The 185,433-nt window shown below is 44.6% G+C and carries 177 protein-coding genes, 3 tRNA genes, 1 rRNA gene and 2 pseudogenes (2 of these 183 running past the window's edge); 99 read left to right on the plus strand and 84 right to left on the minus strand.

Translation table 11 applies throughout. From position 1 onward, the window contains the following. Both DLM76_RS06820 and DLM76_RS06825 read right to left on the minus strand, forming a co-directional pair. Positions 1–1,159 carry the 5' portion of an acyltransferase family protein gene (locus tag DLM76_RS06820; protein ID WP_118964745.1) on the minus strand. The gene continues 41 nt to the left of window position 1, outside the view, so only the first 1,159 of its 1,200 coding nucleotides appear in the window; the start codon lies at positions 1,157–1,159; the stop codon falls past the left edge of the window. 208 nt (positions 1,160–1,367) lie between these two features. Beyond that, the gene (locus DLM76_RS06825) at positions 1,368–2,804 is read right to left on the minus strand and encodes an aminotransferase-like domain-containing protein (RefSeq protein WP_158586372.1); all 1,437 of its coding nucleotides are present in this window, start codon (positions 2,802–2,804) and stop codon (positions 1,368–1,370) included. A gap of 68 nt (positions 2,805–2,872) precedes the next feature. On the opposite strand from DLM76_RS06825, the gene DLM76_RS06830 reads away from it, so the two are divergent. Genes DLM76_RS06830 through DLM76_RS06840 form a run of 3 tightly spaced genes read left to right on the plus strand, consistent with a single transcriptional unit; the run spans position 2,873 to position 5,358 of the window. Further along, on the plus strand, positions 2,873–3,655 hold the full coding sequence (locus tag DLM76_RS06830) for a PhzF family phenazine biosynthesis protein (protein WP_167450735.1): 783 nt from the start codon (positions 2,873–2,875) through the stop codon (positions 3,653–3,655). Beyond that, entirely contained in the window at positions 3,652–4,851 is a 1,200-nt protein-coding gene (locus DLM76_RS06835) for an aminotransferase-like domain-containing protein (protein ID WP_118964747.1), read from the plus strand. The genes DLM76_RS06830 and DLM76_RS06835 overlap by 4 nt, the downstream gene beginning before the upstream one ends. Before the next feature lie 9 nt (positions 4,852–4,860). Beyond that, on the plus strand, positions 4,861–5,358 hold the full coding sequence (locus DLM76_RS06840) for a DinB family protein (protein ID WP_118954298.1): 498 nt from the start codon (positions 4,861–4,863) through the stop codon (positions 5,356–5,358). A 44-nt stretch (positions 5,359–5,402) separates the two neighbouring features. Here DLM76_RS06840 and DLM76_RS06845 read toward each other — a convergent pair whose 3' ends face one another. Genes DLM76_RS06845 through DLM76_RS06855 form a run of 3 tightly spaced genes read right to left on the minus strand, consistent with a single transcriptional unit; the run spans position 5,403 to position 8,098 of the window. Beyond that, positions 5,403–6,650 carry an acyltransferase family protein gene (locus DLM76_RS06845; protein ID WP_118964748.1) on the minus strand — a complete coding sequence of 416 codons (1,248 nt, stop codon included), beginning with the start codon at positions 6,648–6,650 and terminating at the stop codon, positions 5,403–5,405. Between the two features lie 17 nt (positions 6,651–6,667). Then, a complete protein-coding gene (locus DLM76_RS06850) occupies positions 6,668–7,570 on the minus strand; it encodes a hypothetical protein (RefSeq protein ID WP_346725438.1) in 903 nt (300 codons plus the stop codon). Positions 7,571–7,630: 60 nt separating this feature from the next. Beyond that, positions 7,631–8,098, minus strand: a complete 468-nt coding sequence (locus DLM76_RS06855) for an LIC13259/LIC11441 family protein (RefSeq protein ID WP_118954295.1) — start codon at positions 8,096–8,098, stop codon at positions 7,631–7,633. 264 nt (positions 8,099–8,362) lie between these two features. On the opposite strand from DLM76_RS06855, the gene DLM76_RS06860 reads away from it, so the two are divergent. From DLM76_RS06860 to DLM76_RS06885, 6 genes are read left to right on the plus strand one after another with little or no spacing between them, the layout of a single operon-like run. Next, positions 8,363–8,689, plus strand: coding sequence for a (2Fe-2S) ferredoxin domain-containing protein (locus DLM76_RS06860; RefSeq protein ID WP_118964952.1), 327 nt, complete (start codon positions 8,363–8,365; stop codon positions 8,687–8,689). Further along, the gene (locus DLM76_RS06865; protein ID WP_118964750.1) at positions 8,686–9,708 is read left to right on the plus strand and encodes a zinc-binding dehydrogenase; all 1,023 of its coding nucleotides are present in this window, start codon (positions 8,686–8,688) and stop codon (positions 9,706–9,708) included. The genes DLM76_RS06860 and DLM76_RS06865 overlap by 4 nt, the downstream gene beginning before the upstream one ends. A gap of 10 nt (positions 9,709–9,718) precedes the next feature. Then, positions 9,719–10,279 carry an LEA type 2 family protein gene (locus DLM76_RS06870; RefSeq protein WP_429946405.1) on the plus strand — a complete coding sequence of 187 codons (561 nt, stop codon included), beginning with the start codon at positions 9,719–9,721 and terminating at the stop codon, positions 10,277–10,279. 50 nt (positions 10,280–10,329) lie between these two features. After that, positions 10,330–10,671: an LIC13255 family lipoprotein gene (locus DLM76_RS06875; protein ID WP_241548195.1), complete on the plus strand. Its 342-nt coding sequence runs from the start codon at positions 10,330–10,332 to the stop codon at positions 10,669–10,671. A 17-nt stretch (positions 10,672–10,688) separates the two neighbouring features. Next, a complete protein-coding gene (locus DLM76_RS06880; RefSeq protein ID WP_118964751.1) occupies positions 10,689–11,174 on the plus strand; it encodes a hypothetical protein in 486 nt (161 codons plus the stop codon). Beyond that, complete coding sequence (locus tag DLM76_RS06885) at positions 11,174–11,614, plus strand: DUF3293 domain-containing protein (protein WP_118964752.1); 441 nt, start codon at positions 11,174–11,176, stop codon at positions 11,612–11,614. Before DLM76_RS06880 ends, DLM76_RS06885 begins: the two co-directional genes overlap by 1 nt. 60 nt (positions 11,615–11,674) lie before the next feature. Here DLM76_RS06885 and DLM76_RS06890 read toward each other — a convergent pair whose 3' ends face one another. Continuing rightward, a complete protein-coding gene (locus DLM76_RS06890) occupies positions 11,675–12,340 on the minus strand; it encodes a 4Fe-4S dicluster domain-containing protein (RefSeq protein WP_118954291.1) in 666 nt (221 codons plus the stop codon). Continuing rightward, entirely contained in the window at positions 12,337–13,635 is a 1,299-nt protein-coding gene (gene murA, locus DLM76_RS06895) for a UDP-N-acetylglucosamine 1-carboxyvinyltransferase (protein WP_118954290.1), read from the minus strand. The genes DLM76_RS06890 and murA overlap by 4 nt, the downstream gene beginning before the upstream one ends. 127 nt (positions 13,636–13,762) lie before the next feature. Between murA and DLM76_RS06900 the strand changes: the two genes are divergently transcribed. Both DLM76_RS06900 and DLM76_RS06905 read left to right on the plus strand, forming a co-directional pair. After that, the gene (locus DLM76_RS06900) at positions 13,763–15,544 is read left to right on the plus strand and encodes an apolipoprotein N-acyltransferase (protein WP_118954609.1); all 1,782 of its coding nucleotides are present in this window, start codon (positions 13,763–13,765) and stop codon (positions 15,542–15,544) included. 98 nt (positions 15,545–15,642) lie between these two features. Further along, the gene (locus tag DLM76_RS06905) at positions 15,643–16,182 is read left to right on the plus strand and encodes a DUF1564 domain-containing protein (protein WP_118954289.1); all 540 of its coding nucleotides are present in this window, start codon (positions 15,643–15,645) and stop codon (positions 16,180–16,182) included. Positions 16,183–16,406: 224 nt separating this feature from the next. On the opposite strand, the gene DLM76_RS06910 is transcribed toward DLM76_RS06905, so the two are convergent. Together DLM76_RS06910 and DLM76_RS06915 are read right to left on the minus strand one after the other, a co-directional pair. Beyond that, positions 16,407–17,558, minus strand: coding sequence for a hypothetical protein (locus tag DLM76_RS06910; protein WP_118964954.1), 1,152 nt, complete (start codon positions 17,556–17,558; stop codon positions 16,407–16,409). Between the two features lie 32 nt (positions 17,559–17,590). Beyond that, the gene (locus DLM76_RS06915; RefSeq protein ID WP_118954288.1) at positions 17,591–18,010 is read right to left on the minus strand and encodes an LIC_13246 family protein; all 420 of its coding nucleotides are present in this window, start codon (positions 18,008–18,010) and stop codon (positions 17,591–17,593) included. 209 nt (positions 18,011–18,219) lie between these two features. On the opposite strand from DLM76_RS06915, the gene DLM76_RS06920 reads away from it, so the two are divergent. The 3 genes from DLM76_RS06920 to DLM76_RS06930 all read left to right on the plus strand — a co-directional run bounded on the left by DLM76_RS06920 (position 18,220) and on the right by DLM76_RS06930 (position 20,799). Continuing rightward, positions 18,220–18,795 carry a hypothetical protein gene (locus DLM76_RS06920; protein WP_118954287.1) on the plus strand — a complete coding sequence of 192 codons (576 nt, stop codon included), beginning with the start codon at positions 18,220–18,222 and terminating at the stop codon, positions 18,793–18,795. A 68-nt stretch (positions 18,796–18,863) separates the two neighbouring features. Beyond that, a complete protein-coding gene (locus tag DLM76_RS06925) occupies positions 18,864–20,060 on the plus strand; it encodes an NADP-dependent isocitrate dehydrogenase (protein WP_118954286.1) in 1,197 nt (398 codons plus the stop codon). A gap of 64 nt (positions 20,061–20,124) precedes the next feature. Beyond that, on the plus strand, positions 20,125–20,799 hold the full coding sequence (locus DLM76_RS06930) for a hypothetical protein (RefSeq protein ID WP_118964753.1): 675 nt from the start codon (positions 20,125–20,127) through the stop codon (positions 20,797–20,799). 1 nt (position 20,800) lies between these two features. Here DLM76_RS06930 and DLM76_RS06935 read toward each other — a convergent pair whose 3' ends face one another. From DLM76_RS06935 to mazG, 3 genes are read right to left on the minus strand one after another with little or no spacing between them, the layout of a single operon-like run. Further along, positions 20,801–21,583, minus strand: a complete 783-nt coding sequence (locus tag DLM76_RS06935) for a response regulator (protein WP_118964754.1) — start codon at positions 21,581–21,583, stop codon at positions 20,801–20,803. Positions 21,584–21,585: 2 nt separating this feature from the next. Beyond that, positions 21,586–21,969, minus strand: a complete 384-nt coding sequence (locus DLM76_RS06940) for an LIC_13241 domain-containing protein (protein WP_118964755.1) — start codon at positions 21,967–21,969, stop codon at positions 21,586–21,588. Continuing rightward, positions 21,966–22,781, minus strand: a complete 816-nt coding sequence (gene mazG / locus DLM76_RS06945; RefSeq protein ID WP_118964955.1) for a nucleoside triphosphate pyrophosphohydrolase — start codon at positions 22,779–22,781, stop codon at positions 21,966–21,968. The genes DLM76_RS06940 and mazG overlap by 4 nt, the downstream gene beginning before the upstream one ends. Before the next feature lie 126 nt (positions 22,782–22,907). Here mazG and DLM76_RS06950 point away from each other — a divergent pair, with 126 nt between their 5' ends. After that, complete coding sequence (locus tag DLM76_RS06950; protein WP_118954282.1) at positions 22,908–23,429, plus strand: DUF6580 family putative transport protein; 522 nt, start codon at positions 22,908–22,910, stop codon at positions 23,427–23,429. A gap of 70 nt (positions 23,430–23,499) precedes the next feature. On the opposite strand, the gene DLM76_RS06955 is transcribed toward DLM76_RS06950, so the two are convergent. Further along, complete coding sequence (locus tag DLM76_RS06955) at positions 23,500–24,771, minus strand: LA_2444/LA_4059 family outer membrane protein (protein ID WP_118964956.1); 1,272 nt, start codon at positions 24,769–24,771, stop codon at positions 23,500–23,502. 127 nt (positions 24,772–24,898) lie between these two features. Between DLM76_RS06955 and DLM76_RS06960 the strand changes: the two genes are divergently transcribed. Next, positions 24,899–25,456, plus strand: coding sequence for an LOG family protein (locus tag DLM76_RS06960; RefSeq protein ID WP_118954281.1), 558 nt, complete (start codon positions 24,899–24,901; stop codon positions 25,454–25,456). A gap of 35 nt (positions 25,457–25,491) precedes the next feature. Here DLM76_RS06960 and DLM76_RS06965 read toward each other — a convergent pair whose 3' ends face one another. The 4 genes from DLM76_RS06965 to DLM76_RS06980 form a co-directional block, all read right to left on the minus strand. Next, positions 25,492–26,508, minus strand: a complete 1,017-nt coding sequence (locus tag DLM76_RS06965) for an ankyrin repeat domain-containing protein (protein WP_429946406.1) — start codon at positions 26,506–26,508, stop codon at positions 25,492–25,494. An 83-nt stretch (positions 26,509–26,591) separates the two neighbouring features. Next, positions 26,592–27,536, minus strand: a complete 945-nt coding sequence (locus tag DLM76_RS06970; protein WP_167450736.1) for an AEC family transporter — start codon at positions 27,534–27,536, stop codon at positions 26,592–26,594. 49 nt (positions 27,537–27,585) lie between these two features. Next, a tRNA-Thr gene (locus DLM76_RS06975) sits at positions 27,586–27,657 on the minus strand. Between the two features lie 69 nt (positions 27,658–27,726). Beyond that, the gene (locus tag DLM76_RS06980) at positions 27,727–28,359 is read right to left on the minus strand and encodes a DUF2889 domain-containing protein (protein WP_118964758.1); all 633 of its coding nucleotides are present in this window, start codon (positions 28,357–28,359) and stop codon (positions 27,727–27,729) included. 201 nt (positions 28,360–28,560) lie between these two features. Here DLM76_RS06980 and DLM76_RS06985 point away from each other — a divergent pair, with 201 nt between their 5' ends. Then, on the plus strand, positions 28,561–29,361 hold the full coding sequence (locus DLM76_RS06985) for an SDR family NAD(P)-dependent oxidoreductase (protein ID WP_118954277.1): 801 nt from the start codon (positions 28,561–28,563) through the stop codon (positions 29,359–29,361). An 85-nt stretch (positions 29,362–29,446) separates the two neighbouring features. Here DLM76_RS06985 and DLM76_RS06990 read toward each other — a convergent pair whose 3' ends face one another. From DLM76_RS06990 to DLM76_RS07005, 4 genes and pseudogenes are all read right to left on the minus strand, one after another. Continuing rightward, complete coding sequence (locus DLM76_RS06990) at positions 29,447–30,781, minus strand: formylglycine-generating enzyme family protein (RefSeq protein WP_118964759.1); 1,335 nt, start codon at positions 30,779–30,781, stop codon at positions 29,447–29,449. A gap of 112 nt (positions 30,782–30,893) precedes the next feature. Further along, positions 30,894–32,453: a DEAD/DEAH box helicase gene (locus DLM76_RS06995; RefSeq protein WP_118964760.1), complete on the minus strand. Its 1,560-nt coding sequence runs from the start codon at positions 32,451–32,453 to the stop codon at positions 30,894–30,896. Between the two features lie 290 nt (positions 32,454–32,743). Continuing rightward, positions 32,744–34,348, minus strand: a pseudogene (locus DLM76_RS07000) (alginate export family protein); the annotation flags it as partial. A gap of 259 nt (positions 34,349–34,607) precedes the next feature. Next, the gene (locus tag DLM76_RS07005; RefSeq protein ID WP_118964762.1) at positions 34,608–38,126 is read right to left on the minus strand and encodes a nitrate reductase; all 3,519 of its coding nucleotides are present in this window, start codon (positions 38,124–38,126) and stop codon (positions 34,608–34,610) included. A 413-nt stretch (positions 38,127–38,539) separates the two neighbouring features. Here DLM76_RS07005 and DLM76_RS07010 point away from each other — a divergent pair, with 413 nt between their 5' ends. From DLM76_RS07010 to DLM76_RS07055, 10 genes are read left to right on the plus strand one after another with little or no spacing between them, the layout of a single operon-like run. Beyond that, positions 38,540–39,751 (plus strand): nitrate/nitrite transporter, encoded by a 1,212-nt coding sequence (locus DLM76_RS07010; protein ID WP_118954272.1) that lies wholly within the window; start codon positions 38,540–38,542, stop codon positions 39,749–39,751. Between the two features lie 30 nt (positions 39,752–39,781). Beyond that, on the plus strand, positions 39,782–42,307 hold the full coding sequence (nirB, locus tag DLM76_RS07015) for a nitrite reductase large subunit NirB (protein ID WP_118964763.1): 2,526 nt from the start codon (positions 39,782–39,784) through the stop codon (positions 42,305–42,307). Between the two features lie 9 nt (positions 42,308–42,316). After that, the gene (gene nirD / locus DLM76_RS07020) at positions 42,317–42,682 is read left to right on the plus strand and encodes a nitrite reductase small subunit NirD (protein WP_118954270.1); all 366 of its coding nucleotides are present in this window, start codon (positions 42,317–42,319) and stop codon (positions 42,680–42,682) included. Positions 42,683–42,700: 18 nt separating this feature from the next. After that, positions 42,701–43,654, plus strand: a complete 954-nt coding sequence (gene moaA / locus DLM76_RS07025; protein WP_118964764.1) for a GTP 3',8-cyclase MoaA — start codon at positions 42,701–42,703, stop codon at positions 43,652–43,654. Position 43,655: 1 nt separating this feature from the next. After that, a complete protein-coding gene (locus tag DLM76_RS07030; RefSeq protein ID WP_118964765.1) occupies positions 43,656–43,898 on the plus strand; it encodes a MoaD/ThiS family protein in 243 nt (80 codons plus the stop codon). Between the two features lies 1 nt (position 43,899). Beyond that, positions 43,900–44,373 carry a molybdenum cofactor biosynthesis protein MoaE gene (locus DLM76_RS07035; protein WP_118954267.1) on the plus strand — a complete coding sequence of 158 codons (474 nt, stop codon included), beginning with the start codon at positions 43,900–43,902 and terminating at the stop codon, positions 44,371–44,373. Beyond that, on the plus strand, positions 44,370–44,981 hold the full coding sequence (gene mobA / locus DLM76_RS07040; protein ID WP_118964766.1) for a molybdenum cofactor guanylyltransferase: 612 nt from the start codon (positions 44,370–44,372) through the stop codon (positions 44,979–44,981). The genes DLM76_RS07035 and mobA overlap by 4 nt, the downstream gene beginning before the upstream one ends. After that, entirely contained in the window at positions 44,978–45,754 is a 777-nt protein-coding gene (cobA, locus tag DLM76_RS07045) for a uroporphyrinogen-III C-methyltransferase (protein WP_118954265.1), read from the plus strand. The genes mobA and cobA overlap by 4 nt, the downstream gene beginning before the upstream one ends. A gap of 9 nt (positions 45,755–45,763) precedes the next feature. Then, positions 45,764–46,672 (plus strand): bifunctional molybdenum cofactor biosynthesis protein MoaC/MoaB, encoded by a 909-nt coding sequence (moaCB, locus tag DLM76_RS07050; RefSeq protein WP_118954264.1) that lies wholly within the window; start codon positions 45,764–45,766, stop codon positions 46,670–46,672. Beyond that, positions 46,669–47,862 (plus strand): molybdopterin molybdotransferase MoeA, encoded by a 1,194-nt coding sequence (locus tag DLM76_RS07055; protein WP_118964767.1) that lies wholly within the window; start codon positions 46,669–46,671, stop codon positions 47,860–47,862. Before moaCB ends, DLM76_RS07055 begins: the two co-directional genes overlap by 4 nt. On the opposite strand, the gene DLM76_RS07060 is transcribed toward DLM76_RS07055, so the two are convergent. Both DLM76_RS07060 and DLM76_RS07065 read right to left on the minus strand, forming a co-directional pair. After that, positions 47,842–48,534, minus strand: a complete 693-nt coding sequence (locus tag DLM76_RS07060; protein WP_118964768.1) for a YdeI/OmpD-associated family protein — start codon at positions 48,532–48,534, stop codon at positions 47,842–47,844. The two genes, DLM76_RS07055 and DLM76_RS07060, sit on opposite strands and share 21 nt — an antisense overlap. Before the next feature lie 27 nt (positions 48,535–48,561). After that, on the minus strand, positions 48,562–50,361 hold the full coding sequence (locus DLM76_RS07065) for a hybrid sensor histidine kinase/response regulator (protein WP_118954261.1): 1,800 nt from the start codon (positions 50,359–50,361) through the stop codon (positions 48,562–48,564). Positions 50,362–50,689: 328 nt separating this feature from the next. Between DLM76_RS07065 and DLM76_RS07075 the strand changes: the two genes are divergently transcribed. Beyond that, positions 50,690–52,021: an MFS transporter gene (locus tag DLM76_RS07075; RefSeq protein WP_118964769.1), complete on the plus strand. Its 1,332-nt coding sequence runs from the start codon at positions 50,690–50,692 to the stop codon at positions 52,019–52,021. Positions 52,022–52,084: 63 nt separating this feature from the next. Here DLM76_RS07075 and DLM76_RS07080 read toward each other — a convergent pair whose 3' ends face one another. Then, positions 52,085–53,383 (minus strand): DUF1554 domain-containing protein, encoded by a 1,299-nt coding sequence (locus tag DLM76_RS07080; RefSeq protein ID WP_118964770.1) that lies wholly within the window; start codon positions 53,381–53,383, stop codon positions 52,085–52,087. A gap of 256 nt (positions 53,384–53,639) precedes the next feature. Here DLM76_RS07080 and DLM76_RS07085 point away from each other — a divergent pair, with 256 nt between their 5' ends. Continuing rightward, positions 53,640–54,176, plus strand: a complete 537-nt coding sequence (locus tag DLM76_RS07085; protein WP_118954257.1) for an inorganic diphosphatase — start codon at positions 53,640–53,642, stop codon at positions 54,174–54,176. Between the two features lie 66 nt (positions 54,177–54,242). On the opposite strand, the gene DLM76_RS07090 is transcribed toward DLM76_RS07085, so the two are convergent. Then, complete coding sequence (locus tag DLM76_RS07090; protein WP_118964771.1) at positions 54,243–55,145, minus strand: lysophospholipid acyltransferase family protein; 903 nt, start codon at positions 55,143–55,145, stop codon at positions 54,243–54,245. A 306-nt stretch (positions 55,146–55,451) separates the two neighbouring features. On the opposite strand from DLM76_RS07090, the gene DLM76_RS07100 reads away from it, so the two are divergent. The 4 genes from DLM76_RS07100 to DLM76_RS07115 all read left to right on the plus strand — a co-directional run bounded on the left by DLM76_RS07100 (position 55,452) and on the right by DLM76_RS07115 (position 62,178). Then, complete coding sequence (locus DLM76_RS07100; RefSeq protein ID WP_225913438.1) at positions 55,452–56,183, plus strand: 7-carboxy-7-deazaguanine synthase QueE; 732 nt, start codon at positions 55,452–55,454, stop codon at positions 56,181–56,183. Further along, a complete protein-coding gene (locus DLM76_RS07105; protein ID WP_118964772.1) occupies positions 56,184–59,033 on the plus strand; it encodes a DEAD/DEAH box helicase in 2,850 nt (949 codons plus the stop codon). It begins immediately after the preceding gene. 80 nt (positions 59,034–59,113) lie between these two features. Beyond that, positions 59,114–61,522: a phenylalanine--tRNA ligase subunit beta gene (gene pheT, locus DLM76_RS07110; protein ID WP_118964773.1), complete on the plus strand. Its 2,409-nt coding sequence runs from the start codon at positions 59,114–59,116 to the stop codon at positions 61,520–61,522. A gap of 86 nt (positions 61,523–61,608) precedes the next feature. After that, complete coding sequence (locus DLM76_RS07115) at positions 61,609–62,178, plus strand: gamma carbonic anhydrase family protein (RefSeq protein WP_118954252.1); 570 nt, start codon at positions 61,609–61,611, stop codon at positions 62,176–62,178. A 20-nt stretch (positions 62,179–62,198) separates the two neighbouring features. Here DLM76_RS07115 and DLM76_RS07120 read toward each other — a convergent pair whose 3' ends face one another. The 3 genes from DLM76_RS07120 to DLM76_RS07130 all read right to left on the minus strand — a co-directional run bounded on the left by DLM76_RS07120 (position 62,199) and on the right by DLM76_RS07130 (position 65,030). Next, complete coding sequence (locus DLM76_RS07120; RefSeq protein ID WP_118954251.1) at positions 62,199–62,843, minus strand: LIC_13215 family putative lipoprotein; 645 nt, start codon at positions 62,841–62,843, stop codon at positions 62,199–62,201. Positions 62,844–63,081: 238 nt separating this feature from the next. Further along, positions 63,082–63,666, minus strand: a complete 585-nt coding sequence (locus tag DLM76_RS07125) for a cytochrome C oxidase subunit IV family protein (protein ID WP_118954250.1) — start codon at positions 63,664–63,666, stop codon at positions 63,082–63,084. Positions 63,667–63,773: 107 nt separating this feature from the next. After that, on the minus strand, positions 63,774–65,030 hold the full coding sequence (locus DLM76_RS07130) for a hypothetical protein (RefSeq protein ID WP_118964774.1): 1,257 nt from the start codon (positions 65,028–65,030) through the stop codon (positions 63,774–63,776). A 77-nt stretch (positions 65,031–65,107) separates the two neighbouring features. Here DLM76_RS07130 and DLM76_RS07135 point away from each other — a divergent pair, with 77 nt between their 5' ends. Next, positions 65,108–65,902, plus strand: coding sequence for an LIC13212 family protein (locus DLM76_RS07135; protein ID WP_118954248.1), 795 nt, complete (start codon positions 65,108–65,110; stop codon positions 65,900–65,902). Positions 65,903–66,149: 247 nt separating this feature from the next. On the opposite strand, the gene DLM76_RS07145 is transcribed toward DLM76_RS07135, so the two are convergent. Together DLM76_RS07145 and DLM76_RS07150 are read right to left on the minus strand one after the other, a co-directional pair. Further along, positions 66,150–66,359: a hypothetical protein gene (locus DLM76_RS07145; RefSeq protein WP_118954247.1), complete on the minus strand. Its 210-nt coding sequence runs from the start codon at positions 66,357–66,359 to the stop codon at positions 66,150–66,152. Between the two features lie 165 nt (positions 66,360–66,524). Next, a complete protein-coding gene (locus DLM76_RS07150; RefSeq protein ID WP_118954246.1) occupies positions 66,525–67,862 on the minus strand; it encodes an MFS transporter in 1,338 nt (445 codons plus the stop codon). 161 nt (positions 67,863–68,023) lie between these two features. Here DLM76_RS07150 and DLM76_RS07155 point away from each other — a divergent pair, with 161 nt between their 5' ends. From DLM76_RS07155 to DLM76_RS07165, 3 genes are read left to right on the plus strand one after another with little or no spacing between them, the layout of a single operon-like run. Beyond that, entirely contained in the window at positions 68,024–68,251 is a 228-nt protein-coding gene (locus DLM76_RS07155; RefSeq protein WP_167450738.1) for a (2Fe-2S)-binding protein, read from the plus strand. Further along, a complete protein-coding gene (locus tag DLM76_RS07160; protein ID WP_118954244.1) occupies positions 68,248–68,904 on the plus strand; it encodes a RibD family protein in 657 nt (218 codons plus the stop codon). The genes DLM76_RS07155 and DLM76_RS07160 overlap by 4 nt, the downstream gene beginning before the upstream one ends. A 21-nt stretch (positions 68,905–68,925) precedes the next feature. Continuing rightward, complete coding sequence (locus DLM76_RS07165; RefSeq protein ID WP_118964776.1) at positions 68,926–69,558, plus strand: biosynthetic peptidoglycan transglycosylase; 633 nt, start codon at positions 68,926–68,928, stop codon at positions 69,556–69,558. Positions 69,559–69,604: 46 nt separating this feature from the next. Here DLM76_RS07165 and DLM76_RS07170 read toward each other — a convergent pair whose 3' ends face one another. From DLM76_RS07170 to DLM76_RS07185, 4 genes are all read right to left on the minus strand, one after another. Further along, positions 69,605–70,039 carry a c-type cytochrome gene (locus tag DLM76_RS07170; protein ID WP_241548196.1) on the minus strand — a complete coding sequence of 145 codons (435 nt, stop codon included), beginning with the start codon at positions 70,037–70,039 and terminating at the stop codon, positions 69,605–69,607. A gap of 47 nt (positions 70,040–70,086) precedes the next feature. Then, positions 70,087–70,932, minus strand: a complete 846-nt coding sequence (locus DLM76_RS07175; RefSeq protein ID WP_118954242.1) for a lysophospholipid acyltransferase family protein — start codon at positions 70,930–70,932, stop codon at positions 70,087–70,089. Between the two features lie 269 nt (positions 70,933–71,201). Further along, positions 71,202–71,318: ribosomal RNA gene (gene rrf / locus DLM76_RS07180) — 5S ribosomal RNA — on the minus strand. Between the two features lie 79 nt (positions 71,319–71,397). After that, the gene (locus DLM76_RS07185) at positions 71,398–72,567 is read right to left on the minus strand and encodes a hypothetical protein (RefSeq protein WP_147455783.1); all 1,170 of its coding nucleotides are present in this window, start codon (positions 72,565–72,567) and stop codon (positions 71,398–71,400) included. 306 nt (positions 72,568–72,873) lie between these two features. On the opposite strand from DLM76_RS07185, the gene ppnP reads away from it, so the two are divergent. After that, positions 72,874–73,188 carry a pyrimidine/purine nucleoside phosphorylase gene (gene ppnP / locus DLM76_RS07195; RefSeq protein WP_118964779.1) on the plus strand — a complete coding sequence of 105 codons (315 nt, stop codon included), beginning with the start codon at positions 72,874–72,876 and terminating at the stop codon, positions 73,186–73,188. Positions 73,189–73,366: 178 nt separating this feature from the next. Here the strand turns inward: ppnP and gcvP are convergent, their stop codons facing one another. The 3 genes from gcvP to gcvT are packed head-to-tail and all read right to left on the minus strand — an operon-like array spanning position 73,367 to position 77,827. Beyond that, positions 73,367–76,261 (minus strand): aminomethyl-transferring glycine dehydrogenase, encoded by a 2,895-nt coding sequence (gene gcvP, locus DLM76_RS07200; protein WP_118964780.1) that lies wholly within the window; start codon positions 76,259–76,261, stop codon positions 73,367–73,369. 39 nt (positions 76,262–76,300) lie between these two features. Beyond that, positions 76,301–76,693: a glycine cleavage system protein GcvH gene (gene gcvH / locus DLM76_RS07205; RefSeq protein WP_118954237.1), complete on the minus strand. Its 393-nt coding sequence runs from the start codon at positions 76,691–76,693 to the stop codon at positions 76,301–76,303. An 18-nt stretch (positions 76,694–76,711) separates the two neighbouring features. Continuing rightward, the gene (gene gcvT / locus DLM76_RS07210; protein ID WP_118954236.1) at positions 76,712–77,827 is read right to left on the minus strand and encodes a glycine cleavage system aminomethyltransferase GcvT; all 1,116 of its coding nucleotides are present in this window, start codon (positions 77,825–77,827) and stop codon (positions 76,712–76,714) included. 362 nt (positions 77,828–78,189) lie between these two features. Between gcvT and DLM76_RS21685 the strand changes: the two genes are divergently transcribed. Both DLM76_RS21685 and DLM76_RS22140 read left to right on the plus strand, forming a co-directional pair. Then, positions 78,190–78,492: an LA_0364 family Cys-rich lipoprotein gene (locus DLM76_RS21685; RefSeq protein WP_118954604.1), complete on the plus strand. Its 303-nt coding sequence runs from the start codon at positions 78,190–78,192 to the stop codon at positions 78,490–78,492. Positions 78,493–78,730: 238 nt separating this feature from the next. Beyond that, positions 78,731–78,997: an LA_0364 family Cys-rich lipoprotein gene (locus DLM76_RS22140; protein ID WP_118964781.1), complete on the plus strand. Its 267-nt coding sequence runs from the start codon at positions 78,731–78,733 to the stop codon at positions 78,995–78,997. On the opposite strand, the gene DLM76_RS07225 is transcribed toward DLM76_RS22140, so the two are convergent. Continuing rightward, positions 78,994–81,177 (minus strand): hybrid sensor histidine kinase/response regulator, encoded by a 2,184-nt coding sequence (locus DLM76_RS07225; protein WP_241548197.1) that lies wholly within the window; start codon positions 81,175–81,177, stop codon positions 78,994–78,996. The two genes, DLM76_RS22140 and DLM76_RS07225, sit on opposite strands and share 4 nt — an antisense overlap. Before the next feature lie 190 nt (positions 81,178–81,367). On the opposite strand from DLM76_RS07225, the gene DLM76_RS07230 reads away from it, so the two are divergent. Next, positions 81,368–83,122, plus strand: coding sequence for a hypothetical protein (locus DLM76_RS07230; protein ID WP_118964783.1), 1,755 nt, complete (start codon positions 81,368–81,370; stop codon positions 83,120–83,122). On the opposite strand, the gene DLM76_RS21870 is transcribed toward DLM76_RS07230, so the two are convergent. Beyond that, complete coding sequence (locus tag DLM76_RS21870; RefSeq protein WP_118954233.1) at positions 83,112–83,921, minus strand: AraC family transcriptional regulator; 810 nt, start codon at positions 83,919–83,921, stop codon at positions 83,112–83,114. The genes DLM76_RS07230 and DLM76_RS21870 overlap by 11 nt on opposite strands. Before the next feature lie 163 nt (positions 83,922–84,084). On the opposite strand from DLM76_RS21870, the gene DLM76_RS07240 reads away from it, so the two are divergent. Next, a complete protein-coding gene (locus DLM76_RS07240) occupies positions 84,085–84,492 on the plus strand; it encodes a GFA family protein (protein WP_118954232.1) in 408 nt (135 codons plus the stop codon). 137 nt (positions 84,493–84,629) lie between these two features. Here DLM76_RS07240 and DLM76_RS21875 read toward each other — a convergent pair. Beyond that, a pseudogene (locus DLM76_RS21875) lies at positions 84,630–84,788 on the minus strand (heme-binding protein); the annotation flags it as partial. A gap of 63 nt (positions 84,789–84,851) precedes the next feature. Here DLM76_RS21875 and DLM76_RS07250 point away from each other — a divergent pair. Then, positions 84,852–85,823, plus strand: coding sequence for a glycerophosphodiester phosphodiesterase (locus DLM76_RS07250; protein WP_118964784.1), 972 nt, complete (start codon positions 84,852–84,854; stop codon positions 85,821–85,823). A gap of 146 nt (positions 85,824–85,969) precedes the next feature. Next, positions 85,970–86,605 carry an LA_3696 family protein gene (locus DLM76_RS07255; RefSeq protein ID WP_118964785.1) on the plus strand — a complete coding sequence of 212 codons (636 nt, stop codon included), beginning with the start codon at positions 85,970–85,972 and terminating at the stop codon, positions 86,603–86,605. A gap of 189 nt (positions 86,606–86,794) precedes the next feature. On the opposite strand, the gene DLM76_RS07260 is transcribed toward DLM76_RS07255, so the two are convergent. Then, complete coding sequence (locus DLM76_RS07260; RefSeq protein ID WP_118964786.1) at positions 86,795–88,039, minus strand: NADH:flavin oxidoreductase/NADH oxidase family protein; 1,245 nt, start codon at positions 88,037–88,039, stop codon at positions 86,795–86,797. Positions 88,040–88,200: 161 nt separating this feature from the next. Between DLM76_RS07260 and DLM76_RS07265 the strand changes: the two genes are divergently transcribed. Further along, positions 88,201–88,836, plus strand: a complete 636-nt coding sequence (locus DLM76_RS07265) for a TetR/AcrR family transcriptional regulator (RefSeq protein WP_118954229.1) — start codon at positions 88,201–88,203, stop codon at positions 88,834–88,836. A 3-nt stretch (positions 88,837–88,839) separates the two neighbouring features. Here the strand turns inward: DLM76_RS07265 and DLM76_RS07270 are convergent, their stop codons facing one another. Continuing rightward, a complete protein-coding gene (locus DLM76_RS07270; RefSeq protein ID WP_118964787.1) occupies positions 88,840–90,003 on the minus strand; it encodes a DUF819 family protein in 1,164 nt (387 codons plus the stop codon). Between the two features lie 371 nt (positions 90,004–90,374). On the opposite strand from DLM76_RS07270, the gene DLM76_RS07280 reads away from it, so the two are divergent. Continuing rightward, positions 90,375–91,139, plus strand: coding sequence for a DUF4846 domain-containing protein (locus DLM76_RS07280; protein ID WP_118964789.1), 765 nt, complete (start codon positions 90,375–90,377; stop codon positions 91,137–91,139). Between the two features lie 29 nt (positions 91,140–91,168). Here the strand turns inward: DLM76_RS07280 and DLM76_RS07285 are convergent, their stop codons facing one another. The 3 genes from DLM76_RS07285 to DLM76_RS07295 all read right to left on the minus strand — a co-directional run bounded on the left by DLM76_RS07285 (position 91,169) and on the right by DLM76_RS07295 (position 93,782). Then, a complete protein-coding gene (locus tag DLM76_RS07285; protein WP_118954225.1) occupies positions 91,169–91,837 on the minus strand; it encodes a class I SAM-dependent methyltransferase in 669 nt (222 codons plus the stop codon). A gap of 40 nt (positions 91,838–91,877) precedes the next feature. Then, positions 91,878–92,615, minus strand: a complete 738-nt coding sequence (locus tag DLM76_RS07290) for a hypothetical protein (protein ID WP_118964790.1) — start codon at positions 92,613–92,615, stop codon at positions 91,878–91,880. 87 nt (positions 92,616–92,702) lie between these two features. Then, positions 92,703–93,782 (minus strand): helix-turn-helix transcriptional regulator, encoded by a 1,080-nt coding sequence (locus DLM76_RS07295; protein ID WP_118964791.1) that lies wholly within the window; start codon positions 93,780–93,782, stop codon positions 92,703–92,705. Between the two features lie 159 nt (positions 93,783–93,941). On the opposite strand from DLM76_RS07295, the gene DLM76_RS07300 reads away from it, so the two are divergent. The 4 genes from DLM76_RS07300 (at position 93,942) to DLM76_RS07315 (ending at position 98,008) form a co-directional block, all read left to right on the plus strand. Next, positions 93,942–94,967: a S1C family serine protease gene (locus tag DLM76_RS07300; protein WP_118964792.1), complete on the plus strand. Its 1,026-nt coding sequence runs from the start codon at positions 93,942–93,944 to the stop codon at positions 94,965–94,967. A gap of 105 nt (positions 94,968–95,072) precedes the next feature. After that, entirely contained in the window at positions 95,073–96,152 is a 1,080-nt protein-coding gene (locus DLM76_RS07305; RefSeq protein WP_118964793.1) for a hypothetical protein, read from the plus strand. Between the two features lie 234 nt (positions 96,153–96,386). After that, on the plus strand, positions 96,387–96,590 hold the full coding sequence (locus DLM76_RS22145; protein ID WP_118954220.1) for an oxidoreductase: 204 nt from the start codon (positions 96,387–96,389) through the stop codon (positions 96,588–96,590). Positions 96,591–96,910: 320 nt separating this feature from the next. Next, positions 96,911–98,008, plus strand: coding sequence for an alkene reductase (locus DLM76_RS07315; RefSeq protein ID WP_118964794.1), 1,098 nt, complete (start codon positions 96,911–96,913; stop codon positions 98,006–98,008). Between the two features lie 74 nt (positions 98,009–98,082). Here the strand turns inward: DLM76_RS07315 and DLM76_RS07320 are convergent, their stop codons facing one another. After that, positions 98,083–98,589 (minus strand): MarR family winged helix-turn-helix transcriptional regulator, encoded by a 507-nt coding sequence (locus tag DLM76_RS07320; RefSeq protein ID WP_118954218.1) that lies wholly within the window; start codon positions 98,587–98,589, stop codon positions 98,083–98,085. 103 nt (positions 98,590–98,692) lie between these two features. On the opposite strand from DLM76_RS07320, the gene DLM76_RS07325 reads away from it, so the two are divergent. The 3 genes from DLM76_RS07325 (at position 98,693) to DLM76_RS07335 (ending at position 100,925) form a co-directional block, all read left to right on the plus strand. Beyond that, complete coding sequence (locus DLM76_RS07325) at positions 98,693–99,853, plus strand: hypothetical protein (protein ID WP_118964795.1); 1,161 nt, start codon at positions 98,693–98,695, stop codon at positions 99,851–99,853. A 160-nt stretch (positions 99,854–100,013) separates the two neighbouring features. Continuing rightward, the gene (locus DLM76_RS07330; protein ID WP_118964796.1) at positions 100,014–100,394 is read left to right on the plus strand and encodes a hypothetical protein; all 381 of its coding nucleotides are present in this window, start codon (positions 100,014–100,016) and stop codon (positions 100,392–100,394) included. 21 nt (positions 100,395–100,415) lie between these two features. Next, the gene (locus DLM76_RS07335) at positions 100,416–100,925 is read left to right on the plus strand and encodes a TetR/AcrR family transcriptional regulator (protein ID WP_118964797.1); all 510 of its coding nucleotides are present in this window, start codon (positions 100,416–100,418) and stop codon (positions 100,923–100,925) included. Here DLM76_RS07335 and DLM76_RS07340 read toward each other — a convergent pair. Continuing rightward, complete coding sequence (locus DLM76_RS07340; RefSeq protein ID WP_118964798.1) at positions 100,917–101,396, minus strand: DUF4442 domain-containing protein; 480 nt, start codon at positions 101,394–101,396, stop codon at positions 100,917–100,919. The two genes, DLM76_RS07335 and DLM76_RS07340, sit on opposite strands and share 9 nt — an antisense overlap. Before the next feature lie 171 nt (positions 101,397–101,567). Here DLM76_RS07340 and DLM76_RS07345 point away from each other — a divergent pair, with 171 nt between their 5' ends. The 5 genes from DLM76_RS07345 to DLM76_RS07370 all read left to right on the plus strand — a co-directional run bounded on the left by DLM76_RS07345 (position 101,568) and on the right by DLM76_RS07370 (position 108,184). Continuing rightward, a complete protein-coding gene (locus tag DLM76_RS07345; protein WP_241548198.1) occupies positions 101,568–103,613 on the plus strand; it encodes a neutral/alkaline non-lysosomal ceramidase N-terminal domain-containing protein in 2,046 nt (681 codons plus the stop codon). Between the two features lie 384 nt (positions 103,614–103,997). Then, positions 103,998–105,017 carry a synaptic vesicle VAT-1 family membrane protein gene (locus DLM76_RS07355; RefSeq protein ID WP_118964800.1) on the plus strand — a complete coding sequence of 340 codons (1,020 nt, stop codon included), beginning with the start codon at positions 103,998–104,000 and terminating at the stop codon, positions 105,015–105,017. A 46-nt stretch (positions 105,018–105,063) separates the two neighbouring features. Next, positions 105,064–106,005, plus strand: a complete 942-nt coding sequence (locus DLM76_RS07360) for a polyprenyl synthetase family protein (protein WP_118964801.1) — start codon at positions 105,064–105,066, stop codon at positions 106,003–106,005. After that, positions 105,986–106,765, plus strand: a complete 780-nt coding sequence (locus DLM76_RS07365) for a TlyA family RNA methyltransferase (protein WP_118964802.1) — start codon at positions 105,986–105,988, stop codon at positions 106,763–106,765. The genes DLM76_RS07360 and DLM76_RS07365 overlap by 20 nt, the downstream gene beginning before the upstream one ends. A gap of 312 nt (positions 106,766–107,077) precedes the next feature. Then, positions 107,078–108,184, plus strand: coding sequence for a DNA alkylation repair protein (locus tag DLM76_RS07370; protein WP_118964803.1), 1,107 nt, complete (start codon positions 107,078–107,080; stop codon positions 108,182–108,184). Between the two features lie 89 nt (positions 108,185–108,273). On the opposite strand, the gene DLM76_RS07375 is transcribed toward DLM76_RS07370, so the two are convergent. The 4 genes from DLM76_RS07375 to fcpA all read right to left on the minus strand — a co-directional run bounded on the left by DLM76_RS07375 (position 108,274) and on the right by fcpA (position 111,432). Further along, complete coding sequence (locus tag DLM76_RS07375) at positions 108,274–108,675, minus strand: styrene oxide isomerase (protein ID WP_118954208.1); 402 nt, start codon at positions 108,673–108,675, stop codon at positions 108,274–108,276. A 179-nt stretch (positions 108,676–108,854) separates the two neighbouring features. Continuing rightward, positions 108,855–109,772 carry a hypothetical protein gene (locus tag DLM76_RS07380; RefSeq protein ID WP_118964804.1) on the minus strand — a complete coding sequence of 306 codons (918 nt, stop codon included), beginning with the start codon at positions 109,770–109,772 and terminating at the stop codon, positions 108,855–108,857. Beyond that, the gene (locus DLM76_RS07385; protein WP_118964958.1) at positions 109,762–110,241 is read right to left on the minus strand and encodes a hypothetical protein; all 480 of its coding nucleotides are present in this window, start codon (positions 110,239–110,241) and stop codon (positions 109,762–109,764) included. Before DLM76_RS07385 ends, DLM76_RS07380 begins: the two co-directional genes overlap by 11 nt. Positions 110,242–110,520: 279 nt before the next feature. After that, positions 110,521–111,432, minus strand: coding sequence for a flagellar coiling protein FcpA (fcpA, locus tag DLM76_RS07390; protein ID WP_026131228.1), 912 nt, complete (start codon positions 111,430–111,432; stop codon positions 110,521–110,523). A 314-nt stretch (positions 111,433–111,746) separates the two neighbouring features. Between fcpA and zapE the strand changes: the two genes are divergently transcribed. The 4 genes from zapE to DLM76_RS07415 all read left to right on the plus strand — a co-directional run bounded on the left by zapE (position 111,747) and on the right by DLM76_RS07415 (position 115,045). Then, complete coding sequence (zapE, locus tag DLM76_RS07400; protein ID WP_004766621.1) at positions 111,747–112,604, plus strand: AFG1/ZapE family ATPase; 858 nt, start codon at positions 111,747–111,749, stop codon at positions 112,602–112,604. Beyond that, complete coding sequence (folK, locus tag DLM76_RS07405) at positions 112,601–113,050, plus strand: 2-amino-4-hydroxy-6-hydroxymethyldihydropteridine diphosphokinase (RefSeq protein WP_118954207.1); 450 nt, start codon at positions 112,601–112,603, stop codon at positions 113,048–113,050. Before zapE ends, folK begins: the two co-directional genes overlap by 4 nt. Continuing rightward, positions 113,034–113,831, plus strand: coding sequence for a 3-methyl-2-oxobutanoate hydroxymethyltransferase (gene panB / locus DLM76_RS07410; protein WP_118954206.1), 798 nt, complete (start codon positions 113,034–113,036; stop codon positions 113,829–113,831). The genes folK and panB overlap by 17 nt, the downstream gene beginning before the upstream one ends. 71 nt (positions 113,832–113,902) lie before the next feature. Continuing rightward, positions 113,903–115,045: an N-acetylneuraminate synthase family protein gene (locus DLM76_RS07415; RefSeq protein ID WP_118954205.1), complete on the plus strand. Its 1,143-nt coding sequence runs from the start codon at positions 113,903–113,905 to the stop codon at positions 115,043–115,045. Positions 115,046–115,285: 240 nt separating this feature from the next. On the opposite strand, the gene DLM76_RS07420 is transcribed toward DLM76_RS07415, so the two are convergent. Beyond that, positions 115,286–116,164 (minus strand): ankyrin repeat domain-containing protein, encoded by an 879-nt coding sequence (locus DLM76_RS07420; protein WP_118964805.1) that lies wholly within the window; start codon positions 116,162–116,164, stop codon positions 115,286–115,288. A gap of 31 nt (positions 116,165–116,195) precedes the next feature. Then, positions 116,196–116,546 carry an Hpt domain-containing protein gene (locus DLM76_RS07425; protein ID WP_118954203.1) on the minus strand — a complete coding sequence of 117 codons (351 nt, stop codon included), beginning with the start codon at positions 116,544–116,546 and terminating at the stop codon, positions 116,196–116,198. 144 nt (positions 116,547–116,690) lie between these two features. Here DLM76_RS07425 and lpxA point away from each other — a divergent pair, with 144 nt between their 5' ends. Beyond that, the gene (gene lpxA, locus DLM76_RS07430; RefSeq protein ID WP_118954202.1) at positions 116,691–117,470 is read left to right on the plus strand and encodes an acyl-ACP--UDP-N-acetylglucosamine O-acyltransferase; all 780 of its coding nucleotides are present in this window, start codon (positions 116,691–116,693) and stop codon (positions 117,468–117,470) included. Beyond that, the gene (gene galE, locus DLM76_RS07435; protein WP_118964806.1) at positions 117,467–118,438 is read left to right on the plus strand and encodes a UDP-glucose 4-epimerase GalE; all 972 of its coding nucleotides are present in this window, start codon (positions 117,467–117,469) and stop codon (positions 118,436–118,438) included. The genes lpxA and galE overlap by 4 nt, the downstream gene beginning before the upstream one ends. A gap of 38 nt (positions 118,439–118,476) precedes the next feature. Here galE and DLM76_RS07440 read toward each other — a convergent pair whose 3' ends face one another. Next, a complete protein-coding gene (locus DLM76_RS07440; RefSeq protein WP_118964807.1) occupies positions 118,477–119,220 on the minus strand; it encodes a M15 family metallopeptidase in 744 nt (247 codons plus the stop codon). A gap of 248 nt (positions 119,221–119,468) precedes the next feature. Between DLM76_RS07440 and DLM76_RS07445 the strand changes: the two genes are divergently transcribed. Beyond that, complete coding sequence (locus DLM76_RS07445; RefSeq protein WP_118964808.1) at positions 119,469–119,816, plus strand: TIGR04452 family lipoprotein; 348 nt, start codon at positions 119,469–119,471, stop codon at positions 119,814–119,816. A gap of 41 nt (positions 119,817–119,857) precedes the next feature. On the opposite strand, the gene recG is transcribed toward DLM76_RS07445, so the two are convergent. The 5 genes from recG to DLM76_RS07470 all read right to left on the minus strand — a co-directional run bounded on the left by recG (position 119,858) and on the right by DLM76_RS07470 (position 124,931). Beyond that, on the minus strand, positions 119,858–122,035 hold the full coding sequence (gene recG, locus DLM76_RS07450; RefSeq protein ID WP_118954198.1) for an ATP-dependent DNA helicase RecG: 2,178 nt from the start codon (positions 122,033–122,035) through the stop codon (positions 119,858–119,860). Continuing rightward, a complete protein-coding gene (locus tag DLM76_RS07455) occupies positions 122,016–122,447 on the minus strand; it encodes a hypothetical protein (protein ID WP_118964809.1) in 432 nt (143 codons plus the stop codon). Before DLM76_RS07455 ends, recG begins: the two co-directional genes overlap by 20 nt. Next, entirely contained in the window at positions 122,444–123,121 is a 678-nt protein-coding gene (locus DLM76_RS07460; RefSeq protein ID WP_118954196.1) for a hypothetical protein, read from the minus strand. Before DLM76_RS07460 ends, DLM76_RS07455 begins: the two co-directional genes overlap by 4 nt. 3 nt (positions 123,122–123,124) lie before the next feature. After that, complete coding sequence (locus DLM76_RS07465; RefSeq protein WP_118954195.1) at positions 123,125–124,126, minus strand: metallophosphoesterase family protein; 1,002 nt, start codon at positions 124,124–124,126, stop codon at positions 123,125–123,127. 115 nt (positions 124,127–124,241) lie between these two features. Then, entirely contained in the window at positions 124,242–124,931 is a 690-nt protein-coding gene (locus DLM76_RS07470; RefSeq protein WP_118954194.1) for a hypothetical protein, read from the minus strand. A gap of 127 nt (positions 124,932–125,058) precedes the next feature. Between DLM76_RS07470 and DLM76_RS07475 the strand changes: the two genes are divergently transcribed. The 6 genes from DLM76_RS07475 to murB all read left to right on the plus strand — a co-directional run bounded on the left by DLM76_RS07475 (position 125,059) and on the right by murB (position 132,720). Further along, positions 125,059–126,066 carry an NAD(P)H-dependent glycerol-3-phosphate dehydrogenase gene (locus DLM76_RS07475; protein ID WP_118964810.1) on the plus strand — a complete coding sequence of 336 codons (1,008 nt, stop codon included), beginning with the start codon at positions 125,059–125,061 and terminating at the stop codon, positions 126,064–126,066. A 6-nt stretch (positions 126,067–126,072) separates the two neighbouring features. Further along, positions 126,073–128,658, plus strand: coding sequence for a tetratricopeptide repeat protein (locus DLM76_RS07480; protein WP_118964811.1), 2,586 nt, complete (start codon positions 126,073–126,075; stop codon positions 128,656–128,658). Between the two features lie 236 nt (positions 128,659–128,894). Continuing rightward, entirely contained in the window at positions 128,895–130,229 is a 1,335-nt protein-coding gene (locus DLM76_RS07485; protein WP_118954191.1) for a hemolysin family protein, read from the plus strand. A gap of 13 nt (positions 130,230–130,242) precedes the next feature. Then, positions 130,243–130,785, plus strand: a complete 543-nt coding sequence (locus DLM76_RS07490; RefSeq protein ID WP_118964812.1) for a phosphopantothenoylcysteine decarboxylase — start codon at positions 130,243–130,245, stop codon at positions 130,783–130,785. 14 nt (positions 130,786–130,799) lie between these two features. Beyond that, entirely contained in the window at positions 130,800–131,486 is a 687-nt protein-coding gene (locus tag DLM76_RS07495; protein WP_118964813.1) for a phosphopantothenoylcysteine decarboxylase domain-containing protein, read from the plus strand. Positions 131,487–131,763: 277 nt separating this feature from the next. Beyond that, positions 131,764–132,720 (plus strand): UDP-N-acetylmuramate dehydrogenase, encoded by a 957-nt coding sequence (gene murB / locus DLM76_RS07500; RefSeq protein WP_118964814.1) that lies wholly within the window; start codon positions 131,764–131,766, stop codon positions 132,718–132,720. 43 nt (positions 132,721–132,763) lie between these two features. On the opposite strand, the gene DLM76_RS07505 is transcribed toward murB, so the two are convergent. The 4 genes from DLM76_RS07505 to DLM76_RS07520 form a co-directional block, all read right to left on the minus strand. Beyond that, complete coding sequence (locus DLM76_RS07505; protein ID WP_118964815.1) at positions 132,764–133,747, minus strand: sensor domain-containing diguanylate cyclase; 984 nt, start codon at positions 133,745–133,747, stop codon at positions 132,764–132,766. A 120-nt stretch (positions 133,748–133,867) separates the two neighbouring features. Next, positions 133,868–134,362, minus strand: a complete 495-nt coding sequence (locus tag DLM76_RS07510) for a DUF1564 family protein (RefSeq protein WP_118964816.1) — start codon at positions 134,360–134,362, stop codon at positions 133,868–133,870. A 102-nt stretch (positions 134,363–134,464) separates the two neighbouring features. Then, a complete protein-coding gene (locus DLM76_RS07515; protein WP_118954185.1) occupies positions 134,465–135,058 on the minus strand; it encodes a TetR/AcrR family transcriptional regulator in 594 nt (197 codons plus the stop codon). Positions 135,059–135,147: 89 nt separating this feature from the next. Next, positions 135,148–135,825 carry a hypothetical protein gene (locus DLM76_RS07520; RefSeq protein WP_118954184.1) on the minus strand — a complete coding sequence of 226 codons (678 nt, stop codon included), beginning with the start codon at positions 135,823–135,825 and terminating at the stop codon, positions 135,148–135,150. A 132-nt stretch (positions 135,826–135,957) separates the two neighbouring features. On the opposite strand from DLM76_RS07520, the gene DLM76_RS07525 reads away from it, so the two are divergent. Beyond that, positions 135,958–136,632: an OmpA/MotB family protein gene (locus DLM76_RS07525; protein WP_118954183.1), complete on the plus strand. Its 675-nt coding sequence runs from the start codon at positions 135,958–135,960 to the stop codon at positions 136,630–136,632. 32 nt (positions 136,633–136,664) lie between these two features. Here DLM76_RS07525 and DLM76_RS07530 read toward each other — a convergent pair whose 3' ends face one another. Further along, a complete protein-coding gene (locus DLM76_RS07530; RefSeq protein ID WP_118964817.1) occupies positions 136,665–137,021 on the minus strand; it encodes a DoxX family protein in 357 nt (118 codons plus the stop codon). A gap of 393 nt (positions 137,022–137,414) precedes the next feature. Here DLM76_RS07530 and DLM76_RS07535 point away from each other — a divergent pair, with 393 nt between their 5' ends. Then, positions 137,415–137,852 (plus strand): CBS domain-containing protein, encoded by a 438-nt coding sequence (locus DLM76_RS07535; RefSeq protein WP_118954181.1) that lies wholly within the window; start codon positions 137,415–137,417, stop codon positions 137,850–137,852. Here the strand turns inward: DLM76_RS07535 and DLM76_RS07540 are convergent. The 10 genes from DLM76_RS07540 to DLM76_RS07585 all read right to left on the minus strand — a co-directional run bounded on the left by DLM76_RS07540 (position 137,841) and on the right by DLM76_RS07585 (position 148,315). Continuing rightward, positions 137,841–139,097: a glycosyltransferase family 4 protein gene (locus tag DLM76_RS07540; RefSeq protein WP_118954180.1), complete on the minus strand. Its 1,257-nt coding sequence runs from the start codon at positions 139,095–139,097 to the stop codon at positions 137,841–137,843. The two genes, DLM76_RS07535 and DLM76_RS07540, sit on opposite strands and share 12 nt — an antisense overlap. A gap of 92 nt (positions 139,098–139,189) precedes the next feature. Further along, entirely contained in the window at positions 139,190–139,582 is a 393-nt protein-coding gene (locus DLM76_RS07545; RefSeq protein ID WP_118954179.1) for a YfeK family protein, read from the minus strand. Positions 139,583–139,608: 26 nt separating this feature from the next. Further along, entirely contained in the window at positions 139,609–140,757 is a 1,149-nt protein-coding gene (locus tag DLM76_RS07550) for a hypothetical protein (RefSeq protein ID WP_174714562.1), read from the minus strand. Between the two features lie 85 nt (positions 140,758–140,842). After that, a complete protein-coding gene (locus DLM76_RS07555) occupies positions 140,843–141,436 on the minus strand; it encodes a 2-hydroxychromene-2-carboxylate isomerase (protein ID WP_118964818.1) in 594 nt (197 codons plus the stop codon). 26 nt (positions 141,437–141,462) lie between these two features. After that, entirely contained in the window at positions 141,463–142,410 is a 948-nt protein-coding gene (locus DLM76_RS07560) for a CE1 family esterase (protein WP_158586017.1), read from the minus strand. Then, positions 142,407–142,922 (minus strand): hypothetical protein, encoded by a 516-nt coding sequence (locus DLM76_RS07565; RefSeq protein WP_118954176.1) that lies wholly within the window; start codon positions 142,920–142,922, stop codon positions 142,407–142,409. Before DLM76_RS07565 ends, DLM76_RS07560 begins: the two co-directional genes overlap by 4 nt. Beyond that, positions 142,923–143,531 carry a hypothetical protein gene (locus DLM76_RS07570; protein ID WP_118954175.1) on the minus strand — a complete coding sequence of 203 codons (609 nt, stop codon included), beginning with the start codon at positions 143,529–143,531 and terminating at the stop codon, positions 142,923–142,925. A 56-nt stretch (positions 143,532–143,587) separates the two neighbouring features. Continuing rightward, a complete protein-coding gene (locus DLM76_RS07575; RefSeq protein ID WP_118964819.1) occupies positions 143,588–146,047 on the minus strand; it encodes a hypothetical protein in 2,460 nt (819 codons plus the stop codon). Continuing rightward, entirely contained in the window at positions 146,040–147,461 is a 1,422-nt protein-coding gene (locus DLM76_RS07580; RefSeq protein WP_118954173.1) for an alcohol dehydrogenase catalytic domain-containing protein, read from the minus strand. The genes DLM76_RS07575 and DLM76_RS07580 overlap by 8 nt, the downstream gene beginning before the upstream one ends. 77 nt (positions 147,462–147,538) lie before the next feature. After that, complete coding sequence (locus DLM76_RS07585; RefSeq protein ID WP_118954172.1) at positions 147,539–148,315, minus strand: class II glutamine amidotransferase; 777 nt, start codon at positions 148,313–148,315, stop codon at positions 147,539–147,541. A 121-nt stretch (positions 148,316–148,436) separates the two neighbouring features. On the opposite strand from DLM76_RS07585, the gene DLM76_RS07590 reads away from it, so the two are divergent. From DLM76_RS07590 to DLM76_RS07650, 13 genes are all read left to right on the plus strand, one after another. Next, positions 148,437–149,543 carry a glycosyltransferase gene (locus tag DLM76_RS07590; RefSeq protein WP_118964820.1) on the plus strand — a complete coding sequence of 369 codons (1,107 nt, stop codon included), beginning with the start codon at positions 148,437–148,439 and terminating at the stop codon, positions 149,541–149,543. Next, entirely contained in the window at positions 149,540–152,305 is a 2,766-nt protein-coding gene (polA, locus tag DLM76_RS07595) for a DNA polymerase I (RefSeq protein ID WP_118964821.1), read from the plus strand. Before DLM76_RS07590 ends, polA begins: the two co-directional genes overlap by 4 nt. Before the next feature lie 152 nt (positions 152,306–152,457). Further along, positions 152,458–153,246 (plus strand): DUF1554 domain-containing protein, encoded by a 789-nt coding sequence (locus tag DLM76_RS07600; RefSeq protein ID WP_118964822.1) that lies wholly within the window; start codon positions 152,458–152,460, stop codon positions 153,244–153,246. A gap of 5 nt (positions 153,247–153,251) precedes the next feature. After that, the gene (locus DLM76_RS07605; RefSeq protein ID WP_118954168.1) at positions 153,252–153,572 is read left to right on the plus strand and encodes a Bor/Iss family lipoprotein; all 321 of its coding nucleotides are present in this window, start codon (positions 153,252–153,254) and stop codon (positions 153,570–153,572) included. After that, positions 153,563–154,474: an OmpA family protein gene (locus tag DLM76_RS07610; protein WP_118964823.1), complete on the plus strand. Its 912-nt coding sequence runs from the start codon at positions 153,563–153,565 to the stop codon at positions 154,472–154,474. Before DLM76_RS07605 ends, DLM76_RS07610 begins: the two co-directional genes overlap by 10 nt. Before the next feature lie 71 nt (positions 154,475–154,545). Further along, the gene (locus DLM76_RS07615; RefSeq protein ID WP_118964824.1) at positions 154,546–155,490 is read left to right on the plus strand and encodes an aldo/keto reductase; all 945 of its coding nucleotides are present in this window, start codon (positions 154,546–154,548) and stop codon (positions 155,488–155,490) included. Between the two features lie 286 nt (positions 155,491–155,776). Further along, positions 155,777–157,771, plus strand: coding sequence for a methyl-accepting chemotaxis protein (locus DLM76_RS07620; RefSeq protein WP_118964825.1), 1,995 nt, complete (start codon positions 155,777–155,779; stop codon positions 157,769–157,771). 125 nt (positions 157,772–157,896) lie between these two features. Then, positions 157,897–159,057 carry a LamG-like jellyroll fold domain-containing protein gene (locus tag DLM76_RS07625; protein ID WP_118964826.1) on the plus strand — a complete coding sequence of 387 codons (1,161 nt, stop codon included), beginning with the start codon at positions 157,897–157,899 and terminating at the stop codon, positions 159,055–159,057. Between the two features lie 11 nt (positions 159,058–159,068). After that, on the plus strand, positions 159,069–159,920 hold the full coding sequence (locus DLM76_RS07630) for an alpha/beta fold hydrolase (RefSeq protein ID WP_118964827.1): 852 nt from the start codon (positions 159,069–159,071) through the stop codon (positions 159,918–159,920). 153 nt (positions 159,921–160,073) lie between these two features. Then, positions 160,074–160,877, plus strand: coding sequence for a histone deacetylase (locus tag DLM76_RS07635; RefSeq protein ID WP_118964828.1), 804 nt, complete (start codon positions 160,074–160,076; stop codon positions 160,875–160,877). A 145-nt stretch (positions 160,878–161,022) separates the two neighbouring features. Beyond that, positions 161,023–161,367 carry a PilZ domain-containing protein gene (locus DLM76_RS07640; RefSeq protein WP_158586015.1) on the plus strand — a complete coding sequence of 115 codons (345 nt, stop codon included), beginning with the start codon at positions 161,023–161,025 and terminating at the stop codon, positions 161,365–161,367. 265 nt (positions 161,368–161,632) lie between these two features. Next, positions 161,633–162,412 (plus strand): GNAT family N-acetyltransferase, encoded by a 780-nt coding sequence (locus DLM76_RS07645; RefSeq protein WP_118954600.1) that lies wholly within the window; start codon positions 161,633–161,635, stop codon positions 162,410–162,412. 93 nt (positions 162,413–162,505) lie between these two features. Further along, complete coding sequence (locus DLM76_RS07650; RefSeq protein ID WP_118964829.1) at positions 162,506–163,597, plus strand: hypothetical protein; 1,092 nt, start codon at positions 162,506–162,508, stop codon at positions 163,595–163,597. Positions 163,598–163,780: 183 nt separating this feature from the next. Here DLM76_RS07650 and DLM76_RS07655 read toward each other — a convergent pair whose 3' ends face one another. From DLM76_RS07655 to DLM76_RS07670, 4 genes are read right to left on the minus strand one after another with little or no spacing between them, the layout of a single operon-like run. Continuing rightward, positions 163,781–164,476 (minus strand): glycosyltransferase family 2 protein, encoded by a 696-nt coding sequence (locus DLM76_RS07655; protein WP_118964830.1) that lies wholly within the window; start codon positions 164,474–164,476, stop codon positions 163,781–163,783. A gap of 2 nt (positions 164,477–164,478) precedes the next feature. Continuing rightward, positions 164,479–165,270 carry a hypothetical protein gene (locus DLM76_RS07660; protein ID WP_118954158.1) on the minus strand — a complete coding sequence of 264 codons (792 nt, stop codon included), beginning with the start codon at positions 165,268–165,270 and terminating at the stop codon, positions 164,479–164,481. Between the two features lie 12 nt (positions 165,271–165,282). Continuing rightward, positions 165,283–166,380 carry an LIC_10450 family protein gene (locus DLM76_RS07665; protein ID WP_118964831.1) on the minus strand — a complete coding sequence of 366 codons (1,098 nt, stop codon included), beginning with the start codon at positions 166,378–166,380 and terminating at the stop codon, positions 165,283–165,285. Beyond that, positions 166,374–166,781, minus strand: coding sequence for a hypothetical protein (locus tag DLM76_RS07670; RefSeq protein ID WP_425528926.1), 408 nt, complete (start codon positions 166,779–166,781; stop codon positions 166,374–166,376). The genes DLM76_RS07665 and DLM76_RS07670 overlap by 7 nt, the downstream gene beginning before the upstream one ends. Before the next feature lie 179 nt (positions 166,782–166,960). Here DLM76_RS07670 and rpsT point away from each other — a divergent pair, with 179 nt between their 5' ends. The 13 genes from rpsT to DLM76_RS07735 all read left to right on the plus strand — a co-directional run bounded on the left by rpsT (position 166,961) and on the right by DLM76_RS07735 (position 180,997). Continuing rightward, positions 166,961–167,230, plus strand: coding sequence for a 30S ribosomal protein S20 (rpsT, locus tag DLM76_RS07675; protein WP_118954156.1), 270 nt, complete (start codon positions 166,961–166,963; stop codon positions 167,228–167,230). A gap of 17 nt (positions 167,231–167,247) precedes the next feature. Next, positions 167,248–167,320, plus strand: a tRNA-Val gene (locus tag DLM76_RS07680). A 43-nt stretch (positions 167,321–167,363) separates the two neighbouring features. Beyond that, a complete protein-coding gene (gene glmM / locus DLM76_RS07685) occupies positions 167,364–168,746 on the plus strand; it encodes a phosphoglucosamine mutase (protein ID WP_118964832.1) in 1,383 nt (460 codons plus the stop codon). A gap of 2 nt (positions 168,747–168,748) precedes the next feature. After that, entirely contained in the window at positions 168,749–170,581 is a 1,833-nt protein-coding gene (gene glmS, locus DLM76_RS07690; protein WP_118964833.1) for a glutamine--fructose-6-phosphate transaminase (isomerizing), read from the plus strand. Between the two features lie 3 nt (positions 170,582–170,584). Continuing rightward, positions 170,585–171,631, plus strand: a complete 1,047-nt coding sequence (locus DLM76_RS07695) for a GlmU family protein (RefSeq protein ID WP_118964834.1) — start codon at positions 170,585–170,587, stop codon at positions 171,629–171,631. 16 nt (positions 171,632–171,647) lie between these two features. Next, a complete protein-coding gene (locus tag DLM76_RS07700) occupies positions 171,648–173,258 on the plus strand; it encodes a carboxyl transferase domain-containing protein (protein WP_118954152.1) in 1,611 nt (536 codons plus the stop codon). Between the two features lie 63 nt (positions 173,259–173,321). Continuing rightward, positions 173,322–174,254, plus strand: a complete 933-nt coding sequence (locus DLM76_RS07705; RefSeq protein WP_118954151.1) for an LA_0442/LA_0875 N-terminal domain-containing protein — start codon at positions 173,322–173,324, stop codon at positions 174,252–174,254. Between the two features lie 281 nt (positions 174,255–174,535). Next, positions 174,536–175,828 carry an ammonium transporter gene (locus DLM76_RS07710; protein ID WP_118954150.1) on the plus strand — a complete coding sequence of 431 codons (1,293 nt, stop codon included), beginning with the start codon at positions 174,536–174,538 and terminating at the stop codon, positions 175,826–175,828. A gap of 35 nt (positions 175,829–175,863) precedes the next feature. Next, on the plus strand, positions 175,864–176,208 hold the full coding sequence (locus tag DLM76_RS07715; RefSeq protein ID WP_002619748.1) for a P-II family nitrogen regulator: 345 nt from the start codon (positions 175,864–175,866) through the stop codon (positions 176,206–176,208). Positions 176,209–176,558: 350 nt separating this feature from the next. Continuing rightward, positions 176,559–177,839 carry an SMP-30/gluconolactonase/LRE family protein gene (locus tag DLM76_RS07720; RefSeq protein WP_118964835.1) on the plus strand — a complete coding sequence of 427 codons (1,281 nt, stop codon included), beginning with the start codon at positions 176,559–176,561 and terminating at the stop codon, positions 177,837–177,839. A 123-nt stretch (positions 177,840–177,962) separates the two neighbouring features. Beyond that, on the plus strand, positions 177,963–178,757 hold the full coding sequence (locus DLM76_RS07725; RefSeq protein WP_118964836.1) for a helix-turn-helix transcriptional regulator: 795 nt from the start codon (positions 177,963–177,965) through the stop codon (positions 178,755–178,757). 90 nt (positions 178,758–178,847) lie between these two features. Further along, complete coding sequence (locus tag DLM76_RS07730) at positions 178,848–179,744, plus strand: M24 family metallopeptidase (RefSeq protein WP_118954147.1); 897 nt, start codon at positions 178,848–178,850, stop codon at positions 179,742–179,744. Then, positions 179,735–180,997: an SMP-30/gluconolactonase/LRE family protein gene (locus DLM76_RS07735; RefSeq protein WP_118964837.1), complete on the plus strand. Its 1,263-nt coding sequence runs from the start codon at positions 179,735–179,737 to the stop codon at positions 180,995–180,997. Before DLM76_RS07730 ends, DLM76_RS07735 begins: the two co-directional genes overlap by 10 nt. 34 nt (positions 180,998–181,031) lie before the next feature. On the opposite strand, the gene prmC is transcribed toward DLM76_RS07735, so the two are convergent. From prmC to DLM76_RS07765, 6 genes are all read right to left on the minus strand, one after another. Then, positions 181,032–181,898 (minus strand): peptide chain release factor N(5)-glutamine methyltransferase, encoded by an 867-nt coding sequence (gene prmC / locus DLM76_RS07740; RefSeq protein WP_118964838.1) that lies wholly within the window; start codon positions 181,896–181,898, stop codon positions 181,032–181,034. Between the two features lie 16 nt (positions 181,899–181,914). Further along, positions 181,915–181,991, minus strand: a tRNA-Arg gene (locus DLM76_RS07745). Between the two features lie 2 nt (positions 181,992–181,993). Beyond that, a complete protein-coding gene (locus tag DLM76_RS07750; protein ID WP_118954144.1) occupies positions 181,994–182,659 on the minus strand; it encodes a Crp/Fnr family transcriptional regulator in 666 nt (221 codons plus the stop codon). After that, entirely contained in the window at positions 182,659–183,714 is a 1,056-nt protein-coding gene (locus DLM76_RS07755; RefSeq protein WP_118954143.1) for a tetratricopeptide repeat protein, read from the minus strand. The genes DLM76_RS07750 and DLM76_RS07755 overlap by 1 nt, the downstream gene beginning before the upstream one ends. Before the next feature lie 9 nt (positions 183,715–183,723). Next, on the minus strand, positions 183,724–184,974 hold the full coding sequence (locus DLM76_RS07760; RefSeq protein WP_118954142.1) for an amidohydrolase family protein: 1,251 nt from the start codon (positions 184,972–184,974) through the stop codon (positions 183,724–183,726). Positions 184,975–184,992: 18 nt separating this feature from the next. Beyond that, positions 184,993–185,433, minus strand: the 3' portion of a protein-coding gene (locus DLM76_RS07765; protein ID WP_118964959.1) for an LIC_10271 family cell wall hydrolase. Its footprint extends 222 nt past the window's final position; the window shows 441 of its 663 coding nt (coding positions 223–663); the start codon falls outside the window, past its right edge; its stop codon occupies positions 184,993–184,995.

Below are 185,433 nucleotides of genomic sequence, written 5' to 3' on the forward strand. Positions count from 1 at the left end.
CCTTCATGTTGTGGAACGGTCTTTCGATGATCAGATATAAAATCCAACAAACCAAAAAGATCTTCAAACAAACGACGACATAGATCGAAAAGAATCCGGTCCAGGAAAGATTGTCGAAGCCCATTTCCTTTCTCACGAAACGAATCGCCAAAACTCCGTGCCATAAGTAGATCGTGTAACTCAATCGGGAAATCGGTCTGAATACGAAGGAAGCGAAGAATTTATAAATCGGACTCGCCGGTATCATCGCGGAAAACGTAAGAAGAATAAAGACGATATGATATACGTTGTAACTTAACGTATAGAGCAAAAGTTCGTTCTTTCGAAGCTGAACTCCGATAAAGAACAAAACGATCGTCCCGACAAAAAGTAAAACTGCATGCAGTCCCTTCCAATTATCGAAATACTTTCTATTAAAGATTTCGAATGCAATTACTCCTAAAAAAAGCGCATCAAATCTCGTGTGTGTTGCGTAGTAGATTCCACCGAGCGGTCCATAGTAAAAATGATAGATCCGAAAAAAAATGGGAATGATATAAATTACGGACAAAAGCAGCATCCTTTTCTGAAACGGAAGCTTAAATAGAACGAATAAACAGAGAAAAGGAAGTACGATGTAAAAGTGCTGTTCGAGGGAAAGGGACCAGCCGAATTCGAACATTCGATCAGGGTTATAGTTGGAATACAAAAAAATATCAGACCAAGGATTTGAAATGGCTTCATTAGCTCGATTCAATACGAATTGTTCGATTTCAGTGGGATTCGTTTTTGCTTTCATTTCCTTGTAGATGACCAGAGAAAATAAGAAGGTGATGATTAAGACCGTATAGTAAGCCGGATAGATTCTAAGGATCCTTTTTAAATAAAATTCTTTGATATTGATCGTGGAATATTTTTCATAGGCGCGGAACAAACCGGCATAGATCAAAAGTCCGCTCAAAAGAAAAAACAAATCCATAAAGTGATGCATACTCATGATCGAGTCGAGGGTCGTTTGTGTAACCAACCCCTTTTCCAAAAAGTTATGAGTGTTGTTCTCCCATAGGTGAAAGAAAAGAACGATCAAAATCGAAAAGGCTCTGAGTCCATTTAACGATTCGATCTCTTTAGGGTCTTTTTTAAAAACGCCGAAAAGGTAATCTAAGATCTTGGTCTTCATCTGTATCTCTTTGTTCCCAAACGGCCCTTGTATAATTGGATCGGGCCTTCACCTTGATGGCCGTTGGGAGGGTCTGCGTCAACTCGTAAACGGCTCCGAATCGGCGGCTTAAAGCTCGTTGATTCCGATAAGAAATTATGGCGGCATCGATTTTTAGGATCGCATGCGTTCAAAACACAGCCTTTCACCAACGCTTTGATTCGATGTTTTACAAAGAATTCTTCAGTTGAGAAGCCAGTTTTCCTAACGTCTTGATTTTTTCTTCCACCTTCGGAGTAAGCTTAATTCCTCCGCTCAAACGCAAAAAGTTTCTGAAGTTCCCGGTGCCCGAAAAGATCGGACCGGGTGCGACCGATATGTTGTGTTTCCACGCTTCGTTTTGTAAAAGAAGGCTGTCGATCTTATCCGGTAGTTCGATCCAAAATACGAGACCGCCTTGCGGGTTGGAAATCGAAGTGGATTCCGGGAAATGTTTTAAAACCGATTCTCGGATTTTAGCAAGATTGGAAGAAAGATTCCTACGCAGCATCTTTAAGTTCCTTTCGTATGAGGTTTTCAAATATTCGCTTAAAGCGATTTGAGGAATGCTCGGGAGAGCGAGTCTCGAAAGTTTAATTTCTTTTTGAAGCTCGTGTCCTTTTTTTCCCGGTACGATCCATCCGATTCGGAGATCGGGCGATATAATCTTTGAATACGAAGAAATCTTATATACGTTTTCTTTTTTATCGAAGGACTTTAAGGAAAGAGGACGCGAAGAATTGAAATACAAATCTCCGTAAATATCGTCCTCGATGATCGGAATATTTTTGTTCGCGCATAAATCGACGAACGCCTTTTTATTCTCGTTGGAAACAAGACTTCCCGTAGGGTTTTGAAAATTCGGATTGAGGATGATGCATTGAATTGGATAACGATTCAGCGCTTCCTCGAAATGGGAAAGGCTCATGCCGTAAAGCGGGTCGACCGGGATTTCCAAAAGTTTTCTTCCCATCCTTTGAACGCTTTGCAAAATTCCGAAATAAACGGGAGATTCTACCGCGATTAAATCCCCCGGCTTTGTAAGAACCTTGATACAAAGATTGAGCGCGTCCTGACATCCGTTCGTTACGATGATTTCGGATTCGTGCGTCGAAACCCCCTGCAAAGAAGAACGAAGGGACAACTGTTTTCTGAGTCCGACGTATCCTTGCGAATTTTGATAGTTATGGCTGTCTGCGATCAAGATCGCTTTTTTAAGATTCTTATGCAAAGAAGGAATCGGTAGATATTCCTTTTCCGGGATTCCCGTTCCCAAAGGAAGAATATCAGGATTTTGTAATGAATCGATGAGCGAGGAAATTCTTTCATCGATTCCGAAAGAGGAAACAAGCTTCGGCTTTTTGGGCATGGTGGGAAGTTTCGAAGTTCCCTTCCTGGCGAGAACCACGTAACCCGATTTTGGCCTGGATTCGATATACCCTTCGTTTTCCAAAAGTTCGTATGCGAGCAGGACCGTGGAAATGCTCACTTTTTTTTCCTGAGAAATTTTCCGCAAAGAAGGAAGTTTGTCCCCTGCTCGCAAAATACCCGATTCAAGCATAGCTTTGAGACTGCCTGCGATCGTTTCGTATTTTGAATTTTGATCTGTACCGGTTAAAATGCTCATTTCTGTATCTGTTATGATCGTTGTAAATTTGTTATAACAGAAGAAGTTCAGGAAGGAAATCATTTTTTATGAAACTTAGAATTCTTCAGATCGACGCCTTTGCGGAAAAAGTCTTTCAAGGAAATCCCGCCGCCGTTTGTCCTTTGCAGGAATGGATTTCCGACGAACGGATGCAAAAGATCGCGATGGAGAATAACCTAAGTGAAACCGTGTTCTTCGTTCGAGAAGGAGAATCGTATCGTATTCGTTGGTTTACGCCGCTTCGTGAAGTCGACTTGTGCGGACACGCTACGCTTGCGACTGCGTTTTATTTATTTAACGAGGGCGCATTTAAGGGCGATCGGATCCGTTTTCAATCCCTATCGGGAGAATTAAACGTATTCAAAAAAGAGAATATTCTATATCTCGATTTTCCTTCCCGAAAACCGGCGCCTGTCACTGCGTCGGAACCGATCTTGAATTCGTTTTCGATTCGTCCCAAGGAAGTTTGGAAAGCGCGGGATTATATGTTCGTCTACGAAAACGAAACCCAACTTCGAGATGTGCAATGCGACATCCAGGGATTGAGAAACATGGACGCGTTAGGCGTTATTCTAACCTGCCCTGGTTCGGGTGAATTCGACTTTTTATCCCGATTTTTTTCCGCGAGCATCGGCTTAGCCGAAGATCCGGTTACCGGTTCTTCCCATTGCACGCTCATTCCGTTTTGGTCCGAACGTCTGAACAAAAAGAGTCTCCATGCCTTTCAGGCCTCGAGCAGAGGAGGAAAACTTTTCTGCGAGGATTTGGATGAACGCGTCCGAATCGGAGGAACCTGCGTATCGTATTTGGAAGGTTGGATCGAAATATGAATCGGGAACAGTTTTATTTTTCGGATCGGATTCTTAAATCGAGTCGGTCGTTTATCCGCGAAATCTTGAAAGCGACTTCTCATCCGGGAATGATTTCGTTCGCGGGAGGACATCCCGATCCTTCTTTGTTTCCCGTGGAAGAACTTCGCTTATCAACGGAAAGCGCGTTTCGAAAATACGGCTCGGATCTTCTTCAATACGGAATTTCCGAAGGGTTTATTCCGCTCCGGGAAAAAATTTTCGAAAGATATTACAAAAACATAAACTATTCCTTGAGCTCGGAAAACATTCTGATCACGACCGGTTCGCAGCAGGCTTTGGATTTAATCGGAAAGGTTCTGATCAATCCGGGAGATCCGATCTTTATCGAGCGTCCGGGTTATTTAGGAGCGATCCAGGCTTTCTCAATGTACGAACCTTCGTTGGTCGGAATTCCGCTGGAGGAAGACGGAATGGATCTCGAATTCTTGAAGCGATCGTTTGGAGCAACCGTTCCTAAGTTTTTATATTCGAACCCGATGTTTCAAAATCCGACCGGGAAAACCCTTCCTCTTGAAAAAAGAAAACGTCTTGCGGAGATTCTAAAATCGCAAAATTCCATTTTGGTCGAGGATAATCCTTACGGAGAAATTCGTTTTGATTCGGAGAATCTTCCCAGCGTTCAATCCTTTTATCCGGAAGGAACGATCAGTCTCGGCACTTTTTCCAAAACGTTGACGCCCGGTTTTCGAGTGGGCTGGATCTGCGCTCCGAAAGAAATAATTGATAAAATTTTAATCGCGAAACAGGCGAGCGATCTTCATTCGAATCTTCTTTCGCAAATCGTCTTGGACGAATATCTGAATCTTTACGATTTGGATTTACAAATCGAAAAAACGCGTTCTTCTTATCGCATCAAGAAAGAACGCATGGAAGAATCTCTGCTTCGATCGATGAGCGGTTTTGCGGAATGGGTTTCACCTCAAGGCGGAATGTTTTTCTGGCTGAAACTGAAAGGCCTTATTTCGTCGATGGAGTTGTTCGAATCCGCAATCGCAAACAATGTGGCTTTCGTTCCCGGGTTCCCGTTTTATACGAACGATCCCGAAACGGATACGATGAGAATCAACTTTTCGCATTCTTCCTTGGAGGCGATCGAAACCGGGATTTTAAGAATTTCGGAATCGATCCGAAAGATTTCGAAAATCCAAGTTTAGGAGAATCGTATGTTGACTCCGGAATACTGCGGACTGATGGCCGAGTACAATCGATGGATGAACGAAAAAGTATATAACGTTTGTCTAAAGTTATCCGATGCACAGAGAAAGGAGGATCGTCACGCGTTTTTTAAGTCGATCCATTCCACTCTCAATCATATCCTTTGGGTGGACATGTCTTGGATGGCTCGATTTCACAACGAACCTCTTCCGAAAAGTCCAGCAGGTTCGGATCTTTTTACGAGTTTCGAGGAGTTGACTCGGACCCGTAAGGATTACGATACGCGGATCATCGAATGGACAAAGACGATCCAATCGGATTGGCTGAATTCTCCGTATAAATTTTTCAGCCTCATGTATCAGAGGGAGCTGGAAAAACCGACTTGGGTTTTAGTCGCGCATCTTTTCAATCATCAAACACATCATCGAGGACAAATCACGACTCTTTTGACGCAAATGGGTGTCGACGTTGGAGTTACGGATTTGGCTTGGATGGGTAGCGTATAATAAAATGAAAGTGCGGATCGACACGCCTTATTTGCAATGTCGGTTTAACGAGTTTCGTTTTTAGGGAGAATTCTTTCCTTCAAAATCAAAAACGGTCTTTCTACGACGAGATACAAAACCCAGGAAACGGCAAAACAATAAAGAATCGCCGTTCCAATCGCTGCTGCGAAATCTTTCGGTCCGGGTTGCGTAATTCCGGAAAGAACTTTGGAAACCGCAAGACCTGCGATCAAAATGTTCCAGAGATACATCGTATAACTGAGCCTTGCGATCGGTCGAAAGAATCCGAGTCCGAATAGGCGCCCAATCAGACTTTCCTTTTGCAAGGAAAGATAAATCAAAACCGCGTAACCGAGATTGAAACAATTGTATCCGACTATTTTCCGAAACCAGTTTTCCAGCGGAAAAGCATGACCGATCGCTAATATACCGATTCCCAAAGCAAACAAAATCGAATCTGCAAATCGTTTCCTGAAAAACGGAATTTGCATCGAGCCGCCGAGGATCGTCGCGTTCTGGTTGTTTGACGATGTTGTATTTTCCGAGGTCGCATCCGTTGTTGTTTTCCACTCCGCGAGAATCATCCCGATCAAAAGACTGTCCATCCGGGTATGGGAATAGATCAGAACGGAAAGATCCGCATCGTTGAGAACATACGCGATTCGAAACACAAGAGGAACGAAATAAAGAATCGATAGAATCAGAATTCTTACCTTAGACCCGAATCGAAACAGAAAGAACGTGGAAAAGAACGGAAGAATTAGATAAAACTGTTCTTCGATGGACAAAGACCAACCGACCAAAGAAAGACGATGTTTCGTATAATTCGAAATGTAAAACACGTCCGCATACGCGCTCTGTAGAATCTCCGAGAGCTGATTCAATTCCGCAGTTTGCAGTTCATTCGGAGTAGCGATCGTTGCCAAACGATCATGCAGGCCTTGAAAATATAAATAGAGAACGAACAGACAAAAATAATAGGCGGGGAAAATTCGTAAAGACCGGGCCAAAAAGAAGTTTCGTTTGGAAAAGGCTTTCGGTTCCTTGCGGTATTTTAGAATTCCTGAATAGATCAAAAAACCGCTGAGAACAAAAAATAAATCCACGCCCGAATTGAAATTCGAAAATACGTTCCGAAAAATTTCGGGAAAACCCGCGACGCCGAATGGAAGCCAAACGTGATACACGATCACCAGCAAAATCGCGACCGCGCGGACTCCGTTTAAAGACTGTATCTCGTTTTCGTTTTTGATGAACGGAGAGAACAAATAAAGACGAATTTTACGGATCATCTCGGTTTGAACCGTTTTCAGTTTTTGGAATGTCTTTGTTTGGAAAGAAGTTCTTTGATGAGGTTTTTTTCGGAGCGTCCAAGAATTCCCTTCTCTTCGAAAATTCCCAGGATTTCCATCGTGATTTCCGGTTCCAAAACGGAAAGATCAGCGAATAAGGATTGGTGGTTGAGTTTGCCGGATCTGTATTTTTCCAGAATCACGCGAGAGGATTCGATAATCTGTTGTTTTCTGGAAACGAGATCCTCCATTGTAGAAAGGATCAAAAAGATCTCCGGATCGTCCTCAAACAAGGTAAGAATATGCCGATAAATTCCCGGACTTCGAATCGGCAGTTCGTAGATTCCGTCCTTGAGCGAAAGATAAAGTTCCTTCTCTTCTTCAAGGTTCAAGCCTGCAAGGTTTCTTAGATCGGAAACCGCTTCGGGAGGAAGAACGGTTAAAAACTGCGAGGCGAACTCCGGATCCTTCGCTTCCTGAAGACAATACGCGATAAAGCTGCAAACCCGCTGCGGAGTCAAAGAAGTCCAGTATTCGTTAGATTTTAAATCCATGAACGAAGCCGTTTTTTTAAGACGTCTTCGTTCGTCTTCGGTTTGTTGGAATATATTGTATTCGTGTATTATGATTTTATAAAGAAGTTTGTTGCTGAACGCCTCGATGACTTCTTTGATTTTTTGCGGTTCGATGATCGCTAGAAAATATCGAAGTACTTCGAAATAAACTTCTCCTTTGGAGATGAATTCCTCCAATACGAGAGGGTGCGCTTGTAAGAACGCGGACGCACCGACGTTGATCCCGGCTTTTCCTTCCGCGAACGCGTTCATCTTTTCGCCCGCGATACAGGATTCCCTGATTTCGCGGCTCCACTCGTTCGGGATCAGATTTTGTCTGCAATTGGCAGGACACGGTTCTCCCATTGAGATACCGATTTTGCAGCGGGTCTTTACTTCTTTATCCAGGAAAATTTCCACTTATTGTTAGGGAACTAAATCCCCACAGTCTCTCATTTCGGGCGCGTACGGATTTTCGATTTTGGTTCCGTGGCTGACCCAGGTTTTGTTCACCATCGGACAATAGAACTTATTGAAAACGCCGGTTCCGCCCGCAAGTTTTAGACTCTCCGCGAGGTTTTCGGAAAAGGAAGAATATGCTTGGAAGAATTTTTCGACGTCATTCGAGTCCTTGTTCTTCAAAGAATTTGCCATCTTTTCCGCGGAATCTTTTAAACCTCCGTTTAACGCGATTAATTCGAGTATACGAGCGACTAACTTTTCCGTGTTCGGAATTTTATTTTCTTCCTTCATTAGAAAACCGTGAATGGTTTCGTTTTCCACGAGGATCTGTTGTAAAGCGTCTTTTTCCGCTTCGGTAATTACAGGTTGTGATTTTTTACAAACGGATAAAAAAGCGAGGATACCGACGGATACGATTAGAATTTTCCGCATTTTACGAATCTCCGAAAAATGTGTACAAAGTTTAAGTCTATGATTTAAGAAAAAACCTTGGTGTAAAGTAAGGAATCGTTTAAAATTTAAAAAATGCTCGTATTCAACGTTAGTTCCGAGCTTTGAAAGCGAACAATTCGTTTCGAAACCGACCAGAATGACAAGATATCATACCCCTTTTTGGTTAAAGCGATCCGTATTAACGGTTGCACAATCGACCGGGCGTTGGATTCTACTGAAAAAGAAAATCGAGGTTTCTCATTAATGTCGAACTTTTACACGAAACACGTTTTTGTATGCGAGAACGTAAGAGCGGAAGGGGAACGGGTTTCCTGCGGCCGCTCGGGTTCGATTCAACTGTTAGCCTCCCTCAAAAAAAAGATGAAAGACCTTTCCGTAGAAGGCAAAATCAGAATTCAAAGGGCGGGATGTTTGGATCGATGCGAACTCGGTCCCGTTCAAGTGAGTTATCCCGAAGGAAGATGGTTCTCCTTAAGAACCGAAGAAGACGTTGATATATTCTTAAAATATTATATTCAATCCGAAGAACTCGAAAAGATTCAACATTTAATCTTAAAGGAAAATCAATGAACCTCCCAAAAACGTACAAAGCGTTAGAGTTAAAAGAATACAGCGAGAATAAGAGCAGAGCGGTGATCGTGGAGAAAACGATCCGTCCTTTGAAAAAAGGAGAAGTGCTGATTCGAATGCATTCCGCTTCGATCAATCCTTCCGACTTGATGTTTTTAAGAGGTCTTTACGGAATCAAAAAGAAACTTCCCGTGGTTCCGGGTTTCGAAGGAAGCGGAACCGTCGTCGCTTCGGGAGGAGGTTGGTACGGTTCATATCTGAAAGGGAAAAATGTCGCATGCACTGCGCCTGGAAGAGGGGACGGTGTCTACGCGGAATATATGATCACGGACGCGTTTAGTTGTCTTGCGATCGGAAACGATCTTTCCCTGGAACAAGGAGCTTGTCTGTATGTGAATCCGATCACCGCGATCGCAATGGTGGAGCAGGCGCAAAGAGCCGGAGCGAAAGCTTTGGTTCAAACTGCCGCGGCGAGCGCGTTGGGAAAGATGGTCGTCGGAATTGCGGCTCGCAAAGGAATGAAAGTGATCAACGTCGTCCGTAAGCCGGAACAGGAAGCCGCGTTGAAAGCGATCGGGGCCGAACACATTCTCAATTCGGAAACCCCCAACTTCGAAAGACAACTCAGAGTTCTTTCCAACGAACTCAAGGCCACGGTTTGTCTGGATGCGGTTGCGGGAGAATTGACTGCCCGGGTTTTAGGAGCGATGCCTTACGGAAGTAGGGTAATCGTATACGGAGCCTTGTCCGAAAAAGAAATTCCGTTACATGCAGGATTGATGATATTCCAAGATAAGAAGCTGGAAGGTTTTTGGTTATCCACTTGGGTTCCGCAGCAAAGCGCCTATAAGATCTGGAAACTTTCGAGAGAACTTCGTGCGCTTGCAAAGAAGGAATTGAAGACCGATATCGCCGCAAGATTTCCTTTGGAAAAAGCGGTGGAGGCGATCGATCACTACGCGGTCAATATGACCAAAGGAAAAGTTTTGATCCAAACTCCGTATGCGGAAGGTAAGTGATCCTTTGAAGATGCTGCGCTTTTCCAGACTTCGGATCGGATTGGTATTTCTATTCGGGGCTACGATTTGGTTCCAATCCTGTTCGGCTTTAAAGGACAATTACAAAGCCCTTCAGAAATGCAGGTTCCAAGTTTTGTCGATGGAAACGCAAAGAGCCGAACTGATTTCGTTTCCACCCGTTCCGAAAATCATTTTTTTGGCGAAGGTTGAAATCGAAAACCCGAACGAAACCGACGTGACGCTTCACAAATTCGATCTTTCCTTTTACGTTCCCGATCAAAACGAAAAAGAATCCGAGTTGGCTCGGGTTCTTTCCAACGAAAAATTCGTGATTCCCGCGCTGCAGAAAAAGACGGTCGATCTTCAAGTGGAAACTTTGTTTGAAAAAAAGATGGATCGGGATCTTTTACAAATCGCCTTAGGAATTCTGCGGGCCGGACTTTCCGGAAAGGAACTCGACATTTCGATCCGCGGTAGTTTCGAATACGAGACGATAATCGGACCGGTTCAAATTCCCGTGAGCGAAAGAATTCCTTTGAAGACGGGTAAGAAAGGCGGGTTGGGAATCTGAGGAATTCTTTGAGGTTTGATTTGATTCTCCCTTTGATAAGAATGGCAATTATGGCCCGTTTCGCATCGATACAAAACCGGTTTTTAAAAAACAATCGGCTCGGACTTTTTCTTTTCGGTTTCATTTTTTTCATCGGATGTTATCAAAAGAATACGGACGCGGATTTTTATACGTTCGAAGAAGCGAATACGAAACTTATCTTTGCATACGAATCCAAGGACGTGACCTGCAACACGAACCGTAGAATCACCGCCTTTGTGCCGGGACGTTCTCGCAAAAAGGACATCGACCTTTGCGTAAACGCGGTTCTCGCAGTCAGCTGTCAATCCTGGGCATCTACGAGTGCGGATTCAACGCCCGCGACTTGTCAGGCGATCGAGTTTCGTTATTGAGGATGTGAGGAAAGAAAATGAAACCCGCGGAATGGTTTTTTGTCATCAGTCTTTTGTTCGCGGGTTTGATTTATCTGTTTCTGCTTTTGGTAAGAAGAAAAGAAAAAACGGCACACAACTCGATCGTTAAATATTCTTTTCCGCAAGACGATTTAAATTCTTCCCTCAATCGAATCGAACCGAAAGAAAACAAAACTCATAAGACGAACGTTCTCGAAGTATTCGATTACAACGGAATTAAGATCATGCATGAGAACGGAATTTATACCGTGAATACCGGCGGTGAAATCGAAGTTTACGGTTCTTGGCAAACTCTTCCTTCGCGTTATCAAAGAATGGTGAAAGAAATGGATCACCGAGCGACCGGCGAAAAGAAAGCCGGAAAATATTATATGGAGATTCTAAACGGAGTCTACTACGTGATTTTTCCGGACGGCAAAAAGCATAAATACAAACATTTCGAAGACATCCCCGAAAAGATCCGAAAGAATCTCGGTTACTGATGGATGAAAAACTCAGAAACGAATATCTGAACACGCGTTATACGGCGTATCTAAGCAAAGAATCCGAAGGCGCCGATATGACGGAACCTTTGGCGTTGATCGAAATTCTTGCGGAAACCTTCAATCCGAAATTGGACGAGTTATTAAATCGACACGACCAAATCGAATGGGCTTTTATCACTGCGTGGAATCCGAAATCCTTAGTTCTTTCTTTGGAAGAGAATCAAAGGAGAAATCGCGAATTGGAAAATAAGATCAGTTCTTATTCTTATTTTCGCGGGAAAGGAATCGGGGTCGACCCGTCTTGGGTTCCGGAAGAAAGTTTTTTAATCTTGGGAATGGATATGCGATCCGCTTGCGATTTGGGAAAAGAATTTGGTCAGAACGCGATCGTCTTCGGTAAAAAAGGAGATAGATCACACCTCATCGAATTGATGTAAGGTTCTTTACGGAATGTGAATGTTACTTTTTATGAAACCGCGCACGATTCCGATCGGTTTTTATTGAATTCGAATCGCTCGTGGAAACGTTGGACAAGCCGAAACGCACTGGCCGCAACCGGTGCAGTTTTTAGAAAAGGAAGGTTTGTTTCCTTTGAAACTCACGACTCCATCCACGGGACAGCTTGTCTTGCAATTCGAACAAGTCGATTCTCCCGTTTTGGAATTGATGCAAAATTCGAAAATTCCTTTCGCCTGACCGAACTTAGGCGGAGCATCCAGAGGTAAAAGCGCTTCGTCTTTACAAGCGTTGATACAAGGCCAATCCTTGCAAAGCATACAAGCGTTGAGGTTGACGTCCATTCTCGGGATATGTTTTTCCGATTTCTCGTCAAAGACAGGAAACAAAACGCTATAAGGACAGGCATAAATACAATCCCCGCAACCGGTGCATTTTTTTAAGAATTCGGTTTCGGCTAACGCGCCCGGCGGAGATTGAATGTTTCGGATTTTTCGTTTTCGATTCGGTTTGACTTGTTGCGGAAGAAGAAACTCGGTTTCTTTGGACGGCTTCTGCGTTTTTGTTTTTTTAGGCGCAGGTTTTAAAGGAGGCGGTTGTTCTTCGGAAATGACTTCTTTAAAACCGGAAGCGAGATCGGCCGCGCTCTCTTGAGCGAGGTCGAACATTCTCGCGAGACCCTTTTTAAAAAAATCCTTCCGGTTCAATCTTCCCTAACTCTTTCGATTCTCGCGCCTAAGGTTCGTAAACGAGTATCGATGTTTTCGAATCCGCGATCGATCTGTCCGATGTTGTGAATATAACTCGTTCCTTCCGCGCAGAGCGCGGCGATGATCATCGCCATACCGGCGCGTATATCGGGACTTGCGACCTTTTGTCCATACAAACGGGAATGTCCGATGACGATCGCTCTATGCGGATCGCAAAGAATGATCTGCGCTCCCATCGCTATGATATTATCCACGAAGAAGAGTCTCGACTCAAACATTTTCTCGTGGATCAAAACGGTTCCTTTGCATTGGGTCGCGGTTACAAGCGCGACGGAAGTCATGTCCGCAGGAAAACCAGGCCACGGAGAATCGTCGATTTTCGGAGTGGCTCCGTGATAATCGGGGATGATCTCCATCTTCTGATCCGATGGAACGAGAATTCCGTTTTCATGAGGACGCACTTCGATTCCTAAACGAGAATAGACCATACGAATCATACGGATGTCTTCGAGTTCCACGTCGCGGATCATGAGTTCTCCGCCGGTGACGGCGGCTAAGCTGATAAACGAACCCACTTCGAGATAATCCGATCCGATCTTATGATCTTTTGCGGGAGGTTTTAAAGAAGAAACTCCTTCGATCGTAAGAATGTTGGAACCGATTCCGGAGATCTTAGCGCCCGCCGAATTTAAAAAATGACAAAGTCTTTGAACGTGCGGTTCGCTCGCCGCATGACGGAGAACGGTCGTGCCTTCGGCGAATACGGCGGCCATCACCGCGTTTTCGGTTCCGGTAACGGAAGCTTCATCCATGAGAATGTCAGTTCCACGCAAACGATCCGCTTTGATTTCATAACCGTCCGGGAAAACCTCGATGGTTGCGCCTAACGCTTGTAATGCGAGAAGATGGGTGTCCAACCTTCTTCTTCCGATTTTATCTCCTCCGGGTTTGGGAAGAAACACTCTTCCAGTCATGGCGAGAATCGGACCGGCCAACGTAACGGCTCCGCGGATTCGGGAGCAGAGTTCTTCGGGGAGTTGGTTTTTCAGATTCCCGTCGTGTTTAAAAATATAAGTTCCCGGTTCTTCTTCGGTGATCTCCATACCCAAATGACGCAGAACTTCCATCAACATCAGAACGTCGGCAATGACCGGAATGTTGCTGATGCGGACCGTTCCGGGAACCATACAAACGGCTCCGAGTAAGGGCAAGGCCTCATTTTTATTTCCCTGTGGAACCACGGTTCCATGAAGAGGGGTCTTTCCAATGATCTTAAAATACGAAGAACTCATAATGATAGGTTGTAGGATCGGTTCTTTCTGGCAAATCGAATTGTAATCGATCGCCTCGAATCGGAACGACCGTTCTTGACGAATTCTGTTGACTTCCCGTTCCGATCAGGAGATGAACGTTTTATCCATGGACAATTTACACCATCGTTTTCAAGAATTCCAGAAAACAGTCTGGTTCAATCTATTCTGTTATCTTTGGACGGGTCTTTTTTCCTTCTTAGCTTTTGCGCCCGTTTCCCTGAGTCATTTCGTTTGGATCGCTCCGTTCGGACTTTTTTGGCTGAGTTTGAAATACCATGGAAAGTATAAAAAATTATTTTACCAGGGATTGATCATCGGAGTCGTTTTCTACGCGATCTCGTTCCACTGGATCATTCACATGTCGATCACATTCGGAAATTTTCCGTATGTGATTGCGATTCTCATTCTTCTTTTTGCGGGACTTTTATTCAGCTTAAAGTTCCCGATTTTTATGATGAGTTTTTCCTATCTTTCGGGAAAGATAGGACGTCATTCGGTTTGGGTTGCGGGTTTCTGCGGACTTTTATCGGAGTTGATCGGACCGCAATTGTTTCCTTGGTATTGGGGGAATCTCGCCGCGGGAAATTTGATTCTCGCACAGAACGTGGAAATCACGGGAGTTTACGGAATCAGCTTTCTGGTCTTTGTCGTTTCTTATTCTCTCTTTCAATCGAATCCGTGGCATTGGAAAGAAATTCTTCATTCTAAAGAAAAGAGAAAACAATATCTTCGTTTTGCAGCATTGCCCGCTCTTTTACTTTTGGCCTTTGTAGTTTCCGGTGCGATTCTTTATAAAAAATGGGAGAACGTAAAACCCGTTAAGTCTTTGAACGTTCTGATCATCCAACCCGATGCGCCTTTGAGTTTTAGGGACGGAAGAGAAGTAAAAGAATCCATCGAAGCTTTGATGGCCCGCATCGAAAGACTGACCGACGAGGGCGTCGCGAGAATGGGGAAGAAACCGGATCTGATCGTGCTTCCGGAGGCGGGGGTTCCGTTCTTTTCAGCGCACAATACGACCGTGACCACAGTCGCGCGAAGGCTGTATTGGCATCGTTTCGATTCCTTGATGTTTCTTCTTGCCAATCGATATAAGGCGAACGTTTTCTTCAACGAGATCGACGCCGGTTATAAAGGCGAGCCGGGCGTTCGTAATTTAAGATATTATAATAATAACGTATTGTATGATCCGAACGGGGATAGAAGAGATTCATATCAGAAAAAATTTCTCCTGATGTTCGGGGAATATATGCCGTTCGATTTTCTCTATGAATTGAGTCAGCAGACCGGAAGATTCGAGCCCGGCTTGAATCATAACTTAATCCGCTATTACACTCCGGCAGAAAAGGAGAAAGCTCCGAAAGGATTGCATTTGGGTTGGATCGATACGGAGAATCTCAATCACGAGGCCGTTCGCTCTTACTATGAGCCCGCGAAAACAGAAGTTCAGGAAGCCGGTAAGTTTCTTCCGTTGATTTGTTACGAAGTGATTCTGCCCGAATTTGTGAGAGAATTCAGAACTGCGGGGAATCCTGAATTTATCGTAAACCTTACGAACGACAAGTGGTACGGGACGACGACGGAAAGCGACCAGCATATGGAGTTGGGCAGACTTCGTTCGATCGAATTGAGAAGATGGATGGTGCGTTCCACGAATTCCGGTATTTCCGCGAATATCGATCACTTGGGAAGATTTGTCGGCGGCAAAAAGACCGGATTGATGACGGCGGAAGCACTTTCCGAAACGGTAGACGTGATCGATTCTCCACCAACGTTTTATACGAAGTATGGAAATTTGATTCCGTGGTTGATGTTGTTTTTAACCGGACTCTATTATGTGAACCTTCTGATCGGAATTCGTAAAGGAAAGATATCGAAATCGAAGTAAGGGTTTTGTGATTGATGTCGACGCATAAGCGGTAAAAATTTTCCGAACTTTTTTCGCAGTAATGTTCTCATGGCGCGTTTTCCGGAACCGCTTTCTTTATGGGAATATTGCTTTTGAATGTAGATCGAGAACTGAGTTCGATTCTGCAAGAACCGAATACGGATGTAGTTACGCTTTTGATTCCGGAATCGACTTTGCTTCGGTACCGATTGGAGTCTCGTAAAAATCTCCCCAAGAGAATTCCTATTCTTTTACAGAAATACGGAAAGTATTTAACTTCCATCGGTCGTTTGGGAAAGAACGCGAGGAAAACGTTATATCAGCCCAGTCCTGGAAAGGAGAAAATGCGGCGGATGAATGTTCGGTTGAGTACGGGTAGCTGGACGTTTTTGGGAATGCTGGCGCAGGTGCACGGTGTTTCGAAGTGTTATCTTTTTAATTATCTCTTGGAGCTGGATGAGTCCGGGGTGGGGGATTCTATCGTGAATACGATGAATGAGGGAGGTCCTACATTTCACCGGAATTACAGATATATCCTCCGCCTCGATTTGCTCAATAACCGAGTGACTCGAAGTTTAGAAACCGAACCCAACGGCATATTCAACGTATTAGATTATCGGGACTGGTATGATTCTTAAAAAAGAAAAGGTTTGCGCTACTGTATTTAAAACTATGCTCACCTCATAAAGGTTGCAAATGTACGAACATTGAAAGAACGGGTGGTCGATTTTCCTAGTTCCAATAAAGTTCCGACAAAAAACTTAAATGTTCCAGGGCTTTGCCAAAATAATCCGCGCCAGCTTTAACCGCCTAAAACGAAATCACGACCAAAACGCGAATAAAAATGACAACGAACGCACACTCAAGGATTAATCAGATAGTAAGAAAGAATACCGTTGAACATTTCTGTGGAACCGGCCGGTAAATTTTTGCCGTTACACGCTACATTCAAATCCGCTAATGAATAAAGTTGATACGGTTTGGCAAAGAACAAACGAATAAAAAAACGTAACACGGAAGAAATATTCGAAAGTACATTGATACTTCCTACGGATTGTTTTCGAACGATTTCGGCAGAACAACCATCTTCAAAATAGAACTTCTCCCGAAGGGGAAGATCGTAACCCGAAAACGGTTCCTTTTCCGATTCTAAGACTTCAAACTTTGTAATCTTACCGGAAACCACTGTTTTCCCTTCTGGACTTAAGATTGCGGCTGTTCTAAAGTAACCTCCTGGAAAAGAATCGTTCCCTAAAAATCCCCCGGTATAAAAACGGAATCCCTTTCCGTTGATCGAGCGAAATAATTCCCAACGACGACTGTATTTATAAACCTGGTAATTTGTCAGAAGATGTTCAAGTCCGCCGGTTCCCAATAGTTCTTTCTTTTTTCCGTCTTGTATCAAATATCCCCATGCGGATTGGAAAGAATACGCCAAATCAGCTTGTACGAATCCTCCTGGATCTTTGACGGGATGTTTCCCACCCGAAAGAGAAATTCCTTGCTTCAAATCCGATTTGAAGGATAAAAATAATTTAGTATCCTCTGCATCCTGCTGGATTTCAATGCCTTCTCCATTGAGTATCATTCGGTTGTTTTCTATCTTGAGATCGAACTTTCCTTTTTCCGCGGTTAATTCTTTTGCGGAGAATTCTTTCGTGATGAACTGCGTTCCTTCTCCAAGCGTATGAATGACCAAGCTGATGCCGCAGTTCTTCGTTCCTGGTCCGAGATTGCTGACTAAGAAAGTTGCGTAGATAAAAATCTTCTCGTCGCGATACGAATAATTCCAGGCTTGAAAATAACCTTCCTGTAAGTAGGGTTGAAACGAATAATCCTTGATTCCGGCTCTTTTTAAAACCGTTGAATCATCGGCGTAAAGAGAAACGTTACCGCTCAATGCAAAGAAGAGACAAAATTCCGTAAACAGCGTAAACTTGGAACCGAAGTTTCTAACGTTAAAAAACGACCGGATCGAATGGATTCTTTTATGAGAGCGAATTCTTCCAAACATTCCGAAGATCCTTAGGGCTGACAAGGAATTGATCAAGCAGAATCTTTTCGGTCGAACGTTTTCGTTTCCTTCTCCTCCGCAAAAACGCAATTCTCCTCATAAAGGTCGGAAACGCACGGACATTGAAAGATCGGGTGATCCGTTTTTCCCTGCTCCAAAAAGTAATCCTTTGCTTCACGGATCCCGTCCTGATGAATCCAGGATTCGAACCGTTTTCCGACCCGTAAAAAAATTACGAATTCATGTTCCTTACGGCGTTTTAAGAAAACGTCGAAATTTTCGGATTCTTCCTTTACGAGGTTTACGCGCAACTTTTGTCCCTCGTTCAATTGTTTAAAGGGAACTTTCGGAATATAGAAGTCGTTCAACGTAGATACGATTTTTAAGAAATCTTTCCGGTTGGAAACGAGCTTCATCCATTCTCCTTGATTCAAATCGATCGTCTGCGCCATCGGTCACCTCGATGGAGGCGGTTCCGAAGGCTCACCTTTGTGGCGGCTCTATACGGTTTTTTTCGAACGAAAAAAGAAAAAGACAGAACCCCCCGTTTTGGGTTAAACTGAAAGGATATCCTTGAGGATTTTAGCCTTTCGCTTTGAAATACTTCCTTTTAATAAATCTTGCTAAAAAAGCGAAAATCTAAATAGTATCATTCAGAACCATGGAATCCGACCTGCTGGCTATATTTTGGACAGAGAAAATCAAGCTGACCCAATTTATCATTCAGACTACTAAGAATCTTAGTTCCAAGCAGCTTGATTATTCGACAGCCCCCCGGGAATCGATCCGTTCCTTCTTACAAGCTATGGTCGCTGGAGATTTTTTTCTCCGGGTTTCCCTTCCGATCTCCATCGGAATCAGTTCCATTCTTCCCATCGCAAGACAATCCGAAGAAGAAATCGAAAAAGATCTGGTCCGTTTTCGGGATCAGTTCGGCTCTCCCGCATTGCCGATCGGCTTGAAAGAGATAATTACGCAAAGCGCTGAAGAACTTTTTTTCGAAGATTGCAATCCCGAACTGAAACCTCTCTTTCTTCGTTGGAAACGGATTCTTATTCGTCTTGAAAAAACCATTCAGGGATTCGGTAGGAAAGATTCTCTCAAATACCGCTATTTTTCCGTGATCGGAATCGTATCTCTTCCGGTCGCAATCAATTATTTCGAAATGCAGAATCTTGCCTGGCTGAGAAACGGGATTATGAAAATTACGGAGAGTCCGAATTTTCCTTCCCAATAACCGACAGGACTTTAGAACAGAATAATATTCTATTATTATATCATCGCAGATTTTTAAAGGAGAACTCAATGGCAAAGATCAAGGTAAAAACCCCGCTCGTAGAACTTGACGGGGACGAAATGACCAGGATCATCTGGAAGGAGATCAAGGATAGATTCATTCATCCATATCTCGATATCGAACTGGACTACTATGATTTAGGCGTGGAATACCGCGATAAAACCGACGATAAGGTTACGGTTGATTCCGCTCATGCGATTCAAAAATACGGAGTGGGCGTAAAATGCGCGACCATCACTCCGAACCAAGACAGAGTTAAAGAATACAATCTCAAACAAGAATGGAAATCTCCGAACGGAACGATTCGTTCCATTCTTGACGGAACCGTTTTCCGCAAGCCGATCATCGTAAACAATATTCCGGCTGCCGTTCGTTCTTGGGTAAAGCCGATCACCGTCGGTCGTCACGCGTACGGAGATCTTTATAAGGACACCGAACTCTATATTCCGGAAGCCGGAAAAGTGGAATTGGTTTATACCGGAAAAGACGGAAAAGAAAAACAAAGAGCTTTGATCCACGACTTCGACGGGGCCGGTGTGATCATGGGTCAGCACAACTTGGATAAATCGATTCTTAGTTTTGCGCAGGCTTGTTTCAATTACGCACTTTCCGAAAAGATCAATATCTGGTTTGCAACGAAAGACACCATTTCTAAAAAGTATCACGCAAGATTCCGTGCGATCTTCGACGAACTCGCAAAAGCGAAAGCGGACGATCTTAAAAAAGCGGGAATCGAATATCAGTATTATTTAATCGACGACGCGGTTGCGCAAATCATGAAAAACGAGGGCGGTATGCTCTGGGCTCTCATGAACTACGACGGGGACGTTATGAGCGACATGGTCGCGTCCGGATTCGGATCTTTGGGATTAATGACTTCCGTACTCGTTTCTCCGGATGGAAAATACGAATACGAAGCGGCTCACGGAACCGTGACCAGACACTATCGTAAGTATCAACAAGGTGAAACCACTTCCACGAACTCCGTAGCATCCATCTTTGCATGGACCGGAGCTTTGATCAAAAGAGGAGAATTGGACGGAACTCCGGACGTTGTCGCTTTCGGTCAAAAACTCGAAAAAGCGGTCATCGATACGATCGAAGGCGGAGAAATGACGAAAGACTTAACTTTGCTCTGCACGGATCCAAAAGCAAAGTCTCTGGACACTTTCCAGTTTATGGAAGCGATTCAGAAAAAGCTTTAATCGTTTCCTGAAAGTTCCCGCCGGGCCGGATCGGCCCGGCGGGACTTCCAACCGATTCTCAACCATGAAACTCAGGACTTTGACTTCGAACCGAATTCTTTTTCCCGTTTTAAAATGGTTCTCCGCATTCTTACTTTTGATCCTATCTTTCAATCTTTCTCTTCTCTCTCAAAAAGGACCGAAAGAACCTACGCTTCCTACGGAACCGATCGTAAACTCCGATTCCCGCAATCAAAGAGGGGAACCGAGCAAACAAACCGGAACGGGCGTGGATGAAAAGGGAGAAAAGAAAATCAAGGCGATTCTCTGCGATGGACGCGACGTGGAGGGATATTGGAAAAATCCTCCCCTCGAATTCAAGTTTCAACACAAGAAAAGCAACATCACATATTCCAAAGCTCTAAAGTTGGAAGAGATTTCCAAAATCAAGATCACCGGTTGGAAATTAAAATCCTCTCAGAAACGAAAGGAAGGAACTCCGTATCGGGCCGAACCGTTTCAGATTCAGATCGTTTCCTTTTCGGGAGAATCGTTCGTCAAAGAACCTTCCCCTACCGGAGAAATCCAGCAAATCCAAATCAACAATCAGTTCGGAGATGCGACCCTGTTTTTATATTGGAACGACTTGCAATATGAAAACGGACAGTGGTATTCGGGATTAAAACCTTTTTCGGGCGAATTCCGGATGGACTGTCATCCGGACGTCGTTCGAGAAATTCAATTCCCCGCAGCGAACTAAATTAGATATTTCGAATGTATTCCAGGATTTTTCTTTCGGAATACGGTTTCTGAAGAACATATACGTTTTTGTGAAGAACTGTGACGTTCAATCCTGCGTTTTCTTCCAAACCCGTGATCACCGCGATCGGAATTTTGTCGAACTTCTCCTGTTTACGAATCGTTTCCACGAGTTCTTCTCCCGAAAAATTAGGCATGATCCAATCCGTGAGAATGGCGGAAATCGGTTCGTTGCTTGACTCCAGATATTCGTACGCCTTCTTCCCTTCCGAAAACGCCTGAAACGTATATCCGTTCCTTTTCAGAATTTTTCCCAATAAAAGCAGATTCAGTTCCGAATCGTCGATGATTAGAATTTTCCCGATCGAATGCGTTTCCGCGTGATGATTCGTTTCCGATCCGTATACCAACTCGATAATTTCTTTGATGACGATCTTGAACTCGTCGATTCCGGAAGGTTTCGGAAAGATTCCGTCAAAACCGAATTCCACGGACTTGGCGCGGTTTGCTTCTATATCGCCCGATGTGACCAGATATATTTTAGAATTCTTGCATGCGCTGTCTTTTTTTTCCCGTTGGCTGTTGCGGATGATTTTGCAAACGGTAAATCCGTCCGCGTCCGGGAGAATCATGCCGATCGTGATCAGATCGAAATGTTCCTTAAACGCAAGATCCAAACCTTCTTTGGCCGATCCGGCTTCTACGATTTGAAAATCTTCCGCCGGAAAAAAAGAAGATATGATTCTTCGTACCGTGGCCCCGGAATCTAAAACGAGTACTTTCAAATCTATTTTTCCTTGGACTTGATTTCCGAAATCCCCTCTTCATAAATACGAATTTGATTTTGCAATTCGTCTACGATTCGGTTTGGATCGTTCATCGATTCTCGATCGGGTTTGGCCCAAATGAGTTGTTGAGAGGGATTCGTATCTAAACTGAGATAAAAAATCGGAGAAGTCCCCGCGACTTCTTGCGCGCTGCCGGGAAGAAGTGTAAAAGAACCGAACAGAGAAAAGACCGCTTTGTATTTTTTTTCGAGATGAACGAATTCATAGGTGCGAGGCCATTCTTCCTCACCGGATTTTAAATTCATCGGAAAGAGTTTGGAAAGAAACGAAATCAAATCATTCGTTTTTTCGATTCTAGTTTCGAATGAATTCGGTCCGTTCATTTTTCCAGCTCTTTCGCTTGATTCCATAAACGATCCATTTCTTCCAAGTTGGAATCGTTCGGGGTTCTTCCTTCTTTTTGTAAGGATTCTTCTATGTATTGAAATCGATTTTTAAATTTTGCGTTGGTTCTCGTGAGCGCGGATTCCGCGGAGATTCCGAGATGTCTTCCGAGATTGACTAAACTAAAAAGCAAATCTCCGAATTCTTCTTCGATTCTTACTTGATTGGTTCCGTCCGCCTTCGCCGTTCCGAACTCCGCTAAGAATTCTTCCATCTCTTCTCTTACTTTTCCGTGCACGTCCGCGACTTCTTTCCAATCGAATCCGACCTTAGCCGCTTTCTTTTGGTATTTCTCCGCTTTTAAAAGGGAGGAAAAATTTTCCGGAACGTTTGAGAAAATAGACGAGTAACTCGGTTTCTTCTTTTCTTTGTCTTTGATTTTTTCCCAGTTTTCGATCACTTCCTGAGAGGAGGATAACGTGAGTTCTTCCGGGCGAAATACGTGCGGATGTCTAAAAATCAGCTTATCGGACACACCTTTGGCTATGTCTCCTAAATTGAATGCGTTTCTTTCTTCGGCGAGCCTTGCATGAAACACGACTTGAAAGAGGAGATCTCCCAATTCTTCTTTGAGAAGTTCGTCGTCTTTTTTGAGAATGGCTTCGATGACTTCCTGCGATTCTTCGATGAGATAGGGAACCAAGGTCTGGTGGTCCTGTTCCTTATCCCAAGGACAACCGTTTTCTCCGCGGAGCGTGGCCGTTACCTCTTGGAGTTTACCGATTTCTTCCGTGAGTGAATTTGCCTGCATGGAAAGCCTCCTGAGGGAGATTTGTTCCAATTTTTTAAAACCGAGCGCACTCTGCACCCCTTTTCGGTCGATTTTGAATCGGGATTCGATTGACGTAGACCGTAAAATCGAAGTATAGTACCAAAAATGATACGTTCAAAAAGTTTTATCGTTCTTTCACTCGTTCTGATCGCGGTTGCGAGTCGTTTACTGCCGCACCCGGCCAATTTTACGCCGATTCTTGCGATCTCTCTTTTCGCAGGAGCGTATTTCGCTTCTAAGAAACTTTCGTTGTTTCTTCCGATCGTTGCACTTACGATCAGCAATTTGTTTCTCGGTTTTCACGATCAGGTTTTCGTCGTCTACGGAATGACCCTTCTTTTGGTCGTGGCCGGTTGGCAGTTGAGAGAATCTTCTTCCGTGAAAAAGATCGCGTTTTGGACTTTAGGCGGTTCGGTTCTTTTCTTTATCGTTACGAACTTTTACGTCTGGCTCATGGGCTATTACACTTACGATATGAACGGTCTTGTTCAGTGTTATCTGATGGCGATTCCGTTTTTTAAGAATGCACTTTTAGGAGATATGTTTTATACGACCGTTCTTTTCGGCGGATTCGCTCTGATCGAAAGAGCGGGTTGGATGGAACTGGCTCCAGTTTCAGTAAAGTAATTCTCTTCTCTAAAAACGATCCCTTCGATGACCTGAAACGGTTCTCGAAGGGTAGTCTTCCTCTCTTCCTTTAAAGTACGATTCCTATCCCGAGATAAAATCCGTAATACGTATCGATCACTTCTTTTTCCAAGGCAGGTCTTGTAGTCGCTAAGTCCACAGGCTTGGTGATCGTGTTGAGCGCGGTCGTGCTCACTGCATCCGGAAACAGCAGATTCGCATTGTAATTGTATCCGCTCACGGAAGATCTCATTTCCGTATATTGAAATCCCACCATAAACTTGAGCCAGCTCGTTCTTGAAAAAGAAAGTCCCGTATCGATTTGATAACCGCCTCGTTTGACGAGGTTTTCTCCCGCGGAACCTGCGGTTTCAGTGACCAGAAAGTTTTGAGCGCCGTTATACAAAGTCGTGCTGCTCGTTTTTAGATGATATTTTCCTAATGTTCTAAAGTAATCCGCGTTCACGTGGAATTGAAAGAAGTTGTTGAGTTTCTTTACGATCCGAAATCCGATTTGTGGTCCGATTCCTCCCGCCTTTTCTTCCAAGTTACCGAATCCGAGTCCGCCGGGAAGATTTCCGTATTCTTTGGAATAAATGTCCAAGTTGCGAACTCCGATGGAAGGTCCGAGTCTCGTTCCCGATCCGGTTTCGAAAAAATAGAGAAGGTTGAGCTGAATGTCCGTTCTTCTCAGTTGAGGTCCGTAAACACTGTAAGTCTGATTGAAGTTCTCGGCGGTCGGATTGACGTTCAGCGAAGTATAAGACGGATTGATTCTGAAATCCAAGAAGGTCGCTTCCACTCCGAATTTTTTGGATTCGGTTAAGAATAGCATTCGAATCGGATATGCCGTTTTCGTGTTCCCTTGCGGGTCGGAATAAAAACTTCCCGTATTGTTGATGAGATGCGCGTCAAAACCGCCGGTGCGCGCAATCGTATTTACGCTTTGATAAAAGCCGCTCGTATAAAGAAAGGAATTCAATTCGTTAGAGGAAACGTTTTGTCTTCTCGCCAAAGGTTCGGGAACCCAAGTCGCTTGATTGAACAACACCGAGATCTCGAACGTTGCGCCTTTCGGGGCTTTTGCCACTTCCTGTTCGTGAAGTTTATCTCTTAACTCGGAAGCCTCCGCTCTTTTTCTTTGAACTTCGAGAATCATCCGTTGTCTGGTTACGGGATCCTGGGCCTTGCCCGCTTTGAGTTCGAGTTCGTTGGCTTCTCTTTCCAGAGCGTCGGGATCGGATTGTGCGTTTCTGATCTGTTGTCCGAATACGTTCGTTTGAAACAGAAGAAAAAAGATCGTCAGAAGGATGGGAACGGTTTTTTGAATTTGCTTTTTCATAGGTTCTAAAGAGTGAGAGAATAGATAAGACGAAAGAATTCGAAATTCAAACATTTTTTTCCCAAGCGCTGAAAAAGAAAAACATTACAGAATTCTCTTCGCTGGAAATAACGAAATTAGAGAGATTATGAATTTAACCAAGTCGGCAGTTTGCGTTTTTTGCGGTTCCCGTTCGGGAACCAATCCTATCTATACGAAGGCGGCTCAGGATCTGGGTCATTTGCTCGTGGAAAAAAAATTCGATTTAGTATTCGGAGGAGCTTCCTGCGGAATTATGGGAACGATCGCGGATGCGGTGATGGAGAAGGGCGGTTCCGTTTCCGGTATCATTCCCGACTTTCTTTCGATTAAAGAAGTCAAACACGATCGTGTGAAGGATCTGATGATCGTTTCTTCCATGCACGAAAGAAAGTTTCGGATGTACGAGAAGTCTTCCGGTTTTATCGCGTTACCCGGAGGAATCGGAACCTTGGATGAACTCGTCGAAATCACGACTTGGAATCAATTGAAGCTGATCTCGAAACCTCTCGGACTTTTGAACGTTAACGGTTACTTCGATTATCTATTGATGCAGTTGGGGAGAATGGTGGACGACGGATTTTTAGATCGCGAAACGAAAGAAGGTCTGATCGTTTCGGAAGATCCGGAGGAATTACTCGATCTTCTTAGCAAACGGTTTGTTTAATACGACATCTTTGACGAACCGGAATAGAACCCCGATCACTCTTTTTCGGGTTCCGGTTCCAAGAGTTGAATCAATTCCTCTTTTCCGCCTTCTTTAGCAAGCTCTAAAGCCGATTTACCTTCTAAATTCTTTAAGAACTGGGACGCGTTCGAGGCGAACAAAAGAGTCGCCGTTGAAATTCGATCATGGATGACCGCGATGTGAAGAGGTGAATTTCCGTTTTGATCGATCGAGTTGGGAGAAATTCCGAGATGTAAAATGGTTCTGCAAATATCGTCTTCGCCGTGTTCGGCGGCGGTAAACAAGCGATCGGTCATGGCCTTTTTGAGAATCTTGGAAACGTGATGGTATTTTTGCCGCTCCGCTTCTTCCAATCCCGTTTTTCCGGAAGCGTTCATCTTTAAAAAGTCGGCTCCGATTTTCAGAAGTCGTTCGAGACATTCCACGCTGTCGTGCGATGCAGCCAGTAAGAGCGCCGTATTTCCGTCCGCGTCCCGGTTTTCCAGAATCGTTTTCGTTTCTTCTTTTTCCAAAAACAGATCCAGAATTTCATAATCGTTGTGGAGAGCCGTGAGATGAAGAACCGTTCTTCCTTCGGAATTCTTTTTTAAGAAGTCCGCGTCCTTATCGAGAAGATATTCCACGATCGTAAAATGTCCGAGATCGACTGCTAAAAGAAGAGGGGTATATCCTTCTCCGTTTCTTTCTTCGAAATCGGGGCTGGAATGAAGATTTTCCGAAATCATCTCCACAATGTGTAGACTTCCGGTGCTTACGGCTTTTGCCAAAGGAGTATTTCCCGAAAAATCTTTTTTCCCGGAATCGGCTCCGGCTTCCAAGAAGATATGGATCAATTCTTCGTTGCCTTGATCGAGAGAGGTCAGCAACGGAGTTTCGCCTCTTGCGTTGGTTTCGTCCGGGTCCGCACCGGCCTCGAGTAGAAGTTCGATCGCTTCCCGATCGGAATTCTTCACAGCCCAGGATAAGACGCCCGATCCGTAATTGTCCCGGTATTCTTTCAGCCAATCGATGAGAACCGGTTCTCCTTCCATCGAAGAAAGAAGTCTTTCGATTTCATCGCCCTTTCCCGTTTTTACCGCGGAAAAGAGGTCGATCAGTGAGTCTGAAAAATCAGTCAGAAAAAATTCTCCAGTATGAAATAGAGCGAAATCAAAGTCGGGATCGAACACAGAATTCCGACACCCGGAAGAGCCGCGGAAAGCGTAGGTTTAAATCCCATCTGAATGGAAACGATGGAAGCCGTAATCATCGGCGCCATTCCCGCTTCCAACACGGCTGCTTTTATGTGTTTCGGATTCAGATTCAAAAAACGATAGATTAGAAATACCACGATTGGGGCAAAGATCAATTTATAAATCAGGCCGACAGTCAAGGGCTGCGCGAGGTCTTTGGATTCTTTAGAGGATGAACCCTTGAACGGAAGTTCCATTTGAAATCCGACGGTAAATAAGGCGATCGGCACCAACGTTTCTCCCAAAGTTTTCAATACGGAATGAATCGATTCCGGAATGGTGAAAAGTCTTAGGAAAAACGAAAAAAGTAAAGCAAGAAACGGAGGGAAAGTGAAGAGCTTTTTCAAAATGGATCGCAACGGACTTCCGCTTTTTTCCTGTTCGTTTTTGGAAAGAAAGCGCAACGCTAAGATAAATCCGGGAATCGCAAGACAAAGAAAGGTTCCGAATTGATCGATGATCAAAACCGCATTGGTGACTTCTTCCCCGTAAAACATTCGCAAAACGGGAAGTCCTAAAAAGGAAGTGTTGCCGAGTCCGCAGCAAAGCGTGAGCGCGATTCTCGTTTCCGAATCCCAATCGAAGAATTTCGTCGCGCCGTAAAAGAAGGCGACGGATAGGCCGAAGATCAGCCAGGGCATCGAAGCCAAAAAGATCAAAGAAGATTCGAGTTTCATCGAGGGAACGTTGGCCAAAATCAAAGCCGGTAAGGAAATATAGATGACGAAACTTCCGAGTGCTGCACCGGAATTTTCCGGAAAAATTCTCCCGCGTTTGAGTATCCAACCGGCAATCAAACAAACCGGAATGACAATGAGTTGAGACACGATGGACAGAGTCTACAGCGAAAGCGAAACGGCAAGAGTTTTAAGGTTAAGCCCGCTGCCGGAATTGAACCGGCGACCTTTTCATTACGAGGGAAATGCTCTACCCCTGAGCTAAGCGGGCGCGTACGGATCGGAAATCGAAAAATTCACGAAGCGATTTCCGTTGATCGCGACGGGAAACGGTTTGGGTTTAACCCTTTCTCGATTTCTTAAATTCTTTTACCATCATTGCGGTGATGCTGTCAAGATGTTTCACTTGATCCTTGAGTTCCGGTTTTTCGTGACGATAGGAAAACGAATAACAGGAATTTTTTACTCCTCTGTCCTTCATCCACCAATGTCTTCCGATTTCCCTTCTTTCTTTTGCGGGAAGGTCGCCTTCGTACATTTTGTATTCGTCGAGGTGTGCGGGAAAGTTTCTTTCTTTGAGATAAAACGCATACGCGGAATGAAAATTCATCGCGGCATTTTGAATCAATTCGTTGATATGAAGACAGCCTAACGTTTTATCCGCAGGAAAGCGATTCATCAGTTTGGAATAGGACATTTCCTCGCCGACGAGATAGTCGTATGTTTTGATCGCAGCGGGGCAACTTTCATACGGAACCCGTTTTTCCTCCACTCCCGATTTTACGATTTTCATCGTGGTGAGATCCACTTCCAGATACAGAGTCATATCGTGATACGGATCGTATTGATTGACTTCGATGATGCAGAAAGGAGGAGATTCTTCGGGAAACCAGTAATATCTGCTTTCGTAATTTCTTTGAAAGTCCGTGTTTCGAAAACGGATCCGATCTTTGATTTCCTGCAACGCGCTCATGACAACCTCTTATCCGAAAACGCTTTTATAAGGATTTGTTCGAAAAAAGAAAACGCAACGATTTTGTTTTCCGACTCGGTATCCCGTTTTTTATCGGCGTTCGATAAGATCATCTTTTAAAGGCAGGGGATTCGCTAAAGAATTTTTCCTGCTATTTTCATTTGCTTTTCGCGGAATTTCTGTTATCGTCGTTCCGGTTTTATGATAACCTCGTTCTTTTTGGAAAAATCGTTTTTGGTCACAGGCGCGAGTTCCGGAATCGGAAAAGCTTTGGTATTGGAACTCAATCGAAACGGAGCCGTCGTCGGCGCGGTCGCGCGAAGAAAAGAATTGTTAAAAGAAGTGAAAAACGAAGCGCCTTTTCCCGATAAGGTCATCGCTCTTCCGGGCGACGTTTCGGATTCTTCCCAACTCAAAAAGATCACGGAAGAATTTCGTAAGAAGGTGCGTCGTATCGATGGACTGATTCACAGCGCGGGGATCAGCATGCGCGGTCTTGCGCGCGAAACCGACTTCAAAGTTTATGAAAGTCTAATGAACGTAAATTTCTATCCCTTGATTCATCTGTTTCGGTTTTTGGAATCGGAACTCAGACAGAACCAGGGACATTTTGTGGCGGTTTCTTCTTTGCAGGGAAGATTTGCTACCCAATATAGATCCGGTTATGCTGCGAGTAAACATGCGGTGCAGGCGTTTATGGACAGCGTTCGGCTTGAAACCTCCGAAAGCGGAATGCATGTTATGACAGTTTCTCCCGGTTATGTGAAGACCGATATTTCCGTAAAGGCTTTGTCCTCGGACGGTTCCGCATACGGAATCATGGACGAAGGAATTAAGAACGGAATGTCTACGGAGAAAGTTGCTGCAATCATTTTGAAAGCGATCGAATCGAAAAAGAGGGACGTTTACCCTTCGCAGTTTCGGGAGATGTTGGCGTATTGGATCAGCCGATTTTCACCTTCGCTTTTGGATCGGCTTTTGAGAAGAGCAAGAGTGACGTGAAACGCGATTCATAAAAAGCGTTTCACCAAAAGGCAGCGGAGCGTAGCCGCTGGTTTTTAACGGAGTTAAGAATTAGCGTTCCTATTTACTTACCCGGCGGATCCCAAGCAAGACGGATTCCGGCTCTGCGATCCGTTTTCAAATTCGGAATTCCACCGAAGGACCGAAAATACGTCGTGGATTCTTCCTTGGTAGAGGAGAACGAACCGCCGCGAATGACTTTATGCAATTTTCCGAATGCATTTCGTTTGAGTGAATGTCCCCGATACGGAAGATAATCCGAGCTCGTCCATTCCGCAACGTTTCCACACATTCCGATCGCACCGTACGGACTCGCGGATTTTTTAGCGAGTTCGTAGACGGAAATCGTGTCCATCTTCTTACTTTCCAGAGTATTGCAAAGGGAAGAATCGAAATCGTTGCCGAACGGATATTCGAGCGGACTCGGAAAGAAAGAATAGGATTCGTCCCGGTTGATCATCCAAGTGATTCCCGTTCCGCGTGCGGCCTTTTCCCATTCCATTTCGGTGGGAAGACGTTTGCCGGACCAACGCGCGTAGGCTTCGGCTTCGCGATACGTCACTCCGTTCACGGGATGATGTTCCTTGCCGACGGGAATCGTTCCGTTCTTCCAATGAGGAGGGGCCGGCGTGTTTGTTTCCTTTAGAAATTTTGAATATTCTTGATTGGTAACTTCGTATTTATCGATGTAAAACGACGAGATGTCCTGTAGATTTCCCCGTTCAGGTTTGAAGTAAAACGGATTGTAACTGTCTTCCGCAGGTTCGTTGCCTTGTCCGTGCAGAAAAAATCCCATCGATTCGTAAAACAGTTCTCCGTTTTGTTCATAACCGCTGGAGACAAAAACCATTTCTTTTCCGTCGCGCGGATGTCTGAGCTGTTTCGCAGGTCGGGTTCTTCTTCTATCTTCGGTGAAGAAAGCGCCGGGTTCGACGTAGGCTACTTCTTGTTTGTAGTCTTGGATGAAGGTTCCTGCGGTCAAAAGACTTTCGGGAATTCCCGCGTTTGCAGTAAACGTTCCAAAGAGTTCGATTTCGGAGGCTTTTTTTCCTTTCGGATTTGCCTGATAGGCGATGGAGATTTGACGAATGCTGAACGAACCGATTTCTTTTTCAGGCGAGGTTTGTATAACCGAATAGCTCGGTTTTCTTTCGAGAACGGCTTTGATTTCTTCCTCTTCTTTTCCGTAAAAAACCGATCCCCTTCGAATACGGATTTTTACTTTGCCTTTGCCTCTATAGACGGCTTCTACTTCTCCCCTCCAAAAAGGAACCGTTCGTAAATTGAGAGAAGGGTCTTCTTGTTCTTGAGGAAGTAATGCGGCGAAGGTCCATCCTAAAAGCAGGATGGACAAGAGGGCCGTGAATCGTTTCGATTTTGGAAGCAAGTAGGAGATCATACCGTTTCATCCGCCTCTCGTCGGTGAGAGACGGTCGTCTGGTTTTATCTTCGGCAGAAATTTCCGATCGCGAAACGAATTTTAAAGAGATTCTTTCCCTTTCCGAGCGGGCTTATTTCTTCTTTTTCTTAAAGGAAGGAGAAGAGCCGCCGCCGGATTTTGGATTTCGATCGCCTTTGGAGAATTTGGAACGCGATCCTCCGTGAGAACCGCCGGAACCGCTTCCAGCTCCGGAATTCGATTTCGGTTTACCGCCGCCACCCGATCTTCCGAAGTTACGATCTCTATATCTTCCGCCACCGCCGGATTTCTTTTTGGAAGAATCCCTTTCATCGAATTTAAAATTGGATTCGAATTGAACGGAATCGTCGAAGGTGATGCTGTCTTTGGTGATCGTCATCTTGAACAGAGCCGCCGCGATGTCGAGCGCCGTATAATCGTCGCCCATTAGTTTTTCGACTTGGTTGACGTATTTCGAAAGATGACCCGCGTCCACGATCGATCTCACCTTGGAAGTATAAGAATGAATTTTCGTTTCTTCGAGATCGTCTAACGTAGGAATTTTTCCTGCTTCGATTTTGATTCCGTTGATCCGTTCGATCTTTTTGAGGTTGTAGATCTGCTTCCCGACGATAAAGGAGAATGCGATTCCCTTTTTACCCGCTCTTCCCGTTCTACCGATACGGTGGACGTAATCCTCTCCGTCTCTCGGAAGATCGTAGTTGAAAACCGCTTCCACGTTGTTCACATCGATTCCTCTTCCGGCGACGTCGGTCGCAACGAGAATCTCGATGCTTCCGTTCCGGAAACCGTTCATCACCTTATCTCTTTGTTTTTGATTGAGATCTCCGTGAAGCGCTTCCGCGAAATAACCTCTGGATTTCAGAAGTTCCACCACCGTGTCGACTTGCGCTTTCGTATTACAAAATACTAATGCGAGTTTTACGTTTCTGTATTCGATCAATCGCGCGAGGGCTTCTCCTTTGGCGTTTTCCTGAATCTCGTAATAGATCTGTTCGATTTTAGGGGCGCTGAGTTTTTGATGCGTTACGTCGATGATTTGCGGATGTTTTTGAAACCGTTTCATCAGCGTGAGAATTTCGTCGGTCATCGTCGCCGAAAACATTACCGTCTGACGATCCGCAGGAGTGTCCTTAAGGATGAATTCCATGTCCTCGCGGAAGCCCATGTCCAACATTTCGTCCGCTTCGTCCAGAACGACGATCTTGATGTCTTCGAGGTGGATAGAACCTCTTCTCATGTGATCCATCATTCTTCCGGGAGTGGCGATGACGATCTGAGGGTTTTTGCGAAGAGCGCGGAGCTGTCTGTCGATCTCTTGACCGCCGTAAACCGGAACCACTTCGAAGTTTCCTTTGTATTTCATGAGTTTACGGAATTGTTCGCTGACTTGGATCACGAGTTCGCGGGTCGGGCAAAGGATCAGCGCTTGCAGATGTTTGCTTTCGACTTCGAGAAGTTCGATCGTTGGAATCGCGAATGCGGCCGTTTTACCGGTTCCGGTTTGCGCGTGGCCGATGATGTCTTTTCCTTTTAAAATGACGGGGATGGCTTCCGATTGAATCGGAGAGGCTTCTTCAAAACCCATTTCTGCAATCGCGTTTTGGATTTCGGTGGATAAGTTTAGTTCGCTAAACTTGAGTTTCTTCATAGAGTTTCCTTTCAAAGCAATAAATCGACCGTATTCCGGGAACCTCTAATACTTTGAATTTTCAAGATAAGAATCCGGAAGATCACAAAACCGACGAAAGAGAGGAAAGTTGGAATCGGGAGATGTTTTACGTCTTCGTTTGATAAGACGTCTTGTTTTTACTACGATTTTAGAAGAGGCTATTTACACAAGCTTAAAAGGATCGAACGCCGTCGAGAATCGATGGAAACTCTCGGCGACGCTCTATTCAAACTATATTCCAAATATCTTAAGTTCTATCGATTGTGTTCTCAGAACTGAGCCGTCATCGAAAGATAAGCGAACTGCGCCTGTGGAAGAAAACCGGTTTTTCGAAATTCGGGAGAAATCGAATCGTCGTTGAGTTTTCCTCGGACGGCGTCGCCCGCATAGATCCAACTTGCTCCGAGCGCCCACAGAATATCCTTGTATTTCACGGAATAAACCATATCGATTTCTCTGAACAAATTTTTTCCGAGCGTTCCGACTCCTCTTTGATCCAAAACACCTTTCTCACTTTGCAGATACGGATTTTTGTAGCGATCGTTTGCATAGGATTCGGTGCTCGCGCCGTCTTTCAGATTTCCGGTGATGTCATACCAACCGTCCTGCATCTTCTGTTTGTCCACGATCCAATAGGCGATTCTTAATTTTCCGAATTCCCCTCCGTCCCAAGTCAAGTTTGCGGACTTGCCGACCATGTTGACCCAACTGACTTGGTCCGCTTCTCCGTAAAATACGTGATTGGAGTGGAATAAATTGGAGAATGTCGAGACCTTTCCGTCCTTACGATTCGGATCTCCGCTCGCAACGTCGTATTCCGCACCGAGTCGAAACGAACCGATCGTATATCCTACGTCGAGTGCGAACGCAAACGAATCGTATCCTTGTCTTTCTTTATAAAGATTTTTTGATGCGGTTTTTCCGGTGAGCGGATCGATTGTGGAAACGTTTGTGTTCAACGAATCCCAGCCGGGAGTTACGTTGATTCCCGTTTTTCCGGTTTGCATCGCGTACTCGATGGAAAAGTCGAAAGGAATTTCGGATTTCTTCTCCTTGGTTGTTCTGTTGGTAAGTCTGAATCCGAAGGTATGAAGTTGATCGTATCTTGAATCTCTCGGAACGGTTTCCGGATTTGCCAAAAGTAAAATCGTGGAATTGTTTTGAGGAAGCCATTTACGATACAGTCCGATGTAATAACCGTCTATGTGAAGGAACTTAGAAGGTTTGAACGTGTTGTAAAAACCCGTGAACGTTGCGTCTCCCTGTTGTTGTTTGGTAAGATCGGCTGACAGCGCGCAGGTGGAAGTCGACGGAGAATTTGCCGGGCAATTGTATTGAACCGGAAACGAATTTCTTTTTCCGAGATACGTCGTATTGCCTGCGATATCGGAATCTTGTTCACCGACGATCATCGCCCAAGCATGCGAGGAAAAAAGTTCCTTATCCAACTTCAAACGAAAACCATTGAAGCTGCGGCCGACATTCGTCCATTCCAACGCGCCGACAAGTCTCTCATCTCCGTATTTGAGAATCTGTCTTCCTGCTTGAAGGGCGATCGGACCGATCAAATCCTTGGATTCGATCCAGGCTTCCCGAATTCCCACCGATTGCCTGGTGTTGTCGTTTGCGGTATCGAGTCCGCTGGAAGAACCTTTTTCGCCGCCCCAAAGAACGGAATCCTGCAACGTGATTCTGATTTTCGTTTTTTCGGTGAGTTCCTTTTCGATCCAGATTTGCGCCTTGGCCCCGACGAACGAAGCATTATCGTTTTTGAATCGATCAAAATCGTAATTGTATTTCGCTTCCGGACGGATTCGGATCAAGCCGCCGAACTTGATGGTTTCATACCAAGGAACTTCTTTTTTCGTTTCCTTAGGAAGAATCGCAGCGTCCTGTTTGGGAGTGGTGACAGTTTGTTCCTTGGTCGGTTGGTCTTTGACGGACGGTTCAGCGATCGGCTGGTTCGTGTTAGGCGAATTTTCCGATAGAGAGGTCGTTTCCTTTTTTTCCTGAGCGTTGACCTCGACGCTTAGGAACGTACATAAAATAAAGGAGAGTATGGAAACTCTCATTTCGCAAGCTTTCAATTAGGGACCCTTTCATTTTTATTTTTTTAAGATTCATATTTCGCATCTAAACCGGGGTTAAATTCGCTTTGAGGATTTTGGAAATCTCGGGACGACAGCTTCCGCATCCGGTCCCGGCCCCGGTCGCCTTACCGAGTTCTTCCATAGACTTGATTCCGTTTTTGATTTCCTCGCAGAGATTACCTTCGCCGACTCCGTTGCAGGAACAGACTAACTTACCGACGACCGGTTTTTTCGGCGCGCCTCCTCCCGAAAGAAGTTGTTCTCTCCTTTCTCCGAGTTCGATTCCGCTGGAGATCAGTTCTTTGAATTCTTGGAAGTTCGATTTATCACCGATGAGGATCGCTCCTACGAGCTTATCCCCTTTGATGATGCACTTCTTATACTTCCTGCGCTTTCGATCGAGAAAAACGATCTCTTCGTATTCGCCGGATTTATCCTCGGAAAGATCCATCGGAGTATCCGCAAGACGCAAAGAAACAAGATCGAGTTCGGGGATCTTCAACAGATTGGAATGGATCGATCCATTATAAAAATCGAATGCGTATCCGTAGATATGATTAGCCGCGATTTTGGATTGTTCCTCCGTAGCGGCTATCGTACCATACATGCCGGAAGAATGTTCGGCGACTTCTCCGATCGCATAAATGTCCGGATCCGAAGAACGCAGAAACGGATCGACTAGGATTCCGTTTCTGCATTCGATTCCCGCGAGTTTTGCCAATTGAAGATTGGCGCTTGTTCCCGTCGCAAATACGATTCCATCGGGTTGAATCGTGTTTCCGTTGCTGAGTTTGATGCTTTGAACTCGGGAAGTTCCTTTGATCTTTACGATCTCGGCGTTGCGGATGATTTCGATTCCTCTGGCTTCGATTTCTTCGTTCAGAATTTCACCGGCTACGGCGTCGAGTTGTTTGGACATGAGTCTGTCCGTTCGGATTAAAACGCTGACGCGAACATGCAAAAATTTTAATGCAGCCGCGAGTTCCAAGCCGAGAAGTCCTCCGCCCACGATCAAAACGTGCGTGTCTCTCACGAAAAAGCCTTTGATTCTTTCCGCGTCTTCTTTGGAACGAAGCGCAAAGATCCCTTCCATTTCTTTGGGAATCATGTTCGGAATAAACGGAGAACTCCCCGTTGCGAAGATCAGCTTATCGTAAGAATGTGTGTTGCCTTTATCGTCGCGGACGATTTTCCCTTCGGGATGAACCTGGGTGACGGCCGTGTCCGCAAATATTTTGAAGTTCCAGGAAAGAATTTCCTCTTCGCTGACTCCCATCAAATCTCCGAAGATCTTTTCTCCGCTGATGTAATCCGGAAGAAGAATACGGTTGTAAAACGGATTCTTCTCTTTGCAAAGAACGGTGATTTCGCTTTCGGAATCCAAGGCTCTGTAAGAACGCAGAAAGGCGAGCGTTCCGTTTCCGCCGCCTATGATGAGAATTTTTTCTTTCCGTTTTTGATAAACCTGCACTTGAACCGCGGAGATTTTAAAACCGGGTTGTTTGGAAAACGGATCGTACGCTCCGCTCGTAAGATTGTTCGCGCGGGGATCGTCTCTATCCAATCGTTTTCCCCAATGCATCGGAAGGAAGACTACACCTTCTTTGATTGATTCGGTGATCGTCGCTTTGACTCTGGTCTTTCCTCTTTCGTTGAAGATTTCAACGATCGTACCTTCCTCGATGTTTCTCGGTTTTGCATCGTTCGGATGAATTTCCAAATACGGTTCGCGTTTGTGTTCGTTGAGTTTGCGCACTTTGCCGGTACGAGTCATCGTATGCCACTGATCGCGGATTCTTCCCGTAGTAAGAATTAAAGGAAAGCGATCGGTCGCTTTTTCGGAACTGTCTTCCGGTTCGACAGCGTGAATCTTCGCTTTGCCGTTCGGTCTGTAAAACTTGCGATCGGTAAAAAGACGTTCGGTTCCGCCGTGTTCTTTCGTTGGATAAGGCCATTGAACGGATCTTTTTTCCATCAGGATCGAATAATCCAATCCGGCGATGTCAATGTTCGTCCCTTTTGTTAAGCGACAATGTTCCTGAAAAACTTCTCCTTCGTTCTGAAACGCAAAGGAAGAATTCCATCCCATCTTTTTGGCGAACTCGTTTAAGATCCAAGCGTCCGCTTTCGCTTCTCCCGGAGGGTCGATCACTTTCGGAAGATAGGTGATTCGTCGATCGGAGTTCGTCATCGTTCCTTGTTTTTCCGCCCAACCGGCTGCGGGTAACACGACATCCGCAAACGGAACGGCCGAAGAATCCTTGGAAATATCCTGAACGACTACGAATTCCGCGGAACGAAGACCGGATTCGACGAGCCGCGCATCGGGAAGACTTACGGTGGGATTGGTGCAGATGATCCAAATCGCCTTCATCTTTCCTGTGCGAAGATGATCGAACATCTCCGTCGCACTGTATCCAGGCTTCTCTTGAATGGAATCGACTCCCCAAAACTCGGCGACTTCCGCTCTGTGTTCAGGGTTCGCTAAATTTCTATGAGCGGGTAAAAGATTGCAAAGACCGCCGACTTCCCGGCCTCCCATCGCATTCGGTTGCCCCGTAAGCGAGAACGGACCCGATCCGGGTTTGCCGATCTTTCCGGTTAATAAGGATAGATTGAGAAGGGCAAGGTTCTTATTGACCCCGATCACGCTTTGATTGAGGCCCATTGCCCAAAGAGAAAGAAATCCGTTCGCATTTCCGATCCATTCCGCGGCCGTATAAATCTGTTCGGAAGGAATATCGCAAGCGTTCGCACAATCCTCGACGGATTGCCGGAATACTTTTTCTTTAAGCTCTTCAAAGCCTTCCGTATGATTTTTTAAAAACTCGGAATCGATTCGACCGCGTTCTATTAGAATTCTTGCAATTGCATGAAAGAGATGAATGTCGCTTCCAGGACGAATTTGTAGATGAAGATCGGCGTCCTCGCAGCTTTCCGTCTTTCTCGGATCGACGACGATCAGTTTTACGTTCGGATTCGATTGTTTTCTCGCTTCGATTCTACGAAATAGAATCGGATGACACCAAGCGGGATTGGCGCCCGCGACCAAAAAACAATCCGCGAGTTCTATATCTTCGTAGCTGATGGGAACGCTGTCTTCTCCCAAGGCCATCTTGTAACCCACGACTGCGGAACTCATACAAAGTCTTGAGTTCGTATCGATGTTGTTGGTCCCGATAAAACCTTTCGCGATTTTATTAACTACATAGTATTCTTCCGTTAACAACTGACCTGAAACGTAGAAACCGACGGAGTCAGGTCCGTGTTCTTGGATGATTCTCTTAAACTCCTGTGCGACTTTTTGAAGAGCCGTCTCCCAATCGGTTTTAATCGGGGGAGAATTTCGATCTTTCCGCATCGTTGGATAAAATAAACGATCGGAACGGTTTAATAGAGAATAGTTGAGATTCATTCCCTTGGAACAAAGAAGACCTTTGTTTGCGGGATGAGTGGGATCTCCTTCCACTTTCAGTTCCTTTTCGGAATGTTTTTGTATAAGAACTCCGCATCCTACGCCGCAATAAGAGCAGGTAGTTTTAAACGTTTCGCTAATGTTCACATAAGAAGGTCATGCAAGAATGGTACCAGGCTTACAATGCTGAAATCGAATCCTAAGTTTCTACCGAATCAGATCGGGATCGCCATCCTCGAAGGACGCTTTATGGGTTCGTAATCGAAATGAAATATATTAATAAATTATAATATATTTAAAATTTTGAAGACTTTGTATAGAATTTTAGACTAAATGCTGATATTTTCCGCATCGTTCATTGAAAATAGGGAGAGAGTTCCTATTTTTATGAATCCGAAACAGGCTTCCGAATAAAATTTTCAAGTTATAAGACGACAATTCTCTCCGTAAGCGGTCCTTCTCGACTTTTCGCTCAAAAAATAAACCGAAACTGGTACGGTTCTTGCTCTCTTCCTTAAGGAGTCTCAGAGGAGCCTTAGGAATAAGGAAAAAAATTATATATGAAAAAGATTAAAGAATTTTTATCTGCCGGTCACTTCCCCACGCTTTTGAGTTCATTCTTATACTTTGATTTCAGCTTTATGGTATGGATGCTCTTAGCGGCTCTAGGAGTTTTTCTCTCCGAAGAATTCGGCTTAAACCCCGCTCAGAAGGGTTTGATGGTGTCGATTCCCTTGCTCGGAGGAACTCTTTTAAGAATTCCGATGGGTTTGTTATCCGATCGTTTCGGATCGAGAAAGGTTGCGCTTTGCGGAATGTTGCTCACGATGCTTCCTCTCTTTTTAGGATGGCAGTTCGGAAATTCTATGACTGAAATCTTCGCGATCGGTCTTCTTCTCGGCGTAGCTGGTTCCAGCTTCGCGGTCGCGCTTCCTCTTGCGAGTAGAAGTTATCCTGCAAAATACCAAGGTTTGGTATTGGGGATCGCGGGGGCCGGAAACAGTGGTTCCGTGATCGCGACTTTGTTTGCACCCGATCTCGCTCGCAGTTTCGGATGGCATGCGGTTTTCGGATTTGCTTTGATTCCAATGTCTTTGGTTTTTGTCTTCTTCTACTTTTTTGCAAAAGAGGAAGCGGTTCAGTCTTCCGGTAAAACGATTTTGGAATATCTCGCTCCGATTAAATCCAGAGACGCGATGATCTTCAGTTTTTTATACAGCATTACGTTCGGAGGATTCGTAGGACTCGCGAGTTTCCTGCCGATCTTCTTTTACGATCAATACGGCGCGGATAAGGTTACTACCGGTTTATATACGACCTATTGCATCATCGGAGCGAGTATGATCCGTCCGTTCGGCGGTTATCTTTCCGATAAATTCGGAGGAGCGACCGTTCTCTGTATCGTTCTTCTTTTGGTGTCCATGATCTTTTTCGGAATCTCGACTCTTCCGAACCTGGGTCTTGTTCTTCCTTTATTCATCTTCCTGATGTTGTGTTTGGGACTCGGAAACGGTTCCGTTTTCCAGTTGGTTCCCTCCCGTTTCAAAAAGGATATCGGAATCGTTACCGGTTTCGTGGGCGCCTTCGGCGGGTTAGGCGGATTTATGGTGCCGAATCTTCTCGGTTCCTTGAAGTCAGGCTGGGGAACGTATGCCGCTGGATTCACGGTTCTCGGTGTGATCGTTTTGATCGCAGCGGCCGTTTTATACGGAACGAACTTTTACGTTTGGAATCGCATGGAAGAATCTCAACTCGAGATCGAAACGGCTTAATCCAGTTACGTTATCGGGAGAAAAATAAAAATGTCAAAGAAACAGTTGATCGTAGTAGGGAACGGGATGGTCGGTCATAGATTGGCCGAGAAATTGGTTGAATTCGGTGGAATCGAAAAGTTTGATATTCTAATATTCGGAGAGGAGCCGAGAAGAGCATACGATCGGGTTCATCTTTCCGAATATTTCGCAAACCGTTCCGTGGATCCTTTGTATCTTTCGAAAGAGGACTGGTATTCAAAGAACGGGATCGATCTTCATTTGAAGGAGAAAGTGACTTCGGTGGATCCGGTTTCCCAAAAAGTGGAAACTTCTTCCGGAGCGGTTTATTCTTTCGACAAACTTGTGTTTGCCACCGGTTCTGCCCCTTTCGTTCCGACTTTCGAAGGAATCGATAAGAAAGGGGTTTTCGTTTATAGAACGATCGAAGACTTAGAGGAAATTTTAGAATACGGAAAGTCCGTAAAAACCGCGGCCGTGTTAGGCGGAGGACTTTTGGGATTGGAAGCCGCAAAGGCACTCGTCGATATGAATCTCAAAACCGACGTTGTGGAATTCGCTCCGCGATTGATGCCTCGTCAGTTGGACGAAGCCGGTTCTTCCATTCTCAGATCGAAAATCGAAGAACTGGGAGTTTCGATTCTTTTGGAAAAGAACACCAAAAGAGCGATCGGTGAAACCGCGTTTGCAGGTCTTGAATTTCAAGACGGTTCGATTTTAGAAACGGAAATGCTCGTCGTTTCCGCCGGAATCAGACCCAGGGACGAACTTGCAAAAAATGCGGGAATCGCGGTAGGAGAAAGAGGCGGTATTCAAGTAAACGATCTTCTAGAAACAAGCGCGAACGGAATTTATTCAATTGGTGAATGTGCGCTCCATAAAGGAATGATCTACGGTCTCGTCGCTCCCGGTTATGAAATGGCCGAAATCGTAGCACATAATCTTTGTTATCCGGAAAAAGAATACAAGTCGTATCTTGGTTCGGATCTATCCACAAAACTTAAATTGATCGGAGTGGACGTGGCTTCTTTCGGAGACGCGCTCGGGCAATCGAAACACATTCCGATCGCATTCAAAAACCCGCTTACGGGAATTTATAAGAAACTGGTAATATCCGAGGATGGGAAAACGCTCCTCGGCGGAATTCTAGTCGGAGACGCGAGCGCTTACGGCAACCTTCTCGCGTTGTATTTGAACAAGATTGAACTTCCTTCCGAACCGGAAAGTTTGATCGTAGGTTCGGTTTCCGCCGAATCGGCGTTCGGCGCAGGATCGCTTCCTGATACGGCGAAGATCTGTTCGTGCAACAACGTTTCCAAAGGTGACATCTTAAACGCGATCCGCGACAAAGACTGTTATGAGATGAGCAGTTTGAAAGAATGCACGAAAGCCGGCACAGGATGCGGCGGTTGTATTCCTCAGGTGAATTCCCTTCTCAAAGGAGAATTAAAATCTCTCGGTAAAGTCGTAACGGAACATCTTTGCGAACACTTTCCATTTTCAAGACAGGAATTGTTTCAAGTCATCAAGGTGAAAAAACTAAAAACTTTCGACGATGTAATCGTTGAAAGCGGTAAAGGAAAAGGATGTGAAGTCTGCAAGCCGGCGGTCGCTTCGATTCTTGCGAGCTTATGGAACGAGACGATCGTACATAAACATCACAGAGAAATTCAAGATACGAACGACAAGTATCTTGCAAACATTCAAAGAGGCGGAACGTATTCGGTCGTGCCTCGGATTCCGGGCGGTGAAATTACTCCGGAAAAACTCATCGTGATCGGAGCCGTTGCAAAGAAATACAATCTTTACTGCAAGATCACCGGAGGTCAAAGGATCGATCTTCTCGGCGCGAGGATGGAAGACCTTCCCGATATCTGGAAAGACTTGGTCGATGAAGGTTTTGAAAGCGGTCACGCATACGGTAAGGCGATGAGAACCGTAAAGAGCTGCGTCGGTTCGACATGGTGCAGATACGGTGTGCAGGACAGTACTTCGTTTGCGATTCGCATCGAAGAACGTTATCGCGGAATTCGTTCTCCGCATAAATTGAAGGCGGCCGTTTCCGGTTGTATTCGCGAATGTGCGGAAGCGCAAAGCAAGGATTTCGGTTTAATCGCGACCGAAAAAGGATGGAATCTTTATGTAGGCGGCAACGGAGGAGTGACTCCACAGCACGCGATGCTTCTCGCGGCCGACATCGACGAAGACACTTGTGTGAAATACATCGATCGATTCCTGATGTTCTATATCCGAACCGCGGATAAACTTACAAGAACCGCGGCTTGGCTCAATCAGCTCGAAGGCGGAATCGATTATCTCAAAGACGTGATCATCAACGATCGTCTTGGAATCAACGAACAGCTCGAAGCCGAGATGCAGACGCTCGTCGACAGCTATCATTGCGAATGGAAGGCGGTTGTGGACGATCCTGAAAAACAGAAGAAGTTTAAACACTTCGTCAACAGCGATCAACCGGATACGAACGTGAAATTCATCCAAGAAAGAGGCCAGATCCGTCCGGTGGATTGGAAAAAGAAAGAACTATCGGTGAGCTAAGGAGCTAACATGCAAACTACGATTGAAGAAAAAGTCTGGATTGAAGTCGCTCCCATTTCGGAATTCTCCCCGAACGGAGGGACTTGTGCAAAGATTGGGGACGAGCAAATCGCAATTTTTCATTTCCAACAAGAAGATGAGTGGTATGCTTGTGAGAATCGCTGCCCTCATACGGGAGATATGGTTTTATCCAGAGGACTGACCGGTGATTCCCAAGGCGAACCCAAGGTCGCTTGTCCTCTGCATAAGAAATCCTTTTCTCTCAAATCGGGAGAATGTATTTCGGGAGAATCCTATTCCGTCCGCACTTTCCCCGTTAAGGTCGAAGGTGGAACGGTGTATGTTGCCGTAGATTCCTCCATGGTGGCGAAATGAAAAATCCGGGGTGAAGTTATGATAAGCGACGGTTTCGGCAGGAGTTTTCGAACTCTTAGAATCAGCCTTTTGGATCGTTGCAATTTCGCCTGCACTTATTGCGTGGATCGTGAAACCTCGGATTTCGGTTTAAAAAAAACGGATTTATTAAAAACGGAAGAATGGGTTCGCATCGTGAAAGGTCTGCATTCCGCTTTAGATCTGAAGAAGGTTCGTCTCACCGGAGGCGAACCGACTCTTTATCCGGGATTGAAAATTCTCGTTCGAGAAATTAAAAATCTGAATATTCCCGAAGTTTCGATCACGACCAACGGTTCGGTGTTATCCAAACAAATCGAAGAATTGAAAGAAGCCGGACTCGATTCGGTTAATATTTCTTTGGACGGGCTGACGCAGGAATCGTTTCAAACGATGAGCCGCCGTTCCGCATTCAAACAGACGTTAAACGGAATCGATGCGGCGGTTTCGACCGGCTTGAAGGTAAGAATCAACTGCACGTTGGTTCGCGGAAAAAACGAGGATCAGATCATTCCCATTCTTGAATATTCTTGGAGCAAGGGGATTCTTCCGCGGTTTTTGGAACTGATGAAGATGGGTTATCTTCAGAATTCGGATACGGTTCCGGTTTTCAAACAGGATGAAATTTTGGATCGAGTGGAAAGCAGATTCGGAACCCTGACTCCGCAGGTCAGAAAAGAATCCTCCACCGCGAATTATTGGACGACCCAGGAAGGGAATTCCTTCGGAATTATCGCAAACGAATCGGCTCCGTTTTGCAGGGATTGCGATCGTCTTCGCTTGGACAGCAAGGGAAATCTTTACGGTTGTTTGAGTTCCTCCACCGGGTTTCCACTTCCTAAGTTGATGGAACAAGGGATAGAGATGGAACAGATTCTTACGTTGGCGCTGCGTCAAAAACAGGACGTACGGTTTAAAGGAAGCGATCTAACCATGATGGCGATCGGAGGTTGAGATGAACGTAACGGTAAAAACATTCGGAATTTTAAAGGATCATTTTCAATCCGACTTCATTCTCAACTTGGAAACTCCTGTGCGCGTGTTGGACGTTGTCGAAGAAATGCGTAAAAAGAAACCGGCGACGAGCGGGATTTTGGACGTATCCCTTTGGGCGGTTCAGGACAAAATGGTCGGAGCCGATCGAATCGTGGAAGAAGGGGAAGTCGTATTAATACTTCCTCCTTTGAGCGGAGGTTGATATGCATCTTCAAGAAGAACCGATCGATCTCGCATTCTTAATCTCGCAAGGGCACGATCCTTCCAGCGGCGCAGTCGTGCTTTTCAGCGGAGAACCCAGAGACAACGCGGGTACGGATCATAAGAAAGTGACTCATCTCTTTTACGAGGCATATCCTCCTATGGCCGAACCGATGATCGCAAAAATTCTGGAGGAAGCTACCGCGATCTTTCATTTAAAAAAAGCGATCTGCGTTCATAGAACGGGAACCGTTCAACCGGAAGAATCTTCCGTCTGCGTGATCACGACTTCTTCGCATCGAAAAGAAGCGTATGAAGCGAATCGATATATCATCGACCGAGTCAAACACGAGGTTCCGATTTGGAAAAAGGAATTTTACGAAGACGGAACTTCGGAATGGACTCTCAATTGCGCTGGTTGTGCCGCAGGAACGACCGGACATGAACGTTATACACCTTTGAAGGCGCATCGATGACAAAACGAACGCCCATTGGATTGATTCTTTGCGGAGGATATTCCTCGCGTATGGGAAGGGACAAGGGGCTTCTTGTCACCGAAGGGCAGCCGTGGGTCCGCAAACGATATGAACTATTGCGAGAATTTACCGATCGTTGTTTGATCTCGATCCGAAAAGAACAAAGAGCAACGTATCAAAAAGAGGATTCTTCCTTTGAATTCGTGGAAGACATCTTTGAAAATCAAGGACCGATTTCCGGAATTCTTTCCGCACATCTTAGCGATACGACCGCCGATTATTTGGTAATCGCCTGCGATATGCCGATCCTGGATCCAACGATTCTCGTTCGGCTCTTGGAAGAATATCGGAAAGATTCCGGAAAATCAGCGTATGCATGGAGAAGTCAGGATTGTATCGAACCGTTTCCCGCGATTTATACGTCCGAACTATTGAAAAATACATTCAAAAAATGGAATTCTCCTTCTAAAATCGTTTCACCGAGCGGGATTTTAAACGAAGCGAAAACGAAATGGATCGAGTTTGATTCTTCTTCAGCGCTTGAAAACGCATTCATCAATTATAATACCCCGAACGAAATCGGAATCCCTTCGGAGGTCGTCGTATGAATGCGGAATACGGAAAAGTTTATTTGGTCGGCGCGGGTCCTGGAGATCCGGAGCTTCTTACGCGAAAGGCTGTCAAAATTCTCCGCATGGCGGAAGTGGTTCTTTACGACGACTTGGTTTCTTCTAAGATATTGAAACTCTGCCGTAAAAAAACCGAATTGATCTACGTGGGAAAACGGTTGGGACAGCACAGTTGTCAGCAAATCGATCTCAATCAAAAGATCGCGGATGCCGCTCTGCAATATAAAACCGTGATTCGACTCAAAGGCGGAGATCCTTCCATTTTTGGACGAGTAGGCGAAGAAGTCGAATTCCTTTTGAATTTGGGAATCGAATGCGAGATTGTCGCCGGTATTACGACCGCTTCCGGCGCGGTTGCGAGCTTGGGCTTTCCGCTTACGCATCGCGAATATTCCAAAGAAATTCTTTACGTTACGGGTCACGGAAAGAATGGAAAAAATTCTCAGAGCTTCAAAAATCTTTCCTGTGAAGGAAAAACTCTCGTCGTTTATATGGGTTTGAATTCACTCAAAGAGATTGTGGATGATCTGGTTGAAAGTGGAAATCCGGAAAGTCTTCCCGTCGGCATCGTGGAAAACGCGACGCTCGCGCATCAAAGAATCGTTACGGGAAATTTGGGAAACATTCGTGTTGTAGCCGAAAAGAGCGAAGTCAGTTCGCCTGCGCTTCTGATTATCGGAGACATCATCGATTATTATCTGAAAATGGATTCTCTTCGAGCGCTCATCCATCGTCCTTATACTTTCAGTTAGGACAAAAGAATGATCGATATTACGGAAAAAAGAACCAGCCTTCGTTCGGCGACGGCTGAGGGGTTCGTATATTGTACGCCCGAAACCTTGAAAAGAATTAAGGAGAATACTCTTCCGAAAGGCGATCTTTTCGGAGTCGCAAAGGCAAGCGGTTTGCTCGCATCCAAAAAAACTTCCGATCTGATTCCTCATTGTCATCCGGTAAACATCGATTCGTTCGATCTTACGTTCGAATTGGTGGAAAGGGGCGTAAGAATTCTCGCAAGCGGTAAATCGATCGGAAAGACCGGAATCGAAATGGAAGTGTTGACCGGTTTGAGCGTCGCCGCTCTGACGATTTACGATTTGTTAAAACCGATCGACAAGGAACTGGAGATTTCTTCCGTTCGTCTTTTGGAAAAGAAGGGCGGTAAGAGCGAGATGCAAATTTCCAAATTTGCGGATGGAGCAAAAGCCGCTATTCTGGTTTGTTCCGATTCCACGTTTGCGGGCAAACGAGAGGATGCTTCCGGCAAAGTCATCGAATCTATATTCAAAGAATCGAATGTAGAATTGGCCGATTACCGGATCGTTCCCGACGAACCGGAGGAGATTCGAAAAAAAATTCTTTCTTGGGTCGAACTCGGAATCGATCTCATCGTAACCACGGGAGGAACTGGCCTCGGGCCGAGAGACAATACGACGGATACGGTCAGAGCTTTATTGGATCAGGAAATACCAGGAATCGCGGAAGCGATGCGATCCTTCGGACAAGACAGAACTCCGTATGCGATGTTGTCCCGTTCTTTAGCGGGGAGAATCAAAAAGACTTTAGTCGTATGCGTGCCGGGCAGCTCCAACGGCGCAAGAGAAAGTCTCAAAGCGATTTTTCCGGCGATCTTTCACGCAAAAAAAATGATGCGGGGAGAAGGTCATTGATCTCCATCGAAGAGGCGATCTCGAAAATTCTGTCGCAGGTTCCTAAGTCGGAGATCGAAGTTCTTTCCTTAAAAGAAAGTCTCGGAAGAGTATTGGCTCAGGATATTTCCGCGGATCGGGATTATCCTCCTTTTCCTCGTTCGACTATGGACGGTTATGCGATCCGTAGCGATCGATATGAATCAGGCAAAATCTATCATTGTAAAAAAGAGATCTTTGCGGGAATGGAATCCGTTCTCGATCCCGGAGAAGAAATCGTTAAGATCATGACGGGTGCGGCCGTTCCTGCGGGTTTGGACGCAGTGATTAAAATCGAGGAAAGCGAAGAAGTCTCCAAAAATTCCTCCGAAACGCATGTGCGATTGAACTCGAAAAAAGTATTCCCTTATTTGAATATAGCTCTTCAGGGAGAGGATTTAAAACGGTCCGATCTCGTTTTAAAAACGGGCATGAAAATCCTGATGTCGGAAATTTCTTTGCTGGCTTCGTTAGGAATCGATCGGGTTTCCGTGAGTTCTCTTCCGAAAGTTACGATCATCTCCACCGGTAACGAGGTCATTCCGATCGACGCAAAACCGAGTCCGGTTCAGATTCGGGATTCCAATTCGTATTCTTTGCTTGCAATGTTGCGCAAATACGAAATCATCCCTCAGGCCGTTCTTCTTGTTCCGGATGAAGAATCGAAAATCACCCAAGCTTTGGAACAAGGATTGAATTCGGACATTCTTCTTTTGTCCGGCGGAGTTTCGATGGGAAGTATGGATTTGGTTCCGCCCTTGTTAAAGCGACTTGGAGTCGAAGAGATTTTTCACAAGGTTCATCTCAAGCCCGGTAAGCCGATTTGGTTCGGTCGCAAGGGAAAAACCGCAGTGTTCGGTTTGCCCGGAAATCCGTTCAGCGTTCAGGTTTGTGCGAGAATTTTTTTGGATCCTTATATCCGATCGTATCTCGGTTTGCATAGTCTACCGGCTCAAAGATATTCATTTTTTGGAATGCGTAAAAAGAAGAATTCTTTGCCGGAATACTTTCCGGTTTGTTTCGAGACGAACGAACTGACCGGAATCGCGGCAAAGTCGTTTAACGGAAGCGGCGATATTCGAGCGGGATTGTCTTCGGACGGAATCGCCTTACATCCCGCGGATCGATCGGAAATCAACGACGGAGACGTTTTAGATTTTCTTCCTTGGTGATTTTGCGGCGGTTTTTCGTTTCGTCGGTCCGGATTTTTTGGCGCCAAGTTGTTCGATCATCTTAAGAATTCGATTCGTTCTGGTTTCGGCGTTTTTAGCTTCCAAGATCGATTCGATAAATTCCCGTTTGTGGGACCAAGATAGTGATTCGAAGGTCTGTTTCGCGTCCTTATTTTTGTAAAACGACTTGGTTACGTCTTCCGGTAGTTTTACGGTCTTCTTCGCATAATCGATGTATTTGGAAAGTTCCGGTCGTTTTTGTTTTTCGGCCTTTGAACCGCCTTTTTTAACGGTGTCGGATTTTTTAAACCGAACTGCGGACCAAGTATCGTTTAAGGAGATGAGCGCGATTCCGTCGTATCCGATTTCGGTAATGGGTTCCCATCCGTGATCCCGATCCAAGTCCGTTTTGATTCCGGAAGATTTTTTCGGATAGGCGATCCAAAGCAACGTATCTTCGCGGAGTGAAGTTACGATTTTTTTAAAAGCGGATTTCAAAGAGGAAGCCGAACCCGCAAAAAGAAGAATTCCGTTCGCTTCGGACCCTCGGTTCGTAAGTTCAATCCCTCCGATCGAAGAAGGATTTGTTCGTGTTTCATTCGAGGCGACGAACAATCGATTCCCTTCTTTGAGTTTCATCTTTTTGATTACGTCCGGATTCAATTCGATCATAAGGCGTTACGAAACTTGCGGCGATTCTTACGATCGAAGAACCCGTTTTCCGTCGAAAACGTTTTCCAACAATTCCGCGAGATCGCTTTTGCGAAACGGCTTTCTAAGACTTGCATGGAAACCGTATTCCTTCGGGGAAGAGATGATCGGATCTTCCGAATAACCGCTGGAAGCGATCGCAATCACATCGGGATCGATCTTTCTGATTTCGGAAATCGTTTTTTCACCGCCCATTCCGCCGGGAATCGTAAGATCGAAAATCAAAACATCGAACGGCTGACGCGAATCTCTTGCTCTCGTAAAAAGTTGAATGGCTTCGGCTCCGTTCTTTGCATGTGCCGTCGTATAACCCATTCTTTCCAACATATCCGAAAAAATCTCGAGAATGAATTCTTCGTCGTCCATAATGAGAATTTTTCCGCGGCCTCTATGATATTTCAGATCGCGTTTATGAACGTCTTCGATTTTATTCTTGGACATCGGAAGATAAATGTTGAACGTGCTTCCTAAACCCGGTTCGGAGATGACTTCGATTCCTCCGTCGTGTTTTTGAATGATGGAATACGAAGTGGCGAGTCCGAGTCCGGTTCCTTTTTGTTTCGTCGTAAAGAACGGTTCGAAAATTCGGGAAAGAAGGTCCTTGGGAATTCCGATTCCGCTGTCCTTCACGGAGATGAGAGCATATTCACCTCCTTGCAAGTGTTTCGAGTTGTCTTTCGGAAGATAGGTATTCTTTGCGGTGACTTGAATCGTTCCTCCCAACGGCATGGATTGAATGGAATTGATGATGATATTTTCGATAACTTGATGGATTTGGTTTTCGTCGAAATCGCAAAGACAAAGGTTCGGATCGATATCGAAATGACAGGAAACGTTCGAGCCGCTCAACGCGAAAAGAACGCAGTCGTTTAACAACGGCGCTAAAGAACCGGTTTTCCGAATCGGTTTTCCTCCTTTTGCAAAGGTAAGAAGCTGTTGCGTCAAATCTCTCGCGCGGTTGAACACGTTGATCGCTTTATCGAGATGCCTTGCGATCGGATCATCCTCGCTGACCTTTTCGCGGGCAAGATCGATATAACCGAAAATTCCGCCGAGTAAGTTGTTGAAGTCGTGAGCGATTCCACCCGCGAGTACTCCCAGACTTTCCAGCTTTTGAGCGTGCAACAATCTTCGTTCTAATTCAAGCCGATCGGATTCCGCCTTTTTTCGATCGGTGATATCGGTGCCGATGCTGATCGTTCCGATCACGTCTCCCTCTGCGTTTTGAAGGAGCGTGTTATCCCATTGAACTAGTCTTTTTTCACCGCTTCTCGTCTTGAGATAATTATTGTAATGCAAGGGAAGAGTTTTCGTTTTGACTGCGTCCTTAAAGATAGAGCGAACTTGATCTTTCTCTTGTTCCGGTAAAAAATAATCGAACCAGTTTTTACCGATGATTTCTTCCCGTTTCCATCCGCTCAGGTTCAAAAAATAATCGTTGCAAAAGGTAATATTCGCCTCGGAATCGAGACCCAATCCGATCAGATTTATATTTTCAAGAGTTACTCTGAATCGTCTTTCGGATTCGATCAAAGCCGTTTCAGCGGCTTTTTGTTCTTCGGTTTCCTTTTTTAAAAGAAGGAAGTAGCGATTCAATATGAAGAATAATAAAACCGTCGTGGTCGTAACGAAGGCCCAGCCTTTGTATGTCTGCAGAGTGGTAAGAATGAAAGGATCAAACGACAATAAACTGATAAATTGATCGGAAAAAAAAATCCAAGCCGATGCAAGAAGCAAGTATAAGAAAGAAATTCGAGCGGGTGCTGAGATCGGCAAATTCTTAATCATATATTGTAAGTTATAAAATGATACTTTCCTATTTCGAATGGGAATTCCAATTTATTTTCGACGATTTTATCTTTTCAATTTCGGGAAAGTATTTTCCGGATTTGAGATTGTTCGCGAAAGATTTATTTTATAACCCTTTGTACTTAGTTGTCGATTTCATTTTTCTTTGGAAACTAGGAAGTTCTTCGCTTTCGTTTCTTTGTTTTTGATAAAAGTCTCCTGCAATTTTTTTAATCCGACTTCGCGAAAAAATGAAACCCGCTTTCGCGTTCGAATTCAGGTCAAAATGATCTTGTAAGACGACGCAGATCCTTAAGATTGTGCCCTAATGATTTCAGCTCTGCGTTTTTTTCTTCCCGCAAAACCGAAACCGCTTTTACCGAAAGATGAAATTGATCGCCAGTATCCTCGATTTCGGTGGAGGATTTTAGAGGCCACCTTTATCGGTTATGCGGTTTTTTATCTGGTCAGAAATAATTTCCCCGTCGTTTCGAAAGAAATGGGGGAGGCTCTTCATTACAGCCAAGAGCAGATTACGAATATTCTCGCGGTGACTGCGATCACGTATGGTCTTGGAAAATTTGTGATGGGCGCTTTGTCCGATCGAAGCAATCCGAAATACTTTATGCCCTTGGGTTTGGTTTTAACCGCAGTTTGTAATTTTGTTTTCGGAGCCTCCGGTTCTTACGAGGTTCATTTTTATCTCTGGGCTTTGAACGGATTGGTGCAGGGAATGGGTTGGCCTCCTTGCGGACGTTCTCTCGGACATTGGTTCGGAGTGACGGAAAGAGGAGCTAAGTTCGCGATTTGGAATATAGCTCATAATGTGGGCGGCGGTTTGGTCGGCGTTGTCGCCGCTTACAGCGCGGCTTGGTGGGGTTGGAGAAACGCGTTTTATATTCCCGCATCGATTGCGATCGTAACGGCTGTGTATCTTCTTTTTCGATTAGTGGATACTCCGCAGTCCGTGGGTCTTCCTCCGATCGAAGAATATCAAGAGGATCCGGAAAAAGAATCCAGAATTTCCGCACAAGAACAGGAAAGGGAACTGTCGTTTCGGGAAATCATAGTCGGTTCCGTATTAAAAAATTATTATATTTGGACGTTTGCCCTAGCCAACTTTTTCGTCTATGTGGTTCGTTATAGCTTAACGGATATCGGTCCCACATACCTCAAGTTCGCTAAAGGGGCAACGCTGGAAAAAGGCGGAGTCAGCACACTGATTTACGAATTCGCCGGAATCGGTTCCACGCTTTTGGTGGGCTGGGGTTCGGATAAACTCGGAGGTAAAAGGGGAATGGTGAGTTTTCTTTGTATGCTCCCCATTTTATCCGCTTTGATCGCCTTGTTGTTTACCCCACCGGGTCATCTCTGGTTGGATTTGACGTTGTTCGGCGTCGTCGGCTTTTTTATTTACCCGCCTGTGATGTTGTTAGGCGTTGCCGGTTTGGATTTTACCTCCAAAAAAGCGGTGGGAACCGCAGCGGGATTTATCGGTTTGTTCGGATATTTGGGAAGAACCGCGCTTTCGAAAGCGGTCGGGTGGTTGAGCAAACAACCCGACTTTCATTGGGAACAATCGTTGTATTTGATCATCGCCTCGACTTTGATCGCTCTCGCGCTGCTCGCGATTACTTGGAGCTGGAAACCGAAGGCCTAAGAAGCCTTCGGGGAAAGTTTAAATTTCTAAATCCTTTCGCTCGTTAAAAGACATTCAGAAATCTTAAAGTTCTACGCAGATAATGTTTGCGGAAGAGCCCAACGCGTCGCATGTGGGGGCGAAATACGAGAGCGCGTTTGAATCCACACTTCCCGCCCACCCCGTCATTCCCTCCGCTGAGGATAAGCCGCTGGTCCAATTACCGCAGTTTTGACCTAATAAAACGGTCCAAGTATTGTCCATTCCCGTAATATAACCGCAGGCAGGGCTTCCCATCGCAGGACAAGCGAACGCGGCGGTAACTCCCGCATTACTGCTGACTTTGTTATTCCAAGAAAAAGGAAGAATGGCCCCGCTATTGGAGTTTGCGATAATCGTGGTCGTGTTGTCTCTGTAATATGTGTAAAGCGGTTTTAAAGGCCAGTCGCTGCTTGGAGTCGGTAACGGTTTCCTGGTCGAAGTTCCGATCATAGCTCCGACGGAGCCGGTAATATAACCCGGTTTATTCGAGTTGCAGATCGTATCCGCTCCGGCTTTTCCGCCAGTGTTACCGGTTCCGCTCGCAATCGGAGCAAGATACATTCTTTTATCATTATCGGTGATCGTAACGTCCGAAGTCACGGAAACGTTAGTCGCGCTTCCGATCGATTGAGCCACCCTGGCTGTGATCGTCTCGCTCTCATTTGCAAAATCGGGAGTGCCGGTTTCGTTCGTAGCGTTGACCGTACGGTTGACGGCCGTCGTGGAAAGAGTGGTCGGTAATGCGGAAGTGACGCTCAGGTTTGAAGGAAAACTAGGATAGGTCACGCTTACGGACGAACCCGCAACCGGTCCCGGCGGATGAGAAAGACTCAGAGAAAAATTATTCGAGGGATTGGAAGTACCTTCCACAATCGTAAGGGTTGAAGTAATCACGACCGAATAACAATAAACGTCGATATCCGTAACTGTTGCGGAGGCCGTACCGGAATAATTATAAATATTACAGGAAAGATTCGTGGGAAACGAAGAAATGGAAACATTATAAGCGGAACCGCTGCTCAAAGAAGAAGAGAATTGATAACTCCCAGCGCCTCCCGTAATGCCCGGAGAAGTGGGCGTAAGAACCACGTTGGAACTTCCGTTGGAAAGGGTAATACTCCCGCTTACCAATCCGGAAATATGTCCGCCGTACGTTACACCGCCGCTTCCGCTCGACCCACCGCTTTGTTGATTGCCGTTTACGGGAGTATTTACGACTTCGGTGGCAACGATTTGGATCACGCCGCCTAAACCTTTGGAAGCGTCGAACTGAACCTTGTCCGCTTGGGCGCATTGTAAAAAGATCAAAATAGGAATGAGAAAAAGGGTTTGTTTACGCATAGGAATTCCCTCACTCCGTTTAACCGTTGGTATAAAATTTATTGACTAGTTTCCGACAATTTATAAAAAAAAATCGATAATTTTCGTTCTATAAATCGGGAGCTTTGGTTGAATAGAACGGTCTGTTGGAAACGGATTGCTCGCATCCCTTTCCGGAAGGTGAGAATTCCGCCTTGATCTCCCGTATTCGATTCTGGTCGGAAAACCGGCAGTTTTTACACTTGCCTTCCCTTCTTACCCTAAAAAAGTTTCAGATATGGTACACCCTTGGCATGATATTTCACCCGGCGATCAAGTTCCGGAAATCGTAAACGGCGTCATCGAAATCAAACGCGGCAGCCGTGCAAAATACGAAGTCGATAAAGAATACGGAATTCTCAAACTCGATCGGGTTTTGTATTCTTCTTTTTATTATCCGGCCAACTACGGATTTATTCCTCAGTCGTATTGCGGAGATCATGATCCGCTCGACATTCTCGTTTTATCGCAAGTGGAACTCGAACCTCTGTGTTTAGTTAAAGCGAAAGTAGTGGGAGTGATGAGAATGTTGGATTCGGGAGAAGAAGACGACAAGATCATCGCGGTCGCTGCAAATGATATGTCCGTAAATCATATCAACGATATTTCCGAACTTCCTCCGCACTTCACGTTGGAACTCAAACACTTCTTTGAAGATTACAAAAAACTCGAAAACAAAACGGTCGTCATTGAAGAATTTCAGAACGCAGAATTAGCGAGAAAGATCGTATTGGATTCTTTGGAATTGTATAAGAAAACGTTTCCGAAAAAATGATTCTTCTTTTCGTGCAAAAAACGTCCGCGGCGAACCGGGACGTTTTTGAACGGAAGAATTCTTCGCTTAAACTTGTCCGGGAAAATCTCCGGGTTTTGTTCTCCATCTTCTGTGAACCCAAAAGTATTGTTCGGGATACAATCTCACTTCTTCCTCTAAGGCTTTCGTCCAAACTTCCGTATAATGACGGATCGCTGCTTCGCGATCGGGAAAGGCTTTCTTATCCACATAACCTAAGTCTTTTACGCGAACGATTACCTTTCCGTGTTCACCGCAAAGAACCGAATACAAAAGCATCTTGGCTCCGGTGAGATAGGCCATCAATGCGGGGCCTTGATATGTGGAAGCGGGACGATTGAAGAAGTTTACGAAGATTCCCACCTTTCCCGCGTTTTGATCCGAACCGAATCCTACCCAATATCCCTGCTTCAACATCTTCGTGACTTGGCTGGATTCTTCGGTGGAAACGAGTCTGATGTTGTTTTTCGTTCTGAGTCTATAAATCAGTTTATCTACGAACGGGTTTCTTACCTTTTTATAAATCCCTCCGCCTTTCATGCGGATTCCCATAAACTGAACGAGGATTTCCCAAGTACCGAAGTGACCCGAAATTAAAACGACTCCGACTCCTTCTTCGTTGGTTTTCTTTTCGATCGCTAAAGATTCCGGATCGTATACGAGATAACGATCCATCCATTTTTGGTTCAAGCGCGGCGCGAATAAGGTTCCCGCTACGAGGTTTCCGATATGGAGAATACTCTTCCAGACGAGTTCTTTCTTTTGCGCGTCCGTATATTCCGGAAATGCGTGTGATATATTATCATACGCGATCTTTCTATGCTTTCTCGCAAACGGATATAAAAGAATGACAAGAAATCTTCCGTATAAAAGACACAAACGATACGGTAAAATTCGGAACGGAAGATAAAAAAGATAAACAAAGATAAAAGACGGTATATAACGAATCAAGGTATCCCCAAGAACTAGTTTTTACAGCGTGTTCTAAAAACGAATCTCTTAGGATCGAAAAGGTCAAGCTGCAAGGTCTGTCGAAAAGGACAGGTTCTTATGCAAAGGGACAGTTTTCCGCGCGGATTGACAAGCAAAAGAACAGCGCATTTTCACCGCCTTTATTGTAGAATCAAACTAAGCAAGGTTTCATTCTTTGTTTTAAAAACGGAGTCTCCGAGAGTTGACCGCAAAGGGCAGGTTGTAAATTCTGGAATTTACCTTTCCATTTTTTTTACGATCTCCTTGCTTGCTTAAAGAAAAATCTTGTACTCGAAAGAACCCATGGACAATCTGAAAACCTCCGTACATGAAATCTATCTTTCTCTTTCCGGAGAAGGAATTTCCACCGGCATCCCCACCGTGTTCGTTCGTATGGCCGGTTGTTCTCTTCGATGCGGAATGACGATCGGCAGACGATTGTGGTGCGATACTCCGTACGCTTTGTCGCCGAGCGCGGGAGAAGAGATGAGTTTGAATCAGGTCCTGGATCGGATTCAAGAATTGAGTCCGGTGCAAACGCAGATTCTTCTTACCGGAGGCGAACCGCTGGAAGGAAAAAACAGAGACTTCAGCGTCGCATTGGGCGAAGAAATTTTTAGAATCAGAAACACGAACGGCTCTTATCCAAGACCGAGAGTGGAAACAAACGGAGCCGAATCGATCGAAGGATTGGATCACTTCGTTTTTACTTTGGATTATAAGCTTCCGGGTTCCGGTATGGAAGATCGGATGAATCTGAAGAATTTGGAAATCTATAAAGAAAGAAAGAATGAGTTGGATGAGATTAAGTTTGTGATCCGGGATCGAATCGATTTTGAAAGATGTTTGGAAGTCATCGAAAACAGGAAATTATCGGGAAATCTTTTAGCTTCTCCCGTTCAGGGAGAATTGTCCGCGGAACTTCTCGCGGAATGGATGAAGTCTTCTTTAGGTTCGGGGCTTCGTCTTTCTTTGCAAACGCATAAATACATTTGGGGCGATAAGAGGGGAGTTTAGTTGGAAGATACTCTGCAGCTCAGCCTCGATTTCGAATCCAATCCGCGCTCCGGTTATCGCGGGGATTTTTGTTATTTGACCAATTCTCCCGAATCGGGAATCGGAAAGATCGCGTCTTCGGGCGAAGGCAAGTTTACGATCGAATTCGCTTCCACCGCTACGAAAAAGACGGTGTCGGAAAATTCTCCTTACTTGAGAATTCTTCCGGGTTATCCTTCTCCTCTGAGAAACGTAGGCGAACAAGCCGATTTGATGGACTTATCTCTTACCGCGTACGAACTCAAGCTCACTCACGCATTCGATAAACTTTCGGCGCTTTCCAATTCGAGAACGAGACTTCTTCCGCATCAGATCGAATCCACGTATATCGTCGTGAACAGTTTGCGACCTCGATTCATCCTCGCGGACGAAGTGGGATTGGGGAAAACCATCGAAGCCGCTCTCGTGATGAAGGAACTGATCTTTCGTCGAGGTTACAAAAAAGTTCTGATCGTCGCACCTTCTCCGCTTTTGGTTCAATGGCAACAGGAGCTGAAGAATAAGTTCAACGAGGACTTTGAAATCGTTAAGCGAAAGAACTTCCACACGGACGGAGATAAAAACTGGAAAAACTTCCAGCACGCGATCACTTCCGTCGACTTCATCAAAAATCCGAAATACGCGGAAGAAATTCTCAAAACGAAATGGGACATCGTCATTTTCGACGAGGCACACAGACTCAGAAGGGATTATCACAAAATCACGCGAGCATATCTTTTTGCCGAAAAAATTTCCAAAAAGTGCGAATGCCTTCTTCTTTTAACCGCGACTCCGTTCCGAGGAAAACTCGAAGAACTCTATTATCTCATGCATCTGATCGATCCGAATATTTTGGGTCCGTATCATACATTCGTAAACGATTATATTCTCGGAAACAAAACCGATCTCAAGGATAAGATCTCGAAAGTCCTTTTACGAAGAAGAAAGGTGGAAGTCGGCGGGTTTACGAAACGATTCGCCAAAACCGTCAGAATCGAACTTTCTCCAGTCGAACGGGAATTTTACGAAGAAACCACGAACTACGTCCGAAGAGAATACAATCTCGCAATGAGAACGCAGAACCGCGCGATCGGATTCGTGATGATCGTGTTTCAGAAACTCTTGGATTCTTCCGTGTTCGCTCTTTTGTCCGCTCTTACAAAACGAAAATTCCTTTTGGAGAATCGATTCCATCATATCAAACAAATGGAATCCAAGTTGGAAGAATGGGATCTCGACGAAACCGAAGACGTGGAAGAATTCGTTTCCGGTTTGGACGAATCGGTTCAACTCGATCTCCAGAGTTTAAAGCGGGAACTTCTTTCCCTGAATCGTTTGATTTTGCTCGGTAAAAAAATCAAAGAGGACAAGAAGTCCATCAAGTTGAAAGAAACGATTTTGAAACTTCAAAAAGAAGGACATTCAAAATTCATCATATTCACGCAGTTTAGAACGACTCAGGATTTTTTGGCTTCCGTTCTTGCCGATTTCCAAGTGACCTTGTTTCACGGTTCTCTCAGCGCGGACGCGAAAGAAAGGGCGATCGTGGAATTTAAGACGAAGACCGAAATTTTGATTTGTACCGAAGCCGGAGGGGAAGGGCGAAATCTTCAGTTTGCGAACGTTCTTTTCAATTACGATTTGCCTTGGAGTCCCCTCAAGATCGAACAAAGGATCGGAAGGATTCACCGTTTCGGACAAAAGGACAACGTGTTCATCTTCAACTTTGCGAGCAAGGATACGGTTGCGGAAAGGATTCTGGAGGTTCTTACGAATAAGATCCGTCTTTTCGAGGAATCGATCGGATCTTCGGACGAACTGTTGGGCGCGATCGAAGACGAGTTGGATTTTAATTCTTCCTTTATGAAGTTCGTTACGGGCAATAAATCGAAAATCGAAATGGAGGACGAGATCGACAATCGGATCAAGATTGCAAAGAAGGGGTTTGAAAAACTCGGCGCGCTCGTGACTCCGAAACTCATCGACTTCAATCTTCAGGACTATTACAGTCACACTTTGGAAGAGCGTTCGTTTAACAATACGCACTTGGAAGAATTCGTTTCTCGTTTTACTCGAACCTTTCCCGAAGACGCGGGATTTAAACTGGTCCGAAAAAAGCCGCAGATCTATGAAATCGATTCTCCGCAATATAAAGGAAAGCTCGGGACCTTCGATTCGGAACTCGCGTTGCAAAACGACAGTCTGGAATTTTTAGCGTTCGGTCATCCCTTGATCGATAAGACGGTTTCGTATCTCATCCAAAATCAAAAAGGATGGAGCACTACCTTTCATTCCATTTCCAACAAAGAATATTACGTTTTTCTTGTGGAATTTCAATTCTCGCTGAAGCGCACCGAGTTGTTTTATTTCGAGGCGAATCCGCGCACCGGAACCGTAAAACGAATCGAAGAACTTCCCGAAGAACTCCGCGAATCGCAAACGACGAACAAAGCCGGATCGTCCGAGGCCTCCGGCCCCGCACTTCCCGCCAACGTGGAAGAGAATTTAATCCGAACCTTTCTCGTTTTGGATGAAATCGTGGAATCCAGAAAGAAGGAACTCGGAGATCAAACCTTGGACCTCTTTCAAAAGGAAGAATTTAAAATCCGAACCAGCAATCAGAACACTTTGAGACAGCTTGAGGAAAAACTCATGCGTCAGGAAGCCGCGTTCAAATGGGAAGGAAAGCCCGAGAAAAAATCCGCGATGAACCGAACCCGAAACGAGATTCAAAAGGTGAAAGAAGACTTCGATCGGGAGCTCCGCAAAGTAAGAAACGGCAAGACGATCCAACATCGTTTTCAACTTTTCCAAGTATATCTTCCGAACTGAGCCGTCGGGAGTTTTCCTGCTCGACATCCGATTTTGATCGGGGTTTCTGGACCTTAGTACTTGGAACGGAGTTCGACGACGTGAAACTTTCCTTAGATTGGATGAACGATTTTACACCTTTAAAGGAGGTGGGACTCGACGCGATTTTAAAGAAGATCGCGATCTCGGTTTGCGAGATAGACGGGGCCGATCCGTATCGTCCCGAGTTGGACTTCGTAAAGATCGTTAAAATCGAATCGCTCGAAAAACATCCCTCCGCAGATAAACTTCAGATCGCTCAGGTTTCCACCGGGTCCTCCCAAGCGCAGATCGTAACCGGCGCAACCAACGTAAAAGTGGGCGATCTGGTTCCGCTTGCAATTCCCGGCGCAAAACTCGGCGATAAGGAAATTTTAGAATCGGAACTCAGAGGCGTAAAAAGTTCGGGAATGCTCTGTTCCGAAAAGGAACTTTCTCTTGCGGAAGAAAGCAACGGAGTTTGGATTTTAAACGGACTCGAAGGAGCCGAAGTCGGAAAAACGATCCGTTCCTTCTTACATTACGATGATATAATATTCGATGTTGATAATAAATCCATTACGCACAGGCCGGATCTTTGGAACCATTACGGTTTTGCGAGAGAACTCGCTTCCCAGCTTCGTCTGCCGATCGAGTTTAACCCGTTCGAATCTCTTTGGAACTTCGATCTTTCGATTCCCGTTCCGAAAGTAATCGAAAATCAAAACGCTCATTCTTACTATGCTTCTTCGATTCAAGGAATTTCGATTCTTCCTTCGACCCGGAAATTTCAAGCTCGTCTTCAGAAATGCGGAATTCGAGTGATCAACAACGTCGTGGACGTTTCCAATTACGTGATGCTTGAAATGGGCCAACCGACTCACTTTTTCGATAAGAAGTTTCTGGAAGGTCAAGGCGGAGTTTCTCTCGAAGTTTCGTATGCGAAGAAGGGCGAAAGTTTCGGTCTTTTGGACGATACTTCTCCCGCACTGGAAGAGGAAATTCTCCTCATTCGCAATCAAGGAAAACCGGTCGCGATCGCGGGCGTTATGGGAGGAAAAGAATCCGCCGTTTCGAACACTTCCACCGAAGTCGTAATGGAATCCGCCGTGTTCGCAAGAGAAAGAGTTCGTAAGTCCATTCGTTCCACAGGAATCCGTTCCGATTCTTCCGTTCGTTACGAGAAGGGGCTTGAGGCGACTACGACTCTTCCGGTGATTCGCCGCGCTCTAAATCTGTTAAAGCAAAACGGTTGTCCTTCGCTGAAGGCTTCCGAGCCCGCGGGATTTTTACACACTCCTCATAAGGAAGTTCGCATTCATACGAACATCCACTTTATCAACACCAAACTCGGAGTGACCTTGTCTCAAGGAGACATCACCGATATATTAGAAAGATTGCATTTTGTCGTTTCTTGGAAAGGGGATCACCTCGAAGTACTGGTTCCCAAGTTCCGTCACAACTACGACGTAACGATTCCCGAAGACCTCGTGGAAGAGATCGGAAGAACCAGAGGATACGATACGATTCAGGTGACTCCTTTGTTGGCCGAGGTCAAAACGCCGATCCGAAATCTCAGCCGGGAATTGGAAAGAAAGTGTAAGACGTTTTTTGCGGGAACTCTCGGGTATCACGAGGTTTACAACTATTCGTTTCAATCCTTAAAGGAGAACGAACTCGACGGGGACGCGAAACTTTCCGTCAAAATCAAAAACGAAATGCCCGAGGAACAATCGGTACTTCGAAATTCTCTTTTGCCTTCGTTGTTGAAGAATATCCGGACGAATCAGGATCGTTTTGCGAACATTCCGATTTTTGAATTCGGAAGAGCGTATTTCAATCTTCCCGAGCCGGATAACGAAAAGAAATTTTTATCTTACGCGGTTTCCTTCGACCGCAAGAGCTCCGAATCCGATCTGAAGCTTTTGGAAGAGGATTTCTTAAAGGTAAGAAGGGAAATCGAATCTCTTTTGGATTCCATTAAGATTTTCGATTATACCTGGGAGATCAAACAGGAAGCGGTCTTTCATCCGGGCGCCAGTTTATCCTTAATCGTAAATTCGCAAAGAATCGGAAACCTCGGCTACGTTCATCCCGCGGTTTTGGATTCGTTCGAATTGAAAAAGCGCGTGATCTACGGTTCTTTCGAATTCGAAAAACTCGTGGAATTCTGGAACGCGAATCGTAAGGTTTCTCGTTTTGTCGCTCCTTCTCAGTTTCCGGAAGCCGAAATAGATCTTTCGATTTTGGTCGGAGAAAAGGAAAATTCGAACGTATTTACCGATCTCGTTTCCAAGGAGAATATCCCAGAACTTCAGGAAAGCTGGGTGTATTCGCAGTTTACGGGCGGGAACGTTCCCGAAGGCAAACGATCGGTCAGTTATCGTTTCCGATTGGTGAACTACGAAAAGACGTTCACTCAGGAAAGAATCAAGGAAATCTCGGATCAACTGGTCGCGCTTGCGGGCAAGAACGGATTCGTTTTAAGATAAAACGTCCGTTCTCGACTTCAAATTTTCCGAATCCGTTTCGATTGCTATATTAGAAAATTCTAACCTTTTGAAAAGGAATCGTAAGAATGAAAATCCACGAAACCGCCTTTATCCATCCGCAAGCCACGGCGATCGGACTTGTAGAAATGGGTCCGTATTCTTCTCTTTGGCCGGGAGCCGTGATTCGGGCCGATATGAATCGGATCGTATTGGGAGAAGGCGTCAATATACAGGATAATTCGACGCTTCATACGGATTCAAACCGCGGGATCACGATCGGCGATTATACGTTAGTCGGTCATAATGCAATGTTGCACGGTTGTACGATCGGGAGAGGATGTCTGATCGGAATCGGAAGCGTGATTCTCGACGAAGCGGAAGTCGGAGACGGCGCGATGGTAATGGCGGGTTGTATGGTTCGCGGAGGAAAAAAGATTCCACCCGGTGCGATGGTCATTCAGAAAAACGGAGAATTAAAAATCTTCGAAGGGAAGGCCAAGCCGGTTTTCAGCGTCGCCGGATGTTTGGAATACATCGCTCTTTCCGAAAGATTTAAAAAAGGAATTTTCGGTCCGTTTACGCCCGAAGAGGAAATTGAGTTTCAGAACCGCGCAAAAGGAATTCTCCGGAAAATGGGAATTCCTTTTAAAGAGTAGCGTATTCGATTTTTCGAATATTACAGTTTTTCGAATTTTCCTAACAGTTCGAGAACTTTCGGTCCTTTCGTTTTGGCGTCCTTGTCCAAAAAAGTTCCCGTAAATACGTGAGCCTTTTTATCCACGATAAAAACGCGTTGATAGTTGTGGACCTTGAAATTCTTACCCGCTATCGCTTGTTCGAATCTGCTTTCCAGAAGAACGGATTCGATTCCGTGGATCTTGGATTTTTGCGGAGGGTTGATCATTTCGTATTTTTGAAATACGGTAGGATACAAACCCGTGACTGCGGAAGCATAATCGTCCAAGCTGATTTCTCTCGGCTGTCTGGAAAGATCTTCCATCGTATAATTGACGTTCGTGTTGAACATTCCCGCTTCGGGACTTCCTTGAGGAAATTCGAAAAGGAAGAAGTTGATTCCAGCCACGTCCAAAGCCTTTTTGATCGTACCCGTATTATCGGAGTTAGCCGCGACTTCTTTCGCTTGATTGATGAGATTGGGGTTATCGTTAAAATGCCAGCCTTCGTAGTTAAGGCCGAGCCCGAGGGATGAAATTTGAACCACCTTTGCATTCGGGTCCAAAGCGTGTTCCTTTTTACAATTCAGAATCACGAAAGCGAATACGAGAAGGGTTGCTACAATTCGGATTGGATTTTTCTTCATACGACGATTGCTCCTAAGAATTGGAAAGATTAACTTCTTCGTTAAAAAAAGCGACTCAATTTATTCCAGGAAATCGAAATTGAAGTGGAACCGGCATGAACCCGTTTTGTTTCGGAACGAAAAAAGACGGAAATTGAGGAAAGCGTAATGTAAAAGAACGTTTCCAATCGAGGGTAAAAATAAAAAAGCCGGTTGAAAAACCGGCTTTCGTAGATCAAAGATCGAGTTCGATCCTAACTTAGAACGCGAAAGAGATCAAAACCTTGAATCTTGTAAAGATGTCCGCTGCGGAAAATCCGAAGAGAAGAAGAAGGAAGAAGAAACCGGAACCGAAGATCACTCGGTTCATTACGGTGTCATACTTTAAGTGCATAAAGTATCCGAGAACCAAGGAAGCTTTCGCGGTTGCAACCGCCATCGCGATAATTACGTTCATTGCGCCGAAGTCGATTCCCGCGACCCAAACCGTTACGAATGTGAAGAAAATCAAAGTAGCAAAGATGATCGCGTATGTTTGAACGGAAATAATGTGATGCGAGCCGTGGCTTTCTTCCGCGTGAGCCGGAGCTGCAGGAGCGCCTTTTAATTTTTCTTGCCCTCTTAAAACCGCGTCTTGAAGAGCTTTACCGAGTTTGTTGTCTTTGTTTCTTGCGATAAAGTCTTGCAGTTTGTTTTCTTCTAAAACTTGAGAAAGAAAGTTAACGGTAAATCCTGCGAGAGTCGCATTGACGATCGCTCCGGCTCCGACTACAAACCCGGTAAAGGGAATCAAGAACCCGATGCTAACGATTACGTAAAGAGCGTAGTTTAAAAACAGTTCCATTTTATATCCTGAATTTGGACCGCAGGCTTCTGCGGATGGTATTCCGGGCGGGTAAACCGCAACCTGTAGGACATCCTGACAAGGTCTAAAAAAGCCTCAAGTACATTTCAATGGAGAATCCGTTTCCGCCATTCCGAATAGAACGTTTGGATTCTTTCCCGTATCGGCTCCGAAGAATTCTTTAGAAAACGCAAAAGAACCCAGGAAGTTCCATAGGATTTTCCGGAAAAAAATCGGTCCGGGGTCAACGGAAGAATTTCCAGTCCTTGAGTGTTTCCCCAGTTGAAAATCCATTCGGAATAGTTCTCGATCGGTTTTTGCAAAGGCAATGGGAGAATGCAAAGTTCGAAATCGAAGTTCTTTTTCGATCTTTGAAAGAGATCGGATCGGGAAAGTTCGAGAAGAATTCTTCCCATGGACCAACGAAAGTTCGCTTCGCTCAGCCTTCGGATTTTTTGTATATTTTGAGAATAGAACTCAAAACCATCGATTGCGACCGGGCCCGTGTAATCCGATGCGAACGTCTTCGCTAATGGTTCCACAATCGGATCGATCTGCGAAGAATAGAATTCGGATTCTTTTTCTGAAGGAAGGTATGCTCCGGAGTATTTTCCGGTTTCGTCGCAGATTTGGATCGTGCTTCCGGAAAAGGTCGGAACTCCGGCGGAAAAATCGTACAAGCACGAAAAGTCCTGTGTCCGTTGCACCCAAGGTTCGGCGACGCAGGGAAACCAAGCGGATTCTTTTTCGGAATTCCGACCATCCGGATCATTCTCCGTTGCAAATGAAGAGAACTTAAGAATTTTATGTCTTCCGGAAAAACTAAATTCCGGTTTGAGAACGATCCGATCCTCACGGAATTCCGACCATTCCTGGATCAACGAAGACAGATGGGATGACTTCTCCAAAACCCGCGCCGGAAGATCCTGAAAGTCGAATTCCGATTTCCAATGCGTCAGAAGAAGTTTCGAATTCAATCTCCTGGAAAGATCGGCTTTCGCGGCCGAAAAGAGAATTTCTCCCGAATTGCTGAGATCGGAAACTGCACCCCATTCTTCCCAAACGCACGCTGAATCGAGGGAAGGGAGATTTGATTTTGTCGAATTTATCTGAAGATTTTGAGCCGAGTTTCTCTTTAAGAGTTCGAAGCTGCAAAACTCCGTTCCTCTGGTTTTCCAAAATGCAGTCCAACCTGGATCGGGTCGTTCGCTTAAAAGCATCGTCGTTTTCGGATTGGTGATGGACTGGAATAAAAAAAACAAATTCTCCAGAGATCTGTTTTTCAAATCCAATCTCGGAGGAGCAATCGAAGACGATTTCAATTCTTCCTCAAAAAATCCGTTGAATCTGCAATAACGAGTCATAATCTCCTAAAAAATTTTAGTTTGTAAAATCAAGAACAGGGGATCAGAATTTCGATAATCTGAATAAGGGTAAATCTATGAACATCCGTATTTTATCATTTCTGACAATTCTTTCTTTGGCCGGACTGAACGCGGCGCCTAACAAGGTTTTGACCTTGGAAGAAAAGGAAGAATTGAAACAGATCGAAGCCGTGCGTAAAGGCGGTTTTACGGATATCGAAGTAGATAACCTGCACGCGTCGATCGCCGGAAACATTTTAAGAATCAATAATCTTCTCAATAACGAGACGTATAAAAAAGCGCTTCGTTACATCGAGGACGAACCGCGCGAAGCCGCTAAGTTCTTATTTCAAGACAAAGAGAATAAACAATATCTCGAACTCGATTTGGGTTTGGGTCAATCGTTTGCGGATTACCCGAAGACCTACCTCTATCAATCAAGAATTTATATTTATCCCGGAACGGACGGACAATCGTTGGAAAAAATCATTCTTCAGTTCAAAAGAACGAACGCGAAGGGAGAAGTTTTTATCCGCGAGATGCGGCGTTTGATCAACAATTCTCCGAAAGGACCGACTTTCACACAGGACGGAAAAAGAACTCCGAACAACAACAGTGAAATTCTTTTGGAATTCTTTTCCAGTCACGACACCGATTTTCTTTGGCCGGACAATCCGATTCAACCGGTTCCTGCGAGTGTGACCACCAAGCTACATGACGCGGCAAATCCTCTTCCGTATAATAAACAGAGACAGATCATTCTTCAGTACAAACGGTATATGAGAAAGGTCGATAAGATGGTGAGTTTAAAACTCCACACGATGGAATTGGATCAAAAGAGAATGATCTCTAAAATGCTCGAATTCCGTTGACCGTTTGTCGATTTTAAATCGGAAAGTCGGATCTTCGATTCAAATCAAAGGCCGCGTTGATCGCGGCTTTTTTACGCCTTGTCCAAAACTTAATTTTTCCGGATCACAAAACTTGGCCGCAATAAGCGGTTCGCTGAGTAATTTTGCACAGCCGATCTTGGTTCGCGTTCTTTTTTTGGGTAAATACTTATGAGAAAGAGTTTTGTGATTCGAAAACAGTGAGGGTGTGCGTGCAGTTCACTTCACTTCACTTCTTAATTAAGAAGTCGCTGATGACCTTTTCTTCGGTCAGATATTTTTTGTTGAGATAAGAGATGGCGTAGTTGATAAAGCGGGGAATTTCCTTTCCGGCGTCGAGCAAATCCAACTTCGTCTGCGTCAATTCGTCGATCGTAGCTAGGGCTAGTCTTCGTTGACTCTGATGCGATTCGAATTCGTCTTCGGTTTGAAAGGCCATCTGAAATTCTTACCTTATGGAATCGTATCAGAATCCCGGGAAAAAAGCAAGTCTTCCCGGGAAGGAAGAACATAAACCTAACGGACTAACTTTCAGGATATGCCGGTGAAAGAAAATTCACTTTTCATTCAGCGTATCCCGTTCTAGGCAACGAACGATTTCGGTTTAGCTTTCCTTATACTCGATTGCAGTTTTGATTCCTCGTTCTTCATCGACTAAAAAGTTGATTAGGAGCGCGATGACAAAGAATACGCAGACGACTAAAAACGAGTTTCTGAGATCGAATAAAATCTGTAATCCTCCGACGGCAACGAGTCCGAACGCAGCGGCCACTTTTCCGGAAAGTCCCCAAAGTCCGAAGAATTCTCCCGATTTGGATTCGGGTGCGAAAAGACCCACGATCGCGCGGCTCGCGGATTGTGTCGCTCCGAGACCCGCTCCGGCAAACACGGTTGTTCCCACAAAAACCCATTGCTGCGTGGTCGGAATTCCGATGCCCACTAAGAATGCGGTCAGATCCTTTACCCAGTAGATCAGCAGTAGACAGGCAATCCATAAGAAAAGCGTAATATTGAAGGTCTTTTTCGCTCCGATCTTATCTTGAATGAAACCGAACACGATCGCGCCGATCGCCGCGAAAAGCTGAATCAAAAGAAACATCGCGATTTCGTGTTTTTCTTCCGTTTTAATTTCCTGCGCTCCGTAGATGAACGCAAAGCTGATTACGATTCCGAGCGCGGCCATCGCAAAAAACAACGAAACGAGATACAAAGCCATATCCCGGAACTTGTGGATTTCCTTCATCGTGGAAGTGACTCGATCGATTCCGATTTTGAGATAGGAAAGCCCTTCGGGTTTTTCTTTTCCGTCTGTGTATTCTCTTAAAAGAAGAAAGGTCGGAATTCCGGCGAACAAAAAGAAAAAGGCCGTATAAGGTCCGACCATGCGGAGGTTATCGAAATTCTCCAGCGTCTTTGGACCGAGCGTGTTGACTAACGCAACCGCCGCAATTCCTCCGAAGTAACCGATTCCCCAGGCATAACCGGAAATTTTTCCCAAATCTTCTTTCGGTCCGAGATACGGAAGAAAGCTGGATGCGAAGTTTTCCCCCGAGGCAAAAAAGAAGTTCGAAAAGATGATGAGGATGAATGCGAGAAGATATTGTCCCGGGGCGATTACGAACCAAAGTGCGCCCGTGGAAATGATACAAAAGACATAACTATAAAATAGGAACTGTTTCTTCCGAGCGGAATAATCGGTGATCGCACCGAAAATAGGTCCCGTTAAAACCACCAGCAAATAGGAGATCGCGAGGGCGATCGACCAGAGAAGATTTCCGTATTCGTATGGATTTTCCTGATTGGAGGAGGCAGGGACTACGAGTTGGCTGAAAACGATTCCGTATGTAACGCTGATGATGACCGTCGTATAGGATGAGTTCGCGAAATCGAACATGCACCACCCGAGAATTTCTCGGAAGGGGGCTCTTTTTATATCTTGCATGGCTTTCCTTTTGGGTTTTAGATCCGAAATTTCAAAAAAGGCTATTTTTCGGAAACCGGTTGTCAAATGAAAACCGCAAAAAATTTCTCTTGCAGAAGATTTTCAGACTCTTTAATCTGATTGGAAAACCGCTTTCTAACTGTCCAATTAAATAGAAGATTATGGATTCCTCTTTTTTCAGTCAAGTCGACCTGTGCCAACTGATGCGGCCACGCAAGGTTTGCGTATGCAATCAGGTTTCGGAAGAAGAACTCCTAACGTCGATCCGAAACGGAAACGATACCCTGGAAAAGCTCATGGACGATACGGGCGCTTCCACCGGTTGCGGAACCTGTATGGGATCGGTTCGTAAACTTCTGGCTCGGGAACTGAAAGTTCCGAGAGCATGACTTCGATTCCCAACGTAACAATCAACATGGCTATGACTTTGGACGGAAAAGTTTCCCGTCCGGACGGACGGTGGTACGGCCTTTCTTCCCGAAATGATAAGAAGAGAATGGATGAGATCCGTTCCAAAGCGGACGTTTTGATCTTAGGTAAGAATTCGATTCTCAACGACGATCCCGTGATTCATCTTAGATATGTCGAGAATGGAAACGATCCGAGACCGGTGATTCTCCTTCGATCCGGAACCTTGCCCGAAGACAAAAAAGTATTCCGTTTTTCTAAACAACCTCCGTTGATCTTTTGTTTAAACGGAAATTATTCGGCGGTTCGAGACAACCTTTGTTCGGTTGCGGAAATCATCCTTCTTCCGGGAGAGGATTTGAGCCCTCTCGAAGTTCTCAAACATTTATACGAGATGGGATATCGGGAAGCGCTTTTGGAAGGAGGTCCTTCCTTGAATGATTCTTTTTTTCGTTTGGATTTGATCTCGAGAATTTACGTCACGATCGTGCCGTTTTTAATCGGACAAAACGATCTGCCTTCGATCACCGGCGGTCACAAACAATACTTCGAATTCGATCGTAAAAAATGGGAACTCAAGTCCCATGATGCGATCGAAAATGAAGTTTTCCTAATGTACGAAAAAATTAAATAAGTTTAGAATTCACAAATCGTCATGAAACAGAAAGAACTTCTTTACACCTTCTTTTTGAGAGTTCTTCCGATTTTTTTCGCGGCAGTTCTTATCTACGAACAATTCTTTCCCGAACGGAAAATTTTGGTTCAACAGGATCGGTTGATCTATTTGCCGGATCAGAAAGAATCCGTTCCTTTGGAAGTGGAATGGGTTCGCCTCGGGGACATTCCGAAAGAATGGATTTCGTATACGGTTCAAGTGGAAGACAGAAGATTTTACTTTCACAACGGGTATTCGATTTCGGACATTCATTCCACTCTTGTTTCTTCCGTGTTGTTGTTTCGAAAGATGAGAGGCGCGAGTACGATCACGCAGCAGCTGGCTCGGACGCTTTTTCTTTCGAGGGAAAAATCCTTATCCCGAAAGTGGAAGGAAATTCAGATCGCCTCCACTTTGGAGGAAGAACTTGGAAAAGAAACGATCTTGGAATTTTATCTCAACAGCGTATATTGGGGAAGAGGCATGAACGGCTTGAATCAGGCTTCTCGCTATTATTTTAGAAAAAGGCCGGCCGATTTGGAGACGCCTCAATTCAAAGCATTGATCCAAATTCTAAAAAAACCGGACGCTTATACAAGAGAAGAAGTCATCGACCTCTCGAAAAGTTTATAAGAATTTTTTTGAATCGTTTTCAACTTAAAAGTCACCTCTACGGTTTTTAAAACCGTTCGATTCGTTTTACTAAAGCTCGAATCTGATCTTCGGACAGTTCGTCTTTGAAAGAAGGCATGGTTTGATTCTTTCCATCGCGAATCGTCTTAAAGATTCCTTCCCGCATTTTATTTCCTCCGAAAAAGAAACCCATCTTTAAACCGAAGCCGCTCAGTTTGCGCGGTTTCGGCGTGATTGAATCGTTCGGAGTTCCGTCCAAGCCGTGACATGCGGCACATTTTTGTTCCCATAAAAGATCCGCTTCTTCATCCGCGACTTTGCTATTGGATAATTCTTCCGTTCGAGTTTGCGAACTTTGGCAAGTGACGATAGAAAACAATACGATCATTACTAAAAAGAATGGAATCAACGGTAACAATATACGATCGGAAGAGAGAAGCGAAGGGCGTTGTGCTTTTGAGTTCGGTTTCGTTTGTTTCATGCTGATTGCCCGGTCTTTTGTTGAATCAAATCTTCGCTCACAATGAATCACGACTCACGAACCACGGTTCCCCATTGTTTGATATGAGTCACAACGAATCGGAGTAGGGTTTCTTGATTCTTTCTTGAATCATCCGTGGGTAAAAGAGGATCACCGAATTTGATGTTGATTTTGCGGTCTCTGAAAATTCTTCCGAGTTCCTTGATGATTCTTCCGTTTTCCCAAAAGTCGGTACGCAAAGCGACCGGGATCAACGGAACTTTTGCGCGCGCGGCGAGTTTGACCGCGATTGAATTGAATTCGGCCGGATTAAAATCCGTAGTTCGGGTGCTTTGCGGAAATACGATGATCGACATTCCTTGTTGCAAAAGTTTGGTTCCTTCTTCCAAGACCGCGACTAAGTCTTCCCGCGGATTGGTTCTTCCCACCGAAATCGGATTGCGAGAGCGCATGATCGGACCGAAAAGATTTCCCCGAGTCAGACTTTCTTTTACGACGAACGTAATGGGTTTGTATCTCGTAACAAAGGTCGGAAGTACGAACGTTTCCAAAGTGCTCATGTGATTTCCCGCGATCACGACCGGACCTTGCACGCTGAGAATTTTTTCGATTCCTTCCACGTTGATTTTGCCGCCGCAGCTTTCGATCAGATCTAAAATTTTTGCGGACGATTCGCACCAGCTGGCGTTATCATACAATCCGTCCAAAGCCAAACGTCTGCTTCTAAAAATTTCTTTAAAGTACCCATAATGAAAAGCGAGATCTGTTTCGCGGAAAATTAAATCCAGTACGGATCGTTTTTTATCGAGTGCGGTTTGATAAGAAATCGGAACTTCTTGATCGTATTCTAAGGGTTTGCAGAGATCCTTTCTTTGTAGCAGTCTCGTACTCATTGAGTTTCCTTTCGACGCCGAAGCGTGCGCGCAATTCTATTCGACATCTGGACAATGAAACTAAAAATCTTTACGCGAAGGAAAAGAGTTTCGTTCCGTTTTGAATTGCAATTCGTTCGTTTGAATGATGAGAACCAAATTTTAGGGCAGGGTTGCAAAATACGGAGATAAGAGATAACTTGAGAAACAGGAAATATTGAAAAAAGGGGAAGGTTTAAGGGATTTCGTCGTGATCGACGAACTTACGATTTTGATAAAATCGTAAGAAAACCCGGCAACGTCCTACTCTCCCATGCAGCGAACCACACAGTACCATCAGCGATGAGAGGCTTAACTTCCGTGTTCGGGATGGGAACGGGTGTGGCCCTCTCTCTATAGTCACCGGGAATCTTGAGGACATTGTTTTGTACTCGTTTGCTTTGTCATTCTTAAATTAAAAGAATGGAGGAATTTTTTAAACGGAATTCAAAGATTTTCAAAGCCGATTTTTTCTTCGTCCCATTGCATTCTTTCTTGGATCGCGAGTTCCGCAGCGAACAGATCCGCAAACCCGGGAGAATCCGGAAGCCAGGGCATAAGATGCCAAACTCCTAAAAGTTCTTTGTCGCCCGGAAGAACATACGCGCTCAAGGGAATCGTCTGAAGATTGAAGAGGAACGAAAGTTTTTCCTGAGAATTTTTTTCCGTGTCCTTCAGCGAAACGGTAAGTACGCTTTGATCGCCGGGAAGACGATTGGCTCTTACATGACGCACAACGTGTTTCGGAAAAAAGCGTTCCAAGTATAAAAAGTGCGACAGAATCGGCAGCGTTGTTCCGTATCGAATTCGTAAACCGGAGGAATTCGCGATCAGTTCCAAGCTTCTCGTCATTACGAAAACGAGCGCTAAAGTAAAAATTCCCAAAAACAAAACGGAGAAGGGAATCATAAAGAATAAAAAGATCGGATCGAAGTTGATCGGAAAGAAGACCGCCCCCCATCCCCCGTAGAAAATTCCGATCACAAGAAAAATCGTAAACTTTTCGCGAGAGGTTCGGCGTTTGACGAGCTCGATTCCGGTTCCGTTTTCTTTGGTAATCAACTTTAGAAATTTTGAATCCGGTTTTTGAGTTTCAAATCTTGTTGGAAATCGGGAGCCTTCGCTCGTTTTCAGATTTTGCTCCGAATCGTCCGAGATCGGAAGAGGAAACAAGGATCGAAACAAAATCAGATCCTTTTTTAATTCTTCGATTAAAGAATACGTTTCTAAAAGATAGTAAGCTCCGTCCGATTTTAAAAGAAACAAATCCCAGTATTTTCTTCTGCCGCTTCCCGAGGAAGAGGAAGTTCCCTGTGCGGACTCGACTCTTTTTTTGATCTTATAAGAGATGAACTCTCCCAAATCGATCGTTACCGTCGTTCGATCGGTTTCCGAAATCGAATACGTTCCTTTGGAAACGTCGATTTCTTCGCTTAGGATCGAATCTTTGGTTTTTCGATAAGTTCGAATCGATGAAAACAAGAGATAGGAAAAGGAAAAACAAAAGAATACTATAAAACTCGGCGTAGCGTACTCTCCCTTTTCGAATTGTAAAGCCGCGTATCCGAGAGCCCCGATGGAAAAGAAAAATACGAAGACCAATAGAAAGAGCATCATACATCCGATTAGGCCATTGAATCGATAAGGATTACCCGATTTTTTTAGGGCGCGCGAAGTTTCGAAATTCCAGGATGACAAAGGATACCTCGTATTTTTAGAAATTTATAATATATGGATTCGTTTCCGATTTGAAAAATTAAGAACAATAAATTATTTCGTTTTGGGGTTCGGTCAAGCAGTAAAACCGTCCCTTTACGCTTCGGATTTTTCATCCGAAACGCCGATTCTTTCGTTTTAAAGTTGTATCCTTCACGCTTTCCTTTGGAAGCCTTGCAGATAAAGGCTAAGAAGATTGGAGGCTGCATGGCGCAGTTTGAAAACGTCACCGTAATTAAAAAAGCGAACGTCTACTACGACGGAAAAGTAACGAGCCGAACCGTTCTATTTCAAGACGGAAGCAAAAAGACCTTGGGAATTTTGATGCCGGGTCAATACGATTTCGGAACCGATGAAAAGGAAATTATGGAAATCCTGGACGGGGAAATGCTCGTGAAACTTCCGGGACAGGATTCTTGGAAAGAAATCAAAAGCGGTCAATCCTTTGAAGTTCCGGCGAAGTCCAGATTTCAAATGGATGTAAAAAAGATCAGCGACTATTGCTGTTCTTACATCGCTTAATCGAACGATTTGAATCTTTGAATCGAGAATCGATTCGGACTTAGTCGAGTCGACTTTTCCAAATAAAAAAGCCGAGGTTGTCCTCGGCTTTTTTGTGTAACGACGATTTGCTCGAAGTGCGATATTCGTCCGTTTCCGCTTTCCCTTGCGAATAGGTGAAACGACTTCGCTTAACAAATCATTGATAACTTTCGATCGGCAAACAGGAACAAACGAGGTTTCTGTCTCCGTAAACGTTATCCACTCTTCCCACATAAGGCCAGAACTTATGATCTCTGAGCCAAGAAGCGGGATAAGCCGCGCGTTCTCTCGGATACAAATGGTCCCAACGATCGGAAGTCACCATCGCCGCTGTGTGCGGAGAATTTTTCAAAGGATTGTCCGTTTTATCGAGCGCTCCGTTTTGAACATCCATAATTTCCTGATGAATGAGCAGCATCGCTCCGCAGAAACGATCCAACTCTTCTAAGGACTCGGATTCGGTCGGCTCGATCATCAAGGTTCCAGGAACGGGGAAGGACATCGTAGGTGCGTGAAATCCGTAGTCGATCAATCTCTTCGCCACGTCTTCGACTTCGATTCCGGCGGTTTTTTTGAACGGTCTTACGTCCAGAATACATTCGTGAGCAACAAAGCCGTTCTTTCCTTTGTAAAGAACCGGATACGCTTTTTCCAAACGTTTTGCGATGTAGTTTGCGTTTAGGATGGAAGTCTGAGTCGCATTTCTCAATCCTTCTTCACCCATAAGTGCGATGTATGTCCAAGAGATCAATACGATGCTCGCGCTTCCCCAGGGAGCAGCGGAAACCGCTCCGTGTTCGTTGCCGGTTGCGTTGTCCACAAGCACGTGTCCGGGTAAGAATGGAACAAGATGTTTTGCGACTCCGATCGGACCTACGCCCGGACCGCCACCGCCGTGAGGAATGCAAAAAGTCTTATGAAGATTGAGATGGCAAACGTCCGCGCCGATTTCTCCGGGGCTTGTTAATGCGACCTGCGCGTTCATATTCGCGCCGTCCATATACACCTGACCGCCGTGAGCGTGAACGATCTGACAGATTTCCTTTACGGATTCTTCGAACACGCCGTGAGTAGAAGGATAGGTGATCATCAATGCGGCGAGATCGTCTTTGTGTTCTTCCGCTTTCGTTTTGAGATCATCCAGATCCACGTTTCCATTTTGATCGCAGGAAACGACCACGACTTTGAAACCCGCCATCGCCGCGCTCGCAGGGTTGGTTCCGTGAGCGGAAATCGGAATCAGGCAAACGTTTCTATGAGCTTCTTTTCTACTTTCGTGATATCTGCGAATCGCTAAAAGACCCGCGTATTCTCCTTGAGAACCCGCGTTCGGCTGAAGGGAAACTCCCGCAAATCCTGTGATTTCGCAGAGCCATTTTTCCAGTTGTTCAAAGATAACTTTGTATCCCTTGGTTTGATCCGCAGGCGCGAACGGATGGATCGCACCGAACTCCGGCCAAGTGACGGGATACATTTCCGTGGTCGCGTTGAGTTTCATCGTGCAGGAACCGAGAGGAATCATCGACGTAGTCAAAGAAAGATCTCTGGATTCGAGTTTACGGATATAACGAAGCATCTTCGTTTCGGTATGATGCGATTGAAAAATCGGATGGGTCAGGTAAGAAGTGTTTCTTTTGAAAGAATCGGAAACGTTCGGAGCGGCTGCGAAACTTTTTTCGATATCCACATTCTTCACTTCGAAAATTTCGAATAGGTCGTCGAGGTCAGTAACGTTTACGGTTTCATCTAACGCGACTCCGATTCTACCGTCCTGATATTCTCTCAGATTGATCTTTTTGGAGCGCGCTTTGTTTAAAATTTCCTTCGCCTTTCCGCCCGTTTGAATCGTAAGCGTATCAAAGAAAGAATCGTTCGTGATCGTAAATCCCGCCGATTTCAACGCGCTTGCAAGAACCGCGGTGAATTTATGAATGCGAGTCGCGATATTTTTCAGGCCTTCCGGTCCGTGATAAACCGCATACATGGAAGAAATCACCGCAAGCAAAACCTGCGCCGTGCAAATATTGCTCGTCGCTTTGTCCCTGCGGATATGCTGTTCTCTGGTTTGAAGAGAAAGTCTGAGTCCGGGATTCCCTTGCGAGTCTTTGGAAACTCCGATCAATCTTCCCGGCATGCTGCGTTTGAATTCGTCTTTCGTTGCGAAGTAGCCCGCGTGCGGTCCTCCGAATCCGAGAGGAAGTCCGAATCTTTGGGAAGAACCGATCGCGATGTCCGCGCCCATTTCTCCCGGAGATTTCAAAAGCGTCAGAGATAAAAGATCGGCTGCGACGGTCGATACCGCCCCCACGTTATGCGCTCTTTGAATAAAGGAAGTATAATCGATTACGTTTCCGTCGGTCGCGGGATATTGCAGAAGAATTCCGAAAAAGTCTTCGTTGAGTTCGACCGATTCGTGATTTCCGATTTCCACTTCGATTCCGAGAGGATTCGCTCTGGTTACGACGACGTCGATCGTCTGCGGATGACAAAGTTCCGACACGAAGAACTTTTTTGCGGTCTCGTTCTTACGAACGGAATACGCAAGAAACATCGCTTCCGCAGCGGCGGTTCCTTCGTCGAGAAGGGAAGCGTTCGAAATTTCCAAACCGGTCAAATCGATGATCATCGTCTGAAAGTTCAGGAGCGCTTCGAGACGGCCTTGAGAAATCTCCGCCTGATAGGGAGTATAAGCCGTATACCAACCCGGGTTTTCGAGAATGTTTCTTTGAATCACACCGGGAACGATACAGGCGTTGTAGCCGGCTCCGATGTATGAACGAAAGACCTGATTCTGAGACGCGATGAGTTTCAGATCCTGAAGAATCTCGTGTTCCGTGGAAGCTTTCGGCAACTCCAGATTCTTCTTTAAACGAATTCCGGCCGGAACCGCTTTGGAAATCAGTTCTTCCAGAGAAGATAACCCCAACTCTTTCAACATTTCGGCGGTTTGTTGCGGATCCGGACCGATATGCCGTCTCGGAAAAGTGTCCAACGGACCCGTGCTTACCTTGGAAAGATCTGTGTTGGATTGGTTTTGAAGAGTCGAGTTCATAATTACCTTCTGCTAAATTCTCTATATTAGACTTTTCTGTTATTCGAGTCCGGCGACGAGCGTCTTATATTTTTCCGGACTGAGAAGTTTTTCCAACTCGGCGGTCGAAAAACCTTTTACCTTAATCATCCAGGAATCGAACGGTTTTGCGTTTACGTCGCCCGGATTTTTGGAAAGGGCCGGATTGGATTCTACGACTTCTCCGCCGATCGGAGCGTAGAGGTCTTCCGCGGCTTTTACGGATTCGATGGTTCCGAAGGTTTCGAATTGTTTGATCGACTTTCCGGCTTTCGGAAGATCCACGAATACGATATCACCGAGCGCCGATTGAGCGAAGTCCGAAATTCCGATGAGAGCGATGTCTCCTTCCACTTTTACCCATTCGTGTTTTTCCGAGAAAAGATATCCTGCGGGTGCTTGCGTTTCTGCCATGATCCGTTGTTTCCTGATTTAGTTTTTTCTGATGCTGCCTGGGATAAAAGGCTTTGTCGTTATGATAGCTTGTTTGGGTTGCTCGCGGATTTCAATCTGAATCGGTTCGCCATCCTTGATTTTTTCGGCCCGGATCAAAGCCAAACCGATTCCCTTCTTTAAGGAAGGGGAGAATGTTCCCGATGTGGTTTTTCCGATTTCGTTTCCTTGAGAATCGAGAACGCGGAAATTCTCGCGGGGAACGCCGGCTTCCGTTAATTCGAAGGCGACGATTTTGGACGGAACTCCGTTCTTCTTTTGGGAAAGAATCTTATCGGAGCAAAAGTAGGATTGTTCCTTTTCCTTTACGATCCAGCCGATTCCCGATTCGATCGGGGTCCAAAGGTCGTTGAGTTCATGTCCGTATAAAGGATACTTCGCTTCGATTCTCAGAGTGTCTCTCGCGCCGAGTCCGCAAGGAAGAAGTCCTTGTTCTTTACCGAATTCCAAAAGGCCATTCCAGAGTTTTAGTCCTAAAGGGATGGAAGAATAAATTTCAAAACCGTCTTCACCCGTATAACCGGTTCGAGAAACGATGATCTCTTCCCCTTCGTGTTGAAGCAGAGCGAAGTGATAATACTTGATCGAATCCAATTCTCTCCCTAAGAATTTCGAAAAGATTTCGTTGGCCTTCGGACCTTGCAGGGCGATTTGATGCCAACGCAGGCTTTGATCTTCCACCTTTACGCCGGATGAGGGAAGATGTTTGAGAAGATGAGCGGCGACCGCTTCGTAATTGGAAGCGTTCGAACAGATCATATATTTTTCGGGGGAGAATTTGTAGATCGTAACGTCGTCCACAAGTCCGCCTTGTTCGTTGAGAACGGCATTGTATTGGACTTGAAAGTCGTTCAAAGAAGAAACGGCGTTGCAAGTGACCGATTCCAAAAAACTGAGAATCGCTTTCGCTTCTCCGGTCACGAAAATTTCGCCCATATGAGAAACATCGAAAAGACCGGCCGCTTGACGCGTCGCGTTGTGTTCCGCGATAATTCCCGAATATTGAACGGGCATGTCCCAGCCTCCGAATGGAATCATTTTGGCGCCGAGCGCGCGATGGGTTTCATAGAGCGGTGTTTTTTTATCTTGGGACATAAAGCTTTCCGGGTACCAATTTTTACTAGTTCCGTATAGGGACAAATGGATTTTTGGGTAAATTTTTCCCAATTCGCGGCCGAAAGCGGATTTTGAGCCCGATTTTAAGAGTGAAATTTACTGGAAAAGACGCGGCTATTTGCGAAACAAACCTTCTGATTCTCTATTCTTAGGAATGAAATGAGAGACCCGTTTGTATCCTTCCGATCTAAAAATGAAGACATTGAATGGGAAAAATTCGACACGATTAGAATAGAAAATTAATTTACTTTAATATTCTTTAATTTTGAAAATTCATATTTCAGGCCCGAGTTTGTAATTAATTTATTGCCTTTTTGTATGAATTTTCAATGGTTCCTTTTATGAAAAAGATCTATATTGTTGTGTTAGTGATGACTTTTGTCGCCTTTGTTTCACACTGTTCTGAGATATCCCCTCGTCAGAAATGTTACGAGGATAATTATTGCAAGTCCGCCGAATCGGATTGTATCGCAGGCTCTTTGTTGATTTCATCCTTGCTCGCGAATAACTCAAGCGGTTCCAGTTCGAGCTCATCGAATACAAGTTCATCGAATTCTTTTTTGAGTGTTTTATTTAGCCCCATTACTTGTATAGGCGCTAAAGCGTCTTGTGAAGCGGATTGCGATAAGAAACATCCGTTTTGATATGGTTGATTTCTTTTTGCATCGTTTAAAAGCGGTGCAGAAAGAAATTGAATCAGTTCATGATCCGTTCTATGGGACCGGAGGTGCAATCGAATAGAACGGAAGAAGTTTTTTTAGTGAGTGTCCCTTATGCAAATGTGGAAAAATTGCGGCCTCTTTACGGTTCAGCTTATAATTAGATGCAGAAAGAATAATATACTTCCTTGATTGAAGATCGGATTCGTAATACGATCGAATTATGAATAAAATATCAATCCTCCATTTTTGGCTTTTGTTGGTTTTTTTTGCCGTCTCCTGTAATCAAGTAACTTCTAAAGAACGTTGTGAAAACACGTGCAAAGAACGGTCGCAGCTTTGTTTTTCGGCTTTGATCTTAAGAAATTCTTCCGCTTCGGTATCGAATCAAAGTCTGAATCCGGCAGCGGATGCGATTGCGAACTGTTCTGTCTTTTACAATTTATGCGAAACCGATTGTAAACTGAAGGATAAGTATGGAGAGAATTAGGCGATTTTTAAAGTTTCCTGAATGATCGTTTGAACAGCTTCTATTTTATAAGGTTTGTCTAATATGCTGACGACGCCTTGTTCCAATAATTTCTCCTTCTTATCCCGTTCTATATGACCGGAGGTGACGATCACCTTAATGGAAGGAGTTATTCTTTTTAGATGAGTAAAAAGGATATCGCCGTTCATTTCGGGCATTCCCAGATCCGTAATGACCAAATCGATTTTGTCTTTCGAATTCTGATAGAGTTCCAAAGCTTGTTTTCCGCTGTTCGCCGAAAAAACTTTGCAGCCCGATAACTCCAAAATATCTTTGAGAACGTCTAAAACCATAATTTCGTCGTCTACAATCAATACGTTCGCACTCAGTCGGGTTTGTTTTTTTACTTTATCCGTATCGGCGACTTCGCCCGAGGTAACGGCCGGAAAGAATAAAGAAAATTTCGTTCCATGATTGGGGAAGGATTCGACGTCGATAAAGCCGAAATGATTTTTAGTGATCGTATCCACGATCGAAAGACCTAAGCCGGTTCCTTTTCCACGCTCTTTAGTCGTAAAGAAGGGTTCGAAAATTTTCGACTTCGTTTCTGAATTCATTCCTCTTCCCGTGTCCGAGACTTGAATAGAGACGTATCGGTTGGCGGTTCCGGAGATGAATTTCTTACGAACTTCTTCTCCCGTAACGACGCTTTCTTGAATCGTAATTTTGCCGCCGTCGGGCATCGCGTCTCTCGCGTTCAACGCCAGGTTAAGAATCACTTGATGAAGATGTCCGCTGTCGCCTAAGATGATTCCTTTTGTCAGATCGATTTTCGTTTCGATCGAGATGTTTTTCGGAAGCGAAAAAGCAAGAATATCAGTTACTTCTTTGATGATATGCGAAATGGAAATCGGTTTGAGTTCGGAGGAGCCCGGCCTTGAAAAAAGAAGAAGCTGTTTGGTGATCGAGCCTCCGCGTTTTGCAGCTTCTATGATTCTATTTATGTGTTTATTCAAATCGGAATTTTTATCGATCCGGAGTTCCATAACTTCCGCGCTTCCGAGAATCATCGTGAGTAAGTTATTGAAATCGTGCGCGATTCCTCCCGCAAGAAGGCCGATGCTTTCCATTTTTTGTGCTTGTCTTACGATCTCTTCGGTCACCTTTCTTTCGGAAACGTTTCTAACGATTCCTTGAATAAACCCGTTTTCCAAATAACGCGCGTTGATTTCCACGGGAACGATGCTTCCGTCTTTGCGGACCAATCTTCTTTCGGTCAAAACCGGCTTTCCGGTTTTCAAATCGTTTACTCGAAGAGGTTGTTTTTTTAGATCCTCGGGTTCGATCACATCCCATAGATGAAGTTTTAGAAATTCTTCCTTCGTATAACCTAACAGTGCACAGCCGCTCGGATTGATTTCGACGTATCTTCCTTCCCGATCCGTAAGAAAGATCGTATCAGAAGCTTGTTCCACAAGGGAACGATAACGCGCTTCGCTTTCCGTTTTAAGGTCTTCGATTCTTTTTCTTTCGATCGCAATACCGGCGATATGAGCCAGAGAATGAATCAATCTTAGATCCAGCTCCGACGGACGTTTCGGTTCGTAATAATAGAGCGCGAACGTTCCTAATACTTGTTCGCTGGGAGATACGATCGGATGAGACCAGCAAGCGCGCAGATGAAATCGGTTCGCAGTGTCCCTATATCTTAGCCAAAGCGGATCGTTTTGTATGTCTTCGACGACGACGAGTTTTTTCGTATAAGCCGCCGTTCCGCAAGAGCCGCAGTCCGGACCGATTCTTTCTCCATCCACGAAATCGCAGTATTCTTTGGGAAGGCTCGGCGCCGCACAATGTCTGAGAGTGACTCCATCGTGGTCGATTAACAAAATGCTTGCGTGAATATCGGAACTGTATTTTTCGATCGCTTGAGCCAAAGTAAAAAGAATTTCGGAAAGAGAATGTCCGGCGGAAAGATCTTCAAAAACCTGAAAGAGATGATCCAAAAGAACTTCGATCTTTTTCTGTTCTTCCAAATCGGAAAGAGCCAACCATCCTTTCGCTAAGAATAAATTCCGAAGGAAGGACTTAAGCGACGCAATAGGAGACAATAAGAATCGAAAGAAGGAATCGAAGAATGTGAAACGAAAGCCCGATTCTTTTTTGGAAAACGTGGTAGAGTCCATATACTGATGAATCATATCGAGTCGCGCTCAATGAGAAAAAAACGATACCACAGAATTCGAAAAAGGAAATCCGAAAGGGAAATTTCTTGCCATTTCCTATAAAAAACCCGGCGCATTTAGAACGAGTTTAAGATCCATTAAACCGAAATCAAATCTGCGTTTATTTCTTTGCAAAGAAGTCGATTTGCGGTCCGATAGACCGGAGATGAGCTGTATCTTTTGCAAGAATGGTGAAACGACTTTTTTCAGAAGGGTAACTCTGAGCGGAGACCGCTATTCATACGATTTTCCGATTCGAGATATTGTCGAACACGGGGCTCAGGTATTCCCCGACATTTATAAATGCAAAACCTGCGCTTCTTTGTGGGTCATTCAAAGCAGGGGAACGGGCGATCCAAGATCCACGTATCCCGAGTTTTATATTCAGGAAGCGAAACTGCTCGAGGGCAAGGAAAAAGAGATCGTGGAAAATCCGACTCTCGATAAACTTCTTGCGATCCGATTCGACGAAAAGCAGATTCTTCCCTACGGTTTCGCTGTATCCTGCCTTCAAAAGATAGAGCACGACGAACGAAAAACATTAAAGAAATTGTATATGGAAAGACCGATCGATCTTGATAATTCGATCAAGTATTGGTTGGAAACGTGGTTTTCCGAGAATTTTCCGGAAGAACATAAAAAAATAACCGAACAAGGATTTCACGACGGCGCTGTTTCGATCCTTACTCTTCCGAAAGGAACGCAGACGATCGAAAGTTGTTCCATCAATGCGGATCGAATCGTTCTTTGGACTGCGGAAGAGGAAGAAAAACACTATTTAAGTGCGATCGAAGTCAAGACCGGGAACGTATTATGGAAAACGAATATTCTTCCTCCGTTTCAAAGCGGTCCGAAAGCGCCGATTTTGTTTTGGAAAGCCGGATATGTTTGTTCTTTGCACGGAGTTCAGGAAACTCCGTTTTCCCTTTTGGATCGTCCCGATAAGCTGCTTGTTCACGATTTAAACGGAAAAAAGTTGGGAGAATTCCTTCTGCAATTTTCCTGCTACGAAGTCGATCCGACCAAGGAGCGGGATTATTCGGAATGTAGAACGGTCCATAACTTTGATGTAACGATTCATCAAGACATTCTCTATTTGGCGAAGGACCGCTCCATCGTCGTTTATGATCTTCTCCGGCAAAAAGAAATCCGCGTATTGGATCTTCCCAACGGAGAAATTTTTTCGGGGAGGATGTTGTTCGACGAAACGGGGAATCTGATACCGATCACGATGAAAGGATTTTGCATGTTCGATCCCCAGTTTAAGCCGTTGGCGGATTGGAAATCATTCGCGCATCCTGTTTGGATCGACGAACGCTGGAATGCGTTTTATTATTATGCGAAGATCGAAAATCCGCAAAGAAACGGCTTGATCGAGTTTAAGGAAAAACAGGATAGCGGCGTGGAGTTGATTCATTTTTTGAACGCTCCTCCGTTGAATTTCGACGAGGGTTATCTTTTTTGTTTCGGTTACGATAAGACCTATTTCACCGATCCGGAATTTCGGATCGTAAAAATATACGATAAGACTTGTACCGATATCTTAGGTCCGCACAAAAGTCAGAATCCGAATCTCCCCGTTTTTTTAACCGAGGATCGAATCGTCTTTGCGGAGGATTATAAACACGTCACTATTTTAAACCGAAATGGAGAATGGACCGCAGAATATCCGATTCAAGGCGAACTCAGAAAGTTCTTCACCTTTGACGGAAAGAATATCGCGTTTGTCGAATATGTTTACGACGGCTACGGAGCGGAGAATCGATTTCTTTTGACGGTTTTAGGACCGGACGGAGAGCTAAAGCGTAGGATTCTTTTGAGAACCTTGGACGGTTTTAATATTTGTTTCGAAGCGTATTTGACTTTCGTTTACGATTTTAAATTGATGAGGATCGATCTTGCGGAAAACCCTAATCCTTGAACTTTAGCTGTTTTGAATATTGTTCCGGCGAAATTCCCACCATGGATTTAAAATCCCGTATAAAATGGGATTGGTCGAAATACCCCAACTCCAATGCAAGTCTCGTTCCGTCTATGTTTTCCCCGTTTTCCAGCCGTTCCGCGGCTTCGTGCAATCGATAGCGTTGAATCACCCATTTCGGACTTACTCCCACATAACGATGAAATTGCCTTTGTAAGGTCCGCAGGTTTACGTCGAATTTTCTGGCGACGTCGTCCGCCTTCAAAATATCGCTTTGTTTCAGAATGAAATCTACGACTTCTTGAACCCATCGCACGTTCGGATCTTCTTTCGGCGGTTTTGAAAATAGAAGCGTTTCCGTTTGTTCGATTCGCTGCTCGTCGTTTTCAGCGAATAAAATTTTCTCTTCCAATTCAGAAGTTTTGATCGAAAAGACGGACTCGATCGGAATCGAACGATTGGTAAACGAATACATCGGTTTTTTAAAAAACGGGTAAAAGCCGCCGGGTTTGAATTTGATTCCCCACACAGAACCCTTATCTTCCAGCAACGTGGAGAATCTTCCCTCAATGATTCCTTGAATTCTTGATTTGCCTTTTTCTAAAACGAGATGGACGCTCGGATGAGGAAGCGTTTGCGCAAGATACGGTTCCTTGCCTCTGAGGTCCCAACGAACTGTCCAGTAATGTTCGATCAAATGCTGAAGATGATTTCCCGGAGTATATCGAAAATGTTCCGAGTGAATGAGTGTATCGGACGTTTTTAATATTCCTCTCGGTTTGTCCTTTTTAATCTTCATCTTGGGTGTCGGTGATATATGACAGTTTTTGGCAACTTTGAAAAAACTAAGGTCAAACCGAATAAATCTTTTTAATGCGAAGAAACTTTTGAACTTGAAGGCGCTTTTCATCTATGACATTCTGATTTTAGGAAGGAAATGTCAATCATTAAGGAAATCGAATATGTCTTTAAAAAAATATAACGGAAGTTGTCATTGCGGTAAGGTGAGTTACGAGGTGGAACTGGATTTGTCGAAAGGAAGTTCCAAATGCAATTGTTCCTTTTGTTCCAAGGTGAGAAATTGGAGCGCAATCGTAAAACCGGAAGCGTTCCGAATGCTTTCGGACGAAAAAGAATTAGGAAGTTATCAATTCGGAACGATGAGCGCTACGCATCATTTTTGCAAAAACTGCGGAATCAGAACGTTTACTCGAGGTTATATCGAGGAGATCGGAGGGGCTTTTGTAAGCATTAGTTTATCCACACTAAATAACGCCGAACCTTCGGAATTGATTGCATCTCCCGTCTGGTATGCGGACGGACTTCACAACAACTGGGGTTCGCAACCGGCAGAAATCAGACATCTTTAATAAGAATTGACTTCAATCCGATCGTATCGAGTTTTCTTTACGCGTTTTCAATGATGTAAACCGATGAATCGCAAAGCCCTAGTCCGGAATCTTCTTTCACCAAACAAGAATTTGGCGAAAGAAGGGAGGATTCGCCATTCTCGAACGGCTTCCGAACCTCTGCGAGCCGCTTGACCGTCCTGGATCGAAGTTCCACCGGAAACACCGATGGCTCCCGCGATTTTTCCGTCGATCAGAATCAGTTCTCCTCCTTCCAGAGGATATACTCCCGGTAAACCGAGAATTCTTAATCCGATTCACGCCGAGAGGATCAAAAAAAGCTTTCCTACTTTCGAAAAGAAAAAAGAATTCTGGCTAAGATGAATTCCAAAATCAAAGTTAGATTCCTTTTCGAGATTTTCTTCGTGGTTCTTTTTTACGCAGCCGCGACTTCCTGTTCGAGCGCGCCGATCGTCAATAAACCGTTAGACGGTATTTTGGATTTGCAGGGACACCGGGGCGCAAGAGGTTTAAAACCGGAGAATACGTGGCCTGCGTTCGAGGAGGCGATCCGTTACGGGATGACGACTTTGGAATTGGACACGGTTCTTACCAAAGATAAGAAAATCGTAATTCATCACGATTCGGAAACCAATCCAACGATATGTCAGAAAAAGGACGGAACTCCGATTTCTTCCGTTTCATTATACGATTTGACTTTGGCGGAATTGAAACAACTGGATTGCGGAACTAAAAAAAATCCGAAATATCCGGAACAAGTCTCCGTTCCGGGAACCGAACTGATTACGATTGAAGAATTTTTCGCACTCGTCGCAAACGCGGAAAAGAAGAATCCGAATCGGCCGAAACTCAAATTCAATATCGAAACGAAGTTCCCGAACGATGACAAGGCTCAACTTCCTATAGAGAAGGTAAGGGATCACGTAACTCTTTTGGTTAAAGCCGTCGAAGATGCAAACGTTGCGGATCGAACAACGATCCAATCGTTTTACATACAAGCGTTGCCGATCGTAAAAGAAAAAAATCCGAAGATCAAAACGAGCGCGCTTTTTTCCTTAACATACTTTCAAGGCGCTATGATGAAATTGGGATTCGGAAATTCCACCCGCGAAAACGCGTTGAAAAAAACGATCGAAGTAAAAGCGGATATTATTTCTCCGTATTTCTTATATGTAACCGAAGCGTTCGTTCAAGAGGCGCATTCTCATAAAATTTCCGTGATCCCTTGGACGGTGAACGAACCGGATGAAATGAGAAGATTGATCGATGCGGGTGTGGACGGTATAATCAGCGATTATCCGGATCGATTGATTCAAGCGATCAAAAGATAATCATATTATAAAAATATAAATTTTCTTTTTCTAAGACTCGAAGAAAAAATCCGATTCATTCCCTTTTAAGAACGGGTATGGGAACCGCTTTCGTGCGAGGGAATGCAGAAATTGTGTTGCATTCTCCTCGCAAGGAGGCGTAATTTATGCTTACGGAGTTGATCCGAAAAATTCCCAGAAAATTGGAAGAGGTCCTTGGGGCCGACGGTATCGATCAATTCGTGGATTTCTTAAATTCCGTTTTTACGGTTTCTCGCGCACAACTCTTGGAATCTTCTTCTGAACGCTTTGAACATCGGTTAACCGAAGAAATGGGAAAACAAAAAATCAACTTTCTTGAATTCAAAACCGGATTGAGCGGAGAATTTCTGTCCTTTAAGGCGGATCTGAAGGAAGACTTTTCTTCGTTCCAAATGGAAATACGCCAAGATTTCGTTTCAATTCAATCTCGAATCGATCATCAAATTGCGGAAATCCGCGCGGAAAATGCCGCGTTTAAAGAAGAAGTTCGCAAAGAAATCGCCGAATTCAAAAAGGAAGTCAGACAAGAACTCAAAGAAATCCGGGAAGAAATGCGCCGATCGAACGAAACCATCTTTAGAATTCTCGCGGAAAATCAGAAAGCGATTTCGGAAATGCAAAGAGAAATTTCAGGTATGCATAAAACGATCGCGGATTTGCACAAATCCATCGCCTCGCAAGCAAGATGGATGTTCGGTGCGGTTTTTGTGTTAGCGGGATTCTTCGTTGTGATTGAAAAACTGATGCATTCGATTCCATAAAAAAATCCCAATTCTTTACTTCGTCAAAGAAGGTTACGCTAAAAATTTCTTACAGCGCTTCCCAAACACACTATTCGTTCGGGCGGATTTCAAAACCTGATTTTGCATTATCAAGAATCTTATCCGCAAGAACCCACTCGCGGTTGGCGAGAGGTTCTTATCGAAAAGATTAGGCCTCAGAACTCTGTTTCAATTTTGGAACAGAGCCTTATATTTCTTAGCGTTCCTCCTGGCGCGAATTTGTTCCCAAAGTAAGTTGCCGATCATCGATCGAGGAATTCTCGGTTCTTTTCCTTGTCCCATTCTTCGGAACTGAAATTTGATGGCGGACATTTTCGAAAGAGAACTGAAAACCGGATTGGAAAGATTCGGAAGATTGAATTCGATCGTTTCCGCGTTTCCGGAAAGAATTCGAGAAGCGCAATCCGGGTCGAACGCGAACGGAGCCGCGATTCCTATCAGGTCGATGGCGCCGGAAGTAATTGCATTTTCCATAATATTCTTGGAACGGAAACCGCCCGTGGACATCAAAGGCATCTTGGCGATCGATCTCGCCTTTTTCGCAAAATCCAAAAAATACGCTTCGCGTTTGCGCGTTCCATTGGATTCTCCTCCCTGCATCGCGGGAGATTCGTAGTTCCCTCCCGATATTTCAAGAAGATCTAATTTAGATTGATTTAACATTTGAATGACTTGGATCGCGTCTTCTTCCGCAAAACCCCCGCCCTGAAAATCGGCAGAGTTTAGTTTTACTCCGACTCCGAATTCTTTTTGGGTGGATGCACGGATTCCGTTTACGATTTCGAGAAGAATTCTCGCGCGATTCTCCAGAGAACCGCCCCATTGATCCTTGCGAAGATTGGTCAATGGAGAAAGAAACTGATTGATCAAATAACCGTGAGCGCCGTGCACTTCGATTCCGTCGAAGCCCGCTTTTTCCGCGATGACCGCGGCTTGAATAAAACGATCGATGATTTTTTTGATTTCGTCTTCGGTGAGGGCGCGCGGAGTTCCGAAAACTTTCGCGAACATTCTTCCGGGAATATGAACTTTCACCGCGGAAGGGGCGACCGGAGTTTCCGAAATAAAACTGAAAACCTGTCTGCCGGGATGATTGATTTGCATCCAGATTTTAGAGCCGCCCGATTTTCCCGCCTCGGCCCATCGTTTGAAATAATCCAATTTTCCTTGGTCTCGGATAATGACGTTCCCCGGTCCGGTCAGTGCGGTCGGATCGACCATGGCGTTTCCGGTCAAAAGAAGTCCGGCTCCGCCTTTTCCCCAGCGTTCATACAAACGAATCATTCCCTTTCCAGGAAGAAAATCGTCATTGGCTAAACTTTCTTCCATTGACGCTTTGGCGATTCGATTCTTTAAAACCTGGCCGTTGGGCAATGTGAGGCTTTGAGAGAGCGGGGAAACGGGTTGGGACATGGGAATTCTCCAGTTAGGAATTTATTTCCTACCCATCGGTATTTATGGAGAATTGTTTGTCAAACTTTAATTCCTACCGGTTGGTATTTATTTTTACCTGGAAAAGCGAATTCGTTTGACCTGAGGAAAGTGGTTCCGAAGATGAAAGGGAGAATTTCGCAATGTCAAAGACTCTTGGCTGGAAAAAATTACCCGAAGACGTTCGGAGAGAATCGATTCTCTCTGCGGCGATGCGTTGTTTTTTTTCAAAGGGTTTTGAAAAGACATCGGTTCAAGATATCGCCGAAACTGCCGGTTTGACCAAGGGCGGAATCTACTTCCACTTTGAAAGTAAGGAAGAAATCCGGGACACGCTGATTCGTGAATTTTTAAATCTCGAACGTTTCGGATTTCAAGATCCGGAAGTTCTTTCTCTTTCTCCGCATCTGAGAATGAAGGAATATCTGGAACGACTTGCGAATCGTCTTACGATCGAAGGGAATTGTTCTCCTCGGTTGTTTGCCGAAGCGACTTCCAGCGGAGGAAGTATGGAAAAGGAAATCGTTGCCTTTTACGATTCTCTTGAATCCGTTTTCGCAAAGACGATTCAAGAAGGACAGAATCAAGGAAGCATCGTAAATTCTATGCCCGCCGTTTTGATCGCTCGCACCATTCTTGCGGTATTCGACGGTCTGCAGATTCAAGCGGACATTTCTCCTTCGCAAAGAGACCTGCAAGTGCGGGGAAGAGAAGTTCTCAATTCTTTCTTTAAGAATCTTCTTTTAACGTTCGATCCGACCTGCGAAACGAAAAAGTAAATCCTAACTTCCGATCGCAATCAAAACGGAATGAATTCCGATTCCTAGATAATTTCCTAACGCGTATCCGATCAATCCTGTGAGAATTCCCACAACTAAAACGCCTTTGTTTTCGATCGCCTGCGAAACCGACGGAACGAACGCGGGTCCGTAGATGCTGGAAACGGAAGTAATGATCCAGGTATCAACCGGAATTCGAAAGAGAATTCCCAAGAGAAGATGAAGCAGAATCGCTCCGAAAAGAATCGACGTTAAGATGAGAAACACGGAACCGAAATCCTTTTTCAATTCCTCCAAATCCGCGAGAAAGCCGATCGCGACCGAAAAGACCAAAATCAGATAACTTCCGAACTCGTATGTTTTAAGTTGCCGCACTTTGGAATGAAAGGAAATTCCGATTCCCCAGGTCGTGATTCCGAGAAGGATCGAAGGCGCGTATAAAGAAGAGAAGATCAAAAAAGTAAACGCGACAGAAACTCCGAAACCCAGCGTCGCCAATAACAGGCCGATCCCGTTCGGGAGAAGTATTTTCTTCAACGGAAGTTTGTCGTCTTCCTTTGCGGAGGATTCCGTTTCTTCGATCGGAACGTCTTTGGCTTCCTCTTTTTTCAGAAAGAACGAAAAGAATTTTTTTCCAAAAGTCAGCAAGAAGAGAAGATAGATCCCGCCGATGACGACGTCGATCGTATTGACCAGCGCGATCGTTTCTTTATTCGCGCTTAAGGCCAAGCCGATCGCGTTCAGGTTCGGAGTTCCGCCGGTATACATTCCCGAAAGCATACTCGCGATTTTCGCGGATTCGGGATGCGTTCCCGCGTATACGTATCCTGCGATCGAGGCGGATACCGCAACAGCGACTGCGGATAAAAAGAAGGAGAAGAGCGCGAGTTTGGCTTCGCCGAACCCTTTTCGAAAATCGGTCGAACTTAGAAGCAGAGGAATCGCAAGAGGAATCGTAATATCGGCGATGGTAAGGGGGACCGATTTCGGAATCCACGAATGAGGGATCAGGTTTCCCAAAAGAATTCCCGCAATGTAACAGATCGAAACGGAACCCAGGATTCCGAGCAGTTTGATCTTTTGCGTAAGCCGGATTGCGAGCCACGGGAAAAGAAGAATAAATAAAGCGAAGAGTATCGCGCTAAGGATCGAAGATGCGAATTCCATAAGAGTTCCTGAATATACAAAAATTTTAATTTTCCAATTTCGTATCGCGAGACCCTTGTTTGTGCGAACCGTTTCGAATCTTCGATGTGATCCGATGCAAGTCCGCTCTTTCACGATCCGGTTCAAACCGACTCATAACTCTTCTTTTGTTAAAATATCAAAACGAGATTTTGAAAATTCAAGCAGAAAAGCCGCCGAACCTGCGTTTGGCCGATTTCTTTTTTATGGAAATTCTAAGATTTTATGGAAAAGGATGACTTCTTTGTTCAACGGATTCCTGAAAAAAGGGGAAACCGAAACCGGATCAAAACCGGTCTTAGATTTACGTTTTTCGGTATTCCGGAAAGATAGAGATTGTTAAAGGAATTACGATGGGTCTCGTTTCGAATTGTAAAGTATCTTCATTGTTGATCACGATCGGTTTGTATTTTCCGATTGCCGGATGTCTTGATGCCGAGCCGACTCCGACAAAGGTGAACGAGATTCGTCTTCCGGCGGGAGCCTCTCGCATCGTTTTTCCTAAGAATTCTTTTTCCGATTTCGTTCAGAATCTTCCCTTAAAAAACGAACCGACTCTTTGGACCTATAAAAAACAAAACATCATTCGCAGATATGACACGATCGCCGTTCTGGATCTTCCCCTTTTATTCAAAGACGATTTGGAACAATGCGCCGATTATTCGATGCGGGTTTGGGCGGAATATCATAAACAAACCGGCAATCTAAATCGACTCTATCTTTTCGATTACAACGGAAATCGAAAACGATTTCAAGAAAGCGGTCTTTCGTATTCTTCTTTTTTAAGAAAGGCATTCGCTTCCTCCAATTCCTATTCTTTGAAGAAGGGCGGGGCGGTCGTTACGGAAAAGGATTTGAAACCGGGAGACCTTTTCGTTCAAAATGAAACCGGCGGAATCGGACACGTTTCGATGATTCTCGATTCGGCCGAAGCGAAGAACGGTAAGAAACTTTTTTTGATCGGATTCAGCTTTATGCCCGCTCAGGAAATGCACATTGAAAAGGCTCCGAACGAATTCGGTTCCTCCGGTTGGTTCACATACGAAGGTTTTATCGGCCATCTCAACGAATCGTATCCGTACGGAACGCCGGTTCTAAGAAGATTTTCGGAACGATAAACGAATTCTAATTTTAGAATATTCGAAAGTTATCGTTTCAGTTCCCAGCCGCCCACGTGATACGCCTGGAAAATTTGTTTGAAATTCTGAAAGCCCGCTTTGCGAAACAAATCCTCGTATCGGGCGCTCGGAATTCTTTTTAAATCTTTCACTCTTTGAATGTACGTTTTCAGAGCTTCTTCTTCCCAGCCTTGAAACGTTTTTAAATATAAGCCGAGTTCATTGAAAACGATTTCCATTCTTGCTTGCGAATCATAAAGATCGAATAAGAGGAACATTCCTCCCGGTTCCAATCGGGAGGAAATATCGCGGAGCAGGGAAAGTTTTGCCCCGTCGTCCGGAAGAAAGTGAAGCACGAATAAAAGCGTCGCCGCGGAGAATTTGCGATTCGGATCCAAAGCTGAAACCGGAGAAGAAATCAATTCCGCGTTCGGAAAATTTTTACGCGCGATTGAAATCATTTCGGGAGAAGGATCCACACCGGTGATCGAATAACGATCGGGCGCGATCTTTAGAAGGGCTCGAAAATCCGCACCGGTTCCGCAGCCCGCTGCGAGAATTTTTTCGCCGGCCGGAACCGAATTCAAAATCGAAGTCGCAACCAATTCGGAAATTCCCGAATAGAATGGAATCATCGTTCCGATCCGATTTTCGTATTGAGCCGCTCTTTCCCCTTCAAAGGTTTCAATATAATCCATAAATATCGTCCTTCTCGTTTTCGGTTTAAATTGATTTCGTTTAAGCCGAACCTGATACGCCCATGTTTCCTTCCGCCTTCCATTCTTTCCAGCCGATTGCGATCCCGAGTATATGGCCCGCGAAGGCGAGAGGAACCATAAACAAAGGCAGGAAACAAACCGGGTATTCCGTCACGACGACGTTAGGCGGATTCGTAAAAAGGATTCGGAACGGAAACGGAGCGGACGCGATCCCGGTAAAGACGGTCAGTCCCAAAACGGCGATCGCCGCCGTGTTCCAACCGATGATCCATTTCTTGGAAAGAATTCCTTTGGATACGAGAAGGAAAAGAACCGGCGCGGTGATCGGAACCCAAATGTCGAAATTCCGACCTTTGATCGTCATGATGTCGGAAATCAAACCCTCGCGAACTAAAAGAACGATCAGGATTTCCGGAAGAATTCTCCAGACCTGAAATAAACAAAGATGGATCGATCCGGACCGGGTTAGAATCCGATGGGCTCGTTCTGAAAATCCGAATCCTAGAAAGAGCGTCAAAGTCGATAAGACGCCGATCAAAAGTCTAGGAGGAAGATCGAATCGAAAGAAGAATCCTTGAAACCCCAAAAACCATTGTCCGATTAAAAAAGCTAAAACGACAAGGAATCCGTATGCGGGTTTGTGCGACGGGTTCGAAACGTCCTTTCGCAGAAAAAAGATCGATAGGATCGTGACGATCATTCCGCAGGATGCGAGAGTGAACGCGGAAATGTAAACGGGAATTGAATTTGTTTCCATAGAAACCTCCGAGAAAGAGGTTAACAGGATTCGCAAAACACGCCATAGTCCGGTCGTCACAAATCGGATTTTACACCGTGACGATCGTCACGGTTTCTTATAGGAATGCAGAAATACGGTCAGTCTTTGGAATTTATCCTTGGAGCCGGAATTCTTTTCACGATCGATCGTTTTTTCATACAGATTCACTAAATGATTTCTTAATGTTCCGTTCGCGATTCCTAAAAAGAAACCGATCTGCTTTCGAGTGTAACCTTCCGTTATGAGTTCGCAGATTCTAAGTTCTTGTTTGGTTAATCCTTTTTGCGTTAAGGAACCCAGATCCAGAAGTTCCGAATGTTCCTTTTTCCGAAATAAACGCAACACGATCCAAGAGGCGCCGACTCCGATTGCGGAAAGAAAGATCGTTTGGATTCGAGTGGATTCTCCGCTTAAAAAAAGTATGGAAAGAGATCCGCAACCGAGTGCGACGCTTGCACTCGCCAATATTTCCGCAACCTTGTGAAAGAGAGAATCGGCGCGATCGCGTGAAAGATAAACGGAAATGAAAACGCTTACGATCGTATCCGCTCCCATTCCGAGCGGAAAGACGTTCCATCCGAAAAGAGGAAGAAAGTTCGTTCCTAATCCTAACCACCAACATAAAACCAAAAACGGAATCCAACCTTGGACGGGCGCGTCTTTCGGTTTTAAAAGAAGAAACAAAGAAAGAATAAAACCGATCCCGAAAAAACCTCCCACCAAGATCCGAGCTTGATTTTCTAAAACGGGAAACCAACCCCATGCATAAAATTTCCATTCGCGGATAAGAACGGATTTTGTTGAGGATGAATAATCCAATTCGATCAAAAGAATCAATCCGATTGCGACCGCGATCACCCCTACTGTCATTGGTGATTTCACTTTTCTTCCCGAAAGAATTCTGCTCAGACACAATAGAAGAGGAGGTACGAAGAAGATGAAATGACGAAATACGTGAAAGAAGAAGTAGGCTTGATCGGACGATGAGGACGCGAGTAAAAAGAAAAGGGAAAGATTTCCTCCCGCCAATACGATGAGAAGAATCCGAAAATAATTTCCGAACGAATCCCTGTCTTTCCACAACGCAAAGAACGCCGCAAGATTCGCAAACATCGCCGTAAGAGGGAATAGTTGAACGATTTCCATATTTTCAAATCGATCGATCACTCGAAAGAATTTAGAATTCTCGCATTCTTAAAAATGTTTTTTTACTGTAAAGATCTTTCCAATGTCCGAGTTTTGATTTAGGAACGATAGAAAAAACGACCAGTAATCCGATCGGACCTTCGGAGTTTAAAACGAAATATGAAACAAACCGCATTCATTCTTTTCTTTCTTTGTATGAGCTTTCTCGCCTGTTCGAAGAATTCTTTCGAAACCGACAAGTTGGATGAGGAAAGCCTGAACGTTTCGCTCCATCTTCAAAACCGATTGAACGGATTGATCGACAAAATTTCACCCGCAACGGTAAGCGTGTTTCCCAAAGGAAGCACGGAAAATTCCACTCCGATCGGTTCCGGTTTTTTTATCGATGAAGAAGGACATATTCTCACTTGCCAGCATGTGATTCGAGGAGCGGAAGAATTCATCATTCAACCCGGTAAATCCGGAAAACGTTTGAAAGCGAAGGTGATTAAACAGGATGCGGATGCGGATCTTGCTCTTTTGGAATCGGAAACGAACGACAATAAGAATCCGTTCATCGCCGTTCCCAAGCTGAATGTTCCTAAGGAAGGTACGATTTACCTTTCGTTCGGGGCCGCGTACGGACTTCCGGATTCGATTTCTACGGGTGTGGTTGCGTTTTCACAAAGGGCAAAGGTGGATCCGTTTCATCCGGAAAAAGGGTTTGTTCAACTCAGTTTGCCGATTTATCCGGGCATGTCCGGCGGCGCAGTGATCGACATCCAAGGGAACCTAATCGGCGTTCAACGATTTACTTATAATACGATAGGGAATCAGCCGATCGGACCCGGATTCGCAATTCCCGTAGGTCACGTTTCCAATTTCTTGGAATCATCGGCTCAATTAAGGGAGAATCGGATTCGCTCGCAAAGAGGAATCGTGGAGATTCCGTTTGTGACTCCTCATCTGATTGATAAGTTAAAACTTCCGCATCCGCTTGGTGTGATCGTGAGTTATGTTCAAAAGGATTCTCCTGCCGAAAAGTCGGGAATTCAACGTTACGATTTTATAACGCATATCAATTCCAAAAAAGTGAATTCTTCCGCGGAATTTTATCGCGAAATCGCTCTGTTAAACGAAGAAGTATCAATAAAGCTGTTTCGAAGCGGGAAGGAAATGGAAGTCGTTTTAAAAAAGTGGCAATAATTTATTAAATTTATAATTCCATAATAAAAAAATATTTTCCGATGTCTTTGTTCATATTGAACCGGGGAAGAATAGGAAGGACTCTAAAACCTCCAGGAGAAAATTATGAAAAAGCATCAAGGTATGCTGCTCGCGATGATTTTAATCGCAGCAATCACCGCTTGCAAAAAGGATTCGAAAGACGATACGACTCAAAATCTGGCTTTGTTGGCACTTTTGAATACTCGAAACGGATTATCACCGGAACAAAAAACCGCGAGCGCAACCGCGAACGGTGTAGTGGGTGCGGCCTCGGCGGCTCAGACCAGCGGCGGTATGACCGCTTCGAACGAAGCTCAAACCGAACAAATGCTCGTAGCCGACATTTTTGAAAACGGAATGGACCCTGTTGTCGTCCGTGATGTCGCTTCTCAGCTTGCTTCTTTACAAAAAGAAAAACAGGAAAATCCTGTTCACCTAACGGCGATTACTGCGACTCCATCCGGAAGCACCCCGACTAGAACTTGGACTTTTTCGGGAGACGTGAGTGGATCCGGAGTTACGACCCAATCCAACACTTCATTCGGAGTTGCTTTAGGAATTCCTAACTGCGCAATTTCAACACTTGCTCCTTCGGGAACACAAGGAAGCGCTACGTTTTCCAACGGAACTCTTTCTTTCAGCGGATCCGGAACGAGCACGACATTTTCAGGAACGAGTGATATGAGTGCAAATATCGCTTTTTCGAATTACGGAGTCTTTTACGCCGATTATTTGGCAATGATTCAATACTATAAGAATCCGCCGAGTACGACTTCCAGCATCTCCACTTGCGAAGGATTACAGCAGGTTTTCGGTTCGTTCTACAATGCGATCGCGAAATATGCGGTTATATCCGCAGGAAGCGCGGCGGTCACTTATTCGAGAACATACAGCGGACAAAACGCTGCGTCCGGAGTTTCTTCCAATTCTAAGTTTGACGCAACCGTTAGTTCACCGTCCGGTATAACGATCACCGAATATGAGGGAACCACAGCGGGTACCGCTAAAACTGTTACTCTTCAGAATGTGAAGTACGGTTATTCTTCGAGCATTAGCCTAAGCGGAAGCCCATCTGCTCCGGTTGGAAGCGGAAGTTTCAGCGTTTCTTTTTCCGGAATCGTGAACGGAACTGCCATCGACCAAATCTTTTCGTTTTCTTTCTAATCATTAAGAAATAAAACGGTAAGCAAAAGCCCTTCGATATCGGAGGGCTTTTTTATTTGGTAATTTATATTTTTAGAATATTCTTAAATGAAGAATGATTCCATTTTAAAAACGATTTTTAAATTTCCTATTTTAGATTGAGAAACAAAAATAGGGTTCATTTCGGTAAAATTAACAATTCCATCTATCTAGGTCGTTAAATCTCATTTTAGGAACTTCAAAGTCAGCATTCGAATTGATTTCGCAACCGATCTTTTTGAATCCGCAAAGATCGGGAACGTTCCGCTTCAAAATAAAATCGTAATGGCTCCGCTCCCAAGATTGAGAGCGATCGATAATGTTCCAAATTCATTGATGGTAACTTATTATTCTCCGCTTGCGGACACTGGGTCGATCGTTACGGAAGCAAATTCTCCTTCCGATCGGTTCGTTCGGTAGAAATTTTGATCGATGCAAAAGGAATACGGCTTTATTCATTTTCGAGAGAACGGATAAGCAAGATGTTCGGAATGAAAGCGAAGAATTCATTCCGACCGCAACAAAGGCGATCGAAGCGGGATTGAACGATTGAGGATCCTCCTTTTCTCGCTTTTAAGAAGAAATAATATTATTGATTTATAATATTTTCTGAATCGTTTGCATTTAAAACAAACGAAAAAACCGTTTTTTCCGAAAAATTCCCCATTAAAAAAAGTAACTTTTTTTGTTACATTTTGTCTAAGTACAAAATCCCAATTTCATTTTTAGGAGAATAAAAAATGAACGTAGAATTTAAATCTTCCGTAGACCTTTTCGGGTCGGCAAAACTCGGAAGCATCGACCTCAAAAATAGAATCGTAATGGCTCCCATGACGAGATCCCGCGCTTTAAACAACGTTCCCAACTCGATCATGGCGGAATATTATTCCCAGAGAGCCGGTGCGGGGTTGATCGTTACGGAAGGAACGGCGCCTTCTCCGAACGCATTGGGATATTCGCGTATTCCCGGAATTTTCAGCAAAGAACAAGTGGAAGGATGGAAACTTACGACTAAAGCCGTTCACGCAAAGGGCGGAAAGATTTTCGTTCAGTTGATGCATACTGGTCGGGTCGGAAGTACGGCAAATCTTCCGAGCGGCGCCGAGTTAGTAGCGCCTTCCGCGGTTCAACTCTCAGGAGAAAACTGGACCGATGCACAAGGGATGCAGCCTTACGCTCTTCCTCGCGAAATGAATTCGCAAGATATTCAAAAAACGATCGAAGAATTTGTTCAGGCTGCAAAGAACGCGATCGAAGCGGGGTTTGACGGCGTGGAACTTCACGGCGCAAACGGATATTTGATCGAACAATTCTTAAATCCGAACTCGAATCGCAGAACCGATTCCTACGGCGGTTCGAATGAGAATCGGATTCGATTTGCGGTGGAAGTCGCGCGTGCGGTTTCATCCGCCATCGGAAAAGAGAAAACCGGAATTAGAATTTCTCCTTACGGAGTCTTTAATGAGATGGGAGCGTTTGACGGAATCGAAGAGCAATACGAACTCCTTGCAAAAGAATTGAATCATGTCGGTTTAGCATACATTCATCTCGTGAATCATAGCGCGATGGGCGCACCTCCCGTTCCCGAAAGCGTAGTTCAAAAGATCAGAAATCAATTTAAGAATGTTATAATATTGAGCGGCGGTTACGATAAGACTCGCGCACAATCGGATCTCGAATCGAATAAGGCGGGATTGATCGCTTTCGGAAGGCCGTTTATCGCCAATCCTGATTTCGTTTCCAGATTGAAATCGGATCAGACTCTCGCCGACGCGGATCAAAGTACGTTCTATACTCCCGGTGAAAAAGGATATTCGGATTATCCGAACTACAACTGATTTTACCAAGAGATTTCATTCAGTCGGATTTACTCCGGCTGAATGAAATTCGCCCTCCGTCTTTCGAATCGAATTCATTCTTCAAAGTTCAAAAGAAGTTTTCTCAATAATTTAGAAAGATCCGCGTGTTCTTTTTCCGTTAGACAACTCATCAATGCCTGTCCGCTTTTTACGTGATCTAAAAGCGTTTTCGTAATCACGAGTTTTCCTTCCGAAGTTAATCCGATCAAAACGCTTCTTCGATCGTTCGGGTCGGATTCTCGTTTTACCCAACCCAGCGATTCAAGTCGATCGATGCGATTGGTCATCGTTCCCGATGTGATCATCAGGGTGGAAAGAAGTTCTCCCGGAGATTTTTTATACGGTTTTCCGCTGCGGAGCAGGGCGGCCATCACGTCGAACTCCGGCGTTGCAAGTCCGTGGCTTTCAAAAACTTCCTTATGGGCGTTGTAGAAAAAAATCGAAGAGAGCCGATGAATTCTCCCGATCGTGCCCATGGCCGTCATATCTAAATCAGGCCGCTCATCGGCCCACTGTTTCAGGATAAAATCGACGTGGTCTTCGGTTTTTTTGGGCTTCATAATTCCTTATTTTCAGAAAATATCTTGACGTCAAGATAAATGCGTGATTGTTTTGGCTCCAAGTATCTTGATATCAAGATAATAATTTCTTTCGGAGAAATCTATGAGAATTTTCGTATTCTTTTCTTTGGTTGCTTCAATTCTGGTTTCGGTTTTAGCACCCGTTCAATCCCTCATTTGGAACGGAGAATCTTTTCCCGTTTATCTTCTAAAAACTCAAACATACGTTCGGGCTTTATTCGACTTTCGAGCCGATTTCGCGCCTGAAATGTCCGATTATTATTTTTTCGGGAGAATGGCGATCCTGGTTCATCTGGGAATTCTCTTCGGATTATTGGAATTAAAACGAAACGGTTTCTTTCCGAACGCAGCGACAATGGCCTTTCGCGTGGTTCTTGTGATTCTCTCGATTGCAATCTTCGGTGATGCGATCGCATATTGGGGAGGAAGTTATTTCGGAGAATTATTCCGAAACGTAGGTTTTCGCTGGATCGAAGCGCCTAGTATCTTTCTTCTTTTGTTCGCATTCGGGTATCTGGGTTTTAAAACAAGGCCCGAAAAGAAAGCGGTCGGAATTACGTTTTTGATTCTTCCTTTTTTGATGATCGGATCCACATTATTTTTTCGTTATATACCACACGGGCCTCTGTTGCCGATTTCTTGGATCGTAACGGTTTTTCTTTTGGGATCGGATTCCGCATCCTCGTTTCGAAATCTCGGTCAAGTCTTCCTTAGATTCACTTCGGTCAGATCGATTTTACTTTTGTTTGTTGCGGCGATGGTTTGTGCGGAAGGAATGCAGATTTTGGAAAAGTTCATTCCGGTTGCCGATGGAAATATGCTTCCGAAAAAAATGGATTTCCGACCTTTTTCCGGAGCAAAGGATTTTATCGAAGTTTTCGGAGTATATGGGGAAACCGGTAGAAGATTGTATTTCTGGATCGACGTCATCGATATGATTTTCCCGATTCCGTTAGCGTTCTGTTTCGGCGGAATTTATACGAAAGCCGCCCGCAAAGTCAATCTGCCTCTTTCTCTCGGTCTTTTTGCATACGGTTTTTTGTTATTCGATCTTCTTGAGAATTCTCTCATGTTTTATTTTCTCTTCGCTTGGCCTACGGTTCCGGAAGGTTTGGCGGCGTTTACGGGAACTATAACTGCGGTTAAACTTTTCTTTTTGTTCACCGGATTTTTTATGTTTATCGCCTCTTTTCTCATTCTTGTCATCCAGTGGATTCGGGAAAAAAAGGCCGTAAAGATCTAAAGTTTGTTCAAAGTAAACGATTTAGAAAGAGTTTAAATATAGCAGGTCGTAATAGAATAAGAATAAATCGATCTTTTTTAGTAAAAACATACCATAAGGTATGGTATGAACGTTGACAACGCCGATTCTTCGCGTTAGGATTAAGATAAGGAGAATCGTCATGGAACCGAAAGATTTTCTTATTGTAGGAACGATTCACAGTCTGGGTTTTGCCGTATTTCACGTTTTCTTTTGGAAGATTTTCCGTTGGAAAGAGGATTTGAAGCGCGTTTCTTTTGCGAACCGCGCCATTCTGCAGATCGCAAATCTGCGTCTTATCTATCTTTTCCTTTTTATGGCGGGCGTAACTTTCTTTTTTCCCACGGAGCTTTTGTCTTCTTCTTTGGGGAAATGTATTTTGATCGGCTTTTCCGTTTTCTGGTGGGGACGTTTGATCGAACAATTCATTTTTCTCAGGGTGAATTCCGTGATGGTTCACGTTCTTTCCGTTCTGTTTTTTGCGGGCGGAATCGTGTATCTGATTCCGTTGTTCGCTTTTTAACTTCGGAGCTGTTTCGAATTTATGTTATCCTCCGAAGACTGGATCGTGGCCGGATTGGATCTTTTGTATCACAAAGGCGAAGAATTTCTAACCATTGAATCCCTTTGTAAAAAACTGAAACTGACGAAAGGTTCCTTCTATCATCATTTTAAGAATCGCGAGGATTTCTCGCAAAGAATGTTGATCTATTGGGAAAAGACCTTTACGGACGATATTATCGTTCTTGCAGGTTCGGAGTCTTCTCCGCAAAGCCGATTGAAAACGCTTCGATCTTTGACCTTCGGTCTTTCTAAAAACGCGGAACGTGCGATTCGCGCTTGGGCCTTTCGAAATTCTAAGGTGAAAAAAGTTCAGGAGAGAGTGGATCGGAAGCGGATTTCTTTTTTAAAGGAAGTTTATTTCGAACTTTTCAAAAATAACAGGCAAGCGGAGCAAAAAGCAAGGCTTGCCTATGCGATCTTCGTCGGAGCGGAAATGATTCTTCCGAGTTTGGAGGAAAAGGAAATCAAAAAGTTATATTACTTATTTTGAATCTTTTTCCTTTTTGATTCTTTCTTTTCTTCGAATGTAAACGACCTTGTCCAGCTCTGCGACGATTTTGCCGGTTTTCGCGTCGTAAATTTTCGTTTGAAAGAATGCGTCTAACTTTCTCTTTTCGTCCGCTTCTCTTCGGATTTTTTCGATCTCTTCGTGCGGGATTTCAAAGTCCGCGTAAACCTTTCCCATACCCGGGCTGATAAAACGAATCGTTGCGGCTTTGTCCCAGACGATATAATTCTCTCCCAAGTTTTCCATGAGAATCAGCATGTAAAACGGATCGCACATGGAATACAAGGAACCGCCGAAATGCGTTCCTACGAGGTTTTTGTTCCACCAACGGAGTTTCATTGAAAGACGGAAATGGGTAAAATCCTTGCTCATTCGTTTGTATCGAATCCCTGCTCCGAAGTAGGGCGGGTAGAAATTGAAAAAATAAAATCGAAGTCTTTTCCAAAAATTCATACAGTTTGATATAAAACCTTTAAGGTATTTTGTCTTTTGTTCTACGAGGGGTCCAATTTGAAATCAGAAAATAAGTGAATTATAATGAATTTCGGCTAAAATATCGCGTTTCGATCGAAACCATCTTGATTTTTCGGAACACATCTTATAGAACAACTCACCCGGAGGACTTTGAATTTGAAAATTTATTATTTCCGTTCGCTTATCGCGATTCTATTCGTTTCGTTTTCTTCGATCGGCTTTATCGGTTGCAGCGATTCTACGACCTACGTGATTAAAAATAAAAAACCTTCCGTTTCATCGAACACCAAAGGCATCTTTGCGGGTGCGGTAAAGGTCGATATCACTCCGCCGCCCGGACTTCCTCTTGCGGGTTATTCCATGCTCGCTAATACGGAAAAAGGATTTAGAACGAAGATATACGCGCGAGTGATTTATATTCGGAGAGATCAACATTCTCCCTTGGTTCTTATACAAACGGATTTACTTTCCGGTTCTTTATTATTGCATCATAAACTTGCGGAACGGCTTGCGGATAAAACGGATATCAGTCTTGGAGGAATCGTTATTTCGGGAACCCATACACACTCGGCTCCGGGAAATTTTTATGAAAATAATTTCTACAACGAGTTTGCGGGAAACAAACCGGGCTTTGAAAAAGAATGGTATGAGTTTCTGGAGAATCGAATCTATGACGCGGTTTTGGAAGCGTATCAAAGCGCAAAACCCGCTAAAATCGCAACAGGAAAATTGAATGTATGGGGTTTGACTCGAAACCGTTCGATCGAAGCTTATGCCGCGAATAAGAATTCGGGCATCGATGAAATCAAAACCGAACAGATCTACGACGCGATCAACCCGGAAATGACGATGATTCGCGTGGACGCCAAGGATAAGGACGGAAGTTTTAAACCTCTTGCGGTTTATACGACGTATTCGATCCACGGAACGACGGTTCCTTCTTGGAACAAAGTCGTAAATGCGGACGTATTCGCGTATCCGGAAAGAGAACTCGAATTTAGGATCAAGGAAGAATTTAAAACCGACTGGGAACCGTTGCATGCCGTTTCGAACGCGACGCACGGAGACAATTCTCCCGATTATCGGGAAGATATGCAGGGTTTTATCGAGTCTAAACGAATCGGTTATGAAATATCAAAAAAATCTTATGAACTCTTTCAGAGTTTAGGAAAGAAGTTGAGTTCCGATATTACATATTCTTACAATTCCAAAGAAGTGGACGTCTACGAAAATCCGAAGATGGGTGATGCGGAACTTTGCAGCAGACCCGTTGCTGGAACCGCATTAACCGGCGGAGCGGAAGACGGGATGACACCGGTTTTATTTTGGCTTCCGTTTTGGGGTGAAGGTTGGCCTCGTTATATTTTTACCGGCGGCTGTCAGGGGCATAAACGAACCGCGGGTTCTTTCTTTCAATACATCGTATTAGCAAAAAAGAATTTTCCTCATCGGATGATTCTTCAATCGGCGAGAATCGGAGATACGGCTTTGCTTGCGGTTCCGTTTGAAGTTACGAACGAATCCGGAAGAAGATTCTCCAGTGCGGCTTTGGAAGCTGAAAAACAAAGAACTTCCAAAAGCAAGGAATCGATCACTCAAACTTCCGTGCTGTCCTGCACGAACGGTTATTTCGGTTATACGACTACGCCGGAAGAATATTCGAAACAACACTATGAAGGCGGTCATACGATCTACGGACCTGCGACACAACCTTTCTTACAAGCTCATCTTGCGGATCTTGTAAAACAAATGCCTGCGGAAGGTGGCAAGGAAAGTTTTCCGGAATCATGGGAATTTCAACTCGATACGAAGAGTTATATGCCTGAAAAGCGTGAAGCGAAAGGCAACAGAGAATTAAAGGAAGCTCCTCGATTGGTTTTGGCGGAAGAGAATTCGGAAAAACATTGGATCTTTCGTTATCAGGATGTGAATCCTTCTCAGATTCAATTCCATCAAGCCTTGGTCTCCATTCAATATAAGGAAGAAAAAGGAGAATGGAAAACTCTGCAACAAGACGGGAGAATGGTGAATGATAGCGGAACAGAGTTGGACATTCGATTGCAGGGAGATTCATCGAACGGAATGGCGGTTTATGAAGTTCGTTGGTTTAATCCCGAGTTTCACTCGAAACGCAAATACCGATTTGCGATCGCTCCTCGAGGTAAGGAGAAGGAATTTTATTCTCCCGAGTTTTAGTGAAAGATTGTGAGCCGAGGCGGGCCGCTTTCTACCTCGGCGATGATTCTTTAGAAAGGCGCTTTTCGTTTCTTGAAAATATTCGGATAATTGAATTCGTTTTGATAAAGAAGCGAGTGGCTTCGTTTCAGTATGTCCGTCGGTTAAGCGGCAGATTTTTTAACAAAGTTGATCGATTCTTTTCGATTGTTTTTCGAAATGAAACGACTACGTTCGTAAAGAAAAAAACGCAGGAAGGAACTTTATCCTAAAAAACAAGGATCTGATTTCTCGGATAAAATTCTTTCCCGCAAGATTCGATTGACATGCGGATAAAATCGAATTCTTGCTGCGCTCAAAAATTTTTTCTTGCTCTCCCGTTTTGAATTCTTATAACCTCCTCTCATGCAAAGAACCATAGCCATTGTTCGTAAAAAAGGATCTCTTGAAAACGTAAGATTAGAAACCGAAACTCTTCCCGAGCCCGGCGAAAATGAAGTGCAGATCGAAGTTCATTCGATCGGGTTGAACTTTGCCGATTTGTTTGCGATTCAAGGATTGTATAGTGCGACCCCGCAAGGCGCGTTTATACCCGGATTGGAATTTTCAGGAGTCGTAATCGCAGCCGGAAAAAAGGTAAAGAACGTTAAGAAAAAAGATAAGATCATGGGTGTAACCCGATTCGGCGGTTACGTTTCCCATTTGAATATCGATTCAAGATATGTTTTTAAACTTCCGTCCAAATGGAATTTCGATCAAGGAGCGGGCTTTTTAGTTCAAGGATTGACCGCCTATTATGCGTTAGTTGCTTTGGGGGATTTGGAGAAAGGTCAAACAGTTCTGATTCACAGCGCCGCGGGAGGAGTGGGAATTCTTGCGAATCGAATCGCGAAAAAATTAGGCGCATATACGATCGGAACGATCGGATCTCCAGCCAAGATCGATCTTCTCAAGAAAGAAGGGTATGACAAGCAGATCGTACGTTCGGATCGATTCGCCAAGGACTTGCAGGAAGCTTTGGCGGGTAAGGATCTGGATCTCGTATTGGAGTGCATCGGAGGAAAAATTTTTCAGGAAAGTTACGATATCATGGCCCCTATGGGAAGGATGATCGTCTATGGAGCAGCCGAAATGATGGGCGGGGGAAGCGGAGTGAATTGGCCCGTTCTCGCCTATAAATATCTTTCCAGGCCGAAATTGGATCCGATGAAAATGGTTTCGGATAACAAGGCCGTTATGGGTTTCAATTTGATCTGGTTGTATGAAAAGGTCGAAAAATTGACCAAACATCTGAACGGCCTCGTCAAGTTGAATCTATCCGCGCCGCATATCGGTAAAACCTTTCCGTTTGAAAACATCGATGAAGCTTTGAAATACTTTCAATCCGGAACCTCGATGGGTAAGGTCGTTTTAAAAGTTAAGTAGAGATTGCTCTTTACAATTCCAGGTTTTCTTTCAAGTTGGAGGCAGAGTGAGTCAATCTGCCTTTTCTGAAATATTCCATTCTTATCGGGTTGCTTTTGAGAATTTTTTAGATTCTCAAACACTCTCCGCGCTTGCAAAACAATCCGCACCCGAACTTTTCGAAGCGATGAAATATAGCCTCGTAGCCGGAGGAAAACGTCTTCGACCGGTGTTGGCCTTGGCCGCCGCAGGCGGACTTAAGAATGAAACCCGCAATGCCTTGTATCTCGGATCTTCCCTCGAATGCATTCATACGTATTCTTTGATTCACGACGATCTTCCAAGTATGGACAACGACGATTTTAGGAGGGGACTGCCGACCCTTCACAAAAAATTTTCCGAAGCGACCGCGATTTTGGCGGGAGACGCTCTGAATTCTTTCGCATTTTATTTATTATCGTTTGTTCAAGGGGAGAATGGAGATCTATCTTTGCATCGAGATTTATTAGAAATTTTGCATGCAGGTTCCGGCGCTCCCGGAATGGTTTCGGGGCAAATCTACGATCTTCAAATGGAGCGGGAAAACGGGAAAACTCATAATTTGAATAGTGAACAGGATCTGATTTCGATGGTTCAGTTGACTCATCGATTGAAGACCGGCGCCTTAATCAAGGCTTCTTTGCTTCTGGGGAATCGGCTTCGAAACGATTGGAAACAAAGAGAAGAATCCTTATTGAAATACGGAGAGGATTTGGGGCTTCTTTTTCAGATCACGGATGATATCCTGGATGTGGAAGGAACTCAGGAATCTTTAGGAAAAACGCCCGGAAAAGATCAGCGATCCGGCAAGATCACCTATCCTGCGTTATTCGGTATGGATCGTTGTAAGAAAATGACGGAAGAACTTCAAGACAATCTTGTTTCGATTGCTTCCGGTTTCGCATCCACGGACGAGGAAAGAATATTTTTCCGGGAGCTTCCGGTTTACATTGGGCAAAGAAAAAATTAGACTGGATATTCTTCTTTTCGATCGGGGATTTGCCGACTCGATTGAAATCGCAAGAAGTCTGATTCTTTCCGGGTCCGTGTTGGTAAACGAGCAAAAGATTACGAAAGTCGGATTAAAATTTTCGGAAGATTCCGAAATCCGAATTTTAAACGTTATACCGCGTTATGTAAGCCGAGGCGCCTATAAATTATTAAAAGCCTTCGAAACGTTTCCGTTCCGGGTAAACGGAAAACTTTGCATCGATTTGGGCGCTTCGACCGGCGGGTTCACGCAAGTTCTTTTGGAACAGGGGGCTTGGAAGGTTTTTGCCTGCGACGTAGGTTACGGTCAACTTGCCGAGAAGTTAAGAAATCATTCTTCGGTGATCGTGAAGGATCGTTTTCATCTAAAAAATTTATCTTCTTTTGAAATCGAATGGGAAACAAATCGGTTTCAAGTTCCGAATTCGGATTCGATTGCAATCGTAATGGATCTGAGTTTTATTTCACTGCGGTCCGTTTTTCCGGTGATTCGAAGATTTCGGGAAGAAAAAAATATTCCAAAATTAGAATGTGTTACTTTGATTAAGCCGCAATTTGAAGCGGATGAAAAGGATCTTGTAAAAGGGGTTTTACGAGATCCAAAAATTCGAATTCGGATCGTTCGTTCGATTTGCGAGCATCTAAAGAAAGAAATCGGCGGGAAAATTCTCGGTTTAAAATGGTCTCCGATCGAAGGCCGCGACGGAAACAGAGAGGTTCTATTGTATTGGGAGATTTGAAGATCGCTGCTCTTTCGGTTCGATTTTCCTCTGAACTATAAAAATCAAATTCTTGTTTGGCTGAGGTTTATAGGAAATCTTGAAATCGGATTTTACTGGAAAGTGATGTATCGGAATCGCGGAGATCGGGCTTTATCGAAAGCGATTTGTCGAAACGAAAAATACTGAAATCAAAGAATCAACTTGTTCTAACAAGATTTTGAGGACCAGAAAGACATTTGATAAAACTCGCAAGTTTCTTTTTTCCAAATTGTTTGTCGGAACAATTAAAACCGATGTTATTAAAATATTGGACAAGGTGTAACTTCTTCAATGGCTGAGCTACTCAAAGATTTGTATACGGAAACCGTATTGCGTAAAATCGCCGATTCCTTTTCGAAAGAAATTTCTTCCGTTTCCTCGGAAGAATGGATCAAACGATTCAAGCAAAAAGATTGGAAACAACTCGAACTTAAACAAAGAATCCGAAGAATTGCGGAGACATTGACGGAAGAATTGCCGAAACCGTTTCCGAAAACTCTAAAGCCTTTGCTCAAAATCACGGATTCCCTTCAAAAGAAGTTTGAAGGGAAGGAAGTTTTTCTTACGATTTTTTTAGGAGATACTGTTGAAATTCTCGGGATCGATTATCCGAACGAATCCATGATCGCCTTTGAGAGAATTACGAAGTTGATCTCCTGCGAATTTTCGATCCGTCCTTTTTTAATCCGACATCCGGAACAGGCATGGAATCAGATGCTGGATTGGTCTTTGCATGAGAACGCCGACGTTCGACGTTTGGCATCCGAGGGAAGTAGGCCCCGCCTTCCTTGGGGAATGGGAATTCCCGGTTTAAAACAAGAGCCACAAAAAACTCTTTCCATTCTTGAAAATCTAAAAGACGACGTTGACGAAGTCGTTCGCAGAAGTGTTGCGAATCATTTGAACGATATTTCTAAAGACCATCCCGAACTGGTCCTGAATATCGCGGAAAAGTGGGTTGGTTTTTCGGAAGAACGAGATGCGCTTTTAAAGCACGCGTTACGCGGTCTTTTAAAAGAAGGAAATCCGAAGGCAATGAGAATTTTCGGTTTCGGTTTTAAGATAAATGCAAAAATTCTAAACTTAAAACTGAAGTCTCAAACCGTTAAAATCGGAGGAGATCTTTTTTTCGGATTTAAAGTTCAATCTTTAGATGCAAAGCCGAGTCGCCTTCGTATCGAATACAAGATTCAATACGCAAAAGAATCCGGTAAAACTTCGAGAAAGGTTTTTCAGATCGAGGAAAGAACCTTTCAGCCGAAAGAATCCGTTTCTTACGAAAAGAAACAATCCTTTAAACAGATGACCACCCGAAAGCACGTTCCGGGTAAGCATACGTTGGAAATTCACATCAACGGAATTCTAAAATCGAAAATCGATTTTAAGGTCGTTCGTTAACGCATTATTGGAAATATTTTCCGAAATTTTTATGTATGGTATCTAGCGCCTTTCGGTGCAAAGTTTCGGGTGTTATGGAGAATAAAAAATTAAGTCAACAATACTCCATAGACGATCACAATGATTGCGGCTAAATTGGTGATGACACCGATCGCTCCTAAAGCTTTTCCTAATATAGGGTTTTCCTGAAATTCGTCCTTGATTCCTTGAAGCCAATTGGCCGTGTCTTTGAGCGCTAAGAAAAAGGAAGAGATCGCAAAGAGTGAGGCCCCGATCAAAGCAAGCGTTTCGGAGAAATTAGAATAACGAAACGCAACCACAAGTCCCAAAAGCATCGCTCCTTGCATCAAAGAACCGATATGTGCGGCCTGCAAATAACGCGAAGGAAATTCCGCCTTCTTTCTTGCGAGCGCGTAAGGGAATCCTGTAAGGCTTCCGTAAGCCAAGTTCAGAACGCCTGCGATAATGAGTATCTTTTCTGGTAGCAGCATAGTGGACCTCGTTTAACGGAAAAAAATAGCAGATAACGTCGATTTAGTCGATCAGATTCCGATACAAGAAAAGGTAAAATTGCGAGAGGTGATTTTTGAGAACGTAGCTTGGAGAGGAAATAAAAAACCCCGTCGTTTCCGACAGGGTTTAAATAAAAAGAGAAATAAGAATTAGATTCTTACTTTTTCTTACCTTTTACAGGAGCTGCCTCAAAAGTCGGAATGGACTTAGCATCGTCTTCGACGAAATCCAAATATCCATTTTGCTTCAGTTCCTCAACGTCTTCAGCAGGTAGATCCAAATCATCCAACACTAGATTCGCGTCGGTCAATAACTGGCCGAATGTCTCTGCGTCGAAACGATTCATGATTTTGTCAGAAGTGAAGTAAGGTTTTGTCTCAAAAGCCCCAACGTCTGCCTTACCTTTTCCAGATCCCCATAAGGAAAGTAAAAAATTGGAAACGTTAGTAATGTCTAAGAAATTGCTGATTCTATCTGAGGATGCAATTTGCTTTTTGACGGTAGCTGTTGTTAATACGTCTCGTGCTAGTTCTGCTCTGTTTGATCTTGCTCTTTCGGCTACACCGAAAGCGCTTAGGCTTCCAAAAAGAGTATCATCTGATACGAAATAAACAACGATGTTAATCGGAAAAATTACCAGATCAAGATATATTCTAACAGGCAATGATGCGTCAACTTTCGTTCCGTCTTCTGCATTTACTAATGTAGCTTCTGGATCATTTTTAAGTAGAGATGTTTTAAACTCGAAATATTGTTGAGCCGAACTTTCTTCTTCGAGAGAAACATTGTCAGAACTATTACTGTAGGTTCCAAAAATTGTTTCATCTGTGAAAGCATAGTAGACTAAATTAAGCGGAGCTAAAACAAGATCTAAATAAATCCTAAGTGGGTTTTTAGAAAATGAACCTGCACTACTGTTTTTTTCTGCATCTGTGTAATCGATTTTTGCTTCCTGAATCACATAATAACTACCAGCACTGTATTGGTAACCATTTCCATGAGTTGAGGAAGAGCCTGTTGTACAGGCGCCCACTGCAAAAAGTGCAATGAGTAAACCGAGAATCTTAGCCTTCATTAATAGAAATCGCTTTACCGATCACAGTTACAGTGCACTTTTCTTCGTTGTAAATTAAGATGAAGCTATAGTCTTCACATTTAGTTTTAAAACGAGGTTGGAGGATTGCATCTGCTCCGTCCAGTTTTTCCAAAGCATTGTAGATAGCTTGGTCTTTTGCGTAATCAATTGGGCTAAAAGGAACGATGAAAGAAGGATATCCGGATACAGATCCTGAATCTCTTTTGTCAGTGCCTAAGTAAGGAGTTCCGAAAGAATAAGTAGGGAAGAAAAGAGTGCGAGTTCTAGTGAAAGACGCTTCGCCTTTTACGTTTCCGATAACTTTGTAGTCTTTTCTATTTAGAGCGCGGATATCAAGGAAAGAGCTAATTTTTGCTCCTGCAATGCTGTTCGTTCCACGAGTGCTGGTACAGTTGTTCATAGAAATCATAAGGCCCATAATCAGAGCCAAAATAGCCATTTTTTTCATTAAAATCCTCTTACAGTTGTAATTTGTGAGAATGTAAAAGAAAGGTCTCACATTTGTCAATGAAATCATGAAAGAAATTACCGATTAAAAAATAATCTTTCTGTCTGATTTTTGACCTTAAAGGGATATAACGCGTTTTAGGGATAAGCTTTGCGATTTATTTCGTAACAATAGGATAAAAACGTTAAACGAAGATTACGGAATTTTGATTCATCCAATAAAAAAAACCCCGTCGTTTCCGACAGGGTCTTGTTTCCATTTCGATTGAAAGAGAGTTGATTACGGTCTTACGGAAATCACTTCATCCTTGTTCACAAGGTTTACGATGTGTTTGTATTCCGGAGAATCTTTTCCGTATTTCAGCTCGGTCGCTCTCAGAAGGTGAACGTTTTTCTTGTAACGGTATTTGAACATCTGATCTTCGGATGCTCCGCCGTATTTCTTAATCATGTTCTCTTCGAAAGCGTAGCAACTTGCCAGATACTTGTGAGCAGGATATTCCTTCTCATTCTCATCGATTTCGATGTAGAGTTCGAGGATGGGGATACACTGTGGAAGATTTTGTAAATCATACTCAGTGAGAATCCAAGATCTGTAAGTATCGGAAAGGAGTCTTTTAAACTCTGGTCTTTCTCTCAAGTCTGGGTTTTTAATTTCATCTAAGTGGTTGATCGCCTTAGTGAAATAGTTCAGAGCTTGTTGTTTCGCAACGAGTTTTTCGCGGGAAACGACACGGTCTTCTCTTGCTTTGCGGTCTACTTTTTGCCAGTACCACTTTTCATCGAGACGCTTCTTTTCCGCTTCTTCTTTGCGGTATTGTTCAACAGATTCTCTCATTTTGAGAACCGTGTTTACGCCCGATTGGTAGTTTGATAATGCCAATCTAAATTTGTTGTTAGCGAATGCCTTGGAGAGCTGGTGGAGTTCTTGGAAATTCTTGTCATAGCCCTTAAAATCAGGGTTCTTCCACAGAGCTTCTTGTTCCTGGATTGCTTTTTTACGACGTTTCTGCTCTTCCGTGAGGTTCTTGTCATCGTCTTCGGGAACCAACTCGCCTTTTAACAGCTCGTCAATTTTTTCTACAGCTTCATTGGCTTGCTGATTACCGCCCTGATTGTTTTGCTGAGCTAAAACAGACAGGTTGAGTCCCAGCACGGCCAGAAGAATGAATATGCTTTTCATCACCTTCATAATGCTCACACCTTTTACTTCTCTTTCAATGGTATTAGGGAAAAGGTACATCCTGTGCCTTCTCTCCTGTATAACTATCGGACTTCGAATCCGAGATATAAACTAAGAACGAATTTTTTTTCCGCTTTCTTCCAAATAAGCGACATAAGAGTCGTTTTTCTCGATTTGGGAGGAAACTTTTTCTTTTTTGGTCGGAATTCCGCACCGAAAAAGCACGTTCCTACTTTCTTTTAATCCCCACATTTTTCCAGCAGATTCTTCTTTTATAAAAGGTTTTCCTTCAGCCTTTTGGTGAAAAAACTGGAATTAGTCCTATGATTCTCAAAAAATACACTCCGGTTCAAGAAGGCGCTCCCAACTGTCCTCAGTGCGGGGGAGTGGGTTTTTCGCTTACGGAGAACGTTCCCGGCACCAGTTCGGGCGTTCTTACGATCTGTCATTGTATTTCCGAGAATTGTCCCTGCCAAGGCAAACCTCCTTGGAGAGTTTACGACGAAAGCCTCGGCAAGATGATTCCCTGCGTTTGTCACAACGCGAGAATGGAACTCGGTCATCTTGAAACTATATTCAAAAAATCTGGAATTCCTCCCAAATATCGATATAGAACCTTGGATCAAACCGATCATAGCGCTGCGGTGGGAATTTCTTTTACGATCGCTCACAACTGGGCGCACGATCTCGTCCATAAATGGAACGATCCCGGTTTTAAACCGCACGGCTTGTATCTTTGGGGCGGACCGGGAACGGGAAAAACGCTTCTCGCCTGCATTATATTAAACGAATTGATCTTTCGTTATAAAATAAACTGCAAATACGCTAAGATCAACCGCGACTTTCTCAATACACTAAGAGAAACGTATCAAAAAGATTCCGAGACGCACGGAATGGAAAAGACGATCGAAACGCTGTTTGCGGAAGTCGAAGTATTAGTGTTAGACGATTTCGGAGTTCAAAAAGAATCCGATTGGTCGAATTCGAAATTGTACGACCTCATCGATGCTAGATACGAGCAGGAAAAACTCACGATTCTCACATCGAACACTTCTCCCGCGGAATGGAAAGACAAAGCGGAAGGAAGAATTTATTCCAGACTTAGGGAAATGACGGAAGAAGTTCATTTGGAATGCGCCGATTATCGGTTGAAACTTTCGGAATCCGGAGGAAGAGGATGAAAGAAGCGTTTCTTTCTTTAGGATCCAATCTCGGAAACCGCGCCGAGTTTTTAAAGATCGCCGTTCGCAAATTGAAGAACACGATCGGAATCGAAGTCATAAAAGAATCGGAACCGTTGAACACGGCGGCTTTGGAAGTTACGGATCAACCGGACTTTCTCAATCAGATCTTGAAAATCGAAACTACGTTTTCTCCCGAGGAACTTTTAGAAGTCACGCTTCGGATCGAAAAGGAAATGGGAAGAGTTCGGGTGCAAGATAAGGGGCCGAGAGAAATCGATATCGATATTTTGACTTTCGACGTTGTGAAGATGCACAGCAAAGGTTTGCATCTTCCGCATCATTCTCTGTTTACTCGTCCGTTTATCCGCGAGATTTTGGAAACGATGGGCGAAGGTTCGCTGTACGAACACTTTACGGGAGGCGAATATGAAAAACGTACATAAGGTCTTTTCTCCGGAAAAGAAAGGGAAAGAAAAAATTTCCGTCGTTACGTGTTACGATTTCAGTTTCGCGAGAATTCTCAACGAAACGGAAGTGGATTCGATTCTCGTAGGAGATTCTCTCGGAATGGTGATTCAGGGAAATTCGAGTACTCTTCCGGTCACGCTGGAGGAAATGATCTATCATACGAAAGCGGTTCGCCGCGGCGCACCCGATAAGTTCATCGTGGCGGATCTTCCTTTTTTAAGTTATCAAACTTCGATCGAAGACGGGATTCGTTCCGCCGGAAGAATGATGAAGGAAACCGATTGTGACGCCGTCAAAATAGAAGGCGGATCGGATTTCATCTGCGAGTTAGTCGCCATTCTCAAGCAGATCGGGGTTCCGGTGATGGGACATCTCGGGTTAACCCCGCAGAGCGTTCACGTTTTCGGCGGTCATCGGATTCAGGGCAAAGGGGAAGAATCGAGTGCGAAGCTTCTCCGCGAAGCGGTCGCGCTTTCGGAAGCGGGAGCGTTCTCCATGGTTCTGGAATTGATTCCGGCCGATCTTGGAAAAAAGGTAAGCGAAGAAGTCGGGGTTCCGACCATCGGGATCGGAGCGGGGCCGGATTGCGACGGGCAGGTTCTCGTATTAAACGACCTTCTCGGGACGGATCCGAATTTCCAACCCAAGTTTTTGAAGAAGTTTTCCAATCTGCATTCGGTCGTAAAGGACGCTGTGGGAAATTATAACAAAGAAGTAAAATCCGGAGAGTTTCCCGGGAAAGATCATAGTTTCTGATGATTTCTTGACGATAATCGGAACAATAGAAGCTTGTAAACTAAGGGAGAATCTCCCGTTTGGAGTGAAGTGTGGACATAGTTGAGTTAGAAAAAGGCCATCCGGAAACGGAGAACAAAATCAAAGAACTGGCAAAAGAATGCGGGAATCAAACCGAAATCATCCGCGGCGCGGCGGTATCGGATACGATTCATTTCATAGGCGATACCCGCAAAATTTCCGAAAAAGAAGGCTATGTCAAAGAACTCCCGGGGGTCGCAAAAATCTGGAACGTGTCCATTCCATATAAAAACATCGCAAAAACGGCCGCAGGGAAAAACGGAGAAGTGGTTCACAGAGCCACAAGAATCGTGGAAGTCAAAGGACCGGACGGACTCGTTCGGAAGTTCGGAACGGGGAAGCATATCTTCATCGTTGGACCCGATTCCCCGCAAACATACGAGCAGACTTTGACGATCGCAAAACAAGCGGTCGAGATCGGAAAGAAATACAATATCTTAGATAGAATCATTTTCCGCGGAGGAGCGTTCAAACCCCGCACTCGTCCTACCGACTGGAGAGGTCTCGGTTGGGAAGGAATCGAGATGATGGATAAGGTCAAGGCCGAAACCGGTCTTCCGTACGTGACCGAAGTGATGGATCATACCATGGCGGAAGAAGTCGCAAAACACGCCGACATGATTCAGATCGGAACGAGAAACGCGCAGGACTTCGAACTTCTCGAAGCCGTGGGAAGAACCGGAAAGCCCGTGATCTTAAAACGCGGTTTCGGAAACGAAGCGGTGGAATGGTTTTCCGCTGCGGAATACATCGCGAATCAAGGAAATTTGAATATAGTTCTTTGTGAAAGAGGGGTGAAAACCCTTTTCATCAAAGAAGGCTACTGCAGAAACACTCCGGACTTGAACGTGATCACTCACGTAAAGAATCAGACGATTCTTCCGGTGATCTACGATCCTTCGCACGTTGCGGGTGACGACAAGATCGTGATCTCCAATCTTCTCGCTTCGCTGCCGTTCAATCCGGACGGTTCCATCACCGAAACTCTTCACGTCGAGGAATTCAGAAAAGAACAGATGTGCGACGCGGCTCAAGCGTTGCTTATGAGCATCTATGAAAAAGCGGTTCAATCGATTTTGAAATACGAGGAAGCGATTCGTCCGATTACGGACGACGTGGATTCTTATTTCGTGAAACGGAAGTCGGGGAAATAATCTCAACGAGATCGAATTGGATTGTTAAAAATAAGGATTTAGTTTCGTTCCAAGTTAGCGGACATTCTTTAGTTTAAATTTGATTTCGGTTTAAAAGGCGATCTTGAAAATTCAGGATCGCCTTTTTTATTTGGGCGTGCCCCTTCGCTTACGCTCGGGTCGCGTGCCTCCAGGCTCGCGGATACCCGCTCGTTCTCTTCGAGAACGCTTCGCGCCTTACGGCCCGCTCACGCGTTGTATTCAATAGTTTGAATGTGTTTGAGGTTGTGTTTTCGGCGCAGGAGTGGGAGAGGTCTTCACATCCTTCAGTCGTTTGATATACCAGTGCATCATGTTCTGGCCATTGTCTTCCCAGGAAAATTCGCTGAAATGAGAAAACGCTCGTTCGGAAGCGCAATAGGTCTGTGGAGAAAACAACTGAGGACGTTTTGTGATCGTTTCCGCGAGATTCTTTTCCATCTTCGTCGAGTTTCCGCAAACGGAATGGCGATACCGATCATGAATCGAAGAATCGCTTGGAATCGTATTCAGATCCAAATCCTTCGCGTTGGCGTTCGTCAACAAATTGAGAATCCGTTCGTATATGTTGGGTTTGCTGTCTTGAAGAGTCTTCAACGCTTCCAGATGAATGTTCTTTCCATCTTTGTTGAAAAGATTTACGTTCGCGCCTTTGGAAATCAAATATCCCGTAATATCGTCCAAACCCCGGAGAATCGCCTTCTTTAAAGCGGAATCTCCGTGAATATCCAGAATATTCGGATCGGCTCCGTATCCGATTAACATTTTCGTAATATTCAAGTCGGTCGAATAGATGAGCGCCGTATCACGCCCGATAGGAACGCTTCTTCCGTAAGGAATCGGTTTGAAACATTCGTAGTTGCGGACGTTCGGATCGGAACCGCTGGAAAGTAGAAGTTCGATGAAATCTGGGTTTCCGTTCATCACGGCGACGCTCAGAGCGTTGTAGCATTCTCCGATTGCGTTTACGTTTTCACCTCGGCGAAGTAAGGATCGCGCTTCTTCTAAATTTCTTTCTTTAATGGCTCGGATGAGTTTTGTGTCATGGCTGCAATCGTAGAGAAGGAGCGCGATTAAAACGAAGAAGGCGAAATTCTTCATGGATTCTTTCTTTTTAAATCGAAATGAAATTCTATTGAATCCCGAATTTCTTTTTGAGTTCGTTTTTGGTTTGTTCCCAAAGCGCGGGAGTTTTCAAACTCAGAGCATACGAAGAATTCGAATCCGCGGTTTTCAAAAGCTGTTCCGCTTCGGTGACTAACGCTCTCAAATCTTCCAAGCCGAAATTAGCGGAAACTCCTTTGGTCTGATGTAGCTCCGCTTGAAGCTCCGCATCTTTTTTTTCCTCGGTAAAACGAACGATGTTTTTGACTCGAACTTCCATATTTGTGAGGAGAGATTCCACCATTTCTTTCAACCATGCGGCTTCTTCCTCATCGTCTCCCTGTTTCAGAGAATCCAGTCTGTTCCAGTCCACAAGCATGTCGCGACCTCGCTCCAAATTTATTTTTTTCGGGTAAAGAAATGCAATTTTTCAACGAAGTTTACACTTGTTCAAGAAATCTTTAAAAGCTTGAACAAAAAAGCCGAGTCGATTTTTGTATTTTAGAACCGAAGTGAGGTCTAAATGAAAATACATCCGACTGCGATTATCGACCCTAGAGCCGAATTGCACGAATCCGTCGAGGTCGGTCCTTATTCCATTATCGAAGGACACGTTTCCATTCAAGAAGGAACGATCATCGAAAACCACGTGAAAATTTGTGCGGGTTCCGAGATCGGAAAATTCAATCGTTTTCACCAAGGCGCCGTTATCGGCGTAATGCCTCAGGATCTGGGATTCAATCAGCAATTATTGACTAAGACGATCATCGGCGACAATAATATTTTTCGCGAATACTCCAACATTCATAAGGGAACCAAAGAGGATTCTCCCACCGTAATCGGTAATAAAAATTATTTTATGGGGAACACGCACGTCGGTCACGATTGTATACTCGGAAACAATAACATCCTAACGCACGGTTGTGTGCTTGCTGGTCACGTGACTTTGGGAAGCTTTGCGTTTATCTCCGGTTTGGCAGCGGTTCATCAGTTCTGCTTTGTGGGTGATTACGCGATGGTGGCAGGTCTTGCGAAGGTCGTTCAGGACGTTCCTCCGTATTCCACCGTCGACGGAAACCCGAGTACGGTCGTCGGTTTGAACAGCGTAGGCATGAAACGGGCGGGGTTTTCTCCCGATGTTCGGAACGCGATCAAACACGCGTATAAAATCATCTATCATTCCGGTTTTACCACAAGAAAGGCTTTGGACGAACTCGAGGCTTCCGGAAATCTGATCGATCAAGTTAAGTATATTATAAAATTCTTTAGGGATAGCGATCGGGGAGTAACGGATCACAGGTGAGAATTCTTGTCACGGGTGGCGCCGGTTATATCGGCAGCCATGTAGTAGCCCAGCTTCTTGAAAAGAAATACGATCTGTTGATCGTGGATAATCTCGAAAAGGGAAACAAGGCCAATCTGTTTCCCGGAGTCGAATTGATTCAGGGGAATATCCAGGACGATTCCATCTTGGAAAAGGCGTTCGCAAAACCGATCGACGCAGTGTTTCACTTCGCTGCTTGGAAAGCGGCGGGCGAATCGATGACCGATCCTTCCAAATACGCGTTGAACAACATCAACGGGACGATCAAACTTCTTACGTTTATGGAGAAAGCCGGAACGAAGAAGTTTATTTTCTCTTCTTCCGCGGCGGTTTACGGTTCTCCGAAATATCTTCCGGTCGACGAAAAACATCCTCTTCATCCAGAAAACTATTACGGTTATACGAAACTCGCGATCGAAGAAAACCTAAAGTGGTTCGAAACTCTCAAGGGTTTCCGTTTTGCCGCATTACGTTATTTTAATGCAGCCGGCTATGATCCTAAGGGAAGATTGCGCGGTTTGGAAAGAACTCCGGCCAATCTTTTACCGATCATTATGGAAGCGGCGGTGGGTATGAGAAAGGATTTCGAAGTTTTCGGAACCGATTACGAAACTCCGGACGGAAGCTGTGTGCGCGATTACATTCACGTAAGCGATTTAGCAAAAGCTCACGTATTGAGTCTCGAATATCTCGATTCCGAAAAAAAATCGCTGACCGTAAATTTGGGTTCCGAAACGGGATATTCGGTTTTGGAGGTCATTCGTCTTGCAGAGGAAGTGGTCGGAAAACCGATTCCTCATAAGATTTCGGGAAGAAGGGCGGGCGATCCGGCCAAATTATTGGCTTCTTCCGCTATGGCTCGCGAACTGCTTCAGTGGAAGCCGGAATTCAGCGAAGCGAAAACCCTTCTTAAAACGATGTGGGACGTTTATCAAAATCCCGCGTAAACCGAAGAGAATCGGTTCGAGTTCGAATTTCCTTTCGATCAGCGGATCGATCCGCATTCCGGATTTACGGAAGTCACGTATTCCAACGGAAGATTCTCCAAAAATTCTCCGCCTAAGAATTTTCCTTTGAACTGAATCTTTCCCTCTTTGAATAAACGAACCCAGTCGTTTTGAAGTTGGTTTGCAACGGGCGCATACGACCAGTGCCATTTTTCTTCGTTGTATCCTTTGTTTCCGCGGGAAGTTTTCGGAGAATAAGGCTGACAGAATCCGAAACGTTTCGCGTTCTTCGTCATCCAAAGATAGAATTTTTCTCCGCGTCCGCCCTTTTCAAAATAAGAATTTTCTAATGCGTTTAGGTCGATGTCCGTTCCCCAGTGATGTCTGGAAGTTCCGGGAGCGCTGGAAAATTCCAAGATTAGCGAAATGATTTCCTGAGGAGTTTTCCCTTTAACGGGTTCGCGCATTTTTCGTTTACCGGAATACTTTTCTTCCCAGATTCCTTTTTGATCCTTAAACGAACGGAATGCGGAAACGATAAAGGGCTTCTGTTTTTCTTCCGGATTTTCCCTTTGATACGCTTGAAAGAGTTCCAGAAGTTTTTCCAAAACGTCTTTTCGTAGATAATGAACTCTGGATTCTCCCGGATTGGAATAAGCGGTTAAAACCGCTTCTTGTTTAAAATCACCGAGTACATACGAGTCGTTCGAAACGTTTCCCGTCTGAGCAAACAATGCGTTTTGCAAAAAGAAAACCGTAAGGATAGAGAATAGAATTTTCATATCTGGTTGTCAGGATGCAGAATTCAAAGTCTCTTGCAATGGGTTTTTGCTGCGGATTCCGGGCAAATTCCGATCCGAAAATTAGATCCGATTCTTCGGAGCGGGTTTATAATAAGGATTGAAATATTCAGGATTTCGGTAGAGTAGGTGAATTCACTTTTCGGAATGCGCGTCTTTGAATGAAAAGAAACTATGCGCGTACGCCGGGATGTGGATTTTAGTAAAAAAATTTGAGGGAGATCTTTCCAATGAAAAAGTGGTTCATCACTTCCCTGATTCCTTTTCTGTTGCTTACAAACTGTTACCTTTTTGATACGATCGGACTTTCCATTCCGGATACCGTTTCCGGAACCGAAGCTAAAAATCAAATCTTGACCAGCGCTTTGATCGGTGCGATCGCTTCTCCGGACAACACCGCGATTATCGCCGTGATTTCTCCGCAGCTTGCGAAAGTCGACGAAGATCGTTATTATAAAAAAGCGGATGTGGATGATTGCGCGAATTCCGCGCTGATCATCAACCTCGCTACGATCGATATCGGCGGTTTTACTTGTAACTTGGAACCGAGAGAATACGTTCTTTGGTGGGTTTATTAAACCGAAATCAAATGCGGCGAACGCCTGTTGTTCGCCGCGGATTAATTCGAAAACAACAATCTTCCTTCGCTGAATCTTCCCCGAATCTCTTCCTTTTCCAAATCTCCCGGGTTTCCGAACAACGCGGCGTCTTCTCTCGTTAGCTCGATCAACTTAGAATCCTCTCGTAAATCCGCGATCCTGAAATCGGGAAGACCGCTTTGACGAACTCCCATCAATTCTCCCGGTCCTCTGAGTTGAAGATCGATTTCGGATAACGCGAATCCGTCAGAAAGATTCACCATCGCGTCGAGTCTGACTTTTGCGTCTTCCGTGACTTTCGAATCGGTCATCAGAATACAAAAACTTTCCTGATCTCCTCGACCGACTCGTCCGCGCAACTGATGAAGCTGGGAAATCCCGAAACGATCCGCGTGTTCGATCACCATCACGGTCGCATTGGGAACGTCGATTCCGACTTCGATCACGGTCGTTGATACGAGAATCTGAATTCTATTTTTGGAAAATTCCTTCATTACACGGTCTTTCTCTTCGGTTTCCATTTTTCCGTGAACAAGACCGACTTCGAAATCGGGGAAGATCTCGTGTTTTAATTGTTCGTACGCTTCGATGCAGGATTTGAGATCCACTTTTTCGGATTCTTCCACGAGAGGGTAGACGATGTAACATTGTCTTCCGGAGGAAACGTATTTGCGGATGGATTTGTAAACGCCTTCTCTTCGATCCTCTTGAAACCATTTCGTCTGGATCGGCATTCTTCCTTTGGGTTTGGATTTGATCGTCAAAAGATCCAAATCACCGTAAAGAGTTAAACATAGTGTTCTGGGAATCGGAGTCGCGGTCATCGCGAGAATGTCCGGGTTTTTTCCTTTGGAGCGGAGGGTTTCTCTTTGATCCACTCCGAATTTGTGTTGTTCGTCTATGATTACGAGACCGAGTTCGGAAAAGATCACGTCGTCCTGAAAGACGCTGTGGGTTCCGATGACGAACAACGCGTCCCCCTTTTTAATGCGGTAGAGTTTTTCATATCGGTTCTTTTTCGGTTCCTTTCCCACGAGAAGCTCGATTCCCAAAAAAGGCATGTTTCCTAAAAAGGAAAGAATGGTTTGATAGTGTTGTCTCGCGAGAATTTCCGTAGGCGCGACCATGCAGACTTGGATCTGATTGTCCATATAACGCAGTGCGGTCAAAAGAGCGACTAACGTCTTTCCGGAACCCACATCGCCTTGCAGAAGAACCGCAATCGGCTGATCTTTTTTCGTGAGATCGTTGATCTTTTCCAAAGCTGAATTCTGATCGTCCGTGAGCTGAAAGGGAAGATTTTTCCGAACGGTTTCCGCGGTTTCCGATTTCGGCAAAGGCCATAGAACGCGTTTGATCTTTTCCCGTTCTTTCTTTTTGTGTTCGATCAAAAGATTGAAGTAAAACAGTTCCTCGTATTTGAGTCTGTATTTCGCGTTATCCAGAGAACCTTCGTCGGTCGGAAAGTGAATCTCGCGATACGATTCTTCTCGTTGAATCAGGTCTCTTCGTTGAACGATTTCGCCGGGAAGAATCTCCGGAATTTTTCCCTTTAACTTTTCCAAGGCCGAGTAAAGGATTTTTCGGAATCCTCTGGAATCGAGCCCTTCCGATTTCAACGCTTCTCCCGAAGGATATAAGGGAATGATTCGTCCGGCGTGAATCATTTCGGGAAGTTCGGCCAATTCTTCTTCCGGTTCCTGCGTTTCCTTTTTTTTGGAACCGGTAGAACCGACCGCGTATGTCGGTTTGATCGCGCTCGTAAGAATTTCGTAATCTGGATGAATGAGTTGAAATCCGCGGAAGTATTCGAGCTTGCCCGTTGCGACTAACGTGGTTCCCGGTTGAAAGATTTTCTGAAAGAAATTCACTCCGCGAAAGAATACGATCGAAATTCTTTCGTTGTTTCTCGTTTTGGCGCCTACTACGAGTCTCGACTTTTTTCCGTGCGCGAGATACGCGTCCACGACTTCTACGATGAGGGTTACGGTTTCCCCGGTTTTTAAAAGGACATTGTCCGTAAGATTGCGGTCCAAATATCTTCTCGGAAAAAAGTTGAGAAGATCCTGAAGCGTATGAATGCCGATGGATGCGAGAGCCGCAGCTTTCGCCGGGCCCACTCCTTTGATGACCGTAACGGGCGAAAGAAGTCCGCTGTTTCCGTTCGTATTTTCCGTTTTAGAGACCGAGTTCTTCATCCTTGACTTCAGTGGGCGTCCATTCCGGATCGGTAGTCTGCGCAACGTTAGACGGAGAATTCCGATTCTCCGTTAAGGATTCTTCGCCTAAACCGAGATAACAATATCTACATCCGTAAATTCTCGCGTGGCGTTTGATACCGGGAGAAGGAGGCTCAGCAATCACGGCATATAAATATTCCGTTTTTTGCAAGTATTTTCCGCAGACCGGGCAGATCCTCGGCTTCGGAAGATTCGGGTCCCAATTTTTCCCGTAGACTTTTTTCGGGTCTCCGTATTCTTTCGAAACTCCGTTTGCAGCGTCCCTTTTTTTTTCGGCGCGATCGATCCGTTTCGTATCGACGGAGTAAAGAAGATGAAAGAAAACCGCGGCCACTCCCAAACAGAGCATCACGGTCAAAAAGCCGGTCATTGTTTTAGATAATCCTTGATTTTGGCCGCCATCGTCGACGGAAGTCCGATGCCTTTATCCTGGAGCCGATGGGAATATTTATGAAACGAATACGTATGCTGCGAGGTTTGAACGATCCCGTCGAAACATCCTTCGATCGATTCTTCCAAGGATTTGCTCAACGGGATGTTGGAAGCGATCTGTTGTTCGTATTTTCTCAAGAGCTTTCTGTTGACTCCTCTGCAGATCGATCGGTAAAAACAGAATCGAATCACCATTTCCGATTCGGCATGTCCGTTTAAAATATCCCGTTCGAGCTGATTCAGATTGATGCAGTCCACGATTTCGAGTTTATACGCGTCCGTACTGTGTTCGTAGGTGACGAGGTTCATAAACAAGTGTTTGAAGAGGGAGATCTTATAACAATCCTCCATACCGCACTCGCCCATCTTCGAATTTTCGCATTGAGTGTACATCACAATATCCGTGTCGGATTCAGCGGTCGCCTGACCGAAATTAAGCGAACCTAATATATCGAACGCGACGACGTCTCCTCCGAAGTTGATGAGCTTGGAGAATTTTTTAAAGTCTTCGATTCTTTCTCTGGAAATTTTCGTTTCGTGGGACCGGAAATATCTTTTTAACCCGGTGAACTTTTGGATGGTGGGATTGTTTTTGAAACCTGAGATCGTCATTTGTTAGATTCTCACAAAATCTTCTGCCGACACCTCCGAATCCTGACTTACGAACGTTACGCAAGGAACGTTCCCTCTGCAATCTACGTTCATTAAGAGGCGAATTTTGTGGTCCACCAGTCTATTCAATTTTACGGTTTCTACAAGCCCATTTTCTAAAAATATTTCCGAGAAGAATCCTCCGGGTTGAAATCCGAAGACGGAATCCACGGCTCCGAAGTTGGAAGGATTCAAGAATACGGTTTTCCCTTTTTTGATCACGCCTTGGTCTTCGTGCACGTGCCCCGAAACGACGAGCGCCGGATGATAATCGTCCAAGTATCTTCGAATTCCCTGAGAACCCACGTTTCCGTAGTTGGGAATCTTATCCAAAAAACCGTAAGGGGGATTATGAATCACGACGACGTCCGGCTGTTCTTCCTTGAAGAAGTCTTCGGGTTCGCTGTAACTCTTACCGTTGCGGTTGTATTCGTGAAATTTGACGGCGAGCTTTTCCGGAATTCCGGAAGTGAGAATCGGAGCGCCGCCGTAACCTGCGAACTTATAACCGTCCTGTTCGAACGTCTTGCGATGAATGTCGCGTTCATAAAGAGCGCTGTATTGAAGATCGATGTCGTAGTTTCCCGGAAGAACTCTTACAGGTGCGCGGGAATACTTTTGAATGAGGATTTCGATGAGTTCGTATTTTTCCTTCATCGTTTTTGCCGCTTGATGAAAGAGAGTTCTGTATTCTTTAGATTTTTCGACTATATCGGAACTGTATTTTTCGGGAAAACGAATCGCTCTTGTCGCATAATCGTAAGCGTTGATTTCCTCTTTTTGATCTTTGGAGATTCGATACATCTCCTCTTGAATTGTGCAGAATTCTATGATGCGGTCGGTACTGAAGAAGGCTTTGTAGATAATGTCGCCTGAAAAGAGATATAGATCGGCCGTCGTTTGCTGAAGGATCTCTTTCAATCCTCTCAGACCGTCGTGGATATCAGTCAGATAGATGATTTTCATTTCAATCGACCCGAAACGTTACCGTCTCTTTTGCGCTACAGTTTTTCCTTTCGAAAAATGGAAGCCGTACACTCAATTTAGAAATAGGTTATGGAATGTCCAACCTTTCTAAAGATTAGTCTCTCCATAGAAGGAGAAGGGTGTCGTGATTTTCGGAAATCGGTTCGATTCGAATGTATTCCGGGCCGAAAAAATCGAGAAGCGGTTTTAAGATCGTTCCGGACTTTACGAATAAGAACACGTTTCCTTTTTCAGGAATCACCTTTTGAATCGTGATTTTTCCGGCGAGGTCCGGAATTTCCGAAAGGAAATAATCCATGTTCACCGTGATCACGTTTCGAATTCCTGTTAGACGAAGAATTTCCGGAATTTCCTCAACGATGGTTTCTAAAATATAACGCCGATAGAATTGGAATATTTTCGAAAAAATTCGGATCGGATCGACCTTTCTCGGAGTGTGACTGAATAAACGGAAGGAACGAATCTGAAGGCGAACCTGATTTTGCACCACACGAACCGGAGTTAGGCTAACGTTGTAATCGACGAAATCCGTTTTCAACAAACGGGACCAGAACAAACCTTGAATCGAAAAATGTCCGGTTAAAATAAGGACGCCGTTGCCGGAATCGAACTCGAGGGATTCGAGAGGATCGTCGGACTCGGCAATTTTTTTCTTCAAAATTTTATTCAAAGAATGGAGTTTAAGAGTGATTTTATAATTGCTCTTCTGGCTTTCCTTTTCGGACGAGTGTCCGAGAAAAATATCAAGCGGATTGAAGCCTATGAGTTTCCTCAAATTGAGCATGGGAGATCAAAAATAGTTTGCGGGCAAAGAAGAGTAAACTAAATTATTGATTCCAAGTCGGGATCGATATTTCGGATTCGAATTACGAAAGAATTTTTTTCGACTCTATTCAGCTTGAGGAGCTTTCATGAAAATCGGAGTGATCGGATCGGGAAGTTTTGGAACCGCGTTAGGAAGCCTGTTGGCGGACAAGGGTTACGACGTTACGCTGTGGTGCAGAAACGATTCTCAGGTGGAAAGCATCAACCGCGATCACGTCAACAACAAACACCTTCCGAATTTCACTCTTCCCGAAAAGCTGACCGCGAGCAAGGATCTAAGAACGGTCGTGGAAGGAAAGGATATGATCGTATCTTCTCCGCCTTCTCACGCGTTGACGGATATCTTACGCGAGATCAAAACGTACTTACCCGAAAAAGTTCCCATCGTATCGGCGAGTAAAGGAATCGAAAACGGAACCCTTCGTCTCGTATCGGAGATTTTCGAATCGGAACTTCCGGGAAAATATCACGCGTATCTTTCGTATTTATCCGGACCTTCTTTCGCGAAAGAAATCATACAAAAAGTTCCCACCATCGTAAGCATCGCGTCGAAAAACGAAGCGACCGCACGGAAAGTTCAGGAGATATTCAGTTTCTTATATTTCAGAACGTATTGGACTCCGGATGTGGTCGGGGTCGAAGTGGGCGGCTCCTTGAAGAACGTAATCGCATTGGCCGCGGGAGTGAGCGACGGACTCGGCTTCGGACAAAACACGAGAGCGGCTTTGATCACGAGAGGACTCAACGAAATCACGAAGATCGGTTTGAAGTTGGGTGCGGACCCGATGACATTTCTCGGCCCTTCCGGAATGGGGGATTTGATTTTGACTTGTTGCGGAGAACAATCACGCAATCGCACCGTCGGGTTTCGATTGGGAAAGGGAGAAACACTCGAACAAATTCTTTCCAGCATGAACGAAGTTGCCGAAGGAGTAAAGACGACGCAGAGCGCGTACGAACTTTCGCAGAAGTTGGGGATCGAGATGGCGATTACGAACGAGGTTTATAAAATGCTTTACGAAGGTAAGAATCCGAAAGAAGTTGTGAAAGACCTAATGAAACGCGATCTAAAGAGAGAAGGCGTTTCCGTCTGATCCACCTTGAAGCTTCTTTCCTCTAAATTCTTCCTTTGTCTGTTGTTCGGTCTTGTTTGTTCTTATTCCGTTGCGGCTCAGACAAAACAGGAGTTCGGATGGGCCAAAAGTGGCGACGGTTTTTCGTTCAATTTAAACGGAAGAACCGTTTTTCAATCGAACTCGGAAGTCACTTCCTTTCCCGATAGTTTAGGTCTATTAGAAAAATCTGATTTTCTATTCTTCGCCGGAGAATACTACGTTCTGAACAAGGACGTTCGGCGGTACGAGTCTCTGCTCAAACTTACAAATGGCGCGGAACCCGAACTTGTTTTGGGAGGAATTCTTTTAAGAATATTAAAAGAATTGAATTTTAATTCCAAAGAATCTTCCCGAGCGTCGCTTACACAATTCGTTAAAAATGAAAAAAATCCTTATCTCAGGGAACTTGCGGAAGGTTTTGATCTTGCGGTCTTCGAAAAGAAATCCCCCGAAAATCTGAAGTGTTCCCGAAAGAACGTTTATTATTCTCTTTGTAAAACCCTGCGTTTGAAAAAATATCTTTCCGATTTTTCACCCGAGGCTAAATCGCACGAACGGGAATATCTGAATTTAAACCGAACTCTCGCTCCGTTTTTGGAAGATCCCGAACTCAAATACATTCCGTTTTTGAGTAATTTCATTTTCAACATCGCGGATCAGCTTGCGGAACTCGGTCTTTCCAAAGAAGCCGTTCACTTTCAAAAGATTCTCATCATCTCCGAAAATTTGAGTGGAAGAATCATCGGATATTCGTACGAAAAGTTAGCGTATTTCTATTTGATAGGCGGGGATCTCGTCTCCGCCGAAAAGGTTTTGGATTATATTCTCAAATACCATCCGGACTTGCGGACTCCGTATAAGAATCATCTTTATCTAAAGTTGGGAACGATCGCGTATCTCAATCAGGAATATAAGAAATCCTTGGATTATTATTTGAATCTGGATTTTCTGGAATGGTCTTCCACGATTTTAAATCCGTTTTTAGGAGAACCGATTTCGATCAACAGCGCGCGGGATTTGATTTCGATGGCGATCTGGAGATCGAAAAGTTCGTTCAAGGCAGTGGACGCGCTCAAGTCCGTTTCCACTCCGAAGAATTTAACGGAAGACGATCTGTTTACGCGACTTCGCATTATACAAATTCTTATGAACGACGAACCGGAAGTCGCCGGAAAGATGGCGACCGAGATTACGTTTCTTGCGCAGAGCAAGGGTTGGAAACGGGTCGAATACGCATCCACTCTTCTCAACGGATTCATTCATTACAAAAAGAACGATCTGAGAAAGGCGATCATTGAATTCACGAAGGCGTACGGAATCTTAAAAACGGCCGATCCGGTTTATACGGAAGAATGGATTCGATTGACGGGATTGTTCTATTCTCATAAGGAATCGAGAAACTTGAAGACGGTGAAAGGTGCGCTCGATCAAGCGGTCGCGATCACGATTCATCGAAGACCGGACGATATGCTTCTTCAATTGAAGAATTATCTTCCCGCAGTGTACGGCGTCCGCGAGTTTACGGACGCGGCGATCAATTACTACATTCTTCACGGACACAATACGGAGTTATTGGGATTCTTGTCGCGTCTTGAACAAAAGGACGTCATGGGAAACACCGCTTATCCGAATACTCTCGTTTCGATGATCGATACGAGCCGAAGAATTTCCTCCTTTCGCGGATTTTATCCCGGTCCGAAAGAACATCTGACTTCGAGCCGATCGGAGATTCGCAAAACGGAGGTTACGCGACTCCTGGAAGAGTTGGATCCGTTTCGAAATCAAGAAATCAAAAAATCTCATATTCCCGTTCTCAGCGTTTTTGTTCGCGATAAAAGAACGTATATCTTTTGGAAGGCCGGAGATTCTCAGGAATTGGAGTTGAAGGAAATTCCTTCCGAGTCCGCGTCGTCTTTTACCGTCCAAGTCGTATTAAAATCTTTGATCGAATCCTTGTATAAACGGGACAGCGTTCAGATCTATCTGAACGTTTCGGGAATGGAATCCTTCGATTATCTCAAAAAAGAATTTCCGGATATCGATTTCCGGTTGTTCGCGAAATTCAGCAGAAAAGAAGACACGGTGAAAGCCGATCGGGTTTACGTAAGCGATTGCAAGAATACGGAGAATTTAACGAAGCCGAATTTTGAAAAAGTGGGTTCCGCTTATTTCGAAGGAAACAAACTTCTCACCGGAAATCATTCGATGATGGTTTGGAATTTGAAAGTGGAGGATAATTCTCCCGGAAGTTTGAACGAATACGCATGGAGTTGCGGAGAGGATCAGATTCGTTTTTCCAGATTACATAGACGTTACGATTTTAGAAACACTCCGAGCCGTTTGATTTTTACGAGAGATTCTTTGAGCGGCAACGGTTGGAAGGGAAGATCCGAAGACTTTTTGGATTGGGTTTCTTTTTGGATCAATTCCGGAGTTCATAGAATGTATTATACTAAGTCCTTGGATTTGAATTCAGAATCGGACATAAATTTATTAGAAAGACTTTCTCAGGAAACGAGCGAACCGGAATCTTCGTTTCGCGGAATTCGAATTCGAAAACATATCGAATGAATGGAATCGGTTCCTTTTTTTTCATAACAGCGTTCTATAAAATTCAAAGATTTTTGCTTTTTAACGATCGACATTTTACGCCAATTCAAAGACTCTATCCAGTAAAGTCACATGGACCCCGAAGGTAGTCAGTTCTACATTCCAACGAACCTCAATTTCCGTCTCCTAAACCCAGAATCCGGGCTCAATTTCAAATCACGCAATCTTAGATCCAATTTAATCTCTACTTTTCCACGATGGAACTAATCGGTTTTTTTATTATCATCCTACTTATATTCGCGAACGGATTTTTCGTTTCCGCGGAATTCGCCTTGGTTTCGATTCGACCTTCCCGCTTGGAAGAATTGATTAAGGAGAATCGACCTCTCGCGTTCATTACCAAACGCGCCGCGCAAAAGTTAAACGACATGTTGTCCGTTTGCCAGGTCGGAATTACGATCGCCAGTCTTCTGTTAGGTTGGGTCGGCGAGGGTTATGTTTCGCGTTGGCTGACTTTTCTTCTGGAGATGCTCGGGTATTCCGTGAACGACGCGACGGTTCACGGTTTGGCGATCACGGTTTCGTTTACGATCATTACGTTTCTTCATATTCTTTTGGGAGAACTTCTCCCAAAAACGATCGCGATTCAAAACACCGAAACGATCGCTCTTTTTATCAGTATTCCTTTATTCTTTTTTTATTATCTGTTTTACCCGATCACGTTCTTTTTAAACGAACTGACTTCCTTTCTTTTAAAGCTGATGGGAATTCAAGCGAACAAAAGTAGAATGATGCATTCTCCCGAAGAGTTGATGATCATCATCGAGGAACAGAACAAACAGGGTAAGATCGATCAGGAAGAATTTCAGATCATCCAAAATACGTTTCAGTTTTCCGAACATCAGGCGAAGGATGTGATGACGCACCGTCTGAGCATCATCGGAATTCCGCACGATACAACGATGGACGCTTTGATTTCGATCATCGCGGAACATCATTTTTCTAGATATCCGATCTACGAAGGGAACACGGATAAGATCATCGGAATCATTCACGTTCAAACCTATCTGACTTGGTTGTCCAATTCCAAAAAGGGAAGAAAGGAAAAAGTGACCGCCATCATGCAGCCTCCGATCTTCGTTCCGGAAGGACTTTCGATCGAAAAAGTGATGCAGAAGCTGCGGGAAAACAAACAGCACATGGCGATCGTCATCGACGAATACGGCGGTGTTTCCGGTTTGTTGACCCTTGAAGATATTATCGAAGAAATTTTCGGACAGATCCGGGACGAAACCGACGATCACGAAACCGATCCGTTTCCCGCGCAACATTCCGATAGTTTTACGATCGACGGGGAAGCGGAACTCGACGAACTCAAAGAGATTCTCGTGGGAGTTCAAGACGAAGAGATCAAGGATATTCGGACGATTGCGGGTTTTATTCTCGGGCGTTTGGAAGATATGCCGGAAGAAGGTTCTACGATCACTCTTCAAACCGGAACTCTTACGGTCGAAAAGATGGAAGGAAATAAAATTCTTTCCGTTCGCTTTACTCGGGGCAGTTTGAGCAATAAGGCTCAGTCTAAGAAATAATACCGGAAACATTATGGCCAATCCTGGAAAAGAAATACTCATCGCGGTTTCAGGAAGCATCGCGGCTTACAAGGCTTGTGAGCTTGTTCGCAATCTTACGAAAGAAGGATATCCGGTGAGCGTAATCATGACGGCCCATGCGACCGAGTTTATCGGACCGATTACGTTTGAAGCGATGACAGGAAAGAAAGTTCGGATCGACGAATACGAGCAAGGAATGGCTCATATCGATGCGAAAAATTCCGCAGCTGTGATTGCCGTAGTTCCGGCCACTGCGAATATCATCGGGAAAATGGCGAACGGAATCGCGGACGATCTTGTAACTTCCACATATCTCGCGGCGAATTGTCCGGTAATCGTCGCTCCCGCGATGAATCCGTTTATGTATTCTCATCCAGCAGTTCAAAGAAACTTAAAACGCCTTGCGGAAGACGGTGTGATTCTTGCAGATCCTTCCGAAGGCGTTGTCGTATGTGGAGACGAAGGTTACGGAAAGTTAGCCGACATTTCCGTGATTCAAAAGTTGATTTTGGACGTTTACAAAAGAAATTCTTAGATAAAGGTAAGAGATTGGGATTTTCCAAAGCCATTATCACTTCCGGACCGACTCGAGAATGGATCGATCCGGTTCGTTATATTTCGAATGCTTCTTCCGGTAAGATGGGCTTTCATATCGCGGAAGAAGTCGCGCATTGGATTCCCGAGGTCGTTTATATTCACGGTCAGGTTTTGGACGATTATAAAAGTCCGAAAGGAACGAAGGAGATTTCCGTTGAAACGACTTCCGATATGTGCGATGCGGTTCTGGGGGAGTTGGCAGAGGGCACGATTTTGATTATGGCGGCTGCTCCGGCGGACTTCCGACCATCACGGAGTAAAGAATCCAAGATCAAAAAGGAAGATGGTAGCGAAACCCTCCTCTTGGAATTAGTTAAGAACCCGGATATTCTGAAGACTGTCAGTTCTAAGATCCAAAAAGAAGAAATTGCGGGTTGTTGCTTGGTCGGTTTTGCTGCGGAGACGGATTCTTTGGAAGACCATGCACAGGGAAAACTCAAAAGTAAGAATTTGGACTATATTGTTGGAAATTATGTAGGGAAAAATCAGAAAGGCTTTGGAGAAGTGGACACGACTGTGATTATTTTTTCTTCGTCCGGGAAAACGACGGAAATCGGTCCTTTTTCGAAAGAAGTGATTTCCCGGAAGATTGTCGCTTTTTTGAAAGGAGAAACAGAGAAATCTTTCGTGAAATCCTAGTTTAGGTCGGAACTACGGCGTTAAACAGGGATTTACCTTGGACATAAACGGTTACTTAAACCAGCCCAGCTAATTTTTCCTGATCTTGAGCAAGGAGAATAACGGATTCACAGTATGTTTCCCAATCGGTTCTGCCAGAAGCAAAGTCGAGATAAATGGATTCCAATAAAAGAAAAAACATAAATCACCTCTTTCCTATAGAATCGAGCAGAACTTGGAATTTCCTTGAGTTCTTTTTCTTGCCGAAGATAATAGGGAAGTACTTTAAGTATTAAATATGTCTCTCGCTCTTTCCGAATCCAAGATCCGGAATCTAAAACAAAGCTTAGAATCCTCTAAAATCCCTTTTAGGTCGGAAGTCCGTCTCGGAGTTTTGTCTTCATTTAAAATCGGCGGTATCTGTCCGGTCGTCATCGAACCCGAAAGTTCGGAACAAGTATTAGAAGCCCTTCATAACTTTCATAAATCCGAAATTCCCTGGAAAATTCTCGGGGGTGGTTCCAACCTGTTGATTTCGGATCATCCGGATAACTTCGTAACTCTACGATTGTCGGGAAAATTTAAAGAGTATGAATCCAAGGGCGATGGACGGTTCCGGATCGGGGCCGCTACGAACACTACACCTACGTTTCGCCAAATCTCGCAATTGGGTTTTACCGGGGCAGAGTTTCTGAGCACAATACCTGGATGGACAGGGGGAGCTGTCATTCAAAATGCAGGGTGTTATGGTGGGGAACTTTTTGATTTGATTCAATCAGTTGAATTCTTAAGAGAAGATGAAGTTTTAGTTCGTAAACCTTCCGAAATTCAGCATGGATATAGGCACACGGAATTTCTAAAAGAAAAGAACTCAATCATCTTAGGGATCGAGATTCTTCTTAAAGAAGGAAATTTAGAAGAGATTGAAGAGTCGCTGAAGGATAAACGTGATCGAAGAAATTCCTCCCAACCCGAAAATAAAAAAAGTGCCGGTTCAGTTTTTAAGAATCCAAAAATTTTTCGGGAGGATGGAAAAGAAATCAAAGCGTGGGAATTGATCGACCAAGCTGGCTTGCGAGGTAAAATACGAGGCGGTGCACAAATATCTCCCGAACATTGTAATTTTATCGTTAATGTCGGAACTGCGACCGCTTCTGATGTAAATTATTTGGTAGAACTTGTTTTGGATAAGGTGTTCAAAACTTCTGGAGTTAGATTAAACAGAGAGATCGAATATTTCGGTGACATTCCGTGATTCTTTCGGAATTCCGACCAACATTTCCATTCACAGAAAAATCTTAATCCTTCGACGCATACATAGAAAGATCCGCTTCGTGAATTAATTCGTCCAGTTTTTGAAGTGAACCGACAGACATTCCCCAAGTAAAATTGTAAGGAGGATTGTGATCTTTGCATTTTCTAAGCAATACCGACATTGCCTCATGGAATCTGGTTTGAGTCTGCGTAATTTTATCTTTGTTTTCGTGCTGTACCAGGATTAAGAATTCATCGCCACCGATTCGAAATATTTTGTCAGTTCCTCGAATCACATATCGAAGAATATTAGCGAAATGGCAAAGAACCAAGTCTCCTGTTTTGTGACCATAGGAATCGTTAATTACCTTGAAATCATTCAAATCTAAAAGTGCAACTAATGCTCGGTGATCTTCCATCCGTCTACCGGACCATTCTTCTTTTAGATGATTCAATTTGTTTCTATTAAAAACTCCCGTGAGAGCGTCGCGAAAAGCAAGAACTTTCGTTTCTTCATATTGATTTGAATGAACTAATGAAATCGCAGTGAAGTCGGCAATCGTTTGCAGAATCACCAAGTCTTCCGGAGAAAAAGATGAACCATCGAATCGATTCACGAGCTCGATTACTCCGTGAACTTGACCTCTAAAAATCATCGGGACGGCGATAATCGTTTTCGTTTCGAATCCGGTTCGCTCATCGACCTTTCGAGAAAATCGCGGATCGTTTCTGGCGTTTTCGACAAAAACGGGGGATTTCGTTTGAACAACGGAACCGGCGATTCCTTCTCCAGATTTTAATCGAATATTTTTAATTCGTTCGAGTTCAAGTCCTTCGGCAATCAAAAAGAACAATTCTTCAGAACTTTCATCGTATCTCATAAGACTCCAGTTTTCGGGGCTGAAGAATAAACGGACTTCTTCCATAACTGCATCTAAGATATCTTGTTGTTCGAGCGATGATGTAATAATTTTACCGATCGAAGAATACAGTTTTATCAGCTCAGGTTTTGTATCTTTTAAGGTCATAACGAATTCTATTTCTTTAGACGAATCCATGGTTTATTTGCCATTTTAGCGTAAGTTTTTATTTTAAAAGATAAAACCGCTATATATCAAGAGATTTCTAAGAAAATCGGCTTATTTTTATTAGGAATCAACGATCAGTTCAAAGACAATTTGTTGATTTTTGATCGAGAAACTTTGAACAAGACTTGTTATTTTGCATTTCGTTTTATCAATTCTTTGATCCAAGAATTCCTTTACAGTCGATTTGCGCATTTCCAAAGCCATCAAGAGGACGAATGTCTTGCACATAGACGTCCCCAAGTATCTTCCGAGGGTTCGGAGTTCCGCCCAGTCTTGTTCGTTCGGTCGAAACGACATTCGTATTAAACCTAATGATTTCGTTTGATATGATATTCTTTCTCGTCTATGAGGTTTTTGATTTTTTAAGATTTCAAATTTATAACGTTGAAGAAGAATTTTAAGATAGTTTGCTAAATTTCTATTTTGATGAATTTTTTTGAGAGCATACGAATAGAATTTAGTTGGGATGTAAACATCAGCAGTAAATCTTCCACTTGAAGTTCGCAATTCTCTGCTGTGCTGGAATTTCGGGAAATGCATCTTTTTACCGTTCATGTCCGAAGCAGTTCCGAGAACTATTTTCGGAGAACGGTAAAAAGCGATTTTTTCGTTAAAGCAGGGATTTTTGTATTAGCTTAATCACCGGAATTCCGACCACTAAAGATCCAAGATCAGCCGAACTCTCTCTTCCAACCCGCGGACCCGATCCAAATACAAAGCATCGACGGAACAAGCCAACACCAAGCTGTGCAAAAGATCGACACAAAGAGAAAGCTTTTCTTCCTTCCTTTGAATCCTTTCGTTCCGTTCAAAAGCAACTTCGAGCAATTTGCGATATTGGCTTCCATATCTTTCTGTGTATTCGTTCTGCAAATTAACGGGGGCAGAGTAAATCAGGCTAAAAGGCAATCGCGCTTTGTCCGGATATTCTTTTGCCGTTTCAGCAACGGCTTTAAAGATCGAAATCACTTCAATATGAAGGCCTTGATCGCGAACGACCCTTCTTCTAATCTCGTTGAGAATGAGAAGGTGGGTCGCAATTAACGCCTTTCTAAAAAGGTTCTCTTTAGAATGAAAATGATGATAAATGCTCGGCTGCTCTAAACCACACTCTTTGCTAATTTCTCTCAGGGATGTTCCGTGAAAACCTTTTCTAGAAAACGCGATTGCCGCTCCCTCCAAGATCCTTTCACGGGAATTTTTATAGTCTCTATTTAAGGGATATAGAGGACTTCCGTCTTTTCTTAACACTTGCTTGGTAACTCCGGCTTTATGGATCTTTTTCTATGGATGATCCTAAAGCTTTTTTTCAAATATCTTAATATTCTATCCTTCAAACGTCAAAATTCTTTTTTGAAAACCTCAAAATAATTTCGAGTATCGTTAGGAAGAATAGAAGGAGAGGGTCCGAAGCCCGGATTGCTTTGATTCGGATTGTATTGACCTTTGTTGTCTTTCTTATTATTGTTCGCCTGATAACTTACCAAAGTGCTGAATAGAAGTTCAAAATTCGCAACATTTAATGTAGAATCTTCTAAAGTAATTTCTACTAAGAAGTGATTTCCCGAACTCGTGTAGTCGAACTCGTAAAAGAAGACTGGATCAGCGTAAGCTGAAAAAATCGGAGCGATTTTCTTATCTTTTTTGTCGCTTCTATAAATCTGAACAAGGAAAGAATGAGCCGAGTCGTCGTGAGCGAGTCCTATTCCCAGTTTGTAATTTTGTGTTCCTTCTTCTTGGATAGAAGGAAGATGAATTTTATAAATAACTGAGTTCCCTTTAAAGACAGCACCGTTGAATTGATGCTTTTTTTCGACATTGTATCCCGAGTCTCTCAGATTTCTCCTGACTTCTTCCAGATATGCCTTGAGTTCCTTTCTTTCCTCTGCCGGTTTTCCGACCACCGACGTTCCAGCCGGGGTCTTATCCTGAGGTTCAATGGAATCCGAAATCGAAAAGATCGCTAAAAGGAGGAAGAAGGGGAAAATTTTACCGAATTTGGAAATAGTTCCGTTCATTTGATTCTCTTCCTACGTAGTGTAGTCGAGGATATACTTGATGAAAAGATTTTTTTATTCCTTCATCTTCCCCTTTTGTTTTTTTCCGATTCGCCGACATATAAAATAGAAACACCAATTCGGCGGAATTTCATGAAATTTAAGATCCTTCTTCCCCTTGTCCTTTTAACGTTCGCAAACTGCGTTTCCAATTCGAAATATGACTCGTTGCTCAAAGCCTATGAAGAATCCAAATTGGATAACCAAAGAATTCTCGGCGAAAAGGAAGGGCTTTCCCGCTCTTTGGACGAATTAAAACGAATTCAGGAAGAATCCGAACAAAGAATCCAGGAATACAAAGGACTGATGGCAACATTCCGTTCCTTGATCGATGCGGGTAAGCTCAAAATCAAGATTATCGACGGAAGAATGGTGGTCGTTCTTTCTTCCGATATTTTGTTCCCGGTGGGCTCCGCATTCTTATCGCCGTCGGGAACAGCGGCAATTCGAGAAGTCACCGGCCTTCTTGCTTCGCTTGAAGGAAAACGTTTTCAGATCGAAGGACATACGGATGATACCCCGACCGGAATTAAAGGTTATACGAACTGGGAACTGGCGTCATCCAGGGCTTTGAACGTTCTTCATACGATGGTCAAGGCGGGAATGCCCGAGGTAAGAATCAGCGCTGCAAGCATGGGGGCTTCACGACCGGCGGTTCCGAATACTTCTCCCGAAAACCGCGCGGCTAACAGGAGAATCGAAATCGTGATCGTTCCGGATCTGAGCAATCTTCCCGGGATGGAAGAATTGAAGAAATACTCCAATTGATTCCTTTACGGAAATATTATGAAAATTGAATTTTAGGTGAAGGTATAAGCCCAGTAGATCAGCAAAAGCTGAATGGGTAGTCTTAACAATAAGGCCCACTTAGGAGGATCGGTCTTTCTTCTCGATTGATAGTGATATAGATTGGCCGGGAATACCGCAATGAGAAGAAGGATCACTCCCCAGGCTCCGAGTTGTTTTGTTTCAGGAACAAGCAACATCGCCCCCAGCGCGATCTCTACTAAGCCGCTGAAATAAACGACGAACTTAGGAGAGGGAATGTAAGGAGGCATGATTCTTAGATAAAATTTGGGTAATACGAAGTGCATTACTCCCGCAAAGATATAAAGAATCGCCATCGTATAAAGGCTAATCACGGATGTTTCCGGCATAACTATTTCCTTTTTTAAGAGTTAAGGATTATACCAGATCGGCAAGGAATCGGATTTAAAAAATTTCAAACCGTCCTTTTTTCCCTTCCTCGGAAACGACTTCTTTGTTTTCGGATTTTAATCCGAAATCCGGCGATTCGAAGAGAATGAAGCTGCTTCTGACGGAATTCTTCCCTTCTAAAAAGGTCTTTCTGAGTAAGGAAACGGTTCGAAGTTAAATTCATAGGCAACATTCTCCTTGCCCTGGAATTACTCGGTCATCATAGGAAAGTTCGATAAAGTACAAGAAAAAAAAGAATCCATCTGAAATTTTTTTATGTTTCGTTACTCAGGGTAGATTTTCGTTTTAAAATTTATCTTTCGTCCGTATTCTAAAATCGAAGGCTCGAAAAAATGGATCTCGATAAACCACTTAAAAACGTGATGACGACGCGGATCATCACCATAAACATAAAGGACACGGTCGCAAGGATCGGCGCAATATTCGACAAACTGGAATTTCACCACCTTTTGGTGATAGACGACCAAAAGAATTTGATCGGCGTCATTTCAGATCGAGATTATTTGAAAGCAATCAGTCCTTTTGCCGGAACGAGAATGGAAAGAATTCAAGACACGCAAACTTTGACGAGAAACGCTTCGCATATCATGAGTTCCTTTTTAATTACCGTTCAAGAAGAGCAAAACGTCCGATATGCCGTGGAGCTGATGCTCCGTTATAAGATTTCCTGTCTTCCGGTGATGAATTCTAAGAACGAAATTGCTGGTATCGTGACATCAAGGGATATATTGAACGAAATTCTGAAAGATCCGGCCGGGTTAAACCCTTGATTCGGCGATTCTAAGAACGCCTATTCTTTCCTTCTGTTTATTCGAAAAATAATCCATAGAAATCGAATATTCGGAATATATGTTTTCCAAAGTTTCCGAGACTTTTTCCCACGTGCATTCTATCGCTTTCTTTCTCGCTTTTGCGGCGACCTTCTTTCTAAGTCCGGGGTTATGGGAGAGGAATCTTGTCATATCGATAAATTCCTGTTCTTTTCCGAAACGAGGAAGAAGAGCGGAAGCTCCGTGCTCTAAGTAGGAACCCGCCGCCGCATATTGATAAGCGACCAAGGCTATTCCGCTCGCCATCGCTTCCAAAACGACGTTTCCGAACGTTTCCGTCATGCTCGGAAACAGGAACAAATCTCCGGAAGCATAATGTTTTGCTAATTCTTCCCCTTTCTTTAAACCGCAGAAAATCAAATCGGGATTCTTCTTTTCCAGAGTTTCGCGAAGAGGGCCTTCGCCCACCAGAACCATCTTTGCGTTCGGATCCGTTTCTTGGATTTTACGAAACGCTTGTACAGCAAGCTCTATGTTTTTTTCCGCCGCAATTCTTCCCACATAGAGTGCGACGAGCTGATCTTGCGTCGCTCCCCATTCTTTTCTAAGGGAAGAATCCCTTTTGGACGGGTGAAATAGATTTGTATCGATACCTCTCGAAACGATTCTTACGTTCTCGTATCCTTGTTGTAAAAGATGATCGACCAAATCTTGCGAAGGAGTTAAGGTGATTGCCGTACGATTGTGAAGCCTTCTTAGATAATTCCCAACAAGCTTGCCCGCAAATCCCACCTTGTAGTATTCCGTGTAAGAATGAAAGTTCGTTCTAAAATCGCTGACCACCGGAATTCCTAGATCCTTTGCTGCGCGAACGGCGGACCAACCGAGCGGTCCTTCCGTTACAACGTGAACGATATCGGGTTTTTCCTTTTTGAAATGTCGTTTTAATATCCGTTTTGCGGGAAAGCCGAAACGCATATCGGAATACATAGGAATCCTGCATCCGGCCATAAGAACCTCAGTGTATCCTTTGCGATTGCGATTCGAATCGCTCAATCCTTGTCTCGGACGGAAAAGAAGAATGTCGTGACCTCTTTCCACAAGATCGTGAACCATCTTGTGAAGCGTTTTTGCGACTCCGTTGATTTCCGGATAATACGTTTCCGTAACAACTGCGATTCGAAAGATTCTTTTTCCCGGAATCGAAGCGGGTGGAAATGGTTTAAGTTCGGAGTCGGGTCTCATGCCCGGAGATGGTACCGGGCGGCGGTGAGATTCCCATTAAAGGAATATTAAATTTTCGTTACAGAGCTCGAATTTATCGAAAGAGTCGTTCTTTAATTCTTCTTTCCTTTGGAAGGTTTTGCGGGAGCGTTCTTTCTATTTTGGATCTCGTCCCATTTTTCCTTCAGCCAGATTCCGGATTCCTTCGTTTTTCCGTCTGCGAATTTAACGAGATACGGTTTTCCCGATACGCTCGACTTGGATCCGATATGTTCGATAAAATCCGGTATAGTTTGGATTCGTCCGCCTGCGGAGTTCAGTTTTCTTTCCATGTGTTCTCTCGCTTCTTTCGGATCGTGTTCGGCCCCGTTGCGTACGAACTTGCAGGCGCAGGATTCGAGCGAGCCCATCAATAGATTCAGGTCGTTTCGAAAATCCGAGTTTCCTTCGGCGAAAACGGATATGGACAACAAAAGGATCAGAGAGTAGATTCGATTTTTCTTCATAAATTCAATTTCCTGAATATAGTTTTCTAAAATTCGATTGGGGTAAAAAAAGCTAGATGAAACGTGCGGAATTCATACGTATAACCGTTATCCTTGAACAACGGACCGCCGAATGCGAGCCGAAATTTAAAGTATCCTATCTTGGGAGTTTCGAAATAAAACATAAACGAAAAAACCTGCTGTTTGCTGAAATTTACCTGCGACCTCGCCAAACTTCCGAGCGTTAACGCCTCCAGAGGGGTGTATGTTCCCGGATGAGCGAAATACGCGTAGAGTGCAATCGGATCAGGTTTGAGGAGTCCCTTCGAGGAGTAATAGTAACCGAGCATTTCCAAATTTTTCCCCGTGGAAAGGTTCGATAATAGATAACTAACTAATGGATCGCCGCTGGCAGGACTTATGTTTCCCGTAATAAACTGAAGCGCGGAAATCGTATTGAGAAAGGTGGTTCGGTTCGTGCTGTCCAAAAAAAGATATCCGAGACTCAAAGCGGGATCTTGAAAATCAACGGAACCGGTCATTCGTACGTTGGCCGGTCCGGCCCCTAGTCCAAAACGAAACGAGTCCGATCCTTCCTTACCGAAATAAAGAATCGGAATCGCCATGGAGTAAACTCCTTCGACCCTCGTATTTATATCTTGCTTTGTGCGATCTCCCGAAGTCGATGAACTCGAGGAAGAGCCGGAGGAAGACGATGAAGAGGAACCAGAAGGGGCTTCGACCGGTTTCGGCATAAACTGATTGTCTAAAAAGAAACTCGAGTTGTGCAAAAGAAGATGCACACCGACATATTCAGAAAATTGAAAGTCTCTGGATTTTACGTCGAGCATCCAAGTCGCTTTTCCCGGACCTTCCTGAGTCATCGTTGCGTTGTTGCCTTTTCCCGTTATATCGACGGTTACGCTTTCCAAAGTAATTCCCGGATTGATCGAAAACCATTTTGGTCCTTTCTTTTTCGGTTCCGGTTTGGGCGCGTTCGGATCGATGATCGGAGGATTGGTGTTCACGTTCGGATCGTTAACAGGAGCCGCATCGTCCGGTAAGGTCAAAGACTGTGCGAAAATACGGGGACCGAACAACGGTTCCGATGAAAGTCCGAAACTTTTCGATTGTCCGTAAATGGGAACAATCAAAAAAATCGATAGAGTTAAGAATATTCTAATATATTTTTTCATTTAGTTTATTTTATTACGGAATCGCTTTTACTAAGACAAAAGAATCGGAATAGGGAGAATTTTTTTTCGGTTTCCGGAAAGAATTCTATATACGTTGCAATTCTTCCAGAGCGTCCTCCAAACGATCGTCTCCCCAGAATAATTCCTCGCCGATCACGAAGCTGGGAGCGCCGAAAATCCCGAGTTCGATCGCTCTTTCTGTTTGTTTACGGAGAAGATTTTTCACTTCTTCCTTTTGTGTCTCTTCGATAATTTTCGTTCCGTCGAGTTTCAGTTCGTCCAGAATAGGAATCAGAATTTCCGGTTTGGAAATGTCCAAGTCTTTCGCAAAATTAGCGCTGAACGTGTTTTTAATAAAAGAAGAAATCCACGGCGCTTCCGAATTTGCCACGGCGACTCGAGAGGCAAGCAGACCGTTTCTCGGAAATTGCGAAGGAATTTCGAACGGAATTCCGTATTTACGGCTTCTTCGCTTCAGATCCTTCCACATATACTTTCCCTTGGAAGGATAAATGTTGAAGGGAGAATCGTTCCATCCTTGTTCCTTAAAGATCGGTCCCAATAGAAACGGTCTCCAGTGAATTTGAACTTTTTTATTTTTGAGAAAGCCTTCGATTCTCATTGCGGAAAGATAGGAATAGGTGCTCGCAAACTCGAAAAAGAATTCAATTTTTTGCATATAATTTCAATCTTTCCTTTTAAAAATTACGGTTCCCATGTCGATCGAAAGAAGGACCAGATGTCCTCGGCCGTATCGAGTTCGTATGTGGGAGTTCCGAGCGAACCTATAAAGGGAATTTTTCTTTCGATTCCGGGCCAATTGTGACCGCCTCCGATCACTTTGTAAAGACGAACGGAGGTCTTTCCTTTGCACTGATCATAGGAACGGATTTCCAGTTTCGTATTATCGTCTTTCGCATCCCGAGTTTCCAACTTTGGATTTTTCGAACAGGAGTTCCATGCAAGCCAACGATTTACGGAATCTTCTACGCCGAGAATTTGTCCTCCGTCTCTCACATAACCTCCGTAATACGGAACCGTGGGATCGTCCGTTCCGTTGATAAACGCCACGGAAACGTTTCCTTGCGGTTCGAAATTTTTTAATACGAACTCGGAAATTTGAGAGGCGACGCTGACTCCCGCACGAAAGCGTTTTGATTTTTCGATCAACATTCTTTGCGTCATAAAGCCGCCGTTCGAATGACCCACGATAAAGATCCGATCGCTTGCGATCGGAAAAAGTTCGGAAAGATGATCGATGAGTTTTTCCAAAAAGAGAACGTCGTCTATTTTCTCCCGGTCCGCGGGCGTCGCTCCACGTCCATCGGCCCAGCTTCGATTGTAGCCGTCCGGATATGCTACGAAAAAACCTTCCTTATCGGAAACGGCGTTGAACTTGGAATCTTCCAGAATATTTTTTCCGTTTCCGAGTCGCCCGTGAAGCACGAGAATCAACGGAAGTTTTTGCCGATCGCCGATCGGTTGTTTCGGAACGTGAAACCAATAATTTCGCGTTTTTCCATTTATGACGATGTTTTCATAGGTGGAACCGTCCTTCAGCGGCATTTGGTTTCCGCGCAGCAACCTGCAATCGGAGATTCCGATCCAGATCAGGAATATTATAATTTTAGAATATATTGAACGGTTTCTCATTGTTTTTCGAATTCCTCGATCGAGTTCAACAGATTTTTTTCGAAACTGGAGGACGGCCAAAAAAACGGAGATAGCGGAAGGACCAAAATCCCCCGCCATTGATCCAGCGTTAGGTGGTGAACGGATTCTTTCGGTTGTTTCGATTTCTCCGAAATGCGATATATGATTTTGTGTTCGGTCCGATTGTAATACGGAACGATTCCCAAAGTGAAAAGGCTGGCGAAAAAATTCAAGACATGAATCGTCCGGTAACTGTAGAAGGGCTTTTGTTCTTCGAGAATGATTTCCAGAAGCAGGTCGGCCGTTTCGTCCTCTTGAAATCCTTTTTCCAATAGATTCTTTTTGATATGAAGCATTTCGGAATTGTAAAGAGAAAATCCGGTGAATTCGAAACGGACTTTTTTATCCTTCGGAAGCGCGTTTCCGTTTTGGACGATTTCCGTTGGATTGGTAAAACCGGCGCAAAAGCTAAACGAAAAAATACAAAATAATATTATAATTTTATGATTCATTTAATAGATCGACCTCGAATCGGATAGGAACTTCTTCGTATAAAGCGAATAAGCGGATTCGATTTCCTCGCCGTCGTCGATAAACGTTAAGCCGAGCGAAATCCATCCGAAGGAATGGACGCTATCGATCGAATACGAGTATTCTCCGATCTTTTGGTTCCATTTCCAAACGCGAAAGGTAACCTTGTCTTCGGACTTTTGCAAAATCGGTACGATGAAAAAAGTCTGAATCGCAAGAATTCGATTGAGAAGATAGAGAGAAAACGGCCAAGGCTTTTTCTCCACCATCCAGGAAACGGGCTGCGGTTGTTCTCCGAATAAAAGACCGAGACGCGGAGATGATTCCAGAATGATCTGAATCTTGATTTCGGAATCGGTTTTCGTATGAAGCGAAATTCGTTTAAACCGATTGGAAAGATGAAGCGTTCGCAAAATTTCCGAAGCGAGTTTTTTACTCGCATCATCCTGCCAGCCGATGAGTTCGTACGTCACTTCCGCTTCGATTTGCGAAGAATCTTTCGGCGTGATCGGAAGCGAATTGCCGGTAAGAAATACGGAACAGCCTTGCAGAAATAGAAAGCACAAGGATAGAAGAATGATTCTCGACATTGATAGTAAGATCGGAAGTTTTCGTTTAAGATCAAGCCGGAATTGAAGCGGAATGATTAGAGGAGATTTCCCCAAGGATCGATTTGATGATCCACCGCATACAATCCGGGTGCGACGAGTTTTCCTTTTTTGGATTGATCCGCCATTCCCAATGCCGCGGAAGCGAGTTGCCCTATGATCGCGTCCATTCCTTCCGTTGGAACCCCGTAGAATAAAAAGTTGATCGGACTCAAGTCGCTTAACAAAAAGAAAGTCTTTTCGATTTCTTTCCCGTCTTTCGAAACGTTGAACGTAACCTTCCCGCCTTGATCGATTCCCGATTGCGGATCCAAGATGCGATCGAATTCCAAACGAGCGGGATAACCTCCGATCTTTTTGTCCTCGGAAAACGAAAGTTCGTCGAGCCAGTGGATCAAATCGGTGTATTCCGCGGTTTTGGTGGAACCGGAAGCGATAAGGATTTTCGATTTTGTTCCGTTCAAAATCAGATCTTCGAAATGTTCTTTTTTGAAAATCGAAATGCCTATGACTCCGAGAATCAGATCTCTGGAAAGAAATTCTTCCCTTGCGATTTCGTCTATCGTTCGATAGTCGAGATTACCCGGTTCGGAAACTTTCAAATCGACTTGAACCAAGTCCTGATTCGTATCGTGAAGCCGTGATCGCAGATATTTGCACAAGAACGTTCCGATGTTTCCCTTTGCTCCGAGAATCAGGATCTTTCTCGAAGACAAGATCATTCCTTGTCCGTTTAAAATTGCCTCGATCGCGCTGAGAATGGAATACGCGACTTCTTTGGATTCTTCCTTTACTTTTTGGTTCGAGATCGCGATGGAGAATGCCGGTAAAAAGAGTTTTTGATTTTTGTCCTGAACGCTTTTGAGTCGATCGTAACCGTTGCGCGTATGTTCTACCGAACCGATCAAGGTTTGCGATAAGAATTCTCCGACTTTCAATTTCGGCGCCGTCCGGTTTACGGAATATTCTTTGCAGAGAAACTCGACGTCCTTGCCCGTGATCGCGAATTCGTTGAAGAACGGCGCGATATAACCGCCGTCTTCTACTAAGATCGTCTTTTCCTTTTTTTCATACGAATCCAAAAGGAGATTTAGGAAGAGATGTCCCGAAAGAAGTTTCATCGCGTCGAAGAAGCCGAGCTTTTCCTCTTCCAAACGGTCGTAAAGATTTTTGAGTTTCGAAGAATCGCTGTAAAGCGGCGATACGGAATAATAGATCTTGTTTTTCGGTCCGACTTTGAGTTGAAGCCCGGACATATAAAAATGATCCGTGGGAACGTCCAAAAGAACGTCCAAATACGCGGAAGGAACCACGCCGCCGTATTTTACGAAGGCGACGGTGAGCTGTCGGGAACCGAGTCTGCGAAAGGTTTCGATCAACGCGACGATTTCGGATGTGATATGGTGTATTAGAAAAACGTTAAATCCCGTCAAATCGAAATCGTGATTCTCCTGGTTCGCGATTTTTTCCAGGATCGGCATCCGCTTGAGATAATGATTGAGATCGAGCGTTGTCCGCTTGGCGTTGAAGCTGAAGTTCAACACGCGGTCCAGTCGCGAAAGATCGATATAAACTCCGGTTTCGTCCGTAAGTTGAACGAGAACGGTGAAGCCTTCTTTGAGATGTTTTGTTATTTCATGATCTTCTAATACAAGAAAGATCTTTTTAAACAAGGGAAGGGCCTCGATCGGATCGGTTTTGACGATCTCATCGGAAAAACGTTTATCCCAGAAAACGCTGATCTGATCCAACTTTCCGAGAGGAGTTTTTTCGATTTGTTCGAATACGCGGGAAAAAGAGCGGTTCTCCTCGACGTAAGATTTTTCTCCCCTTTGGGCCGCGCTGAGAATTCCGTTGTTAATCGCTTCCGCGATTTTCGTACTTCCCGCGATGAAGATTCTGGAACCGATATCGTCTACGACTACGTGCGGAACCGCGGTAAGGTCGATGTTGGCTCGATCGTAATTTTCGACCGTTAAGCGAAAGAAGAATTCTCCCGGTTCCTTTTGATTGGGAACCCGTTCCAAGATGAATTGATAGTCGATGTTTTCGTTGGGGCTCGCGTGATGAAAGGGAAACACGAGCGCGTAGATCTTGCAGTTCGCCGGATCTTCTCCGTAAAATTCGGGGTGGATTTTTTTCGCCCAAACCTGTCTTTGAAACGTTCCGAATACGGTTCTTAAATGATCCTGAAATTCTTCCTTAAAAAGAAGGATGTCCTTTAAAACTCCGGCTCTTGCGTAAATTTGAATATAACCGATATGTAAATTCAAAAGTTCGCTGTTGATGTTCGGATTGATCTTGTAGAAGATCGTGACGTCTCCGATTCCGTTTTGGACTTGTTCGAAAACTTCTTCGCCTAAGGTTCTGGAAAGAATGGAAAGGCCCGTAAAAATGCGGAGGCCTCTGAGATCGAGATCCCAAATTCCTTCCTTGCCTTCCTTCAGATTCGATCCGAGGGAGGTTTCCAATTCTCTTGGAGATGAGGAGTTAGGCATGTTCGATCACTACTTTGATGGCTTCGGGCGTATGAGCCTTGGTGAACGCTTCCGGAAGATGATCGGGAGAATACGAATGAGTCACCATGTTTTTTTCCAATGCGTCGGAAACCTTTTTGTTTTCCTGAAGGAGTTTGATCGCCAGGTGAAAATCTCCGCATCGGGAAGAATGGATCGATTTATCCGCATTCAAAAACTCTAATAAAGAATTTCCTTTGGATTCTCCTTTGAAAAGGATCGCGCTGCGAGGACGGATCAAAGAGTTCTCGTGTCGTGGATTCGGACGAATGAGAAGATCGATTTCTTCAGCGGTTCCGGCGATTCCCAAATCAAAACGGGGAACATGTCCTTGAAAATCGGGCGATTCCAGAATCTTCTCCGCTTCTTCAATGCTTCCGTAATATACTTTAAAATGAGAAGGCAGATCCAGTTTGCCGACGCTCGGCGCGACGTAAACGGTTTGATTTTTGCGATTCTCCTTTTCCCAGTGAAAGTTCAGATTTTCTTCGCTGAATTTCAAAACGGAAAGTTCGTCGACCACGAGTTCGGTGAGCTTTTTGACTCCGAACACTTCCTGGCCGTTCGTCGTTTTGAGATGCAATTCTCTATTAGAAAGTTTTAATGCACTTTCAAATCCGGAGGTCGTGCTGGTCGTATCGTAAATGATCGCGAAACGATCTTTGAGAGATTCTAGGCTTTCCTTTCTGAGATCGATCGCTTCGTCCGCTCCGAGATTGAGGGAAAGTTTGAGAAGATGATCGTGTCTTGCGAGCGCCGTAATTTTGAATTTGATTTTGGAAGAAGCGCGAAAAGCGTCTAACGCGGCTATGACGAGGCTGCCCAATCGTCTCGGGCCGAGAACCGCAACGTTGTCTCCGTTCTTCGGTGGAGAAGCGATCACGGCTTGTAAAGACGCTGCGAACGGTTCGATGAGAACCGCGGTTTTATCGGGAAGATTTTGGAACGGGATCGCGGCGTTCTGCGGCGCTAAAATATAAGGGCCGAATCCTCCGGGCAATCGATCGATTCCGAGGACTTTCCGTTCGGGGCTGTGGGACGGAATTCCTTCTTCACAAAATTCATCGGAAGGGACTTCTCCCCTTGCTTCGTACGTGTCGTTGATTTCGACCACGTATTTTTGTTTGATTCCGTTGTTCGCTTCCACGTCTTCCGCGATCACTTCGTGTCCGATCACTTGCGGAAGCGGGAAGGGAAGAAATCTTCGGGAAAGATCCGTGGAACAAACTCCGCAGAGTTTTGATTTTAGAAGCTTATAACCGGGTCCGAGATGAAGATATTCCTTTCCGTTTCTGGAAATGTCCCAACCTTTTTCCAGGCTTCCTTCGAACTGATAATCGGCTTTTTCAAACGTGTCGTCCGAACGATAGTCCATGGCTTCAAATTGGATTTTCATACATTACCCTTGGTTAGACAAAGAATCTTGGAATTTCGGTCAGTGTAGAATTCGGTTGGATTCCGACAAATCCATTCTCATCGATTGGAGAATACGATTTTGCCCTTTCTCCAGACTTGAAACTGTCCCGGTTCGCAGATCGTCCATTCTTCGTTGGAAGTGAGAGGTCGAGTCGCGATCACCGTGACGATATCTCCGGGTGTTGTGACTTTTCGAAAGTCCACGCTGAGGTCCGCGTCTACAAGCCGGGCTTTCCCAAACGGAGATTTGCGGGTGATCCAGGAAAGTTTGGTCGAACAGAATGCGTAGAGATTTTTTGAATCGCTGAGAAGGATATTAGAAACTCCTTTTTGATGGAGTTCCGTCATCAGTTGTCCGATCGTTCGGAAGAGTTCTGTCTCATTGCGGGGAGAATTCTTAAATTTCTTTTTGAGTTTTCCTAAAAGCCAGCAAAACGCGTATTCGGAGTCCGTACTTCCGACCGGGAGATAATCACCGAGGGATTCGTCCTTGATCTTTTTGAATTGTCCATTGTGTGCGAAGGTCCAATAGGAACCCCAAAATTCCCGCACAAAGGGGTGTGTGTTTTTGAGTTCGACCTTGCCTCGATTCGCTTTGCGGATATGGCTGATTACGGTTTCACTTTTGATCGGAAGTTTTTGGACAAAGGCGGCGATTTTGGATTCTACTCCGGGTTCCGGGTCATGGAAGACGCGAAGCCCTTTCCCTTCGTAGAATGCAATTCCCCAGCCGTCTTTATGAGGCCCGGTCTTTCCTCCTCTTTGAACGAGGCCGGTCAAACTGAAACAAATGTCTGTCGGAACATTGGCGCTCATACCGAGGAGTTCACACATGATTCTTCCTTTAAAATTGGTTTAATATATTAGAATATTTTTCGTAAAAACAGAACGTTTCTGTTCGGCGATTTTTCAAGGATTCCTTGCAGAAATGGACAGGCAACTGGAAACTGAGCCGGTGATTTTGCATATAGATACGGAAACAGGCTGGAGAGGAGGAGAAAGGCAACTTCTTCTTCTGGCAGAAGGATTAAAGAAGCGAAAGATCCCACAACTCATCGTGGGCAAACCCGGATCCGCCTTGGAAGGACGGTGTTCCGACCATGGACTTCCATTCCAAGCCATCGACATGAAGGGAGAATGGGATCTTGCGTCGGTCAAATCGATCCGCGCTTTGGTTCAGGAAAAAAAAGTAAAACTCATCCACACACACACGGCAAAGGCCCACACGCTTGCTTTGTTTGCAAAATCAAAACTCCCCGAAACGAAACTCGTCGTCTCCCGACGAGTCGACTTTAGCATCCGAAAAAACTTATTTTCGATCTGGAAATACAAATCCAAAAGAAACGACCTCTTCCTAACCGTTTCCAATAAGATCCGCGAAATACTTTTGAGGGACGGAGTCGATCCGGCAAAAACCGTGACCGTTCACAGCGGAATCGATTTCTCTTTTGCGAAAAAACTTCCCGATCCGGCAAAATACAAAAAAGAATTCTCGATCAAAAAGGACACGATCGTGATCGGAAACGTGGCCGCGCTCGTGGATCACAAGGATCAGAGAACTCTTTTGAACGCGGTCGCGAAAATCGATTCTTCCAAAAACTTCAAAGTGTTCCTCGTAGGCGAGGGTGATCTTAGAAAAGAATTGGAAACGCTCGCAAACACATTAGGAATTTCTGATAAAGTCGTTTTTACCGGTTATCGCATGGATGTTCCCGATATACTTTCCCTATTCGATATTTTTACTCTAACCTCCAAGGAAGAAGGTCTCGGAACCTCGATTCTCGATGCGATGGCGGTCGGACTTCCGATCGTTGCGACAAAAGGGGGAGGAATCGGGGAAATGCTGACGCACGAAAAAGGCGCCTTTCTCGCCGAAGTGGGCGACGCCGACGCTCTCGCAAAATATTATGAAACTCTAATGGATGACGTGAGACTCCGAAAAACGTTCGGAAGTTTCAATAAGGAATCGGTAAAACGATTCTCCATCAAAAACACGATCCGTAAAACGGAACTCGCGTATTATTCGTTCCTGGGCGAAGAACTTTTCGGAGAAAAAGAATGAAACGTCTTCTGATCATCGACGGACACGCGTTCGTCTTCCGTGCGTATTACGCCTTTGGAGCCTCCAATCTCACGAATTCCAAAACAGGAAAACCGAGCGGAGCAACATTCGGTTTTTTTAAAATGCTTTTTAAGCTGCTGCAGGATTATGCGCCCACCCACGTCGCGATGACCTTCGATCCGGGCGGTCCTTTGGAGCGCGGAAAAACCTTCGAAGAATACAAAGCCAACCGCAAACCGATGCCCGAAGATCTGCGTCCTCAAATCAAAGAGGTCATGGAGACTTTGGAAAAGATCGGGTTTAAGGTCTTGAGAATGGAAGGTCACGAGGCGGACGATATCATCGGAACCCTCTGCGAAAACTACCGTGCGACCGCAAAGGAAATTCTGATCTTTTCCGGAGATAAGGACTTATATCAATTATTAGAAAAAAAGAATATTAAAATGCTCCGCGGTAAAAAGGGAGTCACCGAATTCGTGGAAATCGATTCCGCCTGGGTCAAGGAAGAATTGGGCGTGGACGTAAAACAAATTCCGGATTATATGGGAATCGTCGGCGACACTTCGGATAACATTCCCGGTGTAAAGGGAATCGGAGACAAGGGCGCTTCCAAACTTCTTCAAGAATACAAATCCTTAGACGGGGTTTATAAGAATCTCGAGAAAATCAAAAATCCTTCGATGAAGACCAAGTTGTCGGAACAAAAGGAAAACGCCTATCTTTCCAAACGACTTGCGACGATCCGCAGGGATTTGGAATTAGGAATCACCGAAAAGGATATCGAAACGCCCGATTACAAATCGGACCAAGCGATTCTTTATTTTAAATCTCAGGGGTACAACGTTCTTTCGAAAGATCTCGCGAAATCGGCGGGCAAAGAAGTTCCCAAAGACGCGGAAGTCGCCGATGCGACATCGGCTGAAACGGACGAAACTAAACCGATTCCTAAAGGCGAAAAAGGAACGTATCGACTCATCACGAGCGTGGACGAACTTTCTAAAATCTGCAGGGGACTTTTGAAATCCAGGGTTCTTTCGGTCGATACGGAAACCACTTCGCCTAACCCAGTTATGGCGGAACTTCTGGGAATTTCCTTTTCCAATCAGGAAAAAACCGGGTTTTACGTTTCCGTAAAAAACAACGCATCCTTGTTTCAAGACAAGTCTTTGACCTTGGACGAAGTCAGGGAGCATCTCGGTCCGGTTTTATCCAGCGAAGTTCCCAAGGTAGGACAGAACATCAAATACGATCTGATCGTATTAGAAAATCATGGTTTTGTGTTGAAGAATATTCAGTTCGATACGATGCTCGCTTCCTACGTTTTGCGGCCCGAAGGAAGGCGTCACAACATGGACGATCTTGCAAAAGATCTGCTGAACTACGATACGATCACCTATGACGATCTCGTTGGAACCGGAAAAAAGAAAAAGGAACTGACCGACATCGATCCCGAACAGGTCGCCGAATACGCCGCGGAAGACGCGGATATCACGTTCCGTTTGTATCAAATTCTCAGAAAGTCGATCAAAGAATCGGGAGTAGAACCGATTCTCCGCGATATGGAAATGCCCTTGATTCCGGTTCTTGCCAAGATGGAAAAGACGGGAATCGCACTCGACGTTCCTTACTTCGAGGAATTGGCCCGCGACTTCGATCGTGAGATCCGCCATCTCGAAGGCGAGATTCATAAACAAGCGGGCGGACCGTTTAACATCGCTTCAACGAAAGAATTGCAGAAGATTCTTTTCGACGATTTAAAACTCAGAGTCGTGAAAAAGACGCAGACCGGTTATTCGACCGATCACGAGGTTTTGGAAGAACTCGCGGGAGAACATCCGATCATCGAAAAACTTCTGGATTACAGAAAATACACAAAGCTCAAATCCACGTATGTGGACGCTCTTCCGAAAATGGTAAATCCTAAGACCGGAAGAATTCACACGAGTTACAATCAGACGATCGCCGCGACGGGAAGACTTTCGTCCACGGATCCGAACTTGCAGAACATTCCGATCAGGGACCGGGAGGGAAGACTTTTAAGAAAAGGCTTCGTCGTCGGTTCGAACGATTATGAAATTCTCAGCTTGGATTATTCCCAGATCGAACTTAGAATCATGGCTCACGTCTCTAAAGATGCGGCGATGCTCGACGCATACAATCACGGCATCGACATTCACAAAAGAACGGCCGCGGCTTTATACGGAGTCGCTGAAAAAGACGTTACGCACGAGATGCGCGATAAGGCGAAAGTAGTTAACTTTTCCGTAATATACGGAGTTACACCGTACGGTTTGAGCCGAAATCTTAGAATTCCGAGAGACGAGGCGAAGTCGTTTATAGAACGTTATATGACACAGTATCCCGGCGTAAAAGCGTATATGGATTCGATGGTCGAATTCGCCGAAAAGAACGGTTATGTTCAGACTTTAACGGGACGCCGCAGGCCGGTTACGGATATCAACAGTACGCACAAATCCGCGAAAGAAGCCGCCAAAAGAATCGCGATCAACAGCCCGATTCAGGGAACAAGCGCGGACATGATTAAGATCGCGATGATCAAAATCCACGACGAGATCGAAACGAAAGGATACAAATCGAGAATGCTGTTGCAGGTTCACGATGAGTTGGTCTTTGAAGTTCATAAAAAAGAGAAGGAAGAGTTCAAGGCTTCCATGAAAAAGCACATGGAGACCGCAATGCCTTTGGATCTTCCGATTCTCGTCGAAGGAAAGTTCGGAGTCAACTGGGACGAAGCCCACTAAAATCGACACAAAGCCGTTGATCCAAGAAACGTAATTTCTATGGATTTATAAAGAATAAGAAGAAAAACCGTTCAGTCCGCATTATCGGTCGTTCATTCCCTTTTCGAGAAACTCGTTCGAAGGTTTGCAACTCGATCCGTTGTTGGATTGTTATGTTTGGTGCAACTCTTAACTTCTTATATAACGGGAAAAAAATAAAATTCCCGTTATTTCTTTTTCTGATTTTATTCATTCAAATTCTTTCGGTTTCCTGCACGATTTGGCCCGTTGTGACCGCCCTTGCGGCGCCCCAGTCGGGATCTTCGAATGATAACGGTTCTCTCGTTCTGCTCGCTATTCTGCAAAACGGAACAACGGGTTCTTCCTCCGCTTCAGAAAGCGCTGGTGGGAGTGTCGGTTCAGGTTGTTCGCAGAGTAGTAGTTGCGCGATATTTTTATACAATCATCCGTTCGCTATCGGCGGAAATTGGGGAGGTATTTCGGGGGCAGATGCAAAATGCGCTTCGGGTGCGTCGGGAGCAGGTGCTCCCGGAGATCCGAATAGCTACAAGGCGCTTCTCATGGCCGAGGATGGAAGTCGAAATCTTACCACCGACTGGGTATTGTATCCCAACAAGGTTTATAAAAGTATAAGCAATAGCAATCTGACTGTCACGTCTACGGATGCCAACGGACAATTTATTTTTCCGGTTACGAATACAATCACCACGACTGCGAATGGGGTGTATACGGGAATCGACACAAGTGGAGCTACCTGGGTTCCTAAGACCGGACAAACCTGTTTGAGCGGAGGGGTATCTTGGACCTCAACCTCGACTGTTGTGAACGGCTCGTTTGGAATCAGCAACGGTAACGGCTCCTTAGGTAGCGCGCTTGTGGATGATGCGGGATTGGGATTTGCTTGTAACAATACCCTTGTGCTCTACTGCGTGCAGAGGTAAATAGAATGCGAAGAATAGTATATTCCGGAATTATAATTCTTTTATGTTTGCAAACCTCTTTTTGTCAACACGCGCGGGTGGAAGTGGCGCCCATCGCGGCCAAACAAGCGAAAACAAAAGAAATCAATCGTGAGACGATCCTGTTAAAACAGAATTATTATTTGATGGGGCTTCTTCCCCGAAAATTGGAATATTCGGAAGCTCAATACTGTCCGGAACGTGGAATCAAGGAAGTTCATCAATATTCTTCGTTTACGAACATATTGTTCGAACAAATCACGATCGGAATTTATTCCCCCCGTTCCTTGGAAATCGTATGTCACTGATCGGAGTTCGATATTCATATTCAAAAAATGGAATGTATTTTCCGCGACTGACGGTTTTGTCTCTGCTTTGTTGTTTCGTTTTGGCTTGTCATCAGACGAACATCATCCCCGCCAAATTTCCGAGAGCGGGAGAATCCTTCAAAGGAGCCAGCTTCACGTCCAGAAGTTATGTGCTCGGATATTTCGAGGGAGGACACGATCGAGCGGAATGTCCGGAGGGAATTCAAAGTTTTAAAATTTTCAGGAGTATATCCGATTTTTTTATCCATATTCTTTTCGGAGGCGTATACGACACAAGAAGCGTGGAAGTCGAATGCGTTCGTTCGAAACTTGATCTTGATTCCATTTTGAAATCCAATTCGCTCGTGTTAAGAGGGGTTTATTTCCGATCCAACTCGGATCAGATCGACGAGCATTCTTTCGAAATTCTGGACGAGTTGTCCTCCATTCTGAAAGAAAATCAGAACTTGAGAATCGTGATTTCCGGTCACACCGATTTAAACGGAAATCGGAAACAAAATCAGATTCTTTCCATGAAACGAGCCGCTTCCACAAAAGCGTATTTACTTTCGAAAGGAATCGATTCGAGCCGCGTGGAAACGCGAGGTTTCGGTTCGAACAAACCGATTCTCCGTCGTTTGGACGAGGTGGCTTCGTTTCAAAATAGAAGAATCGAAGTTCAAGCGATAAAGCAGGACGAGATTCTTCCTTCCAAAAAAAGAATCGAACCGATTTCGGATGACACCGAAACATACGCGTCCGTCGTATTTCTAGGTAACGGTCAAAAGTTGAAGGGAAATATAACGGATCAAACGAGAGACGAAATCCATCTCGAATACAAAGGCGCCGTACAAATCATCTCGAAGAAAAAAATCCGCAGAATCAGATACAATCGTCGATAGAGTTCCGTTTTTTCCTTTTATCTTCCGATCTTTCGCAGTAGATTTTCGTTTTAAAGGAAAGAATAAAACGTATGAATTCGATTTCACGTTCCGATTTTTTAAAACGAAGCGCGGCTTTCGCGTTCGCGGCCGGCTTGGTCGAAATTCCGTATCGGAGTTTATTCGCAAAGGAAGGAGCTAAGATCTTGGAAAGAACGATTCAGAAAAGCGGAGAAAAAATTCCTTCGATCGGACTCGGGACTTGGCAAACGATGGATGTCTCGAAAGATTCTTCCGAACTCGAATCCTTAAGGGCAGTCTGGAAAGAATTTATAGATGCCGGCGGAAGGGTCGTCGATTCTTCTCCGATGTATGGAAGAGCTGAGGAAATCGTGGGCGTTCTTTCTTCCGAGCTTTCCGAACAATCGAGAAAGAAAGTCTTTTACGCCACCAAGGTTTGGATTCGAGGAGAAGCTGCGGGTAAAGCACAGATTCAGTCTTCTTTTGAAAAATTCAAAACGGATAAAATCGATCTATTCCAAATTCATAATTTAGTGGATACACAGACGCATCTTCGAACTCTGCGATTGCTACAGGAAGGTGAAAAGATCCGTTATATCGGGATCACTCATTACGTTTCTTCCGCGTTTGCCGAAATGGAAACGATCGCGAAGAATGAAAAAATCGATTTCATTCAGATTCCGTATTCGATCGCAACTCGAGCCGCAGAGGAACGTATTCTCCCGTTTGCGGAGGCGAACGGAATCGGCGTCCTTATCAATCGTCCCTTCGAGGAAGGAGAACTCTTCCGCAGAGTAAAAGGTAAAAGCGTGCCTGCGTATTTTAAAGAATGGGATTGCGATTCTTTCGGCCAGGCGTTTTTGAAATTCATTCTTTCTCACACGGCGGTTACCTGTGTGATTCCTGCGACTTCCAAGGTTTCTCATCTCAAAGACAATCTAAAAGCGGGTTTAGGAAAACTTCCCTCGGGTAAGGATCGGGAAGAATTCAAAAAGCGTCTCTTGCAAGAAATCTGATTTTTGAATTCGATTTGATTGCCTTGCGTTCAAAGTCCACGATTGATTTATGAATCTTTGGTGCGACTTAATCATATTCAAAATTTATAATATTATTTGATCCTTGAACTCGATTCGAACATTAGTCCTTTTTGATTATTTTTAATGGACATTTTAATCAAAATAGATTATTCTTTCTTCCTTGATTCTCTTAGAATTATAATTTAAGAGATGGAGAATTATCGTTCGGTCTTTTCAAAAAAAGAATTCCGAAAACATTGGCTTTAGAACTAGCGGGGAGTTATCCATGCGTCGAAGCAGTCTCAAATTTATTCTATTGATTTCAGGAATTACAATTTTATTCGCATTAACCTGTATCGTTTCCGGAGCGGCTTATTTTTTCGGCAGAAAAAAGATCACCGAAAACTATCTGAGCCAGATGCGAAGCGTCATCGGCGTTGTGGGTTTGGAATTCGACGCGTTTTTGACCTCTCATACCAATATCGCTTGGACCATCGCCAAAGATCCGCGGACCTTGGAATCGATCCGATCCGGAGCGCCCATTGCCGGAAGTTTCTATCAGGATCTAATGCAGCGGTACGGAGTATATGAGAATATCTTTATATGCCGTTTGGATGGAGATTCTAAGATCATCGCGGACGGTCGGGGCGGGGTGACGATAGGTTTTAAACTTTCGGAAGCGGGGATCGAAAAAAGTTTACAAGCCGCCAAGGAAGGAAAGATTTATCTGGCAAAGGCCCGGAAATCCCCCGTTACCGGTTTAGCGGTCTCTCTACTTTCCGTTCCTATCTTAGAAGGAAATCGTCCGATCGGACTTGTGGGCGTTGCCCTTTCCTTCGATTCCATTTCGGAAAAAATCATCAAAGAGATTAAGATCGGAGAGCAAGGATATGTCTCCGCCGTCGATCACGACGGATTGATCATCGCGCATCCTAAGAAGGAAATGATTTTAAATTTGGACGTTTCCAAAGAGTCGTACGGTCAGACCATGCTTGCTCTTAAAACGGGAGAGACCATGGAATTTACGTACAACGGAACGGATCGATATGCGATGATCTACCGTTTGGATAACTGGAGAATTTCGATCGCGGCTATTCAGCCGAAAACGGAAATCCAGGAATCTCTGATCGGACTTTTGGTATTAATCATCTTGTCCGGTTCGGCGACCGCTTCGATTTCCGCGTATCTTCTCTATCTCCTTTTGAAAAAACGTCTCAGTCCTTTGGAAAACGCGAGCAAATTGTTTAAGACGATGGCGGAAGGAGATCTGACTTCGGATATCAAAGTGGTTTACGAAGACGAGATCGGTTCTATGAGCCGCGATATGAATTCGTTTATATTCAGTATTCGTAATTCGTTAAAGGACATTCAGCGTGTTTCGACCGAGCTCGCGACGGCTTCGGAGGAATTGACAGCTTCTTCCGATTCGTTCGCTTCCGGAGCGCAGGCGACCGCGGCTTCCACCGAGGAAATGTCGGCGACCGTAGAAGAGCTTTCTTCCGGTATGGACAGCATCGCTTCGGGGACCGATCGTCAGTATAAAAACATAGTAGAATTTCATAATAATATAAAAAACCTTTCCTCCAGCGTAAGAGAGATCGGTCAGGAAATCAAACAAGCCCTCGAACTGACTCAGAATATCTCCTTGCAAGCGGCAAAAGGAGAAGAATCCCTCAGTCAGATGAAGACGATGGTTCAGAACATCATCAAATCCTCCGGAGAAATGTCGGCGATCATCGGAATCATCAACGACATCTCCGATCAGACCTCCCTCCTTTCTCTGAACGCGGCGATCGAGGCGGCGAGAGCGGGAGAAGCGGGCCGGGGTTTTGCGGTCGTTGCGGAAGAGATTTCCAAACTCTCGCAAAAAACCGCGTCTTCCATCAAATCGATCAGCGAAATGATTCTTCGAAACAATCGCGAATTGGATTCGGGAGCGAGCGGAATCGAGTCTTCTTCCGAAGTCATTCACGGTATTATTAAAAGTACGGACACTGTTTCCAAAGCGATGGAAAAGCTGTTCGAAATCACGAGTTCGCAGGAAGGAATCAATCTACAAGTCGCCGAAAACGCGGACGAAGTCGGAAAGGACGCTGAGTTCGTAAAACAGGCGATGGACGAACAAAAACAGGCCTTTCATGAAATCACGCAGGTCATCGTTCAGATCAACGATCATACGTTGGGAACCGCTTCGGGGGCGGAGGAAATTTCGGCTTCGGCGAAAAGCCTCGAAATCTCCGCGGAAAATCTGCGAAGGATCACGGATCGATTCATCGTATAAAGAATTTATTTCAAAAAGACGCATTCAATTCGTATAATAGTTGTTTTTTGCGATTTCTTCTGTAGGATCTGAATCCGCTGCCGATCGTTCTATCAGGAACGTCGTGCGGAGGATTGGAATTGAAAATGAAATCGCTCACGGCATTTCGCGTACTGTATGTATTCGTTTTATTTCCGCTCGTACTTTGTAAATATGATCCTCAATCTTCTTCGATCCCGGAATTGAGCTTCGGATTTACGCGGATTACCACGTCGTCCGGACCTTCGGGACCGATCGCGGCTTCCATCAATCAAACGAACTTTTCCGCGGGTGCGGCATACGATTTTCAATCGGTGTTAAACGGATTCAAATCTCCTTCCGCTTCGATTATCATCACGAATTCTTCCGGCGGAGACATTCAAATTCCTGCATCTAATTTCCTAAGTCTAACCGGATCGAACGCGTCCGATTTTGTCGTTGTTGGAGCGCCCACAGGGACGATCGCGAACGGTTCGAATGTAAACGCTTCCATTTATTATAACAGCGTTTCACCCGGGATAAAAACGGCGACTTTAACGATTCAACCGGGAGGAAACATTTCGCCCGTCAGTGTTTCTCTGCAAGCTACGGGCGTTGCGAATTATTCCGGAAATTCCCTGACGATGCAGTTTGAAAGCATGTCATTTATCGATATATCCGGAAACGGTAACGGCGGAATTGTAACCGGTAATTTCGGGGGAACGATTGTTCCGGGAGTGGTAGGCAATGCGATTCGTCTCGGTTACGGTCCCTTTCCTACATTCGATTACATTGATATTCCCGATTCTGCCGGAAGCAACTTTCACTTTGCCGGAAACCAATCGTTTAGCGTCACCGCTTGGATTTCTCCCGATACTGCGTCGGTCGGAACCATTTTCGACAAGTCCGAAAACAACGGACCGTTTTCGAATTTGATTTTCGATTTTCATGCGAGTAACGGCAGTGTGGGCGTGATGTCCTGGAGAGAAGGCGATTTCAGCGAGGGGTTTAGTTGGGTCGGTCCGATTATCGGTTGGCATCACGTAGCCTGCGTTTACAATCCTAGTTTAGGAAATCCGAATACGACTTTATACCTTGACGGAGTCGCCGTTCAAAGCGGATATTTATTTTCATCCACATTCGCGACGGCGAATTCCTATCCCGCCAATATCGGAAGATTTAGGAGAGACGCGAGTCAATTATATGTGGGCCTGATCGACGAACTTAGAATTTATTATCCGGTCGCATTGACCGCCGCTCAAATTCAAACGATCTATAACAGCCGTTAAACGGAGAATTTATGACTTTAGAAGAATGGAAACGTTCCGGTTCGACCGTCGCGTATCAAAATTGGAAAATCTTTTGTAAGGAAGAAGGCAAAGGGGAGAATCTTCTGTTGATTCACGGATTTCCGACCGCGTCCTACGATTGGGAAAAAATCTGGAAACCTCTTTCCAAAAAAAGAAGACTCATCGCTTCGGATCTGCTCGGATTCGGATTCTCGTCCAAACCGGAAATCGATTATTCCATTTTTTTACAGGCGGATATCATCGAAAAATTGTTAAGCGACAAGAAGATTTCCGAAGTAAAGATTCTCGCGCACGATCTGGGAGATACCGTTGCTCAGGAACTTCTCGCGAGATTTATCGAACGTAAAAAATCGAAAGCAAAAGGTTTGAAGATCAAGGCCGTTACTCTTTTGAACGGAGGAATTTTTCCGGAATCGCACCGGCCTAGATTTATCCAGAAATTATTGAATAGTCCGATCGGATGGATTCTTTCCCGACTGATGAATCGTAAATCCTTTCAGAAAAGTTTTGCCGCGGTTTTCGGACAAAACACGAAACCGAGTCAGGAAGAATTGGATCGCTTTTGGGAATTGGTTGCTTCCGACGGAGGAACCAAGATCGCGCACAAACTGATACGATATATCGAGGAACGAAAAACGAATCGAGAACGTTGGGTCGGAGCGATTTTAAATTCTCCCGTTCCCGTTCGAATGATCAACGGAGTCGACGATCCCGTCAGCGGCGCTCATCTCATACAACGATTTAGGGAACTATCTCCTTCGGCGGATATCGTCGAACTGAAAGGCATCGGTCATTATCCGCAAGTGGAAGCTGCGGATCGGGTTTTGAAATCGATTCTTTGAATCGACTTTGATAAAGATCAAGAACCGCATCTTCGATTTAGAATCATTCTTTTTCGTTCGAGGGATTCTCCTTGAAAAAATGGAATGCTAAAAGATCGTGATTGAATCGGGGACAAAAGAAGATTTTCGATCGGAGAATCTTCGATTCTTTTCATGGCTAAATCAAGTTACAATAATCCTAGATTTTTCGACTTTGTTTACGATGAATTTTTAGCAGCGGCCGTCGATGATTCCGATTCTTCGTTTCAGGAAGGAATTCTGTTTAATTCCTTAACGAGCGAGAATATTCTGGAACTCCTCGAAATCACGGGAATTCTTCCCGAGATCAAAAAGAAAGGATATCAAAAAGTTCAGCTCGAGATCACCGGTATGGGGCAGGATTTTCAAAGACTTGCTCTCGTTTCCGAGAAAGAGATTCTTCTTCATCTTCGTCTTAGCATTCAAGAATATCGATTGGAAATCAACGACTACTTCTTTAAAGAAAAGTATCTGATCATCAACTGGCTGCAGACACGTCATCCGAAATCGCCGTCCATGGATAAGAGCCGGCTGTATCCGGGACAGGACGTTCCGGGTTTGGGAATCTTTCATCAGATCTCCGACTTTATCGGATTTCTGATCTTGTCGCTTCGTTTGAACGGAGCGGTGATTCGTCCCGAATACTTTCACGATGCGGTTTTGTTTTCTAAGAAGTTCCATTTTCTAACTCCGGAAGCGCAGGCCTTGTTCATCGCTTTGCGGAGGGATTTTAAAAACGAATCGATTCGGGGAATCTCCACCTTGCTTCATTCCGGGAAGATCCGCGATCATAAGAACGTTCTCGAATGGAAAGCTGTGGAAATGATTTTGTTTTTGGAAAAAACGCTGAATGCGTTCGTCTTTAATAAGAAGTTCGACAAGAAAGTATCGAAGATCTTGGATACGATTAAGCTGAGCAGCGTTGAGTCTCCAGTCTAAATTCTAATCCTTTGGGTATAGTTTTATTTTCGAACACTTGATTGCTTATTTTGATTTATAAAAAGCTACAAAAAGAACTTGTCTTTCCAAACTGTTGATTTCAAAATCTGACTTCGTCGAATTCTACATGAACACGAGAGTCACCATGGATCACAGAAAATTTCCCCGAGTATTTCCGGCGGCGAACGAAGTCATCGAGGTTCAATTGATGGGCCTGAATTTTTTGGATATTCTCAATGCGAAGGATATCAGTATCGGCGGACTCGCGATCGAAGTTCCTCATCTGTTCGAAGGTTGTGATTTGAATTCTCCGATCCAAATGATTCTGACTCTTCCCGGAAGAAATCCTCTGAAACTTTCGGGCAAAGTAAAACGCAAGGTCGCAGCTCCGGAAGCTTCTTTGTTCGGGGTCGAGTTCTCCACTTTGGATGCGAAGGCGAAGTATCTGATTGAAACTTACATTCAATCTAGAATGCAGATGGCTTCTTGACTTTTTAGTTTTGTTTGATTCATAACGCTTCCACTTAGAATTCGATTTTAATTCGGAAATAAAAATCGATCAAACTTTCCCCGGCGGTTTGATGAGGTTCGGGAACGATCGCATTTCGAACGTTTCCGAAGAATTCGAATCGTTTTCATAAAATTCCATTCCCCACTTTTTCTCCATTCGAGTCACCGGAATTTATTTTCCATGTAATCTAAACGTAACCGGAACGAATATGATGTTGGATAATTTAAAACCGAAGGATGCTGCTATGGGAACAGGTTTTGTAGAGAACAAGGTTAAAACAGAACGAAAGCTGGAAGTTCGGATCGCCGAAAACCAGTTGGAAATAGAGCGCACTCTCGCACTTCGTTATGAAGTATTCAATCTGGAATTAGGGGAAGGTCTTCCTCAATCCGCCGCTACTCGCAAAGACAGGGACGAATACGATCTCTTTTGCGATCACCTGATCGTGGTCGATAAAAACCGCGACGATAAGATCGTAGGCACGTATAGAATTCTCCGTAGATCGATCGCAAAAAAGAACTTAGGTTTTTATTCGGACAACGAATTCAACATCACTAAGATCTACGAGTTGGACGCGGAAACCGCAGAGATCGGAAGAAGCTGTGTTCATCCCGAATACAGAGACGGTTCCGTGATCTCGATGCTCTGGGCCGGTCTTGGAACGTATATGCGCAAGCACAACGTTAGATACCTTTTCGGCTGCGGTTCGATTCATCATACGGACGCTCAATCCGCAAACGAAGTCTATGCTTATCTTAAGGAAAAGAACGCCCTCGCCGGAAAAGAATTCGACGTGACCCCGCTTGCAGGCTTCGAGGTTCCGGGTTTCGATCCGAATTACGCGATCGACGACATGAAGACGGTTCAAAAAAGAATTCCCGCTCTCATCAAAGGTTATATCCGCGCAGGATCTCAAATCTGCGGAATTCCCGCTTGGGATCAGGTCTTCAAAACCATCGATTTTTTTATCCTCTTCGATCTCCGTGACATAGAATCCAAATACGAAAAACGTTTTCTGGATTAAAACCGCCTCTACATCGCACCGGAACCCCCTTGACGGGAGTTCCGGCGTTTTATTAGTATCTTTTTAAGCGCAAGCTTAGAGATATCCTTTCCGATGAAACAAAACGAAATTGATTTTCAACATCCTAGTAAGAAGGATCAGATCCGATTTTATTCCCTAGTCGCGATCGCCGGAATTCTGATGGTTGTCGCTTATCAACTAGGATCTCCTTCTTACTATTTGGGCTGGTTCGCGTTTTTTATCAGCGCGTTTTCCGTCGCCGGAAACGACGCAGTTCAGACTGTGGGAACGTTTATCGAAAGCAAGCGGGCGGTTCATTGGATTCCAAAGCTCCTCGTTTTAGGCGGAACCGTCGTAATTATCTTTTTGGGCGCTTGGGTCTTTAACGATTCTCAAGTTCACTTCGGACGTTTGGAAAGTTTTCCCGAAGTCAGACAATTCAATCTCATCCAACTTTTAGCGCCGCTCATTCTCGTCATTATCACAAGATTGAAATCTCCGATCTCGACTACCTTTTTGATCCTCGGTTTGTTCGGCGGAAGCAATATCGAGAAGATGCTCACAAAGTCCTTTTTCGGATACGGGATCGCGTTCGGCGTTGCGATTCTTGTCTGGGGAATTCTCGTGAAATTCGATCCGAAAGAATATACGGAAGACCACGTTCCGGATCCCAGAAGCGAAAAAAGATGGGCCTTGTTTCAATGGTTGTCCACCATTTATCTTTGGATCGCTTGGCTTCGACAAGACGCGGCAAACATCGTAATTTATCTTCCGAGACAACTTTCGCTTTTAGAATTTTCTCTCGCGATCGCGATGCTCGTGGTGGCGCTCGGAATCATTCTTTATACGAACGGGGGAACGATTCAGGAAATCGTCACCGAAAAATCGGACATTCAATGGTCCAAGGCCGCAACCATTGTGGACTTGGTTTACGGAACGATTCTGATCGTTTTTCATGAATGGAGTAAGATGCCGATGTCCACGACTTGGGTCTTTTTAGGAATGCTCGCAGGCCGGGAAATCATTTTGAACTTTATGACCTTTCGGGATCTGCCGTATCTCGAAACGTTTCGTAAAGTAGGGAAGGATGTTTTACTTGCGTCGATGGGAATCGCCGTCAGCGTTTTTATCTTTATTCTCGCTTCCCAGATTTATCCCGAAACATCCGCGGGTTTTTTGAAGTAAGAATAAAAACCGGAATTCCGACCATTTTAAAAATGGATCGAAGTATATCGGTAAAGTGTTCATCAAGAATTTAGGGAACTTGCTTTCGTAGTAGTTCCCACATTTTACGTGAGAACCTCGAACTTGTAGTAGATCCTACATTTACGGTAGAACTTCAAATTTTTTGTAGGAGTTCCTACACTTTCAATCCCAAAGATTATATCTTAAAATGCAATAAATCGCTCGAAAGCCGTCCTTCCAGCCGATCTTTTTTCCTTCCGCATAGGTTCTTCCGTAATAGGAAATTCCCACTTCAAAGATACGAACGTCCGGAATTTTTGCCACCTTTGCGGTGATTTCGGGTTCGAAACCGAAACGATTCTCCTTGATTTCGATGGATTGAATGATTTCCCTTCGGAACGCTTTGTAACAAGTTTCCATGTCCGTTAAGTTGATGTTGGTAAACATGTTGGAAAGAGTTGTGAGAACCATGTTTCCGATACGATGCCAATAATACACGACTCGATGCGGACCGCCTCCCAAGAATCGGCTTCCGAAAACGACGTCCGCCTTTCCCTTATAAATCGGATCGATTACGCTCGGAATTTCAAACGGATCGTATTCCAAGTCCGCGTCTTGAACGATTACGATGTCTCCCGTCGCCGCTTTAAAACCGGTTCTCAGAGCGGCTCCCTTGCCTTGATTGACTTCATGAAAGATCATCTGATCGACGAGTTTTTTAAATACGGGAGTCTGAAGAAGATCTCTGGTTCCGTCCTTGGAACAATCGTCGACGAGAATGATTTCCTTGTTTTTGATCGGAACTTTTCGAACCGTTTCCAGAATATTGCGGATCGTATTTTTTTCGTTATAACAAGGAATGACGATGGAAACTTTCATATTTACCCCAGACCGGTGATCTCAGCCATTCGGAAATCGCGGATGATCGTTTCGGCTCTTACGATTATTTTTTCAAGAGCGATCCCGAAAACCAAATTCTGATACGACTCGACCGCCTTGGGGAATTCTTTCTCGTCGATTTTGACCGAAAGAGTTTCGGAAACACGGTTCTTATTCACGCATTCTTGAATCGAAGTGATGATTCCTTTGAGAGCGAGGCAGACTTCTTTTAAAATATTCTGACCGTCCTTTTCCATCGCGCTTTGATTTCCGTTTGCGTCTAACAATGCTTTGACGTGCTCGTTGATTCGAATCGAAGGCAAGCCCCTTCTGCTGATTCCCATTCTTTCGATGATCGTGATGGCGTCTTTAAAGGAGGAGAATTCCGGCGTTCCTTTGAAGATATAAATCAAGGCGGGAAGCTCCGTTTCCGCAAAGGAAAGAATCGCTCCGTAAAAGTAGCGGATCTCGGGTTTGGCGAGAGGATGAAAATCGATTCTCTGGTATTTTTTGAGTCTGGCTTCCTGTTCCTCGAGGATCTTGTTGATCGTATCGCCTTTGGCGGCTTGTTTTTTATCTTCGAGTTCCTTGTGTTTGGTCTTCAGAGTTTCGATGAATTGAATCTCGTCTTTGAGAAACTGAGCGAGACTTCCCTTCTGTTGAAGGATCATCGTCAGTCTGGATTCGAACGCTCTGAGATCGAAAACCTTGGGATTCTTTTTTGAATTTTCGGTGTATTCCGCTCTGAGCTTTTCGAGAACGGCTTTAATTTCGGCGCTTTGTAAGGGTTCCATAGGAGATTTCTCCTATTCAGTATCGACCCATCTTTCCAAGGAGATAAGCAAAGAAGATATATCTTCGGAACAATAGAGAAGAGCGGTTCTCGAATCCCGGAACATCTGCTGTTGGTTGTAAGGAAGTTGTTTGATGTGATTGTCGTTTTTGGTGTTGAGAACGTTCAAAGTGTTCAAGACCATCTTCTTCAGTTTTTGAACCAGACTCAGCATCATTTCCTGCATTTCCCAAAGGGTAACGAGTTTGAGTTTTTCACTATCCAAACTTTTGGACTGAAGAATCTGCTTTCTGGAAGATTCGTATTTTGCGGTGTAATAATTGACCGATCTAGGATATGTGGTCAGCTCTTTATGATAGTTCACGATCTTATCGAGCTTTTGAAAAAACTCGATGTCGAACTCTCGGTTGAGGTTTCCGATGATGTTCTTGTTTTCCGAAGGATCTCCCGTGATTTCGAAAATCTTGGAGTTCTGGAGATTGTTGAGAACGGAATGAATTCGATCCTTGATCTTAGTGAGTTCGGAAATTCTTTTCTCGATCATGTTCGAATCTCCGATCGAGGAATTGGAACCGTATTCCATTCTAAGGGAAGAATCCCCCGAATCACGGTAGGAGGAAGAAGGAACCGGGTGCTCCATGATGTTCAGATCCATTCTTCCCAAATCCAAATTGGAAGTATCCTTTGCCTTGTGCGGATCCCAAGCGGGTTCTTGAAAGATGCTTTTCTGAACCGCGGCTTCGTTGATCGCAGGACCCGATTCGTTCGGTTTCGGAATTTTCACCGAAGTCTGTTGCTGGGTCTTTGCCATGATGTCCTGAAGCGAAAGTTTTTTCACTTCGGGCGGATGAATCGGTTTTGTTACCGATTGGCGTTGCGGGTGATGTGCGGCCGCAGTCGGATGCGGAACATGTTTGTGCTTTTGAGCTTCATTCGGAGATTCTAATGTGATTCTTACGAACTCGGCTCTTCTCGTGTTGCGGTTGAATCGAAGAGCGAAACGATTCCCTTGTTTATCGATGAACTTTTGATTCATCTTATCCAAGGAAAGCGCGTTGGGGTCGACGGAGGAAATGGAATCGACTACGATGTATTCGGATTTTTTCAACATGAGAATTCTTCTCCGAAAGAGGAGAGCTGTCTAGGATTGGTCGAAAAAAAACCGCGATCCGTGTCGAGAGACCGGAAATTATTTTCCCCCGCCGGGGCAAAATAAAAATCCAAATACGCGTTATGAAGAATTTCTTCCATTATCGAATAGAGCGAACGGGAGCAATGGAAACAGTAAGTAAAGATTTGTAAATAAGAAGTTTCCTGAATTATAAACGAGGCGGAAACTTTTTCACGTTCCATCGACAAAAAACACCTCCCGGCTGCCTCGAAGTCCCGCAGATAGGAAATTCCCAGTTCCGCAAGTTCCGAAAGATCGACTTCCTCTTCTTGAAGACGGGAAAAAAAGTCCCGATCCAATGGAATGGTCAGAAAAATATTTCCAAAACGATTTTGATTCATTCTATTTTCTCCGCTGGAAGCGGTTTCGATGGGTGGATCGAAGGTTTAGCAAGCGGAGTCTTTTCGGAGTGAATTTTCCGAGAATTACGGCGTACGGTACGGAATTTTCCTAGAATTCATTTGACAGGGGGTAGGGTACAGAAAACCTGGAAACACTTATTCGATAGGAAGTGTAAGCCTTGGCTAATATCAAGTCTTCAGAAAAGGACATTCGGAGAACAAAACGCAGAAATGCGGCAAATTCCCAGAATCGTTCCAGGCTCAGAACTCAGGCTAAAAAAGTTCTGAAAGCCATCAAAGAAAAAGACCAAAAAGCGGCGACAGCTCTCTTTGTAGAGTACACCTCTCTTTTGGACAAAGCTGCTAAAACAAACCTGATCCATTCTAAAAACGCAGATAGAAAAAAAAGTAGAATGGCAAAACGCCTCAACGCGGTATCTGCAGCTTAAAAAAACGGAATTATAGAGGGCGATTAGCTCAGCTGGTAGAGCGCCTGCCTTACAAGCAGGATGTCGGCAGTTCGATCCTGTCATCGCCCACACCCTTTCTTCCGCAAACTCCTCCTAAATCCAAACAACCCCTATGAATACAAAAAGCCCCGTATTCAATCATCCAGACCTGATGGTTTCTGTTTCCGGGATTCGAGGAATTATTCCTACCGGCCTTTCTCCCGAAGTTATTTTTGACGCTTTGCGTGCGTTCGGAACTTGGATCGAAGGTTCCAAAATCGTAATCGGACGAGATTCTCGTCCTTCCGGCCCTTATATCGAAAATATCGCCCTCGGTTTGATGCAAGCCATGGGCAAAGACGTTTTACAACTCGGAATCGTTCCGACCCCGACCGTAAAGGCCGTAGTCAATCTTTCCAAGGCGGGAGGCGGGATTATGATCAGCGCCTCTCACAACCCGATCATCTGGAACGCGTTTAAGTTCGTAGGTCCGGGCGGATTCTTTACGGGAGCTGCGGACCTGGAAAAAATTCTGGATACGGTCCGCAATCAATCCTACAGACAAATTCAATACAAACCCGCTTCTAAGATCGTTTCGGGAAAAGAATGGTGTGAAAAGCACATCGAATCCGTTTTGAAACGGGTCAATGTAAATGCGATTCGCAAAAAGAAATACAAGGTTCTTGTGGACGCGGTCAACGGTGCGGGAAGTTCTCTGGTTCCCGAACTTCTCGAAAGACTTGGATGCAAGCCGATTCTTCTGCATTGCAGCCCGGACGGAACGTTCCCAAGGCCGCCCGAGCCGACTCCCGAGGCGCTCAAACAAACTTCCCGCAAAATGAAATCTTCCGGTGCGGATATCGGTTTTGCGCTCGATCCAGATGCGGATCGACTCGTGGTTCTCACTCCAAAAAAGGGCGCCATCTCTGAAGAATTCACGCTTCCTTTGAGCTTTCTTTCCTTAACTCTGGAAAAAGCTCCGAAAAAGGCCAATATGGTCGTGAATCTTTCCACGAGCTTTATCAACGAATTCGTCGCCGGCCAATACGGAGTTCCCGTTACGCGCTCTAAGGTCGGAGAAGCCAACGTGGTTGCGGACATGCGCGCCCACAAATCCATTTTCGGCGGAGAAGGAAACGGCGGTGTGATCGATCCGTCGGTCGCTTCTTTCGGAAGAGATTCTTTGTCCGGAATCGCTCATATTCTAAATGTGATGGCTGCGACCGGGAAGAAGATCGATTCGATCGTGGACGAACTTCCCGCGATTCACATGCAGAAAACCAGCTTCAAAGTGGCGGGTAAAAATCTGCAGGATATCTATTCCAAATTCAGGGGAGAATTCTCCAGCTTTTCCGAAGAAACCTTAGACGGCCTTCGATTGGCTTCCGAAGATTCCTGGATTCACATACGCCCTTCTAACACGGAACCCATCATTCGAGTCATCGGGGAAGCGAGGACCAAAAAAGACCTCAATTCTCTGCTGGACCGCGCGGGAAGGCTTATGGAGAATGCCTGAATATGTGTGGAATTGTCGGTTATGCCGGTAGTAAAAATGCGGAATCGGTACTTGTAGTCGGTCTAATCTGCCTCGAATACAGAGGTTACGATTCGGCTGGGATCGCCGTCCTCGATCAAGGGGACATCATCGTCAGAAAAGCAAAAGGAAAGATCAAGGACCTGGAAGCGCACCTGCGCGAATTTCCGGCTCCGGGGAACGTAGGGATCGGACATACTCGTTGGGCGACCCACGGAGAACCGAATCAGATCAACGCTCACCCCCATACGGATACGAATTCCACCGTTGCGGTAGTGCATAACGGAATCATCGAAAATTATCTCGAACTTAAAAACGAACTCAAGAAAAAAGGCCACGTATTTCAGAGTTTAACCGATACGGAAGTTCTTCCTCATTTGCTTGAAGAAAGCAAAAAGAACGGTAAGTCCAACAAGGACGCGTTCTTGGAATTGTTCGGAAAAATCCATGGTAAGTGGGCGGTTTCGACCGTGTTTGAAACGGAACCGGATCGAGTTTATTTCGCGCAAGACGGCGCGCCTCTTTTGATCGGAAAAGGAAAGGGAGAATACTTCCTCGCCTCCGATATTTCTCCTCTAACCAGAAACTGCGAAGAAGTGTATTATGTGAACTCGGGAGAATGGGGTTACTTCTCTCAAAACGAATTCAAGTTGTTCGACTTTTCCGGTAAGGAACTGACGCCCGTATTCAAAAAACAGGAACTTCGTTGGGAAGATCTCGATAAGGGCGGTTATCCGCACTACATGATCAAGGAAATCCACGAACAAGCCGGAATCTTCCGCAAGATCATCCAAGAACGAATCTTGGATAACGGTGAAATCGTTTTTCCCGAAATCAAACTCAACAAGGACGTTCTTTCCAGAGTCAACAGAATCATCATCCAAGCCGCGGGAACGAGTTATTACGCGGGAATGATCGGTAAACACTATCTCGAACATTTCGCGAAGATTCAAACGGACACAGAAGCATCTTCCGAATTCCGTTATAGAAACCCGGTCGTGGAAGGGGACACTCTCATTATGGGGATTTCGCAATCGGGAGAAACTGCGGACACGTTAGCTTCCATTCACGAAGCGAAAGCGAAGTTCATCAAAGTGGTTTCACTCGTCAATAACGTGAACTCTACGATCGCGAGAGAATCCGATTCTTACATTCGCACCGACGCGGGACCGGAGATCGGAGTTGCGAGTACGAAAGCGTTCACCGCTCAGGTTTTGAATCTTCTGTTATTCTCCATCTACATGGCGAACCTCAAGTGGCTCATCAGCGACGAAGAGAAAAAAGCTCTCATCGAAGAGATCAGACTTCTTCCCGCAAAGATCGATCGCATCCTCGCGCAAGCGAGCAAGATCGAGGAGATGTCTTCTCACTTTACGACCGCGAAGGATTTTATCTTTTTAGGAAGAACGTACAATCATCCGGTTGCGATGGAAGGCGCGTTGAAGTTGAAGGAAATTTCCTACATTCACGCTTCCGGTTATGCGGGAGGAGAATTCAAACACGGACCGATCGCACTCATCACGAACGAGGTTCCCGTCGTTTGTATCGCTCCTAAATCCGAAATTTATACGAAGATGGTTTCCAACATTCAGGAAATCAAAGCGAGAAAAGGAATCATCATTTCGATTGTAACCGAAGGAGATCACGAAGCGAAGTCGCTGTCGGATTATTCTTTCGAAATTCCGGAATGTTCCGAAATTCTAAGTCCGATCTTGAACGTGATTCCTTTACAGTTGCTCGCATATTATTCCGCGATTTCGAGAGGTTGTCCGCCGGATCAACCGAGAAACCTCGCCAAGTCCGTAACCGTAGAGTAGGCCATGTCGAAGATCCAGAGAATTCTCATCGACGAAAGAGAGGTTCCGGCTGGCTTACGATCTCTCACGAGAATTCGCTCCTTTTCCGAGATTCGAAGCGGAATTCTCAATTCTCTTCAAAGAACGCGGGAACTTCATCCCGACGCGAAGATCTTCTACGCACATTCGAACGCGGCGTTTCAACAGGCTTTTTTAGAAAGAAATCCCAAGCTTCTTCCGTACGACGACAAGGATGTGGATCTGGTTTTATCGCCTGAATCTTGTATGCCTTGGAATTTGATCGACGGTATTGCAAAGAACATCGAAGCCGACATAGAACTCAGTCGAGACGTTCAAAAATGGATTCGTAAACTCAAAGTAAAAGCGAACCACTTTCACGTGGTCGGAAAATCCAAACACCTTCACGTTCATCCTTCCGCGACCGTTTATCCGGGAGTCGTTTTCGATACGACCAACGGACCGATCGTCGTCGACAAAGACGTGAAGATCACTTCGTTCACGTTTATCGAAGGCCCCGTTTATATCGGACCGAATTCCCATATCGACAATGCGAGAATCACCGGAGCGACGAGCATCGGAGCGACTTGCAGAATCGGCGGAGAAGTCGGAACCTGTTTGATCGGTGATTATACGAACAAGCACCACGAAGGATTCTTAGGACATTCCATTCTCGGAAGTTGGGTGAATATAGGCGCGCTTGCGACCACATCCGATTTAAAAAACAACTATGGGGTTGTGAAAATCCGGGAAGAGCACGACGAATGCATCACAGGTTCCATCAAATTCGGCTCGGTCGTTGCGGACTATTGTAAGATCGCGATCGGTGTGATGTTGAATACGGGAACCGTTGTGGACTTCGGATCGAACGTGGTATCATCCAGAATCGGCGGATACGTTTCTCCGTTTACTTGGGCGGAATCGGGACAACCGTATATTCTCGATCTCTTTCTAAGGGACGCGCGGAAAATTATGGCGAGAAGAAACAGAGAACTCACGTTATCCGAAACCGAACTGATCCGCATCCTATACGAATCAAAAGTAAAAAAATAAAAATCCGGAGGGTTTTATGGAAATCATAGAATCCAAAATACGTACGTCCTCATCGGAGTATAAAGAGAATTTTGAAGATCTAAAACAAAAGGTGGAATCCTTACGCGGCTTAATTCGAAAGATCGAAATGGGCGGCGGAGCGAAAGCGATCGAACGTCATAAGGGAAGAGGCAAGTTCACCGCAAGGGAAAGAATCGCTTCTCTCATCGATCCCGGAACTTCTTTCCTGGAATTTTCTCCTTTGGCGGCGGAAGGAGTTTATCCGGACTCCGTTCCTTCGGCGGGAATTCTTACAGGAATCGGAAGAATCTGCGGAGTCGATTGTGTGATCGTTGCAAACGACGCGACCGTAAAAGGCGGAACGTATTATCCTCTTACCGTAAAAAAACATATCCGCGCGCAAGAGATCGCGCTTCAGAATTTTCTTCCCTGCATTTATCTTGTGGATTCCGGCGGTGCCTTTCTTCCGATGCAGGACGAAGTCTTTCCCGATAAGGATCATTTCGGAAAAATCTTTTATAACCAAGCGAATCTTTCCGCACTCAAAATCCCTCAGATCTCCGTCGTGATGGGAAGCTGCACCGCGGGCGGCGCTTATATTCCCGCGATGTCCGACGAATCCGTGATCGTAAAAGGAAACGGAACGATCTTTTTAGGCGGACCTCCTCTCGTAAAAGCGGCAACGGGAGAAATCGTAACGCCCGAGGAACTGGGCGGCGCCTTGGTTCACAGTACGATTTCCGGGGTGACCGATCATTACGCGGAAGACGATGCGCACGCGATCGAGATTACGAGAAACATCGTATCCACGTTGCATCACGCTGGGAATTCTTCGCTGAAAGGATCGATCAGTTGGGAAGAACCCTTGTATCCGTCCGAGGAAATCTACGGAATCATTCAGAAGGATATTCGTAAGTCCTACGACGTTCGTGAAATCATCGCGAGGGTCGTGGACGGATCGCGTTTTCAAGAATTCAAAAAATATTATGGAACCACTCTCGTAACAGGCTTCGCGAAAATTTACGGAAAGATGGTAGGAATCATCGCGAACAACGGCGTATTGTTTTCGGAAAGTGCGCTGAAAGCTTCTCACTTTATCGAGCTTTGCAATCAAAGAGGAATTCCCCTTTTGTTTCTGCAGAATATCACCGGTTTTATGGTCGGTAAAAAATATGAAAACTCCGGGATCGCAAAAGACGGAGCGAAGATGGTGAACGCGGTTTCGACTTCCATCGTGCCGAAGTATTCCGTTGTGATCGGTGGTTCTTACGGAGCGGGGAATTACGGAATGTGCGGCCGCGCTTTCAATCCGCGCTTTCTATGGATGTGGCCGAACTCCCGCATTTCGGTAATGGGAGGGGAGCAGGCGGCTAACGTACTATTGACGGTTAAGATGGAACAGCTCGAAAAAGAAGGTAAAAAACTTTCCGACGAAGAGCAGTTTGCGTTCCGTAAACCGATTTTGGATGATTATGAAAGCAGATCTTCCTGCATCTATTCTTCCGCTCGTCTTTGGGACGATGGAGTGATCGATCCAGCTCGAACAAGGGATATACTGGGTATTGCGCTGTACGCCGATCATTCTAAAAAGCCGGAATATCCTCGATATGGAATTTTTAGAATGTAGAAAAAATTGCTTTCAAATTATAGTTCGACTGGTTTCTCTATGGAAAGTATTTCGTAGAGAAACATGTCTGCAAAAAGTTATTTCCCTTTCTTTTTTCTGTTCTTATTTCTCCCGACCTTTCTTTCGGGAGAATCCATCATTCTTAAAGACGGAACCGTAATTAAAGGAAGGGTTTCCGCTCAGAACGCATATAACGTTACCGTTAAGACCGAAGACGGCAAAAGCCAAGATATTTCCAAAGTCCGCATTCTCAAGATCGTTTATAAAGACGTGACGAACGAAGAAGCGCTTCGCATTAAAAAGGAAGAAGAAGCGAAGTTAGCCGAGAAAGAACAAAAAAAGAAAGAGCAGGACGATAAGAAAAAGGCCGAAGAAGAGTCGGCTCAAAAGGTTAAGGAAGAAAAACAAAAGCAGGAAATGCTCGACAAACAGGCAAAAGACGCCGACGCGAAAAAGAAGGAAGAAGAGCGATTGGCTCGGGTTCAACAAAAGGGTTTGAGTCCTTGGAGCGTCGCTTGGAGATCGGCGGTTCTTCCCGGTTGGGGGCAGTGGACCGACGAAAGAAAAACTCCGGCGATCGTCTATTCCGCTCTGTTCGTAAGTTCCCTGTATCTCGTGTATCGCGAGAATCAAATTTATAAAAACTCGGTGCGGGATTTGAATCACATGAACAACCCGTACGAAACGTTGATTCCAGTTCCCTCATTTTCCGATCCGGCCGCTCTTTATCTTTACAGTAAACCGTTCGAGGATCAGCGGGATAAGGTAAATCAGAACTATCGCAATTTGCAGTTGTCCATGATTTTTGCCGTTCTTGTTTATGCGGCCAATATCTTTGACGCGTATTACTTTCATCCTCGTTTCGCAAAATCCGCTGCTTCTCATTTGATCTTGGATTATAATCCCATGGCAAGATTGGATTCTAATTTTCCCTCAAATTCTTCCTCTTCTATAGAAAGCTTCTGGAAACTTGGTTTCCGTTTCCATTTAGAATAACAGCAGTTTTCCAATTTTATTAGCATCTTCTGTAGAGAAAGGGCAGAAAGTGAAAATTTGCACTTTTTTTGAGCAGATTGAGGTACTTTATAAACTGTGCATTTTGCTGGTTTCGTAATTCCGACTATCGTTGAACGGAAAATTCCCGTATTTCCCAATAAATTGTAGGATCTCCTTCATTTTCGGCCTATTCTGCTTCGTTCAGAGAATTCTTAAATAATTCTCCATCTGGTACCAATCTTGCATCAAAGTAGGCAAATTGATTTGGGATGAGAATGATTATGAATTGGACCAAGAGACTACTCTTATTGCTCACTCTGCTTCTTCCATTTGTTTTATTTGGACAAGAAGCGACTGCTCCTGCGGCGGCTCCCGCTCCCGTTGCGGATAAAGGAGACACGGCTTGGATGATCGTTGCCTCGGCACTCGTGTTTTTTATGATTCCCGGACTCGCTCTTTTCTATGGCGGTCTTGTAAGATCTAAAAACGTTCTTTCGACTATGATGCACAGCTTCGTAGCGATTTTGGTTCTGACTCTTCAGTGGACCATCTTTGGATACAGCTTCGCATTTTCGGGAACCAACCCTTATTTCGGTAATTTCGATCTCGCTTTTCTCAACGGAATCGACGAGAATACTCTGGAATTGACGATTCCAAAATACGTTCACTTCCTTTTTCAAGGAATGTTCGCGCTCATTACTCCGGCTCTGATTTCCGGAGCGATCGCGGAAAGAGTGAAACTCGGCGGATATGTCGTTTTTATTCTTCTTTGGTCCACGCTGGTTTATGATCCGGTCGCACACTGGGTTTGGGCAGCTGACGGTTGGTTGTTTAAAATGAGCGCTCTTGACTTTGCCGGTGGAACCGTTGTTCACTTGCTTTCAGGGATTGCCGGTCTTGCGGCTGCAATCGTTCTTGGAAAGAGAAAGGGAGAAGGTCCTGCTTTGATCGCTCCGAACAATCTTACTTATACTTTGATCGGCGCCGGTTTACTCTGGTTCGGTTGGTTCGGTTTTAACGCGGGTTCCGGTCTTGCCGTAAACGGAATTGCTGCGAGAGCATTCTTAGTCACATTGATCGCTCCTGCTGCGGCCGGTGTTGCTTGGCTCGTGATCGAATACGTTCACACTAAAAAAGCGACCGCCCTTGGTGCAGCTTCCGGTATCGTTGCCGGTCTGGTTGTGATCACTCCTGCTTCCGGTTTTGTCGGAGTTCAAGGCGCGATCATCATGGGACTTCTTGTTAGCCCTGTTTGTTACGGTGCGATTCTTCTTAAAGGAAAACTCGGATACGATGACAGCTTGGATGCTTTCGGAATTCACGGCGTAGGTGGTGCGTTAGGCGCTATTCTTACGGGTGTGTTCACACTTTCTCTCGGTGCGGGCGTTGCGAGCAAAGGAGATCAGATTTTGGTTCAGGTAATCAGCGTTGTTGCGACTGGGGCTTATTCCTTTATCGTTTCCGTTATTCTCGTATTCCTGATCGACAAGACGATCGGATTCCGCATCTCCGAGGAGAAAGAAATCGCCGGTCTGGATTCCGAGATCCACGGTGAAAAAGGTTATATCCTTTAATTTACGTTACTGAAGAATTTTAATAAGGAGATTATATGAAATTAATCGTTGCTATCATTCAACCTCATAAATTGGAAGAGGTTAAGGCAGAATTGACCAAGAACGAAATTTACAGACTTACCGTAAGCGACGTTCAAGGTTACGGACAACAAAAAGGAAAGACCGAAGTGTTCCGCGGTCACGAATATCAAGTGAACCTTTTGAGAAAGGTTCGTCTTGAAATCGCCGTAAACGACGAGTTCGTAAAACCTACCGTTGACGCGATTCTGAAAGCGGCAAAAACCGGAGACGGAAAAATCGGAGACGGAAAGATCTTCATCACTCCTCTCGAAGATGTGATTCGAATCAGAACGGGAGAAAGAGGAAGTTCTGCGATCTAAAACGCGACCCATAGGGAGCGTTTTGCTGAGTTAACGCGACCCTGCCTCTATCTCTGTCGAACGACCAGTATGAAGTGAGACGCTGAGTTAACGCGACGCGCGTCACGACTTCTCGACCGCGACCTTAGAAGCGAGACGCCGAGTCAATAGAGCGTTTTGCTGAGTTCTCGGCGATCGAGCAAAAAACGGGTTCGGATAAAACCGAACTCGTTCGAATCTTAAAAAAAAGCCGGGTGGTAATTGCCTCCGGCTTTTTTATTGGCGGTTCCTTGCGATCGTAGTTCCACCTTTTTCGAATCGATACCGGATTCGTTCAAGCGAATCGATTCTTCCTCAATTACACTGAATCGATGAATCGTAAACGATACGCGTACTTACTCATTCTAATTCTTTCCTTCACCATTTTCTGGAACGCATTCTCCTTTCCCGATGCACATTTTCAAAAACAAATCGGCGAAAGCGTAGAATTCCCATACAACCAAGAAGTCGAGTCGGTCAAGGATCCGAACGATTTATCGAGCAGGGGATTTTTGCACTTATTCCCGAACGTGCCCGCACAAGACGAAATCCTTTTACAGGAAGAATTGGGTCGTGCTTTCGTTTCTTCGATCGACGGTTACATCTGGATTTTGGACTTAAAACGGAATACGGCCGAACCTTTCATAAAGACGCCTTTGATGCCAGGGGGAATGGTCGCTCATCCTAAGAATAACGATTTGATCTATGTCTGCGTATCCAGAGGGAAAAAGGACGATTTGATCGATCCGGATGGACCGGGTATTTACGAACTAAGCGTTTCCGAAAAATCCATGCGCAAGATTGCCGCTCGGGTTCCGAAAATATTCCGATCGGAACCGGCGCGTCAAAACGTAAAAAGTACGATTGGGTCTTTTTATCCAACCGGTACGCAGCCGACCTTGTTCCTCTCGGAGATGGACGATTCGAATAGCCGATTCGTCGAAAAAGCGGATGATCTTGCGATCAGCAACGACGGAGAAAGAATTTATTTTACCGAGCCTTACGATCATTCAGGTGCGATATTAGGAGTAAGCGATCAATCCAGAAACGAAGCTCTGACTTTGGGAAAAAACGGAAACGTATGGAAGATCGATTTACAGAATCGGAGCGTAAGTTCGGTCGCGCATAACTACTCTTATGTGGATGGGATCTTATTGGAATACGCTTCCGATCCAAACCGGGAAGTATCGATTTTGTTAAACGAAGTTTCTCGATTCAGACTTCTCCGTTTGCATTTGTCAGGAGAAAACGCTGGAACGGATGAAATCGTAATCGACGGTTTGCCCGGATTTCCGGACGGAATGGACCGCGATCCGCAGGGAAGGGTTTGGGTCGCTCTGGTTTTCGAACGCTCCAAACTCGTGACATGGCTGCATAGAAATCCGTTTTGGAAAAATTTTGTTTTATACATTCCTCAACGGTTTCAACCCGTTTCCGGAAAAACGGGGCTTTTGGTTCTTTCCAAGGACGGCAAAAAACCTCTGTATTACGGGATGCACGACGGGTCTTTGTTTTCAACTTTGATCGTCGTTGTCCCCGGAAAAGAAAAAGTTTATTTTTCGGTGTATGAAAAGGATTACAAGGGAATCAACGCGATTCCTTATCCGTTATAAGAAGCATAAACTCCGGTAAATCCGTAAATTCTATACTCTCGAATCCATTCGAATCGTGCATGATTTCGAAAAAGGTTGATCCTTCTTTCGAACCGTGAAATAAAATCGAAATCGGAATTTTGAATGGATCTTACGAGCAACGGCATTCTGTATCTTATGAACGGTCGCGTATTTTTTGCGACGAACGCGATGCAGACGGACTTTCATTCTCATTACGCGGCCACTCTCGCCGTCTCCCTAACCGAAACGATCAACATAGAAACCGAAAGCGGAAAGGAAGAATATCGAGTCGCTTTAGTCGGCCCGAACACGTATCATAGAACGGTCTCGCCCGGAATCGAGATGGTCGCTTTGCTGATCGATCCCGAAACGTACGAATACGGATCGATCTCCGAGTTTGTCCAGACCGGAGAAGTCAAACGTTTGGAAGTGAATGCGTTTCTTCCTTTGATCGAACGGCTGTGGGATTTATATTATGGAAGACTTAACGACACAGAAGTATGGGATCTTCACATCGATCTGTTGCGTACGGTTTATCCGTTTCGAAAGTTGGAAAAGGCGATCGACGAACGGATCCAAAAGATCGCACAAAGAATTCGCACAGAGATGCCGGACAGCATTCGTATGAAGGAGATCGGAAAGGATTTTTCCGTTTCGGAAGACAGATTGATCCGTCTCTTTAAGGAGAATCTCGGAATTCCGTTGCGAAGATATTTATTGTGGGTTCGGATTCTCGAAGCTGCAAAACTTCTCAAAGACGGAAAGAGCATCACGGAAGCGGCGCACGCCGCGGGCTTTTCCGATTCCGCACATTTTACAAGAACCTTTAAGGAGAATTTCGGATTTGTTCCCTCCTTGTTTTTCGGTCATCTAAAATCGATCGAGCTTCGATTCTGCGAAGTCACCGAACTGGCATAACGAAAAAATTCTTTCATACCGGAATCGTTCAAGCGGATCAATTCTTTCGCTGTTATTCTTTGTTTTATCACAACGAATAGAGATGCCGCTATGCCTTTAACGATTCAAAAGGGAATCTTCTCAAAACTTTCCTCGAAGATTTCCAAATACGATTCAAGCTCGATCCGTTTGCCGGATCAAGAAACGAAAGAAGGATTCTTAAAAGCGCAAAGATTGGCGTATCAATGCGTAACGGAAATCGAAAAGGAAATGCGGGAGGGCTGGAGCGAGTTTCAAACTGCAAAACTCATGGAGACGTTTTTACGCGATCATGGCGTGAAAGTGTTTCTGCATCGCCCGTTTGCTTGGTTCGGGGAACACGCGCGCTTTGACGGTTATAAACGATTCACTCAGTTTCATCCGAGTAAAAAAAGAATCTTGAACGCGAACGAATCCTTTATCCTCGACGTGTCCCCCGTTGTGGAAGGATATATCGGCGACATCGGATATTCTTCTTCTTTGAATCCGAATCCCGAACTGGATTTCGGGATGAAGTATCTTTTAAAACTGAGATCGGAAATTCCGAAATACTTCGCCTCTTCGATGAGCGCTTCCGAGATTTGGTGGAAGATCGATTGGGATGCGAAAGAACACGGGTTCGATAACGTTCACTCTTTGTATCCGTTTGCGGTGTTGGGACATCGGGTGTATAAGGTACATCTTCCGAAGATTTCGTTTCCTTTATTGCCGATCAGTTTTGCGAGTTGGTTCAGTTTGCAGGGTTCTTACGAGTTTTTAACGCATAAGGTTTTGCCCGAACTTTTAACTCCCGATCACGAAGGGAACAAGATCGGTTTATGGGCGATCGAACCGCATTTGGGAAAAGGAAAAGCGGGTTTTAAATTCGAGGAGATTCTCGTGGTGGAAAACGACAAAGCGTATTGGCTCGACGAAGAAGTTCCTCACGTAAAAAAATACGGAGCGTTTCAAAGGACTGTATGGGAGTAAAACATAAAATTCTAATATTAATTTCGTTTGCTGGTTTGATCGGATGTAATCCAGAAAAGATAAAAATCGGAGAAGCGTATTCGATAGGAGAGACTCCCGCTTCGATCATCGAAGTACAGGACAAACAAGATCCTTTCGTAAACGGTTTGAAAACGGAGATGGTCGATCTTCCCGGCCACGACGATTTGATCTTTGATTGGAAAAAGAAGATCGGCTTTGCTTCCGGAATGGACGGTTGGATCTGGAAACTCGATTTTCAAACAGGAAAAGCCGAGGCTTGGGTAAAACCGCCGGTCAATCCCGCAGGCATGCAATTTTCCGATTCGGATAAAAATAAGATCTTATTCTGCGCTTCCCGATTGGGAGGAGAATCATACGATGAGAACAGCCGAGTCGGTTTATACGAAGTGGAGATTGAAACCGGAAAAGTCCGACCGATTGTAACGGATCTTCCCAAGTTGGAAAAGGAGGAATTCGACAAAGTATATACGATATCGGAACGTCCCAAGTATTCTCTGAAAAATTTAAACCGAACCAATGCAAGGCCCTTTTCTCTTTGCAACGACCTTGCGATTTCAAAAGACGGAAATCGAATCTATATCAGCGAACCGTTCGAACGGGACAATGCGGCCATGGGAAGCGGTGCGGTTCCCGAAGCGATCGGATTGTATCCTCACGGGAAACTTTGGATGTATGATCGAAAGAACGATTCGATTTCTTTGGTTTTAAACGGATTTACGTTCGTGGACGGAATCTTGATCGACGAGTTCGGACCGCACGAAGAAACATCGGTGATTTTCACCGAGACAACAAAGTTCAGAATCATACGCGCTTTTCTATCCGGAAAAAAACAAGGAACCTCGGAGATCCTTTTTGAAAACCTGCCCGGTTTGGCGGACGGACTGGAACGGGACGATCAAGGAAGAATTTGGACGGGCATCATCAAACGAAGATCGGGTCTCGTGAATTTCGTTCACAAGAATCCTTGGATCAAACCCCTAATCCTTTCGATTCCGCAAGGGATTCTACCCATTTCACATAACACAGGTTTGTTGGTAATCGATTCGACAGGAAAGAAACCTCTCTATTATTCCTTGCACGACGGTTCTAAAATCGCCGACATTTCGGTCGCGGTTCCGTCCGAAGGAAGGATTTATTTTCCTTCTTTTGATAAGAAGTCGAGAGGATTGTTTTCTCTTTCTATCGAATCCTTGCCGATTCAAGACCGAACTGCGGCTTCGGCGAACGATTGAATATTAAGATCGCGGTCGGCTTATCGATCCGATCTTAATATCTCGTTAAAACGACAAAGCGATCTTTTCCGGAAAGATCTTTTTCCACCTTTCCTTCTTTCCAGCCGTTGGCGATCGCTTCCGCTACGAGAACCGGCGCGAGAGAAGGAAGGGTTTCCATATAAACCCTGCCGCCTTCGTTCAAACGAGAACGGGCTTCGTCGATCAATCGGGTCAGAAATTCCTTCGGGTTTTCCAGGAACAAGGCAAGATGCGGTTCGTAGTCGATCACGTCCTTCATCATCGTTTCCTTGTCCGTCAAAGGGATGTAAGGCGGGTTGGTCGCGATCAAATCGAATCGTAGCTCGGAAGGAATCGACGCGAACAAATCACTTTCCAAAAATTGAATGGATTCGTTTTCTTCGGGAAGAATTTTTTCCGCATTTTTCCGTGCGGTTGCAAGCGCTTCTTCGGAAACGTCGCTTAAAATTACGTTCCAATCCTTTCGCGCAAGTTTCAGACTGATCCCGATACAACCGCTTCCGGTGCAAAGATCCAAAACGGTTTGTTCCTTCTCATTTTCTTTGAAATCGAGGATTATTTTCTCGACCAATTCTTCCGTTTCGGGTCTCGGAATCAGGACCGATTCGTTCACGAAAAAGACGGAGTTGTAAAACGCTTTTTGTCCGGTGATATAAGCAGTGGGTTTGTTTTTAGAACGATCTACGATTCTTTCTCTGTAAGCGTTCTTTTCGGTTTCCGTCAAAAGCCGTTCGAAGTTTACGTAGAGTTTGACTCTTTGCAAGTTGAGGAGATCGGCCAAAAGGATTTCGGCGTCGAGTCGAGCGCTGGGAATTTCTTTCTTTTTTAAGAAGTCTTCCGATTTTTTTAAGAGGGAGAGAATCGAGTCTGGATGTTGCATGCGTTAAGCTCGGGGTTGGTGCCCCCGAGAGGATTCGAACCTCCGACCAAAAGTTTAGGAAACTTCTGCTCTGTCCACCTGAGCTACGGGAGCTTTTATGAATTCGGTTTCCGTTTTTGTGCGACTATTCTCTGAAAGTCCGCGATATTGTGTATAACAATTTTGTCTTCGTAGAGTTCGATTTTGCCGCTTTTGGAAAGAGTGTTGAGAACTTTTTGAACTTCTCCCACGGGTTGCGCGCACCATTCCGCCACGTCGTGCTGGGAAACGTTGAGAACGATCTCTTTAAAATCGCTGTGAGCGTGCATCTTTTCGTATAACATTAAGAATACGTCCGCGACCTTTCCCTGAATGTCGTCCATCAGAAGAATGAGAAGTCTTCGTTTGGCGTCGTTGATTCTCACCGAAAAGATGGTGAGAATTTTCAACGCGAGCATCGGATTTTTGGTCATCAGCAGTTCGAAGTTTGCGCGATTGAAGTTCAATACCTTCACTTCCGAAATCGCGATCGCGGTTGCGGAGCGGGGTTGTTCTTCTAAGATCGCCATCTCGCCGAAGATATCCCCTTGTTCGAGAATATCCAAGGTTTTGATGAGATAGTCCTCTTTTTTAGTCGGGTTCGGAACGGTCTTAACGATCTTCACCTTTCCGGATTGAATCAGATAAAAATTATTTCCAGGTTCGTTTTCACAGAAGATGATCTGATTCGGTTCGTAGGTCTGACCGAATTTCGAAAACATGGATTCGAGCATCATATCCATCAGGTACTCATCTCCTTGGCTTTCAGTCTGGATTTTTGGGAGATGCTGTCCTTTTCGGGCGGCAGAAGCGCGACCTTACCGTAAAGCATTCTCGCTCTCTGACGATCCCCTTGCAGTTCGGAGATTTCGGCGAGATGGAAGAGGGATTCTTTGATCGATTCTCCCGATGGATATTTTTTGATATAAGTCGAAAAGGAAGAATTCGCGTTGTCGAGATCGTTCTGTTTCAACAGACAAACTCCGAGTTGAAAGAGAGAATTCTCCACCAGCTTCTTTTCCGAATCGAATTTGAAATCGGTTCTGTTCAAAAGATCCTTATAGATCACCATCGCTTCCCCGTGTTTGCCTACGTTCACGAGCGTGTGAGCGCGATTGTAAAGCGAAGTGATCGAGTTGTCCACACCGGCCGTGATCGCGGATTTTTCAACGGCGGGTTTCATGATGTTTTGTAATGTTTCGGGCGTTACTCGGCTCGTGCTTCCTTCATACACCAACGGAGGCATGTTCAAAGGGAAGGGGTTTCCTCTTCTCGCGAGTTCGAGAAGTTCGGTCGCGCGTCCTGAATACGCAGTTCCGGGATAATTCTGCAGATATTTTTCAAACGCGTAGACTGCGTGAGGAAGATTGTTGTTTTTGTAGAAAACTTCCGCGACGTTCATCAACTCGAACGCCGGATTGCGCGTGTCGGATTGGCCCAAAATTTCTTTGAGCTTTTTGTGAACCTGTCTGAGCTGGCTGGAAAAAACCTTCATCATCTTGAGAATGAGATGGGTTTTTTCGGCAACGAATTGTTCGAACTCGTTCGGTTTAAAAACGAGGACGGTCGCACTTCCGATTACTTGAGCGGTTTCTTCTCTGGGGTATTTGCCGAGGGCCGATTTGACTCCGAAGAATTCTCCGATCCGGACGTCTTCTTTCACCTCTTGTCCGGTGTCCACGGCAGGAAACGTAAGAATGACGCGACCGTTCCTTAGGACGTAAATATCCTCGGCTTTATCCTTCTCAAAATATATGATGGATCCGCCTTTATAATTTCTGATGATCGGACCGGCCAAATGGATTACCTACTCAAAGTTATCAAATTCTTTCTGTGCGGGGAAAAATGCCAAATCCTTTTTGTAGCCAAGGGAGATGACAAGGGACTCCAGGAGTTTTCCGGGAGATGCAACTAAATATTTATCGGCATTATCGATGCGAATTCTTTCCACCGCAGCGCCGGATTCTTCAAAAAAAGATTCCAAACTAACGTCTCCGTAAACGGGGACTCCGTCTCGGAGAACGAGGCGTATGCTGTTTAAATCGGATTGGCAGAGATTGGAATACGGATCTTCCGAGTTTCTCGTTAATACGACCAAATCCGCGATTTTTCCCTCTTCGATACTTCCGAGTTGTTTTTCGATTCGAAATGCCTTTGCAGGATTAGACGTTACCATTTCGAAAAGCGTTTTCGGAGAAAGGTCTTCTCCGTATTCGCTTTGATAAAATTTTCTCGCGGCGCGGATTTCCTCCAGAAGGTTGAGCGAGCCGCAGATGCTGGAATCCGTTCCGAGAGAAACGTTGACTTTGTGTTTCAACAGATCGCGAATATCCGTCGTTCTTTCGTATAAAAACAGATTCGCTTCGGGACACCAAACCAGATGCGCCTTTTTTTCGGCGATCAAAGCGATGTCCGATTCGGATAAAACGACTCCGTGAATCAATACCGTATGTTCTCCGAGACAACCGAGTTTGTTCAGAACCTTTAAAGAATCCCTCGATTCGGAATCGAATCCTTCCGCGATCCGTGTGATATAAGGAATGTTCTGCTTTAGAGCTTTTGCATATTCTTCCTTGGGTCCTTCCCCCCAATTCAAAGAATAGCTGCAGATGCTGTGGGATAACGCGTATTTGTCGAGAATTCTCACGGGCATCGTTTCGACGAACGGGTCCTGCACAAAATGAGGAATGTGATCCTGAACCGAGGTTACACCCGAGATCAAATTCTTATAAGAACCGAGAAGATAGAGCTGTTCTGGGTCGAGCTGCTGTCTTTCCGAAAATACGATCGACGATTTTAGATCGTTGTCCCAGGGAAGCCAATTCAGATACGGTTTGCTTGGCGCGACCTTGGGAAGATACGTGCTTAGAAGATGATCGTGCGCGTTGATGAATCCCGGATAAACATAGAGTCCGTTTACGTTCAGACGGATCCTTTTTCCGGTAGGGGGGCCGCCCGCGTTTACGGAGGAAATGATTCCGTCTTTGACAACGATGCTTCCGTTCGGAATCCATTGGTCCTTGGTTACGATGCAGGCGTTGACGATTTCGAATTCCATATTATTCTAATATTCTTCTTATCGAATTTGCAGACCCGGGTCTACCGGAACGCTTCCGCGGTTCAGTTGAAAATAAAGTCCTTTGCCCGATTCAAGGGCGCCCAGGATTTTGGAGGAATCGACGGTTTCTCCTTCGGATACGGATACGCTTTTGAGATTGGCATACACGCTCGAATAACCGTTCTTATGTTCTAATATTACGTATTTCTTATATCCTTCCATCTCGTCCACGACCAACACCTTGCCGGAAGTAGCCGGTCGAACCTCGTTATGCCGCGACGCTTTGAATAAAACGCCTTTGTGCGGAGCGAACGTAAGTTTGTTGAACGGAGTCTGCACCGGCGCGCGGCTTTTCAACGGAAAGTGAAGATGAGGTCGGGAAGAGTCGAACGATTCATCCGGCAGCGGCCGAATCGATTTGGAAATCGGAGAAGGTTTGTCATTCTCCCGTTGCGACTT

It is taken from the genome of Leptospira yasudae (genome assembly GCF_003545925.1).
GTDB lineage: Bacteria > Spirochaetota > Leptospiria > Leptospirales > Leptospiraceae > Leptospira > Leptospira yasudae.

What these genes read in the sequence shown, in the direction of transcription:
- DLM76_RS07375 (WP_118954208.1), bottom strand. Translation starts at nt 108,675, where the DNA reads ATGCTGCTACCAGAAAAGATACTCATTATCGCAGGCGTTCTGAACTTG.
- DLM76_RS07635 (WP_118964828.1), top strand. Translation starts at nt 160,074, where the DNA reads ATGGCTAAATCAAGTTACAATAATCCTAGATTTTTCGACTTTGTTTAC.
- moaCB (WP_118954264.1), top strand. Translation starts at nt 45,764, where the DNA reads ATGATCGATATTACGGAAAAAAGAACCAGCCTTCGTTCGGCGACGGCT.
- DLM76_RS07170 (WP_241548196.1), bottom strand. Translation starts at nt 70,039, where the DNA reads ATGAAACAAACGAAACCGAACTCAAAAGCACAACGCCCTTCGCTTCTC.
- DLM76_RS07115 (WP_118954252.1), top strand. Translation starts at nt 61,609, where the DNA reads ATGAAAATCCACGAAACCGCCTTTATCCATCCGCAAGCCACGGCGATC.
- zapE (WP_004766621.1), top strand. Translation starts at nt 111,747, where the DNA reads ATGATTCTCAAAAAATACACTCCGGTTCAAGAAGGCGCTCCCAACTGT.
- DLM76_RS06985 (WP_118954277.1), top strand. Translation starts at nt 28,561, where the DNA reads ATGATAACCTCGTTCTTTTTGGAAAAATCGTTTTTGGTCACAGGCGCG.
- DLM76_RS06850 (WP_346725438.1), bottom strand. Translation starts at nt 7,570, where the DNA reads ATGGGAGAACCGTGTCCTGCCAATTGCAGACAAAATCTGATCCCGAAC.
- DLM76_RS07705 (WP_118954151.1), top strand. Translation starts at nt 173,322, where the DNA reads ATGTCTGCAAAAAGTTATTTCCCTTTCTTTTTTCTGTTCTTATTTCTC.
- DLM76_RS06965 (WP_429946406.1), bottom strand. Translation starts at nt 26,508, where the DNA reads ATGGAAGGAGAACCGGTTCTCATCGATTGGCTGAAAGAATACCGGGAC.
- nirD (WP_118954270.1), top strand. Translation starts at nt 42,317, where the DNA reads ATGCAAACTACGATTGAAGAAAAAGTCTGGATTGAAGTCGCTCCCATT.
- DLM76_RS07645 (WP_118954600.1), top strand. Translation starts at nt 161,633, where the DNA reads ATGGGAACAGGTTTTGTAGAGAACAAGGTTAAAACAGAACGAAAGCTG.
- DLM76_RS07085 (WP_118954257.1), top strand. Translation starts at nt 53,640, where the DNA reads ATGGTACACCCTTGGCATGATATTTCACCCGGCGATCAAGTTCCGGAA.
- polA (WP_118964821.1), top strand. Translation starts at nt 149,540, where the DNA reads ATGAAACGTCTTCTGATCATCGACGGACACGCGTTCGTCTTCCGTGCG.
- DLM76_RS07700 (WP_118954152.1), top strand. Translation starts at nt 171,648, where the DNA reads ATGGAAATCATAGAATCCAAAATACGTACGTCCTCATCGGAGTATAAA.
- DLM76_RS07525 (WP_118954183.1), top strand. Translation starts at nt 135,958, where the DNA reads ATGAAATTTAAGATCCTTCTTCCCCTTGTCCTTTTAACGTTCGCAAAC.
- mobA (WP_118964766.1), top strand. Translation starts at nt 44,370, where the DNA reads ATGACAAAACGAACGCCCATTGGATTGATTCTTTGCGGAGGATATTCC.
- DLM76_RS07385 (WP_118964958.1), bottom strand. Translation starts at nt 110,241, where the DNA reads ATGAAAAAAATGGCTATTTTGGCTCTGATTATGGGCCTTATGATTTCT.
- DLM76_RS21685 (WP_118954604.1), top strand. Translation starts at nt 78,190, where the DNA reads ATGAAAAAGATCTATATTGTTGTGTTAGTGATGACTTTTGTCGCCTTT.
- DLM76_RS22140 (WP_118964781.1), top strand. Translation starts at nt 78,731, where the DNA reads ATGAATAAAATATCAATCCTCCATTTTTGGCTTTTGTTGGTTTTTTTT.
- DLM76_RS07120 (WP_118954251.1), bottom strand. Translation starts at nt 62,843, where the DNA reads ATGAAGAAAAATCCAATCCGAATTGTAGCAACCCTTCTCGTATTCGCT.
- DLM76_RS07370 (WP_118964803.1), top strand. Translation starts at nt 107,078, where the DNA reads ATGGCTGAGCTACTCAAAGATTTGTATACGGAAACCGTATTGCGTAAA.
- DLM76_RS07240 (WP_118954232.1), top strand. Translation starts at nt 84,085, where the DNA reads ATGTCTTTAAAAAAATATAACGGAAGTTGTCATTGCGGTAAGGTGAGT.
- DLM76_RS07010 (WP_118954272.1), top strand. Translation starts at nt 38,540, where the DNA reads ATGAAAAAGATTAAAGAATTTTTATCTGCCGGTCACTTCCCCACGCTT.
- DLM76_RS07230 (WP_118964783.1), top strand. Translation starts at nt 81,368, where the DNA reads ATGAGCTGTATCTTTTGCAAGAATGGTGAAACGACTTTTTTCAGAAGG.
- mazG (WP_118964955.1), bottom strand. Translation starts at nt 22,781, where the DNA reads ATGCAGGCAAATTCACTCACGGAAGAAATCGGTAAACTCCAAGAGGTA.
- DLM76_RS07330 (WP_118964796.1), top strand. Translation starts at nt 100,014, where the DNA reads ATGGAACCGAAAGATTTTCTTATTGTAGGAACGATTCACAGTCTGGGT.
- DLM76_RS07325 (WP_118964795.1), top strand. Translation starts at nt 98,693, where the DNA reads ATGAGAATTTTCGTATTCTTTTCTTTGGTTGCTTCAATTCTGGTTTCG.
- gcvT (WP_118954236.1), bottom strand. Translation starts at nt 77,827, where the DNA reads ATGTCCCAAGATAAAAAAACACCGCTCTATGAAACCCATCGCGCGCTC.
- gcvP (WP_118964780.1), bottom strand. Translation starts at nt 76,261, where the DNA reads ATGAACTCGACTCTTCAAAACCAATCCAACACAGATCTTTCCAAGGTA.
- DLM76_RS07655 (WP_118964830.1), bottom strand. Translation starts at nt 164,476, where the DNA reads ATGAAAGTTTCCATCGTCATTCCTTGTTATAACGAAAAAAATACGATC.
- DLM76_RS21870 (WP_118954233.1), bottom strand. Translation starts at nt 83,921, where the DNA reads ATGAAGATTAAAAAGGACAAACCGAGAGGAATATTAAAAACGTCCGAT.
- DLM76_RS06950 (WP_118954282.1), top strand. Translation starts at nt 22,908, where the DNA reads ATGATACGTTCAAAAAGTTTTATCGTTCTTTCACTCGTTCTGATCGCG.
- DLM76_RS07060 (WP_118964768.1), bottom strand. Translation starts at nt 48,534, where the DNA reads ATGATCGAATTGAATCCGGACGTAATCAAAAAGATGAAACTCAAAGAA.
- DLM76_RS07670 (WP_425528926.1), bottom strand. Translation starts at nt 166,781, where the DNA reads ATGAATCAAAATCGTTTTGGAAATATTTTTCTGACCATTCCATTGGAT.
- DLM76_RS07355 (WP_118964800.1), top strand. Translation starts at nt 103,998, where the DNA reads ATGCAAAGAACCATAGCCATTGTTCGTAAAAAAGGATCTCTTGAAAAC.
- recG (WP_118954198.1), bottom strand. Translation starts at nt 122,035, where the DNA reads ATGAAGAACTCGGTCTCTAAAACGGAAAATACGAACGGAAACAGCGGA.
- lpxA (WP_118954202.1), top strand. Translation starts at nt 116,691, where the DNA reads ATGAAAATACATCCGACTGCGATTATCGACCCTAGAGCCGAATTGCAC.
- panB (WP_118954206.1), top strand. Translation starts at nt 113,034, where the DNA reads ATGAAAAACGTACATAAGGTCTTTTCTCCGGAAAAGAAAGGGAAAGAA.
- DLM76_RS07470 (WP_118954194.1), bottom strand. Translation starts at nt 124,931, where the DNA reads ATGCTCAATTTGAGGAAACTCATAGGCTTCAATCCGCTTGATATTTTT.
- ppnP (WP_118964779.1), top strand. Translation starts at nt 72,874, where the DNA reads ATGGCGCAGTTTGAAAACGTCACCGTAATTAAAAAAGCGAACGTCTAC.
- DLM76_RS07605 (WP_118954168.1), top strand. Translation starts at nt 153,252, where the DNA reads ATGCGAAGAATAGTATATTCCGGAATTATAATTCTTTTATGTTTGCAA.
- DLM76_RS07600 (WP_118964822.1), top strand. Translation starts at nt 152,458, where the DNA reads ATGTTTGGTGCAACTCTTAACTTCTTATATAACGGGAAAAAAATAAAA.
- DLM76_RS07460 (WP_118954196.1), bottom strand. Translation starts at nt 123,121, where the DNA reads ATGACGATCTCAGGTTTCAAAAACAATCCCACCATCCAAAAGTTCACC.
- DLM76_RS07730 (WP_118954147.1), top strand. Translation starts at nt 178,848, where the DNA reads ATGCCTTTAACGATTCAAAAGGGAATCTTCTCAAAACTTTCCTCGAAG.
- DLM76_RS07540 (WP_118954180.1), bottom strand. Translation starts at nt 139,097, where the DNA reads ATGAGACCCGACTCCGAACTTAAACCATTTCCACCCGCTTCGATTCCG.
- glmS (WP_118964833.1), top strand. Translation starts at nt 168,749, where the DNA reads ATGTGTGGAATTGTCGGTTATGCCGGTAGTAAAAATGCGGAATCGGTA.
- DLM76_RS07440 (WP_118964807.1), bottom strand. Translation starts at nt 119,220, where the DNA reads ATGAAAATTCTATTCTCTATCCTTACGGTTTTCTTTTTGCAAAACGCA.
- DLM76_RS07380 (WP_118964804.1), bottom strand. Translation starts at nt 109,772, where the DNA reads ATGAAGGCTAAGATTCTCGGTTTACTCATTGCACTTTTTGCAGTGGGC.
- DLM76_RS07465 (WP_118954195.1), bottom strand. Translation starts at nt 124,126, where the DNA reads ATGAAAATCATCTATCTGACTGATATCCACGACGGTCTGAGAGGATTG.
- DLM76_RS06885 (WP_118964752.1), top strand. Translation starts at nt 11,174, where the DNA reads ATGGATGAAAAACTCAGAAACGAATATCTGAACACGCGTTATACGGCG.
- DLM76_RS07660 (WP_118954158.1), bottom strand. Translation starts at nt 165,270, where the DNA reads ATGGAACCCTTACAAAGCGCCGAAATTAAAGCCGTTCTCGAAAAGCTC.
- DLM76_RS07560 (WP_158586017.1), bottom strand. Translation starts at nt 142,410, where the DNA reads ATGAGAAACCGTTCAATATATTCTAAAATTATAATATTCCTGATCTGG.
- DLM76_RS07420 (WP_118964805.1), bottom strand. Translation starts at nt 116,164, where the DNA reads ATGAAGAATTTCGCCTTCTTCGTTTTAATCGCGCTCCTTCTCTACGAT.
- DLM76_RS07735 (WP_118964837.1), top strand. Translation starts at nt 179,735, where the DNA reads ATGGGAGTAAAACATAAAATTCTAATATTAATTTCGTTTGCTGGTTTG.
- folK (WP_118954207.1), top strand. Translation starts at nt 112,601, where the DNA reads ATGAAAGAAGCGTTTCTTTCTTTAGGATCCAATCTCGGAAACCGCGCC.
- nirB (WP_118964763.1), top strand. Translation starts at nt 39,782, where the DNA reads ATGTCAAAGAAACAGTTGATCGTAGTAGGGAACGGGATGGTCGGTCAT.
- DLM76_RS06840 (WP_118954298.1), top strand. Translation starts at nt 4,861, where the DNA reads ATGTTGACTCCGGAATACTGCGGACTGATGGCCGAGTACAATCGATGG.
- DLM76_RS06925 (WP_118954286.1), top strand. Translation starts at nt 18,864, where the DNA reads ATGGCAAAGATCAAGGTAAAAACCCCGCTCGTAGAACTTGACGGGGAC.
- DLM76_RS07225 (WP_241548197.1), bottom strand. Translation starts at nt 81,177, where the DNA reads ATGATTCATCAGTATATGGACTCTACCACGTTTTCCAAAAAAGAATCG.
- murB (WP_118964814.1), top strand. Translation starts at nt 131,764, where the DNA reads ATGTCTCTCGCTCTTTCCGAATCCAAGATCCGGAATCTAAAACAAAGC.
- DLM76_RS07475 (WP_118964810.1), top strand. Translation starts at nt 125,059, where the DNA reads ATGAAAATCGGAGTGATCGGATCGGGAAGTTTTGGAACCGCGTTAGGA.
- DLM76_RS07570 (WP_118954175.1), bottom strand. Translation starts at nt 143,531, where the DNA reads ATGTCGAGAATCATTCTTCTATCCTTGTGCTTTCTATTTCTGCAAGGC.
- DLM76_RS07610 (WP_118964823.1), top strand. Translation starts at nt 153,563, where the DNA reads ATGTCACTGATCGGAGTTCGATATTCATATTCAAAAAATGGAATGTAT.
- DLM76_RS07630 (WP_118964827.1), top strand. Translation starts at nt 159,069, where the DNA reads ATGACTTTAGAAGAATGGAAACGTTCCGGTTCGACCGTCGCGTATCAA.
- DLM76_RS07510 (WP_118964816.1), bottom strand. Translation starts at nt 134,362, where the DNA reads ATGAACGGTAAAAAGATGCATTTCCCGAAATTCCAGCACAGCAGAGAA.
- glmM (WP_118964832.1), top strand. Translation starts at nt 167,364, where the DNA reads ATGAATACAAAAAGCCCCGTATTCAATCATCCAGACCTGATGGTTTCT.
- DLM76_RS07490 (WP_118964812.1), top strand. Translation starts at nt 130,243, where the DNA reads ATGGCCAATCCTGGAAAAGAAATACTCATCGCGGTTTCAGGAAGCATC.
- DLM76_RS07535 (WP_118954181.1), top strand. Translation starts at nt 137,415, where the DNA reads ATGGATCTCGATAAACCACTTAAAAACGTGATGACGACGCGGATCATC.
- DLM76_RS07285 (WP_118954225.1), bottom strand. Translation starts at nt 91,837, where the DNA reads ATGGATTATATTGAAACCTTTGAAGGGGAAAGAGCGGCTCAATACGAA.
- DLM76_RS07315 (WP_118964794.1), top strand. Translation starts at nt 96,911, where the DNA reads ATGAACGTAGAATTTAAATCTTCCGTAGACCTTTTCGGGTCGGCAAAA.
- DLM76_RS06955 (WP_118964956.1), bottom strand. Translation starts at nt 24,771, where the DNA reads ATGAAAAAGCAAATTCAAAAAACCGTTCCCATCCTTCTGACGATCTTT.
- DLM76_RS06930 (WP_118964753.1), top strand. Translation starts at nt 20,125, where the DNA reads ATGAAACTCAGGACTTTGACTTCGAACCGAATTCTTTTTCCCGTTTTA.
- DLM76_RS07425 (WP_118954203.1), bottom strand. Translation starts at nt 116,546, where the DNA reads ATGCTTGTGGACTGGAACAGACTGGATTCTCTGAAACAGGGAGACGAT.
- cobA (WP_118954265.1), top strand. Translation starts at nt 44,978, where the DNA reads ATGAATGCGGAATACGGAAAAGTTTATTTGGTCGGCGCGGGTCCTGGA.
- DLM76_RS07305 (WP_118964793.1), top strand. Translation starts at nt 95,073, where the DNA reads ATGAAAAAGCATCAAGGTATGCTGCTCGCGATGATTTTAATCGCAGCA.
- DLM76_RS07695 (WP_118964834.1), top strand. Translation starts at nt 170,585, where the DNA reads ATGTCGAAGATCCAGAGAATTCTCATCGACGAAAGAGAGGTTCCGGCT.
- DLM76_RS06980 (WP_118964758.1), bottom strand. Translation starts at nt 28,359, where the DNA reads ATGAGCGCGTTGCAGGAAATCAAAGATCGGATCCGTTTTCGAAACACG.
- gcvH (WP_118954237.1), bottom strand. Translation starts at nt 76,693, where the DNA reads ATGGCAGAAACGCAAGCACCCGCAGGATATCTTTTCTCGGAAAAACAC.
- DLM76_RS07485 (WP_118954191.1), top strand. Translation starts at nt 128,895, where the DNA reads ATGGAACTAATCGGTTTTTTTATTATCATCCTACTTATATTCGCGAAC.
- DLM76_RS07615 (WP_118964824.1), top strand. Translation starts at nt 154,546, where the DNA reads ATGAATTCGATTTCACGTTCCGATTTTTTAAAACGAAGCGCGGCTTTC.
- DLM76_RS06915 (WP_118954288.1), bottom strand. Translation starts at nt 18,010, where the DNA reads ATGGCGCAGACGATCGATTTGAATCAAGGAGAATGGATGAAGCTCGTT.
- DLM76_RS07080 (WP_118964770.1), bottom strand. Translation starts at nt 53,383, where the DNA reads ATGCGTAAACAAACCCTTTTTCTCATTCCTATTTTGATCTTTTTACAA.
- DLM76_RS06870 (WP_429946405.1), top strand. Translation starts at nt 9,719, where the DNA reads ATGCTGCGCTTTTCCAGACTTCGGATCGGATTGGTATTTCTATTCGGG.
- DLM76_RS07760 (WP_118954142.1), bottom strand. Translation starts at nt 184,974, where the DNA reads ATGGAATTCGAAATCGTCAACGCCTGCATCGTAACCAAGGACCAATGG.
- DLM76_RS07445 (WP_118964808.1), top strand. Translation starts at nt 119,469, where the DNA reads ATGAAAAAGTGGTTCATCACTTCCCTGATTCCTTTTCTGTTGCTTACA.
- DLM76_RS06865 (WP_118964750.1), top strand. Translation starts at nt 8,686, where the DNA reads ATGAACCTCCCAAAAACGTACAAAGCGTTAGAGTTAAAAGAATACAGC.
- DLM76_RS07280 (WP_118964789.1), top strand. Translation starts at nt 90,375, where the DNA reads ATGGGTCTCGTTTCGAATTGTAAAGTATCTTCATTGTTGATCACGATC.
- DLM76_RS06995 (WP_118964760.1), bottom strand. Translation starts at nt 32,453, where the DNA reads ATGAAGAAACTCAAGTTTAGCGAACTAAACTTATCCACCGAAATCCAA.
- DLM76_RS06845 (WP_118964748.1), bottom strand. Translation starts at nt 6,650, where the DNA reads ATGATCCGTAAAATTCGTCTTTATTTGTTCTCTCCGTTCATCAAAAAC.
- DLM76_RS07125 (WP_118954250.1), bottom strand. Translation starts at nt 63,666, where the DNA reads ATGGAACTGTTTTTAAACTACGCTCTTTACGTAATCGTTAGCATCGGG.
- DLM76_RS07550 (WP_174714562.1), bottom strand. Translation starts at nt 140,757, where the DNA reads ATGAAAAAATATATTAGAATATTCTTAACTCTATCGATTTTTTTGATT.
- DLM76_RS07725 (WP_118964836.1), top strand. Translation starts at nt 177,963, where the DNA reads ATGGATCTTACGAGCAACGGCATTCTGTATCTTATGAACGGTCGCGTA.
- DLM76_RS07270 (WP_118964787.1), bottom strand. Translation starts at nt 90,003, where the DNA reads ATGGAATTCGCATCTTCGATCCTTAGCGCGATACTCTTCGCTTTATTT.
- DLM76_RS07715 (WP_002619748.1), top strand. Translation starts at nt 175,864, where the DNA reads ATGAAATTAATCGTTGCTATCATTCAACCTCATAAATTGGAAGAGGTT.
- DLM76_RS06860 (WP_118964952.1), top strand. Translation starts at nt 8,363, where the DNA reads ATGTCGAACTTTTACACGAAACACGTTTTTGTATGCGAGAACGTAAGA.
- DLM76_RS07300 (WP_118964792.1), top strand. Translation starts at nt 93,942, where the DNA reads ATGAAACAAACCGCATTCATTCTTTTCTTTCTTTGTATGAGCTTTCTC.
- DLM76_RS06920 (WP_118954287.1), top strand. Translation starts at nt 18,220, where the DNA reads ATGGAATCCGACCTGCTGGCTATATTTTGGACAGAGAAAATCAAGCTG.
- DLM76_RS07620 (WP_118964825.1), top strand. Translation starts at nt 155,777, where the DNA reads ATGCGTCGAAGCAGTCTCAAATTTATTCTATTGATTTCAGGAATTACA.
- DLM76_RS07290 (WP_118964790.1), bottom strand. Translation starts at nt 92,615, where the DNA reads ATGGAAACAAATTCAATTCCCGTTTACATTTCCGCGTTCACTCTCGCA.
- DLM76_RS07555 (WP_118964818.1), bottom strand. Translation starts at nt 141,436, where the DNA reads ATGCAAAAAATTGAATTCTTTTTCGAGTTTGCGAGCACCTATTCCTAT.
- DLM76_RS07035 (WP_118954267.1), top strand. Translation starts at nt 43,900, where the DNA reads ATGCATCTTCAAGAAGAACCGATCGATCTCGCATTCTTAATCTCGCAA.
- DLM76_RS07665 (WP_118964831.1), bottom strand. Translation starts at nt 166,380, where the DNA reads ATGTTGAAAAAATCCGAATACATCGTAGTCGATTCCATTTCCTCCGTC.
- DLM76_RS07260 (WP_118964786.1), bottom strand. Translation starts at nt 88,039, where the DNA reads ATGTCCCAACCCGTTTCCCCGCTCTCTCAAAGCCTCACATTGCCCAAC.
- fcpA (WP_026131228.1), bottom strand. Translation starts at nt 111,432, where the DNA reads ATGAAGGTGATGAAAAGCATATTCATTCTTCTGGCCGTGCTGGGACTC.
- DLM76_RS07265 (WP_118954229.1), top strand. Translation starts at nt 88,201, where the DNA reads ATGTCAAAGACTCTTGGCTGGAAAAAATTACCCGAAGACGTTCGGAGA.
- DLM76_RS06825 (WP_158586372.1), bottom strand. Translation starts at nt 2,804, where the DNA reads ATGAGCATTTTAACCGGTACAGATCAAAATTCAAAATACGAAACGATC.
- DLM76_RS07520 (WP_118954184.1), bottom strand. Translation starts at nt 135,825, where the DNA reads ATGAACGGAACTATTTCCAAATTCGGTAAAATTTTCCCCTTCTTCCTC.
- DLM76_RS06990 (WP_118964759.1), bottom strand. Translation starts at nt 30,781, where the DNA reads ATGATCTCCTACTTGCTTCCAAAATCGAAACGATTCACGGCCCTCTTG.
- DLM76_RS07255 (WP_118964785.1), top strand. Translation starts at nt 85,970, where the DNA reads ATGCTTACGGAGTTGATCCGAAAAATTCCCAGAAAATTGGAAGAGGTC.
- DLM76_RS07335 (WP_118964797.1), top strand. Translation starts at nt 100,416, where the DNA reads ATGTTATCCTCCGAAGACTGGATCGTGGCCGGATTGGATCTTTTGTAT.
- DLM76_RS07710 (WP_118954150.1), top strand. Translation starts at nt 174,536, where the DNA reads ATGAATTGGACCAAGAGACTACTCTTATTGCTCACTCTGCTTCTTCCA.
- DLM76_RS07135 (WP_118954248.1), top strand. Translation starts at nt 65,108, where the DNA reads ATGAACATCCGTATTTTATCATTTCTGACAATTCTTTCTTTGGCCGGA.
- DLM76_RS07340 (WP_118964798.1), bottom strand. Translation starts at nt 101,396, where the DNA reads ATGAATTTTTGGAAAAGACTTCGATTTTATTTTTTCAATTTCTACCCG.
- DLM76_RS07155 (WP_167450738.1), top strand. Translation starts at nt 68,024, where the DNA reads ATGGATTCCTCTTTTTTCAGTCAAGTCGACCTGTGCCAACTGATGCGG.
- DLM76_RS07145 (WP_118954247.1), bottom strand. Translation starts at nt 66,359, where the DNA reads ATGGCCTTTCAAACCGAAGACGAATTCGAATCGCATCAGAGTCAACGA.
- DLM76_RS06900 (WP_118954609.1), top strand. Translation starts at nt 13,763, where the DNA reads ATGGACAATTTACACCATCGTTTTCAAGAATTCCAGAAAACAGTCTGG.
- DLM76_RS07250 (WP_118964784.1), top strand. Translation starts at nt 84,852, where the DNA reads ATGAATTCCAAAATCAAAGTTAGATTCCTTTTCGAGATTTTCTTCGTG.
- DLM76_RS06905 (WP_118954289.1), top strand. Translation starts at nt 15,643, where the DNA reads ATGGGAATATTGCTTTTGAATGTAGATCGAGAACTGAGTTCGATTCTG.
- DLM76_RS07505 (WP_118964815.1), bottom strand. Translation starts at nt 133,747, where the DNA reads ATGACCTTAAAAGATACAAAACCTGAGCTGATAAAACTGTATTCTTCG.
- DLM76_RS06875 (WP_241548195.1), top strand. Translation starts at nt 10,330, where the DNA reads ATGGCCCGTTTCGCATCGATACAAAACCGGTTTTTAAAAAACAATCGG.
- DLM76_RS07320 (WP_118954218.1), bottom strand. Translation starts at nt 98,589, where the DNA reads ATGAAGCCCAAAAAAACCGAAGACCACGTCGATTTTATCCTGAAACAG.
- DLM76_RS07165 (WP_118964776.1), top strand. Translation starts at nt 68,926, where the DNA reads ATGAAACAGAAAGAACTTCTTTACACCTTCTTTTTGAGAGTTCTTCCG.
- DLM76_RS07750 (WP_118954144.1), bottom strand. Translation starts at nt 182,659, where the DNA reads ATGGATATGATGCTCGAATCCATGTTTTCGAAATTCGGTCAGACCTAC.
- DLM76_RS07585 (WP_118954172.1), bottom strand. Translation starts at nt 148,315, where the DNA reads ATGTGTGAACTCCTCGGTATGAGCGCCAATGTTCCGACAGACATTTGT.
- DLM76_RS06880 (WP_118964751.1), top strand. Translation starts at nt 10,689, where the DNA reads ATGAAACCCGCGGAATGGTTTTTTGTCATCAGTCTTTTGTTCGCGGGT.
- DLM76_RS07455 (WP_118964809.1), bottom strand. Translation starts at nt 122,447, where the DNA reads ATGACCGGCTTTTTGACCGTGATGCTCTGTTTGGGAGTGGCCGCGGTT.
- DLM76_RS07545 (WP_118954179.1), bottom strand. Translation starts at nt 139,582, where the DNA reads ATGAAGAAAAATCGAATCTACTCTCTGATCCTTTTGTTGTCCATATCC.
- DLM76_RS06830 (WP_167450735.1), top strand. Translation starts at nt 2,873, where the DNA reads ATGAAACTTAGAATTCTTCAGATCGACGCCTTTGCGGAAAAAGTCTTT.
- DLM76_RS07030 (WP_118964765.1), top strand. Translation starts at nt 43,656, where the DNA reads ATGAACGTAACGGTAAAAACATTCGGAATTTTAAAGGATCATTTTCAA.
- DLM76_RS06940 (WP_118964755.1), bottom strand. Translation starts at nt 21,969, where the DNA reads ATGAACGGACCGAATTCATTCGAAACTAGAATCGAAAAAACGAATGAT.
- DLM76_RS06855 (WP_118954295.1), bottom strand. Translation starts at nt 8,098, where the DNA reads ATGCGGAAAATTCTAATCGTATCCGTCGGTATCCTCGCTTTTTTATCC.
- DLM76_RS06910 (WP_118964954.1), bottom strand. Translation starts at nt 17,558, where the DNA reads ATGTTTGGAAGAATTCGCTCTCATAAAAGAATCCATTCGATCCGGTCG.
- DLM76_RS07530 (WP_118964817.1), bottom strand. Translation starts at nt 137,021, where the DNA reads ATGCCGGAAACATCCGTGATTAGCCTTTATACGATGGCGATTCTTTAT.
- DLM76_RS07130 (WP_118964774.1), bottom strand. Translation starts at nt 65,030, where the DNA reads ATGACTCGTTATTGCAGATTCAACGGATTTTTTGAGGAAGAATTGAAA.
- DLM76_RS07650 (WP_118964829.1), top strand. Translation starts at nt 162,506, where the DNA reads ATGAAACAAAACGAAATTGATTTTCAACATCCTAGTAAGAAGGATCAG.
- DLM76_RS07175 (WP_118954242.1), bottom strand. Translation starts at nt 70,932, where the DNA reads ATGAGTACGAGACTGCTACAAAGAAAGGATCTCTGCAAACCCTTAGAA.
- murA (WP_118954290.1), bottom strand. Translation starts at nt 13,635, where the DNA reads ATGAGTTCTTCGTATTTTAAGATCATTGGAAAGACCCCTCTTCATGGA.
- DLM76_RS07150 (WP_118954246.1), bottom strand. Translation starts at nt 67,862, where the DNA reads ATGCAAGATATAAAAAGAGCCCCCTTCCGAGAAATTCTCGGGTGGTGC.
- DLM76_RS07185 (WP_147455783.1), bottom strand. Translation starts at nt 72,567, where the DNA reads ATGATGCTCTTTCTATTGGTCTTCGTATTTTTCTTTTCCATCGGGGCT.
- DLM76_RS07575 (WP_118964819.1), bottom strand. Translation starts at nt 146,047, where the DNA reads ATGCCTAACTCCTCATCTCCAAGAGAATTGGAAACCTCCCTCGGATCG.
- prmC (WP_118964838.1), bottom strand. Translation starts at nt 181,898, where the DNA reads ATGCAACATCCAGACTCGATTCTCTCCCTCTTAAAAAAATCGGAAGAC.
- DLM76_RS07295 (WP_118964791.1), bottom strand. Translation starts at nt 93,782, where the DNA reads ATGGAAATCGTTCAACTATTCCCTCTTACGGCGATGTTTGCGAATCTT.
- DLM76_RS07065 (WP_118954261.1), bottom strand. Translation starts at nt 50,361, where the DNA reads ATGATTAAGAATTTGCCGATCTCAGCACCCGCTCGAATTTCTTTCTTA.
- DLM76_RS07625 (WP_118964826.1), top strand. Translation starts at nt 157,897, where the DNA reads ATGAAATCGCTCACGGCATTTCGCGTACTGTATGTATTCGTTTTATTT.
- DLM76_RS06960 (WP_118954281.1), top strand. Translation starts at nt 24,899, where the DNA reads ATGAATTTAACCAAGTCGGCAGTTTGCGTTTTTTGCGGTTCCCGTTCG.
- DLM76_RS07640 (WP_158586015.1), top strand. Translation starts at nt 161,023, where the DNA reads ATGGATCACAGAAAATTTCCCCGAGTATTTCCGGCGGCGAACGAAGTC.
- DLM76_RS07720 (WP_118964835.1), top strand. Translation starts at nt 176,559, where the DNA reads ATGAATCGTAAACGATACGCGTACTTACTCATTCTAATTCTTTCCTTC.
- DLM76_RS07160 (WP_118954244.1), top strand. Translation starts at nt 68,248, where the DNA reads ATGACTTCGATTCCCAACGTAACAATCAACATGGCTATGACTTTGGAC.
- moaA (WP_118964764.1), top strand. Translation starts at nt 42,701, where the DNA reads ATGATAAGCGACGGTTTCGGCAGGAGTTTTCGAACTCTTAGAATCAGC.
- DLM76_RS07565 (WP_118954176.1), bottom strand. Translation starts at nt 142,922, where the DNA reads ATGAATCATAAAATTATAATATTATTTTGTATTTTTTCGTTTAGCTTT.
- DLM76_RS07075 (WP_118964769.1), top strand. Translation starts at nt 50,690, where the DNA reads ATGATTTCAGCTCTGCGTTTTTTTCTTCCCGCAAAACCGAAACCGCTT.
- DLM76_RS06835 (WP_118964747.1), top strand. Translation starts at nt 3,652, where the DNA reads ATGAATCGGGAACAGTTTTATTTTTCGGATCGGATTCTTAAATCGAGT.
- DLM76_RS07580 (WP_118954173.1), bottom strand. Translation starts at nt 147,461, where the DNA reads ATGAAAATCCAATTTGAAGCCATGGACTATCGTTCGGACGACACGTTT.